234 protein-coding genes and 2 other annotated features (1 of these 236 only partly in view) are annotated in these 230686 nt (G+C 39.2%); of the genes, 204 read left to right on the forward strand and 30 right to left on the reverse strand.

Features of this window, described 5'->3' with window-relative positions; genetic code table 11:
• Positions 1–188, reverse strand: partial view of a sigma-70 family RNA polymerase sigma factor gene (locus tag MHI18_RS17875; RefSeq protein WP_340849334.1) — the 5' portion only. 295 nt of this gene lie to the left of the window's left edge; 188 of the gene's 483 nt are visible here — the first part of the coding sequence; its start codon is at positions 186–188; its stop codon lies off the left edge, out of view.
• 279 nt (positions 189–467) lie between these two features.
• Positions 468–830 (reverse strand): PilZ domain-containing protein, encoded by a 363-nt coding sequence (locus MHI18_RS17880; RefSeq protein WP_340849335.1) that lies wholly within the window; start codon positions 828–830, stop codon positions 468–470.
• Between the two features lie 156 nt (positions 831–986).
• Between MHI18_RS17880 and MHI18_RS17885 the strand changes: the two genes are divergently transcribed.
• The 6 genes from MHI18_RS17885 to MHI18_RS17910 all read left to right on the forward strand — a co-directional run bounded on the left by MHI18_RS17885 (position 987) and on the right by MHI18_RS17910 (position 6822).
• The gene (locus tag MHI18_RS17885) at positions 987–1595 is read left to right on the forward strand and encodes an ABC transporter ATP-binding protein (RefSeq protein WP_340849337.1); all 609 of its coding nucleotides are present in this window, start codon (positions 987–989) and stop codon (positions 1593–1595) included.
• Complete coding sequence (locus MHI18_RS17890) at positions 1592–2383, forward strand: ABC transporter permease (protein ID WP_340849338.1); 792 nt, start codon at positions 1592–1594, stop codon at positions 2381–2383. Before MHI18_RS17885 ends, MHI18_RS17890 begins: the two co-directional genes overlap by 4 nt.
• Before the next feature lie 288 nt (positions 2384–2671).
• Positions 2672–2938, forward strand: a complete 267-nt coding sequence (locus MHI18_RS17895; protein ID WP_340849340.1) for a phosphocarrier protein HPr — start codon at positions 2672–2674, stop codon at positions 2936–2938.
• Positions 2938–4662 (forward strand): phosphoenolpyruvate--protein phosphotransferase, encoded by a 1725-nt coding sequence (ptsP, locus tag MHI18_RS17900; protein ID WP_340849342.1) that lies wholly within the window; start codon positions 2938–2940, stop codon positions 4660–4662. The genes MHI18_RS17895 and ptsP overlap by 1 nt, the downstream gene beginning before the upstream one ends.
• A gap of 457 nt (positions 4663–5119) precedes the next feature.
• Positions 5120–5899 (forward strand): SDR family oxidoreductase, encoded by a 780-nt coding sequence (locus MHI18_RS17905; RefSeq protein ID WP_340849345.1) that lies wholly within the window; start codon positions 5120–5122, stop codon positions 5897–5899.
• Between the two features lie 50 nt (positions 5900–5949).
• The gene (locus MHI18_RS17910) at positions 5950–6822 is read left to right on the forward strand and encodes an NAD(P)-dependent oxidoreductase (RefSeq protein ID WP_445670046.1); all 873 of its coding nucleotides are present in this window, start codon (positions 5950–5952) and stop codon (positions 6820–6822) included.
• 60 nt (positions 6823–6882) lie between these two features.
• Here the strand turns inward: MHI18_RS17910 and MHI18_RS17915 are convergent, their stop codons facing one another.
• Positions 6883–8028: an aminotransferase A gene (locus tag MHI18_RS17915; RefSeq protein ID WP_340849349.1), complete on the reverse strand. Its 1146-nt coding sequence runs from the start codon at positions 8026–8028 to the stop codon at positions 6883–6885.
• Between the two features lie 133 nt (positions 8029–8161).
• Here MHI18_RS17915 and corA point away from each other — a divergent pair, with 133 nt between their 5' ends.
• The 3 genes from corA (at position 8162) to MHI18_RS17930 (ending at position 10821) form a co-directional block, all read left to right on the forward strand.
• The gene (gene corA / locus MHI18_RS17920) at positions 8162–9133 is read left to right on the forward strand and encodes a magnesium/cobalt transporter CorA (RefSeq protein WP_340849351.1); all 972 of its coding nucleotides are present in this window, start codon (positions 8162–8164) and stop codon (positions 9131–9133) included.
• 152 nt (positions 9134–9285) lie between these two features.
• Positions 9286–9762 carry an RDD family protein gene (locus MHI18_RS17925; RefSeq protein ID WP_340849352.1) on the forward strand — a complete coding sequence of 159 codons (477 nt, stop codon included), beginning with the start codon at positions 9286–9288 and terminating at the stop codon, positions 9760–9762.
• Between the two features lie 153 nt (positions 9763–9915).
• The gene (locus MHI18_RS17930; RefSeq protein ID WP_340849354.1) at positions 9916–10821 is read left to right on the forward strand and encodes a chemotaxis protein; all 906 of its coding nucleotides are present in this window, start codon (positions 9916–9918) and stop codon (positions 10819–10821) included.
• A gap of 97 nt (positions 10822–10918) precedes the next feature.
• Here MHI18_RS17930 and MHI18_RS17935 read toward each other — a convergent pair whose 3' ends face one another.
• Together MHI18_RS17935 and MHI18_RS17940 are read right to left on the reverse strand one after the other, a co-directional pair.
• Positions 10919–11431 carry a YkyB family protein gene (locus tag MHI18_RS17935; RefSeq protein WP_340849356.1) on the reverse strand — a complete coding sequence of 171 codons (513 nt, stop codon included), beginning with the start codon at positions 11429–11431 and terminating at the stop codon, positions 10919–10921.
• Between the two features lie 262 nt (positions 11432–11693).
• Positions 11694–12047, reverse strand: a complete 354-nt coding sequence (locus MHI18_RS17940; protein WP_340849358.1) for a hypothetical protein — start codon at positions 12045–12047, stop codon at positions 11694–11696.
• A 122-nt stretch (positions 12048–12169) separates the two neighbouring features.
• On the opposite strand from MHI18_RS17940, the gene MHI18_RS17945 reads away from it, so the two are divergent.
• Together MHI18_RS17945 and crcB are read left to right on the forward strand one after the other, a co-directional pair.
• Entirely contained in the window at positions 12170–12523 is a 354-nt protein-coding gene (locus MHI18_RS17945; RefSeq protein WP_340850323.1) for a fluoride efflux transporter FluC, read from the forward strand.
• A 9-nt stretch (positions 12524–12532) separates the two neighbouring features.
• Positions 12533–12886, forward strand: coding sequence for a fluoride efflux transporter CrcB (crcB, locus tag MHI18_RS17950; RefSeq protein ID WP_340849360.1), 354 nt, complete (start codon positions 12533–12535; stop codon positions 12884–12886).
• A 200-nt stretch (positions 12887–13086) separates the two neighbouring features.
• Here the strand turns inward: crcB and MHI18_RS17955 are convergent, their stop codons facing one another.
• Complete coding sequence (locus MHI18_RS17955; protein ID WP_340849361.1) at positions 13087–13872, reverse strand: metallophosphoesterase; 786 nt, start codon at positions 13870–13872, stop codon at positions 13087–13089.
• Between the two features lie 243 nt (positions 13873–14115).
• On the opposite strand from MHI18_RS17955, the gene MHI18_RS17960 reads away from it, so the two are divergent.
• The 4 genes from MHI18_RS17960 to MHI18_RS17975 all read left to right on the forward strand — a co-directional run bounded on the left by MHI18_RS17960 (position 14116) and on the right by MHI18_RS17975 (position 18405).
• Complete coding sequence (locus tag MHI18_RS17960; RefSeq protein WP_340849363.1) at positions 14116–15972, forward strand: SLC13 family permease; 1857 nt, start codon at positions 14116–14118, stop codon at positions 15970–15972.
• A gap of 128 nt (positions 15973–16100) precedes the next feature.
• The gene (locus tag MHI18_RS17965) at positions 16101–17306 is read left to right on the forward strand and encodes an EAL domain-containing protein (RefSeq protein ID WP_340849365.1); all 1206 of its coding nucleotides are present in this window, start codon (positions 16101–16103) and stop codon (positions 17304–17306) included.
• 71 nt (positions 17307–17377) lie between these two features.
• A complete protein-coding gene (locus MHI18_RS17970; RefSeq protein WP_340849366.1) occupies positions 17378–17608 on the forward strand; it encodes a hypothetical protein in 231 nt (76 codons plus the stop codon).
• Positions 17609–17760: 152 nt separating this feature from the next.
• Positions 17761–18405 carry a DUF3993 domain-containing protein gene (locus MHI18_RS17975; protein ID WP_340849368.1) on the forward strand — a complete coding sequence of 215 codons (645 nt, stop codon included), beginning with the start codon at positions 17761–17763 and terminating at the stop codon, positions 18403–18405.
• A 42-nt stretch (positions 18406–18447) separates the two neighbouring features.
• Here the strand turns inward: MHI18_RS17975 and MHI18_RS17980 are convergent, their stop codons facing one another.
• Positions 18448–18684, reverse strand: coding sequence for a glutaredoxin domain-containing protein (locus MHI18_RS17980; protein WP_340849370.1), 237 nt, complete (start codon positions 18682–18684; stop codon positions 18448–18450).
• Positions 18685–18987: 303 nt separating this feature from the next.
• Between MHI18_RS17980 and MHI18_RS17985 the strand changes: the two genes are divergently transcribed.
• The 4 genes from MHI18_RS17985 to MHI18_RS18000 all read left to right on the forward strand — a co-directional run bounded on the left by MHI18_RS17985 (position 18988) and on the right by MHI18_RS18000 (position 21984).
• Positions 18988–19224: a YkuJ family protein gene (locus tag MHI18_RS17985; RefSeq protein ID WP_040375978.1), complete on the forward strand. Its 237-nt coding sequence runs from the start codon at positions 18988–18990 to the stop codon at positions 19222–19224.
• Positions 19225–19646: 422 nt separating this feature from the next.
• A complete protein-coding gene (locus tag MHI18_RS17990; RefSeq protein ID WP_340849373.1) occupies positions 19647–19793 on the forward strand; it encodes a hypothetical protein in 147 nt (48 codons plus the stop codon).
• Between the two features lie 121 nt (positions 19794–19914).
• A complete protein-coding gene (gene cbpB, locus MHI18_RS17995; protein WP_340849374.1) occupies positions 19915–20358 on the forward strand; it encodes a cyclic-di-AMP-binding protein CbpB in 444 nt (147 codons plus the stop codon).
• A gap of 81 nt (positions 20359–20439) precedes the next feature.
• On the forward strand, positions 20440–21984 hold the full coding sequence (locus MHI18_RS18000; protein ID WP_340849376.1) for an MDR family MFS transporter: 1545 nt from the start codon (positions 20440–20442) through the stop codon (positions 21982–21984).
• Here MHI18_RS18000 and MHI18_RS18005 read toward each other — a convergent pair.
• Complete coding sequence (locus tag MHI18_RS18005; RefSeq protein WP_340849378.1) at positions 21946–22680, reverse strand: sulfite exporter TauE/SafE family protein; 735 nt, start codon at positions 22678–22680, stop codon at positions 21946–21948. The two genes, MHI18_RS18000 and MHI18_RS18005, sit on opposite strands and share 39 nt — an antisense overlap.
• A 104-nt stretch (positions 22681–22784) precedes the next feature.
• Here MHI18_RS18005 and MHI18_RS18010 point away from each other — a divergent pair, with 104 nt between their 5' ends.
• The 3 genes from MHI18_RS18010 to MHI18_RS18020 all read left to right on the forward strand — a co-directional run bounded on the left by MHI18_RS18010 (position 22785) and on the right by MHI18_RS18020 (position 25715).
• Positions 22785–23672: a LysR family transcriptional regulator gene (locus MHI18_RS18010; protein WP_040374207.1), complete on the forward strand. Its 888-nt coding sequence runs from the start codon at positions 22785–22787 to the stop codon at positions 23670–23672.
• Positions 23673–23787: 115 nt separating this feature from the next.
• On the forward strand, positions 23788–24495 hold the full coding sequence (gene dapD, locus MHI18_RS18015) for a 2,3,4,5-tetrahydropyridine-2,6-dicarboxylate N-acetyltransferase (protein ID WP_040374208.1): 708 nt from the start codon (positions 23788–23790) through the stop codon (positions 24493–24495).
• An 89-nt stretch (positions 24496–24584) separates the two neighbouring features.
• Positions 24585–25715 (forward strand): N-acetyldiaminopimelate deacetylase, encoded by a 1131-nt coding sequence (locus MHI18_RS18020; RefSeq protein ID WP_340849380.1) that lies wholly within the window; start codon positions 24585–24587, stop codon positions 25713–25715.
• A gap of 104 nt (positions 25716–25819) precedes the next feature.
• Here MHI18_RS18020 and MHI18_RS18025 read toward each other — a convergent pair whose 3' ends face one another.
• Positions 25820–26659 carry a mechanosensitive ion channel family protein gene (locus tag MHI18_RS18025; RefSeq protein ID WP_340849382.1) on the reverse strand — a complete coding sequence of 280 codons (840 nt, stop codon included), beginning with the start codon at positions 26657–26659 and terminating at the stop codon, positions 25820–25822.
• A 290-nt stretch (positions 26660–26949) separates the two neighbouring features.
• Between MHI18_RS18025 and MHI18_RS18030 the strand changes: the two genes are divergently transcribed.
• From MHI18_RS18030 to MHI18_RS18040, 3 genes are all read left to right on the forward strand, one after another.
• Positions 26950–28707 (forward strand): ABC transporter ATP-binding protein, encoded by a 1758-nt coding sequence (locus tag MHI18_RS18030; RefSeq protein WP_340849384.1) that lies wholly within the window; start codon positions 26950–26952, stop codon positions 28705–28707.
• Entirely contained in the window at positions 28704–30524 is a 1821-nt protein-coding gene (locus MHI18_RS18035; RefSeq protein ID WP_340849386.1) for an ABC transporter ATP-binding protein, read from the forward strand. Before MHI18_RS18030 ends, MHI18_RS18035 begins: the two co-directional genes overlap by 4 nt.
• Before the next feature lie 176 nt (positions 30525–30700).
• The gene (locus tag MHI18_RS18040) at positions 30701–31360 is read left to right on the forward strand and encodes a potassium channel family protein (protein WP_040374212.1); all 660 of its coding nucleotides are present in this window, start codon (positions 30701–30703) and stop codon (positions 31358–31360) included.
• Between the two features lie 42 nt (positions 31361–31402).
• On the opposite strand, the gene rnjA is transcribed toward MHI18_RS18040, so the two are convergent.
• Together rnjA and MHI18_RS18050 are read right to left on the reverse strand one after the other, a co-directional pair.
• A complete protein-coding gene (rnjA, locus tag MHI18_RS18045) occupies positions 31403–33070 on the reverse strand; it encodes a ribonuclease J1 (RefSeq protein ID WP_340849388.1) in 1668 nt (555 codons plus the stop codon).
• Between the two features lie 3 nt (positions 33071–33073).
• Positions 33074–33289 carry a DNA-dependent RNA polymerase subunit epsilon gene (locus MHI18_RS18050; RefSeq protein ID WP_340849390.1) on the reverse strand — a complete coding sequence of 72 codons (216 nt, stop codon included), beginning with the start codon at positions 33287–33289 and terminating at the stop codon, positions 33074–33076.
• Between the two features lie 663 nt (positions 33290–33952).
• On the opposite strand from MHI18_RS18050, the gene MHI18_RS18055 reads away from it, so the two are divergent.
• The gene (locus MHI18_RS18055; RefSeq protein ID WP_340850324.1) at positions 33953–34726 is read left to right on the forward strand and encodes a Cof-type HAD-IIB family hydrolase; all 774 of its coding nucleotides are present in this window, start codon (positions 33953–33955) and stop codon (positions 34724–34726) included.
• Positions 34727–35024: 298 nt separating this feature from the next.
• Here MHI18_RS18055 and MHI18_RS18060 read toward each other — a convergent pair whose 3' ends face one another.
• Entirely contained in the window at positions 35025–35213 is a 189-nt protein-coding gene (locus MHI18_RS18060; RefSeq protein WP_445670014.1) for a YjcZ family sporulation protein, read from the reverse strand.
• Between the two features lie 175 nt (positions 35214–35388).
• On the opposite strand from MHI18_RS18060, the gene MHI18_RS18065 reads away from it, so the two are divergent.
• From MHI18_RS18065 to lpdA, 5 genes are all read left to right on the forward strand, one after another.
• On the forward strand, positions 35389–36042 hold the full coding sequence (locus tag MHI18_RS18065) for a YkyA family protein (protein ID WP_340849391.1): 654 nt from the start codon (positions 35389–35391) through the stop codon (positions 36040–36042).
• 522 nt (positions 36043–36564) lie between these two features.
• Entirely contained in the window at positions 36565–37680 is a 1116-nt protein-coding gene (gene pdhA / locus MHI18_RS18070; RefSeq protein ID WP_340849392.1) for a pyruvate dehydrogenase (acetyl-transferring) E1 component subunit alpha, read from the forward strand.
• A gap of 3 nt (positions 37681–37683) precedes the next feature.
• Positions 37684–38661: an alpha-ketoacid dehydrogenase subunit beta gene (locus MHI18_RS18075; protein WP_340849393.1), complete on the forward strand. Its 978-nt coding sequence runs from the start codon at positions 37684–37686 to the stop codon at positions 38659–38661.
• 144 nt (positions 38662–38805) lie between these two features.
• Positions 38806–40149, forward strand: a complete 1344-nt coding sequence (locus MHI18_RS18080) for a dihydrolipoamide acetyltransferase family protein (protein WP_340849395.1) — start codon at positions 38806–38808, stop codon at positions 40147–40149.
• Positions 40150–40153: 4 nt separating this feature from the next.
• Entirely contained in the window at positions 40154–41566 is a 1413-nt protein-coding gene (gene lpdA / locus MHI18_RS18085) for a dihydrolipoyl dehydrogenase (protein WP_340849397.1), read from the forward strand.
• Between the two features lie 162 nt (positions 41567–41728).
• On the opposite strand, the gene MHI18_RS18090 is transcribed toward lpdA, so the two are convergent.
• On the reverse strand, positions 41729–42118 hold the full coding sequence (locus MHI18_RS18090; protein WP_340849399.1) for a hypothetical protein: 390 nt from the start codon (positions 42116–42118) through the stop codon (positions 41729–41731).
• A 245-nt stretch (positions 42119–42363) separates the two neighbouring features.
• On the opposite strand from MHI18_RS18090, the gene MHI18_RS18095 reads away from it, so the two are divergent.
• Both MHI18_RS18095 and MHI18_RS18100 read left to right on the forward strand, forming a co-directional pair.
• The gene (locus MHI18_RS18095) at positions 42364–42615 is read left to right on the forward strand and encodes a hypothetical protein (protein ID WP_340849401.1); all 252 of its coding nucleotides are present in this window, start codon (positions 42364–42366) and stop codon (positions 42613–42615) included.
• 45 nt (positions 42616–42660) lie between these two features.
• Positions 42661–43500: a polysaccharide deacetylase family protein gene (locus MHI18_RS18100; RefSeq protein ID WP_340849402.1), complete on the forward strand. Its 840-nt coding sequence runs from the start codon at positions 42661–42663 to the stop codon at positions 43498–43500.
• 41 nt (positions 43501–43541) lie between these two features.
• Here MHI18_RS18100 and MHI18_RS18105 read toward each other — a convergent pair whose 3' ends face one another.
• Positions 43542–43973: a DUF1885 family protein gene (locus tag MHI18_RS18105; RefSeq protein ID WP_340849404.1), complete on the reverse strand. Its 432-nt coding sequence runs from the start codon at positions 43971–43973 to the stop codon at positions 43542–43544.
• A 222-nt stretch (positions 43974–44195) separates the two neighbouring features.
• On the opposite strand from MHI18_RS18105, the gene MHI18_RS18110 reads away from it, so the two are divergent.
• Complete coding sequence (locus MHI18_RS18110) at positions 44196–44318, forward strand: GapA-binding peptide SR1P (RefSeq protein WP_340849405.1); 123 nt, start codon at positions 44196–44198, stop codon at positions 44316–44318.
• 94 nt (positions 44319–44412) lie between these two features.
• On the opposite strand, the gene MHI18_RS18115 is transcribed toward MHI18_RS18110, so the two are convergent.
• Positions 44413–45888: an aminotransferase class I/II-fold pyridoxal phosphate-dependent enzyme gene (locus MHI18_RS18115; protein WP_340849407.1), complete on the reverse strand. Its 1476-nt coding sequence runs from the start codon at positions 45886–45888 to the stop codon at positions 44413–44415.
• Between the two features lie 223 nt (positions 45889–46111).
• On the opposite strand from MHI18_RS18115, the gene MHI18_RS18120 reads away from it, so the two are divergent.
• The 9 genes from MHI18_RS18120 (at position 46112) to trpA (ending at position 54393) form a co-directional block, all read left to right on the forward strand.
• Positions 46112–47068 (forward strand): NAD(P)H-dependent flavin oxidoreductase, encoded by a 957-nt coding sequence (locus MHI18_RS18120; protein ID WP_340849409.1) that lies wholly within the window; start codon positions 46112–46114, stop codon positions 47066–47068.
• 33 nt (positions 47069–47101) lie between these two features.
• The gene (locus tag MHI18_RS18125; protein ID WP_340849411.1) at positions 47102–47377 is read left to right on the forward strand and encodes a UPF0223 family protein; all 276 of its coding nucleotides are present in this window, start codon (positions 47102–47104) and stop codon (positions 47375–47377) included.
• An 80-nt stretch (positions 47378–47457) separates the two neighbouring features.
• Positions 47458–47699 (forward strand) — a binding site (T-box leader).
• Between the two features lie 33 nt (positions 47700–47732).
• Positions 47733–47972, forward strand: a binding site (T-box leader).
• A gap of 29 nt (positions 47973–48001) precedes the next feature.
• Positions 48002–49411: an anthranilate synthase component I gene (gene trpE / locus MHI18_RS18130; RefSeq protein ID WP_340849413.1), complete on the forward strand. Its 1410-nt coding sequence runs from the start codon at positions 48002–48004 to the stop codon at positions 49409–49411.
• Positions 49392–49991 carry an anthranilate synthase component II gene (locus MHI18_RS18135; RefSeq protein WP_340849414.1) on the forward strand — a complete coding sequence of 200 codons (600 nt, stop codon included), beginning with the start codon at positions 49392–49394 and terminating at the stop codon, positions 49989–49991. Before trpE ends, MHI18_RS18135 begins: the two co-directional genes overlap by 20 nt.
• Positions 49975–50997 (forward strand): anthranilate phosphoribosyltransferase, encoded by a 1023-nt coding sequence (gene trpD, locus MHI18_RS18140; protein WP_340849416.1) that lies wholly within the window; start codon positions 49975–49977, stop codon positions 50995–50997. Before MHI18_RS18135 ends, trpD begins: the two co-directional genes overlap by 17 nt.
• Position 50998: 1 nt before the next feature.
• Entirely contained in the window at positions 50999–51766 is a 768-nt protein-coding gene (gene trpC, locus MHI18_RS18145) for an indole-3-glycerol phosphate synthase TrpC (protein WP_340849418.1), read from the forward strand.
• A gap of 16 nt (positions 51767–51782) precedes the next feature.
• The gene (locus MHI18_RS18150; protein ID WP_340849420.1) at positions 51783–52382 is read left to right on the forward strand and encodes a phosphoribosylanthranilate isomerase; all 600 of its coding nucleotides are present in this window, start codon (positions 51783–51785) and stop codon (positions 52380–52382) included.
• A gap of 18 nt (positions 52383–52400) precedes the next feature.
• On the forward strand, positions 52401–53618 hold the full coding sequence (gene trpB / locus MHI18_RS18155; protein ID WP_340849421.1) for a tryptophan synthase subunit beta: 1218 nt from the start codon (positions 52401–52403) through the stop codon (positions 53616–53618).
• On the forward strand, positions 53608–54393 hold the full coding sequence (trpA, locus tag MHI18_RS18160) for a tryptophan synthase subunit alpha (RefSeq protein WP_340849423.1): 786 nt from the start codon (positions 53608–53610) through the stop codon (positions 54391–54393). Before trpB ends, trpA begins: the two co-directional genes overlap by 11 nt.
• Positions 54394–54473: 80 nt before the next feature.
• Here the strand turns inward: trpA and MHI18_RS18165 are convergent, their stop codons facing one another.
• Positions 54474–55094 (reverse strand): YktB family protein, encoded by a 621-nt coding sequence (locus MHI18_RS18165; protein WP_340849424.1) that lies wholly within the window; start codon positions 55092–55094, stop codon positions 54474–54476.
• A 224-nt stretch (positions 55095–55318) separates the two neighbouring features.
• Here MHI18_RS18165 and MHI18_RS18170 point away from each other — a divergent pair, with 224 nt between their 5' ends.
• Positions 55319–55516: a hypothetical protein gene (locus MHI18_RS18170; RefSeq protein WP_040374156.1), complete on the forward strand. Its 198-nt coding sequence runs from the start codon at positions 55319–55321 to the stop codon at positions 55514–55516.
• Between the two features lie 269 nt (positions 55517–55785).
• A complete protein-coding gene (locus MHI18_RS18175; RefSeq protein ID WP_340849427.1) occupies positions 55786–56574 on the forward strand; it encodes an inositol monophosphatase family protein in 789 nt (262 codons plus the stop codon).
• Between the two features lie 56 nt (positions 56575–56630).
• Here the strand turns inward: MHI18_RS18175 and MHI18_RS18180 are convergent, their stop codons facing one another.
• The gene (locus tag MHI18_RS18180; RefSeq protein ID WP_340849429.1) at positions 56631–56819 is read right to left on the reverse strand and encodes a YlaF family protein; all 189 of its coding nucleotides are present in this window, start codon (positions 56817–56819) and stop codon (positions 56631–56633) included.
• A 125-nt stretch (positions 56820–56944) separates the two neighbouring features.
• Here MHI18_RS18180 and typA point away from each other — a divergent pair, with 125 nt between their 5' ends.
• From typA to MHI18_RS18195, 3 genes are read left to right on the forward strand one after another with little or no spacing between them, the layout of a single operon-like run.
• Positions 56945–58783 carry a translational GTPase TypA gene (gene typA / locus MHI18_RS18185; RefSeq protein ID WP_340849430.1) on the forward strand — a complete coding sequence of 613 codons (1839 nt, stop codon included), beginning with the start codon at positions 56945–56947 and terminating at the stop codon, positions 58781–58783.
• Between the two features lie 21 nt (positions 58784–58804).
• On the forward strand, positions 58805–59110 hold the full coding sequence (locus tag MHI18_RS18190) for a YlaH-like family protein (RefSeq protein WP_340849432.1): 306 nt from the start codon (positions 58805–58807) through the stop codon (positions 59108–59110).
• The gene (locus tag MHI18_RS18195; protein WP_340849433.1) at positions 59111–59392 is read left to right on the forward strand and encodes a hypothetical protein; all 282 of its coding nucleotides are present in this window, start codon (positions 59111–59113) and stop codon (positions 59390–59392) included.
• 76 nt (positions 59393–59468) lie between these two features.
• On the opposite strand, the gene MHI18_RS18200 is transcribed toward MHI18_RS18195, so the two are convergent.
• The 3 genes from MHI18_RS18200 to MHI18_RS18210 all read right to left on the reverse strand — a co-directional run bounded on the left by MHI18_RS18200 (position 59469) and on the right by MHI18_RS18210 (position 60896).
• Positions 59469–59897: a hypothetical protein gene (locus MHI18_RS18200; protein WP_340849435.1), complete on the reverse strand. Its 429-nt coding sequence runs from the start codon at positions 59895–59897 to the stop codon at positions 59469–59471.
• 18 nt (positions 59898–59915) lie between these two features.
• A complete protein-coding gene (locus MHI18_RS18205) occupies positions 59916–60116 on the reverse strand; it encodes a YlaI family protein (RefSeq protein WP_340849437.1) in 201 nt (66 codons plus the stop codon).
• A 189-nt stretch (positions 60117–60305) separates the two neighbouring features.
• A complete protein-coding gene (locus MHI18_RS18210) occupies positions 60306–60896 on the reverse strand; it encodes a YhcN/YlaJ family sporulation lipoprotein (protein ID WP_340849438.1) in 591 nt (196 codons plus the stop codon).
• Positions 60897–61059: 163 nt separating this feature from the next.
• On the opposite strand from MHI18_RS18210, the gene MHI18_RS18215 reads away from it, so the two are divergent.
• Entirely contained in the window at positions 61060–62388 is a 1329-nt protein-coding gene (locus MHI18_RS18215; protein ID WP_340849440.1) for a PhoH family protein, read from the forward strand.
• Between the two features lie 58 nt (positions 62389–62446).
• Here the strand turns inward: MHI18_RS18215 and MHI18_RS18220 are convergent, their stop codons facing one another.
• A complete protein-coding gene (locus tag MHI18_RS18220) occupies positions 62447–62944 on the reverse strand; it encodes a peptidyl-prolyl cis-trans isomerase (RefSeq protein ID WP_340849442.1) in 498 nt (165 codons plus the stop codon).
• Between the two features lie 222 nt (positions 62945–63166).
• On the opposite strand from MHI18_RS18220, the gene MHI18_RS18225 reads away from it, so the two are divergent.
• Complete coding sequence (locus MHI18_RS18225; protein ID WP_340849444.1) at positions 63167–63448, forward strand: YlaN family protein; 282 nt, start codon at positions 63167–63169, stop codon at positions 63446–63448.
• Positions 63449–63791: 343 nt separating this feature from the next.
• Positions 63792–67229: a pyruvate carboxylase gene (gene pyc / locus MHI18_RS18230; protein WP_340849446.1), complete on the forward strand. Its 3438-nt coding sequence runs from the start codon at positions 63792–63794 to the stop codon at positions 67227–67229.
• A gap of 712 nt (positions 67230–67941) precedes the next feature.
• Here the strand turns inward: pyc and MHI18_RS18235 are convergent.
• The gene (locus MHI18_RS18235) at positions 67942–68898 is read right to left on the reverse strand and encodes a COX15/CtaA family protein (RefSeq protein WP_340850326.1); all 957 of its coding nucleotides are present in this window, start codon (positions 68896–68898) and stop codon (positions 67942–67944) included.
• A gap of 544 nt (positions 68899–69442) precedes the next feature.
• Between MHI18_RS18235 and cyoE the strand changes: the two genes are divergently transcribed.
• The 7 genes from cyoE to MHI18_RS18270 all read left to right on the forward strand — a co-directional run bounded on the left by cyoE (position 69443) and on the right by MHI18_RS18270 (position 76302).
• Positions 69443–70381, forward strand: a complete 939-nt coding sequence (cyoE, locus tag MHI18_RS18240; RefSeq protein WP_340849448.1) for a heme o synthase — start codon at positions 69443–69445, stop codon at positions 70379–70381.
• 207 nt (positions 70382–70588) lie between these two features.
• Complete coding sequence (gene coxB / locus MHI18_RS18245; protein WP_340849450.1) at positions 70589–71674, forward strand: cytochrome c oxidase subunit II; 1086 nt, start codon at positions 70589–70591, stop codon at positions 71672–71674.
• A gap of 32 nt (positions 71675–71706) precedes the next feature.
• Positions 71707–73578, forward strand: a complete 1872-nt coding sequence (gene ctaD / locus MHI18_RS18250) for a cytochrome c oxidase subunit I (protein WP_340849451.1) — start codon at positions 71707–71709, stop codon at positions 73576–73578.
• Positions 73578–74207, forward strand: coding sequence for a cytochrome (ubi)quinol oxidase subunit III (locus MHI18_RS18255; RefSeq protein WP_340849453.1), 630 nt, complete (start codon positions 73578–73580; stop codon positions 74205–74207). Before ctaD ends, MHI18_RS18255 begins: the two co-directional genes overlap by 1 nt.
• 3 nt (positions 74208–74210) lie before the next feature.
• The gene (gene ctaF, locus MHI18_RS18260; protein ID WP_340849454.1) at positions 74211–74546 is read left to right on the forward strand and encodes a cytochrome c oxidase subunit IVB; all 336 of its coding nucleotides are present in this window, start codon (positions 74211–74213) and stop codon (positions 74544–74546) included.
• A gap of 210 nt (positions 74547–74756) precedes the next feature.
• Positions 74757–75656, forward strand: coding sequence for a cytochrome c oxidase assembly factor CtaG (gene ctaG, locus MHI18_RS18265; RefSeq protein WP_340849456.1), 900 nt, complete (start codon positions 74757–74759; stop codon positions 75654–75656).
• A 184-nt stretch (positions 75657–75840) separates the two neighbouring features.
• Complete coding sequence (locus MHI18_RS18270) at positions 75841–76302, forward strand: DUF420 domain-containing protein (RefSeq protein WP_340849458.1); 462 nt, start codon at positions 75841–75843, stop codon at positions 76300–76302.
• 54 nt (positions 76303–76356) lie between these two features.
• On the opposite strand, the gene MHI18_RS18275 is transcribed toward MHI18_RS18270, so the two are convergent.
• Entirely contained in the window at positions 76357–76719 is a 363-nt protein-coding gene (locus MHI18_RS18275; RefSeq protein ID WP_340849460.1) for a YugN family protein, read from the reverse strand.
• Between the two features lie 310 nt (positions 76720–77029).
• Between MHI18_RS18275 and MHI18_RS18280 the strand changes: the two genes are divergently transcribed.
• From MHI18_RS18280 to MHI18_RS18305, 6 genes are all read left to right on the forward strand, one after another.
• Positions 77030–78085, forward strand: a complete 1056-nt coding sequence (locus MHI18_RS18280) for a CAP domain-containing protein (protein ID WP_340849461.1) — start codon at positions 77030–77032, stop codon at positions 78083–78085.
• A 126-nt stretch (positions 78086–78211) separates the two neighbouring features.
• Positions 78212–78616 carry a YlbD family protein gene (locus MHI18_RS18285; RefSeq protein WP_340849463.1) on the forward strand — a complete coding sequence of 135 codons (405 nt, stop codon included), beginning with the start codon at positions 78212–78214 and terminating at the stop codon, positions 78614–78616.
• A 14-nt stretch (positions 78617–78630) separates the two neighbouring features.
• Positions 78631–78873 (forward strand): YlbE-like family protein, encoded by a 243-nt coding sequence (locus tag MHI18_RS18290; protein WP_340849465.1) that lies wholly within the window; start codon positions 78631–78633, stop codon positions 78871–78873.
• A 68-nt stretch (positions 78874–78941) separates the two neighbouring features.
• Positions 78942–79352 carry a hypothetical protein gene (locus tag MHI18_RS18295; protein ID WP_340849467.1) on the forward strand — a complete coding sequence of 137 codons (411 nt, stop codon included), beginning with the start codon at positions 78942–78944 and terminating at the stop codon, positions 79350–79352.
• A 46-nt stretch (positions 79353–79398) separates the two neighbouring features.
• On the forward strand, positions 79399–79851 hold the full coding sequence (locus MHI18_RS18300) for a YlbF family regulator (protein WP_340849468.1): 453 nt from the start codon (positions 79399–79401) through the stop codon (positions 79849–79851).
• A 284-nt stretch (positions 79852–80135) separates the two neighbouring features.
• The gene (locus MHI18_RS18305) at positions 80136–80411 is read left to right on the forward strand and encodes a YlbG family protein (protein ID WP_040375486.1); all 276 of its coding nucleotides are present in this window, start codon (positions 80136–80138) and stop codon (positions 80409–80411) included.
• Positions 80412–80443: 32 nt separating this feature from the next.
• Here the strand turns inward: MHI18_RS18305 and MHI18_RS18310 are convergent, their stop codons facing one another.
• Positions 80444–80845: a DUF7147 family protein gene (locus MHI18_RS18310; RefSeq protein ID WP_040375487.1), complete on the reverse strand. Its 402-nt coding sequence runs from the start codon at positions 80843–80845 to the stop codon at positions 80444–80446.
• A gap of 443 nt (positions 80846–81288) precedes the next feature.
• Between MHI18_RS18310 and rsmD the strand changes: the two genes are divergently transcribed.
• A complete protein-coding gene (gene rsmD / locus MHI18_RS18315; RefSeq protein WP_340850327.1) occupies positions 81289–81846 on the forward strand; it encodes a 16S rRNA (guanine(966)-N(2))-methyltransferase RsmD in 558 nt (185 codons plus the stop codon).
• Positions 81847–81866: 20 nt separating this feature from the next.
• Complete coding sequence (gene coaD, locus MHI18_RS18320) at positions 81867–82358, forward strand: pantetheine-phosphate adenylyltransferase (protein ID WP_340849472.1); 492 nt, start codon at positions 81867–81869, stop codon at positions 82356–82358.
• A 70-nt stretch (positions 82359–82428) separates the two neighbouring features.
• On the opposite strand, the gene ylbJ is transcribed toward coaD, so the two are convergent.
• Positions 82429–83637, reverse strand: a complete 1209-nt coding sequence (ylbJ, locus tag MHI18_RS18325) for a sporulation integral membrane protein YlbJ (RefSeq protein ID WP_340849474.1) — start codon at positions 83635–83637, stop codon at positions 82429–82431.
• Positions 83638–83817: 180 nt separating this feature from the next.
• Here ylbJ and MHI18_RS18330 point away from each other — a divergent pair, with 180 nt between their 5' ends.
• Positions 83818–84615: a patatin-like phospholipase family protein gene (locus MHI18_RS18330; protein ID WP_340849476.1), complete on the forward strand. Its 798-nt coding sequence runs from the start codon at positions 83818–83820 to the stop codon at positions 84613–84615.
• Complete coding sequence (locus tag MHI18_RS18335) at positions 84605–85624, forward strand: SepM family pheromone-processing serine protease (RefSeq protein WP_340849477.1); 1020 nt, start codon at positions 84605–84607, stop codon at positions 85622–85624. The genes MHI18_RS18330 and MHI18_RS18335 overlap by 11 nt, the downstream gene beginning before the upstream one ends.
• A 59-nt stretch (positions 85625–85683) precedes the next feature.
• On the opposite strand, the gene MHI18_RS18340 is transcribed toward MHI18_RS18335, so the two are convergent.
• Positions 85684–86898: a nucleotidyltransferase gene (locus MHI18_RS18340; protein WP_340849479.1), complete on the reverse strand. Its 1215-nt coding sequence runs from the start codon at positions 86896–86898 to the stop codon at positions 85684–85686.
• 308 nt (positions 86899–87206) lie between these two features.
• Here MHI18_RS18340 and MHI18_RS18345 point away from each other — a divergent pair, with 308 nt between their 5' ends.
• The 4 genes from MHI18_RS18345 to MHI18_RS18360 all read left to right on the forward strand — a co-directional run bounded on the left by MHI18_RS18345 (position 87207) and on the right by MHI18_RS18360 (position 89577).
• Positions 87207–87728: a YceD family protein gene (locus MHI18_RS18345; RefSeq protein ID WP_340849481.1), complete on the forward strand. Its 522-nt coding sequence runs from the start codon at positions 87207–87209 to the stop codon at positions 87726–87728.
• A gap of 71 nt (positions 87729–87799) precedes the next feature.
• A complete protein-coding gene (gene rpmF / locus MHI18_RS18350) occupies positions 87800–87973 on the forward strand; it encodes a 50S ribosomal protein L32 (protein WP_040374608.1) in 174 nt (57 codons plus the stop codon).
• 128 nt (positions 87974–88101) lie between these two features.
• A complete protein-coding gene (locus MHI18_RS18355; RefSeq protein ID WP_340849484.1) occupies positions 88102–88872 on the forward strand; it encodes an enoyl-CoA hydratase/isomerase family protein in 771 nt (256 codons plus the stop codon).
• A gap of 93 nt (positions 88873–88965) precedes the next feature.
• A complete protein-coding gene (locus MHI18_RS18360; RefSeq protein ID WP_340849486.1) occupies positions 88966–89577 on the forward strand; it encodes an RsfA family transcriptional regulator in 612 nt (203 codons plus the stop codon).
• Positions 89578–89644: 67 nt separating this feature from the next.
• Here MHI18_RS18360 and MHI18_RS18365 read toward each other — a convergent pair whose 3' ends face one another.
• Positions 89645–90112, reverse strand: a complete 468-nt coding sequence (locus tag MHI18_RS18365; RefSeq protein WP_340849488.1) for an N-acetyltransferase — start codon at positions 90110–90112, stop codon at positions 89645–89647.
• Between the two features lie 295 nt (positions 90113–90407).
• Between MHI18_RS18365 and MHI18_RS18370 the strand changes: the two genes are divergently transcribed.
• The 37 genes from MHI18_RS18370 to pyrE all read left to right on the forward strand — a co-directional run bounded on the left by MHI18_RS18370 (position 90408) and on the right by pyrE (position 133658).
• Complete coding sequence (locus tag MHI18_RS18370; protein ID WP_340849490.1) at positions 90408–91277, forward strand: 2-dehydropantoate 2-reductase; 870 nt, start codon at positions 90408–90410, stop codon at positions 91275–91277.
• 4 nt (positions 91278–91281) lie between these two features.
• The gene (locus tag MHI18_RS18375) at positions 91282–91671 is read left to right on the forward strand and encodes a DUF3397 domain-containing protein (RefSeq protein ID WP_340849491.1); all 390 of its coding nucleotides are present in this window, start codon (positions 91282–91284) and stop codon (positions 91669–91671) included.
• Between the two features lie 113 nt (positions 91672–91784).
• Positions 91785–93413 (forward strand): bacillithiol biosynthesis cysteine-adding enzyme BshC, encoded by a 1629-nt coding sequence (bshC, locus tag MHI18_RS18380; protein ID WP_340849493.1) that lies wholly within the window; start codon positions 91785–91787, stop codon positions 93411–93413.
• 902 nt (positions 93414–94315) lie between these two features.
• Positions 94316–94747, forward strand: a complete 432-nt coding sequence (mraZ, locus tag MHI18_RS18385; protein ID WP_340849495.1) for a division/cell wall cluster transcriptional repressor MraZ — start codon at positions 94316–94318, stop codon at positions 94745–94747.
• A 47-nt stretch (positions 94748–94794) separates the two neighbouring features.
• Positions 94795–95727: a 16S rRNA (cytosine(1402)-N(4))-methyltransferase RsmH gene (gene rsmH, locus MHI18_RS18390; RefSeq protein ID WP_340849497.1), complete on the forward strand. Its 933-nt coding sequence runs from the start codon at positions 94795–94797 to the stop codon at positions 95725–95727.
• A 27-nt stretch (positions 95728–95754) separates the two neighbouring features.
• Complete coding sequence (gene ftsL, locus MHI18_RS18395) at positions 95755–96108, forward strand: cell division protein FtsL (RefSeq protein ID WP_040374048.1); 354 nt, start codon at positions 95755–95757, stop codon at positions 96106–96108.
• The gene (locus MHI18_RS18400) at positions 96108–98294 is read left to right on the forward strand and encodes a penicillin-binding protein (RefSeq protein ID WP_340849499.1); all 2187 of its coding nucleotides are present in this window, start codon (positions 96108–96110) and stop codon (positions 98292–98294) included. The genes ftsL and MHI18_RS18400 overlap by 1 nt, the downstream gene beginning before the upstream one ends.
• Before the next feature lie 153 nt (positions 98295–98447).
• Entirely contained in the window at positions 98448–100370 is a 1923-nt protein-coding gene (locus tag MHI18_RS18405) for a stage V sporulation protein D (protein WP_340849501.1), read from the forward strand.
• 166 nt (positions 100371–100536) lie between these two features.
• On the forward strand, positions 100537–102012 hold the full coding sequence (locus MHI18_RS18410) for a UDP-N-acetylmuramoyl-L-alanyl-D-glutamate--2,6-diaminopimelate ligase (RefSeq protein ID WP_340850328.1): 1476 nt from the start codon (positions 100537–100539) through the stop codon (positions 102010–102012).
• 114 nt (positions 102013–102126) lie between these two features.
• Positions 102127–103104, forward strand: a complete 978-nt coding sequence (gene mraY, locus MHI18_RS18415) for a phospho-N-acetylmuramoyl-pentapeptide-transferase (protein ID WP_340849503.1) — start codon at positions 102127–102129, stop codon at positions 103102–103104.
• Positions 103105–104457 carry a UDP-N-acetylmuramoyl-L-alanine--D-glutamate ligase gene (murD, locus tag MHI18_RS18420; protein WP_340849505.1) on the forward strand — a complete coding sequence of 451 codons (1353 nt, stop codon included), beginning with the start codon at positions 103105–103107 and terminating at the stop codon, positions 104455–104457. It abuts the gene before it with no gap.
• 124 nt (positions 104458–104581) lie between these two features.
• Positions 104582–105700 (forward strand): stage V sporulation protein E, encoded by a 1119-nt coding sequence (gene spoVE, locus MHI18_RS18425; RefSeq protein WP_445670016.1) that lies wholly within the window; start codon positions 104582–104584, stop codon positions 105698–105700.
• A 658-nt stretch (positions 105701–106358) separates the two neighbouring features.
• Positions 106359–107243 (forward strand): cell division protein FtsQ/DivIB, encoded by an 885-nt coding sequence (locus tag MHI18_RS18430; protein ID WP_340849508.1) that lies wholly within the window; start codon positions 106359–106361, stop codon positions 107241–107243.
• Positions 107244–107800: 557 nt separating this feature from the next.
• On the forward strand, positions 107801–109099 hold the full coding sequence (gene ftsA, locus MHI18_RS18435) for a cell division protein FtsA (protein WP_340849510.1): 1299 nt from the start codon (positions 107801–107803) through the stop codon (positions 109097–109099).
• Between the two features lie 38 nt (positions 109100–109137).
• Complete coding sequence (gene ftsZ, locus MHI18_RS18440; protein ID WP_340849511.1) at positions 109138–110277, forward strand: cell division protein FtsZ; 1140 nt, start codon at positions 109138–109140, stop codon at positions 110275–110277.
• 190 nt (positions 110278–110467) lie between these two features.
• A complete protein-coding gene (gene spoIIGA / locus MHI18_RS18445) occupies positions 110468–111391 on the forward strand; it encodes a sigma-E processing peptidase SpoIIGA (RefSeq protein WP_340849512.1) in 924 nt (307 codons plus the stop codon).
• Between the two features lie 61 nt (positions 111392–111452).
• Positions 111453–112172 carry an RNA polymerase sporulation sigma factor SigE gene (gene sigE / locus MHI18_RS18450; protein ID WP_340849513.1) on the forward strand — a complete coding sequence of 240 codons (720 nt, stop codon included), beginning with the start codon at positions 111453–111455 and terminating at the stop codon, positions 112170–112172.
• Between the two features lie 150 nt (positions 112173–112322).
• On the forward strand, positions 112323–113102 hold the full coding sequence (gene sigG, locus MHI18_RS18455) for an RNA polymerase sporulation sigma factor SigG (RefSeq protein WP_040374025.1): 780 nt from the start codon (positions 112323–112325) through the stop codon (positions 113100–113102).
• Positions 113103–113299: 197 nt separating this feature from the next.
• Positions 113300–114121, forward strand: coding sequence for a peptidoglycan editing factor PgeF (gene pgeF, locus MHI18_RS18460; RefSeq protein WP_340849515.1), 822 nt, complete (start codon positions 113300–113302; stop codon positions 114119–114121).
• A gap of 8 nt (positions 114122–114129) precedes the next feature.
• Positions 114130–114807, forward strand: coding sequence for a YggS family pyridoxal phosphate-dependent enzyme (locus MHI18_RS18465; RefSeq protein ID WP_340849517.1), 678 nt, complete (start codon positions 114130–114132; stop codon positions 114805–114807).
• Positions 114808–114819: 12 nt separating this feature from the next.
• Positions 114820–115281 carry a cell division protein SepF gene (locus tag MHI18_RS18470; protein WP_340849519.1) on the forward strand — a complete coding sequence of 154 codons (462 nt, stop codon included), beginning with the start codon at positions 114820–114822 and terminating at the stop codon, positions 115279–115281.
• Positions 115282–115287: 6 nt separating this feature from the next.
• Entirely contained in the window at positions 115288–115551 is a 264-nt protein-coding gene (locus MHI18_RS18475) for a YggT family protein (protein WP_340849520.1), read from the forward strand.
• Between the two features lie 161 nt (positions 115552–115712).
• Positions 115713–116486 (forward strand): YlmH family RNA-binding protein, encoded by a 774-nt coding sequence (locus tag MHI18_RS18480; protein WP_340849522.1) that lies wholly within the window; start codon positions 115713–115715, stop codon positions 116484–116486.
• 99 nt (positions 116487–116585) lie between these two features.
• A complete protein-coding gene (locus MHI18_RS18485) occupies positions 116586–117086 on the forward strand; it encodes a DivIVA domain-containing protein (RefSeq protein ID WP_040374019.1) in 501 nt (166 codons plus the stop codon).
• Positions 117087–117492: 406 nt separating this feature from the next.
• Complete coding sequence (gene ileS, locus MHI18_RS18490; protein WP_340849525.1) at positions 117493–120258, forward strand: isoleucine--tRNA ligase; 2766 nt, start codon at positions 117493–117495, stop codon at positions 120256–120258.
• Between the two features lie 160 nt (positions 120259–120418).
• Entirely contained in the window at positions 120419–120889 is a 471-nt protein-coding gene (lspA, locus tag MHI18_RS18495) for a signal peptidase II (protein ID WP_340849527.1), read from the forward strand.
• Positions 120882–121796 (forward strand): RluA family pseudouridine synthase, encoded by a 915-nt coding sequence (locus MHI18_RS18500; RefSeq protein ID WP_340849529.1) that lies wholly within the window; start codon positions 120882–120884, stop codon positions 121794–121796. The genes lspA and MHI18_RS18500 overlap by 8 nt, the downstream gene beginning before the upstream one ends.
• Before the next feature lie 190 nt (positions 121797–121986).
• Entirely contained in the window at positions 121987–122526 is a 540-nt protein-coding gene (gene pyrR / locus MHI18_RS18505) for a bifunctional pyr operon transcriptional regulator/uracil phosphoribosyltransferase PyrR (protein WP_340850329.1), read from the forward strand.
• A gap of 136 nt (positions 122527–122662) precedes the next feature.
• Positions 122663–123943, forward strand: a complete 1281-nt coding sequence (locus tag MHI18_RS18510; protein ID WP_340849531.1) for a solute carrier family 23 protein — start codon at positions 122663–122665, stop codon at positions 123941–123943.
• Positions 123944–124160: 217 nt separating this feature from the next.
• On the forward strand, positions 124161–125090 hold the full coding sequence (locus MHI18_RS18515; protein WP_340849533.1) for an aspartate carbamoyltransferase catalytic subunit: 930 nt from the start codon (positions 124161–124163) through the stop codon (positions 125088–125090).
• Positions 125053–126339: a dihydroorotase gene (locus MHI18_RS18520; protein ID WP_340849535.1), complete on the forward strand. Its 1287-nt coding sequence runs from the start codon at positions 125053–125055 to the stop codon at positions 126337–126339. Before MHI18_RS18515 ends, MHI18_RS18520 begins: the two co-directional genes overlap by 38 nt.
• A complete protein-coding gene (locus MHI18_RS18525; protein ID WP_340849537.1) occupies positions 126336–127442 on the forward strand; it encodes a carbamoyl phosphate synthase small subunit in 1107 nt (368 codons plus the stop codon). The genes MHI18_RS18520 and MHI18_RS18525 overlap by 4 nt, the downstream gene beginning before the upstream one ends.
• Positions 127421–130624 (forward strand): carbamoyl-phosphate synthase large subunit, encoded by a 3204-nt coding sequence (carB, locus tag MHI18_RS18530; protein ID WP_340849538.1) that lies wholly within the window; start codon positions 127421–127423, stop codon positions 130622–130624. Before MHI18_RS18525 ends, carB begins: the two co-directional genes overlap by 22 nt.
• Positions 130621–131403, forward strand: coding sequence for a dihydroorotate dehydrogenase electron transfer subunit (locus tag MHI18_RS18535; protein ID WP_340849540.1), 783 nt, complete (start codon positions 130621–130623; stop codon positions 131401–131403). The genes carB and MHI18_RS18535 overlap by 4 nt, the downstream gene beginning before the upstream one ends.
• A complete protein-coding gene (locus MHI18_RS18540; protein WP_340849542.1) occupies positions 131400–132311 on the forward strand; it encodes a dihydroorotate dehydrogenase in 912 nt (303 codons plus the stop codon). The genes MHI18_RS18535 and MHI18_RS18540 overlap by 4 nt, the downstream gene beginning before the upstream one ends.
• A 1-nt stretch (position 132312) precedes the next feature.
• Entirely contained in the window at positions 132313–133029 is a 717-nt protein-coding gene (gene pyrF / locus MHI18_RS18545) for an orotidine-5'-phosphate decarboxylase (RefSeq protein WP_340849544.1), read from the forward strand.
• Complete coding sequence (gene pyrE, locus MHI18_RS18550) at positions 133026–133658, forward strand: orotate phosphoribosyltransferase (protein ID WP_340849546.1); 633 nt, start codon at positions 133026–133028, stop codon at positions 133656–133658. The genes pyrF and pyrE overlap by 4 nt, the downstream gene beginning before the upstream one ends.
• A gap of 326 nt (positions 133659–133984) precedes the next feature.
• On the opposite strand, the gene MHI18_RS18555 is transcribed toward pyrE, so the two are convergent.
• Positions 133985–135700 carry an Rqc2 family fibronectin-binding protein gene (locus tag MHI18_RS18555; RefSeq protein WP_340849548.1) on the reverse strand — a complete coding sequence of 572 codons (1716 nt, stop codon included), beginning with the start codon at positions 135698–135700 and terminating at the stop codon, positions 133985–133987.
• Between the two features lie 242 nt (positions 135701–135942).
• Here MHI18_RS18555 and MHI18_RS18560 point away from each other — a divergent pair, with 242 nt between their 5' ends.
• The 16 genes from MHI18_RS18560 to spoVM all read left to right on the forward strand — a co-directional run bounded on the left by MHI18_RS18560 (position 135943) and on the right by spoVM (position 153523).
• A complete protein-coding gene (locus MHI18_RS18560) occupies positions 135943–138618 on the forward strand; it encodes a calcium-translocating P-type ATPase, SERCA-type (RefSeq protein WP_340850330.1) in 2676 nt (891 codons plus the stop codon).
• Positions 138619–138840: 222 nt separating this feature from the next.
• The gene (locus tag MHI18_RS18565) at positions 138841–139713 is read left to right on the forward strand and encodes a YicC/YloC family endoribonuclease (protein WP_340849550.1); all 873 of its coding nucleotides are present in this window, start codon (positions 138841–138843) and stop codon (positions 139711–139713) included.
• Positions 139714–139767: 54 nt separating this feature from the next.
• Positions 139768–140031 carry an extracellular matrix/biofilm regulator RemA gene (gene remA / locus MHI18_RS18570; protein ID WP_040374007.1) on the forward strand — a complete coding sequence of 88 codons (264 nt, stop codon included), beginning with the start codon at positions 139768–139770 and terminating at the stop codon, positions 140029–140031.
• Between the two features lie 9 nt (positions 140032–140040).
• Positions 140041–140655: a guanylate kinase gene (gene gmk, locus MHI18_RS18575; protein WP_040374006.1), complete on the forward strand. Its 615-nt coding sequence runs from the start codon at positions 140041–140043 to the stop codon at positions 140653–140655.
• Positions 140656–140657: 2 nt separating this feature from the next.
• Entirely contained in the window at positions 140658–140864 is a 207-nt protein-coding gene (rpoZ, locus tag MHI18_RS18580; protein WP_040374005.1) for a DNA-directed RNA polymerase subunit omega, read from the forward strand.
• Positions 140865–141117: 253 nt separating this feature from the next.
• A complete protein-coding gene (gene coaBC, locus MHI18_RS18585; RefSeq protein WP_340849555.1) occupies positions 141118–142323 on the forward strand; it encodes a bifunctional phosphopantothenoylcysteine decarboxylase/phosphopantothenate--cysteine ligase CoaBC in 1206 nt (401 codons plus the stop codon).
• Between the two features lie 6 nt (positions 142324–142329).
• Positions 142330–144741 carry a primosomal protein N' gene (priA, locus tag MHI18_RS18590; protein WP_340849557.1) on the forward strand — a complete coding sequence of 804 codons (2412 nt, stop codon included), beginning with the start codon at positions 142330–142332 and terminating at the stop codon, positions 144739–144741.
• Positions 144742–145278: 537 nt separating this feature from the next.
• Entirely contained in the window at positions 145279–145764 is a 486-nt protein-coding gene (gene def / locus MHI18_RS18595) for a peptide deformylase (RefSeq protein WP_340849559.1), read from the forward strand.
• A complete protein-coding gene (fmt, locus tag MHI18_RS18600) occupies positions 145761–146720 on the forward strand; it encodes a methionyl-tRNA formyltransferase (protein WP_340849561.1) in 960 nt (319 codons plus the stop codon). Before def ends, fmt begins: the two co-directional genes overlap by 4 nt.
• A complete protein-coding gene (gene rsmB, locus MHI18_RS18605) occupies positions 146707–148056 on the forward strand; it encodes a 16S rRNA (cytosine(967)-C(5))-methyltransferase RsmB (RefSeq protein ID WP_340849563.1) in 1350 nt (449 codons plus the stop codon). Before fmt ends, rsmB begins: the two co-directional genes overlap by 14 nt.
• Positions 148057–148282: 226 nt before the next feature.
• Positions 148283–149032 carry a Stp1/IreP family PP2C-type Ser/Thr phosphatase gene (locus MHI18_RS18610; protein ID WP_340849565.1) on the forward strand — a complete coding sequence of 250 codons (750 nt, stop codon included), beginning with the start codon at positions 148283–148285 and terminating at the stop codon, positions 149030–149032.
• Between the two features lie 5 nt (positions 149033–149037).
• Entirely contained in the window at positions 149038–151032 is a 1995-nt protein-coding gene (gene pknB, locus MHI18_RS18615; protein WP_340849567.1) for a Stk1 family PASTA domain-containing Ser/Thr kinase, read from the forward strand.
• A gap of 35 nt (positions 151033–151067) precedes the next feature.
• The gene (rsgA, locus tag MHI18_RS18620; RefSeq protein ID WP_340849570.1) at positions 151068–151949 is read left to right on the forward strand and encodes a ribosome small subunit-dependent GTPase A; all 882 of its coding nucleotides are present in this window, start codon (positions 151068–151070) and stop codon (positions 151947–151949) included.
• Between the two features lie 2 nt (positions 151950–151951).
• Positions 151952–152602, forward strand: a complete 651-nt coding sequence (rpe, locus tag MHI18_RS18625; RefSeq protein WP_340849572.1) for a ribulose-phosphate 3-epimerase — start codon at positions 151952–151954, stop codon at positions 152600–152602.
• An 80-nt stretch (positions 152603–152682) separates the two neighbouring features.
• Positions 152683–153339 carry a thiamine diphosphokinase gene (locus MHI18_RS18630; protein WP_445670018.1) on the forward strand — a complete coding sequence of 219 codons (657 nt, stop codon included), beginning with the start codon at positions 152683–152685 and terminating at the stop codon, positions 153337–153339.
• A gap of 103 nt (positions 153340–153442) precedes the next feature.
• Complete coding sequence (gene spoVM, locus MHI18_RS18635) at positions 153443–153523, forward strand: stage V sporulation protein SpoVM (RefSeq protein ID WP_034302035.1); 81 nt, start codon at positions 153443–153445, stop codon at positions 153521–153523.
• A gap of 95 nt (positions 153524–153618) precedes the next feature.
• On the opposite strand, the gene rpmB is transcribed toward spoVM, so the two are convergent.
• Positions 153619–153804, reverse strand: coding sequence for a 50S ribosomal protein L28 (rpmB, locus tag MHI18_RS18640; RefSeq protein ID WP_340849573.1), 186 nt, complete (start codon positions 153802–153804; stop codon positions 153619–153621).
• A gap of 248 nt (positions 153805–154052) precedes the next feature.
• On the opposite strand from rpmB, the gene MHI18_RS18645 reads away from it, so the two are divergent.
• The 27 genes from MHI18_RS18645 to MHI18_RS18775 all read left to right on the forward strand — a co-directional run bounded on the left by MHI18_RS18645 (position 154053) and on the right by MHI18_RS18775 (position 178714).
• Complete coding sequence (locus MHI18_RS18645; RefSeq protein WP_040374135.1) at positions 154053–154415, forward strand: Asp23/Gls24 family envelope stress response protein; 363 nt, start codon at positions 154053–154055, stop codon at positions 154413–154415.
• Positions 154416–154433: 18 nt separating this feature from the next.
• A complete protein-coding gene (locus tag MHI18_RS18650; protein WP_340849576.1) occupies positions 154434–156098 on the forward strand; it encodes a DAK2 domain-containing protein in 1665 nt (554 codons plus the stop codon).
• Between the two features lie 46 nt (positions 156099–156144).
• A complete protein-coding gene (locus tag MHI18_RS18655; RefSeq protein ID WP_340849578.1) occupies positions 156145–156276 on the forward strand; it encodes a hypothetical protein in 132 nt (43 codons plus the stop codon).
• Positions 156277–156285: 9 nt separating this feature from the next.
• The gene (gene sdaAB / locus MHI18_RS18660) at positions 156286–156948 is read left to right on the forward strand and encodes an L-serine ammonia-lyase, iron-sulfur-dependent subunit beta (RefSeq protein WP_340849580.1); all 663 of its coding nucleotides are present in this window, start codon (positions 156286–156288) and stop codon (positions 156946–156948) included.
• A gap of 26 nt (positions 156949–156974) precedes the next feature.
• Positions 156975–157859 (forward strand): L-serine ammonia-lyase, iron-sulfur-dependent, subunit alpha, encoded by an 885-nt coding sequence (gene sdaAA / locus MHI18_RS18665; protein ID WP_340849582.1) that lies wholly within the window; start codon positions 156975–156977, stop codon positions 157857–157859.
• Positions 157856–159904 (forward strand): ATP-dependent DNA helicase RecG, encoded by a 2049-nt coding sequence (recG, locus tag MHI18_RS18670; RefSeq protein WP_340849583.1) that lies wholly within the window; start codon positions 157856–157858, stop codon positions 159902–159904. Before sdaAA ends, recG begins: the two co-directional genes overlap by 4 nt.
• Positions 159905–160013: 109 nt before the next feature.
• Positions 160014–160607 (forward strand): transcription factor FapR, encoded by a 594-nt coding sequence (gene fapR, locus MHI18_RS18675; protein ID WP_340849585.1) that lies wholly within the window; start codon positions 160014–160016, stop codon positions 160605–160607.
• Complete coding sequence (gene plsX / locus MHI18_RS18680) at positions 160591–161583, forward strand: phosphate acyltransferase PlsX (RefSeq protein WP_340849587.1); 993 nt, start codon at positions 160591–160593, stop codon at positions 161581–161583. The genes fapR and plsX overlap by 17 nt, the downstream gene beginning before the upstream one ends.
• Before the next feature lie 16 nt (positions 161584–161599).
• Positions 161600–162541: an ACP S-malonyltransferase gene (gene fabD / locus MHI18_RS18685; RefSeq protein ID WP_340849588.1), complete on the forward strand. Its 942-nt coding sequence runs from the start codon at positions 161600–161602 to the stop codon at positions 162539–162541.
• Position 162542: 1 nt separating this feature from the next.
• Complete coding sequence (gene fabG, locus MHI18_RS18690) at positions 162543–163286, forward strand: 3-oxoacyl-[acyl-carrier-protein] reductase (RefSeq protein WP_340849589.1); 744 nt, start codon at positions 162543–162545, stop codon at positions 163284–163286.
• Between the two features lie 53 nt (positions 163287–163339).
• The gene (locus tag MHI18_RS18695) at positions 163340–163573 is read left to right on the forward strand and encodes an acyl carrier protein (RefSeq protein WP_340849590.1); all 234 of its coding nucleotides are present in this window, start codon (positions 163340–163342) and stop codon (positions 163571–163573) included.
• Positions 163574–163873: 300 nt separating this feature from the next.
• Entirely contained in the window at positions 163874–164602 is a 729-nt protein-coding gene (gene rnc / locus MHI18_RS18700; protein ID WP_340849592.1) for a ribonuclease III, read from the forward strand.
• Positions 164603–164647: 45 nt separating this feature from the next.
• The gene (gene smc / locus MHI18_RS18705; protein WP_340849594.1) at positions 164648–168214 is read left to right on the forward strand and encodes a chromosome segregation protein SMC; all 3567 of its coding nucleotides are present in this window, start codon (positions 164648–164650) and stop codon (positions 168212–168214) included.
• Positions 168215–168237: 23 nt separating this feature from the next.
• The gene (ftsY, locus tag MHI18_RS18710; RefSeq protein WP_340849596.1) at positions 168238–169221 is read left to right on the forward strand and encodes a signal recognition particle-docking protein FtsY; all 984 of its coding nucleotides are present in this window, start codon (positions 168238–168240) and stop codon (positions 169219–169221) included.
• Between the two features lie 381 nt (positions 169222–169602).
• On the forward strand, positions 169603–169935 hold the full coding sequence (locus MHI18_RS18715) for a putative DNA-binding protein (protein ID WP_340849597.1): 333 nt from the start codon (positions 169603–169605) through the stop codon (positions 169933–169935).
• Between the two features lie 12 nt (positions 169936–169947).
• A complete protein-coding gene (gene ffh, locus MHI18_RS18720) occupies positions 169948–171288 on the forward strand; it encodes a signal recognition particle protein (RefSeq protein WP_340849599.1) in 1341 nt (446 codons plus the stop codon).
• A 97-nt stretch (positions 171289–171385) separates the two neighbouring features.
• Positions 171386–171658 carry a 30S ribosomal protein S16 gene (gene rpsP, locus MHI18_RS18725; protein ID WP_040374121.1) on the forward strand — a complete coding sequence of 91 codons (273 nt, stop codon included), beginning with the start codon at positions 171386–171388 and terminating at the stop codon, positions 171656–171658.
• A gap of 7 nt (positions 171659–171665) precedes the next feature.
• Positions 171666–171896, forward strand: a complete 231-nt coding sequence (locus tag MHI18_RS18730; protein WP_340849601.1) for a KH domain-containing protein — start codon at positions 171666–171668, stop codon at positions 171894–171896.
• A 149-nt stretch (positions 171897–172045) separates the two neighbouring features.
• A complete protein-coding gene (locus MHI18_RS18735; RefSeq protein ID WP_201648023.1) occupies positions 172046–172432 on the forward strand; it encodes a YlqD family protein in 387 nt (128 codons plus the stop codon).
• A gap of 10 nt (positions 172433–172442) precedes the next feature.
• A complete protein-coding gene (gene rimM / locus MHI18_RS18740) occupies positions 172443–172961 on the forward strand; it encodes a ribosome maturation factor RimM (protein WP_340849603.1) in 519 nt (172 codons plus the stop codon).
• Complete coding sequence (gene trmD / locus MHI18_RS18745) at positions 172961–173692, forward strand: tRNA (guanosine(37)-N1)-methyltransferase TrmD (RefSeq protein ID WP_340849604.1); 732 nt, start codon at positions 172961–172963, stop codon at positions 173690–173692. Before rimM ends, trmD begins: the two co-directional genes overlap by 1 nt.
• A gap of 131 nt (positions 173693–173823) precedes the next feature.
• Positions 173824–174171 carry a 50S ribosomal protein L19 gene (gene rplS, locus MHI18_RS18750; protein WP_040373592.1) on the forward strand — a complete coding sequence of 116 codons (348 nt, stop codon included), beginning with the start codon at positions 173824–173826 and terminating at the stop codon, positions 174169–174171.
• A 116-nt stretch (positions 174172–174287) separates the two neighbouring features.
• Positions 174288–174842: a signal peptidase I gene (lepB, locus tag MHI18_RS18755; protein WP_340849605.1), complete on the forward strand. Its 555-nt coding sequence runs from the start codon at positions 174288–174290 to the stop codon at positions 174840–174842.
• Positions 174843–174860: 18 nt separating this feature from the next.
• Entirely contained in the window at positions 174861–175727 is an 867-nt protein-coding gene (gene ylqF, locus MHI18_RS18760; protein WP_340849606.1) for a ribosome biogenesis GTPase YlqF, read from the forward strand.
• 115 nt (positions 175728–175842) lie between these two features.
• Positions 175843–176625: a ribonuclease HII gene (locus MHI18_RS18765; protein WP_340849608.1), complete on the forward strand. Its 783-nt coding sequence runs from the start codon at positions 175843–175845 to the stop codon at positions 176623–176625.
• A 14-nt stretch (positions 176626–176639) separates the two neighbouring features.
• Positions 176640–178439, forward strand: coding sequence for a hypothetical protein (locus MHI18_RS18770; RefSeq protein WP_340849610.1), 1800 nt, complete (start codon positions 176640–176642; stop codon positions 178437–178439).
• Positions 178436–178714, forward strand: a complete 279-nt coding sequence (locus tag MHI18_RS18775) for an EscU/YscU/HrcU family type III secretion system export apparatus switch protein (RefSeq protein WP_040373579.1) — start codon at positions 178436–178438, stop codon at positions 178712–178714. Before MHI18_RS18770 ends, MHI18_RS18775 begins: the two co-directional genes overlap by 4 nt.
• 25 nt (positions 178715–178739) lie before the next feature.
• On the opposite strand, the gene MHI18_RS18780 is transcribed toward MHI18_RS18775, so the two are convergent.
• Positions 178740–180857, reverse strand: a complete 2118-nt coding sequence (locus MHI18_RS18780) for an Ig-like domain-containing protein (protein WP_340849612.1) — start codon at positions 180855–180857, stop codon at positions 178740–178742.
• 152 nt (positions 180858–181009) lie between these two features.
• On the opposite strand from MHI18_RS18780, the gene MHI18_RS18785 reads away from it, so the two are divergent.
• The 52 genes from MHI18_RS18785 to frr all read left to right on the forward strand — a co-directional run bounded on the left by MHI18_RS18785 (position 181010) and on the right by frr (position 230483).
• Positions 181010–181864, forward strand: coding sequence for a MurR/RpiR family transcriptional regulator (locus MHI18_RS18785; RefSeq protein ID WP_340849614.1), 855 nt, complete (start codon positions 181010–181012; stop codon positions 181862–181864).
• Positions 181865–182162: 298 nt separating this feature from the next.
• Positions 182163–182777 carry a hypothetical protein gene (locus tag MHI18_RS18790; RefSeq protein ID WP_340849616.1) on the forward strand — a complete coding sequence of 205 codons (615 nt, stop codon included), beginning with the start codon at positions 182163–182165 and terminating at the stop codon, positions 182775–182777.
• A 922-nt stretch (positions 182778–183699) separates the two neighbouring features.
• Complete coding sequence (gene murQ / locus MHI18_RS18795) at positions 183700–184584, forward strand: N-acetylmuramic acid 6-phosphate etherase (protein ID WP_340849618.1); 885 nt, start codon at positions 183700–183702, stop codon at positions 184582–184584.
• A 41-nt stretch (positions 184585–184625) separates the two neighbouring features.
• Positions 184626–185984, forward strand: coding sequence for a PTS transporter subunit EIIC (locus tag MHI18_RS18800; RefSeq protein WP_340849619.1), 1359 nt, complete (start codon positions 184626–184628; stop codon positions 185982–185984).
• 61 nt (positions 185985–186045) lie between these two features.
• The gene (locus MHI18_RS18805) at positions 186046–187116 is read left to right on the forward strand and encodes a DUF871 domain-containing protein (protein ID WP_340849621.1); all 1071 of its coding nucleotides are present in this window, start codon (positions 186046–186048) and stop codon (positions 187114–187116) included.
• A gap of 226 nt (positions 187117–187342) precedes the next feature.
• Entirely contained in the window at positions 187343–188503 is a 1161-nt protein-coding gene (sucC, locus tag MHI18_RS18810; RefSeq protein WP_040373195.1) for an ADP-forming succinate--CoA ligase subunit beta, read from the forward strand.
• An 18-nt stretch (positions 188504–188521) separates the two neighbouring features.
• On the forward strand, positions 188522–189424 hold the full coding sequence (gene sucD / locus MHI18_RS18815) for a succinate--CoA ligase subunit alpha (protein WP_340849623.1): 903 nt from the start codon (positions 188522–188524) through the stop codon (positions 189422–189424).
• A gap of 101 nt (positions 189425–189525) precedes the next feature.
• Entirely contained in the window at positions 189526–190416 is an 891-nt protein-coding gene (gene dprA, locus MHI18_RS18820; protein ID WP_340849624.1) for a DNA-processing protein DprA, read from the forward strand.
• Positions 190417–190953: 537 nt separating this feature from the next.
• A complete protein-coding gene (topA, locus tag MHI18_RS18825) occupies positions 190954–193032 on the forward strand; it encodes a type I DNA topoisomerase (RefSeq protein WP_340849626.1) in 2079 nt (692 codons plus the stop codon).
• Between the two features lie 192 nt (positions 193033–193224).
• The gene (gene trmFO, locus MHI18_RS18830) at positions 193225–194532 is read left to right on the forward strand and encodes an FADH(2)-oxidizing methylenetetrahydrofolate--tRNA-(uracil(54)-C(5))-methyltransferase TrmFO (RefSeq protein ID WP_340849628.1); all 1308 of its coding nucleotides are present in this window, start codon (positions 193225–193227) and stop codon (positions 194530–194532) included.
• A 59-nt stretch (positions 194533–194591) separates the two neighbouring features.
• Positions 194592–195491, forward strand: a complete 900-nt coding sequence (gene xerC, locus MHI18_RS18835) for a tyrosine recombinase XerC (protein ID WP_340849630.1) — start codon at positions 194592–194594, stop codon at positions 195489–195491.
• A gap of 23 nt (positions 195492–195514) precedes the next feature.
• Positions 195515–196057, forward strand: a complete 543-nt coding sequence (gene hslV / locus MHI18_RS18840) for an ATP-dependent protease subunit HslV (RefSeq protein WP_040373190.1) — start codon at positions 195515–195517, stop codon at positions 196055–196057.
• 18 nt (positions 196058–196075) lie between these two features.
• Positions 196076–197479, forward strand: a complete 1404-nt coding sequence (gene hslU, locus MHI18_RS18845; RefSeq protein WP_340849634.1) for an HslU--HslV peptidase ATPase subunit — start codon at positions 196076–196078, stop codon at positions 197477–197479.
• A 117-nt stretch (positions 197480–197596) separates the two neighbouring features.
• Positions 197597–198376 carry a GTP-sensing pleiotropic transcriptional regulator CodY gene (gene codY, locus MHI18_RS18850; protein WP_340849636.1) on the forward strand — a complete coding sequence of 260 codons (780 nt, stop codon included), beginning with the start codon at positions 197597–197599 and terminating at the stop codon, positions 198374–198376.
• Between the two features lie 484 nt (positions 198377–198860).
• Positions 198861–199256, forward strand: coding sequence for a flagellar basal body rod protein FlgB (flgB, locus tag MHI18_RS18855; RefSeq protein WP_340849637.1), 396 nt, complete (start codon positions 198861–198863; stop codon positions 199254–199256).
• Complete coding sequence (gene flgC, locus MHI18_RS18860; protein WP_340849639.1) at positions 199256–199708, forward strand: flagellar basal body rod protein FlgC; 453 nt, start codon at positions 199256–199258, stop codon at positions 199706–199708. The genes flgB and flgC overlap by 1 nt, the downstream gene beginning before the upstream one ends.
• Positions 199709–199725: 17 nt before the next feature.
• Positions 199726–200025: a flagellar hook-basal body complex protein FliE gene (gene fliE / locus MHI18_RS18865; RefSeq protein WP_340849641.1), complete on the forward strand. Its 300-nt coding sequence runs from the start codon at positions 199726–199728 to the stop codon at positions 200023–200025.
• A gap of 94 nt (positions 200026–200119) precedes the next feature.
• Positions 200120–201721: a flagellar basal-body MS-ring/collar protein FliF gene (gene fliF / locus MHI18_RS18870; protein WP_340849643.1), complete on the forward strand. Its 1602-nt coding sequence runs from the start codon at positions 200120–200122 to the stop codon at positions 201719–201721.
• Between the two features lie 5 nt (positions 201722–201726).
• Positions 201727–202752, forward strand: coding sequence for a flagellar motor switch protein FliG (gene fliG / locus MHI18_RS18875; RefSeq protein WP_340849645.1), 1026 nt, complete (start codon positions 201727–201729; stop codon positions 202750–202752).
• Entirely contained in the window at positions 202745–203512 is a 768-nt protein-coding gene (fliH, locus tag MHI18_RS18880; RefSeq protein WP_340849647.1) for a flagellar assembly protein FliH, read from the forward strand. The genes fliG and fliH overlap by 8 nt, the downstream gene beginning before the upstream one ends.
• The gene (gene fliI / locus MHI18_RS18885; protein ID WP_340849649.1) at positions 203509–204828 is read left to right on the forward strand and encodes a flagellar protein export ATPase FliI; all 1320 of its coding nucleotides are present in this window, start codon (positions 203509–203511) and stop codon (positions 204826–204828) included. Before fliH ends, fliI begins: the two co-directional genes overlap by 4 nt.
• Before the next feature lie 3 nt (positions 204829–204831).
• Positions 204832–205278: a flagellar export protein FliJ gene (fliJ, locus tag MHI18_RS18890; protein ID WP_340849651.1), complete on the forward strand. Its 447-nt coding sequence runs from the start codon at positions 204832–204834 to the stop codon at positions 205276–205278.
• Between the two features lie 5 nt (positions 205279–205283).
• Positions 205284–205898 (forward strand): MotE family protein, encoded by a 615-nt coding sequence (locus tag MHI18_RS18895; RefSeq protein WP_340849652.1) that lies wholly within the window; start codon positions 205284–205286, stop codon positions 205896–205898.
• Positions 205899–205919: 21 nt separating this feature from the next.
• Complete coding sequence (locus MHI18_RS18900; protein WP_340849654.1) at positions 205920–207224, forward strand: flagellar hook-length control protein FliK; 1305 nt, start codon at positions 205920–205922, stop codon at positions 207222–207224.
• Positions 207225–207238: 14 nt separating this feature from the next.
• Positions 207239–207877, forward strand: a complete 639-nt coding sequence (gene flgD, locus MHI18_RS18905; RefSeq protein ID WP_340849656.1) for a flagellar hook assembly protein FlgD — start codon at positions 207239–207241, stop codon at positions 207875–207877.
• Positions 207878–207889: 12 nt separating this feature from the next.
• A complete protein-coding gene (locus MHI18_RS18910) occupies positions 207890–208276 on the forward strand; it encodes a TIGR02530 family flagellar biosynthesis protein (RefSeq protein WP_340849659.1) in 387 nt (128 codons plus the stop codon).
• A gap of 70 nt (positions 208277–208346) precedes the next feature.
• On the forward strand, positions 208347–209555 hold the full coding sequence (locus MHI18_RS18915) for a flagellar hook protein FlgE (protein WP_340849661.1): 1209 nt from the start codon (positions 208347–208349) through the stop codon (positions 209553–209555).
• A gap of 59 nt (positions 209556–209614) precedes the next feature.
• Complete coding sequence (locus MHI18_RS18920) at positions 209615–209827, forward strand: flagellar FlbD family protein (protein WP_445670019.1); 213 nt, start codon at positions 209615–209617, stop codon at positions 209825–209827.
• Positions 209814–210245 carry a flagellar basal body-associated protein FliL gene (gene fliL / locus MHI18_RS18925; protein WP_340849663.1) on the forward strand — a complete coding sequence of 144 codons (432 nt, stop codon included), beginning with the start codon at positions 209814–209816 and terminating at the stop codon, positions 210243–210245. Before MHI18_RS18920 ends, fliL begins: the two co-directional genes overlap by 14 nt.
• 41 nt (positions 210246–210286) lie before the next feature.
• Positions 210287–211288, forward strand: coding sequence for a flagellar motor switch protein FliM (gene fliM, locus MHI18_RS18930; protein ID WP_340849664.1), 1002 nt, complete (start codon positions 210287–210289; stop codon positions 211286–211288).
• The gene (gene fliY, locus MHI18_RS18935; RefSeq protein WP_340849666.1) at positions 211275–212489 is read left to right on the forward strand and encodes a flagellar motor switch phosphatase FliY; all 1215 of its coding nucleotides are present in this window, start codon (positions 211275–211277) and stop codon (positions 212487–212489) included. Before fliM ends, fliY begins: the two co-directional genes overlap by 14 nt.
• A gap of 19 nt (positions 212490–212508) precedes the next feature.
• Positions 212509–212871 (forward strand): response regulator, encoded by a 363-nt coding sequence (locus MHI18_RS18940; RefSeq protein WP_340849668.1) that lies wholly within the window; start codon positions 212509–212511, stop codon positions 212869–212871.
• A 21-nt stretch (positions 212872–212892) separates the two neighbouring features.
• Positions 212893–213549, forward strand: coding sequence for a flagellar biosynthetic protein FliO (locus MHI18_RS18945; RefSeq protein WP_340849670.1), 657 nt, complete (start codon positions 212893–212895; stop codon positions 213547–213549).
• Entirely contained in the window at positions 213542–214207 is a 666-nt protein-coding gene (gene fliP / locus MHI18_RS18950; RefSeq protein ID WP_040374538.1) for a flagellar type III secretion system pore protein FliP, read from the forward strand. The genes MHI18_RS18945 and fliP overlap by 8 nt, the downstream gene beginning before the upstream one ends.
• Before the next feature lie 13 nt (positions 214208–214220).
• Positions 214221–214490 (forward strand): flagellar biosynthesis protein FliQ, encoded by a 270-nt coding sequence (gene fliQ / locus MHI18_RS18955; protein WP_040374537.1) that lies wholly within the window; start codon positions 214221–214223, stop codon positions 214488–214490.
• A 3-nt stretch (positions 214491–214493) separates the two neighbouring features.
• Complete coding sequence (fliR, locus tag MHI18_RS18960) at positions 214494–215270, forward strand: flagellar biosynthetic protein FliR (protein WP_340849674.1); 777 nt, start codon at positions 214494–214496, stop codon at positions 215268–215270.
• Entirely contained in the window at positions 215271–216350 is a 1080-nt protein-coding gene (flhB, locus tag MHI18_RS18965) for a flagellar biosynthesis protein FlhB (protein WP_340849675.1), read from the forward strand.
• A gap of 28 nt (positions 216351–216378) precedes the next feature.
• Positions 216379–218415 (forward strand): flagellar biosynthesis protein FlhA, encoded by a 2037-nt coding sequence (flhA, locus tag MHI18_RS18970; protein WP_340849677.1) that lies wholly within the window; start codon positions 216379–216381, stop codon positions 218413–218415.
• A complete protein-coding gene (flhF, locus tag MHI18_RS18975; RefSeq protein WP_340849679.1) occupies positions 218412–219563 on the forward strand; it encodes a flagellar biosynthesis protein FlhF in 1152 nt (383 codons plus the stop codon). The genes flhA and flhF overlap by 4 nt, the downstream gene beginning before the upstream one ends.
• A gap of 28 nt (positions 219564–219591) precedes the next feature.
• Positions 219592–220431, forward strand: a complete 840-nt coding sequence (locus MHI18_RS18980; RefSeq protein WP_340849681.1) for a MinD/ParA family protein — start codon at positions 219592–219594, stop codon at positions 220429–220431.
• Positions 220428–221525: a protein-glutamate methylesterase/protein-glutamine glutaminase gene (locus tag MHI18_RS18985; RefSeq protein WP_340849682.1), complete on the forward strand. Its 1098-nt coding sequence runs from the start codon at positions 220428–220430 to the stop codon at positions 221523–221525. Before MHI18_RS18980 ends, MHI18_RS18985 begins: the two co-directional genes overlap by 4 nt.
• Before the next feature lie 14 nt (positions 221526–221539).
• A complete protein-coding gene (locus tag MHI18_RS18990) occupies positions 221540–223576 on the forward strand; it encodes a chemotaxis protein CheA (RefSeq protein ID WP_340849684.1) in 2037 nt (678 codons plus the stop codon).
• A gap of 92 nt (positions 223577–223668) precedes the next feature.
• Positions 223669–224139, forward strand: a complete 471-nt coding sequence (locus tag MHI18_RS18995; RefSeq protein WP_340849686.1) for a chemotaxis protein CheW — start codon at positions 223669–223671, stop codon at positions 224137–224139.
• A 19-nt stretch (positions 224140–224158) separates the two neighbouring features.
• A complete protein-coding gene (locus MHI18_RS19000; RefSeq protein WP_340849688.1) occupies positions 224159–224776 on the forward strand; it encodes a chemotaxis protein CheC in 618 nt (205 codons plus the stop codon).
• Positions 224769–225263 carry a chemotaxis protein CheD gene (locus tag MHI18_RS19005; RefSeq protein ID WP_340849690.1) on the forward strand — a complete coding sequence of 165 codons (495 nt, stop codon included), beginning with the start codon at positions 224769–224771 and terminating at the stop codon, positions 225261–225263. The genes MHI18_RS19000 and MHI18_RS19005 overlap by 8 nt, the downstream gene beginning before the upstream one ends.
• Positions 225264–225457: 194 nt before the next feature.
• Positions 225458–226243 (forward strand): FliA/WhiG family RNA polymerase sigma factor, encoded by a 786-nt coding sequence (locus MHI18_RS19010; protein ID WP_340849692.1) that lies wholly within the window; start codon positions 225458–225460, stop codon positions 226241–226243.
• 12 nt (positions 226244–226255) lie between these two features.
• Entirely contained in the window at positions 226256–226564 is a 309-nt protein-coding gene (locus tag MHI18_RS19015; RefSeq protein WP_340849693.1) for a hypothetical protein, read from the forward strand.
• A gap of 11 nt (positions 226565–226575) precedes the next feature.
• Positions 226576–227199: a hypothetical protein gene (locus MHI18_RS19020; protein WP_340849695.1), complete on the forward strand. Its 624-nt coding sequence runs from the start codon at positions 226576–226578 to the stop codon at positions 227197–227199.
• 148 nt (positions 227200–227347) lie between these two features.
• Entirely contained in the window at positions 227348–228061 is a 714-nt protein-coding gene (gene rpsB, locus MHI18_RS19025; protein ID WP_340849696.1) for a 30S ribosomal protein S2, read from the forward strand.
• A gap of 151 nt (positions 228062–228212) precedes the next feature.
• The gene (tsf, locus tag MHI18_RS19030; RefSeq protein ID WP_340849698.1) at positions 228213–229097 is read left to right on the forward strand and encodes a translation elongation factor Ts; all 885 of its coding nucleotides are present in this window, start codon (positions 228213–228215) and stop codon (positions 229095–229097) included.
• 107 nt (positions 229098–229204) lie between these two features.
• The gene (gene pyrH, locus MHI18_RS19035; protein ID WP_340849700.1) at positions 229205–229924 is read left to right on the forward strand and encodes a UMP kinase; all 720 of its coding nucleotides are present in this window, start codon (positions 229205–229207) and stop codon (positions 229922–229924) included.
• Between the two features lies 1 nt (position 229925).
• On the forward strand, positions 229926–230483 hold the full coding sequence (gene frr, locus MHI18_RS19040) for a ribosome recycling factor (protein ID WP_340849702.1): 558 nt from the start codon (positions 229926–229928) through the stop codon (positions 230481–230483).
• The last annotated feature ends 203 nt before the right edge of the window (positions 230484–230686 follow it).

Consider the following 230686-nt stretch of genomic DNA (forward strand, 5'->3'; position numbering starts at 1 on the left):
CCTTTGACCATGCTGTAGGCAATGGAAAGGAAACTACCTTTTTCTGGATTATAGAGGGAATAAGCATCCCAAAGTGCTATTAAACCAATTTGAAAATAGTCATCTTGATTTTTATAAATCATTAAAGAACGAATAATACGGTTAATCATGGGCGTATATTGCTCAGCTATAGCAGAAAATTCCTCCATATTGTGCACCTTCTGAAATATGCATATTTCATTTATTCCCGGTGTAGTAAAGGTACAAAAGAATAGATGAAATAGCCAAAGAGCAATCCAGTGGTTACAACTAAAATAACACCTCTATGGCCAGATTTTTTTAGGGAATTTGAAGGTTTGTGGAGTGAAAACCAAGAATTCAGACAAATAAGGTTTAAATCGGAATATTTCGTTCGACAAGAGTTGATATGCTGCATGTAAGTGTCCATATAAAAAACTCCGCCAGTGCATATATGCATGTTGAGGGAGTTAGACTTTTTTACTTTTATTATATTTTTTTAATTCTTCAATGATTCGTTTGTTAATGAGTGGATCGTCATGAAAGATAAACCCATATGTATGCTTTTTATACCCTTCTTGTTTCCAAACGATATGCCCGGAACGGATAAATTCTTCTTCATTTATAGAGAACGTAAGAACTAGCTCCATTTCGTTTGATTTGGGTATATCAAGGATGGATTGAAATTTAACGCCGCGCGGACTAATATCAAGCAGTTCCATCTGGCCTTTCCGACTTAGCCCATTTACCCCTCTTAAGCGTGTGATACTGAAAAAACCTGATATAGGGGGGGTGAATGTAAATCGAAATGGTTCGTCACGATTATATTTCATAAGTATTCCTCCACATTTTGTTAATCGTAATCTATTGTAATATAACGCACTACATATGGAAATTAATTCTTGCTAAATCCTTCGGTTTTTTCAATTTATCAATTAAATTATACTTATGGGAAGGAGATGTGGATTGTGTTTTTGTTGGAAAAGGTAGTGTATTTAGATATTGTAAACATTCAGCAAATGAAAATAAATGAAGGACTTATTACGACTTTAGTAGGTGCAAGTGGTTCGGGTAAAACCACGCTGCTTCGTTTATTGAATAGGATGACAACTCCGACAAGCGGGAGAATAACCTATAAAGGCCGAAATCTTGAAGAATTAGACCCTGTCGAACATAGAAGAAAAGTGTCCATGCTTTCCCAGACACCGTTAATCTTCGACGGAACAGTGGAAGATAACCTACAGATTGGGTTGCAGCTTACTGAAAAAAAACCAGTATCTTCAAATCAGTTAATGGCTGTAATGGAAACAGTATTATTGGAGAAGACATTAAAAACAGATGTTCAAAAACTTTCGGGCGGAGAAAAACAGCGCTTGGCATTGGCCCGGATTCTGCTTCTAGAACCAGAAGTTTATTTACTGGACGAGCCAACTTCTGCCTTAGATGAAGAGTCCGAATTACTGGTCATGGATCGATTTTTTCAAGCTGTACAAAAAACAGAAGGGTCAGTAATCATGATTTCTCACTCGAAAATACTGGCGGACGTTTATTCTGAACAGCAGATAATCATACAAAAAAGTTGCTCCGTGAAGGGATGAATATGGAAAGACAAGGAATAATAGATATAGAGTTTTGGCGATTGATGGCTGCTTATTTTTTTGTTTTAGTCTTATTGATTATTGTTAGGTGGAGAGGGATTGCACGTGAAAAACAAATCATTATCGCAACATTCCGTATGACGATCCAACTTGTACTTGCAGGGTATGTATTGACATACCTATTTGAATACCCGAATCCCCTGCTCACGACGTTATTCTTAGCTGCAATGTCGCTATTTTCTATTTATACCATTTTTAAGAGTACTGGTTTTCCGCTTAGCAATAAGATAAAAGGAGTAATCGCTCTTTCGATGCTATGCGGTCCACTTTTTGCACTGTTGTATTTTAACAGTATCGTTATTCACTTTAAGCCATGGTATGAACCACGTTATTTTATCCCGATAGCCGGAATGATTGTCGGAAATGCGATGACAGGTATAACATTAGCTCTAAAAAGTCTTCTCGATAACTTAAAAGGACATCGTGATAAGGTTGAAGGAGCATTAATGCTCGGTGCTGCACCTGCCAAAGCAAGTAAGATATATGTTGATAAAGCATTTGATTCTGCAGTATTGCCTACACTCAACAATATGTTAGGGATGGGCATTATTTTCCTGCCTGGCATGATGACAGGGCAAATGCTGTCTGGAATCAGCCCATTAGTAGCGATTGAATACCAAATTGCCATTTTGCTTGGAATTCTTGGCAGTGTATCATTAACGGTTATTCTATTTATTATCCTCGGATACCGTGCATTCTTTAACAAACACGCACAGTTGGATGTCTGATACGCAGAATTCAGCCGCTCTTAGAATTTAGTATAATCGCGTAAAGTTGTAATAAAATTCAGTATAAAAAGACAAATTAAATTTACACGCTTTTTTAAGAGATAAAAATTGTCGGATGACTCAAGGAATGCTATTCTGTAGAGGGGTTAGTAGTAATTTTGTGCTATGAGTCAACTGTAAATGCTTTCATTTCCAATGTGTTCCTTCATATGGAAATCTAAGTGATTTTTAAATAGTTGACTTTGATAAGAAGAACCCAATTAACTTATATGAAGGAGAATGATCAACATGGTCGAAAAATCATTTAAAGTAATCGCTGAAACAGGAATTCACGCTCGTCCAGCAACACTACTTGTACAAGCTGCGGGTAAATTTGATTCAGATATTAATCTTGAGTTTAATGGTAAAAAAGTAAACCTTAAATCTATTATGGGCGTAATGTCTCTTGGAATTGGTAAAGATGCTGAGATTACAATTACTGCTGAAGGTAGTGACGAGCAGGATGCGCTTCGTACGCTGGCTGATACTTTGAATAAAGAAGGTTTAGCTGAGTAATGTCATCATTATTAAATGGGATTGCCGCTTCAAATGGTATTGCAATTGCTAAAGCGTATCGCTTGATTGAACCAGAACTAAGCACATCAAAACGGACAATAGAAGTTCCAGCTGATGAGCAAGCACGGTTCAGAGCAGCCATTGAAACGTCAAAACAAGAACTTGAAAGCATCCGAGATAAAGCAGAAAAAGATTTGGGTGCAGATAAAGCAGCTATTTTTGAGGCGCATTTGCTTGTTTTATCTGACCCAGAACTCTTGACTCCCATTGAAGATAGAATTAAGTCTGAAAGCATAAATGCTGAGTTTGCTCTTAAAGAAACAGCAGATATGTTTGTTATGATGTTTGAACAAATGGACAATGAATATATGCGAGAGCGCGCAGCGGATATTCGTGACGTTACTAAGCGTGTCCTTGCACACTTATTAGGCGTTCAAATTCCTAATCCTAGCATGATTGCAGAAGAAGTAATCGTCATTGCAGAAGATTTAACTCCTTCTGATACAGCACAGCTGAATCGTCAATTTGTTAAAGGGTTTACTACTGATGTAGGTGGAAGAACTTCTCACTCGGCAATTATGGCTCGTTCTATGGAAATTCCTGCAGTGGTTGGAACAAAAGCAGCAACAGCAGAAATTCAGAACGGTGATTTAGTCATTGTTGATGGATTAACAGGGGTTGTTCATATTAATCCTACTCCAGAATTAGTAAAGCGCTATGAAGATGAATATACAGCGTATGAAGCACAAAAAGCTGAATGGGCTAAACTTGTAAATGAGCCGACTATTTCTGTTGACGGTAAACAAGTTGAATTGGTTGCTAATATCGGAACACCTAAAGATATTACAGGTGTTATTCAAAATGGTGGTGAAGGTGTAGGCCTTTATCGTACTGAATTCTTGTATATGGGCCGCGATCAGCTTCCAACGGAAGATGAACAATTTGAAGCGTATAAAGCTGTGTTAGAAGGTCTTTCAGGAAAACCAGTTGTTGTACGTACACTTGATATCGGTGGAGATAAGGAACTTCCTTACTTGAACTTGCCGAAAGAAATGAATCCTTTCCTTGGTCACCGTGCAATTCGGTTATGCCTTGAAGAACAGGAAATATTCCGTACACAGCTTCGTGCTCTTCTTAGAGCAAGCTCATTTGGAAACTTGAAGATTATGTTCCCTATGATTGCCACGCTGGGTGAGTTCCGTCAGGCGAAAGCCATTCTTGAAGAAGAAAAGCAAGAGCTTCTAAAAAATGGTGTGTCTGTTTCAGATCATATCGAAGTGGGAATCATGGTTGAAATTCCTTCAACGGCTGTAATGGCTGATACTTTTGCTAAAGAAGTAGATTTCTTTAGTATCGGTACAAATGACTTGATCCAATATACAATGGCAGCGGATAGAATGAACGAGCAGGTTTCTTACCTGTATCAACCATATAATCCAGCTATTTTACGTTTGGTCAAGATGGTTGTTGATGCAGCTCATAAAGAAGGAAAATGGGCAGGTATGTGCGGCGAAATGGCAGGGGATGAAGTTGCGATTCCGTTGTTATTAGGTCTTGGACTTGATGAGTTCTCTATGAGTGCTACATCAATTCTAAAGGCTCGCTCACTGATTACTAAATTGTCACAATCAGAGATGGAATCATTAGCTGTATCTGTATTAGCTATGGATACCAATGATGCTGTTAAAGCTGCTGTTGAAGAGGCAGTTGCTAAGTTTAATTAAAGGTAAAAACCCAATCAACAAATGTTGATTGGGTTCTTTATATTTATTTTCAACAAAATGTTTAGAGCATGTAACAGTGGGTATTAATAGAGCAAGCACAGTTGTTTTAGTATGGTAAAAGCAGCTGACATTCTCATTTTCCCCCTTTTAACCGGCTAAGTGCCGGTTTTTTTTGAGGATTAATTTTTCTTGAAAAGTTCACGGGTAAAAAGTCCAATAAATCCAAACATACATATGCCTAGTAAATAATATAGAAACATCTTCTTCACCCTTTCACAAACATTCTTTGTCTCTAACATACATCGTTTTACACAAGATAGAAATAAAAAATACAAATAGTCACAAAAAATCCATTTTTAGAAAAGTGTGCTTAACATTATCTGATTTTTCGCTTAATATTTAATGGAGTTAAGCTATACTAATGTAATCATACGGTAAAGGAAATGGAGGAAGAACAATGGATTTAGGTTTACGTAATAAACGTGCGCTTGTTATTGCTTCAAGTCAAGGTCTTGGAAAAGCAATTGCTGCTGAATTGCTTAAGGAAGGTGCAGACGTTATGCTGGCGAGCAGAAATGAAGAGAAACTCGCAGCAGTTCAAAAGGAATTAACGGGTTTGGGAGGGAGAGTCTCTTTTAAAACAACTGATATTACAAAGCCTGATGAGGTGGAAGCTTTGGTCAAACAAACTGCTGATGAGTTTGGCGGTTTTGAGATTCTAGTGAATAATTCTGGAGGCCCGCCTAGTGGATTGTTTAGTGAAATGACAGATGAAGATTGGCAAAAATCGTTTGAACTTAATTTATTGAGTTATATTCGCGTTATTCGAGCAAGCCTTCCTTATTTGCGTAAGGATGGAGGAAAAATCATAAATATTGCGTCGTCTGCGATAAAAGAACCTCTGCCTGGCTTAATTTTATCAAATACCTTTAGAACTGCAGTTGTGGGTCTAGCAAAGACACTTTCTGTTGAATTAGCACCTGATATTATGATTAATACCCTTGCACCTGGTCGGATTGCTACGGATCGACTGGCGCAATTAGATGCCATTACTGCAGGTAAACAAGGGATCACGATTGAGGAAGTAGAGAAACAAGTAAGTGCAAAAATACCAATGAAACGATATGGTCATCCAGAAGAGTTTGCCAAGTTTGCAGCCTTCTTGCTTTCAGATGCAAATTCCTATATTACAGGTCAAGCCTTCTTGGTTGATGGTGGTAATGTCAGGTCAATATGACTCATTGGGTAACCTAAAAAAGTGAAAAAGCAGGAGTGAGATAATTGGAGATAGTAAAAGAGAAAACAATAATTGGTTTTATCGGTACAGGCGTGATGGGAAACAGTATGGCCCGGCATATTATGAACGAAGGGTTCAAACTTATCGTATATACAAGATCCAAAGAAAAGGCTCAAGATTTGCTGGAAAATGGAGCAAGATGGGCCATTTCACCTGAAGAGCTTGCACAACAGGCAGATGTGATCATTTCAATGGTTGGTTATCCAAAAGATGTTGAAGAAATCTATTTAGGTGAGAAAGGAATCTTAAAAAATAGTGGACGAACTAAATATGTTATTGATATGACCACCTCAACCCCTTCTTTAGCTGGTAAGATTTATGAAAAGGCACTTGAAGCAGGAGTGAAGGCGCTTGACGCACCTGTTTCTGGTGGAGATATTGGGGCAAGAGAGCGTAAGTTAACGATTATGGCCGGTGGTTCGAAAGATGACTTTGAGGATATTAAAAGTATATTAGAGATTTTTGGTACAAATATTATCTATCAAGGTGAAGCTGGGGCTGGTCAACACACAAAGATGTGTAATCAAATTGCGATTGCTTCGAACATGATTGGCGTTGCTGAAGCAGTCGTCTATGCAAAAAAAGCAGGTCTTGATCCGGAAAAAGTGTTACAGAGTATTTCCGCAGGAGCTGCAGGAAGCTGGTCACTATCTAACCTTGCGCCTAGAATGATTAAAGGTGATTTTGCTCCTGGATTTTATATCAAACATTTTATTAAGGATATGGGGATAGCTCTAGAAGAAGCAGAAAAAATGCAGATGGATGTTCCGGGATTGAAGCTGGCAAAATCGCTATATGAAGAGCTTGCAGAAGCAGGGGAAGAAAGCAGTGGTACACAAGCGATATTAAAGCACTGGTCATAATAAAAGATAAAGACGAGCTTGTTGCTGCATAAGCTCGTCTTTATCTTTTTAGTAGTTAGTCTAATTAGAAAGAAATGTTTCCATACGGTTCATAGCTTCTATAAGTGTATCCATTGAGTACGCATAAGATAAACGGAAATACCCTTCACCAAGCTCAGAAAAGGCATTGCCTGGAACAACTGCTACGCCTGCTTTTTCTACTAACTCGAGACAAAATGAAAGTGATGTGCTGAAACCTTCAGGCAATTGAATAAAGAAGTAAAAAGCCCCATCCGGCTTGATAACATTCAGGTTCATATCGAGCAGCCGATTATATACATAGTCTCGTCGTTTAGCGTATTCCATTTTCATTGGGACGGCATCATCGTAACCATCTGTAACTGCGGCTAGAGCAGCACTTTGTGAAATGGATGAAGCGCAGGTAACATTATATTGATGAACTTTGAGAATTTCTTGAGCGATTACAGCAGGGGCAAATAAAAAACCAATTCGCCAGCCTGTCATGGAATGAGATTTAGACAAACCATTTAAAACAATTGTCTGCTGTCTAAGGTATGATGCAATGGAGGTATGTTCTTTTTCATAAACGAGCTCACTATAAATCTCATCTGCAAGAATGAAAATCTCTTTATCCTTGATGAGCGCTGCAATATCCTGCAATTCCTCAGCAGTAAGCGTTACTCCTGTTGGATTAGAAGGATAAGGAAGCACAATACAGCGCGTATTTGGTGTGAGTAACCCTTCGATAATATCAGCTGTCATACGGAAACCAGTTTGAGTTATATCAGCATATATCGGAGTTGCTCCGCACATCTTAATAATAGGTTCGTATCCAGGATATACAGGTCCAGGCAAAATGACTTCAACTCCTGGTGTCAGAATCGTCCGGAAGGTGATATCAATGGCTTCACTAGCACCGCTCGTTACAATAATTTCTTGGTCTGGGTCATACTGCAGCTGATATTTACCAGAAATATATGCTGAAACAGCTTTTCTCAGCTCAATATCGCCTGCATTATGTGTATACACGGTATAATTATTATCAATGGCTTGTTTAGCAGCTGTTTTAATATGATCAGGAGTAGGAAAGTCAGGCTGACCTATGGTTAATGAAATCATATTCTTGTTTCCAGATACTAAATTATAAAATTTTCTAATTCCTGAGATTTCAACTTTTTTTACGAGTGGGTTAAGTAAATGATCCATGTTAAGTGCCCCCTTTTTAGCTACTACTTATTTTAGCACTTTAACGAGGTGAATTTCTATCGTTAGACGAAACAACTGTTAAACTAGACGTTAAACCATTTATTTAATAGAAAACAGCTAAGGATTTGATGACTTGATAAATACGTTTGTTATTACTAAAGATCATAAAATGATTATAGATTGTCCGCTAGAAGAAGTGAAAAAAGATCATGTCGAATGGTACTGGGTAGATTTTAACCAGCCTTCAAAAAGTGAAATCGAACAATTAGCTGCTTTTTTTCAGTTTCATCCCTTAGCTATTGAGGATTGCTTAGATCATTATCAGCAGCGGCCGAAGCTTGATTTTTATGATGGCTATGAATTTTTAGTCATCCATGCGCTTGAAAAAAAACGACTAAATGCCGTGGAACTGGACATGTTCGTCGGACATGACTTTATTGTCACCTTTCATAAAGAAGCGATTATAGAGATAGAGGAAATCTGGAACAAGGTTACCCAAAGTCAACAGCCATTGAAAGGCCCCTTCTTTTTAATGCATGGAATTATCGATAAGCTGGTGGATGAATATTTCCCGTTAATATATCACATGGAGCGGGAATTAAACGAGATTGAAGATAATCGGGCCAATAAAAACATAAGTCATTTAATGGATCGTTTATTTGATTTACGATCAGATCTATCAATATTCAGAAAAACTATTCTTCCGATGCGCGACTTGTTATATCGTATGGTTCATTCTGACAGACTGAAATTCTTAACTGATCAGCATCTATATTTCAATGACGTTTATGATCATTTATTGAAACTTTCAGAAATGCTTGATTCGTATCGTGATTTTTCTTCAGATATTAGGGACAGTTACCTCTCAGTTAATTCAAATAATATGAATGAAACAATGATGACATTAACGGTTATTACAACAATCTTTATGCCATTAACTTTTATTGCAGGAGTTTATGGTATGAACTTCAAAAATATGCCGGAACTTGAATGGCATTATGGTTATTACATAGTTCTTGGGGGCATGGGTGGAATTGCGTTGTGTATGTTTATGTACTTTGTCAAAAAAAATTGGTTGACCATCAATCGGAAAAACAGGAAATAAGGATGAAACTTAGCGAAAAAAATGATAAAAATCAGTGTCTATTTTCCTATTTTTTCGATTATTAATGAAGATTTTGGTAAAAATAATGCTGTTTTGTTACAATTAATATGCAATTATTAGTAGATAACTAGGGTTAAAGGAGGAAGGGTTTTATGAGTAAAGTAGCTGTAAATGACTATGGGAATATAAGCGAGAGGTATGGAGGATTTTGGGTTCGAGTGGCTGCTTCAATCATTGATGGAATCATTATCACAGTTCCAATGAGCGTTCTTTTCATTATTTATAGCTTTATTACGGCGCCGGAGGAGGGTACTGCTACTGATGAAGAATTGGTGACAATGCTTCTTGGATACACCGTTATTTACATTATCGCGTTAATAGGTATAGCATTATATTATATTTTGACAACTGCGTCGAAAATGCAAGGTACTGTTGGGAAAAAAATAATGGGGTTAAAAGTAGTAGATTTGAATGGGAATCGTCTTACCTTTGGTCGAGCAACCGGCAGATATTTTGCAACTATACTGTCAGGGATGATTTTTAACATTGGATATTTAATGGCTGCTTTTACGGAAAAAAAACAAACGCTGCATGATATGATAGCTAGTACATTAGTTGTAAAAAAATAAATTTAACAAAAAAGCCGGTTTCTTACATAGAAATCGGCTTTTTTTCTTAAATCCCTTAACATGAGGTCTATTTATTCCGATTTATATAAAGAAAGATCTACTGATTGGATCAAATAGATCGTTAAATTGAAACATGAAGATTGGAAGTGCGAGATGGAAAATAGACAAGGAATCCTGCTGGAAAGCGGGACCAATGAATTGGAAATTGTAGAGTTCGGAATTGGGTCAAATAAATTTGGGATTAATGTTATTAAAGTGAAGGAGATTATCAATCCTGTACCAGTTACCTTTGTCCCGCATACGCATAAAAATGTTGAAGGACTGATTGAGTTACGGGGAGAAGTGCTCCCAGTCGTTAATGTTGCTGAAGCACTAGGGTTTCCCCCTTCGAAGAACCCAAGTCAAGATAAGTTTATCGTTTCAGAATTTAATCAACAAAAAATAATTTTTCATGTTCATACAGTCACTCAGATTCACAGGCTTTCCTGGAACCAAATAGAAAAACCTTCTGAGATGTTTCAAGGGCTTGAAAGTCAGACGACCGGAGTCATTAGGTTGAATGGGGAAATGCTCTTACTGTTGGACTTCGAGAAAATAGTAGTGGATATTAATCCGGATTCAGGAATTAATAGTAAACAGGTAAAGAAGTTAGGGAAGAGGGAGCGGTCGAATAAACGAATCGTCGTCGCTGAGGATTCACCGCTTTTAAGGCAGCTTTTACATGACACATTAACAGAAGCGGGTTTTGAAAACCTCGAATTTTTTGAGAACGGTAAAGATGCTTTAAATTATTTGGAGAATTTGATTGAAGCTGGGGAAAATGCGGTTTCTGATGTAAAGTTGGTCATAACAGACGTTGAAATGCCTCAGATGGATGGACATCATTTGACCAAACGAATTAAAGAGCATAAAGAGTTAGCGAAAGTGCCTATCATTATTTTTTCTTCTTTAATCACGGAAGATCTTCGTCATAAAGGGCAGCTTGTGGGAGCAGACGCACAGGTTAGTAAGCCAGAAATTGCAGAATTGATTTTATTGATTGATGAACTTATTTTATAAAAATAAATAAAAAAGAAAAAAATCGGGCAATGCTGCGCCGATTTTTTTCTTTTTGGAGAGTATTAGGGAAAGTTAAACGTTTAGGAGATAGCAAAAGCTAACGTGATTTATATCCTTTTCCTAAAAATGACGAAAGAAATGTATTTTCGTATTTTTGATTTTGCTGCCGGCGTGATGGTTGAGTAGGTTTGCCGGAATTCACATTGGACATTTTTGTCTCGACTGCCTGTCCAATATACGTTTGCAAAATTAATTTCGCACGTGATAAGGATAATACAGCTTTCGGGTTTCGAACGGATGAAGAGCGGTTCCCGAGGTGAGGAAGGGTTTTTAAATCATCCCTGGTAGGAGGAAGATGGAAGATATAATCACCACATTGGATAATTACATCAGATTGTTGTGCAGAAAACTTAGGGTTATCAGAAAAGTGAAGACCTAACTTTTTTGCTTTCCCCTCGCTTAATAATTTTAGTATGGTCAGGCGCTTTAATTCATATAAAGCTTTGGGTTCAGGTGCTGTCTTAGCATGTTTATTAACAATAAAAATAGCTTGGGCAAGAGTGTTATCGGATGGGGAAGTTTGCTCCCGTTGCCCGGTTGTTGGTTTCATATAGAAACTCCTTTCCTAAAATGCTGGTGCCTTGCAGTACATATTATACCATTATCACTATTGAAAGGAAGGGAAGAAAAAAAAACAGTGAAATTAATTGGAGGGAAAGAGATGAAAAGGAGAAATATAATTAGCTTAGTTAGCTGTCAATGTACAGCAAATCTAGATCATAGAGCAAAATTAGAGGGGGATTAAAAAAAGAAAGGCTGTCGAAGTTTTTCGCCAGCCTGCAGTTGGTGCGGGTTGTTAATTATTGATTGCTTTATCTCCCAGTACCAGTATAGATGTTAATATTATCTGTGACTGCCTGCTGGGTTCCGAAGGCTGTGGGATAACCTTGGGGAGGATATCCTTGATAGCCGGGGTAACCGCCTTGATACCCTTGCTGGTACCCAGGCGGATAGCCAGGATAAGGCTGCGGAGGATATGGATATGGATAAGGCGGCCGGTTATATAACAATGCACCGCCGGCGAGTGCTCCGCCAGCCAAACCAGCTACAAATGGAAGAAGTAATGGGAAAAATGGAAGAAATCTCCCGTTCTGGGGAGGCGGGTAGCCATTTCTCATGTACTGCTGTTGATAGACAGGAGAAAATGCTGGATAGGGGGAGTGCATGAAAAGACCTCCTTTTTTATAGTTCTTTTCATTCTATGATATTTTCAATGAATAGAGCCTGTTTATACTGATTCTGCTATAATGTAAGAATGAATATATGAAATGGACGTGGATTGGGAATGCTGAAAAAGTATTTCTTTGTCGGAATTGGCGGTGCTTTAGGTTCTTTCCTACGTTATGGAGTAAATGTATTTATCCATATGTCAGTCTTTCCTTTAGCTACTTTATGTGTCAACCTTATCGGAACCTTTACCCTAGGGATGCTGACAGGGTACTTTTCAAAAAGAAAGCAGCCAGTGCCCTTGTTTCTAGGTACGGGTTTATGCGGTGGTTTTACGACAATGTCGACTTTCACAGCGGAATCGATACAGTTACTTGAAACGTCCTTTTGGCTATCAAGTTTGTATATCAGTGCTACTTTAATCCTAGGAATCAGTTTCGGTTTATTAGGGATTTCTATTTCTTCAAAAAGGTGAGGTACAGGGATGATAGATATTTTGGCAGTACTGATTGGAGGGTTTATTGGTGCTGTGGCAAGGTATGGTATAAGTTCTTACCTATCCAGAAAAATGACTACCAGTTTTCCTTGGGGAATTTTGTCTGTTAATTTACTTGGTGCACTAGTCATTGGCTTTGTATTTCCCGAAAACGGTGAAGTTACGAAAACCGCTGAATTATTATTGATTACTGGTGTTCTAGGCGGATTTACTACTTTTTCTACGTTTGGTATAGAGTCTATTGAATTACTTAAAAAAGGGAGTTACCTGCATCTTGCTATCTATATGATAGTCACCGTTGTCGGGGGAATGCTGCTCTTTTCTGCAGGCTACCTACTTTAACTAGCCAATTAAACGTAAACTAATTAGAAAAGCTCATAAAAAATGCCATGGAATTATCCATGGCATTTCTGTGACGAAACACATAATTGCATTAATAAGGAGAAAAGCTGTTTTTCTATTACCAAACTAATGATATAATTCATTAGAATGGGACTTTAGTAGTGGATTAGGCCTGAATGCTTATTTTTACGGATTTTCTTTTATTCTTTCTGCAATTCGTATAAAGTTATTTCAGGTCGAGAAAGAAAACGATAGGGCAGCCTAGTTGTGCCTAGGCCTCTGTTGACATGCAGAACCATGTTTTGTATGTCATACGTACCTTCTGTATACTTTTCAGCATAAGGCGGAGTAACTAATGCCCCTGCTAAAGGAATCTGGATTTGTCCCCCATGACTGTGACCACTGAGCTGCAGCTGAACATTATAGTTAACAGCCGTATCAGCTAAATCAGGTGCATGAGATAAAAGAATAGTATACACATTATCTGGAATTCCCGACAGCGTACTCTTAAAATCTGGTCGGCCAAGCATGGCGTCGTCAATACCAGCTAAATAAATGGCTTCACCACTCAGAAGTGATAGTTTAGAATGGGCATTTTGAAGGACTTTAAAATCAGACTTCTCCATAATATTACGATAAATTTCAGAACCATTTCCACCATGGTCATGGTTTCCATATATACAATATTTACCGAAAGGTGTTTTGATTTTCTTTAAATAAGGAATGATTTCTTCAGGCATGGGATATTCGTTTGGGTGATCCATGAGGTCGCCGCTGAATATCATAACATCAGGATTAAGCTTTTCCATTTTGGTAATAACAGAGGTTAAATCTTTAATCTGAAACTGAAATCCAAGATGTGTATCACTAAATTGAACGATTTTAAAACCATTAAAGCCTTCAGGAATTAATTTGTGCTTGATCGTTATTCGTTTGATATCGATCCAGCCAGGCTCGATATCATGGGCGTAATAATGGCCCCCCATACCTATTCCTGTAATGCTTAATAAAGTTCCTGCAGATTTTTTTAAAAAAGATCTTCTCGACATATTTTTTTTCACTATTAATCAACCTATTCTGTAAAAATATTACTACCTCATACTAACAAAGAATAATCATAAAAAGAAGAATATGTTGTTTTTTATTGCATTTTAATCAAAGTATAAGCTTTTTGTGAACCGCAAATAAAGCAATATGTGCGATTTTGAACATCTTTACGGGGGTACTTTATGACTACGCAGTCAATGCTTTTACCGATTATCATCCTGTTATGTGTCTTTTCACTATTTATCTATGGAAAATTCCGAGCAGATATAGTTGCACTTGCTGCTATGCTGCTTCTGGGCATAATCGGCATTTTAGAACCTATGGAACTATTAGCTGGATTTTCTAATCCAATCACGATTATTCTTGCCAGTCTGTACATAGTAGGCGCTGGTGTATTTAATACTGGACTCGTTGAGAAAATTTTTCATCCGCTCTTGAAATGGAGTGGAGGCAGTGAGCGGAGATTAATGGTCGTTATTATGCTTTCAGCCGGGTTCTTAGGAGGCATCCTAAGCAGTACAGGGATAGTTGCAATTATGCTCCCTATTGTGATGAGTACAGCTCTCAAGCAGCGGAGAAGTCCTTCGAAATTTTTAATTCCTTTAGCTTTTGCAAGTGGATTAGGAGGGCTCCTGACAGTAGTAGGTACACCATCTAACTTAATCATAAATGATGTGCTGACAAAAAATAATTATGAGCCATTAGCCTTTTTTTCATTGACGCCAATTGGTCTTATTACGCTCCTGGCCGCTCTTTTATTAATTCTGTTTATGGGCAAAAAGCTGCTTCCTCACCAGCATTTGGCTGCCAAGAGCAGCGGGAAAGATTTATCAGCTGGTGAATTAGCTGGGATGTATAAGGTATATGATAGACTTCACTATCTCCAAATTCCCCAGCACTCTGATTTAGTAGGTGAAAGGCTTTCAGATTTGGTGCTCCCTATTAATTATGAGATTACTGTAATTGAAATTAAACGAAAATCTAAAGATAAACAGTTGGGGCTGCTTTCTAAAAATCAAAATTTGTCGGCAAAAGCAGACGAAGTGTTTCATCCAGACGATATAATCTTAGTGTTTGGTGAAGCAGAAGCAGTAACTCGTCTGACAGTGGATTATGAATTAGAAACACGGCCTTTTAATCAAGAAGAAGTAAAAAAACATTTGGCTAACAGTAAATTTGGGATGACGGAAATTTTAATTATGCCTCATTCTGATTATGAAAATCAGACCTTGCGAGATATTCATTTTCGGGAAAAATATCAATGCAGTGTACTAGCTATTAATCGTAAAGGTGAATATATTCAAGCTGATCTTGGTACCGAGATATTAAAACCAGGAGATGCACTGCTCATCCATGGTGAATGGGTGAATATTGAAATGATTTCGGCTGACCTGCAAGATATTATTGTTCTGGGCAGTGCAACAGAAGAAAATGATTATGTTCAGGAAGCGAAAGCACCAATTGCTGCCTTTATCGTGGTACTTATGATTCTTTTGCTTGCCTTTAACGTCATTCCTCAGGTTTATACTATTTTAATGGCAGCATTTCTTATGGTGATTACTGGGTGTGTTCGATCGATGGAAGAAGCGTACCAGAGAATCAACTGGGAATCGATTATTCTTCTAGTCGCGATGTTCCCGCTCATGGCTGCTTTTGAAAAGAGTGGAGGTTTGATTCAGGTAAGTATCTGGATTGAACAAATCATTGGAGATGCCGGCCCTTATAGTTTATTAGCATTACTCTATATACTGACCTTGGTAGGTGTTCAATTCGTCTCCAATATTGCGATAACAATGTTTATAGCTCCAATTGCATTTACTGTGGCCGTCAACATGCATTATAGTCCAGTACCTATTTTAGTATGTGTAACAGTGGCTGCTGCTCTGGCGTTCTCTACCCCTAGAGCATCCTCAACAAATGCACTGGTAATGACAGCTGGTGACTATAATTATAAAGACTTTGCCATTGTAGGAATAGGAATACAAGTCTTAATTGGTCTTATTGTAATTGTGACCATCCCGTTCTTTTTCCCTTTTTAAGAAAAAGGAAAGTCCCGAAAAATCCGTACCTTTATGGTGCGGATTTTTTTTATGTATTATTTTGAATTTTCGTACCAGTCAACTAATGATATACTTTTTATGTAGAGATGATGATAGGGGGGAACGTCTTGAATTCAGATGATTTACTAGCTAACCTTGACCGGGTTCAGCCTTTTTTTCAACCTATTTTCAGTGCTGATGAGCATCGTGTGGCAGGGTTTGAAATATTGGGCCGATATCAAACTGAAACCGGTTATCAGAGCCTGGGACCGTTTTTCCTTGATAGCAAAATTCCAATGGAATATCGAAATGAAGTGGATAATTATTTACTGGATAAAGCATTAGCCACCCTTTCCGCTAAAGAAGGGGATTATTTAATCTTCATTAATCGAGATCCCAATTTGCTGATGGTCGACCACGGAGAACAATTTTTATCCATTATCCAAAAATATTTTCAGGGTGATGCCGTTTCACGGATTGTTCTGGAATTATCGGATACCGATTATGAGGAGATTCTTGATTCGTTACAGCATGTACTGTCGTATTATAAAACGTTTGGCATGAAAATTGCGCTTGATCATAATGGCGCAGAAAGCAAGATGGATCGAATTGCGCAAATATCACCTCATATTTTAAAGGTGAATTTAGAACAGCTGCGAAAAACGAGCGGTGAAGTTACACAGGTCATTCTATTTTCTTTAAGTTTTTTAGCGAGAAAAATTGGGGCTAATTTGTTATTTGAACATATCGAAAGCCAATATCAATTAAGGTATGCATGGAAAAACGGCGGTCGTTATTATCAAGGGTTTTTACTTGCAAAACCTGAACTTGAGCTGGTTGACCGGGATATATTACGTGAAAATTTCAAGAAAGAATGTCATGGTTTTATCACTTTGGAAATGAAAAAGCTGGAAAATGTCTATCAATTAACCAATAAATTTAATGAAGACATGAAATCCTTTATGGTGAAACACAAAAAAACGGCAGGCTATGGAGAATGGCTCCATACTTTGGCTGAAAAAATTGAATCGATGTCTTTCCGTCTTTATATTTGTAACGAAGAAGGATTTCAAATTTCACCTAATATCCTGAAAAAAGAAGGAAACTGGATTGTTCAGGAAACATATATGGGGAAAAACTGGAGCTGGCGTCCGTATTTTCTTGAAAATATCGTTGAGATGAAGCATGAAAAAAAGGGAATACTGTCTGATTTATATAGTGACATCGAATCAGGGGAAACCATTCGAACGTTCTCCTTTCCGCTCGATCATAACAGCTATTTATTTATCGATCTTTCTTATGATTATTTGTATGAAAATGATGATTTATTATAATCATCTGTTTAATGCATAAACCAGGGGATCATGTGTCAAGCTATAGGAAACAAATGATGGGAGAGTAATCATTGAGTACCTTTATTTGGATCTTATGCATCTTGGTAGTCATCATTATTCTATATTCTCTTTACTATAGCCTCGTGGTTCTTAAGACACAAAAAGATAAAAAAGGAGAACTAGATCCCTCTGTTGAAGGGGCTGCTCGTGAACACCCGTATGTATTAAATCCGATTTTCCTTGCACTAATTGTTGCTGCAGTAGTAGTGGCCGGCTTTATTTTTTATTATGTCTTTAAATAACTTTTCTACTTGCAGGATAAACCCTGCAAGTTTTTTTTATCCTTTCATGGAACCCACCGTGTTAGAGAAACTGAAAGAAAGACGTTTGCCTTCTAGACAAGCGGGTACATAATTAATAACTTACCGTTCCAACACAACTTAGGAGGCGAATTATGAATAAATTCCGGGCATTATTTGCAGGTGTATTCCTATTTAGTCTGTTTACCTTGGCGCAGACAACTTCTGCTGAGAATATACATAGAGATGAAGTCTTTACAACACTTGAAAAAGCTTTCAATCAACAAGTAGAGATCAGCGAGAAAGCAAGAACCATCCGAGAAATTGAAGAAAAACTGAAACCGTATTTTACGAATGAAATGATTAATAAATTCATTAAAGAAAATGTTGTAAAAGTGGATGACGGCTATGCTACTTTAGGATCTGATTCAGCAGAAAACTATATTCCATTCTTTAGCTATGATGACCATACAACCATTGAAAGTAAGGACGAAGACAAGCTGGTGATTAGTGAAGATTTGGCTGAACATTCAGAGGGGCCGATAACGTATACAAATTCTGAAACCGTAATATTGGTCAAACACCAAGGAAAGTGGAAGGTGCATCAAATAAATTTTGATACTGAAAAAAAGCAGGAAAACAACCAAGTAAAGGATGAAGAAATTAGCAGTAAATCTACAATAGAAAAAGTAAATACAGAAACACTAGGATTTAGTATTCTTCCGCACAGTCTTGTAATTTCCTTAAATCGTTTTCAATTACAAGCTTTCTCAACCATTGACGATATTCTCCTAAAATAAAATCCAAGCCCAATTTGGGGGCTTGGATTTTATTTTTGACGTTTAGTCTATGGATAGTGCTTTTTTCATTTTGTCTATTTCAAAACCAATAATGACTTCATCTTTAATAATGACAGTTGGAGTTGAATATGATCCATACTTATTAGTCAGTTCATTCATCGCTGCAGAATCTGCGCGGATATCTTTCTCCGTATACGTGATGTTATTTTCTTTAAAAAACAGTTTAACAATTTTGCATGGCGGGCAGTCTGGTTGAGTATAGAGTACTACGTCAGTCATTGTTCAGAACCTCCAGATAAAAGTAATAGCCTTATTATTATAGAAGAAATTGACGAACTTGAATAGAAAACCGTATCAGCATCTTTTTCTTGTTTACACTGGAGGAGTTTTAATGAAAGTTATTGGGGTGAAATCCTCCTAATAACTGTTTATTATAGGCAGCCAATTAATGTGTGAAAATTGTCTGTCCGATTATACCAAAGTTTTTTAAGATTCTGAAATTAAAACATGCGTGTTATTGGATAGTTTTTTGTGATATAGTGAAACCTATCGAATAGGTTTTTATTAGAAGGGAGTGGGAGTATGTCTCAATTACAGGGCATTCTTACCAGATTGAAAAGTTTACAAGAGCAGGCGAAGGAAACCGAATCTGCAGAGCGTTTTTTTGAAATAGATGGAGTGAAAAAATGCCAGGTTACATATTTCAGCAAAACGGAAATGTTTGAATTAGAAGTGTTTAGTGATAAGAACAAGTCTTCTAAATATCAATTTGATAACATTGATATGATTACAATTGAAATCTTTGATCTTTTACTGTAAAGCATCACAAATAGAAAAACAGCCTGATGTACTATCAGGCTGTTTTTTTGTTTAGCATGTCTTTTTCTGCTAATCAACAAATTATTTTTTACTGGAAACATGTGGTATAATTAAAGCCCATATCCGTCGAAGATACAATTCTAACGGCATGGGAGAGATTTAGGAACCATCAAGAGCTTGCAAGTTTATTACTTTTAGCAAAATTCTTGTGTTCGAAAGAGGTGGGCAATGGGTTTATATCTCATTTTGGTATTATTATTTTTTGGGGTGCTTTTGTTGTGGGCAGAGCTCATTTTCGCGAAAAGAGAATTAGCTGCTATTCGGCAGACACTTGAAAGAATAGAGACTAATCTGACTAAGAAATCCTAGTAATAGGTATTTATTTCACTTTCTGCTGTATCCTAAAGCAGGAGGGCTGAAAAATGAAAATGCCTGAATGTGTATGTCCTTTGTGCAACAAAACGAATGATTTGAATAGAGTGATAACGGCACAATCAAATCAAAATGTGATTTATAAATGTTTAGAGTGTGAGTATACACTTCGTAACATCCAGGTAAGTAAAGGGTAATGAAACAGCATTGAAACGGCTTACAACATTTATGTTTCAAAGTAAGAATCTTTCCTTTTCCTATGTTACACTAGAACTGTAAGAAAAATATGACTACTTTTATTAGGTAAGGAGTTTTGACATGATTGGTATTCATGATGGGAATTTACTCGACTATAGCGTGAAAGACATGATGATACCTTCTGAAAGGGTTGCACACGTCCAAGTGACGAATAACCTGGAACATACCCTGCTGGTACTGACTAAAAGCGGGTATACAGCCATTCCAGTGTTAGACCCAATGTATAAACTACACGGTCTTATCAGTACACCGGCAATCCTTGAGTCTATCTTAGGCCTGCAGCGAATTGAGTTCGAGGAACTTGAAAACAAAAAAGTTTCTGAGATTATGACCATTACGATTCCGCATCTTCATATTGAAGATAAAATAAAAAAAGGGCTTGAACTATTAATTGATCATCCTTTTGTTTGTGTGGTTGATGAAGATGGAATATTTGAAGGAATTTTAACGAGAAGAGCAATCTTGAAAAAAGTTAATCGAGATCTTCTGGATGCTGCTAAATAGGCAAACATAACGCTCCCTTTACCGGGGGCGTTATGTTTGCCTTCTGGAAAAATACATATTGAGTTATAGAGGGTGAACGAAGTGCAACAGACAGCAAGAAAAAACAGTGGAGAAAAGGTGACAAAGCGTACCTTTGTGCTGGCTGCAGTGATGCTGGCTATGTTCATGAATGCCATCGAGGGAACAATCGTATCTACAGCGATGCCTGCAATTGTTGGAGACCTTGGCGGGTTTTCTTTGTATAGCTGGGTGTTTTCAAGTTACTTGCTTATGAATGCAGTTACGGTTTTAATATATGGAAAACTTTCTGACCTATTTGGCAGAAAACCAATTTTACTTATTGGAATCATTATCTTTTTAATCGGCTCTGTCTTGTGTGGGTTTGCCGATTCGATGCATGAATTGATTTTATTTCGTTTTATACAGGGTTTTGGTGCTGGTGCAATTGCTCCGGTGGCATCGACCATTATTGGTGATATATATGTCAAACAAGAACGTGCCAAGGTTCAAGGATACCTTTCAAGTGTCTGGGGAATATCGGCTGTTTTGGGGCCGGCACTTGGAGGGATTCTGGTTGAAAGCGTCACTTGGCGGCTGATTTTTTGGATTAACATCCCGCTTGGTATCCTTTCGATGTGTTTATTGTGGTTCTTTCTTCACGAAAAAGTGGAAAAGAAAAAGGCAGTCATTGACTATAGCGGCGCAGTACTATTAACGGTATCGATTTCGTCTTTCATGATTATTCTTGTTCAGGGGGGCGTAGAGTGGCAATGGACTTCTGCTCCGATTATCAGTTTAATTATCCTGGGTGTTAGTGCATTTTCCTGCTTCATTTGGCAGGAAGGCAGGACTCCAGAACCGATGATGCCGTTTGAAATTTGGCGTGAACGCTCTATTTTAATCGCAAATATCGTCTCACTGGCAACAGGAATTATGTTGATCGGATTTTCCAGCTTCTTGCCGACATATGTACAAGGTGTCATGGAACGATCTCCAACAGTCGCAGGCTTTACATTGACGGCGATGTCCATCGGCTGGCCTATTGCTTCAACCTTAGCCGGAAGTCTGTTAATGAAAATCGGCTTTAAAGCGACTTCGCTTTTAGGCGGAGGGTCACTCATTTTCGGCAGTTTACTGTTAGCCTTTATGCCTGCAGGCGCTGGTCCTTTATATGCAGCTACTGGATCCTTTTTTGTAGGAGTAGGAATGGGGTTCACGTCTACCTCGTTTATAGTTATGATTCAAAGTACAGTAAGCTGGGAACGACGGGGTATTGCAACAGCATCCAATATGTTTATGAGGAACCTTGGAAACACGATAGGAGCTGCTTTCTTAGGCGGTGTCATGAACAGTAGTTTTCAATCGTACCTCAACCAACATGCAGGAAGTGAAGAGCCTTTATCTATTGATGCGGCCAATCAACTGCTTGATCGTGAGGAACGTATGTTACTGCCCAATGAAACCGTACAACTCCTTCAGGAGGGGTTGTCTGCAGCACTGCATAACGTCTATCTAATTGTCCTGCTATTTGCCGCTCTGAGTATGGTATTCCTTTTATTTATACCGAGAGGAAGCAAGCAGACTGACTTAAAAAAGAAGGCGGTATATAAGCTGGATGATAAGTAATATGGTGACACTGTGGAGAATGAGATGAAGATAGGAAGTAGAAATCCTTCTTGCTGCAAAAATGGCTGTTTGAGCACCGCCGAGAGAACCGAGTGCATAAAAGACGGCCATTTCCCACATGAAGTTTCCTGCTGCTAAGTAAGTAATAAATGCGGCAAGACAGCTGATAAAGGTTTGAAATCTCGTCAAGGCAAGTGATTTAAGATAAGCCGCTCCACTATTTAAGAAGGTATACATGAGGAGAGTGGCTTGTCCTGGACCGAACATGCCATCATACACACTTATGCCGAAAAGCCCAGGATATGTTTTTTTGGGAAGCGACCAGCTGTGTGACTCCTTGACCTGAGGTTTCTTAAGAATACTGAGAAAAAAGGCAGAAACCAATAAAAGGATGGCAATGATATTCATTGTGTTTTCACTAAGAGAATTAGCAAGTAATCCCCCGATGAGACCGCCTAACAGAGCAAAGGGGATTAAGGTAGAAACATCATAGAATGTTAATTCTTTTTGTTTAATCAGTACAAAAAAGCTAGAGAAGGAAGCAAAAATGTTTGAAAATTTAGCTGTTGCAATGACACTGTGTATAGGAAAACCAAGTAAAAGCATAGCTGGCATGCCGATCATTCCGCCGCTGCCAGCCAAAGTGCCAATAAAGGAAGCCAAAAATCCAATGAGTATAAGTAAAGCCTCTGTCATATCAATCCCTCTTTTCCACTTAATTATATCGGCAATCTCTCAATAATAAAATTTTAATAAAATGATAGTAATCGATAAGAAAAACTAATCAAGGAGGATGACCGATGTCATTTTCAGAGTATCAAATGTTATCCGTTCTTGCGCAGGAGTTAAACATGCGTAAAGCAGCTGAACGACTCTTTGTTTCGCAGCCGGCACTTTCACAAAGGCTTCATACCATTGAAAATGATTGGGGAAAGAAATTATTCCTTCGTTCTCAAAAAGGACTCTCGCTTACTCCAGCTGGTGAGGAAGTCATACGATTTGCAAATGATGTCCTTGGAAAGGAAGAAAAGGTTAGGGAAACGCTCACAGCCATGGATCACGAAGTATATGGAACATTGAAAATTGCTTGTGCCTCCATCGTTGGACAAAATTGGCTGCCACAGGTTCTAAAGAAATTCGTAAGAAAGTATCCATATGCAAAGATATCCCTTATAACTGGTTGGAGCAGTGAAATATTGAAAACTTTATATGAGGGTCAGGTTCATATCGGGGTAATTAGAGGTGCACCAGACTGGAAAGGGTATAAGCAGCATTTGTTTACGGATATGCTGTACCTTGTTGATACGGAAATGAATGATTTAAGTCAGGTCCTTGAAACCGATCGGCCATTTATTCAATTTAAAAGTGACTCAAATTATTATCAAGAAATACAGGATTGGTGGCATCGCCAGTTCCAAACAACTCCTAAAAATACAATTATTGTGGATCAAATAGAAACGTGTAAGCAAATGGTTTTTAATGGTATTGGATATGCGATTCTGCCGGCGATTACTTTGCATGATAAGGATCAAAATATTTTCAAGATTCCCTTATATGGTCAAAATCATTCGATTGAACGAGATACATGGCTTTGCGGGTATGAGTCATCATTTGAATTGAAGCAGGTACAGGCCTTTAAGGAAGTTGTAGAAGAACATATTCGCAGTCAAGGGATGGTTAGTAAGTAAAACGGTATGACGATTGCTCCATCTATTGAACATTGAGGACTATATTTCTTGTTTTACCTGCGTATGTTTGATACATTTAAAATTGCTTATTCTAGTTTATGAGGAGGAAATACATATGAAAAAGATGGATGCTCATGAAATTATTTCATTTATTCAAAACAGTACGAAATCAACACCTGTAAAGGTTTATCTAAAAGGCGATTTGGAAAATATCGATTTTGGTGCCGCTTCTAAAACGTTCATTACGGGCAATACTGGGGTAGTATTTGGAGAATGGTCTGAAATTAGTGCGGCCATTAGCGATAACAATAAGATTGAAGATTTTGTAGTTGAAAATGATCGTAGAAATTCAGCCATTCCAACGCTTGATTTGAAAGGTGTAAAGGCCCGTATCGAGCCAGGAGCCATTATTCGCGATCAGGTTGAAATCGGTGATAATGCAGTTATTATGATGGGAGCTTCAATCAATATTGGTGCGGTTATTGGAGAAGGTACTATGATTGATATGAATGCCGTTCTTGGCGGCCGGGCTACCGTCGGTAAAAATTGTCACGTTGGTGCTGGAGCAGTGCTTGCTGGAGTAATCGAACCGCCTTCCGCAAAGCCTGTCGTTCTTGAAGATGATGTATTAATCGGAGCTAATGCTGTAATCCTTGAGGGTGTAACGATTGGTGAAGGATCTGTAGTTGCTGCTGGCGCGGTTGTCACTAAAGATATCCCTGCATTCTCAGTTGCAGCTGGAATACCAGCTAAAGTAATTAAACAAATTGATGAAAAAACTAAATCCAAAACAGAAATTATGCAAGAGCTACGTCAGCTGTAATCAGCCGGCAGAAATCTTTTTCAATTCATATCATTATCATTAAAGCGTGGATGCTTGTTATCCACGCTTTCGCTATAGGGGGAAAAGAGATGGAACAGCTTAATCCATTTACGAAAATTCGCAGAGATCTGCATAAAATTCCGGAAACAGGGTTTCAGGAGGTTAAGACCCAACAATATCTTTTAGATTATATACACAGTCTGCCTCAGGAACGATTAGAAATAGAAACGTGGAAAACAGGGATTTTTGTAAAAATAAACGGAACAAATCCACATAAGACGATTGGCTATCGTGCAGATATCGATGGTCTTCCTATTGTCGAGGAAACAGATTTACCCTATCAATCAGAGCATCATGATCGTATGCATGCTTGTGGTCATGATTTTCATATGAGCATCGCATTAGGGGTGTTCACACACTTTGTACATACGGCAATAAATGATCATTTACTCTTTATCTTTCAGCCTGCTGAAGAGGGGCCAGGCGGTGCCGAGCCTATGTTAAAAGCGGCACCGATGGAAAGATGGAAGCCAGACATGATTATAGGTCTTCATATTGCCCCAGAGTACCCAGTTGGTACAATAGCGATCAAGGAAGGGCTCTTATTCGCCAACACTTCAGAATTATTTATTGATTTGAAAGGAAAGGGCGGGCATGCTGCTTATCCTCATGAAACAAATGATATGGTTGTTGCCGCTTGTACACTTGTAAGTCAGCTGCAAACGATTGTTTCTCGAAATGTAAATCCGCTCGATTCAGCTGTCGTAACAATTGGGAAGATTACTGGCGGTACGGTTCAGAACATTATCGCTGAAAATGCACGCTTGGAAGGTACTATTCGAACACTAAATGCGGAATCTATGGCTAAGGTCAAATTGCGAATCGAACAATTAGTAAAGGGAATGGAAATCAGTTATCAGTGTCAAACTGCGATCGACTATGGATGTATGTATTATCAGGTTCAAAATGAACCGAAATTAACCAATGAATTTATTGAATTTGCAGAGAAAGATGATGACATTAACGTCTATCACTGTAGAGAAGCAATGACTGGGGAAGACTTTGGCTATATGCTAAAGGAAATACCAGGCTTTATGTTCTGGCTGGGTGTAGACTCAGAATTTGGACTTCACAGCGCCAGGCTGAATCCAAATGAAAAGGCAATAGAACGTGCAATAGCTTTTCTCACTCGTTATTTAACATATAAGGGATCACTCTAAAATAAATCGATTGCCAAAGAACCCTCCAGCTACTGGAGGGTTCTTTGGCTCTGATGTACTTTGTGATCTTAAAAGTAAATCTATTATTCCTTTTAAAAAGAGTGTTAATTTTCGATGTTCATCGAAGGCTGACGAACCATGCCTCGTTTAATTGCAACACGTAGCTGTCTTTCGATTTCCCCTTGCTTACCGTTTACGGTCTTAGCAAGTACTCGTATCACCATGTTTGATGAATCAAATTCTTGAACACTGAGGACGTTTGGTCCTTCAATAATACTATCTTCATTGTTTGTGCTGACTTCTCTACAGGCATCTTCAATCAATTCCGTCATTAAATCTAAATCAGCCGAAGAATCTATACTAATATCGACAAGTGCACGCATATTCCCTCGAGAGTGGTTACTTAGACTAGTAATCTGGCGATTTGGAAGATAGTGGAGGGTTCCGTCCATTCCGCGAATAATCGTCGTCTTTAAACCTAGCTGTTCAACAACACCAGAAAATGAGCCAATCGTGACATAATCGCCGACATCAAGCTGTTTTTCAAGAAGTAAAAAGAAGCCTGTTACCACATCACTAACTAGCCCTTGAGCACCAAATCCAACTGCTAGCCCAGCCACACCAGCACCTGCTAATATAGCAGTTGTTTTTATGCCTACTAATTGAAGAAGTGTCACTATTAAGAGAAAAGCAAGAACATAGTTTGTGGTATTACGAATTAAACTCTCCAACGTTAGAGCTCTGCCGGGGGAGACGTTTTTTCGTAATTGAATCTTAGCAAACCCTGTTTGGATCAGCTTACCAGCCGAAGCTCTCATTAATACATATATGATATAAGTAAGAAACATTTGCAGCAGGATAAAGCTCCCTGATAGAAGCATCGTTTTCCAATCAATATTTTGATAGTCTTTTGGGATTAGATTTAAAATTGAATAAGCAATCATTTTAACAACCTTTCTATGTGGAACAATTCCTTAAATTCTCTCAAACCTACGCTCCCAATTTATTCCCTTTACTAATTAAGATAAACGTTAAAAGAAATAATAGTCATTATTTATAGGTAGAAAGCAGGTGGAAATCACCATTATGCAAATTGTTAAAAAATATAAAATATTTTAAAAAATAGGTGGAAATTTATTTCGAAACTCGGTATATTAGATAATACGTTCTCTAACGAAGAACGAAATTTTGGATACTTTATTTGTTTTTTTACAGAAGAAAGGAGGACTAATAGATGGAGACGTTAAGAAAGTTAAAGGATTTTTATTGGCCGTATAAGCGGTACTTTTTTATATCGCTGCTGTTTCTTATTGTTGCTACGGCAATAACTGTGATCTATCCCGTCTTACTAAAAATTACAATTGATGAGGTAGCACTAAATAAAAACTATAAACTGGTGTCCTACTTAGCCCTGGGGTTTGTTGGAATGATGGGAGTGAAAGGGCTAGCGACATTTATCCAGCAGTACTATGGAGATGTGTTTGGTGTATCAGCCGTATATAAATTACGGAATTCGTTATATGAGAAACTTCAATATTTACCCTTTCGTTATTATGACAATGCAAAGACTGGAGATTTAATGTCCCGTCTTACTGCTGATGTTGAAGGCTTCCGTTTTTTTCTATCTTATGGTTTTTCGGAATTGCTGCGGTTTGTCTTAATGGTAAGTCTTTGTTTCGGAGTGATGATGTATTATTCCATCCCTCTAACACTTGTTACACTTGCGACGTTACCCTTTCTTGCAGTAGTAGTTTACCAGTTTGATAAAAAAGTACACCCAGCTTTCAGAAAAGTCAGAAAATCGTTTGGCCAGTTAAATACAAACGTACAGGAAAATATCAGTGGAATTAATACGGTCAAGTCATTATCACGAGAAGAATTTGAAATTAATAAATTTAACAAGGCAAATATAGATTATAAAGAAACCTCTCTTATGACGTCAGGAATTTGGGCAAAGTATTTCCCGCTTATGGAGCTTTTAGGTAACCTTTCTGTTGTAGCTTTACTAGCTTATGGAGGATATTTGGTCATTGGTAATCAACTTACATATGGCGAATTGGTTGCTTTTTATAGCCTCGTTGGGTACATTCTTTGGCCAATTATTAATCTAGGATTTGTTATTAATATGTTCTCGCAGGCAAAAGCATCAGGGGAAAGATTACTTGAAATTATGGAGGAAGAAAAGCACATTGAAGTTAATCAAAATCCGATTATGAAAGACAATTTACTTGGTGCAGTAGACTTTCGCCATGTAACCCTTCAATATGCAGAAGAAGATGACGCAGCCTTAGAGGATGTCTCTTTTACGGTAAAGCCAGGAAAGGTAGTTGGATTGATTGGGGCTACCGGAAGCGGGAAAACATCGATAACTCAGCTTATTACCAGGTTTTATGAACCGACTGAAGGAGAAATACGGATTGATGATCAGTCTATAAAAGATTATTCACTTGATACACTTCGTAAGAATATTGGCTTTGTACTTCAGGAATCCTTTCTCTTCTCTTCAACCATTCGAGCGAACATTGCTTACGGAAACCCTGAGGCATCGTTGGAAGCAATCATTGATGCAGCCAAACGGGCCGATGCTCACGATTTTATTATGGAGCTGCCTGCTCAATACGACACGTTGCTTGGTGAACGCGGCATGGGACTATCCGGAGGACAAAAACAGCGGATTGCTATAGCAAGGGCTATTTGTATTAATCCAAGTATATTAATCCTAGATGATGCAACAAGTGCGGTGGATATGGAAACAGAATTCAAAATTCAAGCAGCCCTCAAAGATGTTATGAGAGACCGGACAACGGTTATTATTGCTCATCGAATATCTTCCTTGAAACACGCGGATGAAATACTTGTGCTTGATAATGGAAAAGTCAGTGAAAGAGGGACACATGAACAATTAATTAGGCGTAAAGGCACCTATCAACGAATCTATGATATTCAGTTTCAAGATAAAGAAGCCGTTTCACTTGCAGGAGGGAGTATATGAAGCAAACTAACATAGAAAAAAGTGTTTTGAAACGATTTCAATATTCAACCGATCAAGTAATTGAAAAACCGTTTAATTATAAGCAAATGGTCCGCTTATTTCGTTATATATTACCTTATTCAAGGACGCTGCTGCCGCTTGCCATACTAATGGTATTGCTGACAACGGCTATTAAATTAGTAATTCCCACTTTAATTGGAGTCTATACGCTTGATGGAGCAATTGAGAATAAAGACATTTCGCAGCTTTATCTTCTTGTTGCCATTTTATGTGGAATGTATGTAGTTTCTTATGCGGCCAACATCTTCAGAATAAAATGGATGAATGAACTAGGGCAAAATGTTATATACGATCTTCGTAAGCATTTATTCACCCATGTCCAAAGTTTATCTCATCGGTTTTTTGATCAGCGTTCGGCTGGTTCGATTCTAGTCCGAATAATGAATGATATTAATTCACTACAGGAACTCTTTACGAATGGTGTCATTAATTTATTGATGGATGTAGTCCTCTTAATTGGAGTAATCGTCATCCTCTTTATTTTGAGTCCACCATTAACTCTAGCGATTTTGATTATTCTCCCAATCATGTTCTTTATTTCAACCAGCTTACGAAAGAAAATTCGCAAAAGCTGGCAGGTTGTTCGAATTAAACAAGCGAAATTGAACTCTCATTTAAATGAAAGCATTCAAGGGATCCGAATTACACAATCTTTCACGCAGGAAAAGGAAAATATGGCCTTTTTTGATGGCGTGAATGATGAGAATTTTGTAAGTTGGAAAGATGCATCGAAAAAGAATGCGGTTTTCCGCCCCTTAGTGGAAATGACTAATGCAGTTGGTACAGCTGTTTTAATCTGGTACGGGACACACCTTATTCAGAATGAAACCATTACGATCGGTGTGTTTGTTTCTTTCGCATTTTATCTAGGGATGTTCTGGGAACCAATTTCAAGACTCGGTCAAGTTTATAATCAATTATTGGTAGGTATGGCCTCTTCTGAAAGAATCTTTGAATATATTGATGAAAAGCCGCTGATCGATGAGCGAAAGGATGCTATTCGATTAGAGAAGATGAGAGGTGAAATCATCTTTGATCAGGTAGATTTCTCCTATGATGGAAAACGCCAAGCATTAAAGAACATTAGTTTGGAGATGAAGGCAGGACAGTCAATCGCTCTTGTCGGACATACCGGTTCTGGTAAGACAACAATTGCAAGCCTTATCAGTCGTTTTTATGATTCAACTGGTGGATCTGTTAAAATTGATGGTGTTGATGTGCGAAATTTATCTGTAGACAGTCTTAGAGGAAACATTAGTATTGTCTTGCAAGATACCTTTATCTTTTCAGGAACGATCATGGAGAATATCCGTTTTGGCCGGCCTGATGCAACCGACTCAGAAGTTATTTCTGCAGCAAAGGCAGTGGGGGCAGACCACTTTATCAGCAGACTTCCAAATAACTATGGTACAGAGGTAGAAGAACGGGGAAATATTCTTTCAGTGGGTGAACGCCAATTGTTATCTTTTGCCCGGGCATTGCTGGCAAATCCCAAAATACTTATTCTTGATGAAGCGACTGCAAGTATTGATACAGAAACGGAAGTTAAAATCCAAGAAGCACTAAAAACCCTATTAAAAGATCGTACTTCAATTATTATAGCTCATAGGCTTTCTACGATTAGAGAGGCAGATAACATTTTCGTTCTTGATCATGGAGAAATTATTGAAAAGGGTAATCACCAAGAATTAATGAAGTATCGTGGCGAATACTATAACCTTGTTCAAGCACAATATACGCTTCAACAAATCAGTTAGGGTTACCAACCTGCCAAACAAAAGGCAGGTTGTTTTTTTTATTAAGGGGATCTTGATGAGTAGGCATGCAATGGTTTTTATTTATTACACAGGAGACTTGCAAAATGCTGTAAGTTTTAATTCATTGTGCTAGAATAGGTATTATTTGAGTCAGATACAATTCTGGAGGTATTACTGTGAAAAAAGAATTTGTAGTGATTGGCCTTGGCCGTTTTGGCGGGAGTATTGTTAAAGCTCTGGCTGAAGAGGGCATGGAGGTGCTCGCTATTGATTTAGATGAAGATCGAGTCAATGAATATGCGATGATTGCTTCGCATGCTGTAGTTGGAGATACAACTGATGAGAATGTATTAAAAAGTCTTGGAATACGGAATTTTGATCACGTGATAGTCGCAATTGGAGACAATATTCAGTCCAGTATTCTAACAACGCTAATGCTTAAAGAGCTGGGAATAGGTAATATCACAGTTAAAGCACAAAATGACTATCATGAAAAAGTGCTTCGTAAAATCGGTGCCGACCATGTTGTTCATCCAGAGCGGGATATGGGGAAAAGAATTGCCCATAAAATCGTCTCAACCAATGTACTAGATTATCTAGAGCTTTCAGATGAACATTCAATCGTCGAAATTGTGGCAAGTGACAAAATGATTGGAAATTCAATCATCGATTTAGATATTCGAGCAAGGTTTGGGATTAATATCGTAGCAGTAAAAAGAGGGAAAGAAATTATTGTCTCGCCTCAGGCTGGGGACATAATTCAGAAAGATGATATCTTAATCGTGATTGGTACAGATACAGATATTAATCGTTTTGAAAAGAAAGTGGTGCAATAGAAAAACCGTTCCCATTGGGAACGGTTTTTCTATTGCTTTTTATTAAACTTCCATAATGATTGGTAAAATCATTGGACGTCTTTTTGTTTTTTCGTAAAGGAATGGTGATAAGGTATCTGTAATCTCATTTTTGATTTCTGACCATTGAGTGGTTTTACGTTCCATTACTTTATTTAAATGCTTAGTAATTAGAGATTGAGCGTCACTGATTAAGTCACCAGATTCTCTCATGTAAACGAACCCTCTCGAGATAATGTCAGGTCCAGCTGAGATTCTAAAGTCCTTCATGTTAATACTTACTACCACGATAACAAGACCCTCTTCAGAGAGAATGCGACGGTCGCGTAATACGATATTACCGATATCACCAATACCGCTGCCATCAATATAAACGGAACCTGAAGGAATTTTTCCGGCAATCTGAGCAGTTTTATCGCTTAATGCTAACACATCGCCATTGTCCATCATGAAGCAGTTTTCTTCTGGAACTCCACAGTCAATAGCATGCTGCGTATGCATTTTTTGCATACGATACTCACCATGAATCGGCATAAAGAACTTCGGCTTAATTAAGCGAAGCATTAACTTTTGTTCTTGCTGTCCACCGTGTCCTGAGGTATGAATATTGCTCAGTGGTCCAGAAATAACATCTGCACCTGCCCGGTATAGCTGGTTAATCGTTCTAGAAACGCTGATTGTGTTTCCAGGAATCGGTGAAGAAGAAAAGACTACTGTATCACCAGGGATGATTTGGATCTGGCGATGAGTGCCATTTGCAATTCTTGACAAGGCAGCCATGCGCTCTCCTTGGCTTCCTGTACATAAAATCGTAACCTTATTAGCAGGCAGACGATTGATTTGTTGTGCATCAATAAATGTTTCTTTAGGAGCTACAATATAGCCTAGATCTTGTCCGATATTAATGGCTGCTTCCATACTGCGTCCGAAAACGGCAACCTTACGTCCATTATCTACTGCAGCTTCAATTACTTGCTGTAATCTATGGATATTTGACGCGAATGTAGCAAAGATAATTCTGCCGTCCACTTTGCGGAAGATATCATCAATGCTTTCTCCAACTTTACGCTCTGACATCGTAAAAGTAGGGACTTCGCTGTTCGTACTGTCTGACAGCAGGCAAAGAACGCCTTCCTTACCGATTTCAGCCATTTTTGTTAAGTTAGCAGGTTCACCAACAGGTGTGAAGTCAAACTTAAAATCTCCAGTATGAACAACTTGACCAGGAGGTGTTTTAACAACAATTCCATAGGAATCAGGAATACTGTGTGTGGTACGGAAAAACGAAACAGATGTTTTCCGGAATTTAATCACATCGTCTTCTTGGATTTCAATCAGATTTGTCGTACGAAGAAGGCCGTGTTCTTCTAGTTTATTACGAAGAAGACCAAGTGCTAATTTCCCGCCGTAGACTGGAATATTAATCTGTTTTAAAAGGTAAGGAATACCGCCGATATGATCTTCATGACCATGGGTAATAAATAATCCTTTAATTTTATCCACGTTTTTAACTAAGTAGCTGTAATCTGGAATGACATAATCAATTCCAAGAAGCTCATCTTCAGGGAACTTGATTCCCGCATCGATTACGACAATTTCATCCTGAAATTGTACTGCATATGTGTTTTTACCGATTTCGCCTAGTCCGCCTAATGCGAAAACGGCCGTTTGGTCATTTTTTACGAATTTCATAAATTATCCTAGCTCCAATACTTTAAAATCTGGATTGTTTTGTTTTTCATATTCATAGTATGCACCTGTTACGGGTTCAACATATTCAACGTTAAATGGCTTGTCCTTGATTTTAAAACGAGCCTCACGAATTGAATCCGCTTCAACATATATGGTATGAGTATGCTCACGCACGGCTACCTCTTTAAGGGTTTCTTGATAATAAACTTTAAAAATCATTCTTAATCTCTCCTATTCATTTTCAATTACTAATTTCATTATATATAAAAACAACAATTTTTTCATGTTTTACAAGAAAAAACAGAGTGCTTCTCAAATATGGTAAGGGTGAGACGAGGTCCACCGAGGGGAGGACACAGGTTTGAAACGGCGTCACTACTGAAATGATCGCTGTCATTCTTAGTTCGACCTTGTACACACCCGGCATGGAATGACGAATTATGTATGACGAATAAAAAGGTCTTACCATGAAACATTACAATAAGGAAGAAGCCCTTCGCAAGTTTTTGAAGGGCTTTATTAAAAATAGTTAAGCGATTGTCTTTTTTCTCAGTAAATCCTGCCACTGTTTTTGCAGCTTTTTACGTAGTCTTTTTAACATCCCGATCACACTCCCCTTAAGTATTATTGTAAAGGATTATTAAATAAAGTAAATACGTCTTTAAAGGGTTCCCAGTTGAATGGGCTAAGGAAAAAAATCAATAGTCATAAATGGCCTGTCCACATTCTCTATATAAATAGTATATGCTCGAATTCGAATGACTATCAGGAATATAACGATTTGTATACTGAAGCATAGTAATCCCTTGACTAATTTGCAGGACAAGGATTAAATAAGTAGATAATATCTACTTGAATCTTTTACATATGAAAGCAGGGATTATATTGAAAAAGATTGTGTTCTTTGATATAGATGGAACGCTATTAGATCACGAAAAAAAATTACCAGCTTCTACAAAGAAAGCAATTAAGGATCTTCAAGATAAGGGTGTATTCGTTGCGATTGCTACGGGAAGAGCTCCGTTTATGTTTGAACCGCTTCGCGAGGAATTAGGGATCGACTCGTTTGTAAGTTTTAACGGTCAATTTGTCGTCTTTGAGAATGAGGTTGTCTATCGCAATCCATTGCCAAGAGCGGAATTGACTCGAATTCATGAGCAAGCTGAAAATGAGCAAAAAGCTATGGTATTTATGAATGATAAAACAATGAAGGCTAGTGCGAAAGGTTGCGAACGTGTTACTGAAGCATTAGGTTCTTTACGGTTTCCATATCCCGAATGCAGTCCGGAATTTTATCAAGATAATGATATTTACCAAGCACTATTATTTACTACAGCAGAAGAAGATCAACAAATTATCCATGACTATGCTGATTTACACTTTATCCGCTGGCATGAATTTTCAACAGATGTCTTACCAGCCGGCGGTTCAAAAGCAGAAGGAATTAAAAGATTTATTGAACGGACAGATTTCCGTATGGAAGATGTATATGCATTCGGAGATGGGTTAAATGATATTGAGATGCTAGGAACCGTAGGGCACGGTATCGCTATGGGAAACGCTCTTGATGAGGTTAAGAAACATGCTGAATTCGTAACAAAGGATGTAGATGATTCAGGTATTTTATACGGCTTAAAGCATATGGGCCTTTTATAACAGTCAGGAGAAAAAGAGTGCAGTGATCCGTCTGCACTCTTCTTTTGTGTAGGGACAATTAATTTAAATACTATGTATAAACGAGTTTTGCTAACGTATACTTAATTGTTAATTTATCTAAATGGATAATTAAGGTATAATGTGGTGAGGTTCTTGATGGCTTATAAAAGAAGTACTAAGCGCAAAATTTCGGCAGAAAAAGAGTGGATATCCGCTTAAGTTGCACTTAGTACCATAAAATTTTATTAAAATCATCATATTTTCTTGAATTAAGGGTAAAGAAGGTAAGTCATTTAATTCAGCATAGACAAGCTCCAACGATAATCAGCAGGATGAATAGGACAACAATTAAAGCAAAACCGCTGCCGAATCCTCCTCCTCCGCCGCAGCCGCAGCCTCCTCCGCCAGCGTAACCATATCCATAGCTTGGTGCAGGTGAAATAGGGTAACAGCAATCCATTCCTTGACCTTGACCTCCGTAATACATAGGCGATACCTCCAGGTTTATTTATAACCATCCCTGTTGGAATGATTTCTATCAGCCTATGCACATGAGCGGAATAGGTGTAGGCTTGCGCCTACTCATGGGGAGATTTTGAGAATTCGGGCTTGAACTGTTGAATTAAATGTAAAAAGAGAAAAATGTAACTGGGGGAATTGATGTGTTTAAATACGGAAAAATTATGTTGGCTTTTCTAATGACGATGGGAGTTCTTGCAGGTTGTACAGGTGGCGCAGCACCTGAAGAAGAAATACATACAGTATTAGAAAATGCCATACAAAAAGAGAATGAATTTGAGAAACAACAAAAACCACTTGTTGAATTAGAGAATGAAGAGAAAGAACTATATGAACAAATTACCACTCTTGGGATGAAAGAATATGATCAAATTGTTGAACTTTCCGATGAAGCATTAGCAAATTTAGACGAACGTAACAAATTGATTGAAAAAGAAAGAACGAGTATCAAGAATTCAGAAAAGGAATTTGAAAAGATTGATGAACATATCGAAGCCATAGAAGATAAACAGGTAAAACAAGAAGTTCAAACCCTTAAAGGAACGATGGAAAAAAGATATAAGGATCATGAGGTACTATATACATCCTACCAAACCAGTTTAGATCATGACCGTGAACTGTATGAACTGTTTAAAAAAGAAGATTTAAAAATGGATGAACTATCCGCTCAAATTGATAAAATCAATAGTGCCTATCAAGAAGTAATAAAAGCGAATGAAGAATTTAATGCCAGTACGGAATTATATAACAAGCAGAAAGCAAGCTTTTACAAAACAGCTGAAATTAAAACAGAATAAAAAAATTTAAGAAGCAGCCAGCTGGCTGCTTCTTTTTGTCCATTTTCCTGCGATAATTTTATTCAAATAATAATTATGTCGAATTTTGGATTATTGGGTTAAAGGAAATAGAGGTTGGTTAATCTAAATAGGGTAGTATAAATTATAGTGGTGTAAAGTTAGGAACCATAATTATAGAAAGGATTGTTATGATACAGATTGTATAAATGATATATAACAGATTTTTAAAAAGCAGATTTATTTTCAAGTCAAAAGGCAGATAACAAAGAAGTTTTCTTTAATAACACTATGTATTTGACGAAACTTTAGGTAATGCTGTAAACTAAAAAAGAATAAAGCGTTGTATCATCTTTTTTTTCTTAAAAACTGATACAGAAACGGTATATACCGTTTAATTGCATGTTCATGTTTGCCTTCACTATAGATGGGAAAAGTACATCGAACAGGATTATTCATGAAAATAAAATGAAACAGGGCTTTATAGAATCATATAAAACCTTTTTGAAAGGATGAGAAACGCAGATGGCTACAAAATCAAATCAAGCTAAATTTGATGTCAAGAAACAGTTGGAAGTTGTTGAAGAACAGTTCCAGACACTGCAAATTTTAAATGAAGAGGGCGAAATCGTTAACGAAGCAGCAATGCCCGATTTAACTGATGAACAATTACAAGAACTTATGAAACGGATGGTTTATACACGCATCCTTGATCAACGTTCTATTTCTTTAAATCGTCAAGGCAGACTTGGTTTCTATGCGCCTACAGCAGGCCAAGAGGCTTCACAGTTAGCATCACAATATGCTCTTGAAAAAGAAGATTTTATTTTGCCTGGTTATCGTGATGTTCCACAGTTAATCTGGCACGGATTGCCGTTATACCAAGCTTTCTTATTCTCTCGTGGTCATTTCAAAGGGAATCAAATACCTGAAGGTGTTAATGTTATTTCTCCTCAAATCATTATCGGAGCGCAATACGTGCAAGCTGCAGGCGTAGCGTTAGGTATGAAAAAACGTGGAGCGAAATCAGTTGCTGTTACGTATACAGGTGATGGCGGAACTTCACAAGGTGATTTCTATGAAGGAATTAACTTTGCTGGTGCTTTTAAGGCTCCTGCAATCTTTATCATTCAAAATAACCGTTTTGCTATCTCAACTCCAGTTGAAAAGCAATCTGCGGTTTCATCATTAGCTCAAAAAGCTGTCGCTGCTGGTATTCCGGGAATTCAAGTAGACGGTATGGATGCACTTGCAGTGTATGCAGCTGTTAAAGAAGCTCGTGAACGCGCAATAAATGGTGAAGGTCCAACATTGATTGAAACATTAACTTATCGTTATGGACCACATACTATGGCTGGCGATGACCCAACTCGTTACCGTACTTCTGATCTTGATAATGAGTGGGAATTAAAAGATCCTTTAGTACGTTTCCGTAAATTCCTTGAAGGCAAGAAACTATGGAATGAAGAAATGGAAAACAAAACAATCGAGCAAGCAAAAGACGATATTAAAGAAGCAATTAAAAAAGCTGATGCTGAACCTAAACAAAAGGTTACAGACCTTATTTCTAATATGTATGAAGAAATGCCAAGCAACCTTGTAGAACAATATGAAATTTATAAAGAAAAGGAGTCGAAGTAAGTCATGGCTCAATTAACTATGATTCAAGCAATTACAGAAGCGATGCGTACTGAACTTAAAAATGATGAAAATGTTGTTGTTTTTGGTGAAGACGTTGGAGCAAACGGCGGAGTATTCCGTGCAACAGAAAACCTTCAAAAAGAATTCGGTGAAGACCGTGTATTTGATACACCACTTGCTGAATCAGGTATTGGTGGATTAGCAATTGGGCTGTCCTTGCAAGGATTCCGTCCTGTTATGGAAATTCAATTCTTTGGTTTCTTATATGAAGTAATGGACTCTGTAAGCGGACAGATGGCACGTATGCGCTACCGTTCAGGCGGCCGCTATAATTCAGCTGTTACCATCCGTTCACCTTTTGGCGGCGGTGTACACACACCTGAAATGCATGCTGACAGTCTTGAAGGATTAGTTGCTCAACAACCAGGATTAAAAGTAGTTATTCCTTCATCACCATATGATGCAAAAGGACTTTTAATTTCAGCTATCCGTGATAATGACCCAGTCATTTTCCTAGAACATATGAAACTATATAGATCTTTCCGTGAAGAAGTTCCAGAAGAAGAATACACAATTCCACTTGGTAAAGCTGCTGTAAAACGTGAAGGTAAAGACCTTTCTATCATCACTTACGGAGCTATGGTACGTGAATCACTTAAAGCTGCAGAAGAACTTGAAAAAGAAGGTTTCTCTGTAGAAGTAGTTGATCTTCGTTCAATTGCACCACTTGATGTGGAAACAATCGTTGCTTCTGTTGAAAAAACAGGACGGGCTATCGTAGTTCAAGAAGCACAAAAACAAGCTGGAATTGCAGCTTCAGTTGTAGCAGAAATTACTGAACGTGCAATCTTAAGTCTAGATGCACCTGTTCTTCGTGTCACAGCAGCAGATACAGTTTTTGCTTTCTCAGAAGCAGAACAAGTGTGGCTGCCTAATTATAAAGATATAATGGAAACAGCGAAAAAAGTATTAACATTCTAATACAAATGTACAGGTTGAAAAGTACTAACTGAACGCTTTTCTCTTACTGGATTAGTCAGGCTGATTAGTAAGAGAAAAGTTTTTTCAGAAAAATAACTTTTTTTCGTACATTATCTATGATTAAATATAGGAGGTTGAGATTTAGTGGCATTCCAATTTAGACTCCCAGATATCGGTGAAGGTATACACGAGGGTGAAATAGTTAAGTGGTTCGTAAAAGCAGGCGATAAAATTCAAGAGGACGACGTGCTATGTGAAGTTCAAAATGACAAAGCAGTTGTAGAAATTCCATCTCCAGTAGAAGGCACTGTTGAAGAAATTCATGTAGAAGAAGGTACAGTGGCCGTTGTTGGCGATATTCTTATTTCTTTTGATGCACCTGGATATGAAGATTTACAGTTCAAAGGTGCTCACGGGGATGAAGCAGGCGAACAGGAAACTGAAGCACAAGTTCAAGCAACTGCTGAAAAAGGTCAAGACGTGAAAAAAGAAGAAACGCCTAAAAAGACAGAAACTGTTGAAACTGGAGCTGGAGCTGTAGCAGCACAAGTTGAAAGCAGCGATCCAAGTCGTCGAATTATTGCTATGCCATCTGTTCGTAAATATGCAAGAGAACAAGGGATTGATATTCGTCAAGTAACTGGTTCTGGCGATAATGGCCGTATTATGAAAGATGATATCGATGCATTTGCTAATGGCGGATCTGAATCAACAGAACAACCACAGGCAGCTGTTGCGGAAGCAAAAGAAACAGAAAAAACGGTTACAGAGATTCCTGCTGGTGAATATCCAGAGACTCGCGAGAAAATGAGCGGAATTAGAAAAGCAATTGCAAAAGCAATGGTGAAATCTAAACAAACTGCTCCTCACGTAACATTAATGGATGAAGTAGAAGTTACCTTGCTTGTAGCTCACCGTAAGAAGTTCAAGGAAGTTGCTGCTCAAAAAGGCATTAAGTTAACGTTCTTACCGTATGTTGTGAAAGCATTGACGAGCGCTCTGCGTGAATTCCCTGCACTAAACACATCTGTTGATGACGAAACAAGTGAAATTATTCATAAGCATTATTATAATATTGGTATTGCTGCAGATACAGATAAAGGTCTTCTTGTACCTGTTGTTAAAGATGCGGATCGTAAATCAACATTTGCTATTTCAAATGAAATCAATGAACTTGCTGGTAAAGCTCGTGAAGGTAAATTAGGTACTAATGAAATGAAGGGTGCTTCATGTACCATCACGAATATTGGTTCTGCTGGTGGTCAATGGTTCACACCTGTAATTAACCATCCTGAAGTGGCAATTCTCGGAATTGGACGCATTGCGGAAAAAGCAATTGTCCGTGACGGCGAAATTGTTGCAGCTCCAGTATTAGCATTATCACTAAGCTTCGATCACCGTATAATTGATGGTGCCACTGCACAAAATGCATTAAATCACATCAAGAAATTACTAAACGATCCTGAACTTTTGTTAATGGAGGCGTAAAAAAATGGTAGTAGGAGATTTTCCAATTGAAACAGATACGTTAGTCATAGGTGCAGGCCCCGGTGGATATGTAGCCGCTATTCGTGCCGCACAACTTGGACAAAAAGTAACGATTGTGGAAAAAGGATCTATTGGTGGAGTTTGTTTAAACGTTGGATGTATTCCTTCCAAGGCGTTAATTTCTGCAGGCCACCGTTTCCATGAAGCGCAGCATTCCGAAGATATGGGAATAATAGCTGAGAATGTTAAACTAGACTTTTCAAAAGTCCAAGCTTTTAAAGATTCCGTTGTTTCCAAATTAGTCGGCGGAGTGGGCTCTTTGTTAAAAGGAAATAAAATAGAAGTAGTCAGCGGCGAAGCTTATTTCGTTGATGAAAACAATATTCGTGTACTGACTGAAACATCGTCACAAACTTACACGTTTAAAGATTGTATTATTGCTACAGGTTCTACTCCGATCGAGTTACCTGCTTTTAAATATACAAAACGGGTAATTAATTCAACTGGCGCTTTAGCACTTAAAGAAGTGCCTGAATCATTAGTTGTAATCGGCGGAGGATATATTGGTACTGAGCTTGGTGGAGCATTCGCAAACTTTGGTACGAAAATTACTATCCTTGAAGGTACTGATGAAATTCTTTCAGCAGGCTTTGAAAAACAGATGTCCGCAATTGTGAAGAAAAACCTTAAGAAAAAAGGCGCGGAGATTGTTACTAAGGCACTTGCTAAAGGTGTTGAAGAAACAGATACCGGTGTAACTGTTACTTATGAAGTTAAAGGCGAAGAAAAGAAAGTCGAAGCTGATTATGTATTAGTTACGGTTGGACGTCGTCCAAACACTGCTGAAATGGGTCTTGAACAGGTTGGCGTTAAGACTACTGACCGCGGCTTGATTGAAATCGATAAACAGTGTCGGACAAATATAAAAAATATCTATGCAATTGGTGATATCGTTTCTGGTCCTCCGCTTGCACATAAAGCTTCTTACGAAGGTAAAATTGCAGCGGAAGCAATTGCTGGCCAAACTTCTGAAATTGATTATTTGGCTATTCCAGCGGTTGTATTCTCTGAACCAGAACTTGCATCTGTCGGTTATAATGAGGCAGAAGCTAAAGAGGCAGGCATTGATGCAGTAGCTTCTAAATTCCCATTTGCAGCTAATGGTCGTGCTTTATCATTGAATAGTACGGATGGATTTGTGAAATTAATTACTCGTAAAGAAGATGGACTAGTAATTGGTGCTCAAATCGCAGGTACGAATGCATCAGATATGATTGCAGAACTTGGTCTTGCTATTGAAGCAGGAATGACTGCAGAAGATATTGCTATGACTATCCATGCTCATCCAACTTTAGGTGAGATTACAATGGAAGCAGCAGAAGTAGCTTTAGGAACTCCAATTCATATTGTTAAATAAGTAGTAATGTATATGTTAAAAGGCTGTCGAGCTTCTCGACAGCCTTTTTTCTGTTTACTAGAGATAAGAGTTCTTGCTAGTAAACAATAAAAAGGGCTGCATCTACACATCCACATGAATTACATTGTGAAAGGTGACAGCCCCCTGTAAACAAATCATTTTTCAGTTTTTACTTTCCAAAGCCTTAGTTATTGTTTTTTTTATGTCCCGTTTTGATACGCTGCTTCCGGATATTTGTCCTATAACCCCTTTTTCAGAGGTAATATAAATCGCGGGGGTTTTTTTTATGTGGAAACTCTCGAAAACATGATTATTGTCTGATGCTGTAAGGGTTTTAAGATCAGAGATATCAGATGGGTATTCATCGTCTAATTCGAGGAGTGCATCATAATATTCGATTTCATTCATATAATTGGATTCATTAGAAAAAAAGATTAGTTTATTTTTATATTTATCTCGAATAGAGGCTTCATCTAGATGCAGGCTGCTGCATGACGTGAGCATCAAAGAAAAAAAAGCCAGAATACTGTAAAGGAAAATTTGCTGCTTCATAGACGACTCCTTTTTTTATGCTGGAATTTTTCTGGTTAATGGTAGTTTAACATGAAAAACAGTAAATTCAGCCTTGTCATTTAAATGACATATAACTGCAAAAACAAGAACATCTAACTGACATTCTTGTCTAATAAATTAAAAGTTTTGAAATGGAATAAAGAGGTTAAAAGATACCTATAGAAGAATTACTATGCAGTGTGTAATGGGGAGGGGCAATTTCTTTTAGGAAGGAATGTATTACCTTGAAAAATTATATAGTATTCCTATTTCAGCTAATGGTGTGGAGCGGGTATACGGTCGCTGAATGGCTCTCCACTCATGATAAATTACTATTTAAGGTACTTATGTTTCTAGTATTCACGTATTTGGCTGTGTTTATCGGAAAAATAATCTTAAAGTCGAATAAACGAACCTTGTTGATAACGTGCATTAGCTTAGGAAGTTATATGGTCCTGCAATCTTGGATGCATTCCTATCTTCCGCCAGCCTCCTAAACATGAATGATCAGAACTTGCTGCATAAAAGATGGAGGAACTAGTTTGCGAAAATTGATTGGTATATTCTTAATCCTATCTTGGGCTCTCATTGCCTGCAGTAACCAAGAGATAGGGGTAAAGTCATCAAGTGAGCCTTTACCTGAGAAAGAAACAGCAACTAAGGAAGGACCTTTAGAGCGGGAAGTTGAGGACAAGGAAGTGAAAGAAGAGTTGAAAAAGGAAAATTCAGGGTCAGCTGATCAAAAACAATATGTACTTAATCCGAACAACTGGTCTGTAAAGCCGAAATCATCTGCGAACCCAAAAGTGGTTCTTCTTACCTTTGATGATTCTCCTGACAAATATGCCTTAGATATTGCAAAGCAATTACAGGAACTAAATGTAAAGGCTATTTTTTTCGTTAATGGTCATTTTATTGATAATGATAAACAAAAGAAAATTTTACGACAGATTCATGAAATGGGTTTTTCTATTGGAAATCATACTTATAATCATGTTAAGTTAACGGATTTGTCTGAAGAAGAACAAAGGAATGAAATAGTGAAAGTAAATGACGTCGTAGAAGAACTGACAGGAGCCCGCCCTCAATTTTTTAGAGCACCTTATGGAGCCAATACGGAGTTTTCTAAACAATTGGCAAAAGAGGAAGGGATGCTGTTAATGAACTGGAGCTTTGGTTATGACTGGCAAAAAGAATATCAAGAAAAAGAAAAATTAACGGAAATTATGCTGGATACCCCTTACTTAATGAATGGTGCAAATTTATTAATGCATGATCGTAAATGGACAAGCGAAGCTATAACAGACATAGTTAAAGGCTATCAAAAAAAAGGCTTTGAGATTCTTGACCCAAGCCTATTAGACGTGTCACCATCAAAGTAAACAAACGGACATCTCGCATAAGCGAAGTGTCCGTTTGTTATTTATTTCATTAAATTAAAATACATGATTCTTTTATTAAACAAATGTAGTTCTCCTTTTAATTTCTTGGCTAGAAATTTGCTGAATTCATTGGCTTTTCCTTTATCACCGTAAGTAGAAATGCCAGGAAGGATAAGTTCTATATAATGTTGAAATGCAGGTAGTCCTTCAGTACCTTTTACGTATTCTTTTCCTATTCCTAAAAAGATGGAATGATACCGATCTTCCGTAGCTTTTAAATGAATATAATCAGCATCCGCTTTATGTTCGATGATTTCGTATGGAAAAGCCTTATCACTGTAGTTCCAGTCTAACTGTGTGCCGGTTTTCCCAGTAATTGATTTATAATAATGGAATAATTCTTTAATATCATCTAACTGAACGACTTCAAGTGTTGATCCGGGTACTAATTTAATATAGGCATGCTCAGCCATTTTACCCCTCCTGAATGGATTAATTTCCATTTTATTCTAGCATGTTCCAAATAAGTTATCCATCACAAGAAGGGTATGTTCGAATTATGATGTATATATTGGGGAAAAATATTTAAATGTGTCATACAAATAGGCTTGATATTTTTAATGTGTTGTATTAATATTAACTTAACAAATATATAAAGCGTTTTCATTCTAATTTTCGGAAGGAGTCTGGAAAATATGGGAACTTTAATCTGTAAGCACTGTAACTCAACAATTGATCATTTTGAAGATGAGAAAGTTACAACCCTTTATTCTCAATGTTCTGCACATTGCCATGATGACGAAGCCGAAAAAGAGTAGTGGATAGATAGATGAATCGGAGGATTCCCATCCTTTTTTTAAAAGACGAAGCAGCAATAAGCACCCAAACAGTTGTCAGGGTGCTCATTGCTGCTTATTTTATTGCTTTATATTCTTTAATGACGCGAAGTGAATTCATATCTGGATCTTCTGGTCCTTGAACAGGGAGGCCAGCTTGAATATTGGTTTGGATATAATCAAGATTTTCCTGCGTAATAATTTCGCCAGGTATGAAAATTGGAATGCCGGGCGGGTATACCATAACAAATTCAGCGATAATCCGACCAACCGTTTCGTTAAAAGGTACAACTTCAGTTTCGGCATAAAATGCATCCCGAGGTGTTAAGGCCAGCAGAGGGATGGATGGAAGCAAAACTTCAACAGCCAATGTGTTTTTATCTGTTAAAGGTGCAAATTCAGCAGAAAGATTACTTAAGGCATTAAGAAGAATTTCAGCTTCAATTGACGTGTCTCCAGGTGTGATGATACATAAAATATTATATAAATCGGATAGTTCCACTTCAATATTATAAGTTTTACGAAGCCATTTTTCTACTTCATATCCTGTAATTCCTAGTTCCTTAACAGAGATAATTAGTTTAGTAGGATCAAAATCAAATGTAGCTTTTGATCCAATAATTTCTTCTCCTACACAATGAAGTAAAGGAATTTCATTAATCGCAGTTCTCAGCGATCGAGACAGCTTAATTGTTTCATCGATTAATTGATACCCTTCTGTTGCAAGCCTCTTGCGTGCAACGTCAAGAGAGGCAAGCAGGATGTACGAAGTAGATGTGGTTGTCATCATGCTTAGAATAGATTGTACATGATTAGCAGAAACAAGTCCTTCTCGGACGTTTAATACAGAACTTTGGGTCAGTGAACCACCAAGTTTATGAACACTTGTAGCAGCCATATCAGCTCCTGCCTGCATTGCAGATAAGGGAAGCTCATCATGAAAATGAATATGGACACCATGAGCTTCGTCAACTAAAACAGGCACATGATATGAATGAGCAATTTCTACGATCCTTTTTAAATCAGCTGATATTCCGAAGTACGTCGGATTAATCACAAGTAATCCTTTTGCATCCGGGTGAGCGCTCAGTGCATGTTCTACAGACTCGGTTGTAATCCCATGTGAAATCCCAAGGTTGTTATCAATTTCAGGGTGAATAAAGATCGGTACAGCTCCAGAAAAAACGATTGCTGTCATGATGGACTTATGAACATTTCTAGGGATAATAATTTTATCACCTGGCCCGCATACGGCCATTATCATGGTCATAATGGCTCCGCTTGTACCCTGTACGGAGAAAAATGTGTGATCTGCTCCAAAGGCTTCTGCTGCTAGGTCTTGAGCTTCTTTTATAATTCCCTTTGGCTGATGCAAGTCGTCCAAGGGGGCGATATTTATTAAATCAATGGATAAGGCATTATCTCCGATAAATTCACGAAATTCTGGATCGATGCCTTGCCCCTTTTTATGGCCTGGAATATGAAATTGTACGGGGTTCTTTGCTGCGTGTTTTTTAAGACCTGTAAATAATGGTGTGTCAAATTGGGACAATTCTTCTAGCCTCACTTCTGAAAAAATTTGCAATAATAAAACAAATGAATTATAGCATGGATAAGAACTTGTGTATAGGTTTTTACTGGAAGGATTGGAAAGGATAGAGCACGTGATCGAAGATTGTATACAGAAGGATATGGAAGGTTTTTTCTAGTCATCTGTACTTGATTTAGTTACACTATATTTACATGATATAGTTGTTAAAAAAGGGGGATATTTTATGGATTGGAAAACAAGGGTTACGGAAGTGTTTGGAATAAACTATCCAATTATTCAAGGTGGACTTGCGCACTTAGCCTATGCTGAACTTGCGGCAGCAGTGTCTAATGCTGGGGGATTAGGGCAGGTGACGGCTATGTCGCTTGACAGCCCGGAACAATTGCGTGAGGAAATTTTAAAAACAAAATCGTTGACAGATAAACCATTTGGCGTTAACTTTGCTATTGGTCAGCATGGAAGGTCTTACGAACATTTTGTAGAGGCTGCGCTTAAGGAGAATATAGCTGCGGTCTCCGTAACAGGGGGGAACCCTGTCCCATTTATGAACCTTGTCAAAGATACCCCAGTAAAAAAACTGGTTTTAGTTGCTGCAAGAAGACAGGCTGTTAAAGCTGAACAGTCTGGTGCTGATGCGGTAATGGTTGTTGGCCATGAAGGGGGAGGACACCTTGGCAGAGATGATGTCGGCTCAATGGTATTGGTACCTCAAGTAGTTGACTCTGTTTCAATCCCTGTAATCGCTTCAGGCGGTTTTGGCGATGGTCGTGGGTTAATGGCAGCACTTGCACTGGGTGCAGAAGGGATTGAAATGGGAACAAGGTTTATTGCCACTAAAGAATGTGTACATGCTCATGAGGTTTATAAAAAGGCGCTCATTGAGGGGAATGAATATGATACAGTAGTAATTAAACGATCTATTGGTGCACCAGCACGAGCTATTGCAGGTTCATGGACAGATCAAATCCTGAAAATTGAACAGGAAAATGGCGGTTATGAACAATTAAAGGAATACATAAGCGGTCAAACTAATCAAAGATATATATTTGAAGGAAAAGAAGAGCAAGGATTTGGTTGGGCTGGCCAAGTAATGGGCCTTATTAAGGACGTCCCCGCCACGCATGAATTATTTAAAAGAATTATTGACGAAGCGGAAAAGATTCGTTCAAAATGGGCATAATAATAGAAAACTTAGAATAGTAGGGGACTTATAATGGAATATCAATATCCGATGGATTTTAGCTGGACAACAGAAGAAGTAGTCGATGTTATTCAATTTTTTGAAGCAGTCGAAAAAGCTTATGAGAGTCGAATAAGTAAGGAAGAATTTATGATGGCTTATCGCAGATTTAAAGAGATAGTTCCTGGTAAGGCTGATGAAAAGAACTATTGTGATGAATTTGAAGGAAGTAGTGGATACTCTGCCTACGCTTTGTTGAAGAAAGCGAAGGAACTTAATTCTAATGAGAACCTTTCATTTCGTAAGTAGGTAGAATAATAAGAAAATTCAAGTTCTTTGGTTGACTTCTTATAAAAAAGGATTTAATATGTAAAGTAATTAATCAAACAATAAAAGCTTTGACGAAGAAGAGTACCTTATTGACTGTTCTATAGAGAGCCGGTGGTTGGTGTAAACCGGTGGGCAGCAGTAAGCGAATGGCCTTCCGAGCTCCAAACCGAACCTGGATTATTCAGAAGTAGGCTTTGGCGGATACGTCTTACCGTTATTTGAGACAGGTATTCAAATCTGGATACTATAAAGTGAGCTTCTTAGCTAATAAAGGTGGTACCGCGGGGTCCTCGTCCTTTTGGATAGGGGGCCTTTTTGCGTTCTCTAAATTATTAAAAACACGTTGATCAAGAGTAGTAACCTTTACAGAATGCGTAACAGAGAGCCGGAACAGGTGGAATCCGGTACGATAGGTAAGGTGAATGGACTTGTGAGTGTTTCTCTATCTCTGGATAGAGTTACGGTCGATCCTCCGTTATAAGGATAGATACAGAGTAATCTGTATCAAAAAAGAGGAAAGCTAAAGGCAGCTTTCAATCTGAGGTGGCACCGCGGTAATTTTATCGTCCTCTGCAAACATACTGTTTGCAGAGGACTTTTTTTATGCGGAAAAAGGGGGAAATGAGAAGGATGGGACAGAAGAAAATTAGTTTTCAGATGGAAACGGTAGAAGGTGATATTCATACACCGATTTCAATTTTCCAAAAAATGAATGGACCCAAAAAGTTTTTACTTGAAAGCTCAACGTCCCACCATGATCAAGGAAGATATTCCTACATGGGGATGAGTCCTTATAAAGAAGCTATTTCAAGGGAAGCCTGCATTGAAATTAGAGAAGGTGTACAATCCCGAGAGCAAGATATAAGGTTAGTCGATTATTTAAAACAAGAGTTTATGTTCGAGTTCGAAGCAGATACGAAGATCCCTTTTATAGGAGGGGCAGTTGGCTACATGGGCTACGATATGATTCGACATTATGAATCCATTGGGGCTGTGCCGAAAGATACTCTAGGGATGCCGGATGCACATTTCTTGTTTTTTAAAGATATTTTCATTTTTGATCACCAGCAGCAAAAGATTCATCTTGTTACATCAGATGAGCAGTCAGAAGACAGGTTGAAAGAGATGAAAGAATTACTTAATCGACCACAGGCAGCAGACGAAAAGAGTGTGGAACAACTTTCTTTTACTTCAAATATGACCAAAGCACACTTTATAAAAATAGTAGAGGAAGCGAAACAAGCGATTATTAACGGTGATATCTTTCAAGTTGTATTGTCTCAGCGTTACCAATCATCCTTTACTGGTCATCCATTAGGGGTGTATCGCCGACTGAGACTTTCAAATCCTTCGCCATATATGTTTTATATAGATTTTGGTGATTATACAATCCTTGGATCTTCACCAGAAAGTTTAATAAGTGTTAGAGGGAAGTCCGTAACGGTTAATCCAATTGCTGGTACGAGACCAAGAGGAGAAACGGATGAGGAAGATAAGAGTCATGCGGAGAACCTTCTTCATGATGAAAAGGAATTAGCAGAACATAGGATGCTGGTTGACCTGGGCAGGAACGATCTTGGTCGAGTTTGCGAAATTGGTTCTGTTGCCCTCAGCTCTAATATGAATATAGAACGCTACCGTCATGTCATGCATTTAACGTCGAAGGTGAGAGGTACCTTAAAGACAGAGTTAACGGGTTTAGATGCGTTGGCATCCTGTCTGCCAGCGGGAACCGTCTCCGGTGCACCAAAGATAAGAGCAATGGAATTAATCAATGAGTTAGAGGATTGTAAACGAGGTGTTTACGCTGGTTCCGTGGGCTATATTGGCTATGGCGGGGACCTTGATATGGCGCTGGCTATACGGACAATGGTCATTAAGGATGATCTTGCCTTCGTACAGGCGGGTGCAGGGATTGTCTATGACTCTGTTCCTGAAACGGAATATGAAGAAACGAAAAACAAAGCAAAAGCTTTGCTGGAGGTGCAAAAGCATGATCCTATTAATCGATAATTATGATTCATTTACTTTCAACTTATACCAGTATATAGGAGAGATAGAGAGCGATATTCTGATTGTACGGAATGATGAGGTGACCATTGACGATATAAAAAAGCTGAATCCTGAAGCAATTGTCATATCACCTGGTCCAGGACGTCCTGAAAACGCGGGAATCTGTGTAGACGTAATTCGCACCTATTGTGCATCGATACCGATTCTTGGTATTTGTTTAGGACATCAAGCTATTGCGGCTGCTTTCGGTGGTAAGGTAATCGGAGCCAAACGTATTGTTCATGGCAAAACCTCCGTTATGGTTCATACAGGAACTGGACTATTTACTGGATTAGAAGCGAATTTTGAAGCAATGCGCTACCATTCACTCGTTGTGGAGAAAGAAAGTCTCCCTAAAGAGTTTGATATTTTAGCTTACGCTGCTGATGATGAAGAAATTATGGCGATCGAGCATCAGACATACGCTTTATATGGCGTTCAATTTCATCCGGAATCGATCGGAACTAAGACAGGAAAGTTGTTGCTGCATCAGTTTATCAAAAGAATAAGGGAGGAAAAATGTCATGAAACAGTTTCTTGAAAAACTATCACTGCATCAGCCTTTATCCACTATTGAAATAAATGAAGCAGCAGCAGCTATCTTTGCAGAGCATACAACAGAAACGGAGATAGCAGCATTCCTAATGGCACTTAAATCAAAAGGTGAAACAGCAACTGAAATAGCTGGTCTTGTGGATGTATTACGGCAACAGGCTCTGCCAATTCAAACGCAAGCGAGAAATATTATGGACAATTGCGGTACTGGAGGAGACGGCTCACAAAGCTTTAATATCAGCTCAACTGCGGCATTTGTTCTGGCTGGAGCGGGAATAACAGTTGCGAAACATGGAAGCCGCAGTGTTTCAAGTAAAACCGGTAGTGCGGATGTCTTGGAAGAGCTGGGAATTAATATCTATCTGGAACCTGCGCAAATAGAAGAATCATTAGAAGAGATTGGCATCAGCTTTCTGTTTGCGCCGTCAATCCAGCCTAATTTAGGGAGAATTACAAGGATAAGAAAGGAATTAAAAATCCCGACCGTTTTTAATTTGATTGGACCATTAACCAATCCAGTGAATCTACACTCACAACTAATCGGCGTGTATCGCAGTGATATGTTGGAATTGTTTGCGAATGTACTTAAAAAGCTCGGCCGTAAGCGGGCAGTAGCCGTAACCGGGGCTGGCAATATGGACGAAGCAAGTCTTCAAGGAGACAACAAAATGGTTCTTCTCAATGAAGGAGATGTCACTTCGTTCACCCTGCACCCAGAGGAAGTGAATTTACCACTTTATCCAAATGATAAGATTCGAGGCGGCAGTGCCCATGAAAATGCAGCTATCATGATGAGAGTTTTAAAGAATGAAAAAGGCGCATATCGAGATACAGTTATACTCAACGCTGGACTAGGAGTTTTCGCAAATGGAAAGGCTGCGACCATTTTAGAAGGTATTAACATTGCACGGGAAAGCCTAGAAAGCGGCAGTGCCCTTGCTAAACTTGAAGCGTTAATTAGTTATTGTCAAAAAAAGAAGGTGGTTATGTAATATGGTAGATTTCTTAACTAAAATTCTGGATGCAAAACAAGAAGAAGTAAAAGAGCTCAAACGAATTCCTAACCATATTCAAGAGCCAGCCCGAAAGGTTTCATCCTTGGTTGAAGTGCTGTCATCATCATCAAAAATGCAGGTGATTGCCGAAATTAAGCGAGCTTCTCCATCAAAAGGTGTACTTAAACTCGAAGTAGATCCAGCTCAGCAATCAACTGAGTATGAAGAAGCAGGAGCTGCTGCGATTTCAGTGCTGACAGATACTGCGTATTTTAAAGGGTCTACTGAGGACCTGGCCTTGGTCCGCCGTTCAGTAAAGCTGCCCTTGCTTTGTAAAGACTTTATTATTGATGAAATTCAGATTGACATTGCGAAGAAGGCAGGTGCTCAGGTTATCTTGTTGATTGTGGCTGCCCTGTCTCAAGAAAAACTTGAAAATCTGTATCATTATGCGAAGCTGCAGAACTTAGAGGTGTTGGTTGAGGTTCATAATGAAATAGAGTTAAATCAAGCGATGCTTCTTCACCCAGAATTAATTGGGGTCAATAACCGGAATTTAAAAACCTTTGAAATTGATCTTGAGGTAACGGACAGACTTGGTGCCATTTTAAAGAAAGCTAATCAACTGTTCATCAGTGAAAGTGGAATTAAAACACCAGCAGACGTGTTAAGAGTAAAAAAAGCTGGAGCAAAAGGAATATTAGTCGGTGAAGCATTGATGAAATCGACGGATGTAGCAAAAAGTCTGGCTGCATTTCAGCTTTAATAGGAAGGAGAAGTGTATGAAGGTTAAAATATGTGGATTAACGTCTCTTGAAGCAGCTCAGACAGCAGAAAACGCAGGAGCCGATTTCCTTGGATTTATTTTTGCAGATAGTAAGCGGAAGATTAGTCCAGAAAAAGCAAAAGAAATTATTGAAAAACTGAATGGAAAAGCGTTAAAGGTCGGGGTATTTGTGAATGAGAGCTTGGAAGAAATGGAAAGAATCCAACACTTTACAGGGATTGATATCATTCAGCTGCACGGACAGGAAAGTGTTGAAAAGGCGGGTTCCTTTTCAATACCTGTTATAAAAGCATTTTCTATCCGCAACGAAGTGGATTTTAAGAAGATCGATGATTATCCTGTTGATTATCAGCTGCTTGATCTTCCTAAGGATTCGGGATCTTCAAACGAAGAAACCTTGGATTGGCAAATGATTCATAGACTTCGTCAATCTCGAAACCGACTGATATTAGCTGGAGGCTTAACACCAATGAATGTCTTTGAAGCAATTAAGTTGGTTCAGCCGTTTGCCGTCGATGTATCAAGCGGTGTGGAGACAAATGGTTATAAAGATCATGAGAAAATTAGATTATTTATTAAAAATGCAAAGCTATAAGAAATGGAGGCGTTACTTATGAGTACAGTGGATAGCTATATACAGCCAACTAAAGATGGTCATTTTGGGGAATACGGCGGTCGTTTTGTTCCAGAGACGTTGATGGCAGCGGTTCTTGAATTGGAACAGACCTATGAAGAGTCAAAAAAGGATGAGAGTTTTCAAAAAGAACTTGCCTACTATTTAAAAGATTATATAGGACGTGAAACACCGCTCTTTTATGCGGCTAATTTAACAAAGATTGCTGGTGGAGCAAAAATCTATCTAAAACGTGAAGATTTGAATCATACCGGCGCACACAAAATTAATAATACAATTGGGCAAGCGCTATTAGCACAAAGGATGGGTAAACAGAAAGTCGTAGCGGAAACAGGAGCCGGACAGCATGGTGTAGCAACGGCTACGGTTTGTGCATTATTGAATTTGGAATGCATCATTTTTATGGGGGCAGAGGATGTTGAACGTCAAAAATTAAATGTCTTTCGAATGGAGCTGCTAGGAGCTAAAGTAGTTTCAGTAGAACAAGGCAGTGCTACCTTGAAAGATGCAGTAAATGAAGCGCTTCGCTATTGGGTAGCGAACGTAACGGATACCCATTACATAATGGGGTCTGTACTTGGACCGCATCCATTTCCAGTGATTGTCCGTGACTTCCAAAGCGTGATTGGTATCGAAACAAAGCGGCAATATGCAGAAATCGAAGGGGGGGTGCCAGATGCAGTTGTAGCTTGTATTGGCGGCGGTAGTAATTCAATGGGAATGTTTTATCCTTTCATTGAAGACGAAACAGTGAAGCTGATTGGTGTAGAAGCGGCTGGAAGCGGGATTGAAACCGGTCTTCATGCGGCGACTCTTACTAAGGGAACAAAAGGTGTTCTGCACGGAGCGCTGATGTACCTTTTACAAAATGAAGATGGACAAATTCAGGAAGCACATTCCATTTCTGCTGGTCTCGACTATCCAGGGGTAGGACCAGAACATTGTTATCTTAAAGATCAAAACAGAGTTTCATATACTTCAGTGACAGATAAGGAAGCGCTAGAAGCTCTTCTGCTCCTCTCGAAGGAGGAAGGTATTATTCCTGCCCTAGAAAGTTCGCATGCGGTTGCACATGCAATGAAGGTTGCTGCGAAAATGGAACAAAATCAGGGACTAGTCATTTGTTTATCTGGCCGCGGGGATAAAGACGTTGAAACCGTTCGTAGAGTGATGGGAGGGAACCAAGGTGACAAATAAACTAGCAAATGCGCTGCGTAAAGGTACAGACGAAGGGGAAAAGGCATTTATTCCTTATATTATGGCTGGTGATGGTGGATTAGATCAGTTGTTGAGTAGAATTAACAGGCTTGAAAAAGCAGGTGCTGCCGCTATCGAACTAGGTATCCCTTTTTCTGATCCAGTTGCAGATGGGCCTGTGATTCAACGGGCAGGATTAAGATCTCTCAAACAAGGGGTGACCCTAAAGAAAATTTTCAGCACTTTACATGAGATTCAGGATCAAATAACGATTCCTATTATCTTTATGAGCTATTTAAATTCGATTATGGCATATGGGTTTGAGCAATTTGCAAGAGACTGCGTTAAGTCAGGAGTATCAGGCTGTATTGTACCTGATTTGCCTTTTGAAGAAGAGGGGATATTGAAGCCAGTCCTTAAGAAATCGGGAATTGTTTTAATTCGTCTTGTAACACTAACAAGTCCTAAGGCACGATTAAATAAAATTATAAAAGACGCTGAAGGATTTATATATGCGGTGACTGTAAAAGGAACAACTGGTACAAGAGAATCATTTGAGGAGGAAGTGGGTGTTTATCTCCAAGAAGTTAAAGCACTTAGTTCTGTCCCCGTTTTAGCGGGGTTTGGAATATCTACACCTGAACATGTTAAACAAGCTTCCTCCTTTTGTGATGGGGTCATTGTAGGGAGTAAAATTATCGACCTATTTGAAGAAGAAAAATATGAGGAAATGGAAGAATTGATTTCAAGCGCAAAGACAGCTGGGATAAGGTGAGCTGGTCAATTAGCATATGTAAGAGAGGATGCCCCAATTTATTCGGGACATCCTCTCTTACTCTTTTAAAAGCTAAGTGTTTAAGTTAATTTATATAAGGGTATAAGTTCAACAAAAGCATCACGAATTCTTTCGACAAATTTCTCATCTGTCATTTTCACAGCTTCTTCTTGAGGTATTTGAATACCGCAAAGTATTTCAGCTTTTTTTACGCTTTGTAAGCGCTGAAAAATTGACTCAAGTTCGTTAACTGATAAATCATGATGTGGAAGCACGGCAGGTTTTGTATGATCAATTGACCAAACAAAGTTTGAAGGAATGGTCTCTTTTAATTTATCTGCAGCCTCCATCAGTGTTTTACCAAATTCGGCTTTGATTGGTGCTTCATAAATGACCGCAAACCAGACAAAAACATGCGTTTCCCAAAGGCCGATTTGAAAATGGGGCACCATTTTGTATCCTCGTTTATTACCTGAAAAAGCAACCCATGTATCATTTGGAGGATTAACCTTCCGGCGTGCATGCTTGGCAACATGTGTAAACATTTCTTCTCCAGTCATGACAGAAAGTTCTTGTGAAAAGAAATCTCCAAGAGCAATAAGCTTGGGTTGTATTCGTTCTTTTAAAGCCTCCATACGCTGATCGAGGCCATCAATTTTAAACACTCTGAAATCTTCTGCTGAAAAACTTGAAACGGACATATTATTCCTCCTACTTGCTTGTCTGAAGCATATTGTAGCATAATTGAAAGTAAAAAAGAAAAAATCCGCTTTCTAAAATACGAGGAGTAATCTCGTTTTTATATCTAAGGCAAATGCACAATTTTGTTGCGATTTTGGTGTAGACAACATACTATAAAACTAAATAAATAACTGAAAATTTAGTTAATTAAATTTAGTTAAATACCGAAGGGAGCAGATGGAATATGAAACAAGTGATGAATCAAGCTTTGAAGGCAAAGGAAGTAGAAAAGCATAGAACAGCTGTTTTACGGATGGAAATGGATTATGAATTAGCTACTTTATTTGAGGCTATAGGTGAAGAAAATGAGCCAAAGAAAACCCAATGTAAACAAAAGCTTGAGCGGATCCGCTTAGAATTATTAAGATTAAAGGCATTATAATTTCTACCTTTATATGAAGAAGGAGATATAGAAGGATTCATGTATATATATAATAGTTATTATGTAGGTGGTAAATAGCGGACACTTGTTGTTTAATAAGTGAATCCGCTATTTATCATTAATAAAGAAATCGGTGGATACATAGAAGAAGGAAGAGAAGTAAAATAAGTATACTGAGCAGTAATATTGGTAATAACTAACTCTAAAACTTGAAGCATCAGCTGATATTAGATAATCTGTAGATAGAAATAGGGGCGGGGGTTTTGAATATGGACAGAAAGAAAATTGATACATATGCTAAAGCTTGGGTTAAAGAAGCTGGAGAACGTTTGAGAAAATCCTTTAGTGAGGAATTAACAATTGAAACTAAATCTAATCGGAACGATTTAGTAACCAATTTAGATAAGGAAATAGAATTATTTTTCAGACACAAAATAGCTGAAACTTTTAGTGACCATAAAGTAGTCGGGGAAGAGGCGATGGAAGCAAATTACTCAAATGTGTCGGGCGTTGTTTGGATTATTGATCCGATTGATGGGACAATGAATTTTGTTCATCAACAGAGAAATTTTGCTATTTCTATTGGGATATATGAAGATGGTGTGGGGCAGATTGGCTTAATTTATGATGTTATACATGACGAGTTGTATCATGCGATAAAAGGAGAAGGTGCTTTTATGAATGAACAGCGGCTGCCGATGCTTGAGGAGGTAGAAGTAAGTGATATGATTTTATCAATCAATGCAACTTGGATTGGTGAAAATAATCGAATTGATCCAAGAATTCTTACTCCTCTCGTTCGTGATGTTAGAGGGACAAGGTCATATGGTTCAGCAGCGATTGAACTTGCCTATGTAGCTGCTGGGAGAACGGACGCGTATATGACAATGAGGTTAGCTCCTTGGGATTTTGCAGGCGGGGTCGTTCTTTTAAAAGAAGTCGGAGGAGAAGTTACGACTATGGATAATCAGCCGCTTGATTTTGTAAATGGATCGTCACTTTTTGCATCTAAACCGGGTCTGCATAAACGGATTAATGAAACGTATCTCGGCAAATAGAGCGATTTTTTAAAAAAACGCCGATATAATCGGCGGTTTTTTTACGCGAAAAATATTTATTTGTTCTCTTGGGCATTACGGTGTTTTTTCTTTTGAGAAAAACCAAACCCCATAATCCCACATAGTATAATCAGGCTGATAACCGCACCAAATATGCTTTTTTCAGCAATTGCTATACCAATAAATGAAATGCTTGCTGTTGCCAATAGTGCCATGATTAGGAATTTCCATTGAATATCTTTCACCATTATCACCTCGAATATATCTATTGTACATAATTTCATGCTTTGTTTCTACTATGTTTGTGATATAATATGTAAGTTAATGCTAAAGATAAGTTAAATAACTATCTAATCTAGGAGTGAATTTTTTGAAATTAAGAGAAAATATTCGAAATATAGCTATTATTGCCCACGTTGACCATGGTAAAACAACTCTAGTGGATCAATTGCTGAAGCAATCTGGTACATTTCGTGAAAATGAACACGTCGATGAAAGAGCAATGGATTCGAATGATTTAGAAAAAGAACGGGGTATTACGATTCTTGCTAAGAATACGGCTGTTCAATATAAAGATACACGAATTAACATTCTAGATACACCAGGTCACGCCGACTTTGGCGGTGAAGTGGAACGTATTATGAAAATGGTTGATGGTGTTGTCCTTGTAGTTGATGCATATGAAGGTTGTATGCCGCAAACACGTTTCGTATTGAAAAAGGCGCTGGAACAAAAGATTCAGCCAATCGTTGTTGTAAACAAAATTGATAAAGACTCAGCACGTCCTCAAGAAGTTGTGGATGAAGTTTTAGATTTATTCATTGAACTTGGTGCTGAAGATGACCAACTGGACTTCCCAGTTATCTATGCTTCAGGTATTTCAGGTACATCAAGTGTGGATCCAGATCCTGCTAAACAAGGTGAAGACATGGTTCCATTATTTGAAGCAATTATCGAAAACATTCCTGCACCTATCGATAACCGCGATGAGCCGCTTCAATTCCAAGTAGCATTGCTTGATTACAATGACTATGTTGGCCGTATTGGAGTAGGTCGTGTATTCCGTGGAACGATGCATGTGGGACAACAAGTATCATTAATGAAGCTTGATGGTTCTGTTAAACAATTCCGCGTAACTAGTATCTTTGGCTTTATCGGTCTGAAGAAGGTTGAAATCCAAGAAGCATTCCCTGGTGATCTAATCGCTGTTTCAGGTATGGAGGATATCAACGTAGGTGAAACTGTTTGCCCAACTGAGCATCCAGAAGCACTTCCAATTCTTCGTATTGATGAACCAACACTACAAATGACGTTCCTTGTTAATAACAGCCCGTTTGCTGGTCGTGAAGGCAAGTACGTAACAGCTAGAAAAATTGAAGAACGTCTGCGTACACAATTACAAACAGATGTAAGCTTACGCGTTGACAACACAGATTCACCTGATGTTTGGATTGTTTCTGGTCGTGGAGAGCTTCATTTATCTATCCTGATTGAAAACATGCGTCGTGAAGGATTTGAGCTTCAAGTTTCAAAACCTGAAGTTATTGTTCGTACGATTGACGGAGTACGTTGTGAACCGGTTGAACGCGTTCAAATCGATGTTCCTGAAGAGCATACGGGTTCAATTATGGAGTCAATTGGAGCACGTAAAGGCGAACTACTTGATATGATTAATAACGGAAGCGGCCAAGTACGTATGATCTTTAACGTTCCAGCTCGCGGACTAATCGGATATTCTACAGAATTCTTGACCATTACACGTGGATACGGAATTATGAACCATACGTTTGACAGCTACCAGCCAATGCAAAAAGGCCAAGTTGGCGGAAGACGTGAAGGTGTATTAGTTTCTATGGAATCTGGTAAGACAACTGCTTATGGTACAATGCAGGTTGAAGACCGTGGTATCATCTTTATTCCAGTAGGAACAGATATTTATGAAGGAATGATCGTTGGTCAACATAACCGCGAAAATGACTTGACTGTAAATATTGTTAAAGCTAAGCAAATGACAAATATGCGTTCTGCAAACAAAGACCAAACTTCAACGCTGAAAAAGGCAAAAGTCTTGTCACTTGAAGAGTCTTTAGAATATCTAAACGATGATGAGTATCTGGAAGTAACACCAGAATCAATCAGACTTCGTAAGAAAATTCTTGATAAGAGCGAACGTGAAAGAACAACTAAAAAGAAAAAAACCGCTGAGTGAATGTAATCAGGAGGGATAGCAATGGATGTAGGAGAGCGCCTATCGTTTTTCGCGGCCCTTTACAGGGTTGACGAAAACCCTGAAGCTGGAATGTGGTATTTATATTTGACGATTTGGGCTCTGTGTATCATAGTATACCAGCTCGGATTTGCCAAAAAACTACCTTTATTAAAAAACCTAGTCATTTATGTGGTCATGGGTCTCGGCTGTACCGTTCTATCTTTCCTGGCCGTTTTCCTTCCAATGGGTGAATCTCTTTTGATTGCGGCAGCAGTACTCGGTATCTATCGGTTACGCCGTCGTGATCATAGCGGGGAACAGGTATAAATGCAATCCATTCAAGATGCGTTATATAATTGGATGACGATTAAAGTAGTCTGTGATGCAAGACCTGATGATACGGCTGCTCTTGATACTTTGGCTTTTTTCGAAAAGCTGCTGGTAGAAAAAGAGGTAATCATTCAGTCCCTATTCAAAGAGGAGCCTTTTTACTTCATTGAATATTTATATGAAAATGAAGTAAAAAAGCAGCGATTCCCGATTGAAGTTATTGACGTAATGCTCAACCAGATTAAAGCAGAGCCGGAGAAATACCGGAATCTTGAATAAAGCACAAACTAACCCCCCGGCATAAAGCCGGGGGGTTAGTTGTATACATAGAATGACTCGAGTGTAAGGGCTTTCTCTAGACCTTAGCTGCAGCCGCTAGGATACATGCGTAAAGCAAATGGGCAAGTGTCCAGAGAGTAAAGCCTATACAACTGATGGAGTCCACCTGACTGCTTCCTAGGCTGGTTAAAGGAAAGTAGAGGAGAATTGCCGGGATAATAACAATGACCGCAGTAAGCAGCCTCACCAAAAAAGTTGCTTTCTTTTTTACCAGCATAGTGAATACCATCGCCACGAGAATAGAGACCATCAAATGAATCAAAAATTCGAGATACTCTGGCGGGTTTATATTTCTCTCAACTGGCTGGAAATTAATATTAAGTAATAAACGGTATACTTTATAACCGCTTAAGAACTCAACGTATTTCATAAAGAAGCCAAGAAATAAGCCAGATAAAAGGCCGGCTGCCAATCCTAGTTTTATCTTAGGTCTAGCCCATTCCATGATTCCCTCTCCTTCAGTTTACCAATCGTCATCTTTCGTAACAGATCGATAAAGCTTGAAATTTCCAGTTGCAATTCGTGCCTTTGTTTTTTCTTCTATTCGAGTTGAACATTCCTGACACATATATGTATGAATCGGTCGATTTCTTAATTTCTTTGCTTCTGGTGAATAATCAAGAATATCTTCTATCTTATCGCAAATAACACATTTAACATTCATAGCCAAACCTCTTTCAACATTTAATTAATGGATGTCCAGTATTGTAGATACATTATAGCATGTTTTATACATTCAAAGTATTGTGAAAACGCCTAACCTAAGAAGTCCTTTTTTGTTTTAAAGGTAAACTAGGATAAGAGAACAAAAAAAAGACTGCTCATGGGATCACCTGAGTCAGTCGTTTACCTATTACTCACTAGTAGAGTGTTTCTTTTGTTCTCTTTTTAATTGTTCTTGATTTTGATTATTTAATGAATTTTTTTGCTTTTCCAGCGTTTTAGTAGGTGCTGGCTCATTTAAATCTCCCGGAATTTCGGGGATGATACGACTAGTAATATCGGATAGTTCATTTAATATTCCACGGACAGGCTTACCGTTTTGTATATCTCTTGAAACTTCACGAATCCGCTCATTCAAATCAGGGTCTGCGACAATAATCGCATTCGCTCCATATGGGTCGTTCGCAAGCGCCTCTCCCACTGAATATTTAATAGTTCCCACCTGTGAGCGTTCTATATCATCATCAATATCTATGCCTACAAGGGCGTATTTTCCAATAACAACGGCCGTTGCGTCATTAACAAGAGGAATCGCTGAAGCTATTTGGGTCAGCCTGTTTGCAACTTGTTTCCCTGTTAATCGATCCGTTTCTTTAATCGTGGAATTTTTCACTGTCGTGACTTTATAGTTGTCGTCTTTTGTTTTTTCACTCCTTTCATCTTGGGTGTTACAACCAGTAAGCAAGAGTAAAACGGACAAAAGTAATATATATATTCTCATTTTTTTAGGTCCTCCTTCTGTCATTTTTCTTTATAGTCTGTAAATGTTCTTCTATCTTTATGCAGGCAGACATATATTTTATCAACAGTCTCGTCCACTACATAAACTGGAGGTAGCAGGATTATGAAACAGATTTGACAAAGACCAGGCAGGGGGCGTCGTATTGGACAAAATTTACGTTTTAGATACTAATGTCTTGTTGCAAGACCCTTATTCCCTTTTTTCTTTCGGAGATAATGAGGTAGTCATTCCAGCGGTTGTGTTAGAAGAGCTGGATTCGAAGAAGAGATATATGGATGAAATAGGGAGGAATGCAAGGCAGGTATCGAAACTAATCGATGGATTTCGAGAACAGGGGCAGCTGCATCATGGGGTTAAACTTCATAATGGAGGCTCACTTAGAATTGAATTAAATCACCGTTCTTTCCATGAACTTCAAGAAATATTTATTGAAAAAACAAACGACAACCGAATTCTTGCTGTTGCAAAAAATTTATCTTCTGAAGAAAAGGCAAAGATAGTTGGAAAGTCAGTCATATTAGTGAGCAAGGATACCCTTGTTCGCGTAAAAGCAGACGCCATTGGATTGCTTGCTCAGGATTTCTTAAGTGATCGAGTGGTAGAATTAGATCATATATACAGCGGGTTTTCTGAAGTACTTGTTCCTGTCGATATCTTAAATACCTTTTATGAAAAAGGAGGGCTTCCATTAGCTGAACTCCCTAAAGGACTTTATTACCCAAATCAATTTATTTTAATGAAAGATAGTTTAGGTGGATCTTCATCCGCTGTAGCAATCGTTGATCAAACATGCAGCAACATAAAAAAACTATTATTTGATCAAGATCATATTTGGGGCATCAAGCCAAGGAATGTACAGCAAATCATGGCTATGGAAATATTGCTTCGAACGGACTTGCCATTGATTACCTTAATAGGAAAAGCTGGAACAGGTAAAACGCTGCTTGCGTTAGCAGCAGGTTTAATGCAGACAGAAGATTTCGGACGCTTTAAGAAATTATTAGTGGCACGGCCTATTGTTCCAGTCGGGAAGGATATTGGTTATTTACCTGGGGAAAAAGATGAAAAGTTACGTCCGTGGATTCAGCCAATATTCGACAATCTTGAATATTTATTCAACACGAAGAAACCTGGAGAATTGGATGCCATTTTGGCAGGAATGAAGTCCATTGAAGTGGAGGCACTGACATATATTAGGGGGAGAAGCATTCCAGAACAATTTATAATTATCGATGAGGCTCAAAATCTTACTAAACATGAAGTAAAAACCATCTTGACACGAGTTGGAGAGAAAAGCAAAATTGTTTTAATGGGAGACACGGAGCAAATTGATCACCCGTACCTTGATGAATATAATAATGGACTAACCTATGTGGTAGAAAGTTTCAAGGATCAGCATATTGCGGGTCATATAAAGTTAATTAAGGGAGAGCGATCTGCACTGGCACAGTTGGCTGCGAATATTTTATAGTTTCCACAGAAAAATAAATTAAAAACGGCAGACGAATAATCGTCTGCCGAAGTTGGGTTTATTTTAACGTAAAAGAACGGATGTCTTTAATGGGATTATTAATATTTGACCCATCACCAAAATAAACATAACAAGGTCCATTCTCTTTAATAGGCTTGCCGTCTATTGAAAAACCAATAGCAAATGTTCTAGCTTCCTCTAATGTAAAGGTATGTTCATGATCAGCAGTTTCAACAATGATGCTGGAGGCGCTATCATCTGGAACGGAATTATTTAAAAAAGGTTCGAATGGAATAACAAATGTTCCTTCTAAAAGTCTTTGTTTTTCAAACCTTTTTTCTGTCTTTAATGTGGGAGGCATGGTTGAGCCTTCTCGAATCTCTTTCTCCCAATGTTTAGATGTAGCAATTGTATATTCCTCTAATTCATCCACTTCGACCTTTTCGGCATGAAAGTATGCCTCAATTTCTACTTTACGGTCATCAAAGATCCATACCCCTGGATCGAGTGTTATTGGATATTTTACCTTGCCTTTTATTAATACTATGGATTCCACCTAGTTCATCCCTTTCTCTATCTACTAGTACAATTATAAGCATATTTAACCAAAAAGCCAAAAAAAGTTGTAATAGGGAGCGAAACTGCGATAATATGAAGACATATCATTGGATTTCAATTTGTGATTCTAAATTGTCCTTATATAACCTTGCTTTTTCATAAAACTAAGGGTAAAATTTATAGATAAGATTTAATCGCTTCTTGAGCGGGGGGATTTAATATGGCATCTGAAATGCTTGTCAATCATCGAGAAAAAGCCTATGCACTGTTAAAAGCAGATGCTGAAAAAATTTTAAAATTAATTAAAGTACAAATGGATAACCTCACTATGCCTCAATGCCCTCTTTACGAAGAGGTTTTGGATACGCAAATGTTCGGCTTATCACGAGAGATCGACTTCGCTGTTCGTTTAGGCTTGGTGAATGGTGATGAGGGGAAAGCTCTCTTAGAAAAACTCGAAAGAGAATTATCCGTGCTGCACGAAGCATCTCTTAGGAAATGATAAGTGACAGCAGATGACTAAAGTCAAAACTCAAACTATTCTCATTTATGGTTTGAGTTTTTTTGTGTAAAAAAAGAGTATTCTATTAAGTTACGTATCATTTTTGAAAAAAAACGAAAGATAGTGTATTCTTTTATTGTGTTATAAGAATTTTCGTATTATTGTTTATTTAAGAAATATTGTAGGTATTTCTTTAATTCCAAGTTTATTGATGGGTTAACAAGTTTACGATACATAGTAACCTGATGTACTGTGAAGAAAAGGTAACTGGTTCGCCTGACTGAGTTTGGGAGAACTATGTCCTTTTTTTATATACAATTGAAAATTTATAGAAGTAGGTGTAATGATGGGAAATCGTATCAAAAAAGTACTTGCAGCAAACCGTGGAGAAATTGCAATTCGGATATTCCGTGCGTGTACGGAATTAGATATTAGAACTGTGGCTATTTATTCTAAGGAAGACCACGGGTCATATCATAGGTTTAAAGCCGATGAAGCGTACTTGGTAGGCAAAGACAAAAAACCAATTGATGCGTACCTAGACATTGAAGGAATTATTGAAATTGCGAAGAAAAGTCATGTCGACGCCATTCATCCTGGTTATGGATTTCTGTCTGAAAATATAGAGTTTGCCCGGCGGTGTGAAGAAGAAGGGATCATCTTTATTGGACCCAAATCCCAACATCTAGATATGTTTGGAGATAAAGTGAAGGCACGCCATCAGGCGGTGCTCGCAAATATTCCGGTTATCCCGGGAAGTGACGGCCCAATTGACAATGTTGAAGAAGTCGAAGCTTTCGGGAATAAGTACGGTTACCCCATTATCATAAAAGCTTCACTTGGCGGTGGAGGACGCGGAATGCGGATTGTGAATAATCCTGAAGAAGTTCGTGAGTCCTATGATCGTGCAAAGTCAGAGGCGAAAGCTGCCTTTGGTAATGATGAAGTCTATGTAGAACGTTTTATAAAGAATCCTAAACATATAGAAGTTCAAATTTTAGGTGATGAACATCAAAATATCGTCCATTTATTTGAACGTGACTGCTCCGTGCAGCGCCGTCACCAAAAAGTGGTAGAAGTTGCACCTTCCGTTTCCGTTTCTGAAGATTTACGTGAACAGATCTGTAATGCCGCGGTGCATTTAATGAAAAATGTAAATTATGTAAATGCAGGTACAGTGGAGTTCTTGGTTGCGGATAATGAATTTTATTTCATAGAAGTTAATCCACGTGTACAAGTTGAACATACCGTAACGGAAATGGTTACCGGTATTGATATCGTTCAATCGCAAATCTTGATAGCAAGAGGACACGACCTGCACGATAATGTCATTGGAATCCCTGAGCAATCTCTAATCACGACGAATGGATATGCAATCCAATCAAGGATTACTACAGAAGATCCCTTAAATAATTTTATGCCTGACACAGGAACCATTATGGCGTATCGTTCCAGCGGTGGATTTGGTGTCCGTTTAGATGCGGGTAATGCTTTTCAGGGGGCAGTGATTACTCCTTATTATGACTCCTTATTAGTGAAGTTATCTGTCCATGCAATGACGTTTGAAAAAGCTGCGTCTAAAATGGTGCGAAATCTGAAGGAATTCCGGATCCGCGGAATTAAAACGAATATTGCTTTCCTTGAAAATGTAGTGAAACATGAAAAATTCTGTTCAGGTGAATATGATACATCCTTTATCGATTCTACGCCTGAACTGTTTACATTCCCAGTTCGTAAAGACCGCGGAACTAAGATGTTATCTTATATTGGCAATGTAACGGTTAATGGTTTCCCAGGAGTTGAACAGCAAAAGAAACCAGTTTTTGATTATCCTGCTGTTCCAGAAACAAAGAGTATCATCACAAAAGACGGCAGTAAACAAATACTAGATCAACATGGCGCTGACGGTCTTATAAATTGGATAAAAGCACAAAATGAGGTGCTGATTACGGATACAACATTCCGTGATGCACATCAATCACTTCTTGCTACTCGTGTTAGAACGTCCGATCTATTGCAGATTGCGGAGCCTACATCAAAACTTCTTCCTAATTTATTCTCAATGGAAGTATGGGGCGGAGCAACCTTTGATGTAGCCTATCGTTTCTTAAAAGAAGATCCTTGGGACAGGCTTCTTAGTCTTCGTGAAAAGGTACCCAATGTATTACTGCAAATGCTGCTTCGTGCTTCAAATGCAGTCGGTTATAAAAATTATCCTGATAATGTTATTCGGGAATTTGTTGATAAATCAGCGAATGCCGGCATTGATGTTTTTAGAATCTTTGATAGTCTAAATTGGGTTAAAAGTATGGAAGTTGCGATTGATGCGGTTCGTCAATCAGGTAAAGTCGCTGAGGCAGCTATCTGCTATACTGGCGATATAAATGATCCGAGCCGTAGAAAGTATAATATAGATTATTATAAGAACATGGCTAAAGAACTTGAAAACCAAGGAGCACATATCCTCGCTATCAAGGACATGGCAGGTCTATTGAAACCGGAAAGTGCTTATCGATTGATTTCCGAATTAAAAGAGACCATCTCTATTCCAATTCATCTTCATACTCATGATACAGCGGGTAACGGTACGTTTATGTATGCAAAAGCGATAGAAGCAGGAGTCGATATCGTGGATACGGCATTAGGGTCTATGGCAGGATTAACTTCGCAGCCTAGTGCTCAAACATTATATTATGCGCTTGAAGGCACTAAACGACAACCAACAATTGAAATTAAACCACTTGAACAACTTTCAACGTATTGGGAAGATGTTCGGAAATATTATAAAGACTTCGAGAGTGGAATGAATGCTCCTCATACAGAAGTCTATAAGCATGAAATGCCAGGCGGTCAATACAGCAATCTTCAACAGCAGGCAAAAGCTGTGGGACTTGGAGATCGCTGGGATGATGTGAAGGAAATGTACAGCCGTGTGAACGCTATGTTCGGTGATATTGTCAAAGTGACGCCTTCTTCTAAGGTTGTGGGTGATATGGCCTTGTTTATGGTACAAAATGAGTTAGACGAAGAATCTGTCCTGGAAAAAGGTAAAACAATTGATTTTCCTGATTCAGTCATTGAGTTATTTGAAGGGTATTTAGGCCAGCCAGAAGGCGGGTTCCCGAAAGAACTTCAGAAAGTCATTCTTAAAGGTAAGCAGCCTATTACAGTTCGCCCGGGAGAATTACTTGACGAAGTTGATTTCAAGGCCCTAAGAGAAGAACTATTTAACGAAATCAACCGTCCAGTTACGGATTTCGATCTTTTAGCTTATGCCCTATATCCAAAGGTGTTTCTTGATTACGTGAGAACTCTTGAACAATTTGGAGATTTGTCAAGTCTTGATACGCCAACCTTCTTATATGGAATGAGACTTGGGGAAGAAATAGAAGTGGAGATAGAGGTAGGGAAAACACTTATTGTTAAACTAATTTCAATTGGTGAGCCTCTAGCTGACGGCACAAGAGCTATTTACTTCGATTTGAATGGACAGTCACGTCAAGTAATCATTAAAGATGAAAGTGTTACATCCTCGGTAACAACGAAACAAAAAGCAGATCCAAAGAACAAGTCTCATATTGGTGCGACTATGCCAGGGACTGTTATTAAAGTAGTGGTGGAAAAAGGAGATAAGGTTAAGCAGGGAGACCATTTAATTATTAATGAAGCAATGAAAATGGAAACTACTGTACAAGCTCCTTTCTCAGGAACCGTAAAAGCAATACATGTAAACAATGGAGAAGCAATCAGCACAGGTGATTTATTAATTGAATTAACTTAATGAAAAAGGAGAGTCCAGTGTTCTGGATTCTCCCCAGACTGTAGACAAACTCGGGTGGAAAATCGAGTATGTCTACAGTCTTTTTTTTAGTTTTTAAAATGCGGCTGTTGATTGCAGTGAAAGGCGATTCGCTTTCCGCGGGGCGGGCGGTGAGCCTCCTCGTTGCTTACGCTCCTGCGGGGTCTCACCTGTCCCGCTGTTCCCGCAGGAGTCTTCACGCCTTACTCTCCAATCAACGGTCTTTCTAAAATTTAATTTGGATTTTAGTCCGACGCTCAAATGGAAACACGTGCTACCCAAGAGTAGATTTAGGTGGAGATCCATTCAAATCGGGGGAATTATGAAGAACATTCTTTCAGACAAATCCGTTCGAACAGGAAGAATCAAAGATTATTAAGTTGAACACAAGTGTTCCTGAAAGCAGATACAATATTAAGATGGAAAACAGTACTAATTAGAGACTTAGTTGCCTTGATAAGCAGGGGAAATTCCATGAAATGTGTTAAAAATGCTAAAAGAGGGTACGGAAAGAACCATTCCGCGCCTCTTTTAGCTACAAAATGAGGAGAGTCCGTGTTCTGGACTCTCCTTTTTATCTTGCATGGATAAACCCTAATCCAGCGAGAGACAATAGGAGAAAGCTATCAAACGTAGAGTGAACAAAAAAACAGCTGACTTAAACCGCAATTAGTGGTTAGACAGCTGTTTTTTTCTATTTTGCTGATAGGGTGTTTTGATTGGAAGAGGCTGTTTGATTAACTCTGGCTGCATTTTGTTTACTCCTAGAAGTCAACAGCAGGAGGTAACTCATTACTCCAAAGAAACAAGCGATAAATAAAGCATGTGATAGGGCAATGAATAAGTTTTGTCTAGAGAATATGATGAATGCCCCTGCAAGTACTTGTAAGAAAACTAAAATAAAGGCAGTAATCCAGCCCCAATATAAAACTTTTTGATGTTTATAATGCTTTATGGCAAGGTAAGCAGCATATGTAACCCATATGAAAATTAAACCTGCGATAGCCCTATGCCCCATTTGAATCCATTGGTTCAAATTATACGGGAGAGCGAAGCTTCCATTAACACAAGTCGGCCAGCCTGTGCAAACTAGACTAGACTCCGTATGCCTAACGAGTGCTCCTGTGTATACAACGACAAAGCAATAAGTAATGATCCCCACAATATGAAACTTCATTCGTTTATCAACGATAAGCTCTTCTGCTTTAAACTTCGTATCAATTTCAAATATTAAAAGGGTTAACATAAAAACAGAGGCAAACGAGATTAGTGAAATCCCAAAATGGAGGGCTAGTACAAAATCTGATTGTCCCCATAGTACTGCGGCTGCTCCAATTAAGCCTTGAGCCAATAAGAAGAAAAATGATATAGCCGAGAGGAATTTTGTTTCTCGAATATGTCCTATGCTTTTCCATGACCAAAGGGAGAGTGCTACTACCATAATGCCAACTGCTCCAGAAATAACACGATGGGCGAGTTCAATGACTAATTCTTTTGTAATGACTTTTGGAATTAATTGCCCTTCGCACAACGGCCATGAACGTCCACACCCCATACCTGAATCGGTCTTGGTGACTAAGGCACCCCCGAGAAGGATAAGCAGCATCCCGAATGTTGTAAAAACGGCCAACCATTTTAATCCACGATGCACGTTTTCCACCTTCTTTATTTTATCTTTAATCAAAATAATACTATATTTTCTATTCAATAGTATAAATAATTTCTTAAGCATACCTATTCGATACTACACAATTTGCAGTTTTTTTACAAGTTAGGAAATGTTTTTTTAATAAACTTTTATTCATCCTGCCTATCTAATTATTTTTAAGTTAATAAAATTCTATTCGTCCAGCGTACGTAGATTCTAATAAACTAATATAAACTGGAGAGCACAGGTTTAAATGGTTGATTATGGATGTACACAAATTGGTCAAGAATTATACAAAAAAAGTTCACAATTTCTTCAAAAAGTATGTTTTAATAGCAAAGGAAGCTATTTTCCTGGATTTGTTTATTTAATATAATTCAAAGTGACTATTATTATTATTGTGAAATCCTATATTTTGTTAAAAATAACAGATTTCCATGTTATTTCATTCTGTCTCTAATTACAAATATAGAAAAGTATGAAATAATACTATATAGTAATTGTAGGCCTTTTTTGTATGCGGCCATTGATAAAGGAGGACATAAGTATGTCAAACATGAGGGCTGTACCAGAAGCTGCCTTGAAGGACAGCAAGGCGCCCATTGAATCAACTAAAATAGAAACAACTGCTTGGAAAGACTTCCTCGCTCTAATAAAAGTAGGGATTGTTAATTCTAATATGATTACGACCTTTACAGGGTTGTGGCTAGCGCTTCACTTTTCAGGAATGCATTTTCTAAATAATTTAGATACCATGTTTTTTGCGCTGGCAGGTTCAGGGTTAATTATGGCTGGATCGTGTAGTTTCAATAATTATTATGACCGGGACATAGATCCTCTTATGGAAAGAACAAAAAACAGACCTACTGTGACTGGAAAAGTTAGTCCCGGAAAAGTACTGCTTTTGAGTATTGTGCTTATTACCGTTGGCGTAGGGTTTCTTGCCCTGACTAATTTGACCACTGCGGTTATTGGTTTATTTGGAGTTATTGCCTATATTGGCTTATATACAATGTTTGCTAAAAGAAGATTTGTTTCAAACACGATTGTAGGGAGTATTTCCGGCGCTGTACCGCCTTTAATCGGCTGGGCAGCGATCGATCCACAGCTTGGAACATTGCCATGGATGCTCTTTTTATTCATGTTCTTATGGCAGCCTCCGCATTTTTATGCGTTAGCAATGAAGCGGGTCGAAGAGTACCGGGCAGCCGGCGTACCAATGCTGCCAGTAGTTAAGGGGTTCAAGAGAACGAAGCTTTCAATGAATCTATGGGTTGCTACTTTGATTCCATTGCCGTTTTTCATGGCTGAGCTAGGATATTTTTATGTTATACTTGCCGTTGCTTTAAGTATAGGATGGCTTATACTTGGAATTTATGGGTATAAAATGAAGGATGATATTAAATGGGCTCGGTTAATGTTTGTCTATTCATTAAACTATATGACGATTTTATTTGTAGTAATGGTAATTGTAACCTTGATTTAACTTCATCCTATAGCGATTTTATGGTAAACTTTTCATAGTACGGCCTGCTTTAAGCAGGCCGGATACATAGTTTCATTAATAAGGGGCGTATTAGATTCCTATACTATTAGGAGTTCTTTCTTTAAAAGGAAATTAATATATAGAGGGAATTTTCACAAAGCAATAAACAATGTGGGAAATTTTTACGAAAGAGGGGTTACTTAAGCTATGAAAAAAAGGCTGCAAAACTGGCGTCTAATCTCATTATTTGCCATTATGACGCTCTTCTTGGCCGGCTGTGGCAACGCGCAATTGTCCGCACTGAATCCAGCAGGGGAAGTTGCAAAAACTCAATATGACTTAATGGTGTTAAGTACATTAATTATGGTACTGGTCATTATTGTGGTTGTTATTTTATTTGTTATTGTTTTATTCCGTTTCCGCCACAAAAAGGGAGACGATTCCATTCCTAAGCAAGTGGAAGGAAGTCATAAGTTAGAAATAATTTGGACGACTATTCCGATTTTGCTATTAATCATTCTTGCTGTTCCAACAGTAATATCTACGTTTGATTTAGCAGATACAAAGGCTATGGATGTGAAAGATAAGGATGGAAAGACAAAGGACGCTTTGGTTGTCAATGTTAGAGCTAACCTTTACTGGTGGGAATTTGAATATCCTGATTTAGGAATTGTAACAAGTCAGGAACTAGTTGTACCAACTGATCAAAAGGTTTATTTCAATCTAAAATCTTCTGATGTAAAACATTCGTTCTGGGTTCCTTCTGTAGGTGGGAAACTGGATACGAACGTAGATGGTACCAACCAATTTTATCTTGAATTCGATAATGAAAAATCAAAAGAAGCTGAAAACCTTTTCCATGGTAAATGTGCTGAGTTATGCGGACCATCACATGCTTTAATGGACTTTAAGGTCAAAACAAAAACAAAAGATGACTTTACTGCATGGGTAAAAGATATGCAGGGAGTTAAAGAAGCCGTTCCTGCTGAAGGCGATGTAGCTAAACAGGGGGAAGAAATTTTTGCTGAAAGCTGTATCGGCTGTCATGCAGTTACACCAAACGATAGTCGTCCTGAAGCGGCTCGTTTAGCACCAAACTTAGCTAACTTTGGCGATCGAGAGAAAATTGCCGGTGTCTTGGATCATACTGATGAAGAATTAGGAAATTGGTTAGAAGATCCGGAAAAATATAAACCAGGTAATAAAATGACTGGGACTTATGGGGAACTTGATGACGAACAAATCAGTGCTCTTACAGAATATTTGATGAATCTCAAGGTTGAAAGCAAATAAGTCAACACGGATTAGAATAAGGGGGTAAAATCGTGAGTACGTACGCTAAGAAAAAAGGATTTGGCGCTACATTATGGGACTTTTTAACAACAGTTGACCATAAAAAAATCGCCATTCTTTACCTTATAACCGGCGGATTGTTCTTTGTTGTCGGCGGGCTGGAAGCAATGTTTATTCGAATTCAGCTGGCTGTTCCAAACAATGATTTTGTAAGTGCCGGATTATACAATGAAATTATAACAATGCATGGTACGACGATGATTTTCCTGGCGGCAATGCCTTTGGTTTTTGCTCTCATGAACGCAATAATGCCATTGCAAATAGGGGCGCGTGATGTTGCGTTCCCATTCTTAAACTCACTAGGATTTTGGTTATTTTTCTTTGGTGGTACATTCTTAAATCTTTCATGGTTTATGGGTGGGGCACCTGATGCAGGATGGACTTCTTATGCCTCGCTTGCCTTGCAATCTGAAGGGCATGGCATAGATTTCTATGTACTAGGACTGCAGATATCTGGTTTGGGTACGTTAATAGGCGGGATTAATTTCTTGGTGACGATTATTAATATGCGTACACCAGGAATGACATATATGCGGATGCCGTTATTTACGTGGTCAACTTTCGTTGTTTCTGCACTTATTTTATTTGCATTCCCTCCATTGACTGTTGGTTTGACATTAATGATGTTTGACCGTATGTTCGGTGCAAACTTCTTTGTTACAGCAGCAGGAGGTAACACGATTATTTGGGAGCATTTATTCTGGATTTTCGGACATCCTGAAGTATACATTCTGATTCTGCCGGCATTCGGTGTGTTTTCAGAACTATTTGCTACTTTCTCAAGAAAAAGATTATTCGGTTATTCATCAATGGTGTTTGCCACAGTCCTTATTGGGTTCCTTGGATTCATGGTTTGGGCTCACCATATGTTTACCGTTGGATTAGGACCGATTGCAAATGCAATTTTCGCTGTTGCCACTATGGCAATCGCTGTTCCTACTGGAATTAAAATCTTTAACTGGATTTTTACTATGTGGGGCGGAAAAGTTCGTTTTACTACACCAATGCTTTATGCTGTTGCGTTTATTCCTTCCTTTACAATGGGTGGAGTAACCGGGATTATGAACGCAGCTGCACCAGCAGATTATCAATATCATGACAGTTATTTTGTTGTTGCACATTTCCATTATGTAATTGTTGGTGGAGTTGTTCTAGGTCTTCTAGCAGGTATTACTTTCTATTGGCCGAAAATGTTTGGAACTATGTTAAATGAAACGCTTGGAAAAATTACATTCTGGTTCTTCTTAATCGGGTTCCATTTAACATTCTTTATCCAGCATTTCCTTGGACTTTTAGGCATGCCTCGTCGTGTATTCACGTATCAAAAGGATCTCGGCTGGGACACATCTAATATGATTAGTACGGTTGGAGCTTTCCTCATGGCTGTTGGGGTTCTTGTAATGGTCTATAATATCATCATTACATCCATCAAGAATGAGAAAGTTGGAAATGATCCTTGGGGCGACGGACGTACCCTTGAATGGGCAATTCCATCTCCACCGCCATTCTATAACTTTAAACAACTTCCGCTTGTTCGCGGGTTAGATCCATATTGGATTGAAAAGATGGAAGGCAAAACTGAAATGACTCCAGCTGAACCACTTGGTGATATTCATATGCCAAATGGATCTATTTTACCAGTAACGATTTCTTTAGGACTTTTTGTTGCTGCATTTGGTGCATTATTTCATATGGATGATAAAGCATGGTCTATACCTGTTATTATCATTGGCTTATTAATCACCTTTGGATCGATGCTCATCCGTTCTGTTAAGGATGATCATGGTTACCATATTCATAAAGAAGACCTTATGGATAATACAGATAAGGGAGGTAAGTCATAATGCATGCAGAAGAAAAATTCACCGATGCAACTTGGCCTGCTTCCCCCGAGAAAGCTACCCTTGAAGGTAAAAATAAATATCTAGGGTTCTGGCTGTTTCTTGGCGGCGAAACAGTGTTGTTCGCATCACTATTTGCCACATACTTGGCATTAAAAGATAAAGTGCCTGATGATAATATGGCGCTGGCTAAAGATCTTTTCGAGCTTCCATTAACCTTTATTGCAACGATGCTTTTGTTGACAAGTTCATTGACAAGTGTTTATGCGATGTATCATATGAAAAACCGTGATTTCAAAAAAATGCAGTCTTGGCTGCTAGTTACAGTATTGCTTGGAGCAGCATTCCTTGCACTTGAAGTGTATGAGTTTAATCATTACGTACATGAATTTGGTCACACGTTTACGAGCAGCGCCTTTGGTTCTGCATTCTATACGCTCGTAGGTTTCCATGGCGGGCACGTAGCGTTCGGGCTTCTGTGGATCATATCATTAATGGTTCGTAATGCTAAGCGTGGTTTAAACTTGTATAATGCCCCTAAATTTTATCTTGCTAGTCTTTATTGGCATTTTATTGATGTAGTATGGGTATTTATCTTTACAGTAGTATACTTAATGGGAATGGTGGGATAACTGATGGCGAATGAACAATCAAATTCAGCTAATCCAAATTTTAATTTAAAGTATCGCCGTAAGCAAAGTGCTGAAGAAATGAAGCATCAAGTTGTTACGTTTGTACTGATGATTTTCTTTACATTAATTGCTTTTGCAGCTGTGGCTATTGAGGGGATTTCACCTTGGTTTATTAAACCAACACTTCTGCTTCTCGCTGCAGTTCAGGTTATTTTCCAGCTTTATTATTTCATGCATATGAAGCATAAAGGTCATGGAGCAATAACATTGTTTATTTTTTCGGGCTTGTTAGTGGGGTTAATAACCGTACTAGCATTCGTAACCATTGTTTGGCTGTAAGTATGTGATAGGATAAACCGGTCTTTGGACAGTGTCTCTCTTTTGCCCTATAGGGTGTAAAGGGAAGTTACTGGCGAAGACCGGTTTTTCTTTCGTAGACAGGTCTCACAGTCAGAATTGGAATGACTGGGAGATCTTGTTTCTTTCTCTGTTTCTTTGAATGAGATTGAGTTATACTAATGATAGTTTGAAAATTACAGAGGTGATGACATGTCCATAGAAATCTTTGGATTCCGTGCTCTATGGAGTCCGTACTATTTTATTGCTCTGGTTGTTCTTTCACTAGGTTTCTTTTTAATCACTAGTAAATATAGAAATCGCTTTACGGATAGTGAAAAGCTGACACCGAAGCAAATAGGATTCTTCCTGACTGCAATGATTTTACTTTATCTAGTAAAAGGATCTCCACTTGATTTATTAGGTCACATCATGTTCAGTGCCCATATGACGCAAATGGCTGTCCTGTATCTAATTATTACTCCATTGTTTATTCTTAGTATCCCGAACTGGCTTTGGAGAGCAATGTTCAGTGTTCAATGGATTGAGAAGATGTTTACCATCTTTACTAAACCACTCTATGCATTGCTTATCTTTAATATTGTATTTTCCCTTTACCATATTCCTTTAGTATTTGATATGGTTAAGACGAGCATGTGGCTGCATGGCGGGTATACGAGTCTTCTTTTTGTATTATCACTTTTTATGTGGTTTCCGCTTGTTAATCAACTACCGGAAAAAGAAACACTCACAGGTCTGTACAAGGTTGGGTATATTTTTGGCAGTGGGATTTTAATGACACCCGCTTGTGCCTTAATCATTTTTGCTAATTATCCAATGTACGATACGTTTACTAATCCAAGTTCATGGGCGACAGCCATGGAACTATGTGTTCCTGCTTCGGCATTAGCTTCACTGAATCTTAGTGGTCCAGAAATGTTCTCAAACCTTCCTGCTCTTGAAGATCAGCAGCTTGGCGGGGTTTTAATGAAAGTGATTCAGGAAATTGTTCTTGGCGTCGTGCTTGGATATATTTTCTTTGCATGGTTCCGTAAAGAAAACGGTGAAGATAAAATAGATCCGATTCCAGCTCATTTACAAACAAATGAGTAACGAAAAACCTGCACGGTATGTTACCGGCAGGTTTTTTTACGGACTCTATTGAATCGCTTACTAGTTATATAAAAAATAGTAAATGTGAGCAATTTGTTAAAGAAGTAAGAATCTATTGTAATTTTTCTCACCCTTTAATAAGATGAAGGTTGAGAATCTAAAACAGAGGGGACGTTCCAACGCTATGTCTTTACCAATACTTCCAACAATCAGTACCGCTTTTATTGTTTTAAGTGCGATTACTGTTGCAATCGGCTGGTACCAAATTAAACAAGGAAAAATTGAAACGCATAAAAAAACAATGATTGTTGCGGCTGTATTTGCAACAATATTCTTTATTATTTATGCATCTAGAACGATATTTATTGGAAATACCGCCTTTGGTGGACCAGATGATATAAAAATTTATTATACAATCTTTCTTGTCTTTCATATTACCCTTGCTACTACGGGAGCGGTACTTGGGATCACATCATTAGTAACTGGTTTTAAAGGAATCTTCCAAAGACATCGGAAGCTTGGACCTATTACGAGTATTGTTTGGTTCTTTACAGGAATTACTGGACTTGCCGTATACTTATTATTATATGTCTTCTATCATGGTGGAGAAACTACTTCCGTTATAAAAGCGATTTTTGGATTTTAAGACAAAAGAAGGCACATGGAGACTTTTCTCCATGTGCCTTCTTTTCATTAAAACTTACAGCCCATTAAATTGGACAATCTCTTCTTTCACTTTAGCTAGGATTTTTTCACATTGCTTCACAAGAGAAGCTGGGAAATCTTCGCCCTCACCATACTCTAGCCCATGTGGGTAATAATGCTTGCCTAAGATAGGAGTCATTAACTGAATGATTGCTTTATGTGCGCCTACATCGCCCTCGATAGCATACCCCTGCACACGAAGATAAAAGACACCGTCTTTAAGTTCGAATTTACGGTCATAGTTTACACGCTCATAATCCCATTGTTCTGCTCTTATTAAACCATTCTCACCCATAAGTTCATCTAATCTGTTTAAATCAGCTTTAAAATCTTCTAAATCAAAACTTTCAAATTTCACTTATATACCCTCCTAATGTCAACAAAAAAGAATGGAAGCCTTGAAGCTGGATAATGGATAAGTTGTTATACTCCATTTTTACAAGATTCCCTCATTTTAATAATAGTACTAAACTATAGAACTTGCAATGAGTAGCGTACCAGTAATTCCATATTCATCCTCCATAGGTGTATTATATATGTATAATATATTTAAATTATTCTTAAAATTGTTACATGTAAGGGTGCAGCTTCTATAATATGGAGAGTAATAATGATATAATTACCTAAAATACGGATCAGCTGGAGAAGGATGTGATCCTCTGAAAACCATGGCAAGGGTAACGCTGTTAGTAGTGATTTTTTTCAGTATAAGCATCTATTTTAGTAATGGACAGGATAAAGAAGAAGTGATCTTATATGAACAGAAAGATGCTTACATAGATAATACTACAGACAGTTCAGGTAATAAGCAGTCAACATTAAAAACTGACGGTATGACAAAACCCAAAAAGGGACTTGCTGTGACAATTGGTAAGAACATAAAAGATGTCAAAAAAGAGTATGGTGAGCCTGGCAGAATTGATCCTTCTTCATATGGATATGATTGGTGGATTTATAATCAGGATCAGGAGAAATATTTTCAGTTAGCTGTAAAGAACGAAAAGGTCGTCTCGGCTTATGGAATTGGTGAAAATATAGATGTGGCACCTTTTTATATTGGGCAGCCAATCGATGAAATTTATTCAAGCCTTTCTATTGAAATGTCTATTGATGTAGATACAGAGAATGGCGCGTATAGCTTTGAACTGTCTGAGGAAGATATGAATATGAGACCGTTAATAAAGATAGGTAAATTGTATGTTCAGCTCTATTTGGATAAGTTTACTGGAACAGTTTCGAGCATCCGATTCTTGAATGCAGAGACCCTTTTAAAGCTGAGGCCTTATGAATTACCCTATCGTGGTGAATTAGAAGTGGAAGAGATAGTAGATGAAGAAAAATGGAAGCTTATCGAACAAGGAAATCAACTGCAAATATTTGATCTTACAAACGTTATTAGAAAACGGTTTGAGGTAAACGGAGTTCAGTGGAACGAACCGGCAGCAGAAGCAGCGTTTTTGCATAGCCAAGATATGGCTGATAATGATTTCTTTTCGAATACTTCTCCAACAAAAGGTGATTTAGAGCAGCGATTAACAGCTGAGCAAATTGAGTATGTGAATGCTGGTGAGAATATTGCTGTTAATTATGTAGATAGTATTGCGGCGGTTGAAGGGTGGCTAAACAGTAAAGGCCATCGGGAGACGATGCTCAATACTGAATTTACTGACTTAGGTGTAGGGGTGTACCATAAACTCTACACACAAAACTTTATCAGCAAGTAATGGAAGGTTTCTGAGAATGGGAGAGTCCCGCTTAGAGACCTTTTCTTTATATATATATAAGTCACACTTTTTTTAGTTATGCATAGTCTAGTAGTAGGCAAATGTCTTGGTGTGAGGTGAGAGAGAATGCCCAAAAAAAAACGCCCATCAGTTGAAAAATTCAAAGAGTTCGTCCGGGAGCATCCAGGTTTGCGTAATGAAGTTAAAGAAAACAAATATACCTGGCAGGAGCTATTTGAGGAGTGGTACATCCTTGGCAGTGATAATGAGCGCTGGAATGATGTTCAAACAGAATCTAAGCCTACTAAGAAGGAACCGGATGGAAGCGGAGGCGACTTGGTGGGTACATTAATGAATACAGTTAAAAACATGGATATAAATCAGATTCAGCAATATATTTCCAGTGCTAATCAAGCGTTAGGCGCCATCCAAGGCATCATAACGTCGTTTCAGGGGGAAAAAACCAAAACAGAGGCTCCTGCACCATCTAAACCAAAATCATCAAATCCTTTTGCATTTAAAAAAGATTAAAGGGGAGGATTTCTATGCGTCAAGATATTTATGAGCTGATTGCAGAGGATGAAGACCTAAAAAAATTTTTACGGTTACAGCCCATCTGGTATCGAAGGTTGATGCGAAATCCTCAAGAATTTGAAAATCTACAAACCGAGGCTGTCTTTTTTTACAAAAAGTCTATTCCTCATCGAGTTTCAAAGTTTGCCGACGGAGTCCAAATGGCTTCTATGATGATGCATATGTTTCAAGCCATGAGAACACCATCTGGATAAAAAGTCGATAGTATTAGTAATAATTTGCTCCTTTTTGCAAACAGTATGGAAAAAGGGGGCGAAAAATTGTGAAGTATCCACTTTATAGTCTATCAGCTTTAATACTTGTATCAGGCTATTTATACGGCCATGAGAACGTGAGTAAATCAGGAGCCTTAATTCAAGTCCCTTCTACTGAGGTTCTGTCAGCAATGACTCAGGTACGAGATGATTTTCAAGTTGGCTTTTCTATTAAGGGGACCTCTGTCTTCGTGGATTGCTATACTCGAGAGTATTCATTTACACCTAACAGTGAAAAACCACTGGCCTCAGTCCTTGTTTATGTAGATGGTACAAAGATGGATGAAATGAGGACGGCAGCATTTATCGTGAAGGATCTGTCACAAGGAAAACACCGAATTAAAGTTAAGTTAATTGATGATCAAAAGCAGACAACCTATACAAAGGAATTCACCGTACATATCCAATCGTCTCTCTAGCTTCTTGGGGCTAAAAATGGTAATATGATGGAGGAGGTGAGCTATCGTGCTTGCTACTATGGAAAGAGTAGAAATTCTTCAGAGAGCTGATGAATTAGCTCAGTTCGTGTTACAGTCTGAAATTGGAGAACAATATCTCCAAACTTTATATAAAATGCGTGAAGATCGGTTAGCGCAGAAGAAAATCAAACAGTTCACCTCAATGAAGGAGCTGTTTGAGGAAGTGCAGCGTTTCGGGAAGTATCATCCAGATTACAAACGTGTGAATTTGGAAATTCGGCAACTAAAGCGGGATATGGACTTACATCCTACAATTGCTGAGTTTAAGATGGCCGAGACGGGGCTTCAAAGTCTCCTGGATGAAATCAGCATGCGAGTTGGTCATGCTGTGTCACCGACTATTAAAGTTCCTGCTGGCAGTCCATTCTTCGAATCTGCATCATCTGGATGCAGTTCTGGAAGCTGTGGAACTGGTGGAGGCTGCGGGTGTTCTGCATAACACCTCACTAAAGGAAGGCTGTCGAAATTTTTCGACAGCCTTTTCTTTATGAACAGAAAAAGAAGTGTTTTATCATCCAGTTCTGCGTTGATGGCTGAGAGGTACAGCCGTACATTTTAACCAGTATGGCTTTTTAAGGACGTAAGACGGTTTGGTGACGTATACATATACTGCCTTTCCTTTTATTTAGATCGTGGTGGATGGCATCCGTTATTTTAGTTGAAAGGGAAGTTTCAGCTGTGCTACACTTAATGAAAACCTTTATACAGGGGAGCAATCTAATTATGTTTGGATCAAGACAGGCGATTATCGTTTATTTACATACATTGAAGCAAGCAAAGATGTTGAGAAAGTTTGGGAACATTCATTTTGTATCAAAGAAACTTAAATATGTGGTTCTTTATACGAATATGGCAGACGTTGAGACATTGGTAACAAAACTTTCAGGTTTCTCATTTGTTAAAAAGGTTGAGGTTTCCTACAAACCTTATTTGAAAATGGAGTTTGAAAATGCTAGACCAGATAAAGCAAAAGAGTATGATTATAAAATGGGTATATAAAAACGCTGGCTCATGAGCCAGCGTTTTTATGTTCAGCCCCAGGGATTTTCATCTGCGGGCAAATAACGATTCATACGAAGAATACCAATTAAGTGCTGATAATACAGTGTTTTTTCAGCAAATACTGTAGAAGGTTTAACTTCCATTTCTATAATCGATTTATCTAATTCAACTGCTAGATCTTTAAAAAGCTGAAATCGTTGATTTGGAGTAGTATGAGGGTTGAGAATTCCTTCACGGCACACATATAATGGCTGGAATTTTCCAGGATTCGTTGGTTTCATGACCACAACCAAAGATACGACATCTTTATCCTTAATTTTTGTCTGTAAAGCTAACAAACGTAAAACACGCTCTTTTTGAGATCGAGCAATGGCGAGTAATTCATATAAATCTGATGTGCCTTCTCCTAATTCTATAAACCGTTGAATCAACTAAATCTCTCCCTTATTGTTCAAACTCATCCTTACTTTATCAAATATAACTATAAAAGTGAAGATGAACCGTCTTTGTTTACTGGTTATCGCTTTTTGCCATATCTTTTAATCGTCAATACAGGCAAAAAAAATCCCCGCGGGCTAGTAGCTGCGGGGTCCTTCGAGTCCTGCTTAAAGGATAGAAGGCAAAGGGAGAGGAGAAACCGGTGAAGACTTATGGGGAAACGTAAGCCTTCTCCGCGGTTGGCAACAACACCGAAAAAGTGATGCTGTTACTTTTATTATCACCAAGATTCGACTTCTTATTCATCCTAAATTGTTTTTTTTGATTGTCTGAAACCTTCGTTGATTCTGTAGTAGAATACCTTCCCTATTGGCTAGAAAAAATGAATATGGTAGGATAAGTGAGTACTAAGAAATTCTTAAAATTGGGTGAGAAAATGAGAGTTGTTTCAGGAACGTGTAAGGGCCGGGCCTTGAAGGCTGTACCAGGTACAGGAACAAGACCGACAACAGATAAAGTAAAAGAAACTATTTTCAATATAATCGGACCTTATTTCCATGGAGGTCTAGTACTAGATCTTTATGCAGGCAGTGGTGGCCTTGGCATTGAGGCGCTTAGCAGAGGGATGGACAAGGCTATTTTTGTTGATCGTGATTTTAAAGCATTTCAAACAGTCAAAGAAAATATTGAGACGTGCGGTTTTACCGAGTGCTCTGAACTGTATAAAATTGATTCAGAAAGAGCACTAAAGGCATTAATCAAAAGAGAGCTTCGGTTCGGACTGATTTTGCTTGATCCACCTTATAAACAGCAGAAGATAGCTGAATTAATTGAAAAGATACATAACGAAGGTCTGCTCGATGATGAAGGAATTATCCTATGCGAACACAGCAGAGACGTTAAACTACCTGACCGGATAGAAACCTTTAAGCGGGAAAGATATGAGGAATACGGGGCAATTGCTATTTCTATTTATAAATGGGGAAACGCTTAAGAGAACGAGGGGGATTAGATATGCCGAAAATTGCGATTTGTCCAGGTTCCTTTGACCCGATAACTTTCGGGCATTTGGATATCATTCAACGAGGGGCACGAGTATTTGACGAAATTCATGTGGTTGTATTGAATAATTCAGCCAAGAATTCGCTTTTCTCTGTGGAAGAGAGGCTGGAGTTAATTAGGAAGGTAACGGAACATTTGCCGAATGTTAAAGTAGATTCGTTTCAAGGGCTTACGGTGAACTATGCCGAAAAGGTTAATGCTTCAGCCATTATAAGAGGACTTCGTGCCGTCTCTGATTTTGAATATGAAATGCAAGGTACATCTATGAACAGGTTGTTAAACGAGAAGGTAGAAACGTTCTTTATTATGACGAAAAACCAATATTCTTTCTTAAGTTCAAGCATTGTTAAAGAAGTAGCCAGGTACGGTGGAGATATTTCTGAACTGGTGCCAGAAGTTGTAGAACAAGCACTAAATGAAAAGTACCAAGATCAACTCCTTTAAATAAAAAAGCTGTCCGCACCAGATTCAAGAATCTGATGAGGACAGTTTTTTTTTGGAAATGTATATACCTCTAGTCCTTTAAAAGTCTTTTGGCTAGAATAAAGGTATACAGTAATAATGAGATGATTGTAATTAAGGGCCCAAGCTGGGTCATAATCTCGTAAAGAGTAAGGATTCCTTCTTCACTATGTCCAAAGACGGGCAGGGAGTTTGAAGGGATCTTTAATGTGAATCCATTATAAAGCGGTTCCCAAAGTACGAAGGCAAAAAAACCAGCTAAAATCCCATGCATAATCCGAGCAATGAAAAAAGGAAAAAAACGGATGTCTGTATCAGCAATAATACTCGCAACCTGGGCTTGGACACTAAATCCACTAAATCCGAGAATAAAACTGACCATGATGGCCTGCTGCATTAAAGAAGCTTCCTCAATTCCGCTGGTCATCTGTGATCCTAGTGTAATCTCAAAGATTCCGGCAATAAACGGCATGCTTAAGTTCAGGGGGAATTGTAAAATATGAAGCACAATTTGTATGGCGTTAGCAAGAAATCCAGTAACATGCATATGAAAAAGTAATTTATTTACTACAGAAAAGAGTATGATGAAACCGCCGATCATTAATAAGGTCTGAATAGAAGAAACGACAGCATCACCAAGCAGTTTTCCAAGCGGACGATTTTCTTTCAGCCGGGTACGATGCATTTCAGCAAGCGCTTGTTTAAGAGAAAGCGGCTTTTTTTTGACTGATGGCTTGATTTCTTCTTCTCTCCCATAAAAACGCATAATAATTCCGACAAATATGTTGCCAAGATAATGGGAAAGAGCAAGCAGAATACCGAGGTTTGTGTTATGAAAAAAACCAACCGAAACCGCTCCAAAGATAAACAGTGGATTAGAAGAATTGGTAAAGGAAACGAGTCGTTCAGCTTCAATCCTGGTCAATTGTTTTTCCTGACGCATACGGGCAGTGAATTTGGCTCCGGAAGGGAAACCTGAAGCCATCCCCATGGCCCAAACAAATCCACCGATACCTGGTACTTTAAACAATGGACGCATTAGGGGCTCGAGTAATACACCAATCAATGTGACTACACCGAATCCAATCAATGTTTCTGCAATGATGAAAAACGGGAGGAGAGAGGGGAAAACGATTTCCCACCACATATTTAAGCCTCTTATGGAAGCATCAAAGGATTCTTGTGGAAAGATGATGAGTGCGCCTGCCATAATTGTTGCTGCAGCCGCCAAAAATAATGATTTGAGTTTTGCTGTCAGCAATTACCTTAGCCTCCTCGGAAAGTTACGAATCTTGGCACTTATCATAATGTATAAAAAAGGAAATGCTTATAACGAAGAATCCTTGTCCCTGCTTTACACAATATGCACATAGAAATCAATTTAAGACCATAACTTTGTAAGAGGAATATTTAATAAGTAATCTTAGAAAAGAGGGATAAGATGCGGGAGCCGAAAATTGGTCTTGCACTGGGGTCCGGGGGGGCTAGAGGATTTGCCCACCTAGGCGTTCTTAAAGTTTTAAAAGAGGCTGGTATCCCCGTAAATATGATAGCAGGGAGCAGTATGGGTGCTTTGGTGGGCAGTTTTTATGCTGCGGGGTCTGATACGGATCGTTTATATAAATTGGCGAAGGCATTTAAGCGAAAGTATTACTTAGATTTTACTGTTCCTAAAATGGGATTCGTTTCTGGAAAACGTGTAAAAGATTTAATTCGCGTTTTTACATATAACAAGTCACTGGAAAACTTAGATATTCCGATTGCTATCGTAGCTACCGACATCCGTACAGGAGAAAAGGTCATATTTCGCGAAGGCCCAATTGCCGAGGCTGTACGGGCAAGTATATCGGTACCGGGGATATTTGTTCCTGAAAAGATTGGCAACAGGATGCTGGTTGATGGGGGGGTTATTGATCGTGTCCCTGTTTCCGTCGTAAAATCGATGGGCGCTGATATTGTCATCGCTGTTGATGTTTCGCATGTAAATAAAAATGTGGAAATCAATTCTATATATGATGTGATTATGCAGAGCTTAGATATATTACAAATGGAGTTGGTCGAAAGCAGAGAATTATCTTCAGACGTTATGATTCGACCACGTGTGGAGAAATTTAGTTCAAAAGCATTTACAAATATTGAGGAAATAATTAGTATTGGAGAAGAAGCAGCCAGTCAAAAAATTGAGAAAATTAAGGAATTGATTGAATCGTGGAAGGAGTCTCGAATAGATGAGCCGTAAAGGATATAGCCGCTCTTTCCTGTTAGCTGTCATTATTATTGTGTTATCAGCTTTTTATACCCTGCCCTATTATGTAACTAAGCCTGGGATGGCCCAGGAATTAGAACCGATTGTAGAGGTGGCAGGCGGTGATGACGCAGAGGGAAGCTTTATGCTGACTACGGTCAGAATGGGAAAGGCAAATATTTATGGGTACCTAGTTGCAAAAATGAGTAAATACCAAGAACTGTATCCGGAGGACGCTATCCGTGACACAGATGAATCGGATGAAGAGTATAGTGAAAGACAACTTCATATGATGGATGGATCAAAAAACAGTGCCATTAAGATTGCATACGAAAAAGCCGGGAAATCATTTTCGTTTGACTACCTGGGTGTGTATGTACTTGGTGTGATTAAAGGAATGCCTGCTTACGGGAAGCTTAAGCCAGGGGATCAAATAATAAAGGTGGATAACATAAAATTCCAATCATCGGCAGAGTTTATTGAGTATGTTGGGAAGAAAAAAGCGGATGACACCGTTTTAGTTACCTACATGCGTGAAGATATAGAAAAAACGGTCAAGATTTCTTTGCAAGCATTTAAAGACCAGCCTAAAAAAGTGGGGATGGGTATTAGCTTAGATGATTATAAAAAACCAGTAACTGATCCATCTATTACGATTAATACAGAGCAAATCGGCGGTCCTTCTGCTGGATTAATGTTCAGTTTAGAAATCTATAATCAGCTGACTGAAGGGGATATCACTTCAGGCTACCAAATTGCCGGAACAGGTACAATGTCCGAAGATGGAACCATTGGACCTATTGGGGGAATCCAGCAAAAAATTGTTGCGGCAGATAAAACAGGTGCGGAAATCTTCTTTGCTCCAAATGAGAAGGGGATAAAAGGTTCTAATTATCAAGAGGCATTAATTGCTGCAGAAGATATAGACACTGATATGAAAATTGTCCCAGTTGATAGATTTGACGATGCGCTGGAGTATTTACATTCATTAGAAAAAAAATAATACAAAAAAACGTAAACGAACTGCACTTCTGCACATCGTTTACGTTTTTTTATCTATACCTACTTTCGATATATGACTGGTGATTCGTACTCGCGCTTCAATAATAAGGACTGGAATGGTTCTTTTAGTCCTAATGTATAGATGGTAGAAGCCTGAATATCAGCGTGAATACTATCCTCCTTGAAAGAGGCAAGCCTTGAAACGAGAGGCAGAGAAATGTGTTTTTTTATTTGACGAAGATAGTCCTGCCCATTATCATTCATGCCTAGGATTCGAAGATAAGAGGGTGATTCTTGGAGTTTTTTTGTGGTCTCTTTATTTGTCCCAGTAAGAATATGGACACAAACTCGTTGAAGTCTTGTCCAGGTGTATCGTTTAGTCTTAATATTTTCTATAAAATCATGGAAGCTTGTCGAGTGAAGTACCATTGATTTAAGGCGATATTCAATGCCTTCGTCCATTTCGGCTATTTCAGCTAATTCAGCGTGAGAAGCGGAAAGGAGACGGTATTTCAATAAAGGCCAGTAGTTCTCCCATGTATGCAGTGAGCCATATGTACGCAGGTATCGAGTTAATTGATCAGCTGTTGTTTTAGGTACATATTGTTTAATCGTACTGATTGTACTCTCTTTCTCCGCGAGAGCCTTACGAATCCCAGTTGCGCTTGCAATAGGTTGTGCTCCAAGCTGTGTTTCATGGTAATCAGCTTGAATCCGTTTAATTGTAGAGGGAATAATCTCGAAAGAATGATGTAAGGCAGTTTTTATGTATTCAAATCCAAGAATATTATTTGGCTTGCTTAGGTCAACTAATTTCAGTCCGTTTGACAGCTCTTGGTAAGCAAGTGATGCGGCTTTTGGATAACTATTGCCGCTGGATAGATGGTTACGGAGAGCAGCGTCATAACTAGACTGATGTTTTGTCAGAAAATGATAAGCTTCCATAAATGGTTCTATCGATCCATCTTCACTTCCAAAACAAAATGAACTACATCCCAGTGCCTCTAAAATTGATATAGAGCCTCGTGCGAAGAGTTCCGCATTTTGAGAAGCAAATGGAGCGGGAAGTTCGATGACTAGATCTACACCGGCTGCAAGAGCCATTTCAGTCCGAGCCCATTTACTAACTAAGGCAGGTTCACCTCTTTGTAAAAACGGCCCGCTCATAACCGCAATAACAACGTCAGCTCCGGACGCGAGTCTGCTTTGTTCTACATGATACGCATGGCCGTTATGAAAGGGATTATATTCGACCACAAGTCCAACTGCTTTCATTGCTCATCGCTCCTTTTTTACAGGTTTTAATCGCTGTTTTCTGAAACAGCTAAACGTATGCTAAGTCAATATTTTAGCATATTTACGGAGGTCCAGTAGTTCAGTATCGACAGTTTTATAAATAAATATTAGCCAGCATGTTTGCAAAATCGAAAAAAATGGATATGATAGAAGGAGCGGGAATATTTCCTGGGTACTTTACATGCAGTGTTAACACTGTTCCTTCAAGCTTTATAGTGTAAAGAAAAAATATTGACAAACGGTAGATTGACAGATATAATTACCTTTGTTGCCTTGAGGTGATTCATTTGAAATGGACTATTAGCCAACTTCAAAAATTCCGGGATAAGAACCTGCAAATAGATGAATTTGTAGATGTTTCCGATATTAAGGAACGAGAAAAACAAATCCTTGGAGTCTCTCCGATGCATGTAACGGGTAAAGCAGATGTTACGTCTGCTAGAGCAACATTCCACTTGCATATATCTGGAGAACTTATTTTGCCTTGTTCCCGGACACTGGTAGATGTGAACTTCCCGATTAATATCGATACTACGGAAACTTTCTTTTTAGGTGCAGATAGTGCCTTATTAGAAGAAGATGGAGTAGCGGTGGCAAAAGGCGAGGTTGTGGATCTTATACCGGTAATTACAGAGTTATTACTGCTAGAGATTCCGATGCAGGTTTTTTGTGAGGATGTCAATGCGGAAGGCGCTGCTCCTCATTCGGGGAAAGATTGGTCTGTTGTTTCTGAGGAAGAACTTCAGCAGAAGGTCGATCCAAGATTAGCAAAGCTTGCGAACTTTTTTGACAACGATAAAGAATCGTAATTGGGAAAAAGGAAGATAGAAGGCATCCGATCTTCATAGCTTCTTCATATTTTTTTAAGGAGGTGGGAATAATGGCTGTACCTTTTAGAAGAACGTCCAAAACTGTAAAAAGAAAACGTCGTACACACTTCAAACTTCAAGTACCTGGTATGGTTTCATGCCCAAACTGCGGTGAAATGAAACTTTCACACCGTATTTGTAAGGAATGTGGAACATACAAAGGTAAAGATGTTGTAAACAAATAATCGTATGCACAAAAGGAGAGTCTCTCCACTTGTGTAAACAAGGTTAGACAAACACAGGGATTAACATCATTCCTGTGTTTTTTGTTATGTTGTACGATGGTCATAAAATGAAAAAAGGGGGAAATAACATGAAGGATGCGTGTTTGGTAGAAAAAAATGAATGCGGTTACATGAAAATAACGATTAATCGGCCTGAAAAAAGAAATGCCGTTAATATTGAAGTAATGGAGTTAATTGACCGAGCTCTGGATTCAGCGGCTGTTGATGAAACAGTGAAAGTAGTGATTTTGACAGGAACAGGTGAAGATGCTTTTTGTTCTGGAGGTGATTTATCAGTCTTTCATAAACTGCGAACTGAAGAAGAATCCTTTGTCATGTTATCGAAAATGGGAAAAATCTTATACAAGCTTGCGATATTGCCAAAACCTACTATAGCTGTATTAAATGGCAGTGCGGTCGGTGGTGGTTGTGAAATTGCCTCCGCTTGTGATTTTCGATTGGCAAGAGAAGGAATTAACATTGGGTTCGTCCAAGGTACACTTGGGATAACGACGGGGTGGGGAGGTGCATCGCTTTTATTTGAGAAGCTTCCTGTTGGAGCAGCAATGGAACTTTTACTTGGTGCGGAGATACATAGTGCAGAAGCAGCTAAAGAAAAAGGATTCATCGATCAAGTGATAACGAATACAGAAGCTGATTCAGCGTCGTTCATCTCTTCATTTTTGGAAAGAGAGCTTGGGGTACTCTCTGCTTATAAGGAACTCGTGATTGCAAAATGGATACAAGCAGGGCTAAAGCAGCGGATGGAACAAGAAAGCAGACAGTGTGCGAAGCTCTGGGCAACGGATGCTCACCATAAAGCAGTCGAGCGATTTCTTAATAGGAAAGGGCAATCATAACTAGTAAAAAAAATTTCTAGGTGTGTCTAGCTTTATCTTCTATCTTTCTAGCAAGTGCATATGATGAAATAAGTATGTTAGGGAGGTAGAGATATGTCAATAGCCAGGCAGGATGCATGGTCTCAAGATGAAGATGTAGTTTTGGCGGAAGTCGTTTTACGGCATATTCGCGATGGCAGTACACAACTTAAGGCGTTTGAAGAAGTAGGCAAGCGTCTGGCAAGGACGTCAGCAGCTTGTGGTTTTCGCTGGAATTCTTTTGTTAGACAACAATATAAATCTGGAATAGAATTAGCAAAGAAACAGCGGAAGGGAAACAAGCAACAAGCTGTTGATTATACGAAGGATGTACAGGAAACAGAGCATGCAGTTGTAGAAAAAAGCGAGGCAAGACAGGGTGAATCGATCACCATCGAAGAAATTATCTTATTCCTCTCCCAAATAAATGAACATACCGCTGTTAATCAAGAACAGAACGAAAAGCTCCTAGCAGAGGCGAGAGTCCTTTCGTGTGAAAATGATAAATTGCAGATGGAAAACAAACACTTGCTGAATCAGTTAACCATTCTAGAGGAAGATTATCGAACGCTGCTTTCCATCATGGAACGTGCAAGAAAATTGACAGTACTTGAAGAAGAGAAAAACAGTCCCAAAGTGAAATTCCAAATGGATAAGAACGGGAACTTAGAGAGAGTCTCTAAATAACGAGGTTCGTTCGATTTTTTTTACGAACAAAGCGTGTATGGAGCCATACACGCTTCTATCATGTCTATTAGGAATTAGTTAATCCGTTTGGATGCCATAAAAGAGGATTTTCTCCTAAATCTCGTTCTACATCGTACACAGCAGCTTGAAACCCCATCTTATCCCAAAACAATTGTGATTTAACTCGAGGATTGGTTTTTATCGGAAGACCAAAACCCTTTGCGAATTTGACCAGCTGTTGACCATACCCCTTATGCTGATAGTCTGGAAGAACTTCCAGTTTCCAAAGTTCAAGAAAATCCTCCTGAGTCTCAAAATAGTGATTATATTTTGCTTTTCTTTCATAAAGGCTCATCCGTGCTACTAATTTATCCCCAAAATAGATTCCGTAAAATGGTGAATAACTATCATTCTCAATGATATTTTCTTGCAGATCATCGAGCATAGATAACTCCTGCAAACCATACTCTTTGAACTTTTTGAATTCTTCTAGAGTTTTGTAATTAATAAGCAAACGTTCAACTTTTGAATCCATCAAAATATCCCCCTTATTGCTTCATTACGAAAAGAAACCGCTTCATTTTAATTATAATATAGATCAGTGGAAAATTCCGCAATTTCAAATAATAGATAATTCATCAAGAAAGGTGTGTAAAGAAAGATTATTTTAAATTTTATGTCAAAAATAAAGGAAACTGCATACCTGCTGGCGTATAAAGAAAAAAACACCTAATTTCTAATCTTTAATTTTAAATAAAGGTCAATAGGTTCAGATTACATCTTAGGGAAATATTTGCTAAACTAGTGAAAAGTGAACTGAGGCGATACATATGAAAATAGGGATTATAGGTGGTGGTGCGGTAGGACTGCTTTTTGCCGCCTATCTATCTGCTGAACATGATGTGAAGGTCTACACACGTACAAGAAATCAAGCTGAAATACTAGGAAAACAAGGACTGGATCTTTACCGTGATGGTGAGGTAATGAAGATAACTCTTAAAGCTAAGGCCATTATCGATGGTCTAGATGAGCAGGATCTGTTTATCATTGCTGTGAAACAATATCATCTTATTGAACTAGTGCCCATGATTGCTGAACTAAAAATACCGTTCATCTTTTTACAGAATGGCTATTCTCATGTCCCTATCATGACAAATATGGCATCTTCGACTGTATATGCGGGTGTCGTTGAACATGGAGCATTGCGAAGAGGGTTGAATGCCGTCGAACATACAGGTATAGGTCTTACGAAGTTAGCACCAGTAAAAGGATCAGGTTTACTGCTTAAAGAGGACAGTTCCTTTTTCCCTTATGCAGAAGAAACAGATTACAAAGAGATGCTGACGAAGAAACTTGCGGTTAATGCTGTTATTAACCCATTGACAGCCATACTAAAGATTGAAAATGGAAAGTTGATAAATGTTCCTTATTATCATCAAGTCTTTGCCGGCTATCTTAAAGAAGTGGCTGGGATCCTCGATCTCGACCGAGCAAGCTTGGAAGAACATATCACACAGGTCTGCCAAAACACTTACAAAAATCGTTCTTCCATGCTAAAAGATATTGAAAAGGGACAAAGAACTGAAATCGATTCGATAACGGGGTATCTTCTTTCTGTCGCGAAAGAGAAAGATAAAGAACATTCAATGAGTTCAATGATTTATTCGATGGTTAAGGGAATGGAAAGTCAGGGAGGATAACGGGTTGACAAATTTCATCGCGGGTGTCGCAGCAACCTTTATTATGCTGCCCTTTGTCGTATATTTACTATTTTTTATACTCATTAAGCAAATGACTCATAATCATAAAAAAGCTGTACAAATGGCAATGGATATTAGTACCATCTTCTTTGTGTTTTCTGTACATTATCTTATCGGCGTTATTTGGGAGCTGCAGTTGTTCTGGATTCTTTTAGTGGTATTGTTATGTATCGCGATTTTCGTTGTTCTCATTCATTATAAGATTAAAGGGGAAATTGTTTTCGGGAAAATCATGAAAGGGTTTTGGCGGGTTAGTTTCGCTTTTTTTCTCCTCATTTATATTGGATTGGTTACATACGGGTTAATACAAAGAATTGTTCAATCTTTTATTTAACCTTATAGTTGATTACCTGCATGGTATGAATCATGGGCAATTTTTTTTCTTTTCTTTCATAGGGATGATATACTCTAAAAAGAATTGCAGATGCAGGGAAAGGAAGTACATAAATGGAGTTAAGAGATCTCTCTTTACCGTCTTTAAATCAATTTACTTCAGATTATCTGAACGGAAAACTTGAAGTAGAGGATTATTTTCATTACAAACTGACTGGCGAGGGAATGTATCAGAATCGATATCAAGAATTGATGACTAGAACATTCAAGCGTGCTGATATAGCAGCTTACATAGAACAATATATGGAGCGATTTTCGGAAAGTAAACAGGTAGAGCTTAATATAGAGGCTTTAAAAACAGCGGATTCCGTAGTAGTGATAGGAGGTCAACAGGCAGGTCTTCTTTCGGGTCCTCTTTATACCATTCATAAGGTGATATCCATCATTAAACTTGCAGAGGAGCAGGAGAAGAAACTCGGAAAACGAGTCATTCCAGTTTTTTGGATTGCAGGAGAAGATCATGATTTGGCTGAAGTAAATCATGTGTATACAATGAAAAATGGTAAGCCTGTTAAAACTGCCTATCCGTTTTACCATCCTTTTAAAACGATGGTAACGGATCTGGAACTAGATACTGAAAAAACGATGCAGTGGATAGAGGACGTAGTTGAGAGCTACGGAGAAACTGATTTCACTAAAAAGTTGCTTCAGACTGTCCGCGGAATTGTCCAAGAATCTAAAGATTTTGTAGAGTTTTTTGCTTCGTTGATTCACGAGTGGTTCCAAGATTACGGTCTTTTGCTTCTTGATGCAGGTGACCCGCGATTAAGGAAGTTAGAAGCAGATTACTTCAGTGAACTTATTCAACACAGCGATGAGATTACTGATTCCGTCCTTTCTCAGCAAGCATTCATGCAAAAAGAAGGCTACAAACGAATGATTGAGATGGAAGAGGTCTCTGCTAATTTATTTTATTATACGCCGAAAAATAAAGAACGGATTCTGTTAGAACGGAAAGGTGATCTGTTCAGTAGTAAAAATGGAGATATTAGATTTACAATATCGGAATTGTTAGAAGTGGCTGAAAAAGAACCTGAGCGGCTGAGTAATAATGTGGTGACTCGTCCTATTATGCAAGAAAAACTTTTTCCGGTTCTTGCCTTTATATCCGGTCCTGGTGAAATTGCCTATTGGGCAGAATTGAAGCAGGCATTTGAAATCTTTTCAATGAAGATGCCGCCTATTGTTCCAAGGCTTAACATTACTGTGGTTGAACGCGGAATTCAGACTGATTTATCTGAGACAGGTTTGGACATCGAGACAGTTCTGACACAAGGAACGGGAATAGCAGTGAATGAATTTATGAATTCAGTGAAAAACGATGACATTGAATCGTTTTTCAGACAGATGAAGTCAACTCTTGGTGAAAACCATGAAAAGTTAACGGAAAAAGCAGTCGCTGATGATAAAGGGTTAGAACCACTTCTTATTAAAAATCGGCAGTTTTTAGATAAGCAGTTGGACTTTATCTATGGGAAAATTACGGAAAGCACGGAGAAGAAGCATGAAGTGACCTTGAGTAAATATAGTCGGATAGCGAACGCCTTATACCCTATTGGGTCTCCACAAGAACGGATTTGGAATGTTTTCTATTATTTAAATCAGTACGGTCCTTTTTTCATATCCGATACGATGAAACTTGATTATCAATTTAATAATCAGCATAAGGTTATTTATTTGTAATTGTTCATTAGGAGTAATTTCTTCTCATATTGAAGGGGCTGTCCCAAAAGGGGTAATTAAGCCGAAATTGAATAAAAAGAGAGAGGCAGAAATGTTGTTAAAACAACATTTCTGCCTCTTCAATTTTGCGTTACTTTACTTGAAAAAGGACATATGAGACAGCCCCTTCTTTTTTTGTTTTTAAGGGGGGCATTTGATTTCCGTTCCAGGCACTTCGCTTTCCGCGGGCGGGCGGTGAGCCGCATCAATGCTAACGCTCCTGCGGGGTCTCACCTGTCCCGCTGTTCCCGCAGGAGTCTTCGTGCCAACACTCCCATCAACTGTCTTACTAAAGTTAATCTGGATGTAGAAAATCCAGCGAACGAATGTTACACATGTGCTATCAAGGACAGCTTCACATCTAATTACGTTCAGTACTACAGTGGGCAGTTGATTTTCATTCCAGGCACTTCGTTTTCCTCGGGCCGGGCGGTGAGCCGCATCAATGCTAACGCTCTTGCGGGGTACACTTGTCCCGCTGTTCCCGCAGGAGTCTTCGTGCCAACACTCCCATCAACTGTCTTACTAAAGTTAATCTGGACGTGGAATCGAGCGTCCCGAAAGGAAAAACGTGCTTATCGAAAGAAGCTAATTGGAGGGATTCAGGACGATTTGAGGTATAAGCAGAATAACTTTCATGAAATGTGTTCAAAAAGGTTGGGAATGAAAGGAGTAGAACCAGCTTAGAAGTTAGGGTTGAGAATAAATAATCAGGCGAATTCTCATACAGAATTAGTGATAAATGAATAAATAATTAAATATAGACAAAGCAGGAATTACTTTCTTTATCCCGAATAATTAAAACAAGTGGAGAAAAGTGGGGGAATGTGGTACATTGATTTTAGAAAGTGGGGGTAATAGGTATGTTCATGGGCGAGTACCATCATAACATTGATAGCAAAGGCCGTCTTATCATTCCCGTCAAATTCAGGGAAAGTCTCGGCGAAGAATTCGTCTTGACTCGTGGTCTTGATCGATGTTTATTTGGTTATCCGCTTGATGAATGGAAATTGCTTGAAGACAAACTGAAAGCATTACCCCTAACTAAAAAAGATGCCCGTGCTTTTACCCGGTTTTTCTTTTCGGGAGCGACAGAATGTGAAGTGGATAAACAAGGCAGAATTAATATCCCTTCACCGCTCACTTCATATGGACAACTAGAAAAAGAATGTGTCATTCTTGGAGTTTCCAATCGAATTGAGATTTGGAGCAAGTCCCTTTGGGAAGACTATTTTTCAACCTCAGAAGATTCGTTCGCTGAAATCGCCGAAAACATGATTGGTTTCGATATTTAGATTGGCGGCAGAATCAACATCACTAATCGATTGGAAGGATGTATTACATGTTTCAGCATACAACTGTATTACTTAAAGAAACTGTTGACGGATTGGATATCAAGCCGGATGGGATATATGTAGACTGCACGCTTGGAGGCGCTGGGCATAGTGAGTATTTGTTGTCACAGCTTAAAGACGGGCGGCTATATGCTTTTGATCAGGATGAAACAGCTATAAAGCATGCGAAAGAAAAATTAAGCGGTTATAGCAGCCAAGTAACGTTCATTCAGAATAATTTCAAAAACATCGAAGAAGAACTTCATAGCCGTGGGATTGAACAAGTTGATGGAATTTTGTATGATCTCGGTGTTTCTTCTCCGCAATTAGATACCCCTGAGCGTGGTTTCAGCTATAACTATGATGCCCCTCTTGATATGCGTATGAATCAAGATGCACAAATTTCTGCTTACGATGTAGTTAACGACTGGTCATTCCAGGATCTTTGGCGCATATTCACGCGATATGGTGAAGAGAAATTTTCTAAACAAATTGCCCGGAAAATTGAAGCAGCTAGAGAAATCAAACCCATCGAAACGACTTTTGAACTTGTAGAATTAATTAAAGATGGTATTCCAGCTCCTGCAAGACGAAAGGGCGGACATCCAGCTAAGCGTATTTTCCAAGCAATCCGTATTGCCGTCAATGATGAATTAGGTGTATTCGAGGATTCACTTAAACAGGCTATTTCACTATTGAAACCTGGTGGGAGAATTTCAGTTATTACGTTTCATTCTTTAGAAGATCGTATTTGTAAAAGTGTGTTCAAACAACATAGTGATCTTCCAGAATTACCTCACGGATTACCAATCATTCCTGAAGAATTCAAACCGCTTTTAAAATTAGTGGTAAGAAAACCTATTCTTCCATCGGAGGAAGAACTGGAAAACAATAATCGTTCTAGATCGGCTAAACTTAGAATTGCCGAAAAAAACAAATAAAATTATCGTAATCTAGGGGGAATAATCATGAGCTCGAGTGCAAAAAAAATGCAGGAACAGCAGCAGGAGATACAGCAGCAGTCCGTTCAAACAGTTGTAATCCGTAAGGCTAAGATCTCTTTCGGTGAAGTAATGCTGCTTTGTATTCTTGCTGCTGCTATTGCCTTTATGAGTGTGAAAGTTGTCTCAAATCAAGCGGCTATCTACCACACAAATAAAGAAATTCAACTTGCGCAAGCCTCGATTGAAGAACAAACGAAAATTAATAATGATTTGAAAATTACAGTGGACGAGCTTAGTACATACGAGCGAATTTGGCAAAAGGCCGAAGAAATGGGCTTTACACTAAATGAGAAAAACGTAAAGGGTGTTCAGGAATAATGCAAAAGCAAAAAAATATGAAATATGGGGCAGTGGGATTGTTTTTACTATTCGTGCTGCTCTTTTTTGCTTTAGTCTCCCGTTTTTTATACATTGAAATAACAGGTCAAGCAGGCGGCGAGGTATTGGCTGCCAAAATGGAGAAGAAGTATGAAAAAAAACGGACTATTGAAGCACAACGAGGCAGTATTGTGGACCGTAATGGTGAGGTAATTGCAGAAGATACTGCATCTTACTCGCTCATTGCGATTCTTGATAAGGATGCATCACATGTTGAAGACCCGGAAAAAACGGCTGCAGAGCTTTCCAAGTATATTGATTTAACCGAGGCAGAAATTTATAAAGTTCTAACAAAGAAAACGGCAAGCGGGACTCCCTATCAAGTTGAATTTGGAACTGCAGGTCGTGATCTTTCCAATTCGGTTAAGTTAAAAATTGAAAAATTGAAGCTGCCAGGAATTACTTTCATTCGAGACAGCAAACGCTTTTACCCGAATGGTGTATTTTCTTCGCATTTAATCGGTTATGTAGAAAAAGATCCTGATACAAACGAAACCGTGGGTAAGCTCGGCATTGAAAAATACCTAAATGAAGAGATGAAAGAAACAAATGGTGAAGTGAAGTTTGAAAGCGACCGTTGGGGATTGTTATTACCAAACAGTAAGGAAAGTGTAACAGCACCGAAAAACGGCAGCAAGGTTTCTTTAACACTAGATAAGAAAATCCAGACTTTCCTTGAAGATTCAATGAGTAAAGTTCAAGAGGAATATAATCCATCTGAAATTATTGCGATTGTTTCAAACCCAAAAACAGGTGAAATACTAGCTATGGGCCAGCGCCCGACTTTTCATCCTAAAACAAAGGAAGGGCTAACGGATACTTGGCATAATCTCGCTATAGAGGAGTCATTTGAGCCGGGGTCCACGATGAAAGCATTTACCTTAGCAGCGGCTGTCGAAGAGGGAGTCTTTAATCCAACTGATACCTTTGTTACGGGTGCATATAAGGTCCCAGGTACTACAGCGATTAAAGATCACAGCGGAATTCAACCTGGGAAGAGAATTACTTTTTTAGATGGTATCCAACGCTCATCTAATGTTGGGATTGCTACGATTGCTATGGATAAATTAGGTGCTGACAAGTATAGAGAATACCTAACTAAATTTGGATTTGAAAAACCAACTGGAATTGATCTGCCTTTTGAAACAGCAGGAATCATCCAGTATAAATATAAACGTGATAAAGCTTCGACAGCAATGGGGCAGGCAACAGCTATTACACCGATTCAGCAGATACAAGCAGCTTCTGCGATTGCAAATGACGGTAAAATGATGAAGCCCTATGTGATCAAAGAAATCACGGATGGCAATACTGGCAAAAACGCCAAAACAACGAAGCCGACAGCTACCGGTCAACCAATATCGGCTGAAACAGCGAAAAAGGTTCGTGAATATTTAGGTACCGTTATTACGGGCAAACACGCAACAGGAAAGAAATACAAAATTGATGGATATGAAGTGGCCGGCAAAACAGGCACCGCCCAATATAGTGAAGGCGGTAAAATTGTTCGAGGAGCATCGGATTATATTTATTCCTTTATTGGAATGGCTCCGAAAGATGATCCGGAACTAGTCATGTACGTAGCGATCAAGCAACCACAGCTTAAAGAAGGGAAGGCTGGAGCAGATGCTCTATCAGCTATCTTTAACCCTGTGATGAAAAATAGTCTGCAATATTTAAACATTAAGCCTACCAACATCAAAAGTCAGGAAGCTGGAAAACTTGAAGAGTATAAAGGTCAACATGTATCCAGTGTTGCAGCTAGTTTAAAGAAGGCTGGAAACGAGCCGGTATTAATAGGCAAAGGTACGACAATAGTTGAACAATCTCCTAAGGCGGGTACCACTTTACTTGAAGGTGAAAAAGTAATTCTCCGAACGGATGGAGACATGATAGCACCTGATATGACAGGATGGTCATTAAGAGATGTGATGAAGTTTGCCAATCTAGCAGAATTGCAGCTAAACACGGCTGGCAGCGGGTATGTGAGCAAACAAAATATTAAAGTAGGAAAAGTAATTAAAAAAGGTGAATATTGTATTGTCGAATTGAGGCATCCTTCTCAATTGACAAAGCAGTCAAAGAAACAGTCAGATAAAAAAGCTGAAGATGAAGTTTCGGACTAACATATAAAATTTTTTAGGCTGTCGAGAAATCGACAGCCTTTTTGTTATATATATAAACTCGAAATTGGTGCTTGATAATGACCTTCTATAATTTGTACTTTTTTATTCTATGGAAACATATATATGTACAAGCATAAAGGGAGGTGCTCGGTTTTGCGTGTTTCTAATGTTACGGTAAGGAAACGGCTTGCATTTGTGCTGGTCGCGGGTTTAGTCATTTTCTTAATTATTGATATCCGGCTGGGGGTCGTTCAATTTTACCTGGGAAATAAGTTGACTGGATTGGCAAAAGATTCATGGAGCCGTGATATACCATTTGAGCCAAAACGAGGAGAAATCTTGGATAGGAACGGGGTTAAACTTGCAACTAATATATCTGCCCCTACTGTATACGTCATTCCAAGACAGGTGGTAAATGCGGGAGAAACCGCAGGACAGCTGGCAGCTATTTTAGATATGTCAAAAGAAAAGGCATATAAATGGATTACAAAGAAGGAAATGAGTGTTCGTCTTCCAGAAGGTAGAAAAATTTCACATGAAAAAGCAAAAGAAATAAAAGCACTCGGGTTAAAGGGTGTTTATATTGCGGAAGATTCCAAGCGACATTATCCGTTTGGTGAATACTTGTCACATGTCCTTGGATTTGCCGGTTCAGATAATCAAGGTCTAATGGGGATTGAGTTATCGTATGATAAAGAATTGAGCGGACAGCGAGGATATGTGAAATTTTATTCCGATGCCAAGGGCAGCAGGATGGAAAACATTGCGGATGATTATAAAGCCCCTATAGATGGGGATCAATTAAAATTAACGATTGACAGCAAAATTCAAACAATCGTAGAACGTGAATTAGATAACGCAGAGGCGCAATATAATCCAGATGGTGTTATTGCTATTGCCATGAATCCTAATAATGGTGAAGTTTTGGCTATGTCCAGCCGTCCAACCTTTGACCCAGCTAAATTCCAAGATGTTCCACCGGAAGTGTATAATCGGAATTTGCCGGTTTGGAGCGGTTACGAGCCTGGTTCAACATTCAAGATTATTACACTAGCCGCAGCACTTGAAGAAAAGAAAGTTAATCTTCTTCATGATCATTTCTATGATTCCGGCCATGTGAAGGTTGCTGGAGCCACTCTACATTGTTGGAAAAGCGGAGGCCATGGCTCCCAGACTTTCTTAGAGGTCGTTGAAAATTCATGTAATCCAGGCTTTGTTGAACTTGGTACACGGCTTGGTAAAGATAAACTCTTTCAATATATCGGTGATTTTGGTTTTGGGAAGAAAACAGGGATAGATTTACAAGGTGAAGGAACGGGGATTATGTTTAATATGGATAAAGTAGGACCTGTTGAACAAGCAACCACTTCATTTGGGCAAGGTGTGTCGGTTACACCCATTCAACAGGTTGCAGCAGTATCAGCGGCGGTGAATGGGGGAATTCTTTATACGCCATATATTGCTAATGAACTCATTGATTCGCAATCGGGTGAAACGATTATGAAAAAGACCCCAGAAGCGAAACGAAGAGTTATTTCAGAGGAAACATCCAAGCAAGTTCGAAATGCACTTGAATCCGTTGTTGCTAAAGGAAGCGGAAAGGGAGCGTTTGTAGAATCTTATCGTGTCGGCGGTAAAACGGGTACTGCGCAAAAGGCCGAAAACGGACGTTATTTAGAAAATAATCATATCGTCTCATTTATTGGATTCGCTCCTGCTGATAAGCCAGAACTTGTAGTCTATATTGCTGTAGATAATCCAAAAGACACTGTGCAATTTGGAGGAGTCGTTGCTGCACCTATCGTTGGTAATATTATGGAGGATGCTTTACGGGCAATGGGAGTAAAGCCCCGAAAGGATCAAATTGAAAAAGAAAAGAACTGGCTTGACCCTGTCATGATTGAAGTACCAGATGTTGTAGGAATGACGATTAAAGATCTTCAAACACAACAAGTGGAATTGAAAATTGATGTAGCAGGCGAAGGTGAAAAAGTGGTAAAACAATCACCGGAAGCCGGAGTTAAGGTGAAAGAAGGCTCAACAATAAGATTATATCTTGGCGAAAGCCAAGAATAAGTATAAAATAGGATTTGAGTTAAAGCGGCTGGAGAAATCAGCCGCTTTCTTTACGGAGCTGGACCGAGCTTGGCTTTTTTTGGTATTAGTCTCTTTTCTCGACAGATAGAATATGGTCCTTTATAATGAATGACTCAAAATAGGTTTAAGAGGGAAGGAAAAAATGATGAAGCTTCAAACGTTATTAGCACATTTAAAAACTCAATCATTGTTTGAAGGGGGAAACCCCGAAATTACCTCGATTGAACATGATAATCGTAAAGTCAGTCAGGGAAGTTTATTTGTTTGTGTGAAAGGATATACAGTAGATGGTCATGATTTTGCTCAAGCTGCTGTAGAACAAGGTGCACAGGCAGTTCTTGCAGAAAGGAATTTAGATCTTTCAGTTCCGGTGATTGTTGTTCGAGACACACAACGTGCGATGGCGGTTCTTGCTGACGCTTTTTATAATCATCCAACGCAAGGGTTACGTTTAATAGGGATTACGGGCACAAATGGCAAAACAACGACAAGTCATATCCTTGAAAAGATTTTTAATGATCAAAAGCAGAAAACTGGATTAATCGGTACGATGTATACAAAAATTGCTGATGAAATCTTAGAAACAAAAAATACGACTCCAGATAGTATTACACTGCAGCAGCATTTTAATAAAATGGTTAAAGCAGATGTTGAGACAGCGATTATGGAGGTATCTTCACATGCCTTGGAACTTGGCCGCGTCCATGGATGCGATTATGATATTGCTGTATTTACGAATCTAACTCAAGATCATCTTGACTTCCATAAAACGATGGAACGTTATAAATTTGCAAAATCGCTGTTATTCTCCCAGCTTGGGAATGCTTATTTAGCCGGTCGTCCAAAATTTGCTGTTTTAAATGCAGATGACGAAGCGACCGAGGACTTTATTAAAGTCACCGCCGCAAACGTATTTACATATGGAATTGATCAAGAAGCTGATTTAACAGCGAAGGACATCGTCATCACTTCGAAGGGGACAGAATTGACACTTGTTTATCAGAATACAACGAAGTCAATGAAACTTCAGTTGGTTGGGAAATTTAGTGTTTATAATGTCTTAGCCTCAATGGGAGCTGCTTTGTGTTCAGGAATAGATCTTGATCAAATTATTGCTTCAATTGAAGCGGTAGAAGGAGTTGCTGGTCGATTCGAACTGGTTCAAGGCAATCAGGATTATCTGGTAATTGTAGATTATGCGCATACTCCAGACAGTCTGGAAAACGTTTTGAAAACGGTAGGAGAGTTTGCCAAAAAGAAAATTTTTGTAATTGCAGGCTGCGGAGGCGACCGAGATAAAACAAAACGGCCGCTTATGGCACAAATAGCGTGTGAATATGCAACTGACGCTATCTTTACCTCCGACAATCCACGAAGCGAAGATCCTAATCAGATTTTAGCGGATATGGAAGAAGGGGTTACAGATAAATTGTATCAAGTAATTCCAGACAGGAAAAAAGCGATTGAGTATGCAGTTTCTAAGGCTTCGGCTGGGGATGTGGTCGTGATTGCTGGTAAGGGCCATGAAACCTATCAAATCGTTGGCAGTGAAGTCCTTGATTTTGATGATCGTGCAGTAGCCAAGGAATTGATCGAGAAGTATCGGGCAGAAAAGCCATAAAATGTAATCGCGGCTGAAAAAAGCCTTCTAAATATAAAACTATAACATATGATGAAATGAAAAAAATGGTAACAAACAAATGCATTTGTGTGCCAGGAATGAGGGAACAAGGTCATGCTAGAACAGGTTATTTTTTATACAATATTGACAGGGTTTTTAATCACAGTTTTACTTTCTCCGATCTTTATCCCATTTTTAAGAAGACTTAAATTTGGTCAGAGTATACGTGTTGAGGGACCAAAATCACATCAAAAAAAATCAGGAACCCCAACAATGGGCGGTCTTGTTATTCTTTTATCGGTTACATTGGCGACCTTGATTATGACGTATAAGTTTTCTGAGCCTTCTGTTGAGGTCTATTTATTATTATTTGTCATGCTTGGCTTTGGATTACTCGGATTTTTAGATGACTTTATTAAAGTAGTAATGAAACGAAATTTAGGATTAACGTCCATACAAAAGCTGATTGGTCAAATTGTTATTTCCGTTATCTTTTATTTTATTTATCGGACCAGTGATACATTTAATTCAGAGATATCTATTCCAGGAACAGATATTGCCTTCGATACCGGATGGTTTTATATGATTATTGTTATTTTTTGGCTGGTTGGGTTCTCAAATGCAGTTAACTTAACAGACGGATTGGATGGACTAGTTTCAGGTACATCTGCTATTGCGTTTGGTGCGTTCGCGGTTCTGGCTTGGAACCTTTCTCAATATGACGTAGCCATTTTTTCTGTAGCTGTAGTTGGTTCTGTTCTTGGTTTCTTAGTATTTAATGCACATCCAGCAAAAGTATTTATGGGTGATACTGGATCTTTAGCTCTTGGTGGTGCTATTGCAACGATTGCACTCCTCACTAAGACAGAGCTGGTTTTAATTATTATCGGCGGTGTGTTTGTAATAGAAACACTTTCTGTTATTCTGCAGGTAGCTTCATTTAAAACTAGAGGAAAACGGATCTTTAAAATGAGCCCGCTGCACCATCATTATGAATTAACTGGATGGTCAGAATGGAGAGTTGTTACAACATTTTGGACGGTTGGTTTACTATTTGCCGTATTAGGAATTTACTTAGAGGTGTGGGTATAAATGAAAGAGACAACAAACTATTTACGAAAAAAAATTCTTGTCTTAGGTTTAGCTAAAAGCGGGGTTACCGCTGCATCCTTATTGCATAAGTTAGGTGCGTTTGTGACGGTAAATGATATGAAACCTCTTTCAGAAAACCCTGAGGCACAGGGGCTGCTTGAACAGGGGATTAAAGTAGTTTGTGGCAGCCATCCAATTGAGCTTTTGGATGAAGGCTTTGAATTAATTGTTAAAAACCCAGGTATCCCATATAGAAATCCTTTAATAAAAGGAGCAATTGATAAAGGTATTCCTGTTATTACAGAAGTTGAACTAGCGTATCAGGTCAGTAAAGCTCCGTTTGTGGGGATTACGGGTACAAACGGGAAGACCACAACGACAACCTTAATCTTTGAAATGTTAGAAAGAGGCGGCAAGCGTCCCCTGATTGCAGGAAACATAGGGACTGTAGCATCAGGTGTTGCTGAGAAAGCTGAAGATGAAGACAACATAGTCATAGAATTATCTTCGTTCCAGTTAATGGGGATCGACGAATTTAAACCAGAAATAGCGATTGTCACAAATATATATGATGCTCATTTGGACTACCATAGTTCAAAACAGGAGTATATTAATGCTAAAGCCGCAATTACGGCTAATCAGACGAAATCAGATTATTTTATTTACAATGCAGATCAAGAAGAAACAAGACAGATGGCTGCTGAAACACTCGCTGAACTAGTACCTTTTTCTACAAATACGAAACATGAAAATGGAGCGTACATAGAAGCTGAAGCAGTATATTTCCGCGGGGAGAAAATTGTAGACCTTTCAGCAATTGTTCTGCCTGGACAGCATAATCAGGAAAACATCTTAGCAGCTGTTGCGGCCGCTAAGTTGAAAGGAACATCCAATGAAGTGATACAAGAGGTTTTAGCGACGTTTCATGGTGTTCAGCACCGACTGCAATATGTGACTGCAATTAATGAACGCAGATTTTATAATGATTCTAAGGCTACTAATATTCTGGCAGCCAGCAAAGCACTCTCTGCTTTCTCAGAACCAGTCATCTTGCTTGCGGGAGGCTTGGACCGCGGCAATGAGTTTGATGAACTAAAGCCCTATCTAGGGCATGTTAAAGCGGTGATTACGTTTGGCGAAACAGCAGAAAAAATTGAACGTGTTGCGAGAGAAGCAGGAATAACAATCATTAAACGTGTCGATAATGTAGAAAAGGCCGTGCCAGAAGCATTTGGCATCTCGGCTAAAGGTGATTGTATTCTGCTTTCTCCGGCATGTGCCAGCTGGGACCAATATAAAAGTTTTGAGGTACGTGGTGACATGTTTGTGGAAGCAGTGCATAAACTGAAATAAGGGCTGTCCTTCTAAATGGACGTAATAAAAGCTGCAGCTAAGAAAAAAAGCGATAAAAAAGTTTTATCGCTTTTTTCTTTGGATATGCTTTTGTGATCCCATAACGGACACTCTAATATCTTCCATGAGGTGTTTCGTTTTGCCATTAAAAAAATCCAATCCCGATTTAGTATTAATTATCGTTACTCTAAGTCTTTTGGCCATCGGTTTAATTATGGTATACAGCGCGAGCGCCATTTGGGCCACCTATAAATTTGAGGGTGATTCCTTTTATTTTGTTAAAAGGCAGATGCTGTTCGCGTTTGTTGGAGTCATCGCAATGTTTTTTATTATGAATGTTGATTATTGGACCTGGAGAACATGGTCTAAGGTGATTATTATCGTGTGTTTTATACTCTTGGTTATTGTTTTAGTACCAGGAATAGGTATGGCTAGGAATGGTTCGCGAAGCTGGATTGGAGTTGGAGCCTTTAGCATCCAGCCCTCAGAATTTATGAAACTGGCTATGATTGCTTTTCTGGCAAAGTTTCTGTCAGAACGGCAAAAGCTCATCACGTCATTTAAAAAAGGTCTGCTGCCTTCGCTTGGAATGGTCTTTTTAGCTTTTGGATTAATTATGTTACAGCCTGACCTTGGTACAGGCACGGTTATGATTGGGACATGTATTGTCATGATATTTATTTCGGGAGCAAGGGTCAGTCATTTCATTCTATTAGGTCTAATTGGTGTGGCAGGGTTTGTCGGACTGATACTATCCGCTCCCTATCGAATGAAACGGATTACCTCATTCCTTGATCCATGGGAAGATCCGCTTGGGAGCGGCTTTCAAATAATCCAGTCACTTTACGCAATTGGACCAGGGGGACTGTTCGGTCTTGGGTTAGGCCAAAGTCGTCAAAAGTTTTTCTATCTTCCAGAACCCCAGACCGATTTTATATTTGCGATTTTGTCTGAGGAACTTGGTTTTATTGGCGGAACATTGGTCATTCTATTATTTGCCCTGTTATTATGGCGGGGAATCAGGATTGCACTCGGTGCACCAGATTTATATGGAAGCTTGATTGCAGTTGGAATTATTGCGATGGTCGCCATTCAAGTGATGATTAATATTGGCGTAGTCATTGGATTGATGCCGGTAACAGGAATCACCCTTCCGTTTTTAAGTTATGGAGGGTCATCTCTAACTCTTATGTTGATTGCCATCGGTGTCTTGTTAAATATCAGTAGATATTCTAGATATTAAAATAAAGAGGGAGACTCATTTTTTGAGTCTCTCTTTTTTTGTTTTATGGGGGCAGTTGATTTATCAGAAAGAAACATTCACTTGAATCTACTCGAGTAAATAAGCAAAACTTTGAAAAGAAACCATTCCACCCTATTTTCAGCCCTATTTTTAAAAAAGTGTAATAAGCTGATTGCCAACCGATAATAAGCGTGAAGCCAAAAGGCAGACGATAAATTGGTATAGGGTGGAGCATAGATGATTAACAAGAACGCTTACATCGAGCGTACATTAATTGAAAGGATTTATTTCGCCCAAACGCTTAGATTCTTTCGTGATTTTTGCGATGGAAATGTTGGCATTAAAGGGCTGTTTAGACTATAGTATAAGAGGGTAAAACCAGACAGTGCAATACTTTCTCTTTACTCTACCAGTTGCAAATGCATCTTAGAAATCATATTTTTGAAATGTCAATCAGCGTGTCATGGATCATCCTGGGCATTTTCCTTTTAACAGAACTGAACTCGTCCTAGACCATATAAAGGTTTAGTAAAAAAATAGTGAAATTACTTGTATCTGATCAAGGAATTGTTAGGTATGTCAGCGGATTTGAAAGCGCAGAGGGTGTTATGACTTTCATTCAGCCGTAAGGTATGCAGCTGGAGTCAAAAGTTGATAATTGGCTGTAAAGTTAACAGGTGAACAGGCCTGCGGTTGGACTGTTGCTGCTTCAGTACCATCAGGCCCGTACGCTTCATTTATTCGGGAAGAGGTGTACAAATTGGAGAACGGAAAGATTGTCTCAATAGAGGACCGCATCCCAAAACTGAAAGAAGTAAGGAAAAGAAAGGCTAATCGACGATTAACAATGTTACTCTTAGTATTTTTTGTTTTGATTGCTTGTATCCTGTATTTTCTTTCGCCGTTAAGTCATATTCGTTCAGTTGAGGTCGAAGGAAATCGGTATCTTTCATCCGCTCAAATCAGTAAAGCAAGCAAGCTGCGTAAGGATGCAAGCGTTTGGAACGTGGACAAAAAAGAAACGATTGCTAATGTAAAGTCATTGCCGGAAATAAAAAGTGTAAAAGTGAAGGTTAAATTGCCGAACTCAATCGTTATTGATGTAAAAGAACATACTCGTATGGCTTATTTAGTAAAAGCGGATCGGTTTTATCCAATTATGGAGAATGGAAAAATTCTGGACAAACTCCAAAAAGGAGAGATTCCTGTTTATGCGCCTGTATTGCTTGGCTATCAAGAAGGGGAAGCATTAAATCTGCTTCTAGAACAATTAAACGATTTGCCGGAAGCGGTTCTTAATTCAATATCTGAAATCTATTCTGAGCCAACCAAAACGGATAAATATCATATAACGATGTTTATGAATGATGGATTCGAGGTAAGTGCCACGACAAGAACATTGTCAGAAAAACTCGTTCATTATCCTTCAATTGTTGGTCAGCTTGATCCCAAAGTAAAAGGGGTGATTGACCTCGAAGTCGGTTCGTTTTTTAAAGCATACGAGCCTGTAGAGGATAAAAAAGAAAAAGACACTAAGCAATAAAAAATCGACTAAAAGCCGCTGGGAAAACGAACTATTTATCCATAATCGGTATTTTTCTTTGACATCTTTTTCATTAGTAACTAGAGTAGGGTCTGAGGTTATCAGCAGGATTAATCTGCATTTCTCGTTCATTTTCCGATATTTAGAGTTTAGGAGACCATAAGCCGATTTGAGCAGACAGACAAATAAAGCATTTTTTTACATCTCTGCCTAAACTTTATCTTTGCTAGGTGTCTTTCTTGGTGTAGACTTATATTTAACTTGCATTCTGGGATTTGATGACAGTTATAGTCGTACATAACAGAAAGCTGACTATCATTTGGAAATAAACCAAAAAAATATTTAAAATTTAAAGGAAATTAGAAATGAATGGCGAATTGAGTAAAGAAGTATACCGCTTATATAATAAACGTATGACCAAATATATGTGAAGCTTGTATAAATCGGCCTTTCCTTCCTCTTGTTAAATTGGTTTGCCAATAAAGTTTATGTGGGTACATTAGTAGAATAATCGTTCAACCAGGTAAGAGTGTTAATTTAGAAGGAGGTGCCATGGAGTGAACAACAATGAAATATACGTAAGTCTTGACATCGGTACATCCAGTGTGAAAGTAATCATTGGGGAAATGGTCAACGAAACACTAAATATAATCGGTGTAGGAAACGTTAAATCCGATGGGTTAAAAAAAGGTTCGATTGTCGACATAGATGAAACTGTCCAGTCCATTCAACGTGCAGTTGAACAGGCAGAGAGAATGATTGGAATGGAAATAAGCAAAGTGGTCGTCGGTATCAGCGGAAATCATGTCACGCTTCAGCCGTGCCACGGTGTAGTAGCTGTATCGAGCGAAAATAAAGAGATCACACAAAATGATGTGCAGCGTGTCCGTGAAGCAGCAGAGCTAATTACCATTCCATCCGATCGGGAAATCATTGATGTGCTTCCTATTCATTATAAAGTGGATGAATTAGATGAAATTAATGATCCAAGAGGCATGATTGGTGTTCGTCTCGAAATGAGAGGAATCTTAATCACCGGCTTACGCACAATCTTACATAATACATTACGCTGTGTAGAAAAAGCAGGTCTTGAAATTACTGATATAGCGCTGCAGCCCCTGGCCGCTGGATCGTTGGTATTATCTAAAGATGAAAAAGAACTAGGAGTAGCGCTTCTGGATATTGGCGGAGGTTCAACTACACTTGCTGTTTTTGAACAAGGATATCTAAAGCATTCCTTAGTTATTCCAATCGGCGGTGAAACACTGACGAAGGATTTATCAATTGTTCTGCGTACTTCAACTGATGAAGCAGAGAAAATTAAAATTAAGCATGGTCATGCTTTTTATGATGATGCTTCTGAAGAAGATGTATTTAATATTCCAATTATCGGGAGTGACCAACAGCAGCCATGCAACCAGCTGATGCTCTCTGATATTATTGAAGCGAGAATGACCGAGATATTTGAAATGGTCATGGACGAGCTTCATAGACTCGGTTTCGAGGATATTCCAGGTGGTTTTGTTCTTACCGGTGGAGTAGTTAAAATGCCGGGTGTTTTAGAGCTTGCCCAGTATGTGTTCCAAAATAGAGTAAGAGCAGCAGAACCGAATTATATCGGAGTTCGTGAACCACAATACACTACAGCGGTAGGTCTAATTAAGCATGCTTGCAAAAAAGCAAGAGCAGTGAACAGTCATTCAAAAACCCCAGTAGCTGCAGGTTCTGTTAAAGAAAAAAATGAGCAGCGCTCAACACAAAAACAAAATCAACAAGTAAAAGAACGTTCAGAGAAAAAACCGGTGGAAAAAGGTGAATCCAAATTCAAAAAAATCATGGGTTACTTTTTTGAATAGATACGAAAATTGGATTACTGCCAAATAGGAGGATTAACATGTTAGAGTTTGATTCTAATTTAGATTCATTAGCAACTATAAAAGTAATAGGGGTTGGCGGCGGAGGAAACAACGCGGTAAACCGAATGATTGAACATGGTGTTCAGGGAGTAGAGTTTATTTCAGTTAACACCGATGCTCAAGCACTTAATCTATCAAAAGCTGAAATTAAGATGCAAATAGGCGGCAAGCTGACTCGTGGATTAGGAGCAGGTGCAAATCCGGAAGTTGGGAAAAAGGCTGCAGAAGAAAGCAAAGAACAAATTGAAGAGGCTTTAAGAGGGTCGGATATGGTATTCGTTACTGCAGGTATGGGAGGCGGAACCGGAACAGGTGCTGCACCTGTCATTGCACAGATTGCTAAAGAAATCGGTGCTTTAACTGTTGGTGTTGTTACTCGACCATTTACCTTTGAAGGACGTAAAAGAGCAACTTCAGCACAGGGCGGAATTTCAGCCATGAAAGAAGCTGTTGATACGTTAATTGTTATTCCAAACGACCGCTTACTTGAAATTGTTGATAAGAGTACACCGATGCTTGAAGCATTCCGTGAAGCAGATAATGTTTTACGTCAAGGTGTACAAGGGATTTCCGATTTAATTGCTGTACCTGGTTTAATTAACCTTGATTTTGCCGATGTAAAAACCATCATGTCAAATAAGGGTTCAGCTTTAATGGGTATTGGGATCTCTTCTGGCGAAAACCGTGCTGCTGAAGCCGCTAAAAAAGCAATCTCAAGTCCGTTGCTTGAAACATCAATCGATGGCGCACAGGGCGTGCTGATGAACATCACTGGTGGAACAAACCTCAGTCTATTTGAAGTTCAAGAGGCGGCTGATATTGTAGCCATTGCATCTGATCAAGATGTAAATATGATTTTCGGATCTGTAATCAATGAGAACCTTAAGGATGAAATTGTTGTCACTGTTATTGCAACTGGCTTCAATGAAACAGAGGCTCCAAGACCAGCTCAAACCTCTCGTCCATCATATGGTCAGCCAAGACAAACAGCTGCTCCAGGTATCAAACGTGAAACAAAACGTGAAGAGCCTGTAGAACAGCCTGTAAAAAATACTAATCAAGCGGATGAAGCGTTGGATATTCCTGCTTTTCTTCGCAACCGAAATAGACGTCGTTAAATCTAAGAAAAAAAGGACCGCGGAAGCGGTTCTTTTTTTTGTGTTTTTTACTGATAAATTTTTCTACAAAATAGCATAAAAAGACAGAAAAACTCTTCTAGAATGGATACAAAAAGTGACAGACTTACCATGTCTATGTAGGGTATACTTTTGGCTAACAGATAAGAAAGGTGCAGGGAGGGGGAGTTGCTTGACTTTATATTTGGATGTCATTTGGCTGTTAAATTGGCTCTTTGACTGCTTGCTTCTTAGCTGGACTTCAGTCATTTTGAAAATGAAGGTCCCACTTTGGAGAATAGCTTTAGGCGGACTTCTTGGATCCATGATTATCTTACTGGCTTTTACACCCTATAGCGAACTTGCCGATCAAGTACCAATAAAATTACTGTTTTCTGTTGTAATGGTCGTGGCTGTATTTGGATTTAGCAGATGGATGACATTCATTAAACGTTTAGCCTGCCTTTATTTCATTACTTTTTTATCCGGCGGTATATTACTAGGGCTGCATTTCTTATTTGAATATAAAATTGTTTCTGAGAGCCCGAATAGGTATGCAGGAATTAACGCATATGGCGATCCGATGAGCTGGGTTTTTGTTTTAATTGGTTTTCCAATCGCCTGGCAATTTTCGAGGCGTACTCTAACAAGCATAGAAATGAATACCCTATCTTTTGATCAAATAGTAGAAGTAACGATAAAAATTGATTTCTTTGAATGTACATTAGCTGGTTTTATTGATAGTGGAAACCAATTATACGATCCCATTACCCGTTCTCCCGTGATGATTGTTTCACTTTGGGGTGCGGAAGACTCGGTACCTCCTGATATGCTAAAACTTTTTAAAGAGGACAGCTTCCACTTGAACGGTCACGATCAAGAATATACCTGGTCCAATCGAATACGGATTATTCCGTGTAAAGTAGTTGGCAAAGACCATCAGCTGCTAACCGCTATAAAGCCTGACTCAATACGTATCAAGCACAAAAATGCTCAATTTGAGGTAGAGAGAGGGTTCATTTCATTTACCCTTCAACAGTTGTCACCTGATAATCGTTACCAATGTATTGTACATCCTAAGATGCTGTCTGGAGTTCCTACCCTGCATGTATCCTAAAAAAACAACACATTAAAGGAATCATACTCATTAAGAATAAAAAATAGAAGGGAGAATCATTTTGAAAAAATTTATTCTTCGTCTCACGTATTATTGGTATAAAATATTGTTTAAATTAGGCCTGAAATCAGATGAAGTTTTTTACATAGGAGGTAGTGAAGCCCTGCCTCCGCCGCTGACAAAGGAAGAGGAAGAAGTGTTAATCAACAAACTTCCCAAAGGGGATGAAACTGCTCGGGCAATGCTGATTGAACGAAATTTACGTCTTGTTGTTTATATTGCGAGAAAGTTCGAAAACACTGGAATTAATATTGAAGATTTAATTAGTATTGGTACGATTGGCTTAATTAAAGCGGTCAATACCTTTAATCCTGAGAAGAAGATTAAGCTTGCTACGTATGCTTCTAGATGTATTGAAAATGAAATACTCATGTATCTTCGAAGAAATAATAAAATCAGGTCCGAAGTTTCATTTGATGAGCCGCTTAATATCGATTGGGATGGGAATGAATTGCTGCTTTCGGATGTCCTTGGTACGGATGATGATATCATTACGAAAGATCTTGAAGCGAATGTAGATCGTAAATTATTATCTAAAGCGCTAACACAGCTTTCAGACCGAGAAAAACAAATAATGGAACTGCGTTTTGGTTTGGCCGGTGAGGAAGAAAAAACACAAAAGGATGTAGCAGATATGCTTGGGATTTCGCAATCTTATATTTCACGTCTAGAAAAACGGATTATTAAAAGATTACGAAAAGAATTTAATAAAATGGTTTAAATTTTTCACATATGAAAATCTTGTCGGCTCTAGGATTTGTTCTCTAACTACTTAAAAATGAAGTTTTTAATCCGACAGGCAAGTGCATATTTTTTCCTTCCAGGGAGATACTGTTTTTTGTACAGCAGCTCCTGTGAGGAGGGAATTAACTTGTCTCGAAATAAAGTTGAGATTTGTGGAGTAGACACATCGAAATTGCCCGTTTTAAAGAATGATGAAATGAGAAAACTTTTTAAAGAAATGCAAGAAGGCGATAAATACGCTAGAGAAACACTGGTCAATGGCAATTTAAGACTCGTATTAAGTGTGATTCAGCGCTTTAATAATCGAGGAGAGTATGTAGATGATCTATTTCAGGTGGGCTGTATAGGATTGATGAAATCGATTGATAATTTTGATTTAGGGCAAAATGTTAAATTTTCAACGTATGCAGTTCCAATGATTATAGGAGAAATCAGAAGGTATTTACGCGATAATAATCCTATCCGTGTCTCTCGTTCTTTAAGGGATATCGCCTATAAGGCTTTACAGGTTAAAGAAAAACTAATGAGCAGAACATTGAGGGAACCGACAGCACAAGAGATTGCTAAGGAGCTTGGCGTAAGTCATGAAGAAATTGTGTTCGCTCTTGATGCCATACAAGATCCAGTATCGTTGTTTGAACCGATTTATAATGATGGCGGCGATCCAATCTATGTGCTTGATCAATTAAGCGATGAAAAAAATAAAGACAGTCAGTGGATTGATGAAATTGCCTTGAATGAGGGGATGCGTCGACTTAATGAACGAGAAAAAATGATACTTAAAAAGAGGTTCTTCCAAGGAAAAACCCAAATGGAAGTGGCTGATGAAATTGGGATTTCTCAGGCGCAGGTTTCGAGATTAGAAAAAGCTGCGATTCGTCAGATGAATAAAAATATCCAGCATTGATAAAGGGAAAGGCATCCAAATGGATGCCTTTTTTATGTTCTTTATTATTGATACTCTTCTGTGTTCGTAATTATGAAAGATTTTGTAAAACCCTCATGGCAATTGCCTATCTGTCATATCATTTAAGTAACAAGGAATGTAAGAAGGATTTTAAAAGGGTTTATGGTACACTAGAAAAAAACAATGAGGTAGGTACTATGAAAGAACCCTTTAGTAAGAAAGAAGATCAATATCTTATATTAGAAAACTGGGCTAAACTAGATCCGCGATTAATTGCCGGAGTTACGACAAAAAACGGCGGCGTAAGCATAGGTGACTTTCAACAGCTTAACACAGCATTTCATGTAAATGATGCTGAATCGGTTGTTGTAGAAAATCGAGAAATATTATCAAAAAAACTTGAAATACCGCTTACAGATTGGGTGGGGGCAGAACAGACACATGAAACACATATTGAAAAGATTACAAGCCTACATAGGGGCGCTGGGTCAAGTGACTATGAGTCAGCCTTAAAGGCTACGGATGGCATGTATACCGATAAACGTCAGCTGTTATTAACGCTCTGCTTTGCTGACTGTGTCCCCCTATATTTCTATGCACCAAAGGGTGGAATGATTGGTACAGCACATGCAGGGTGGAAAGGAACAGTGGCTGGAATAGGTTCGAAAATGGTGGGATTATGGAAAAAAGAAGGGATTGATCCAAAGCAAATATATGCTGTAATTGGGCCGTCAATCTGCAGGAAATGTTATGTCGTAGACGACAAAGTTATTAATCTGGTGCAGAAATTGCTGGAAGAAACTGACGAAAAGCCATATAATTTAATTAGTGAGGGACAATACCAATTAGACTTAAAACAACTTAATGCTCAAATTCTAGAAAAATCTGGTGTTCCAAAGAATAATATTGAGATTTCAGCCTTATGTACAAGCTGTGAATCGGATTTGTTTTTTTCACATCGTCGTGATTCTGGAAAAACAGGCCGGATTTTAAGCTTTATCGGCTGGAAGGAGGATTAATTACAACAGTGAAGGTTACAGAAAATCTACAACGCATTGAAGAAAATATCCTGCAGGCCTGTCGGAGAAGCGGCCGGAATCGTCAAGAAGTAAGAGTAATTGCGGTGACTAAGTATGTGTCGATTGAACGTGCTGCTGAAGCACTTAAGGCAGGAATTTTCGACTTAGGTGAAAATAGGGATGAAGGATTACTTGCAAAATTCGAGGTTTTGAAGGACAAGCCTGTATGGCATTATATAGGGTCACTCCAGACTAGAAAAGTGCGAAATATTATTGATAAGGTAACTTATATCCATTCTTTAGACCGGTTATCGTTAGCTGATGAAATCCAAAAGAGAGCCTTAGCTCCCGTAAATTGTTTGGTACAAGTGAATGTTTCCGGTGAGGAGTCTAAACATGGTCTTGCTCCAGAAGCTGTCCTTGACTTTGTAAGAAGTGCAGCAGCGCTTGAAAAGATTACGATAGCAGGCTTAATGACAATGGCTCCATTCACAGATGATGAAAACGTCATCAGAAACTGTTTTAAACAATTAAGAGATCTTCAATCAGAAATTCAACAGGAACAAATTGAAGGGGCACCCTGTTTAGAACTTTCAATGGGAATGTCCAATGATTATGAAATAGCCATAGAGGAAGGCGCAACGATGATCCGCATAGGAACCGCATTAGTTGGCGAAGATTCTTAAGGAGGAAAAGATATGACGATTGTATCGAAGTTTAAATCATTCTTTGCGCTGGATGACGAATATGAATATGAAATGAAAGAAGAAAACATGAAAGAAGAACCGTTTGAACCTAAGGTGGTCAAGGGTTCTAAGCAGACTCAAAACACACATTCATCAAATCAGAATATCGTAAGTTTGCAAAGTGTGCAGAAATCTTCTAAAGTAGTATTATTGGAACCACGTGCATATTCTGAAGCGCAGGAGGTCTCTGACAATTTGAAAAGCCATCGGGCTGTTGTAGTTAATTTGCAACGTATTCAGCATGATCAAGCTAAACGAATTGTCGATTTTCTAAGCGGAACAGTTTATGCTATTGGTGGGGATATCCAAAAAATAGGTACAGATATTTTCTTATGTACTCCCCCAAATGTTGATGTTTCCGGTAATATTACTGGTTTTACTGTTGAAGAGGAGTACGAAGAATCGAGGTGGTAAAACTAAATGTTGTTAGTATTAAGTATCATTGCATCTGTAATTGAAATCTATTCCTTTGCATTAATTATCTACATCTTAATGTCTTGGTTTCCAAATGCCCGTGAAACGGCAATCGGACGTTTTTTAGCAACAATTTGTGAACCTTACTTAGCACCGTTCAGTAAGTTCGTTCCGCCAATCGGGATGCTTGATTTGTCTCCGCTTGTCGCGCTGATTGTACTGAATTTGGCGGGAAGTGGTCTAGCTCAGCTTGGACACTGGATTGTCTAACAGGCGCTAATTTGTAAGTCTGGCCTAAGATCTATATCTTTGAACGTAATCCAATTTTTCTTATTTGGGAGTATGTTTGGTAAAGGAAGCTAGATACTTCAGGCTGGGCTTTTTTAATAATTAATAGTTGACCGTTAAAAGAATTGCTTAAGGAGCAGATGATGTCTATTTACCAGCACTTCAGACCAGAGGAAAAGGAATTTATTGATCAAGCCTCAGGGATGGTCGAACAGGTGAAAGGAACCTACGCGCCAAAGCTGATGGGTTTTCTCGATCCTAGGGAACAATTTATTCTTAGCTCCATAGTTGGAAAAGATTCCGAGGTTATTTTGGCTTTCTTTGGGGGTGGTGACGGAGTAGAGCGGAAACGAGCATTACTTTATCCAGACTATTATTCTCCGGAAGAAGCTGATTATCAAATCGCTTTATATAAAATTAGGTATCCAAAAAAATTCCTAACCCTTGAGCATAGGCAAATTCTTGGGACATTAATGTCACTCGGAATCCAACGGGAAAAATTCGGCGATATCCTGATTAACGACGAAAGTATTCAATTCGTCGCAGCAAAAGAAATTGATTCATATCTTGCTGTAAACCTTGAAAAAATCGGAAATTCCTCAGTAACCATCGAACCAATTCCTCTCGCGTCTATCTTGGTTCCCAAAGAACAATGGCAGGAAGATACCCATACGGTGAGTTCTCTTAGGCTTGACGCTGTCCTTTCCACGGGATTAAACCAGTCTCGGCAAAAGGTACAGACGTTAATTAAAGCCGGCAAGGTGAAAGTTAATTTTAGAGTCACTGAGAATGTTTCTGCTGAATGCAGAGAAAGTGACATACTTTCGGTAAGAGGGTTTGGCCGTGTGAATATTATCTCCATTGATGGTAAAACGAAGAAAGATAAATATAGATTGACACTTGGAATGAAGAAATAAGCTGATTTGTGATAAAAAAAGAAGGAATAACGTGCTTCCTGTCGAAAGGTAGTATAGTATAATATTAAATAGACTAGAATTTTGTTCTGGAGGTGCCTTATGCCCTTAACCCCGATAGATATACATAATAAGGAATTTAATAAAGGATTCCGCGGGTATGACGAGGATGAAGTAAACGAATTTCTCGATCAGATAATCAAGGATTATGAAATTATTCTTAGAGAAAAGAAAGAGCTCGAAGAAAAATTAAACGAAGTGTATGATCGCTTGGGACATTTTACTAATATCGAGGGAACACTCAATAAATCGATTATTATTGCCCAAGAAGCAGCAGAAGAAGTTAAACGTAACGCCCAAAAAGAATCGAAATTAATTATTAAAGAAGCAGAAAAAAATGCAGATCGAATTGTTAATGAATCATTGAGTAAATCAAGAAAAATTTCGAATGAAATTGAAGAGCTGAAAAAACAGTCCAAAGTGTTCCGTACACGATTTAAAATGCTTGTTGAAGCACAGCTGGATTTATTGGATAGTGATGATTGGGACCATTTGATGGAATATCAAATCGACGCCGCCGACAGCTTTAGAGATGAAGAATAAAGAGTAGTTTCTCTTTTAACTGCATTTTTTTCAGGTCCCTCTTGACTGACGGCTGAGGATTCGCTATACTTTTTTCACAATAACAACTAATAATCAGCGAAGATAGGGAAAGAATTTCTTTCACGACTTATATCAGCGAGCCGGAGATGGTGCAAGTCCGGCATAAGCAGAAGAAATTGGATCACCCTGGAGCTCTGAATTGAACCTGCTTTTATAGCAGAAGTAAATAAAGCGTCTTATTCACGTTACGAATGCTTGAGAGGACCAAAGCACATGTGCTTAGTCTAGCCAGGGTGGTACCGCGGGAAAAGGCTTTCTCGTCCCTTTTTTATAGGGATGAGAAAGCCTTTTTTTGATGTTTCAAGCTGTATAAATCAATGGTTAAATTTAGGATGGAGGAAAAAAGATGGAATACAAAGATACATTACTGATGCCGAAAACAGAATTCCCAATGAGGGGTAATCTGCCTAATAGAGAGCCAGCTATTCAAGCTAAATGGGCAGAAGAAGATATCTATCAGAAGGTACAAAAACATACAGAAGGACGTCCACTGTTCATTCTGCATGATGGTCCTCCATATGCGAATGGAGATATCCATATGGGCCACGCGTTAAATAAGGTCCTAAAGGACTTTATTGTCCGTTACAAATCTATGAGCGGCTTCCAAGCGCCTTACGTACCAGGCTGGGATACACATGGTTTGCCGATTGAAACAGCCTTGACGAAAAAAGGGGTAAAGCGGAAAGAAATGAGCATTGCTGAATTCCGTAAATTGTGTGAGGAGTATGCGCTTGAACAAGTGGATAGTCAGCGTGAACAATTTAAACGTCTAGGTGTGCGGGCCGATTGGGATAATCCATATATCACGTTGAAGCCTGAATACGAAGCACAACAAATTAAAGTCTTCGGCGAAATGGCGAAAAAAGGGTACATCTACAAAGGGCGTAAACCAGTTTATTGGTCTCCTTCAAGTGAATCAGCACTAGCAGAAGCGGAAATTGAGTACCAAGATATCAAATCACCTTCTATTTATGTTGCTTTTGAAGTAATCGATGGTAAGGGTGTAATTGACGAAGGCGTAAAAATCGTGATCTGGACAACAACTCCATGGACGATTCCAGCTAACCTGGGAATTTCGTTGAATCCTGACTTAAATTACGTTGTCGTTGCTGTGGGAGAGGATAAGTTCCTTGTGGCAGAAGCTCTTCTTGAAAAAGCAGCGGAAGCAATCGGTTGGGAAAATCCCGAAATCGTAAAAACAGTCAAAGGATCAGAACTTGATCGTGCAACAGCTAAGCATCCTTTATACGAGCGTGAATCATTAGTTATGCTGGGTGACCATGTTACAACAGAAGCTGGAACTGGCTGTGTTCATACTGCTCCAGGACACGGAGAAGATGATTTTATCATCGGTCAAAAGTATGGTTTAGATGTATTATGTCCGGTTGATGAAAAAGGCGTGATGACAGAAGAAGCTGGAGAGTTTGCTGGATTGTTCTATGATAAAGCAAATAAACCAATTACCGATAAATTAAAAGAAGTGGGCGCGTTATTGAATTTATCATTCTTTACACACTCATATCCACACGATTGGCGTACGAAAAAACCAACCATTTTCCGTGCAACAGCACAGTGGTTTGCATCGATTAAAGATTTCCGCGGCGAACTGTTAAAAGCTGTTGAAGATACAAAATGGGTGCCGGCATGGGGAGAGACACGTCTTCATAATATGGTTCGTGACCGTGGAGATTGGTGTATTTCTCGTCAACGTGCATGGGGAGTTCCGATTCCAGTATTCTACGCTGAAAATGGCGATCCGATTATCTCTGATGAAACAATTAACCATGTATCAAACCTTTTCCGTGAACATGGATCAAATATTTGGTTCGAGCGTGAAGCAAAAGAATTATTACCCGAAGGTTTTGTACATGAGAACAGCCCAAATGGCCTTTTCACTAAAGAGACAGATATCATGGATGTTTGGTTTGATTCAGGCTCATCTCACCAAGCAGTACTAGAAGAACGCAGTGACTTACAACGTCCAGCTGATTTATATCTTGAAGGAAGCGATCAGTATCGCGGCTGGTTTAACTCTTCACTTTCTACAGGTGTTGCTGTTACTGGAAAAGCACCATACAAAGGGGTTCTAAGCCATGGTTTTGCTCTGGATGGTGAAGGACGCAAAATGAGTAAATCAATTGGAAATGTCGTTATTCCAGCAAAAGTAATGAATCAATTAGGAGCAGATATCTTACGTCTATGGGTTGCTTCTGTCGATTATCAGGCAGATGTCCGAGTATCTGATCCGATTCTGAAGCAAGTTGCCGATGTTTACCGTAAAATTCGTAATACATTTAGATTCCTCTTGGGTAACTTGGATGGCTTTAATCCAGAAAATGATAAAGTTTCTTACGAAGATCTTAAAGAAGTCGACCAATACATGCTCATAAAGTTAAATAAGTTGGTTAAGCAAGCGAAGACATCTTATGATAATTATGAATTTGCCAATATTTATCAGCAAATTAATAATTTCTGTACGCTGGATTTGAGTTCATTCTACCTTGACTATGCGAAAGACATCCTTTACTGTGAGACACCAAATGGTACTGAACGCAGAGGTGTTCAAACGGTTCTTTATGAAACCGTCCTTAGTCTTACTAAACTGGTTGCGCCAATTCTTCCTCATACAGCAGATGAAGTGTGGGAGTTCATTCCAGGTAATCACGAGGAAAACGTTCAGTTAACCCTAATGCCTGAAGAGCGTGAAATTGTGAATGCTATGGAAATTGAAGCGAAATGGAATGCGTTTATGGACCTTCGTAATGATGTCTTGAAAGCTCTTGAATTTGCTCGTAATCAAAAAATCATTGGGAAATCGTTGAATGCGAAGATTACAGTCTATGTCGATGCAGAGACCAAAACACTGCTTGACAGTATTCAAGAGAGCCCTGAACAGTTATTCATCGTTTCAAAATTTGAAATTGGCGGCAGCATTTCTGAAGCCCCAGAAGAAGCACTCAAACTAGAGGAAATTGCGATTCTAGTTGCAAAAGCAGATGGAGAGACATGTGAACGCTGCTGGAATGTTTCTGAAACAGTAGGTAAGGACGAAAAACATCCAACTCTATGTACTCGATGTGCACAGGTTGTAGAAGAAACATTTGCAAACTAAAATAGGTGGTAGAAGTGGGAGCTGGTGATAGTCCAGCTCCCATTTTATATGTTTAACAAGTGTCCATTTTTTTTGAAAAAGTATGAACTTCATTAGGCAATTATTACGTATTATGCTACAATTCAAAAGAAACGAATGTGCTAGTTTGGGGGTTTCTAGTGTGATATATTATATCATTGCCTTAATTGTCATCGGTTTTGACCAACTGACAAAGTGGCTGATTGTTAACAATATGGAATATGGAGACAGCATTACTGTCATTGAAAATTTATTTTATATAACGTCACATCGAAACACAGGTGCTGCCTGGGGAATTCTTGAGGGACAATTTTGGTTCTTTTATCTTGTCACGTTAGTCGTAATCATCGGTTTGGTCTACTATATTCAAACAATGGCTAAGAAAAGCGGTATTCTTGCTATTGGTTTGTGTTTAATGTTAGGCGGAGCCATTGGGAACTTCATCGACAGGGTGATTCATCAAGAAGTGGTAGACTTTATTCATATCTATATTTTTGACTACAGTTTCCCAATTTTTAACATCGCAGATTCCGCCCTTTGCATCGGGGTAGCCTTATTGGTTATCTTCATGCTTTTTGAGGAAAAAATCATTAAGGAGAAATTAAATGGATAATTATACGTACAGCATAGATGAAACACATAAAGGTGAACGGATTGATAAAGTCATATCGTTGTTAAATGATGAATGGTCACGCAGTCAGGTGCAAATATTTATAAAAGAGGGCGCGGTTCTAGTTAATGGATCGAAGGTTAAAACGAATTATAAGGCATCACCTGGTGATGAAATTGTGGTAACTGTTCCTGAGCTGACAGAACTTGATGTGGTTCCTGAAGAAATGAACCTTGAGATTTATTATGAAGATGCTGATGTATTAGTCGTGAATAAACCAAGAGGCATGGTCGTTCACCCTGCACCAGGTCATCCGACTGGAACGCTTGTGAATGGTTTAATGGCTCATTGTAAAGATTTATCTGGGATTAATGGTGTTATGCGTCCTGGTATTGTACACCGTATTGATAAGGATACTTCGGGCTTATTGATGGTGGCTAAAAATGATATGGCACATGAAAGTCTTGTTCAACAGCTGGTTGATAAAACGGTTACTAGAAAATATCAGGCCATTGCGCATGGTGTAATTCCCCATGATTATGGAACAATTGATGCGCCAATCGGCCGAGATAAAAAAGATCGTCAGAGCATGGCAGTTATGGATGAAAACTCAAAAACAGCAGTTACGCATTTCAAAGTGCTTGACCGGTTTAAGAACTATACGTATGTCGAATGTCAGCTGGAAACAGGAAGAACGCATCAAATCCGGGTTCATATGAAATACATTGGCTTCCCACTGGCAGGAGATCCGAAATACGGACCGCGTAAGACACTTGCCATTGAGGGACAAGCACTTCACGCAGGTTTACTCGGATTTATTCATCCTCGTACGAAAGAGTACATCGAGTTTGAAGCACCATTGCCAAGTGAATTTGAGCAATTACTTACTTATTTGCGGAACAGTAATTGACAAGTTTGTTTCAATGCTATAGTATGATATTAACTTAATAAGAACCTTTAACACAGTCCAGAGAGGCTGGGAAGGTACACGGAGTCAATGAGTCAATGAATGGATTCATTGATATGCACGACCCGCAGTATCAAAATCCCTATGCCTCCTGGCAGAGGGATTTTTTTATACACAAAACGAGGTGAACATAATGATCGAAAAAGCAATTGTACTGGATGACCAAGCTATTCGGCGGGCATTAACACGTATCGCTCATGAGATTATCGAAAAGAATAAGGGAATAGATAATTGTGTGCTGATTGGAATTCGAACACGCGGGATTTTTCTTGCCAAACGACTTGCTGATCGGATTGGAGAGATTGAAGGTTCAACAGTCGAGTTTGGTGAGTTAGATATCACACTTTACCGTGATGATTTAACGAAAACAACAAATGACGGAGAACCATTAGTAAAGGGCTCTGATATCCCTATGGATATTACCAATAAAAAAGTAATTCTGATCGATGATGTGCTTTTCACAGGCAGAACAGTCAGGTCGGCACTGGATGCTTTAATCGACCTTGGCCGTCCTTCACAAATTCAGCTTGCGGTACTTGTTGACAGAGGTCATCGAGAATTACCTATACGAGCAGATTATGTGGGAAAAAATGTACCGACTGCGTTAACCGAAAAAATATCTGTTTGCTTAATTGAAGTAGATGAAAAAGATCAAGTAAGTATCTTAAATTAAATACAGCCCTTTTAAAAACAGTCCAGAGAGGCTGACAAAGGGAGAATGCCTGTTAAGACAATCATGAAGTCCTAACAGACACCCCTCTTTGTTAAACAAACGAAGAGGGTTTTTTTTATGCTGGGAGGTAGAGACGATGGAAACCAAAAAAAATATTTTACTAGACGTAAATGAAATACCTAAACCGTTTCAGTGGTTCTCTTTAAGTATTCAGCATTTATTCGCCATGTTTGGTTCAACGGTTCTAGTACCATTTTTCGTTGATTTAAGCCCTGCAGTAGCATTAGTTTCGAGCGGGCTGGGTACGTTGTCATACCTGCTTATTACAAAAGGCCAGATTCCAGCTTACCTCGGATCTTCCTTTGCATTTATCACCCCCATCTTGATTGTGAAAGAAGGAGGTGGACCTGGTGAAGCAATGATTGGATGCTTTTTTGCAGGTCTATTATATGGAATCATTGCGTTAATTATTAAGAAAGCTGGGATCAGGTGGTTAATGAGTCTTCTCCCGCCTGTGGTAGTCGGACCTGTAATCATTGTCATCGGATTGAGTCTAGCAGGGACAGCGGTAAATATGGCCATGTATGAGGATCCATACGCAGAGACGCTCGTTTATAGTACAACACATATAATGATCGCCTTGCTTACTCTCGGTGTAACGATTTTCTGTAATATGTTTTTAAAAGGGTTTCTTGGTTTAATTCCTATCTTACTTGGTATCTTTGCAGGGTATGCGGCATCAGCAGCTGCAGGATTAATTGATTTTACACCCATTAGAGAAGCAAGCTGGATTGAACTGCCGCCGTTTATCTTTCCTTTCGTCGATTACACGCCGGCCATATCAGGAGGGGTTCTGGCCATTATGCTCCCAGTAGCGATAGTCACCCTGTCAGAGCATATCGGACATCAAATGATTTTAAGTAATGTTGTCGGCCGAAATTTCCTTGAAAAGCCAGGGTTACATCGTTCCATAATGGGAGATGGAGCTGGAATAATGATTGGCTCATTGATTGGCGGACCGCCGCTTACCTCCTATGGTGAAAATATTGGTGTTCTAACCATAACTAAAGCATATAGTGTTTATATTATTGGTGGAGCAGCGGTCTCAGCCATTATCTTTGGTTTTGTTGGGAAGGTCTCGGCGGTGATTCACTCGATACCACACGCGGTAATGGGCGGTATCTCCATCCTATTGTTTGGGATTATCGCTTCCAGCGGATTAAGAATGCTTGTTGAGAATAAAGTAGACTTTGCTGAAAAGCGGAATTTAATGATTGTGTCCGTTATCCTTGTCATTGGCATTGGCGGAGCATATGTTCAACTAAATAACGATATTCAGCTTTCTGGAATGGCATTATCAGCTATTATCGGGATTGCTTTGAACTTAATTTTACCTAATCGAGAGAAATCAGAATAATAGTTTATAACATAAATAGACAACTAGATAACTAAATAGACGAATTTCACCTTTTAAAAGAAGTCCAGAGAGACTAATAAGGGTGTTTGCAGTAAAAGACGTAGTAACTAAGGCAGTCTAACAACTACCGAGGTTAGTCTTTAAACTCTTACACTCTGTCCTTAGGCGGGGTGTTTTTTAATCCCTGGAAAATACAATTCAAAAGGGGGCAGGAATGATGAAAAGTTTATTGACCATGAATGAGCTGACCAATAAAGAGATTGAACAAATTATTTCACAGGCCCAAGCTTTTTCTGAAGGACAGATGTGGCTTCCGCCCGCGCATGCAGCTGTAGCTAATCTGTTTTTTGAACCAAGCACGCGTACCAAAAGCAGCTTTGAGATGGCTGAAAGGCGGCTAGGGCTTCATGTGATCCCCTTTGAAGCGGGAACATCAAGTATTCTGAAGGGAGAAACACTATATGATACAGCAAAGACTCTGGAAGCCATCGGTGTGAAGGCGTTGGTTATTAGGCATAACCGAGACCACTTTTATGAGGAACTATCCGATCATCTAGACATTCCCATCATTAATGCCGGGGATGGATGCGGAAATCATCCTACACAATCTTTACTTGATCTCATGACGATTTACCAGGAATTTCACCGGTTTGAGGGACTGACGGTGGCAATTGTTGGCGACATCAAACACAGTCGGGTTGCTCGGTCTAATGCAGAAGCGTTGACCAGATTGGGGGCAAAAGTTATCTTCTCGGGACCGCCTGAGTGGTTTGAGAGGGGTAACGGGGCTTATGAAGATATCGAAAAAGCAGTTGAAACTGCAGATGTGGTTATGCTGCTGCGTATCCAGCATGAGCGCCATACCGACAAAGAACAAAGAAGTGCGCATGAGTATCTACAAGCGTACGGGTTGACTAAAGAGAGAGAATACAGAATGAAAAAACAGGCGATTATCATGCATCCAGCTCCCATCAACCGCGGTGTAGAAATAGACTCTGATTTAGTAGAATGCGAACGTTCTAGAATATTTAAGCAGATGGAAAACGGAGTTTATATTAGGATGGCTGTTTTGAAAAAAGTACTTGGAGAAATAAAAGGGGGAACTTTGGATGAAGACAATCATAAAAAATGGGGTATTGCTCGATAGTACAGGTGCACTGATACAAGCTGATGTGGAAATAGAAGGAAAGTATATTACAAAAGTGGCAGAGAACATTGCCGCTGAGGGGTTACAACAAATAGATGCGAAGGGGAATTTGATTGCTCCAGGCTTTATTGACTTGCATGTTCATCTTCGTGAGCCTGGTGGTGAAAAAAAAGAAACGATTGCAACCGGTACAATGGCAGCTGCAAAGGGAGGGTTTACCACGATAGCAGCCATGCCAAACACTCGTCCAGTTCCAGATAGTGGGGATCATCTGGAATCGTTACTGCAGAAAATTGAAGCAGACGCTCATGTAAGAGTTTTACCTTATGCTTCGATTACTGTTCGTGAAGCGGGCAAGGAGTTAACGGAGTTTGCCCGTTTAAAAGAAGCAGGTGCTTTTGCCTTCACTGATGATGGTGTAGGCATCCAAAACGCCGGTATGATGCTCGAAGCCATGAAGAAGGCAGCTTTGATCGATATGCCTGTGGTTGCTCATTGTGAAGAAAACAGTTTAATTTATAATGGCTGTGTTCATGAAGGAAGCTATTCAAAAGCCAATGGCTTAAAGGGAATTCCTTCTGTTTGCGAGTCCGTACATATAGCCCGTGACATTCTGCTGGCAGAGGCAGCTGGATGTCACTATCATGTCTGCCATATCTCCACAAAAGAATCAGTACGCCTTGTGCGTGACGCTAAACGGGCAGGCATTCGGGTTACTGCAGAGGTTACTCCACATCACCTGCTGCTTTGTGAAGACGATATTCCAGGACTTGATACAAATTATAAGATGAATCCACCACTTCGCGGCAAGTCTGATCGTGAAGCCCTGCTGGAGGGGCTGTTGGACGGTACGATCGATTTCATTGCAACGGACCATGCTCCACACTTGGAGGAAGAAAAGGCAGAAGGAATGAATCTTGCACCATTCGGAATTGTGGGTTTAGAAACAGCTTTTCCCTTGTTATACAGCGGGTTCGTTCAAACCGGTAAATGGACGCTAAAGCAATTAATTGACTGGTTGACAGTTAGACCTGCCGAGAGCTTCTCATTGCCTTACGGCTCTCTTTCAGAAGGGGCATTAGCAGATATTGTCTTGATTGATCTGAATCAGACACAGTCGATTAACAGTAAAGAATTTGTCTCAAAAGGAAAAAACACGCCATTTGCTGGGCAAATCTGTACAGGATGGCCTGTGATGACAATAGCTGAAGGACAAATAATTTGGGATTCGGAGAGTGCTGCGGAATGAAACGACAACTTATTCTTGAAGATGGAACGTGTTTTATCGGTGAAGGATTCGGGGCAGATACTGAAAAATCCGGTGAAGTAGTGTTCAATACAGGGATGACTGGCTACCAGGAAATTTTATCTGATCCTTCTTATTGCAATCAGATCATTACGATGACCTATCCGTTAATAGGCAATTATGGAATCAATCGAGATGATTTTGAATCCATCATTCCAGCAATTTCAGGATTGGTTGTTAGAGAGGTAGCTGAATTACCTTCAAACTGGAGAAATCAATTATCACTTAGTGACTACCTAAAGCAAAAACACATACCCGGTATCAGCGGAATTGATACCAGGAAGTTGACTCGGATTATCCGCAAAACTGGAACAATGAAAGGAATGATTTGTGGAATTGATAAAAAGCCTGAACAAATGCTGCAGCATTTACTGGCTACGGTAACTGTGACTGATCAAGTTAGAAGAGTATCAACGAAAACCGCCTATCGTAATCCAGGTAGAGGCTTCAGGGTGGTATTAGTTGATTATGGGATGAAGCAGGGGATATTACGGGAGTTGAATGACCGAGGGTGTGATATCGTTGTGGTTCCCTATAATACAACTGCTGAGGAAGTACTTCAACTGCATCCTGACGGAATCATGCTGTCAAATGGTCCTGGAGATCCAGCAGATGTGAAGGAAGGCATTACATTAATACAGGGAGTACAGGGGAAGGTACCGTTATTTGGAATCTGTCTCGGTCATCAACTGTTTGCACTGGCAAATCGAGCAGAAACAGAAAAAATGAAATTTGGTCATAGAGGATCTAATCATCCTGTAAAAGATCTGCAGACTGGAAAAGTTGCGTTAACGTCACAAAATCATGGATACACGGTGGATGAAGAATCACTGTCTAAAACGGAACTTGAAGTCACGCATGTCGCGTTAAATGATGGGACAGTTGAAGGGTTAAAACACAAAACACTTCAGGCTTTTACCGTGCAATATCATCCAGAAGCGTCGCCGGGTCCAGAAGATGCCAATTATCTTTTTGATCAATTTATTCAGATGATGGATCTGAACAAAACTAAGGGGGAACTAACATGCCAAAACGTACAGATATAAAGAGTATTCTTGTCATCGGATCGGGTCCAATTGTCATCGGTCAAGCAGCCGAATTTGATTATGCAGGTACACAAGCTTGTATGGCGTTGAAAGAGGAAGGCTATCGTGTCATCCTGATTAACTCAAATCCTGCGACCATTATGACAGATAGTGAAATGGCTGATGCAGTTTATATCGAACCGATTACCTTAGAATTTGTCAGCAAAATTATTCGGAAAGAACGGCCGGACGCACTGCTGCCAACTCTTGGCGGACAAACAGGATTAAACATGGCCATTGAATTAGCGAACGCAGGTGTCCTTGAAGAATGTAACGTTCAAATTCTTGGTACCAAACTATCAGCGATACATCAAGCGGAAGACCGGGAATTATTCCGAACGCTGATGAATGATCTTGGAGAACCTGTACCGGACAGTGATATTATCCATTCACTTGAAGAAGCCTACAAATTTGTAGAGCGGGTAGATTATCCGGTCATCGTTCGACCGGCTTTCACCTTAGGCGGTACTGGCGGCGGGATCTGTTCGACTGAAGAAGAGTTAATTGAAATTGTAAGCGGCGGACTGAAAATTAGTCCTGTTCACCAGTGTTTACTTGAAAAAAGTATAGCTGGATTTAAGGAAATCGAATACGAGGTAATGCGTGATGCAAATGATAATGCAATTGTTGTATGTAATATGGAAAATTTCGACCCTGTCGGTGTACATACTGGAGATTCAATCGTTACAGCACCTAGTCAAACCCTAAGCGACCGGGAGTACCAGATGCTTAGAAATACGTCACTAAAGATTATTCGTGCCTTGAAAATTGAAGGTGGGTGTAACGTTCAACTTGCGCTTGATCCCTACAGCTATCAATATTACGTGATAGAAGTGAATCCGCGGGTCAGCCGCTCCTCTGCCCTTGCCTCGAAAGCTACAGGATACCCGATCGCTAAGCTTGCTGCAAAAATAGCTGTCGGACTAACCCTCGATGAAATGATGAACCCGGTTACAGAGAAAACATATGCAAGCTTTGAGCCGGCTCTCGATTATGTAGTTACAAAAATTCCACGCTGGCCGTTTGATAAATTTGAATCGGCAAATCGAACTCTTGGTACACAAATGAAAGCGACTGGAGAAGTCATGGCGATAGGACGGACGTTTGAGGAGTCCATTTTAAAAGCGGTTCGATCACTTGAAGCGGGGATTTATCATCTTGAATTAAACGAAGATGTTGAGGATGAATTGATCGAAAAACGGATTAGGAAAGCAGGAGATGAACGGTTATTCTATATCGGTGAAGCATTAAGAAGGGGAGTCACCATTGAAACCATTCATGAATGGAGCCAGATTGATTCCTTCTTTTTATCTAAACTGAGGAACATTGTTGACTATGAAGAAATCCTTCAAGCGAATCCATTTACTGTAGAGGTATTGAAGACAGCTAAAAGAATGGGTTTCTCTGATAAAAAAATCGCTTCCCTTTGGAATGAAAAAGAAAAAAACGTTTACGACTGGCGCACAGCTCAAGGAATAATCCCGGTTTATAAAATGGTCGACACATGTGCGGCAGAATTTGAATCGGAAACACCCTATTTTTATGGGACTTATGAAGATGAAAATGAATCCATCGTAACCAAACGCGAAAGCGTCGTTGTCTTAGGGTCAGGTCCTATCAGAATTGGTCAGGGAGTAGAGTTTGACTATGCTACCGTTCATTCGGTTTGGGCGATTAAGGAAGCAGGTTACGAAGCGATCATTATAAACAATAATCCAGAGACCGTATCTACTGATTTTAGTATCTCGGATAAGCTCTATTTTGAGCCGCTAACGATTGAAGATGTCATGCACGTGATTGATTTGGAGAAACCACTAGGTGTTATTGTCCAATTTGGCGGACAGACAGCTATTAATCTAGCAGACCAGCTGGAAGAACATGGTGTGAAGATTTTAGGGACATCTTTAGAAGATATTGACTGTGCAGAGAATCGGGATAAATTTGAACATGCATTAAAGACACTAGGCATTCCACAACCTGAAGGGAAAACTGCTGTGGCAATAGAAGAGGCAGTGGAAATTGCCAATGAAATCGGCTACCCGGTTTTAGTTCGTCCTTCGTATGTGTTAGGCGGTCGAGCAATGGAAATTGTTTATAAAGAAGAAGAATTAATACATTATATGAAGCATGCTGTGAAGATCAACCCTGAACACCCAGTGTTAATTGACCGCTACTTAACAGGGAAAGAAATAGAAGTGGACGCCATTTCAGATGGGGTAAATGTCGTGATTCCCGGTATTATGGAGCATATTGAACGGGCCGGAGTCCATTCCGGAGATTCGATTGCGGTCTATCCGCCGCAAAGTCTTACAGCGAAACAGAAGGCCGCAATCGTTGATTATACTATCCAGCTTGCTAGAGGGTTGAAGATCATAGGCTTACTAAACATCCAATATGTTATTAGTAAAGAAGAAATATTTTGTATTGAGGTGAATCCACGATCAAGTAGGACCGTCCCTTTTATCAGTAAGATTACTAATATTCCAATGGCAAACTTGGCTACGAAAGTTATCCTTGGATCTTCCTTAACATCCCTTGGCTATCAAACGGGCTTAGTACCGGAGAAAGCTGGCGTTTATGTAAAGGTTCCTGTCTTCTCCTTTGCTAAATTACGGAGGGTAGATATCACATTGGGCCCTGAAATGAAATCGACAGGTGAAGTAATGGGTAAAGATACAACGCTTGAAAAAGCTCTATATAAAGGGTTAGTTGCTTCAGGTATAAAAATTAAGGAATATGGTGCGGTACTGTTAACGATTGCAGACAAGGATAAAGAAGAAGCACTTCAGTTAGCACGTCGTTTTCATAACATTGGATACAGGCTGATTGCTACAAGCGGAACGGCACAAATGCTGAAGGCTGCTGACATCCCGACAGAAATTGTCGAGAAAATCGATTCAACTGAGCATAACTTACTTGATGTCATTCGTAATGGAGAAGCACAGCTTGTTATTAATACACTGACTAAAGGTAAACAACCTTTAAGAGATGGCTTTAGAATCCGCCGTGAAGCAGTTGAAAACGGCATCCCATGTATGACCTCTCTTGATACGGCGGAAGCTATTTTACGAGTGTTTGAGTCTATGACGTTCACAGCGGAAACAATGGGGAAATCAGAGACTCATGAGGTGGTTCATTTATGATTAAAAACGAATGTATGACGGTGAAAAGTCAAAAACAAATCGCAGCAGCCATTTTTGAATTAACACTTTCAGGCGAACTGGTTTCTGCCATGGACCAGCCAGGACAATTTGTTCATCTAAAGGCAAATGACCAGCTGGATCCGCTTTTGAGAAGACCGATTAGCATCTGTTCCATTAATCAAGATCGAAAAGAATTTACCATGATTTATCGTGCAGATGGCAAGGGGACGAAGCAATTATCTAAAATAAAGGTCCATGAAAAAATAGACGTTCTGGGTCCGCTTGGAAACGGCTTTCCAGTCGAAGAAGCGTCTTATGGAGAAACGGTGCTCTTGGTTGGGGGCGGCATAGGCGTCCCGCCGTTATATGAGCTCTCAAAGAGACTTGGTGCAACAGGCGTAAACGTCATTCACATTTTAGGCTTTCAAAATAAGCAGGCTGTTTTTTATGAAGCAGAGTTTAAAGAACTTGGTCAAACTTATGTCGCAACAGCTGATGGATCCTATGGAATTCAAGGCTATGTGACTGATGTGATCGCTTCACTCGAAAACACGTTTACAACCATCTATTCATGCGGACCAACCATGATGCTGAGGGCCATTGAAATGGAATATGGAGCAGATAAAAAAGTCTTTCTATCACTTGAAGAACGGATGGGCTGCGGCATCGGTGCCTGCTTTGCTTGTGTATGTCATACAGCAGATGACCCTGATGGCTTCAGTTATAAAAAAGTTTGCAGTGATGGTCCTGTATTCCGGGCAGGGGAGGTTGTTATATGAACAGACTATCTGTTGAATTACCAGGCCTTTCATTGAAAAATCCTATTATGCCGGCATCTGGCTGCTTTGGATTCGGCCGAGAGTACAGTCAATTCTATGAGTTAAGTAAGCTAGGGGCAATCATGATTAAAGCAACGACACCTGAGCCTCGTTTTGGGAATCCTACGCCCCGGGTAGCGGAAACTCCAGCAGGGATGCTTAATGCCATTGGTTTGCAGAATCCTGGATTAAAAAAAGTGATTTCGGAAGAATTACCTTGGTTAACTCAATACGATGTCCCGGTGATTGCGAATATTGCCGGGTCAAAAATTGAGGATTATGTTGCAGTTGCTGCGGAAATTAGTCAAGCACCTAATGTACGGGCATTAGAACTTAATATATCGTGTCCAAATGTCAAAGAAGGTGGTCTAGCTTTTGGCACCATCCCAGAAGTAGCAAAGGAAGTAACAAAAGCCGTTAAAGCTGTATCAGAGGTTCCGGTATATGTAAAATTATCACCCAATGTCACAGATATTGTTGAAATGGCTAAGGCTGTGGAAGCGGGCGGAGCAGACGGGTTGACCATGATTAATACACTGCTCGGCATGCGTCTAGATATACGAACGGCAAAGCCAATCCTTGCTAACAGGAGCGGGGGGTTATCCGGTCCAGCCATTAAGCCGGTAGCCATTCGCATGATTCATGAAGTAAGTCAGCATGTTTCCATCCCGATTATTGGCATGGGTGGAATTAATTCTTGTGAAGATGTCATTGAGTTCTTGTATGCTGGTGCAAGTGCAGTTGCAGTTGGAACAGCTAATTTCTCAGATCCATTTATTTGTTCCAAATTGATTGATGAACTGCCGCAGCTGCTTGATGAATTAGGAATCGAACATCTATCTGAATGTACCGGAAGGAGCTGGAAATGATTTGAATAACGCTCTTATCGTTGCGCTTGATTTCTCTGGAGCAACAGAAACCCTTACTTTTTTAGATCAGTTTGAAGAAGAAAAACTGTTTGTGAAGATTGGGATGGAATTATTTTACATTACTGGACCTTCTATAATAGGACGCATTAAGGAACGTGGACATGGGGTATTTCTTGATTTAAAACTTCATGATATCCCCCATACCGTTATGAAAGCCATGAAGAATCTCGCTCTACTTGATGTAGATTTAGTCACGGTTCATGCAGCTGGCGGTAAACTAATGATGGAAGCTGCACTTGAAGGGCTTGAGGCTGGAACGCCAGCAGGAAATAAGCGCTCAGGATGTATTGCCGTTACACAGTTAACCAGTACATCTGAACGGCAGATGAACCAGGAACAATTCATAAAAGGGAAGCTTGAAGATTCTGTGCTTCACTATGCTTCACTTACCAAACAAGCGGGACTGGACGGAGTCGTTTGTTCCACCCATGAAGCAGGGCGAATACATACAGAGGTTGGATCAGGCTTTCTAACGGTTACACCAGGGATTAGACTTGTATCTGGAAATCATCATGATCAAAAGCGGGTTGCTACTCCAGAAGAGGCTAGAAGGCTTGGAGCAGATGCGATAGTCGTCGGCCGAGCGATTACAGAAGATAATAATCCATTGCGGGCCTATCGTACGGTCCTGCAAGCATGGGAGGGTGTATTACGATGAAACAACATATTGCCGCACAATTACTAGAAATAAAAGCTGTGTTCTTGCAGCCGAATAATCCATTTAAGTGGTCGTCTGGGATTCAATCCCCCATTTATTGTGATAATCGATTAACGCTATCATACCCTGCTGTACGAAAGGAAATCGCTAGCGGGCTGCAGCAATTAATCGAAGAGTACTATGGTGAGGCAGAACTCATTGCTGGTACAGCTACCGCAGGAATTCCCCATGCAGCATGGGTCAGTGATTTAATGAATCTGCCTATGTGCTATGTACGCTCTAAATCAAAAGGCCATGGCAAAGGCAATCAAATCGAAGGAAGAACAAGACAAGGGCAAAAAGTCGTAGTAGTTGAAGATTTAATTTCAACTGGAGGAAGCGTGATTACTGCTGTGGAAGCCCTTCGCGAAGCCGGATGCGAAGTACTAGGGGTTGTCTCCATATTCACCTATGAATTGCAGAAAGGCATAGAAAAACTAGAAGCAAGCGGGATAAAAAATCATTCATTAAGCGACTATTCGACACTTATTAAGGTCGCTGCTGAAAAGAATTACATCGCCCCTGCTGAGATTGAACGATTAACAAAATGGAAACAAAACCCTGAGGACACCTCTTGGATTACCGGCTGACCTAAATATAAGAAAAGATCAGCTGCAAAGCTGGTCTTTTCTTGTTAAAATCAGATACCCCAAAGGGTATTTTAGACGCGAAAATAATGCCCAGACGGGATTACGCTGCCTCTAGACGGGAATAAGCATGTATCTGACGGGATTATCACGATCTCAGACGGGAATATACTCACTCCAGACGGGATTAACAGCCGGATAAGCATAAAAATAGATAAAATACCCCCTCCCTGCATATCAAAACACAAAGAATTGCGACACAGTTTCAACAACCCCTATAGCCCAAGAATGCAAAAGGCTGTTGAGAAGTACTCAACAGCCTTTTAACATTATTTATTTTCATTTTTTAAAGCGATGACACCATCTGCATCAGGCGTTACATAGACTGTCTGCTGGTTATCATAGATAACAAATCCAGGCTTTGAGCCATTTGGCTTTTTAACGTGACGGACTTTGGTGTAATCGACCGGTACGGAGCTGGAATCTTTAGCTTTACTGAAGTAAGCCGCTAACATGGCTGCTTCAAGAATGGTTTGGTCACTGGGGTTTTCACTCCGAATCACAACGTGAGAGCCCGGAATATCTTTGGTATGGAACCATAGTTCGTCTCGGCGGGCAAATTTATTTGTTAGATAATCATTTTGTTTGTTATTTTTACCTACAAAAATTTCGTCTCCAGCACTTGAGTAATAGGTTTCGAGCTGTGGCTTAGCATTAGCTGATTTTTTCATACCCTTTTTCTGTTTTTTACGGATATACCCTTCTTCTTGTAACTCTTCACGTATTTCTTCAATATCTCTCGGTGATGCAGATTGAAGCTGCTGATAGAGCATTTCAAAATAATTCAATTCATGTTCAGCTTTTTCAATTTGCTCTAGGACAAAACCAACGGCATTCTTGGATTTTTGATATTTAGAAAAATACTTTTGTGCGTTATCTGAAGGTGACAGCTGCGGGTTCAGTGGAATCGTTACGAAAGAAGCTTCTTCGTAATAATTCGCGACTGTAATATCTTTCATTCCTCGTTTCATCTGATAGAGGTTAGCTGTTAATAGTTCACCAAACAGCTGATATTCTTCACCGCGTTCTGTATCCTTTAATGTTTTTTTCAGCTTGCCAATTTTTTTTTCATTCTTTTCTAATTCATTTGATACGAATCGTTCCAAATCTTGTCCTTGTTGTTTAACGCGATCTCGCGCCGCTTTTCCAAAATAGTAGCGATCTAACAACTCGCTGAGAGTGGAGAACGACTTCACGTCCGTACCAAGGTGTTCTAGTGGAATCATATAAAACGCTTGTTTTCCATCGGCATTCATTAGGGACGGGGAATATTCCTTAGTAGAAAGCGTATGAATTAAAGAGATGAAAGCATTAGGAAGAGTTGTACTATTAGCTAATCCAGCACGATAGACGACCTCAAGGGCAAACATTGGGGAGATACCGGTAAATGCTCCAACCAGCTGTTTATTTAATTTCCCGCTGTTAAAATCAATTGCTTGACCGATTGTTTCCGCAGTGGCTGTGAATGGGTCTGCTTTCTCCTGTGTTGGCGGAGCAATATATTCTTGTCCAGGAAGGATCGACCGGTAGCTATTCACAGCAGAGGATACATGTTTAATACTGTCGAGAATCATATTTCGCTCTTTATCAATTAAAATGATATTGCTGTGGCGGCCCATAATTTCGATGATAAGTAGTTTTTTTGATAAATCCCCGAGTTCATTTCGTCCAGAAACCTCTAGAGTAATCATCCGATCAAGCCCTGTTTGGTAGATATCGTCGATTGTATATCCTTCAAGATGCTTCCGAAGCAGCATACAAAACATTGGCGGCTCTTTCGGATTTTCATATTCTTCCTCAGTGATTTGAGCTCTTGCGTAACTTGGGTGTGCTGAGAGTAACAGCTTATAATTTTTGCGTCCTGAACGAACGACAAGAATTAATTCATTTTTATAAGGCTGATGTACTTTACTAATTCTTCCACCTTTGAGTACTGTTGAAATTTCTTCTGTCATTGCTTTTGTAAATAACCCATCAAAAGACATATATGTAACTCCCTATTCGTAATTTAGTCGTTGCTTACTATTCGGCCTAGGTCATTCTTTTTTAATCCTACTATCCATTGTAATTATAGCATGTTTTAGGACGAGTCTGAATAAGCATGGAAGAAGAGAGCTGCCGAAGAAAGACATCCGAAAGGCGTAATGTGTATGAAGGATCTGACCGCTGCGCTTTTTAGGTTAGAAATGGAGATAAGTAATCTATGTAGAGGATGTGTGATACTCAAATGACGTTCCGCGAAATGAATATTGTAGATTTGGAAACTGCTCTTCAAACTGACAAAGATGTTGGGATAACGGAAACGGAAGCTAGAAAAAGGCAGAATGAGCAGGGCTTTAATGAATTGCAAGCTGGAGAAAAACAGTCGGTTATCCTGCTTTTCTTTGCACAGTTTAAGGATTTCATGGTGCTTGTGCTCCTTGCAGCGACCTTAATCTCTGGGCTCCTTGGTGAATATATTGATGCAATAGCGATAATAGCAATCATTTTAATGAATGGTCTGCTTGGGTTTTATCAGGAACGCCGTGCTGAGAAGTCTCTAGATGCGTTGAAGGAAATGGCTGCACCGCAGATTTACGTTCTTCGAGATGGGGAATGGAGGAAGATTCCATCACGTGAAGCGGTTGTAGGAGATATCATTAAGTTTATAAGCGGCGATCGGATTGGTGCGGATGTACGACTGATTGAAGCATACAGTCTTGAAATTGAAGAATCAGCTTTGACCGGAGAATCTGTTCCATCGGTTAAACAATCTGAATCACTTCATTTTCCTGCTGAAGGCATTGGTGATGAAGAAAATATGGCTTTCATGGGTACGATGGTTTCACGCGGAAGCGGGATAGGGATTATTGTTGGTACAGGCATGAATACAGCAATGGGGAAAATTGCTGATTTGCTTCAATCAGCAGAGACACAGGATACCCCCCTTCAGCTCAGGCTTGAACAGCTCGGGAAAATTTTAATAACAACGGCACTGTTTTTGACTCTTGTTGTCGTTGTTACTGGGATCTTACAAGGAAACCCCTTGTATACGATGTTCTTAGCCGGAGTTTCATTAGCTGTTGCAGCCATTCCAGAAGGGTTACCGGCCATTGTTACAGTTGCGCTTTCTCTAGGTGTTCAACGAATGATTAAGAAGAATGCGATCGTTCGAAAACTGCCAGCAGTAGAGACGCTAGGGTGTGCTTCAGTCATCTGTTCAGATAAAACAGGAACCATGACCCAAAATAAAATGACGGTCACACATCTTTGGAGCGGCGGGAGTACTTGGCAAGTTACGGGAACTGGGTATTCACCTTCAGGAGAGTTTTACTACGGTGAACGAGCCGTGCAGCCAAAGGGGAATAAAACGCTCTTTCAGCTCCTGACATTTGGTATGCTTTGTAATAATTCTGAGCTAATTCTAAAAAAAGATCGATTTACTTTGAACGGAGATCCGACAGAGGGGGCAATGTTAGTTGCTGCTATGAAAGCAGGGCTGAATCGGGAAAATGTATTTGAACAGTTTACAATCGTAAAGGAATTTCCATTTGACTCTACACGTAAAATGATGAGTGTAATTGTTAAGGATAGCCAAGGAAAGCATTTTGTTGTAGCGAAGGGTGCACCTGACGTGATGATTTCACATAGCAGTTCGATTCTCTGGCAAGAACGAGTCGTTCGTATCAGTGAGTATCAAACACAGATTCAGGAAGCAATTACCGGTCTTGCACAGCAGGCGCTCCGAACAATTGCGATTGGGTATAAGCCCATTCCGCCGGGAACGGTTCTACTCCATGAATCCGAGGCTGAGAGTGATTTAATATACTTTGGTCTTCACGGAATGATTGATCCTCCCCGTCCAGAGGTGAAGGAAGCCGTGAAAGAGGCTAGGGAAGCAGGAATCAAGACGGTAATGATTACTGGCGACCATGTTGCGACTGCCAAAGCTATTGCTGGACAATTGGGTATCTTAAGAGGTAATGAAAGAGTGTTAGAAGGCAAAGAATTAGCTGAAATGACAGTTGACCAGCTAGAAGACATTGTTGAGGATGTAGCAGTCTTTGCCAGAGTATCTCCGGAGCATAAGTTGAAAATTGTTCGTGCCTTGCAAAACAATGGACATATTGTAGCCATGACCGGTGATGGCGTAAATGATGCCCCTGCTATAAAAGCAGCAGATATAGGTATTTCCATGGGGATTACCGGTACGGATGTTGCGAAAGAAGCCTCCTCCTTAATTTTACTTGATGATAATTTTGCAACCATTAAAGCAGCAATCAAGGAAGGCCGAAACATTTATGAAAATATTCGTAAATTTATCCGTTACTTGTTAGCATCAAATGTGGGCGAAATTTTGGTCATGTTTTTTGCGATGGTAGGTGGATTGCCGCTCCCTTTGATTCCAATTCAAATTCTTTGGGTAAACCTTGTAACAGATGGTCTGCCAGCAATGGCTTTAGGGCTTGATAAAGCGGAAAGTGATGTCATGAAGAGGGACCCTAGGGATCCGAAGGAAGGGGTATTCGCTAGAGGACTGGGATGGAAGATTATTTCGAGAGGGTTTCTAATTGGGATCTCGACATTGATTGCGTTTATCGTCATTTATAAAAACAACCCGGATAATCTTGTTTATGCTCAAACCATTGCTTTTACAACATTAGTTTTAGCTCAGCTGATTCATGTGTTTGATTGTCGAAGTGAGCGATCTATCTTTTCACGAAATCCATTTGGTAATAAGTACCTCGTTGGAGCTGTACTTTCTTCTATGGTTTTATTGTTGGTCGTCATTTATTACCCGCCTCTGCAGATGATTTTCCATACTGTACCGATTGCACCGCGGGATTGGCTGCTCGTTACAGGGATGGCATCTATTCCAACTTTTTTACTGGCAGGTTCTATTTTAATAAGAAAAACAAGGTAAGGTATGGTATAATTCGAAAGGTAGTAGAGTTTCTCTATTACCTTTTTATTTTTTATAGAAAAGTTAGTCCGTAATCAGGTGCTCAGCTGACGTATATAGGCGGTTTTTACAGGAAAGTGCTTATTTTCATCCGCTGGCTTATTTATTGCGGCTTCTTTTGACCAAATAGATTCACAAGACCAAGTCAGGAAACAGTATTATGCATGGAATGGAAGTGGCGCCATGATCGTGAGTATGACAGGATACGGCCGGGGAAAGGCTGAAGACGGAGATACAAAAGTGACGGTTGAAATGAAAACAGTCAACCATCGTTTTTGTGAGTTTATCATCCGTATGCCGCGCCAGCTAATGATTCTAGAAGAAAAGGTTAAAAAAAAAGCAAGTCAATATATTAGAAGAGGAAGAGCTGAATTATTTATAACCGTAGAAGGCGAAGGGCTGGTCACGAAAAAACTGCAGCTTGATTGGAGTTTGACAGAACAATTCTTTTCCCATATGGAAACCGTTCAGACTAAATATGAATTAGCAGGTCCTTCTTTACATGACATGCTTCAAGTTGAAAATATTCTTTTTGTGGAAGAAGAAAATAATGAAAATAAAGAGCTCGAAGGTATCTTGTTTTCAGCGCTAACAGAGGCACTTGAATCACTTAAAAAAATGAGGAATCAAGAAGGACTAGAATTGATGAATGACTTATCAGATCAAGCAGACAAGGTACATAAAAGCATTACAATCATTAAGGAATATGCACCAGAGGTCGCCTTACATTATCGTGAAAAGCTAGTTCAACGATTAGCAGAGTTTACTGAAGGGGCGGGAGACGAGAGTCGTTTACTGACAGAAGTTGCTATCTTAGCAGATAAAGCAGATGTAAATGAAGAGTTAACTAGACTTGAAAGTCACTTGCTTCAATTTTCAGAAACCCTTGAAGTGGATGAACCGGTCGGCAGAAAACTTGATTTTCTTGTTCAGGAAATGAATAGAGAAGTCAACACGATTGGATCCAAAGCAAATGATTCACGAATGACCAAAGAAGTGGTCGAAATGAAAAGTTTACTTGAAAAAATGAAAGAACAGGTGCAAAATATCGAATAGGTTGATTATGAAGAAACGCTCAAGGCCACACTAGATAATGGATGGAGGATTATAATGTCTATTAAGCTTATGAATATTGGTTTTGGGAATATCGTTTCCGCAAACCGGATTGTGTCGATCGTGAGTCCGGAATCGGCACCAATCAAGCGAATTATTCAAGATGCCCGCGACCGCGGCTCTTTGATAGATGCTACATATGGCAGAAGAACTAGAGCAGTTATCATAACAGACAGTGATCATGTTATTTTATCGGCCGTTCAGCCAGAAACAGTCGCTGCTCGTCTGCATGACAGAGACGACAGCGTGGAAGAGGGGTAAAAGAACGATATGATTGAAAAAGGCTTGTTGATTGTATTATCCGGTCCATCCGGAGTAGGTAAAGGCACAGTACGCAAAGAGATTTTTTCGCAGCCTGATACGGCTTTTGAATACTCAATCTCGATGACAACCAGGCTTCCCCGGGATGGAGAAGTTGATGGAGTCGATTATTTCTTCAAATCCCGTGAAGAATTCGAAACATTAATTGAACAGGGAAAACTACTGGAATATGCTGAATTTGTCGGCAACTATTACGGAACTCCTGTTGATTATGTTCGTGAAACACTGGATGCTGGGAAAGATGTTTTCTTAGAAATTGAAGTACAAGGGGCTCAACAAGTTCGTGAGAAATTCCCTGAAGGGTTACTTATTTTCTTAGCACCGCCAAGCCTTTCAGAGCTTGAAAGCCGTATTACCAATCGCGGAACAGAATCTTCAGAGTTAATTCGCCGGAGAATGCAGGCTGCTAAGGAAGAAATTGAGTTAATGGATTTATACGATTACGTCGTCGAAAATGACCATGTCACTGCAGCAACAAGCCGAATCAATGCTATTGTCATTGCTGAGCACTGCCGTCGTGAAAGAGTGTCTGTTCGATATAAAAAAATGCTGGAGGCTGAATAATTATGTTATATCCATCTATTGATTCATTGTTATTGAAAATTGATTCTAAATACTCATTGGTGTCTGTTGCAGCGAAACGTGCACGTCAAATGCAAATCAGTAAAGACTGCCGAATTGACAAGCCAGTTTCTCATAAGCCTGTCGGTCGTGCGTTAGAAGAAATCTATACAGATGTTTTAACGTATGATAATTCATTCGAAGGAAAATAATTAGTAAGGTTGGTCCTGGGACAGAAATGTCTCGACTGATTCTATACGGGTAAGTTGGGCCTGAACCCCTGTGAACTGGTAGCTGTAAGGAAACTTTACAGTACTCTGTTTAGCGGGAGTTCAGGTCTTTTCTTATTTTTTTGCAAAAGCAGTGAGAAGAAATGAGTCTCATTCGAATGGTGTAATAGATGAAAAATTCATCTGTTTCCGTCATAATGAGATAAAAAGACGATCATTCATGGGGGAAAACTGCATGCTTACAAATAAAAAAATACTATTATGTGTCACAGGGGGTATTGCTGTTTATAAAGCAGCAGCCTTAACGAGCAAATTAACGCAGGCTGGTGCGATTGTTAAAGTGATCATGAGTGAATCAGCACGTCAATTTGTCACGCCGCTCACCTTCCAAGCGCTTTCGCGTAACGATGTATTTACGGATACGTTTGATGAAAAAAATTCAGCTGTGATTGCTCATATTGATTTAGCAGATTGGGCTGATCTTGTACTTGTGGCTCCGGCAACTGCGAATGTGATAGGCAAGCTTGCCAATGGGATAGGCGATGACATGATTACAACAACACTTCTTGCTGTTCAGAATCCAATCTGGCTGGCACCAGCCATGAATGTTCATATGTATGAAAACGCTGCTGTCCAAAAGAATATGATGACTCTGAAAAACTATGGCTATCAATTTATTGAGCCGTCTGAAGGATATTTGGCGTGCGGGTATGTTGGTAAAGGCAGACTTGAAGAACCTGAAACCATTGTCAGCCATCTCATACAGTTTTTTAAAGAACGTGGAGAGTTTCCTCTTCAAGGCAAACGAATCGTAATCACAGCGGGACCGACAAGAGAGCATCTCGATCCGGTTCGGTTTATTACGAATCGGTCTACAGGAAAAATGGGTTATGCGCTTGCTGACCAAGCCGTGAAAATGGGGGCGGAGGTTATACTCATTTCAGGCCCTGTAACACTTCAAGCACCCGCAGGTGTTGAAATTATTTCTGTTGATACAGCTGAACAAATGTTTAATGCGGTGATGGACGTTTATCAGAAGGCAGATGTTGTTATAAAAACAGCAGCCGTTTCAGACTATACACCGAAATATTATCAGTCGCAGAAGATGAAGAAAAAATCTGGTGATCATATCATAGAATTCGAACGAACGAAGGATATTCTCTTCCATCTCGGTGCTCAAAAACACCATCAGCTACTGATTGGGTTTGCGGCAGAAACCGAAAATGTGGAAGAGTATGCTCTTACGAAGCTTGAGAAGAAAAATGCCGACATGATTGTCGCTAATAATGTTTCCACAACGGGTGCCGGTTTCGGAACCGATACGAATATTGTTACGATGTTTAAGAAAGATGGGAGCAAGCGTGAACTTCCTATGATGAGTAAAACAGATACGGCGAAACAGATACTAACCGAGGCTGTCCAGATGTTGAAAAAGGAATGATGCTTAATGAATATAGCTGCGGTTATCGTTGATGTACCAGCGAAGCAGACAGACAGGGAGTTTGATTACAAAATACCTGACAAATGGCTGGGTTTAATTCAGCCGGGTATGCGAGTCATTGTCCCTTTTGGTCCGAGGATGGTTCAAGGATTTGTAACAAGTCTGAAGGATAAAAGTGAATTTGACAAACTTCGTCAAATTAAAGAACCGATGGATTTAGAGCCGGTTTTAAATAGTGAGCTTCTGCAACTCGGAAATTGGCTGACTTTGAAAGCCATGTGCTTTAAGATTTCTGCTCTTCAAGCAATGCTTCCGTCAGCGATGAAGGCAAAATACGAAAAGGTACTTAAAGTCACTGGAGATAACAGAAATCTACTTGATCCAGAAGTACAAAGGTTCCTTGCAAATCATGATTCGATTTCTTGGAAAGATGTGATCAATGGCGGCGAAACGGTCCGGTTTCAAAAGGAAGTACAAAAAGGAAACATAGAAGTCATTTATCAAGTTAAAAACCGAATGAACAAAAAGAAAGTGAAAATGGTTGAAACGGTCCTGAGTGTACAAGAAATGAAAGACGTAATGGGTTCTCTTTCGGCAAATGCAAAAAAACAGCAGGAAGTTATTCAATACTTCGTTGAGCATCAAGAAAAAATTCAATTGAAGGACCTGCTTGAAGCTACGGGTGCCTCTAATGGTACGATTAAGACGCTGGTAGATAAAAAGGTGCTTAGGGAGAGCGATGAAGAAATCTATCGGAATCCCTATGAAAATCGGACGTTTGAAAGGTCGAATCCATTCACCCTGACTGACGAACAAGCGGCAGCGTTGTCTCCCATCGTTGCTTCGGTTGAAAAAGATGAGCATGATGTATTTCTTTTATACGGTGTCACAGGCAGCGGAAAGACGGAAGTCTATTTACAAGCAATAGATGCCGTTTTGAAAAAGGGCGGCGAGGCTATTATGTTAGTCCCGGAAATTTCTCTGACTCCTCAAACGGTAAAACGTTTCAAAGAACGATTTGGTGAACAAGTTGCAGTCATGCACAGTGGATTATCTGTCGGAGAAAAGTATGATGAATGGCGGAAAATTCATCGAAAAGAAGTAAAAGTAGTCGTTGGTGCACGCTCCGCGGTTTTTGCCCCTTTTGAGAATTTAGGGTTGATTATCATGGATGAAGAGCATGAATCAAGCTATAAACAAGAAGAAAACCCCCGCTATCATGCCCGTGATGTAGCTATAGAACGAGCTAAAAATCATAAATGTCCTGTTATACTAGGCAGTGCTACTCCTGCATTAGAATCATTTGCACGTGCCCAAAAAGGAGTCTACCAGCTTTTACCGTTAACGAGGAGGATGAATAATCATCCGATGCCTAGTGTAGAAATCGTGGACATGAGAGAAGAGTTGCGTGGTGGTAATCGCTCAATGTTCTCTGAATTGTTATTTGAAAAACTGAAAGATAGAATAGAACGCGGCGAACAAACCGTATTGATGTTAAACAAGCGGGGACATTCATCCTTTGTTATGTGCCGAAGCTGCGGTGTGGTATTGAATTGTCCTAATTGCGACATTTCATTAACTTATCATCGAATGAATGATTCTTTGAAATGTCATTACTGTGCCCATGAAGAAAAGATGCCATCAATATGTCCGGAATGCAGCAGTGATCATATACGCTTCTTCGGAACGGGCACGCAAAAGGTGGAAGAAGAAATTACGAAGCTTCTACCAGAAGCAAGGGTCATCCGGATGGATGTAGATACGACAAGTAAAAAAGGATCTCATGAACGACTGCTCCAGGCTTTTGGAGAAGGCAAAGCGGATATACTACTTGGTACACAAATGATTGCCAAGGGACTGGATTTCCCCAATATTACATTGGTCGGTGTTTTATCCGCTGATACCATGCTGCATTTACCTGATTTCCGATCATCAGAAAAAACCTTCCAGTTATTGACCCAGGTTAGTGGACGAGCTGGCAGGCATGAGCTAGAAGGGGAAGTGGTCATTCAAACCTATACCCCAGAACACTACAGTGTCGAACTTTCGAGTTATCAGGACTACGATTCCTTCTATCAACGAGAAATGTTGATCAGAAGACAAAATCATTATCCTCCTTATTTTTATATGGCGATGGTTACCGTTTCACATGAAGATTTGATGAAAACGGTGGCAACCACAGAAAAAATTACGCAATTTTTAGGTGCGCGTTTAAGCAAAGGAGCCATTATACTTGGCCCCGTAGCCTCGCCAATCAGCCGGATTAACAATAGATATCGCTATCAATGTCTGATAAAATACAAACGAGAGCCTGAGCTTCAAAGCCTTATGCGCTCCATTTTAGAACATTATCAACAAGAAACTGCACAGCAGAAATTACAAATTAATATCGACTTAAATCCACAAATAATGATGTAACCATCAGTTGTACCGATAAACCGTCATAAAAAGCTATACACAGCGACACAGGTCAAGTAAAATGAGGGTTTGTGGTCTGGTATACTTCAGGCTGAATGTTAAAAAATGGTTCAGCGCTGATGTCCTAGTCCAACTAGGATATCTGCGCTTTTATGATGTTACTGAGCATCCAGCTTGCTTGAAGATGGCGTATTCAGAGTCTCTCGCTTTTCTTGTACAAGCTAAAGGATGCCTTCGCATTTCAGATTGTCCAGCTGCGGCGCCTTCGCATTTTATTGTTGTCCAGCTGCGGCATCCAGCTTGCTGTGGAAAAGATGAGAGTCCTCAAAAGGCAAAAAGCGCCTTTTGGTTCTCTCCCTATTTCCTTCGCAAGCTAAACGGATGCCTTCGCATTTCAGTATTGTCCAGCTGCGGCGCCTAGCCTCCTGTGCAAAAGATGCAAGCCACTAAAAGGCAAAAAGCGCCTTTTGTGTCTCGCCCTATTTGCTTCGGAGGCTGACCAAGGCGCCTTCGCATTTCTTATAGGAGTTGTTTATTTTGGCTATTTTACCGATTGTTTTGTTTCCTGAGAAAATTTTGAAACAAAAATGTGATAAAGTAACAAGTTTTGATGGAAAGTTGGCTAAGCTGTTAAATAATATGTATGACACCATGATTGAAGCAGATGGTGTGGGGCTTGCTGCTCCGCAAATAGGGGTTAAAAAGCAGATTGCTATCGTTGATATTGGGGACGAGTCGGGTACGCTTGAGTTAATTAATCCAGTTATTTTAGATAGTTCTGGTGAACAAACTGGACCCGAAGGTTGTTTGAGTTTTCCAGATCTTTATGGTGAGGTCACTCGTCCATATCGTGTGAAGGTTAAGGCTCAGGATCGTCGGGGCGCATTTTTCGAAATGGAGGCAGAAGATTTTCTTGCCCGTGCTATACAGCATGAAATTGACCATTTGCATGGTATTTTGTTTACTAGTAAGGTGACACATTATTTAACTGAAAAAGAGCTAGAAGGGGTAGTTGAAGAATGACAAAAATTTTATTTATGGGTACACCAGACTTTTCTGTACCGGTATTACAAAGAATCTTGAAAGAAGGATATGAAGTGATTGGTGTCGTCACTCAGCCTGATCGTCCAGTAGGACGTAAGAAAATATTGACCCCTCCCCCCGTAAAGGTGGAAGCTCTGAAACACGGAATTCCAGTTCTGCAGCCGGAGAAAATTCGGGTAAAAGAAGATTTAGATAAGGTGCTTGCATTGAACCCTGATTTGATTGTTACTGCTGCATTTGGACAAATTTTGCCGAATGAACTGCTAGAAGCACCAAAATACGGGTGTATTAATGTTCATGCGTCACTTTTACCAGAGTTGCGAGGCGGTGCTCCTATACATTATTCACTGTTACAAGGTAAAGAAAAAACAGGAATAACCATTATGTATATGGCTGAAAAATTAGATGCCGGAGACATTTTGACTCAAAGTGAACTTACGATTACTGAAGAAGATAATGTAGGGACACTTCATGAGAAGCTAAGTGCAATCGGTGCTGATCTTCTAGCAGACACATTGCCAAAACTGATTAAAGGTGAGCTTAAGTCGAAAAAACAGGACGAAAGCGCTGCGACATTTGCACCTAATATAAAACGTGCACAAGAAAAGATAGATTGGACTCAAACCGGAGAAGCTATTTTTAATCATGTGCGTGGTTTGAATCCTTGGCCGGTTGCCTATACACTTATTGATGGAGCTGTTTTAAAGATTTGGGATACTAAAAAAGTGACATCTGAAGTGAAGGCACAGCCTGGTGAAGTATTATCAATAGAAGATAATGGTGTGTTAATTGCCACAGGCAATCAGACAGCAGTGCTGGTTACGGAGCTTCAGCCATCTGGAAAGAAAAAAATGCTTGCAAAAGATTATTTGCGTGGAGCCGGCAGCTTTATAATGCCTGGCATGAAGTTAGGAGCAGAAAATGACAACAATTAAGAAGAATGTTCGGGAACTCGCTGTAGATGTTCTAGAATCAGTAGAGAAGAATCAATCATACAGTAATTTATTATTAAACTCTAAAATTGAAAAGCATAACTTGTCTGGTGTAGACAATGGTTTATTAACAGAAATAACGTACGGAACCATTCAACGCAAAATGACATTAGATTATTATTTAGAGCCTTTTGTCAGAGACCGTAAACATACGCTTTCTTGGGTTTATAATCTGCTTCGTATATCGTTATATCAAATGGTGTACTTAGATAAGGTTCCGGATCATGCTATCATTTATGAAGCGGTAGAGATTGCAAAAAAACGAGGTCATAAAGGAATCTCTTCTATGGTAAATGGTGTGTTGAGGAATATTCAGCGTCAGGGTGTGCGTCCCCTAACAGACATTAAGGACGAAACTGAACGATTGGCCATTGCCACGAGTCACCCACAATGGCTTGTAGAACGTTGGATTGAACAGTATGGTGTAGAGAAAACGTCAGAAATGTGTGAAATTAATCTAACGGCTCCCTTGCAAACAGTGAGAGTAAATACACGTAAAATTTCACGAGATGAGCTTGTACGACTATTGACTGAAGAAGGTTTTGCAGTTGAAAAAAGTTCAATTGTTCCAGAAGCTATTAACTGTCTTCGAGGCAACCTTGTTCATTCCGAAAGCTATACGCTTGGTTTTATGACCGTCCAAGATGAAAGTTCAATGCTTGTTGCACATGCGTTAGGGGCAGTTGAAAATGATATGGTTCTTGATGCTTGTGCAGCCCCAGGCGGGAAAACGACTCATATTGCAGAACGCCTGACTACAGGACAAGTTTCAGCTATTGACCTTCATGATCATAAAGTGAAGTTGATTAAGAAACAAGCACAACGTTTAGGCCTTCGTAATATTAAAACCTATGTGGCAGACAGCCGTGATGTGCAGCAGAAATTTAGTGCAGAAGGCTTCGATCGAATTCTAATTGATGCTCCCTGTTCAGGGTTAGGTGTTATGCGCCGGAAACCTGATATTAAGTATACAAAATCAAAAAATGATATAATAAAGCTCGCAAGTATACAAACTGAATTGTTAGATGCTGCAGCACCTTTATTAAAACAAGGCGGCCGTTTGGTATACAGTACATGTACAGTCGATCAGGAAGAAAACCAACGTGTTGCTGAGGCTTTTTTACAAAGACATCCTGATTTTGAAAGAGATTTAGAGTTACAAGAGCGTCTCCCAGAAGGAGTACAAAGCTTTGTTGAAGATAATATGCTGCAGATATTCCCACAAGATTTAGATAGTGATGGGTTCTTTATTTCCAGCTTTAAAAAGAAGAGTCATTAAGGGTGCCGTACAGACAATTGAACAGTTCTTGCTGTTTGATTGTCTGTACAACTAGTATTGGTTTAGTTGAGTTAAATTGATAGCTGTGAATTATGTGAATCCAGCCGTGTCCGTACACCTCGAGAACGAATTTTTCCCTTTAAGAAGGACGCTGAAAAGGTATTGTTACGACCACCAGCATGCGGTCAAGAATGCTAAGAGCGAAAAGAAGAGACGAGGTGAACCTATGAAGGCAGTATTTAAAACAGACCGTGGAAAAGTCCGTCAGCATAATGAGGACAATGGCGGTATTTTTATCAATTCAGATGGAGTTAGTTTGGTAATTGTCGCCGATGGAATGGGTGGACATCGTGCCGGTGATGTGGCAAGTGGAATGACCATTGAGTTTTTAAGCAAAGAATGGGAACAAACAATGGACATCTTAACGGCTCAAGATGCAGAAGTATGGTTTAAGAAACAAATTACGAAGGTTAACCAGCTGCTTTTTGATCATTCAGCTGAGCATTTAGAATGCAATGGGATGGGTACGACGCTTGTGGCTGCTATTTGTACCAATCGATTTTCGACAATTGCTAATATTGGCGACAGTCGCTGCTATTTATACAACGAAAGCGGCTTTAAACAAGTGACGGAAGATCATTCTCTTGTAAATGAATTAGTCCGTTCAGGGCAAATATCACGGGAAGATGCAGAACACCATCCCCGTAAGAACGTGTTATTGCGAGCACTAGGAACAGAATTGCAGGTTGAAATGGATATTTCAACTATCACATTTGAAGAGGGAGATATTCTCTTGCTTTGCTCAGATGGCCTTTCCAATAAGGTTAGTGAGAATCAGATGAGAGAAATGTTAGTGTCTGATACTGATCTTAATGAGAAAGCAGCTACATTAATTGACTTGGCTAATCAATACGGTGGTGAAGATAATATCACCCTTGTCCTTGTTCAATTTTGTGATGAAAGTGAAAGTGGGTGAACTGAATGCTGATTGGTAAAAGAATCAACGGTCGCTATAAGCTGTTAGATATGGTTGGCGGCGGCGGTATGGCTAATGTTTACCTGGCTAGAGATATGATCTTGGACAGGGATGTGGCTTTGAAGATTCTGCGAATGGATTTCAATAATGATGATGAATTCATTAAACGTTTCAACCGGGAAGCACAATCTGCTACCAGTTTAGTTCACCCTAATATTGTCAGTATTTATGATGTCGGTGAAGATGGCGACATTTACTATATTGTCATGGAATATGTAAAAGGATTAACGTTAAAGCAATACATACAAAAGAACTTTCCGCTGTCAATTGAAGAGTCCATTAACATTATGGAACAAATTACGGCAGCCATTTCCAATGCACATCATAATGGGATTATCCACCGGGATATTAAACCACAGAACATCCTAGTGGATGAAATTGGAAATGTGAAAATTACTGATTTCGGAATAGCTTTGGCTTTAAGTGCAACAAATATTACCCAGACGAATGCCGTTTTAGGATCTGTTCATTATTTATCACCCGAGCAGGCTAGAGGCGGGATGGCGAATAAAAAGTCCGATATTTATTCGTTGGGCATTGTTATGTTTGAGTTGTTAACAGGAAGGCTGCCTTTTTCAGGTGAATCTGCCGTTTCCATCGCGTTAAAGCATTTACAATCGGAAACGCCTTCGCCTAAGCGATGGAATCCTGATATCCCTCAAAGTGTCGAAAATATTATCTTAAAAGCTACCGCAAAGGATTCTTATTATCGGTATGAAAGTGTCGATGAAATGCATGAACAGATTAGGACGTCGCTTAAACCTGAACGACTTAATGAGCCGGTTTTCGCCATACCAGAGGATCATGATGCAACGAAAGCGATACCTATTATTACAAATGATCATATGAATAGTATTGACGAAACCATTATTAGAGGTCCTGAAAAAAATACGGCTGTTTACGATGAAGCTTCCGCACCAGTTAAATCGGTTTCGAAAAAAAAGGGCGCAAATTCAAAGAAACAGAAAAAACGTAAAAAACGGCCCTTGCTTATGATAGCTAGTCTTTTAGTGATTTTGCTTTTACTGGGGGGTTCTTTTGTGTTCTTTCCTGCATTATTCGGCCCAAAAGAAATCACGATCCCGGATCTCTCAGGAGAAGAATACGATGATGCAATCGTGGAGCTGCTTAAATCCGGACTTGAACCAGGGAAAACGATTGAATTATCGGATGAAAAAGTCCCTCAAGAACAGGTCATTAAAACCGAACCTCGTGCGGGTAGGGTAGTTAAAGAAGGTACGACGATCGATATTTATCAAAGTACCGGAAAAGAAACCGTTACGGTTTCAGACTATATCGGCCGTAATATTGACAGTATTGAAACGTTACTGGATAAAATGGATTTTAAGAAAAGTATGATATCTGAAGAATTTGATGATAGTTCTCCAGGAACGATTCTGACACAAGTACCATCTTTGAATACAGAAGTGGTACCATCGGATACAGCTTTTGAATTCACCGTCAGTAAGGGACCGGAACAACTTCCATTAAAAAATCTTACTGAATTCAATAAAGCGGGTCTAGATGACTACGCTAAAGAAGCTGGAATAAAGGTTAACGTAAAAAGGGAAGAGTACAACGCGTCTGTTGGATTCGGCTTGGTCATTAGTCAGGAACCATCACCAGGAACAAAAGTGGAAAAAGGCAGTACCGTGAATGTCGTTCTGTCAAAAGGCAAGAAAGAAATCCCTCCTAAAAAGGTTACTAAGGAAGTTACCATAGAATATGATCCTTTAGTGCCAGGAGAAGTGCAGATAGTTAAAATCTATATAGAAGATATGAATCACAGCATGACCGAGCCAGAGGATACGATTGAGTTAACAGAGAACCGTACAGTAACTCTTGAATTCTTAGTGCCGTATGAAAAGCAGGCGGGATATAAAATCATTAGGGATGGGAGTGTTTATTTAGAAAACATTATCACCTATCCGAAAAAATAACACTAGCTATAATAATTAACTAAAGGAGTGAAGCTATGCCAGAGGGCAAAATCATTAAGGCGCTCAGTGGATTCTACTATGTGCTTGATGGCAAACAAATTATCCAATGTCGAGGCAGGGGAGTCTTTCGACATAATAAAGTTAACCCCCTTGTCGGCGATTATATTGTGTATCAAGCTGAAAATCATACGGATGGGTATCTTCTTGAAGTGAAGGAACGCACCAATGAACTCGTTCGGCCGCCAATAGCGAATGTGGATCAAGCAATTCTGGTCTTTTCAGCTGTCGAACCTGAATTCAGCACAACCCTGCTGGACCGATTCCTAGTTGCGATAGAAAATAATGAAATTGAACCGATTATATGTATCAGTAAGATGGACCTAATTTCGGAACAACAGCGGGAAACTCTCAATCAATATATGGAGGACTATCGAAAAATTGGTTATGAGGTTGTGGCTACGTCTTCTATAACGAGTGCGGGTCTTGAGGTCTTGCTGCCATACCTTGAAGGAAAAACGAGTGTTTTTGCAGGTCAATCAGGAGTGGGTAAATCATCTCTTTTAAATGCAATCAACCCTGATCTTGATATCGAAACCAATCAAATCTCATCTCATTTAGGACGAGGTAAGCATACGACAAGACATGTTGAATTACTACCCATCGGTTCAGGTCTTGTTGCCGATACACCTGGATTTAGCTCCTTAGAATTCTTAGATATTGAATTAGAACGATTAGCGTATTGTTTCCCGGAAATCTATAAGTACGGTGAACAGTGTAAATTCCGCGGTTGTTTACATGATAAGGAACCAAAGTGTGCGGTAAAGCAGGCAGTTGAGACAGGAGATATTCCAAAATACCGTTATAAACATTACCAACAAATATTCGAAGAAATTAAAGATAGAAAGCCGAGGTATTAGACATGGTGAAAATTGCCCCCTCCATTTTGTCAGCTGATTTTGCAAAGCTGGGTGAGGAAATCCGTGATGTGGAAGCAGGCGGAGCTGATTATATTCATGTAGATGTAATGGATGGTCATTTTGTTCCTAACATTACAATCGGACCACTGATTGTCGAGGCGATTCGTCCAGTAACGAAGCTTCCGTTGGATGTACATCTAATGATTGAGAAGCCCGATCAGTTTATCGAAGCTTTTGCCAAGGCAGGAGCCGATTACCTAACCGTACATGTGGAAGCATGCACGCATTTGCACCGGACCATTCAATTAATTAAGTCATTTGGGGTTAAGGCGGGTGTCGTGTTGAATCCAGCTACTCCTGTATCGTCGATTCAACATGTTATTGAAGAAGTCGATATGGTGCTGCTTATGACTGTTAACCCAGGATTCGGCGGACAGTCCTTCCTTTCTTCCGTGCTTCCGAAGATTTCAGAAGTGAAAGAACTTGCTGAGTCTGTTGGAACAGAAGTTGAAATTGAAATTGACGGCGGCGTGAATGCTGAAACGGCGAAATTATGTGTTGAACGAGGAGCAACGGTTCTTGTTGCCGGTTCGGCCATTTATAATCAGCCTGATCGTCATCAAGCGATCAAGAATATTAGAGGAACATTGTAAAATAATGAGCCGGTTGATAACGTGCTGTGAGTAAACAGCAGCGTATTCAACTGGCTTTTCTAGTAAAAGGAGGAATTCCATTGGTAATTTACTTGATGGCAGGCGGGCCAAGTGACTTGATCCCTCATTTAGGGATGTATAAAGACAGAGAAGGGTGTATATGGGTTGGCGTTGATAGAGGGGTACAAATACTGCTTGATCATGGCATCACGCCTGCAGCGGCATTTGGAGACTTTGATTCAGTTACAGAAGAGGAACTGGCAGTGATTCAAGAAAAACTAGATACGATTACGATCTATCCTTCTGAAAAAGATGAAACGGATCTAGAAATTGCTTTTAAGTGGGCGGTGGCGCAGGACCCCCAAGAGATATGGCTATTTGGTTCCACTGGAGGAAGAATCGATCATTTTCTTGGCAACATCCAATTATTCTTACGGGAAGAGATCTTACCGTTACATAATAAAATAAGTTTTTATATGGCGGATCATAAAAATCTATTGACGGTAAAAACACCGGGATCCTATTCCCTTCAGGTGATGGATGATAAAAAATACATATCGCTGATCCCAGTGATCGGAAATGCGGATGGCATAAGTCTGCATGGTTTTAAATATCCTTTACAAAACAGCTATCTTCCTGTGGGTTCAACTCGTTGTATCAGCAATGAACTTATTTCAGAGATTGGTAATTATTCCTTTACTTCTGGCATATTATTGGTGATAAGAAGCAGTGATTAATCATCACGCTTACCGCCTTACTAAGTATGTTAATTAAAAGCAGTCTAATAAGAGGAAATCTCAATAAAGGAATGTAAGAGTGTGATTGCAGAGGAGGGGCATTATGAAGTTCTATACCATTAAATTACCGAAGGTTTTGGGAGGATTGGTTAAAGCAATGCTTGGTGCCTTTAAAAAGGGCTGAAATAATAGAGAGTATCGAACTATTTGCACCCTGGAACAGGGTGTTTTTTGTTGTAAAAAAAGTAAAAGGCATCCTAAGAAAAGGATGCCGGAACATTATACGCGTTCTACTTTGCCCGATTTTAGAGCTCTTGCAGAAACGTATACACGTTTAGGTTTACCATCGACTAAAATACGTACCTTTTGAAGGTTAGCACCCCATGTACGCTTAGATGAGTTCATTGCGTGAGAGCGTTTATTACCAGTACGAGTTCTTCTTCCAGTGATTACACATTGTTTCATGTTGATTCCCTCCTAACTACAGAAAGCTTGAGTTTTCATATTCTTTGAGTCTGAATTGAAATACTTTAATAATTTATCATACCTCCCATGAGAATGCAATACTTCTGTAAATTACTTTCAAGAAAAAAACCTTGACATAACCCTTTACGAATTGAATTATAATAATACAGTGCTACATTTGCTTTTAAAACAAAAGACAATATAGTAGAATGGTTATAGTCATAGGATTTTGGGAGGGGTACACATATATGTCTATTGAATTAAAAACTAAATTTGGACAAATTGATATATCCAATGAGGTAGTTGCTACAGTAGCCGGCGGCGCTGCGGTTGACTGTTATGGAATCGTAGGCATGGCCTCGAAAAAACAATTAAAAGACGGCATTGCTGAAATACTGAGAAAAGAAAACTTTACTAAGGGTGTAATCGTTCGTCAGGAAAATGATGAAGTCCACATTGATATGTTCATCGTAGTCAGCTATGGAACGAAAATTTCAGAAGTTGCACACAATGTTCAATCAAAGGTAAAATACACCCTGGACAAAACTGTCGGATTAGTAGTTGATTCCGTAAATATTTTTGTGCAGGGAGTTCGTGTTACGAACCCTTAAGTCAAGGAGGAAGTTTTAGTGTCAATTACAAGCTTAAATGGAAGACGTTTTGCAGAGATGATCATCCAAGGTGCAAACCATCTGTCTGCAAACGCTAAACTAGTCGATTCCTTGAACGTTTTTCCGGTACCCGATGGAGATACAGGAACGAACATGAATCTATCGATGACTTCTGGAGCAAAGGAAGTACAAAATAATGTACAAGATCATATTGGCAAAGTAGGAGTCTCTTTATCAAGAGGACTGCTAATGGGTGCCCGTGGTAATTCTGGTGTAATTCTGTCCCAGCTTTTCCGTGGATTCTCAAAGTCAATTGAAACGAAGGCGAGTGTAAGCAGCCAGGAGTTTGCGGCAGCTTTGGAATCGGGAGTAGAAACAGCTTATAAAGCTGTCATGAAACCGGTTGAAGGTACGATTCTTACTGTAGCAAAAGATGCGGCAAGACAAGGTGTAATCGCGGCTCAAGAACACAGCGATATAATCATGGTAATGGAAGAAATCGTTAAAGAAGCAAAAGCATCTTTAGACCGTACGCCTGATTTGCTTCCTGTGCTTAAAGAGGTAGGTGTAGTAGACAGCGGTGGTCAAGGACTTCTGTTTGTTTATGAAGGATTCTTAGCGGAATTAAGAGGCGAAGCATTGCCGGCCATTTCTGATAATTTCTCAATGGACAAACTGGTAAGTGCTGAGCACCACATTAATGTTCAGGGACATATAAACTCTGAAGATATTGTCTTTGGTTATTGTACTGAATTTATGGTCAGGTTAGAAGGTAAGAAGACGTTTGATGAAGACAAGTTCCGTCTTGACCTAAGTGAACTTGGCGACTCGTTACTCGTCATATCTGATGAAGAAGTCGTAAAAGTACATATTCACTCGGAACAGCCGGGGAATTGCTTAAATTACGGCCAAACATACGGAAGTCTTATTAAATTGAAAATTGATAATATGCGTGAACAACATACCGCAATTGTTGGAGATACTCACGCTACGCTTGAAACAGAGAGTAAACCTAAAAAAGAAAAACAAAAGTTTGGAATTGTCTCCGTGGCTATGGGTTCTGGAATCAGCGATTTATTTAAAAGCATAGGAGCTACCGTTGTTATTGAAGGCGGTCAAACAATGAATCCAAGTACGGAGGATATTGTTAAAGCAATTGAAGAGGCTAATGCTGAAACGATTATCATTTTGCCTAATAATAAGAATATTATCATGGCAGCTCAACAGGCAAAAGATGTTGTGTCAGAACAAGTTATTGTGATTCCGTCAAAAACCGTTCCTCAAGGGATGTCTGCTTTACTATCGTTTAATCCAGCCCTAGAAGCACTAGATAATGATCACACGATGACAGAGGCGTTAAGTCATGTGAAAACTGGACAAATTACCTACGCTGTCCGTGATACAGTTATCGACGGTCTTGAAATTGCCAATGGTGATTTCATGGGAATCGATGAAGGAAAAATCAAAGTTAAAAGTAAAGAAAAGCTTCAAGCCGCAAAAGATCTTCTGCTTGAAATGATTGATGAAGAATCAGAAATTATAACAATCATTTATGGAGAAGATGCAAGCCAAGATGAAGTGGACGAGCTTGCGAAATTCTGTAATGCTCAATTCGAAGATGCGGAAGTAGAACTTCATAATGGAAATCAGCCGTTATACTCTTTCATATTCTCAATTGAATAATTAGTTTCCTGTCAGAAGATGAAATGAACTCCTTCTCTAAGAAGGTATGGCATTCATTCTTGCTGCTGGATTCTTATACAAACTGCTTGCCGTTTCTCAGGTAAAGTGGGAAAATGAACTGCAGAAGCCAAGAGGCTCTGCAGTTTTATTTTTACCTGTTATTCACTATGCAGTGTAGGAGGAAGTTATGAAGTATAAGAGCGTTTTTGATATAATCGGTCCCGTCATGATTGGACCCTCTAGTTCTCATACAGCCGGTGCTGCAAGAATTGGAAGAGTGGCAAGAACATTATTTGGGCGGCAGCCTGAATGGGCTGTTATTTATTTTTATGGATCATTCGCTAAAACATACAAAGGCCACGGTACAGATGTTGCAATTGTCGGGGGTCTGCTTGATTTTGATACATTTGATGAACGAATAAAATCCTCATTTCAAATCGCTGAACAGCAAAAGATGAAGGTTGAGTTTCATGAAGAAGATGCTGTGACTGACCATCCGAATACAGCCAAAATTATTATTGGCGATTGTCAAGGTGAACTTGAACTTGTTGGGATTTCAATTGGCGGCGGAAAAATTGAGATTATAGAGTTAAATGGCTTTGTTCTGAGGTTGTCAGGTCATAATCCAGCGATACTAGTCGTACATGATGATCGATTCGGAGCTATTGCAAACGTATCTAATATCTTGGCCAAACATGAAATTAATATTGGTCAAATGGATGTATCTCGTAAAGAAAAAGGAAAAATGGCGTTAATGACCATTGAAGTGGATCAAAATATCGGTGATGATGTTCTCCGGGAAATTGGTGAACTAGCCAATATTACTCAGGTTGCCAAAATTGTCGATTAAACAATAAGAAGAAGGGAGGATATATTTTGTTTCGTAATGTAGCAGAATTAGTAGAATTAGCACAAACACAAAATAAAAAAATATCCACCATTATGATAGAACAGGAAGTTGAAGTTACAGGGAAGACGAGAGAGCAAATTCTTTCTCAGATGGAAACAAATTTGGATGTAATGGAAAAAGCGGTTGAACGTGGTTTGCAAGGTGTACGTTCCGTATCGGGTTTAACAGGTGGAGACGCTGTTCTTTTACAAGAATATATTAAAAAAGGTACCTTCCTTTCGGGTGAAATTTTACTCGATGCGGTAAGTAAAGCTGTTGCTACAAATGAAGTAAATGCAGCGATGGGAACGATTTGTGCGACTCCTACAGCTGGATCAGCGGGTGTTGTTCCGGGAACATTATTTGCAGTTCAAAGAAAATTAAATCCAACTAAAGAACAAAAAATTGAATTCCTCTTTACAGCAGGAGCATTTGGGTTTGTTGTAGCCAATAATGCATCGATTTCCGGCGCAGCAGGCGGATGCCAAGCGGAGGTCGGGTCGGCAGCAGGAATGGCAGCAGCGGCCATTGTAGAAATGGCAGGAGGCTCTCCTGCTCAAAGTGCGGAGGCAATGGCCATTACCCTGAAAAACATGTTAGGACTTGTCTGTGATCCAGTTGCAGGACTTGTTGAAGTACCATGTGTGAAACGAAATGCTATGGGGGCGGCAAATGCTATGGTTGCAGCTGATATGGCATTAGCAGGAATTACCAGCAGGATTCCGTGTGATGAAGTTATTATCGCCATGTATGAAATAGGTCAATCGATGCCTTCAGCTTTACGAGAAACAGCACAGGGAGGGTTAGCGGCAACTCCGACTGGCCGAGCTTTGGAAGCTAAGATATTCGGTCTGCCGCTTCTGAAGAAATGAACCAAGTATTACAAGAGTCTGTTACCGCCGTTAAAGGAATTGGAAATGAGACTGCACTAACACTAAATGAAATGGGCATTCATACCGTGTTTGATTTATTTGAACATCTCCCTTTCCGCTACGAAGATTATCGTTTAAAGGATTTAGAAACGGTAGAACATGAAGAACGAGTGACGATTGAAGGGAAAATCCACAGTCAGCCGATGCTTACGTATTTTGGAAAGAAAAAGTCTCGGCTGACATTCAAGGTTTTTGTAGGGAATAATCTAATTACAGTTATTTTTTTCAATCAGCCCTATTTAAAGTCAAAGATGGACATCAACAGCGTAGTGACGGTTACTGGAAAGTGGGATCGCCATCGCCAAACCATTACAGGCAGTGAATGTCATATTGGTGAAAATAGACAGGAAAAAGAATATGAACCTGTCTATTCGATAAAGGGTAGTATGACCGTTAAAGGGCTGCGCCGTTATATCGGCAACGCCTTTAAACAGTTTGGACCAGCTATTGAAGAAAACCTGCCGCAAGGATTAATTTCACAGTATAGATTGATGCCAAGACCCAATGCCTTATGGACGATGCACTTTCCAGCTTCAGAGGATGATATGAAGCAAGCGAGACGCCGCTTTGTTTATGAAGAGTTTTTACTTTTTCAACTGAAGATGCAGGCAATGCGTAAAGTTCAAAGAGAAGAATCAAAAGGAATAGAACAAGACTATAATCTTGAAAAAGTAACTACGTTTATCGAATCTCTGCCCTTTCCTCTGACGGATGCTCAGAAACGGGTTGTTAATGAAATATTAGCAGATATGAAATCTCCCTATAGAATGAACCGCCTTCTGCAAGGGGATGTTGGATCTGGAAAAACGGTTGTAGCGGCTATCGCCTTGTATACATCCATTTCCGCTGGGTATCAAGGAGCTTTAATGGTCCCTACTGAGATATTAGCTGAACAACATGCCGCTTCAATGCGTGCAATGCTTGAACCTTTTGGAATAAAGTCGGCTCTTTTGACAAGCTCCGTGAAAGGGAAAAAACGGCGGGAACTGCTAGAAGCATTATACAGCGGAGACATTAATTTATTAATCGGTACCCATGCTCTTATTCAAGATGAAGTGAATTTCCTCAATCTTGGACTTGTCATAACCGATGAACAGCACCGGTTTGGTGTGAACCAACGGCGGGTTTTACGAGAAAAGGGGAATAGTCCTGATGTCTTATTTATGACAGCGACGCCGATTCCTAGAACGCTGGCCATTACAGTTTTTGGTGAAATGGATGTATCAACAATTGATGAAATGCCTGCTGGACGTAAAATCATTGAAACGTATTGGGCTAAGCATAATATGCTCGATAGGATTCTTGTTTTTATTGAAAAAGAATTGCAACAAGGTAGACAGGCTTATGTTATTTGTCCGTTGATTGAAGAATCGGAAAAAATGGATTTAGAGAACGTTCTTGATGTACATGCAATGCTGACACAGTATTTTGGTGAGCGATATCAAGTCGGATTGATGCATGGAAAACTTCCGGCGGATGAAAAAGACGCTGTTATGAAGGATTTCAGCCAGAACATGACAAAAGTTCTTGTCTCCACTACAGTCGTTGAGGTGGGGGTTAATGTACCTAATGCTACCGTGATGGTTATTTATGATGCGGAACGATTCGGTCTCGCACAGCTTCACCAGCTTCGCGGCCGGGTAGGAAGAGGGAGCGATCAGTCTTTCTGTATCCTGTTAGCTGATCCCAAATCGGAAAATGGGAAGGAGCGAATGACCATTATGACCGAGACAAATGATGGTTTTGTCGTTTCTGAAAAAGATCTCGAACTTCGTGGGCCTGGTGATTTCTTTGGAAGAAAGCAAAGTGGTGTTCCTGAATTTAAAGTGGCGGATATGGTTCATGATTATCGCACACTTGAAGTAGCTAGAAATGATGCAGCCAAACTCATTGCTTCGGAAGCATTTTGGCATGCGCCGGATTATGAACCCCTTCGAAAGCATCTCGCAAGCACCGGCGTATTGGATGGAGAAAAGCTGGATTAAAAAGAATAAGGTAAAAAGCAGATTGCGGGTTTTTACATCTTGCAATCTGTTTTTAATATCTATATACTACTATTAGTACCTAGTCATAAAACGTGGATGGTGACCTTCAATGAAAAGGAATAAGAAGGAACGCCAGCAGTTATTAATCGACACGATTAAAGGAAATCCTTTCGTAACAGATGAAGAGCTGGCTGAAAAATTTTCCGTGAGTGTTCAAACAATCAGGCTGGACCGGCTTGAACTTTCCATTCCCGAACTACGAGAGCGGATAAAAAACGTTGCGGAAAAAAGATTAAGCGATGAAATCAGGGCACTCCCGATTGATGAAGTGATTGGTGAGGTCATTGATGTGAATTTAGACCAAAATGCAATTTCAATTCTTGATATAAATAAAGAACATGTTTTTAAACGAAATGGGATAGCGCGAGGCCATCATTTGTTCGCGCAAGCTAATTCCCTTGCTGTAGCTGTTATCGATGACGAATTGGCGCTGACGGCAAAAGCATCCATTCTATTTACACGATCCGTAAGGGAAAATGAGAGAGTGGTTGCTAAGGCTCGTGTGTTGGATACGGCTTCAAGTGATCGTTCGAATGTAGAAGTGAACAGTTATGTTGGCAGCGAATTGGTATTTAAGGGCGAGTTTGAAATGTACCGCTCCTGTCAGCCGGAAAAGGGTGGAGAAAATGAAAATAGCCATTGATGTAATGGGCGGAGATCATGCACCAAAACAGCCAGTATTAGGAGCCATGAAGGCTGTTCGTGAATTCCCTGATATTGAAATGATACTAGTAGGAAATGAAAAAGAAATAAATGAACATTTAATAAAGCACGAACGTATATCTGTTGTACATACAGAGGAAAAGATTCTAGGCACAGATGAACCAGTTCGAGCGGTTCGCCGTAAAAAGAACGCCTCACTAGTCCTTGCAGCTCAGTTAGTAAAAGACGGAGAAGCTGATGCATGCATTTCAGCAGGTAATACAGGTGCACTCATGGCAGCAGGATTATTTGTCGTCGGGCGCATTAATGGGATAGACAGGCCTGCTCTTGCTCCAACCTTGCCGACAATTGACGGTGAAGGTTTTGTCCTCTTAGATGTTGGCGCAAATTCGGATGCGAAACCAGAACATCTTGTTCAATATGCCATTATGGGTTCAATTTATGCGGAAAAGGTTAGAGGAATCGCTAATCCTCGTGTAGCTTTACTAAATATTGGTTCTGAAGAGAAAAAAGGCAACGAATTGACAAAACAAGCGTACGGTCTTCTGAAAGAAGCAAAGGTCAATTTCATAGGTAATGTTGAAGCGAGAGATTTGCTTAATGGAGCTGCGGATGTTGTCGTTACAGATGGTTTTACAGGAAATATGGTGTTAAAAACGATTGAAGGAACCGCAATGAGTGTTTTCTCGATGCTTAAAAAAGGGTTAATGAGCAATACGAAAAGCAAACTAGCTGGGGCTATGCTTAAACCACAATTTAAAGTGATTAAAAATCAGATGGATTATTCTGAGTATGGGGGAGCAGGACTTTTCGGATTAAAAGCACCGGTTATTAAAGCTCATGGGTCATCTGATGACCATGCTATATATAATGCCATCCGCCAGACGCGTGACATGGTTAATCATCAAGTTGTACAGAATATTGTTCGTTTGATGGAAACTGGAAAACAAGAATGAGTTAGGGGTGTCGACAATGGGGAAAATAGCGTTTGTTTTTCCAGGACAAGGTTCACAAACAGTTGGGATGGGAAAAGATTTTTATGAGAGCGATCAGACCGTTCAATCAATCTTTGAAGAAGCTGACAGTACTCTTGGATTTTCACTGACTGATCTTATCCTAAATGGACCGCAAGAAGAGCTCACATTGACAGCAAATACCCAACCGGCATTATTAACGGTAAGTTTTGCTCTCTATCAAGCAGTAGTGAAAGCTGGAATTACACCAGACTATACAGCTGGGCACAGCTTAGGCGAATATTCAGCGTTAACTGCCAGCGGTGCGATGACATTTAAAGAAGCAGTACATACGGTTCGAAAACGCGGGGAATACATGGAAGAAGCCGTTCCAAACGGTATTGGGACGATGTCAGCCGTGCTTGGTATGGATCAAGCGAAGCTAGAAGAGCTGACAGCCGATATTACGCGTGAAGGCAATCCTGTGCAGCTGGCGAATATTAACTGCCCAGGACAGATTGTTATTTCAGGAACGACTGAAGGTGTTCAATTGGCTTCAGTAAAAGCGAAGGAAAACGGAGCGAAACGAGCAATCCCGTTAAATGTGAGCGGCCCTTTTCATTCCATTCTGATGGAACCAGCAGCTGCTAAACTAGCGGAAACACTTAGCTCAATAAAGATTAAGCAAGCGATAACTCCAGTAATCTCTAATGTTACAGCTCAACCTGTCACACAGCCTGAGGAGATTAAGGATAAACTGATTGAACAGCTTATTTCACCTGTACGCTGGGAAGAAAGTGTACATACACTCCTAGAACTAGGTGTGGATACGTTTATCGAAATTGGACCTGGTAAGGTACTGAGTGGTTTAATTAAAAAAATTGACCGCAGTGTATCGATTTATTCAGTAAATGACAAGGCGAGTCTTGAAAATACAGTCCATGCACTTAGGGGGAATTAGAATGCAGCTTAACGGAAAGAATGCATTGGTAACTGGGGCATCACGTGGAATTGGCCGAGAAATTGCATTAGAACTTGCTCGGCAGGGTGCGAATGTGGCTGTCAATTTTGCTGGCAGTGAAGAAAAGGCAAATGAGGTTGTCGCTGAAATTAAAGGCATGGGGCGCCATGCTTTCGCTATTCAAGGAAATGTAGGGGATTCAGAGAGTGTGACAGCGATGATGAAACATGTCTTTGAGGAGTTTACAACTCTCGACATCCTCGTTAATAATGCTGGGATTACCCGCGATAATCTATTAATGCGGATGAAAGAGGCAGAGTGGGATGACGTCATTACTACCAATCTCAAAGGTGTATTTTTATGCACGAAAGCGGTCACTAGGCAGATGATGAAACAGCGTCATGGACGAATAATCAATATTGCTTCTATTGTCGGAGTCAGTGGTAATGCTGGACAGGCCAATTATGTTGCGGCTAAAGCAGGTGTCATTGGATTAACCAAGTCTACTGCTAAGGAACTCGCTGCGCGTGGCATAACGGTTAATGCAGTTGCTCCTGGGTTTATTACGACTGATATGACTGAACAACTAACCGAGGATATACAGAAAACGATGTTAACTCAAATTCCGCTGGCACGCTTTGGTGATCCTAAAGATGTAGCCGGGGTTGTCACGTTCCTTGCTTCCGAAGCGAGCAGCTATATGACTGGGCAAACGCTCCATGTAGACGGCGGAATGGTGATGTAATCTTTATTATTTTACTGGATTATACTATAATGTCTTGAGGGGAGGTGAATGCAGTGGCAGACGTATTAGAACGCGTAACAAAAATCGTAGTTGATCGATTGAATGTTGAAGAGTCAGAAGTGAAATTAGAAGCTTCATTCAAAGAAGATCTTGGTGCAGATTCCCTAGATGTTGTTGAACTAGTTATGGAATTTGAAGATGAATTTGAAATGGAAATTTCAGATGAAGACGCAGAAAAAATCAGCACAGTTGGAGATGCTGTGAATTACATACAAAGCACTATGTAATCTAAATGATCTCGAAAAATGAACACAAGGCTGCAGAGAATTCTCTGCAGCCTCTTTTAGTTGAGTTTAAAAGTACGTGATTCAATAGATGGGTAATCAGTTAACGAATGGTAATCTTAAGAATCATGGGGAATTTATCCTCAAATGACGCGAGGAGTTTCCTTTGAAGCCTTGCTGCTGTATGATATAATACTTTGAAGAGCTTGGCGCATTTAAACCGCCAAGTTTCTTTTCTGTAACGAATGACGTTACCAGATAAATTGTCATCATTCTTTAGTGTTTAGTGGAGGGTTTGGTCGTATGAAAAGGAACGGTATGGATCGAAAACCGGTAAAAAGTGAAAATAAATTTACACAGCTTCAAGAACAAACGGGTTTTCTTTTTCATGATGAAAAGTTATTGAAACAAGCGTTCACCCATTCATCCTATGTGAATGAGCATCGCCGGAAGCCGTATGAAGATAATGAACGGCTCGAATTTTTAGGAGATGCCGTCCTAGAATTGACCGTATCAAAGTACCTATTTGTAAAGTATCCAATGATGAGCGAGGGCGAACTGACAAAATTGCGTGCAGCAATTGTATGTGAGCCATCTTTAGTCAATTTTGCTCATGATGTGTCGTTTGGCCATTATATTCGACTCGGAAAAGGTGAGGAAATGACTGGAGGCAGAGAACGCCCAGCGCTGCTTGCTGACGTGTTTGAAGCGTTTATCGGTGCATTATATTTGGATTTAGGTCTTGATTGTGTCGTTCAATTCTTAGAGAAGGTTGTTTTCCCTAAGATAGACGAGGGTGCTTTTTCTCATGTGATGGATTATAAAAGCCAATTACAAGAACTGATTCAACGGGATGGTACAGGGGCACTTGACTATCAAATCCTTCAGGAAAAAGGTCCAGCCCATAACCGGGAGTTTGTCTCCGTGGTTTCCTTAAATGAGGAAGAACTGGGTACGGGTATGGGAAGATCGAAAAAAGAAGCTGAACAGCGTGCTGCTCAATGCGCACTTACGGCTCTTAAAGAAAAATAATAAAGAAAGTCTCAAGTAAAGAGTTGAGATAGAGGGGGAAAGCAAATGTTCCTCAAACGATTGGATGTTGTGGGATTTAAGTCCTTTGCTGAACGGATTTCGATGGACTTTGTCCCAGGTGTTACGGCAGTAGTAGGACCAAATGGCAGTGGAAAGAGTAATATTACAGACGCGATTCGATGGGTATTAGGTGAGCAGTCTGCAAAATCACTTCGTGGAGCAAAAATGGAGGATATCATATTCTCTGGAAGTGATTCACGAAAGTCACTGAATTTTGCAGAGGTTACCTTAACGCTGGACAATGAAACGAACTCCCTGCCGATTGATTTTCATGAAGTAAGTGTGACTAGAAGAGTATACCGATCAGGAGAAAGTGAATTTTTCATAAATAATCAAAACTGCAGGCTTAAAGATATTGTGGATTTATTTATGGATTCTGGACTTGGTAAGGAAGCCTTTTCGATTATAAGTCAAGGGAAAGTAGAAGAAATTCTCAGCAGTAAGGCAGAAGACCGCAGAGTCATCTTTGAAGAAGCGGCAGGCGTTCTGAAATACAAAAACCGTAAAAAGAAGGCAGAGCATAAGCTGTTTGAGACACAAGAAAACTTAAATCGGGTTAATGATATTCTATATGAGTTAGAAGGTCAGGTTGAACCGCTAAAAATTCAATCCTCGATTGCACATGATTACCTTGAAAAAAAGGCAGAGCTTGAGAAAAGTGAAGTAGCGTTAACGGTCTTTGAGATTGAAACGCTTCACGAAAATTGGGAAAAGTTAACCGCTGCTTTTGAAGAACATAGTGAACAAGAGCAAACGATGACTAGATCTATTGCTCAAAAGGAATTTGAGTCCACTAAGCTGCGTAAGCATATAGCCGGTCTTGATCAATCGATGAATGATCTGCAGGAGACTCTTTTGCGTGCAAGTGAAGAACTAGAAAAACTTGAAGGACGCAAAGAAGTATTAAAAGAACGGAAAAAGAATGCCTCACAAAACAAACAGCAGCTCGAAAAGTCAATTGATGATGGTGAGAGAAAAATCAGTGAATGGACTGCTGAAAAAGAACGTGAAAACCGAGTGCTTGTAAAACTCGAACAGGAAGTTAGAAATCTTCAATCAAGCCTTCATGAAAAACAAAAAAGCCTTGGTTTGTTTACAAGTAATATTGAAGAAACCATAGAAACGCTTAAAAGTGATTATATTGAATGGCTGAACAAGCAGGCTTCTGCCCGTAATGAACAGCAGTATCTTGATCAGCAGCTGAATCAACAGGACAATCGAAACGTTCGTCTCGATACGGAAAATGAAAAGTTTCTGAATGAACGAATTGAAATAGAAGCAAAGAAGCTTGAGTCTACTCAATTGTTTGCTGCGGTGACTGCTCAAATTGAAGAGCATGTATATCGTTTTCGTGAAGAACAAAAAAGGCTGGAAAATAACAAAGCGACCTATCAAAAGCAAGAAAAAATGCTTTATCAAGCCTACCAATTTTTACAACAGTCTAAATCAAAAAAAGACATGCTTGAAGAAATGGAAGAGGACTATGCCGGCTTCTTCCAAGGTGTAAAAGAAGTTTTGAAGGCGAAAAACGGCACTTTACAAGGTGTTGAAGGAGCAGTTGCGGAATTAATTAAAGTTCCGAAGGAGTATCAGCTGGCGATTGAAACGGCACTTGGCGGCTCCATGCAGCATGTGGTTATGGATGGAGAAGAAAATGCACGTAAAGCCATTACATTCTTAAAAAAGAATGGATACGGACGGGCAACGTTTTTACCGCTTACCGTCATTAGAGCTAGGGAAATTCCGTCCTCTCAACTACGTGCGGTAGCTAGTCACCCGGCATTCGTCGGGACAGCTGTTGATTTAATTGACTTTGACAAAAAATACATCAATATCGCAGCGAATCTTCTTGGTACAGTGATTATCACGAAAGATCTGAAAGGTGCCAATGAACTGGCCAAACTTGTCCATCATAAGTACCGGTTTGTAACGATCGATGGTGATGTGGTCAATCCTGGCGGATCCATGACAGGTGGAGCTATCAAGCAAAAAACGTCTTCCTTATTATCTAGAAAAACTGAACTGGATGAATTGAAGACAAAGATTGCTGATATGGAAGAGAAAACGTCTGTGCTTGAGAAGCATGTAAAGCAGCTGAAGACTGATATCACTTCTCTGGAAGAAAAAGTAGAGGGGTACCGTCAAGCTGGTGAAGCATTGCGTCTAAAAGAGCTTTCACTTAAGGGATCTGTTCGCGAAATCGAGCTGCAAGAGAAAAATGTTAATGAACGATTGCATTTATACGATCTCGATAAAAAGTCGATTGAAGAAGAAAAACAAAGTAAGAAATTAAGGTTGGAAGAGCTTGAAGAGCTGCTTGCCTCTTGCTCTAAAGAGATTATAGTACTGGATGAAACCATTGCTGAATTAACCAAACAGAAACAGTCTCAGCAGACATCAAAAGAAAGTCTTACCGAAGAAACGAATGAGCTTAAAGTTCAGCTGGCTTCTAAAAAGGAACAGCTTCAGAATCAGCGTGAAAAATACAGCCGAATAAAAGATCAATTGACAGAGGAACAAGAACGAGTTACGGATTATAAAGAGGATTTATCGCTGTTAACCAATGAAATGAGTTCATCCTCAAGCGGGGAAGTTACACTTGAGGACGCTGCACAGGGTAAACTAAAAGTTAAAAATGAATCGGTACAGTTGATATCGACTCAAAAGCAGGAGCGGGTCCAACTGCTCAAAAAGCTTGAAGATCTTGATATAGAATGCAAAGAACTAAAACGTCTGCATAAAGGCCTCTCAGAAGCTGTTAAAGATGAAGAAGTTAAGCTGAACCGTCTTGATGTTGAGCTTGAAAATCGTCTTGATCACTTACGCGAGGAATATATGCTTTCCTATGAAGCAGCGAAAGAAAAGCACCCCTTAATCATTCCGGCTGATGAAGCGCGGAAAAAAGTTAAATTAATCAGGCTTGCTATTGAAGAGCTCGGCAGTGTTAATCTTGGTGCCATTGAAGAATATGACCGGGTTTCTGAACGGTTTAACTTCCTTACAGAGCAGAAAAATGACTTGCAGCAAGCAAAAGATACCTTATTTGAGGTCATTGATGAAATGGACGGAGAAATGAAACGACGGTTTTCCGAAACATTTTACGCGATTCGAGAACAGTTTGAACGAGTGTTCAAGTCACTGTTTGGCGGGGGACGAGCGGAACTTAAATTAAGTAATCCGGAGGACCTCCTTAATACAGGTGTGGATATTATTGCACAGCCTCCAGGAAAAAAACTACAAAATCTAGGACTGCTGTCCGGCGGTGAACGTGCATTAACAGCCATTGCCCTGCTTTTCTCTATTTTAAAAGTCCGTCCGGTACCGTTCTGTATATTAGATGAAGTTGAAGCGGCATTAGATGAAGCGAATGTGTATCGTTTTAGTCAATACCTTAAGCAATTCAGTGCAGAAACTCAATTTATCGTGATTACACATCGTAAAGGAACAATGGAAGAAGCAGATGTACTTTATGGAATAACGATGCAGGAATCAGGTGTTTCTAAACTTGTTTCAGTCCGAATGGACGAAACAGCTGAATATGCAAAATCCTAGAAATTTACTAAGGAAGTGAACCAATGAGTTTTTTTAAAAAGCTTAAAGAAAAATTTACTGATCAGTCTGATACGGTTACCGACAAGTTTAAACAAGGTTTAACTAAAACTAGAGATTCTTTTTCTGGCAAAGTAAATGATCTTGTTGCTCGATATCGTAAAGTCGATGAAGAGTTCTTTGAAGAACTCGAAGAAATTTTAATTGGTGCTGATGTTGGATTTGAAACTGTGATGAAATTGGTCGATGATTTAAAGATGGAAGTAAAACGCCGCAATATTTCTGATTCTAAGGACGTACAGTCCGTTATTTCCGAAAAACTTGTAGAAATTTATCAAGGGAATGATTCAGATCAGACTGAATTGAATATGCAAGATGGCTTAACAGTCATTCTTTTTGTTGGTGTCAATGGTGTAGGAAAGACAACTACGATCGGAAAATTAGCCAATAAGCTTAAGGGTGAGGGAAAAACAGTTATGCTCGCAGCTGGTGATACCTTCAGAGCTGGTGCTATTGAGCAATTGGAAGTTTGGGGAGAGCGTGTAGGCGTTGAAGTGATTAAACAAGCTGAAGGTTCAGATCCAGCAGCTGTTATGTTTGATGCACTGCGTTCAGCGAAGGCTAAGAAAGCAGATGTGCTTATCTGTGATACTGCAGGCCGTCTTCAAAATAAAGTGAACTTGATGAATGAACTTGAAAAGGTGAAACGGGTCATTGAACGCGAAATACCAGGAGCACCACATGAAGTTCTGTTAGCACTTGATGCTACAACTGGTCAAAATGCCTTGATTCAGGCGAAAACATTTAAAGAAGTAACCAATGTCACGGGAATTGTCCTAACGAAGCTTGATGGAACGGCTAAAGGCGGTATCGTCTTAGCTATTCGTAATGAATTAAATATTCCTGTTAAGTTTGTCGGTCTCGGTGAGAAGATGGATGATCTGCAGGAATTTGATGCTGATAAATACGTATATGGTTTATTTGCTGATGTAATCGAAGAAAAAGAATAAATAGTTGAACCCGTTTGCGGCTGCAGACGGGTTCTTTCAGTTTTGCAGAGGGGATCATACGAGGTAGATGATAACAACGTTATACAACCTAATCTAGAGGGTTTTAAGGGTGTGTTTATATACGTCCACTAAAAGTCGGTGCGGCTGCATGCAGAGTCAATCAAAAGAGTGTCATCGGAAACCGTTTATCCTATCCCTATGTGCTTTAGAGGTTAGGGGAAACAACGAAACGACAGGATTATATTCTCTTCATAACTTGCAAAAAAGGGGATCAAAACAGCTCTTTGAATGAAGTGCAAGGTTTCACCTTGACATCATATCGGAACGTGTGTAAACTATAGTTTGTAAAGGGTTTTCACTTAACAGCTGGGAGGTCAGCAGATGCTCGAGAAAACAATGCGGATTAATTACTTATTTGATTTCTATCAATCGTTATTAACCGAAAAACAAAAGAGCTATATGTCCCTCTACTATCTGGATGATTACTCTCTTGGTGAGATTGCTGATGAATATGATATAAGCAGGCAGGCAGTCTATGATAATATAAAACGAACGGAAGCAATGCTTGAAGAATATGAAATGAAGCTGTTGCTTTTCCAAAAATTTCAAGAGCGAACTATGTGGATTGCCAAAACGAAAGAACTAATTGATACGGAAACGTATTCAAAGGACGATCTATTGGTCGCAGTTATCGAGCTTGAGAAGTTAGATTAGGAGGCGGCATATATGGCATTTGAAGGATTAGCTGACCGACTGCAGAGCACCATGCAAAAAATTCGCGGCAAAGGTAAGGTTAATGAAGCGGATGTTAAGGAAATGATGCGTGAAGTACGCATTGCACTCCTAGAAGCAGATGTTAACTTTAAGGTTGTTAAAGATTTTATTAAACGCGTGAGTGAACGTGCAGTTGGACAGGAAGTGCTGAAAAGCTTAACCCCAGGTCAGCAGGTAATTAAAGTAGTAAAAGAAGAGCTGACCGAACTTATGGGCGGCGATCAGAGCAAAATTGCTGTCGCCGGCCGTCCCCCGACCGTTATTATGATGGTTGGTCTTCAGGGTGCAGGTAAAACGACAACAACTGGAAAATTAGCCAATCTTCTTCGGAAGAAACACAATCGTAAACCACTGTTAGTAGCTGCGGATATTTATCGTCCGGCTGCAATTCAACAGCTTGAAACGCTTGGTAAACAAATTAATATGCCTGTGTTTTCGCTTGGAGATCAAGTCAGCCCGGTAGAAATTGCCCGGCAGGCGATTGAAAAAGCGAAGGAAGAACATCATGATTATGTCCTCATTGATACAGCAGGCCGCCTTCATGTAGATGAAACGCTCATGGGTGAGCTTAAAGATATTAAAGAACTGACAAAACCTGATGAAATATTCCTTGTTGTTGATGCTATGACAGGGCAGGATGCTGTAAATGTAGCTACAAGTTTTAATGAGCAACTCGGTTTAACCGGCGTTGTGTTAACGAAGCTTGATGGTGATACACGAGGCGGTGCTGCACTGTCAATCCGTGCTGTTTCCCAAACCCCAATTAAATTTGTCGGGATGGGTGAAAAGCTGGATGCACTTGAGGCTTTCCATCCAGACCGCATGGCTTCAAGAATTCTTGGTATGGGGGATGTTCTTACCCTTATCGAAAAAGCCCAAACAAATGTGGATGAAGAAAAGGCTAAAGAGCTTGAACAAAAAATTCGGACATCATCGTTTACTTTCGATGACTTTCTGGAGCAGCTTGACCAAATGCGTAATATGGGTCCGTTGGATGATCTTCTGAAAATGCTGCCTGGGGCCAACAAAATGAAAGGGATAGATAAGCTTTCAATCGATGAAAAACAAATCGGTCATGTAGAAGCTATTATCCGTTCAATGACAAAGGCAGAAAAGGAGCATCCAGAAATCATTAATGCTGGACGCAGAAAACGAATTGCAAAAGGCAGCGGCAGGCCTATTCAAGAAGTCAATCGTTTATTAAAGCAATTTGAAGATATGAAAAAGATGATGAAACAGGTAACTGGCATGACTAAAGGGAAGAAAAAAGGCTTTAAATTACCCTTCATGTAAGACCAGTTTTTGTCTGTTAAGAAAAAAACCTTTACAACGTATGCAGGGTTTGATATTATACTATCTTGTGTGAAACTATTCGGAGGTGCTATTTAAAATGGCAGTAAAAATTCGCTTAAAACGTATGGGAGCAAAAAAGACTCCTTTCTATCGTGTTGTAGTTGCAGATTCCCGTTCACCACGTGACGGACGTTACATTGAAGTAGTTGGAACTTATAACCCAGTTACTCAACCTGCAAAAGTTGAAATCAATGAAGAACTAGTTCTTAAATGGTTAAACGATGGTGCTAAACCATCTGATACTGTTCGTAACTTGTTATCAGGCCAAGGAATCATGGAAAAATTCCATAATTCAAAGCTAGGCAAGTAATCAGTAATTGAAAGCATTAATTGAAACGATTGTTTCCGCGCTTGTTGATTATCCCGAAGACGTTCATGTAACGGAACGGGATGATGATGGCCGGACCGTATATTCCCTTTCTGTTAACAAAGAAGATATGGGAAAGGTTATCGGTAAGCAAGGGCGTATTGCTAAAGCGATTCGGACTGTGGTATATGCAGCAGGGTCCTCACAGCATAAGAAAATCTATTTGGAAATTTCCGAATAAGGGAGGGCTAACACCCTTCCTTTTTTGTATAAAAAAAATAGTCAAGCTAATCTTGTGCACGCGATGATCCAAGTAATGGTATACTTACATGCATACATATAATGACACTGCTGTAGTTAGAATACATAGATAGAGGAGGCGGCGCTGGGGTGAAAATTCTCCAAAACGTCATCGTTAATCAAGTTTTGACGGAGTCCAGCAAAAATAAGCTTCTTGAAACGTACAAAACAAAAAGGCTGCAACTCCAAAAGGAAAGCGAACAGCTTCGCTTTGAATTAAAAAAACTCGAAAAAACCCGCAACTTTCAGCCCGCAAACCTTCGCACTCACTTCGAAAAAGAAATTAATGGCCGTCAAGAGAAGATTAAGCTGCTGGAATTTCAAATTGAACAGCTTAATATTCTGCCGGTTGGCAGTGAGTTAAAGGAACGGGAAGTCCAAAGCATTGTCGAGCTCGAAGTTGGAGCGAATTGGGACGAATTCATTCAAACGAAAACAATTGTGATTAAAGATGGGATTGTTTCGGAAATACGCTAGAGGTGAAAACATGGAAAAGTGGTTCAACGTAGGAAAAATTGTTAATACTCATGGGATTCAAGGCGAAATACGCGTAATTTCCATTACGGATTTTGCTGAAAAGCGTTATAAGGTTGGTAATACAATTTATTTATTTATGGAAAATGAAAAAACACCGAAAAAACTTAAAATCACTTCACACCGCCTTCATAAGAATTTTAATTTACTAACCTTTGAAGGTTATTACAATGTGAACTTGGCAGAGTCTTTGAGAGGTGGCATTTTAAAGGTCCCTGCTGAAGATCTTGGTAAACTGGACGAAAATGAATTTTATTTCCACGAAATCATCGGCTGTACAGTATTTACGGATGAAGGCGAAGAAATCGGCACAATAAGTGAAGTTCTCACGCCTGGCGCTAATGATGTCTGGGTCATTAAACGTAAAGCGGGCAAAGATGTCTTGATTCCTTATATTGAACAAATCGTCAAGTCTGTAGATGTTACTTCTAAGAAAGTAACGATTACACCGATGGAAGGTTTATTAGATTAATGAAAATTGATGTTTTGTCACTGTTTCCAGAAATGTTTGAGGGTGTTCTGGGTAATTCGATTTTAAAAAAAGCTGCTGAGAAAGAGGCCGTTACGTATCAAGTAACCAATTTCCGTGATTTTGCAGATAATAAGCATCACAGGGTTGACGATTATCCCTACGGCGGCGGAGCGGGCATGGTTTTAAAGCCGGAGCCGATCTTTGATGCTGTGGAAGCTTTACGCAGCAAAGCGGAAGACAAACCACGTGTTATTCTTTTATGCCCTCAAGGTGAGCGGTACACTCAAAAAAAAGCGGAAGAGTTGTCGAAGGAAGATCATCTGATTTTCATCTGTGGTCATTATGAAGGATATGATGAACGGATTCGCGAGCATGTTGTCACAGATGAAATTTCAATTGGTGATTATATTCTAACAGGCGGCGAACTTGGGGCAATGATTTTGATTGATAGTGTTGTAAGGCTGTTGCCAGGCGTGCTGGGCAATGAAGATTCTCCGATACTAGATTCTTACTCTTCGGGCCTTCTAGAGCATCCTCACTACACAAGACCTGCTGATTTTCGTGGAATGAAAGTTCCTGATACGTTGTTATCAGGAAATCATAAGCATATAGATGAGTGGAGAAGCAAGGAATCTCTAAGACGTACATGGATTCGTCGTCCGGATTTACTTGAAAACTATCCGCTGAATGATCAAGAAATCAAGTGGCTTGAAGAAATAAAAAAAGAATAATCCTCACTTGCGTCAGGATTCTAAATATGGTAAAATGAGTTTTGTGGTCTGGGTAAAGCCCAGCCTTATAACGATGTTCCGCTGCAATGATAGACAGATTTGCAAGAGCGTTCTAGGAGGAGAAGGATATTATGACAAACATTATTACAGAACTAACAAAAGACCAACTTCGTACGGATCTTCCAGCGTTTCGTCCTGGTGACACTGTACGTGTACACGTTAAAGTTGTTGAAGGAACACGCGAACGTATCCAGTTATTCGAAGGTGTTGTAATCAAACGCCGCGGTGGCGGAGTAAGCGAAAGCTTTACAGTTCGTAAAATTTCTTACGGTGTTGGCGTTGAACGTGCATTCCCAGTTCATACACCAAAAATCGCTAAATTAGAAGTATTACGTTATGGTAAAGTACGTCGTGCTAAACTTTACTACCTTCGTGAGCTTCGTGGTAAAAAAGCGCGTATCAAAGAAATTCGCCGTTAATTTGTCTGCCTCATTTGAGGAAGCTGCTTAACAGTCGAGATATTACTAACAGCATTTATTAAAAGGAGCTTGTTCTGCAGGCTCCTTTTTTCACTTTATAAAAGGGTGATTAAAAAATGGTTAAAAAGAAAAATGAACTTTGGGAATGGACAAAAGCGCTTGTCATTGCCCTAGTCCTGGTCTTTGTAATTCGTTATTTTTTGTTTACCCCAATTGTTGTAGATGGTTTATCAATGGTACCGACACTTAAGAGTGAAGATAGGATGATCGTGAATAATTTCAGTTATGCAATCGGTGATCCAAAACGTTTCGATATAATTGTATTTGAAGCGCCAGAGGGGAAAGACTACATAAAACGAGTTATTGGTCTTCCAGGAGATGAAGTTGCCTACAAAGACGATGTCTTATATATCAACGGCAAGGTTTATGATGAACCGTATTTGACTGACTTGAAGAAGCAGCTGACAGATGGCGGTTTGTTGACGGAGCCATTCACGCTTAGCGATGTAACCGAAAGTAAAACGGTCCCAGAAGGTCATCTATTTGTCCTCGGAGATAACCGCAGGTATAGTAAAGACAGCCGTCATATAGGCTATATCCCATATGAAAAGGTACTTGGCAGTACAAAACTAGTATATTGGCCAGTCGAGGAATTTAGACTGGTAAAATAGCAAGAAAGGGTGATTCCATTGACAATACAATGGTTCCCGGGCCATATGGCCAAAGCTCGAAGGGAAGTAACTGAAAAATTAAAGCTAGTCGATATCATATATGAACTGGTTGATGCGCGTATTCCAGCCGCTTCAAGAAATCCAATGATTGATGAAATCATCCAGCATAAGCCTAGGATTATTTTATTAAACAAAGCGGACATGGCTGATCCAATTAAAACAAACAAGTGGCTTGCGTATTATAAAGCACAAGGACAAACCGCATTAGCGATAAATTCTCAAGATGGGCATGGTCTTGCGCAAATTACTTCAGTTTCCAAAGAACTTCTAAAAGATAAATACGATCGGATGAAGTCGAGAGGCATTAAACCAAGAGCCATCAGAGCGATGATTGTTGGAATTCCTAACGCAGGAAAATCGACGTTGATTAATCGATTGGCAAAGAAAAATATTGCGCGCACAGGAAATACGCCTGGTGTAACAAAAGCACAGCAATGGATTAAGTTTGGTAAAGAGCTGGAGCTTCTGGATACACCAGGGATTTTATGGCCGAAGTTTGAGGATCAAGAAGTCGGTTTGAAATTAGCGCTTACTGGTGCTATTAAGGACACGCTGCTTAATCTCCATGATATCGCGCTTTATGGGGTTCGTTTTCTTGAGAAAGAATACCCGGAACGCCTAAAGGATCGCTATAATCTTTCAGAGATTCCTCAAGAGACTGCGGAAATCTTTGATGTGATTGGTACCTTCAGAGGATGCTTGGCTTCTCAAGGCTTGATTGATTATGATAAGACAGCAGAATTGGTTGTCCGAGAAATCCGTTCCGAGAAAATGGGACCTTTGACTTTTGAAGTGCCTGCCGATTTGCAAAAACCAGAAGAGTAAGGAGATACGGATATCAAATAGTCTTTTAAAGACTCTTTGGAATCCGTATTTTTTTAGAGATTTCCTGAAAAAGCGGTTTGTTTTAGCCGATACTAATAGGACAGGTGAATAGAAAATGAAAACTGCAAATAGCATCAAAGATATTGCCTTACAGTTAAATGAAATAAATGAACCTACTCATCCTTTTTTAAGAGAATGCGCGGATGACGGTAGAAAAGGTGTGGCCGACCTTTTGAAAAGGTGGACAACCAATTATCAAAAGCAACTTGCCATTAAAGAACGTTTTGAGGAAATGTCCATGTTTGAACATCAGCTGCAAAACGAAGGGTTTATGGAGATTGCTGGTATTGACGAAGTAGGCAGAGGGCCGCTGGCAGGACCTGTGGTAGCTTCAGCTGTCATTCTGCCTCCTGGTTTTTATCTTCCTGGTTTAGATGATTCAAAAAAGGTTTCTGAAGCAAAGAGGGAAGCTTTTTATTCAATTATCATGGAGCAGGCAGTCGCCGTTGGTACTGGACTGATACATAGTGAAGAAATTGACGAAATAAATATCTATCAAGCTTCCAAAAAAGCGATGCTTGCAGCCATCACTGATTTAAATAGGATACCTGATTATTTACTCATTGATGCTATGGAATTGCCGGTTCCTATGCCGCAGATGTCACTCATCAAGGGTGACTCAAGAAGTATTTCAATTGCTGCTGCATCAATCGTCGCTAAAGTAACGCGTGACCGTATGATGAAAGAATATAGTGTTGATTATCCCAATTATGGCTTTGAAAAAAATATGGGCTATGGAACAGCGGTTCATTTATCCGGTCTTGATCAATATGGTGTGACACCTTGGCATCGCCGAAGTTTTGCTCCAGTAAAGGAGCGCCTCGAACGCCGAACATGAGGGAGGTAAAGTCAGTGCATACGACCCCGATAACTTCGCATATCAATCAACCAAACAAGTCATTAGCTCGAGAGTTTAAAAGCGGACAGTTGGTCATTGGAAAAATCATAAAGCTTTTTCCAAATCAAAAGGCAGAAGTTCAAATTGGTTCGCAGAAAATGATTGCAATACTTGATGTCTCTCTTAGAACAGGTGAACAATATTGGCTGCAGGTCCAGCCGGGGGACGAACAAATAAAATTAAAGGTATTAACTCCAACAGTAAATGGGGGAGCAAAAGTAACCGCTGAACAAATTCTCTCGCATTTTTCTATGCCGGTTACCCATGAGGCAGTTTCCTTGGCGAAGTACTTAATCAAAAACGAACTTCCAATTCTTAAAAATACATTTCAGATTGCGGCAGATTGGTTGAAAACGTCTGAAGATCAAAACCAAGGACTTCAAGTTGTGAAAACCATGATGGTGAATAATCTTCCCTTTGTAGATGAAGTATTTAAAGCCTTACAAAGTCAAGGGAGCTCTGAGTCTCTTTATGGGCTGCTGACAAGACTTCGACAACAACTTAAACTTACACCTCCCACTAACGTAACCAATCAACTGACAACCCTTTTAAATGAAATAGGGGTACCTTTGCATGAAAAAGTTTCTGTTGACGGACTGCAGAAGGCCGCGGCACTATGGAGTAATCCGGAGGCATCAGCGGAATTGAAAGCAGGGGCATTTACTCTCCTTCAGCTGTCTGGCTTCTTCTCAGAAGAGGACAACACGAATACGGTGTTTGAAAAGCTTCAGGTAAACATGTCTAAGGGAGAGGCAGGGGAAAGTCCCATTTTAAAAGAAGGGCAGAAGCTGTTAACCGCCTATATTCAAAGTCTTCAAAGCGGACATCGTCCGAATGCAGAAAAGCTGCTGCAGGCCATTCATACGTTATCGGGTATTTCTCAAGGTACAGAACCTGTTCTCTTGCAAAGGCCTGCTGTTCTCGCAGGGAATTTACTGCACGCTGCATTGTCAGCTTCTCAACAAAGTGAAATCATCCTTAACCTGCTTACAACGGATAATAGGGTTGACGATGCCAGGGACAATCTGGCTGCTCTACTAAACAATAAAGAACCCCAAGTTACGAGAAACTTACCTGAAAACGTAAATAGGGCTGTACAACATATTCTTGAAAATGATTTTAAGTATGCAGACCTTTCCAAGGGGGCTGCGGCTGCGCCTTTTTTAAAAGAAATCATCAGATTACTTGGACTGAATATGGAACATGCGTTAAGCACTCAAGACTCCCTGGCTGAGACAGAGTTAACCGGCTTAAAGCCATTATTAATGCAGCTTAAAAATGAGAGTCACGGTGCGGGGATTAATGAACTGGCAGATCAAGTCCTTAATCGAATTACAGCACAGCAGTTAATGAGTCATGATGCAGGACCCATTCAACAGCTTTTCATGCAGATTCCACTTCCTAATCATCAAAGTGATTTGACAGTAGAATGGAGTGGAAGACGGACGAAGGATGGTCATATAGATCCTAATTACTGCCGGATTTTGTTTTATCTAGATTTGGCTCAGCTTAAGGAAACGGTTGTGGATATGCAAATTCAGAACCGGATTGTTAAAGTATCTGTATTTAATCAGAATGCAAAGGTACTTGAACAGGCCGCACATCCTTTTGTGACATTGCTCCGCGATAAATTAGAACAGCAAGAATATAAACTCTCAGGAGTGGTTTTTGAAGATGAAAATAAGAGAGAACCCGCTGCAGCGGCACCTGTCATAAGAACTGAAGTCTACAGCAGAATGGATATAAAGATATGACTGAAAAACGAAAAGAAGCGATTGCACTTACCTATAATTCAGAAACGTTGTCTGCACCAAAAGTCATCGCCAAGGGAAAGGGAAAGACAGCAGAAAACATTCTTGAAAAAGCTAAGGAACTAAATATTCCTATCCAAGAAGATCCATCTTTGACCGAACTGCTTGGGAAGCTGGAGATTAATGAAGCCATCCCTGAAGAACTATATCAGGCGGTTGCCGAGGTATTTGCGTTTATTTATAAAATGGACCAAAACATGAAAAACCATCCTCGATAGGATGGTTTTTCGCGTGTGTGTAATCTTATTTTTTTACTTTAATACTTTTTGCTTTGCTTTTATTTTTAGAGCTGTCGACAGCGATTGCTTTTATAACGCTGCCTGTCTTTTGTGGTTTTATAGTAAAACTAAAGTTCTTATTGACAGAAGCTTTCGTGCTGCCCATATATTTTCCTTTGATATATACTTTTACAGTTGAACCAGCCTCAGCTTTTCCTGTGATCTTTTTCGCTTTACTGGTTACGTTATTAATAGTTGGTGCTGAGGGAGGTGTGGCATCTATGACAGTGACCGCTGTAGTAGATGTAATAGAGCCATCAATGGATCGTGCTGTAATCGTTGCCTTGCCTTTAAGTTTCCCTGTAACTTTCCCTTTAGCGTCCACAGTGGCCACTTTGGCATTGCTGGATGACCAAATTACTTTAGTAAAGGTAGCGTTGGCCGGTGTAATTATACCCTTAAGCTTGTATGTTTTGTTCTCAGCAAGTGAAACTTTTACTTGAGTTTTTAAAGCGGTAACAGGCGTATGGTCCGTTGTAATGGAAACTAGATTTCCAGCAAATATACCATAAGCATTCTTACCATCCCAGTAAGTATTCATAGGTAAGTTAAACAGTTTAATAGGTTGTGTTCCATAACTTTTTTCGCTTTTAAGTAAATAATGATCCTTTGTCATAATCATACCGTCCTCGGATAATGAGGCTAAACGTGTTGAAGAATTAAAGGATGAAATTTTTGTCTCTTTCCCTTTGTTCCATAGATAAATGTCGAATTGCTTGTTTTGATATTTTTCAAAAGCAATAAATCCATTTTTTAAAATAGCGTTTGGGCGGCTGTATTCTGGAATGAGTTCATCGTAATAATCACTGAATGTATTTAATTTCTGATCATTACCGCCTTGCCATTTTACATAGACTTCACTAAATTCTGGGTTGGAGGTTTCGTATAAAAATAAATCTTCCTCCGCTTCTAAAATTGTACCAATATCGGAGATTCTACTTGTAAGTCCATGGCTATATCTGTAGGTTCCAGCTGAAGTATGGTAGTAGCTTTCTCCGTCTTCATTAACATAAACGCTATCAGGTTCATTTTCAGAAATAGACACTGTTTTACCAGTTTCCAGCTGTTTAAAATAAACTTGGCTTTCTTTTGTTGCTGAGTTCTCCATGAGGCCGCCATACCAGATTAAATAATTTCCAGAAGCAGAAACAGTTTGATGATTTATCGTGCTTCCGAGTTGTTTTACAATACCGTCATGATATTGATAAAGATTTTGCTTTCCTGAAGTCTCTGATTTTGCCAAAAAGAATAAGGATGTCTTTGTTAAATATCCATAAGAATAGTCTTCAGTTTTATTTTCGTAAACCATTTTATTAGCTTTTGATTGAATATCCTTCATCCATATTTCATTTTTTATATTTTTATAAAGAAGTTTACCATATTTAAATTCAAGAATTTCGCCTTCTACTTTAGCAAGAGAACTGATTACTGGACTATCATCTACGTATATTTTGTGGGACTCTGTATAGCGGAGACCCGTAGAGGTATTTTTAATCGTAAATTTAAGGGTAATTGCTTTCCCGTTATAGTTACTTAAATCCACTTTTTGATTAATCGAGTTTTTTGTTCCAGTTGCAATTGTCTTGCCATCAACGGTTACAAAAAATTTAGCCTTTGGTCCGGCAAAGTTCTTTGCTGTGGCTTTTATTGTAATGTCCGTTTTATTATAAAAATTGTGACTGATGGGTGATGTGATGTGAATGGGCTGTTTGATATACTGAAAATTTGTTGAAATACTTTTGGAATTCCCATAAACGTCCGTAGCTGTAATCTTAACTTTTTTTGCGCCTTCTGTTAATGTACTAAGTGGGATTTTTGCAAAGTAATTCCCGTTAGAAAACTGTAACGAAGTCGTCTGTTTATCAATAGTAGCTGTCACTTGTTTAATCTGAAAAGTAGATTTAATACCTAATATATCCAGGTTTAGGGTATTATCATTTTGTGTAATAATCTGATTCTCTTTCGGGCTGGTACTATTAAAATGGATGTTCTCTTGTCCTGAGGCTTCAGCCGAATAGCTTAAACCGAAGAAGGTAATCAGAAGAGGGAAAAGTAAAAATAACATAAGTTTTTTTGTGTACATAGTGGTAATCTCCTATCGAATGTGCAAAATTTGGAATCTGTCTATTTCTCTAGTATACATGAAAAATATGAATTAATTAGAACTAAATGGTAAATAATAAGGAGGGAATTAATCCCATATCGTTCGGATTTAAATAAGAATGGAGACTTACTATGAGTGATTTACGAATACTTTCAAAAATTAAAAATGATTATGATCGTTTTACAGGAGTTGAGCAAAAGGTAGCCTCTTACATCTTAGACCACCCTGATTTTATTCCAACAATGACCACGAAGGAGCTGGCAAAACAAGCAGGAGCCAGTGAAGCTAGTATCGTTCGATTTTGTAAAACAATCGGTGTAGGAAGTTTTAAAATGTTAAAGGTAGTGCTGGCAAAAGAAAACTCCGAATCAGAACATACCATTAATGATTTTTCTTTGCTGCAGTCTAAAGACACCCCGCACAGCCTTTTCCAAAAAGTTACCTATTTAAATAAGTCTGCGCTTGAGCTCTCCGTAAATACATTGGATAAAAAGGATTTTGAACGGTCAATTGAAGCCTTCTTGCATGCAGAAAAATATGCGTTATATGGAGTTGGCGGCTCGTATCCGCCTGTGATGGATGCTCAGTATAAATTGATTAAATTAGGCTATCATGCCATAGCTTCTGCAGATTTTCATTACATGGTTTCGGTATTATCGATGATGAAGCCTGGAGATGTCTTTTTAGTGATTAGTACTTCAGGAAAAACAATGGAAGCTATTGAACTTGCCAAATTTGCTAAGGAGATAGGCATAACCGTAATCGCACTTACCGTTCTAGCAAAAAGTACGCTTTATAAACTAGCTGACATCAGGCTCTGTATCCCAAATGTTGAAGAGGAGAACAGAGTAGGGAGCATCGCTTCACGAATTGCTCAGTTAAATATTATCGATGCACTGTACTTAAGTTTGTTTCACCGTATAGGCAACACCATTATTGAAGGCCTTAACGAATCCAGAGAACGAGTTAAAAATAAGAAAAAGTAAAAAGATTATTCTTTCCAGACCTTCATCGCTTGTTAATGGTTTGGATCTTGCTTCGCTAGCTCTTACTATGGTTCTTCTATTTGTTCTTTACTAAGTACTTCAATTCTTTTTTATTCATTGAAAGACCCTCTACCACCTCGAATACAAAACTGAATTATGTTAATTAGATTTGTATAGAGTATTCAATTGATACTCTTGAACCTTGTTCATCTAAAGGGCCATATAATTGAATTATTTATTGAAAAAACCGGATTAATTTGAAATAATTAGTAGAAAAATGGTTAGTTGGGAGAATAAAATGCGAAACTTAATTGGCTGTTGCTTGTTTATAATTTTCGCCATGTTGTTTACTGGGTGTGCAGGTGTAGAAAAAGAAAAACCGTTATTAAATGCGAATATAACCATTGAGCCGTATAACATGAGTGAAAAAGAAAGAGTGCTCATCAGTAAAACAGGAGTAGAACAAATTGAATTTTTTAAGTTGGAAGGCGAGTTGAAGGAAGATGAGGATTTACAATTTTTTGTGGAAGTGTATGAAAAAGGAAAACGTAAAGAAGAGTTACTAACTACTTCGGATGAACCGAATACTAAGTTTGAAGATAGCTTAATTTCTTTTGGAATAAGTACTATTAATAACGAAACCCCTTCTTTAAAACTGATAGCTGGCATACCTTTTGGGCTTGCTACAACGAATTATTCAAATAACATGAAATCTTTTTCTTTCAATAAACTAGTAGGAAAAAAAGTTACTTTAGAGAAAAACAAACCTGTTTATTTAGTAGCATGGGTTGGCACTACTAAAAATGAACTGAGGTCTGTTGGAAGCGAAAATGGTGAACTCCCCACAGGTATTGAAGAAGCCGAAGTTGCACTTTTATACAGAGTTTTATGGATCAATAATGTAAAGAAATAATTTCTGCTTTTATAACTTATAACAAAATTGGGATGTTAATAGTTTAAGCAGCTAAAAGGATCTTCCAATCGAAGATCCTTTTTAGTACCGATATAAAGGGACATATACTACTGAACTCAATCTTTTTTCCTGATTTTAAATTTGCTTTTTAATTTCTCAATTTCGCTCGTCAATAAAATTAGTAACTCTAAGGTCCAAAAGGATAATCCTATAACTAATGCATATTTAAAAATCCATTTAGTCGAATGACCACCTATGTAAACAACATATATCAGCATAAACAAAAGACCTAACACGAAAAAAATTCTTTGTAATTTAATCAAGACATAATCTCCTCCCTTATATGTCTTTTGGGGATCAAGAATACTAAAACCGATATTAGGGCTTATGGTAACTTAAAGAAAGACAAAGGCTGCTCATAACTGAATAGTCTTTGTCTTTCTTTAAATTTCTTTAAAAGGTTTTTAATAATACGAAACCGGTCCAATTGGAAGCTAACTTCTTCGTAAAGTGAAATTTTGTAGTTACGTAGAATTGGTCAATGTCACTAATTATGGTGAAAAAGAAGCTAGTTATAATAGTTCCTATTATAAGATATAGGAGGAGATAGATAAGCGAAATTCAACTGATCTTACTCGTGAAAATAGCGCTGCAAGACTAAGGAAAAGCCCCGAAAGTATAGAACAAAATAGGCGTTTAGCCTCTAGTTCAGCTTGCTTAGTAGATTTTCTTCTTTCTATTGTTGTTGCATGTTTACAGGAAAGGTATCTTTTAAATTTGTAATTTAAGAAATTAAAATTCAAGTAAAGATATATAAATAATGATTTAAAATTTCATTATGTATTGAATTACTTCTTTGAATTACTTATAATGCAAGAGAAAACACAATTATTTAAAATGTTATAACTAATGAGGTGAAGGAATGCTAGATAAACTGACAACAGAAGAGAGAAATAGCAGAACAGCAAATTTGGACGAAATGACAACGCTTCAAATCCTTGAAGTGATGAATGAGGAAGATCACACCGTTCCAGCATCAGTAAAAAAAGAACTGCCGCACATAGAACAAGTGGCTAAGAAAGCAATACAAGTGTTAAAACAAGGCGGCAGAATCATTTATTTTGGAGCAGGAACATCGGGCAGGCTGGGTATTCTTGATGCAGTTGAGTGTCCTCCGACTTTTGGGACGCCAAGTACTTTAGTTACGGGGCTGATTGCAGGAGGACAAGAGGCGATTATGAAAGCGGTTGAAGGAGCGGAAGATTCTGAAGAGTTTGGGGCAGATGATTTAGCGGCCATGCAGCTGTCGAGTAAGGATTTAGTTATTGGGATCGCAGCGAGCGGACGTACGCCATATGTAATCGGCGGTTTGAAATACGCTAAAAAAGTTGGAGCTGCTACAGGAAGTATTTCTTGTAATAAGGATGCAAAAATCAGCAAGTATGCAGAGCATCCTATTGAAGTGAAAACAGGCAGTGAAATCTTAACAGGTTCCACACGTCTAAAGGCGGGCACTGCACAAAAATTAGTCTTAAATATGATTTCTACTAGTGCGATGGCTGGGATCGGTAAGGTATACAAAAACCTAATGGTTGATGTTCAATCTACCAATGAGAAGCTGGTTGAACGAGCTAAACGAATTGTGATGGATAGTACTGAATGCAAGTATGAACAAGCTGCAGAGGTATTAGAACGCGCAAACGGAGAAGTGAAGACGGCCATTATCATGATTTTAACAAATTGTTCATATGATGAAGCGATAGGTCGTCTCAAATCTGCCGAAGGATTTGTTAGAAAGGCTTTATAACGTAAAAGAAGAGACAAGAGAGCTGAATAGGGGGGAATAAGATGAGAAAAGAAGAAAGATTGGCTCAAGAAATTCTTGAAAAGGTCGGGGGAAAATCAAACATAAGCCAAGTGGCCAACTGTATGACGAGACTGCGTCTAAAATTAAAAAATGATAGTCTTGTAAATGCAGGTGAATTAAAAGCAATTGATGGTGTAATGGGGGTTATTGAAGATGAAACACTCCAAATCGTAATCGGCCCTGGTTTGGTTACGAAAGTAGCATCAGAAATGAGTAAACTAACTGGTTTAAGTGTAGGCGAAGTAGAAGATGACGAAGATTTAGCAGGTAAGATGAAGCAGGATATTAAAACGAAAAATAATACGCCTGTAAAAAATTTACTGCGGAAGATAGGGAATATCTTCATACCGCTTATCCCTGCATTAATTGCTTCAGGACTAATTAATGGAGCTGCTAACTTTTTCAAAAATGCTTACCCTGATTACCAGGCTACCTGGCTATCGCTGCTATTGTTCATGGGCGGAGGTATATTTGCTTACCTAGGAGTCTTAGTAGGTTGGAACACCGCGAAAGAGTTTGGTGGAACACCTGCGCTTGGTGCGGTAGCAGGGATCTTTGTTTTCAACCCGGCCCTTGCGACTGTTGAACTCTTTGGTGAGGCACTAGTACCTGGACGAGGCGGGCTGTTTGCGGTCATTTTTGCGGCTTGGTTGATGGCTGTGACTGAACGTACAGTTCGTAAGTTTATGCCAAATGCAATTGATATCATTCTTACACCCCTTATAAGCGTATTATTTGTTGGGTTTACAACGTTATTAATTATTCAGCCGGCAGGAGGGTATTTAACAGCGGGAATTACGAGTGGTATTAATCTTATTCTTGATACCGGTGGATTCTTAGCTGGTGCTGTTTTAGCTGGAACCTTCTTACCTCTGGTCATGGTAGGCCTGCATCATGGATTAACACCTATCCATCTAGAGTTAATTGAGAGCAGCACCGTCACTGTGCTGTTACCAATTCTTGCAATGGCAGGTGCAGGACAAGTTGGTGCTTCTATGGCTGTATATGTAAAGACGAAAAACAAAAAACTAAAAAATATCATCAAGGGTGCGTTGCCAGTAGGATTTCTAGGAATTGGCGAACCTCTGCTATATGGTGTTACCCTGCCGCTCGGCAGACCATTTCTTACCGCATGTTTGGGTGCAGCGATGGGAGGGGCAGTTCAGGCCTTCTTCAAAACAGGAGCCTATAGTATTGGTGTTTCCGGGCTTTCACTAATCCCATTAATAAACGGAAAATATCTCTATTACTTCATAGGGCTGCTCGTCGCTTATTTCTTTGGTTTTCTCTTTACCTATCTTTTTGGTTTCAAGGAAGAAATGGCTAATTCAATAAAATGATGAAGGGGAAGGGGTAACCCTTCCTTTTTCTTCTTATAGAAATATAGAAAGGGTGAAAAACATGCTAGGCGTATCCATTTATCTTGGAAAACAAAGTGAAGAAGAACAGGCAGATTATCTGCAGAAGATGTCAGACGCAGGTTTCAAGTCCATATTTACTTCCCTGCATATTCCAGAAGACAATCCTGAACTATTGGTCAGCACGCTCAAGAAGCTTGCTAAACAAACAACTAGGCTAAATATGGAATTAATTTGTGACATTTCTAACACCTCGATTAAGAATTTGGGCCTTAGTATAGAAACACTGCCTGTCTTAAATGAATGGGGCGTCACAGGCTTACGGCTTGATTATGGGTTTGAACCGGAAATCATTTCTCAGTTGTCAAGGCAAATGAAAATTGCTCTTAATGCTAGTACGATTGATGATAACCTATATAAACAGCTTCAAGTGACGGGACTTGATTTTAACCGCGTGGAGGCATGGCACAATTACTATCCGCGCCCTGAAACGGGTCTGGATAAGGAGTGGTTTATACAAAGAAATACTTGGCTGAAAGAACGGGGGTTCCTTGTTACAGCCTTTATTCCTGGAGATGATCGATTAAGAGGACCTCTCTTTAAAGGACTGCCTACCCTTGAAAATCATCGGAATATGGCTCCGTTTTTAGCATACATGGATCTTAAATCTTGCTTAGTAGATAAAGTTTTACTAGGGGATCCTTCCATTAAACCTGAAACGTTATCACAGTTTATTACCTATCAAAATGGAGAAATTCCGCTTCGATGCACGATTACAACAAAATGCAAAGCAAGTATCGAATTGGTAAATCTCAAGCATCGAAATCGAATGGATCCGGCACGCGATGGTATTCGTTCAGAAACAACAAGAAGTTATGCACAGCAAGACGGAAAAAAACTGACTTCGGAAAATACAATTAATCGAGAAATTGGGAGTATTACGATTGATAATGAGCTTTATGGTCGGTATCGCGGCGAGCTGCAGATTGTCAAACGGCCGCTTGAGGCGGATGAAAAGGTAAATGTAATTGGAAATATTATTCGAGAAGATTTACCGATTATTTCATATATCGGTTCAGGAGAACGGTTTAAATTAATAATAACTGAAAATTAGTACAAGAGAGAGTTTTAATCATAAGCCAGAAATAATGTGAAGTTTTATAGATTTTAAGGGTAATAGTGGACATTCTAATTCACATGCCCTACAATAATATCGAGTCTAAAATACAGACGAACGTTTTTTACTTAAAAAATGTCAGTTTGGTAGATTTGTTGTAAAATGGAATACAAAGATCTGATTATTTTTAAATTTTCGGAAAGTCAACAAAGGGGGATGGGCAATGAATATCCATGAGTATCAAGGGAAAGAGATCCTCAGACAATATGGGGTATCGGTTCCAAATGGCCGAGTAGCATTCACTGTGGAAGAAGCTGTGGAAGCTGCTAAGGAGCTAGGAACGGATGTTGTTGTGGTTAAGGCTCAAATTCACGCTGGAGGCCGTGGTAAAGCGGGCGGCGTTAAGGTTGCCAAAAATCTAGATGAAGCGCGTACATATGCAGAAGAAATTCTAGGTAAAACACTGATTACTCATCAAACGGGACCTGAAGGCAAAGAAGTGAAGCGCTTACTCATTGAAGAAGGCTGCGACATTAAAAAAGAATATTATGTCGGTCTTGTACTTGACCGCGAAACTTCACGGGTTGTGTTAATGGCCTCTGAAGAAGGCGGAACGGAAATCGAAGAAGTTGCTGAAAACACGCCTGAAAAGATTTTCAAAGAAGTCATCGATCCAGTTGTTGGATTAACAGGTTTCCAAGCTCGTAGACTTGCATTTAATATTAATATTCCAAAAGAGTTAGTCAATAAAACAGTTAAATTCATGACAAGTCTATATACAGCGTTTGTCGAAAAAGACTGCTCAATTGCAGAAATTAATCCGCTTGTAGTCACAGGTGACGGTAATGTAATGGCTCTTGATGCAAAGTTGAACTTTGATGATAACGCTTTATATCGCCATAAAGATATTATGGACTACCGTGATTTAGATGAAGAGGATCCAAAAGAAATTGAAGCATCGAAATATGACCTAAGCTATATTTCGTTAACGGGAAATATTGGGTGCATGGTAAATGGTGCCGGCTTAGCTATGTCAACGATGGATATCATCAAACATTACAGCGGCGATCCTGCAAACTTCCTTGATGTCGGCGGCGGGGCAACGGCTGAAAAAGTAACGGAAGCATTTAAAATTATTCTTTCCGATAAAAACGTTAAAGGTATCTTCGTCAATATCTTCGGCGGAATTATGAAATGTGACGTTATTGCAGAAGGTGTTGTGGAAGCTGCAAAACAACTAGGTCTAGAAGTACCAGTTGTTGTTCGTCTTGAAGGTACAAATGTTGATCTTGGGAAACAAATTCTAAGAGATTCAGGATTAAATTTAACCGCTGCTGAATCTATGGCAGACGGCGCACAAAAAATCGTAGCACTTGTAGGATAATAGCAGGGGGGACCAAAAATGGGCGTTTTTATTAATAAAGATACCAAAGTCATTGTTCAGGGAATCACTGGTTCAACGGCTTTATTTCATACAAAGCAAATGCTTGAATACGGCACGAAAATCGTTGCTGGAGTAACACCAGGAAAAGGTGGAACAGAAGTAGAGGGTGTTCCGGTTTTTAATACAGTTGAACAAGCTGTAAAAGAAACGGGTGCAACCGCTTCAGTTATTTACGTGCCTGCACCATTTGCAGCAGATGCAATTATGGAAGCAGCGGATGCGGAATTAGACTTAGCTATTTGTATTACAGAACACATTCCTGTTCTTGATATGGTGAAGGTTAAGCGTTATTTAGAAGGCAAAAAGACTCGTCTAATCGGACCAAACTGTCCAGGTGTCATTACGGCTGATGAATGTAAGATCGGAATTATGCCTGGTTACATCCATACAAAAGGTCATGTGGGAGTGGTTTCTCGTTCGGGTACACTTACGTATGAAGCAGTTCATCAACTAACGCAAGCCGGACTTGGCCAAACCTCTGCAGTAGGTATTGGCGGAGATCCAGTAAACGGAACAAACTTTATTGATGTACTAAAGGCTTTCAATGAAGATCCAGAAACCTATGCAGTGATTATGATTGGGGAAATCGGCGGTACGGCTGAAGAAGAAGCAGCAGAATGGGTGAAAGCGAATATGACTAAACCCGTTGTCGGCTTTATCGGCGGACGTACAGCTCCTCCAGGAAAAAGAATGGGACATGCAGGTGCCATTATTTCAGGAGGAAAAGGAACAGCTGACGAAAAAATCCGCGTCATGAATGAATGTGGAATTCAGGTAGCGGAAACTCCTTCAGTAATGGGTGAAACACTAATTGCAGTGTTAAAAGAAAAAGGCTTATACGAACAATGTAAAACACATTAAATCAGCTTCTTGAATCGTTCTATACCTTTTATTAGGTGTGGAACGATTTTTTCTTCTATATAATAGTTCCTTGGTTGATCCTAAATAGGAGTGTGAGACAATTGAATACGAAAAGTAAACTAATTCATTTGCATCAATGCCGAGGTGCCGGCTGGAAAACAATGCGCAGTATTCTTACTAATGATCCCCTGTTATCCACCCTCTATACCAAATCCACGAAAGAGTGGGCAGAACTTTTAATGCTTCCCTCTGATAAACTTGATTCCTTTCTTCGCGACCTTCATTCACTCAATCTCCAAAAATTACTTGACCAGTATGATTCAAACGATATTGAAATACTCAGCTTTTTTGACAAAGACTATCCATACCTCTTAAAACAAATCTATGATCCACCTTGGATTCTTTATATGAAGGGAAACAGAGGCTATTTAAAAGATATGAATGGGATAGGTGTGGTAGGGGCGAGAAAACCGTCTATAAGCGGTCTACAGGCCCTAAAAAGCTTATTGCCGCCGCTGGTCCAAGCTGGATATCTAATCATTAGCGGAGTTGCAGAAGGAATTGATTCGGCCGCGCACCAATTGACACTAAAAGAAAAAGGGAAAACGATCGGTGTGTTAGGCGGCGGGCATTTCCATATTTATCCAAAGGGGAATATTCCGCTTGCTCAAGAAATGATGAAAAACGGCCTGCTTATATCTGAAACACCGCCGCAAAGGAGGGCGGAACCATGGATGTTTCCAATGAGAAATCGTATAATCAGCGGTTTGTCACGAGGAGTACTGGTGGTTGAGGCGAGACAAAAGAGCGGAACCTTGATTACCGCACAATGTGCGCTTGAACAAGGCAGAGAAGTATTTGCCGTGCCTGGAAGTCCAATACATGATTTATCAACTGGGACGAATCGGTTAATTCAAGAAGGTGCTAAACTAGTGCTGACAGCTAACGATATCATAGATGAACTTCCGATGCTTTCCCCTATAGATTGCTGACTATTTTAGGTGAGAATGAGATGACTCTTCAATCTATGTGTTTTTTCATAGGAATGCCAGTCAACTATTTTCCTCTAGGCAGATGACTAGCATTCTTCTTCATGCGTTCTAACAAATGGTTTGGTGCATTCTTCTGGTGTTTTTTAGACGCAAGTCGTGATCTCAAGTCGACCGGTGAAGGGACTAGCAAGGTTGACACCTTCTTATATGGATTGAAACATAGCCTGCTGTTTTCGAACGGTCATTCACTTTTTTAAAGGCAATAGAAATTGAAAACCGATGAATAAAAAGAGTAAGTGTGGGGTATGAAGAGAAGTGACCTTTTCAACGATTATTATCCTTTCTAACACAAAAAGGTTGTAATTATTGTAAAACTGTTATAAATTTTGCAACATAGGCCTTGGAAAACACATAAGCAGAATCAACCGTATTCAGAGGAAAATTCAACATAGAAATTCTAAACAAACATTGACAAATCAATTTTTTATAACTAATAATAGTGGAGATTTATATTCCCTCTTGAGGAGGAACTTTTTAATGTCAGAGTTTTTGGTAATAGTAGAGTCACCAGCAAAGGCAAAAACAATTGAAAAATATCTAGGAAAAAAATATAAAGTTAAGGCATCTATGGGACATATACGTGATCTGCCTAAGAGTCAAATGGGTGTAGACGTCGAACATAATTATGACCCTAAGTATATAACAATCCGGGGTAAAGGCCCCGTTCTAAAAGAATTAAAAACAGCTGCTAAAAAAGCTAAAAAAATATATCTCGCGGCTGACCCCGACAGAGAAGGGGAGGCCATTGCTTGGCACCTTGCTCAGAGTCTTAATGTAGATATAACATCCGATTGCCGCGTCGTCTTTAACGAAATTACCAAGGATGCGATTAAAGAATCGTTTAAAACACCTAGACCGATTAACATGAACTTGGTTGATGCTCAGCAGGCTAGACGTGTGCTGGATCGTCTTGTTGGATATAATATTAGTCCACTGCTTTGGAAAAAGGTAAAAAAAGGATTGAGCGCAGGTCGTGTACAATCCGTAGCAGTAAGGATGATTATTGATCGCGAAAGAGAGATCCAAGCATTTGTACCGGAAGAATATTGGACCATTAAAGCAGATTTCCTAAAAGGAAAAGAACAGTTTGAGGGTTCTTTCTTCAGCTTGGATGGCAAACGAACGGAATTGCATTCTGAAGAGGATGTTAAGAAGATTGTTGCAGCCATTAAAGGGAATGAATTTGCAATTTCGAATGTAACGAAAAAAGAAAGAAAACGAAATCCAGCTGCACCGTTTACAACTTCTTCCCTTCAACAGGAAGCTGCTCGGAAATTAAATTATCGTGCTAAGAAAACGATGATGCTTGCTCAGCAGCTATACGAAGGAATCGATTTAGGTAAGGGACAAGGTACAGTTGGTTTAATTACGTATATGAGAACAGACTCTACTCGAATTTCTGATGTGGCTAAGCTTGAAGCACAATCATTTATCGAAAATATGTTTGGCAAAGAATACTTCCAGACCGAGCTGCGTAAAGAGAAGAAACAAACAAATGCTCAGGATGCTCATGAAGCGGTAAGGCCGACAAGTATCCTGCGTGAACCTAGCACTGTTAAAGAATTCTTGTCTAGAGATCAGTATAGATTGTATAAACTAATTTGGGAGCGTTTTGTATCAAGTCAAATGGCCTCCGCTATTATGGATACAATGAGCATTGACTTGAAAAATGGCGACATCATTTTCCGGGCAAATGGATCGAAAATCAAATTCCCTGGTTTCATGAAGGTATACGTTGAAGGTACGGATGATTCAATTGAAGAAAAAGAAAATCTCCTGCCAGATGTGAAAGAGGGAGATACCTTCTTTTCTAAGGACGTGGATCCAAAACAGCATTTCACTCAGCCGCCTCCACGTTATACTGAAGCAAGACTGGTAAGAACGCTTGAAGAATTAGGTATAGGCAGACCGTCTACCTATGCGCCGACTTTAGATACCATTCAAAAGAGGGGATATGTGTCCCTTGATAATAAACGGTTTGTCCCGACGGAGCTCGGGGAAATAGTTCTTGAATTAGTAAGAGAATTTTTCCCAGAAATCCTTGATGCGGCATTCACAGCAAAAATGGAACAGGAATTTGATAATGTTGAAGCAGGGAGCCTTGAATGGATTAAGGTTATTGATGATTTTTACCAAGGTTTTGAAAAGAACCTCATCAAAGCAGAAGCTGAGATGGAAAAGGTTGAAATTAAAGATGAGCCTGCTGGTGAAGATTGTGAAGAATGTGGACATGAGATGGTCTTTAAAATGGGCCGTTACGGTAAGTTTATGGCCTGCAGTCATTTTCCAGAATGTCGGAATACAAAAGCCATCGTGAAGGAAATTGGCGTTAAATGTCCAACCTGCCATGAAGGTAATGTTATTGAAAGAAAAAGCAAGAAGCGCCGGATTTTTTATGGATGTGATCAATATCCAAGCTGTGAATTCATTTCTTGGGATAAGCCGTTGGCAAGACCTTGTCCAAAGTGCGAATCAACCATGGTTGAAAAGAAATTGAAAAAAGGTGTTCAAGTTCAATGTGTGGAATGTGATTACAAAGAGGCACCACTTAGTTAAAGGCGAGCTTATGCTTGCCTTTTTCCTTGCCTTTCTTGGCCAAATATAGGATTTTCCTGCGAAACAGTGGACAAATCGTCTATAAAGGATTTATACTCATTATTTGCTGACAACTTAGCAAATAAATATTAATAGTAGATTTAATTTGAATAGTCAGAGAATTTAACATATCTTTATAAGGAGGCTAGTAAGATGAATAATACAACTGTAAATGTTATTGGAGCTGGGTTAGCTGGGAGTGAAGCCGCTTGGCAGCTAGCTAAACGAGGAATTCAAGTAAATCTTTATGAAATGCGTCCAATTAAGCAAACACCTGCCCACCATACCGATAAATTTGCGGAACTTGTGTGCAGTAATTCACTTCGTGCGAATTCATTAACCAATGCTGTAGGAGTACTAAAAGAAGAAATGCGTCGTTTAGATTCCGTTATTATGACGGCAGCAGATGCTTGCGCGGTTCCAGCGGGGGGCGCTTTAGCTGTTGATCGACATGAATTTGCCGCGAAAGTCACCGATATGGTCAAGAATCATCCCAATGTGACGGTTATTAATGAAGAAATAACAGAAATTCCAGAAGGAACAACTATTATTTCGACGGGTCCATTGACAAGTCCTGCACTCTCAGAAAGCCTTAAACAAATCATGGATGAAGAGTATTTATACTTTTATGATGCGGCTGCTCCAATCATTGAAAAAGACAGCATAGACCTCGACAAAGTATATTTGAAATCACGATACGATAAAGGGGAAGCTGCCTATTTAAATTGCCCGATGACAGAAGAGGAATTCGATCGTTTTTATGAAGCCCTTATTGCAGCTGAAACAGTACCGCTGAAAGAATTTGAAAAAGAAATCTTCTTTGAAGGTTGTATGCCCATTGAAGTCATGGCAGCCAGAGGCAGAAAAACGATGCTTTTTGGTCCGTTAAAACCAGTTGGGCTAGAAGATCCTAAAACAGGAAAACGACCATTTGCCGTTATTCAGCTTCGTCAAGATGATGCAGCAGGTACTTTATATAATATTGTCGGATTCCAGACACATTTAAAGTGGGGGCCGCAAAAAGAAGTACTTCAACTTATTCCAGGACTAGAGAAAGCAGAAATCGTCCGTTACGGCGTTATGCATCGAAATACGTTCATTAACTCACCTAAAGTCCTTCTGCCGACCTACCAGTTTAAAAACCGTTCAGATTTGTTCTTTGCTGGTCAAATGACTGGTGTAGAAGGCTATGTAGAGTCAGCAGCATCAGGATTGGTAGCGGGAATTAATGCTGCGAAACTTGCAGCAGGTGAAGATCCGTTAGTGTTCCCTGCTGAAACAGCAATGGGAAGTATGGCTAGATACATCACGTCAACTAATTCGAAAAGTTTCCAGCCCATGAACGCGAACTTTGGTTTATTCCCAGATTTTGAGACAAAAATCAGAGGAAAAAAAGAGCGAAATGAACAACATGCTGAGCGTGCATTGGAAACTATTCAGAAATTTATGAAAAATTTGTAAGAAAAATTGCTTGAAAAAAAATTCTGTGTTACTATTTAGAAGCTTTGCGGGGTGTTTTAGTGGTAAGTAAAGAGCAAGCCTTACAGTTATTTGTAGAATATCTGCAAATTGAAAAGAACTCTTCACACTATACAATCGAAAACTATCAACGGGATATTGAGGAATTCTTTATGTTCATGAATGAGCAAGGAATCTCATTTACTTCTGTTGAATATTTTGATGTCCGATTATTCTTGACGGGTCTATACAATAGAAACCTATCTAAGCGATCAGTAGCAAGAAAGACATCCTGCCTGCGCAGCTTTTATAAATTCCTGATGCGTGAAGAACTTGTGACTGGAAATCCTTTTGGTCTCGTTTCTTTGCCGAAAAAAGATCAGATGCTTCCTCGTTTCATGTATGAAGAGGAAATAAATTTGCTTTTTTCGGCCATCAGCCTGGATGATACCGCTGGTTCGAGAGATCTGGCACTTTTAGAATTGCTCTATGCAACCGGTATCCGCGTAAGTGAATGCTGTAATATTCAATTACAGGATCTCGATTTTTCATTGGGTACCGTTTTGGTCCATGGTAAAGGTAAGAAAGACCGCTATGTTCCGATGGGGGACTTCTGCGTAGATGCGCTTACGTCTTACATAAAAAATGCTCGAGCTGAACTAGTAGCCTCTAAAGGCAAGGAACATCGCTATGTATTTTTAAATCTTCGAGGCGAACCGCTTACACCTAGGGGAGTCCGTTATATTTTAAATGAATTAGTTAAAAGGGCTGCGGTCGAAGGCGATTTGCATCCACATATGTTAAGACATTCATTTGCAACACATTTACTGAATAATGGAGCTGATCTTAGAGCCGTTCAAGAGCTTTTGGGACATTCTAATATATCAAGTACGCAAATTTACACTCATGTTACCAAAGAACAACTGCGGAAGGTATATAATGCATCGCATCCAAGAGCTTAGGACTATGAGGAAGGAGAATCATTATGGGTGAATTTCATGCAACCACAATATTCGCTGTCCACCACAAAGGCGAATGTGCCATGTCTGGAGACGGACAGGTGACACTAGGCAATTCTGTCGTCATGAAGCATACAGCAAGAAAAGTCAGAAGAATCTTTAATGGTACCGTATTAGCAGGCTTCGCCGGATCAGTGGCAGATGCATTTACTTTGTTTGAAATGTTTGAAGCAAAGCTTGAAGAGTACAATGGTAATTTGCAGCGTGCTGCAGTAGAACTTGCCAAACAATGGAGAAGTGACAATATTCTGCGTAAACTTGAGGCGATGTTAATTGTCATGGATAAAACAGATATCCTGCTTGTTTCAGGTACAGGTGAAGTTATTGAGCCGGATGATGGAATTTTGGCGATCGGTTCTGGAGGGAATTATGCACTTTCAGCTGGAAGAGCGTTAAAACGATTCTCAGGAGACAGTTTAACTGCTAGAGAAATTGCAGAGAATTCTTTGCAAATAGCAGCGGAAATTTGTGTGTTTACGAATACTAATATTATTGTGGAAGAGCTGTAATCGAAGGGAGCTGCGTATATGGATAGTAAAGCTAATTTAACACCTAGACAGATTGTTGAAAAGCTTGATCAATATATAGTTGGGCAACGTGATGCTAAGAGGGCAGTAGCTATTGCACTCCGTAACAGATACCGCCGTAGTCTTTTACAGGACCAGCTGCGCGATGAAGTCGTTCCGAAAAATATTTTAATGATAGGTCCGACAGGCGTGGGAAAGACAGAAATAGCACGCAGGCTTGCTAAATTAGTTGCTGCGCCGTTTATTAAGGTAGAAGCAACGAAATTTACTGAAGTAGGATATGTGGGCAGAGATGTAGAATCAATGGTTCGAGATCTTGTAGAAACAGCTGTCCGCCTCGTCAAAGAAGAGAAGAAAATTAGTGTGCAGGAACTTGCTGAAGAAAATGCAAACCGCCGCTTGGTTGAACTGTTAGTACCTTCTGGTAAAAAACAAAATAACTTTAAAAATCCATTAGAAATGTTTTTTGGAGGAACGAATCAAGAAGCAGAGCAGGAATCTGCTAAATCTGAGGATGTAAGCCTACAAGAAAAACGATGGATTGTTAGAGAAAAGCTTGCCAAAGGCGAACTTGAAAATGAGTTGATTACCGTAGAGGTAGAAGAACAGCAAGCATCGATGTTTGATATGCTGCAAGGCTCTGGAATGGAACAAATGGGCATGAATATGCAGGATGCTCTAGGTAATCTTATGCCTAAAAAGAAAAAGAAACGCAAGCTTAAAGTTAGTGAAGCAAGAATTGTCCTTACTAATGAAGAAGCGGGCAAATTGATTGATATGGATGAAGTGACTCAAGAGGCCGTATTCCGTGCAGAACAATCTGGAATTATTTTTATTGATGAAATCGATAAAATTGCTAGTAAAAAAGGCGGATCTTCTGCAGATGTTTCTCGAGAAGGTGTGCAAAGAGATATCCTGCCTATCGTAGAAGGATCAACAGTTGTAACGAAATATGGTTCTGTGAAAACAGATCATGTTCTCTTCATGGCTGCAGGTGCCTTCCATATGGCTAAGCCGTCTGATTTGATTCCAGAATTACAAGGAAGATTCCCGATTAGGGTAGAACTTCAAAAATTATCAGTGGAAGACTTTGTACGCATTCTACATGAACCGGATAACGCACTTCTCAAACAATATGTGGCCTTATTGGCTGTTGAAGGTATAGAAATTGAATTTTCTGACGAAGCTATTCGTAAGATTGCAGAAGTGGCATTCGAGGTCAATCAGAATACCGATAATATCGGTGCCCGTCGCCTGCATACAATCATGGAAAAGCTGCTGGAAGACTTATCTTTCGAAGCCCCAGAAATTACAATGGACAAAATTACGATTACCCCTCAGTATGTAGAAGACAAATTAGGTTCGATATCAAGAAACAAAGATCTCAGCCAGTTTATTCTTTAAAGAAATTACGATTGAAAAGGGTTAGGAAGGGTAGAGAAATACTAGTACCCTTTCTGCTCTGTAGAAAAAAGTAACGGCATACTTAGGATACACAGATTTTATAGGAGGAAATTTTTAATGAATTTATTATCAAAAACAAGAAAAATTAATGCAATGCTTCAAAATACAGCTGGAAAACCGGTTAACTTTAAAGAAATGGCTGAGAGCTTAAGTGAAGTGATTGAATCAAACGTATTTGTGGTCAGCAGACGAGGAAAGCTTCTTGGGTTTGCGATCAACCAGAAAATCGAAAATGAGCGTATGGTGCAAATGCTTGAAGACCGTCAATTCCCTGAGGAATATACAAAGAGCTTGTTTAACATTCCTGAAACTTCATCAAACCTTGATATTGAAAGCGCGTATACAGCATTTCCTGTTGAGAACAAGCAAATTTTTGCTGCAGGCTTAACAACTATTGTTCCAATCGTTGGCGGAGGAGATCGTTTAGGTACATTGATTCTTGCTCGTCTTGAAGAAAAATTCCATGATGATGATCTAATCCTTGCAGAATACGGTGCAACTGTTGTAGGTATGGAAATCCTTCACGAAAAAGCTGAAGCGATTGAAGAAGAAGCAAGAAGTAAAGCGGTTGTTCAAATGGCTATTAGTTCGCTGTCATATAGTGAATTAGAAGCAATTGAACATATCTTTGAAGAATTGAACGGCAGAGAAGGTCTACTAGTTGCTTCTAAGATTGCCGATCGCGTTGGAATTACTCGTTCAGTAATTGTTAATGCTTTGCGTAAATTAGAAAGCGCAGGTGTCATTGAGTCTCGTTCGCTGGGAATGAAGGGAACATATATCAAAGTATTAAATGATAAATTCCTTCATGAATTAGAAAAATTAAAAAATAGCTAATTAATATAAGAGCAGCCTGCGGGCTTGCTCTTTTTTTTAGGTAGATATCATAAAATAAATAAAAATCGGATGTCCTTAACTGTTTAATAGTCAGACTATATTAAATATTTAGTTATGTTTGTTATTTAAATATATTTAGTAGGGCATAGTGTTCAAAAAGCAAGTATAGAGCTTTGTTATATAGAAATAGAATAGGGATAATATCACTTGAAGGCATTTAGTTAATGTTTGAATATGGGTCTTTTGGCATATGTATATTGTAAATATTATTGCATTTTCAATGGGTCACTATTTATTTATGTCGAATGTTTAATTAGTTTTAATAAAAACAGGACTATCTACTTACGAAGTTTTACCGTTCCTTCATAGACAGAATCACTATATTTCTTTACAATAGTTACTATAATATGATTAATTTCCATTAGAAAGTTATATTTCCATTTGAAGGATTATTTAACTTTCTGAAGAAGCGAGGTTTGAGAACTTGAACTTATTTTCCAATACTATTCAATCTTTAGATAATGCACTTAGCTATGCAAGCTTAAAGCAAAAGACTATCTCTAATAATATTGCAAATGCGGACACGCCGAATTATAAGGCTAAAGAGGTTGTTAATACAAAATCGTTTGATACATTTTTGAATTCCTCGATAAGTGCATATCGAACAAACCAGCGTCATTATGATTTTTCTATGCAATCAAGCGGTCAGGCTGAAATGGTTACTCAAAAAAATGTCCAATATAATAATAATGGAAATAGCGTGGATGTTGACAAGGAAATGAGTAGTCTTGCGGCAAATCAGATTTATTACAATGCGGTATCTGATAGAATTGGTTCGAAATTCCAATCCCTTCAAAATGTTATACGAGGTGGCAAGTAATGGGGATATTCCAAAGTATTAATACATCAGCTTCGGCTTTAACTGCTCAACGGCTTAGAATGGATACTATCTCTTCAAACATGGCCAATGCTGAAACGACAAGAGGCAGTTATGTAGATGGTAAATGGGAACCTTATAAACGTAAATCGGTCGTTTTTCAAGAAAAAAATGATCAATTTTCAAGCTTTTTAAATCTAGCAATGAATAAAAGCAGTAATGTTGGAGAAGGGTTACAAGTGACGAGGATTATTGAAGACGACACACCTTCTCAACTTGTTTATGAACCCAATCATCCTGATGCAAATGATGATGGATATGTAGAAAAGCCAAACGTGGATCCTTTAAGAGAAACAGTGGATTTAATGAGTGCTACCCGCTCTTATGAGGCAAATGTTACTGTACTAAATGCGTCAAAGGGAATGTTATTAAAAGCACTTGAAATCGGGAAATAATATGAGGAGGTTATGTAATGGATGTTGCCTTGAATAATGTTTCAAATATAAAAGCAAGCAGTATACAGACTGCACCTACTACACCATACGAGGCACAAAAGAGTTTTGCGTCGGTACTAAAAGAATCAATAGAAAAAGTTAATGAATCACAGGTTGCGTCAGACAATCTAACTACTAAACTGGCAAATGGAGAAGATGTTGAATTACATGATGTTATGGTTGCCTCTCAAAAGGCCAGTATCACTTTGTCTGCGACACTTGAAGTTCGTAATAAGGTTGTAGAAGCTTATCAGGAAGTTATGAGAATGAACATCTAACATTCATTTTTAACTCCGCAAATATTGAAAATGGCCAGGCGGACATATATAGGTTCGCCTTTCATAAATCACACAGATTAACCGGGGGATTAAAATGAATGATGTGTTGACCAATATGAAAAATAAGATAACTGCTTTTTGGGCAGGTAAAAGTAAAAAACAAAAACTTTGGATGGCAGCAACTATCTTCGTAATCCTAATAGGTATTGGATTAGCATTTACGCTGAGTACACGGACAAACTTAGTTCCGTTGTATAGTGAACTCTCACCCTCAGAGACTGGTGCGATTAAAGAAAATCTGGATGGAAGAAGCATTAAATCAGAAGTAGCTGATAATGGAACGACGATTATGGTGCCGGAAGAAAGTGTTGATACATTAAAAGTAGAATTAGCTGCTGAAGGAATACCAGATTCAGGTAATATAGATTATTCCTTTTTTGGGCAAAACGCGGGATTAGGTATGACCGAAAATGAATTTAATGTATTAAAACTAGATGCAACACAAACTGAATTAGCTAACTTAATTAAGAAAATTGATGGTGTTCAGGACGCAAGCGTTATGATAACAATTCCTGATAATGGAGTCTTCGTCAGTGAAACAACTGAAAAAGCGTCTGCATCGATTGTACTAAAAACAAAGTCGGGTTATCAATTTGAAGAAACTCAAGTAAAGTCCTTATACCATTTAGTGTCAAAAAGTGTTCCTAATCTCCCTACGGAAAATATCGTAATTATGAACCAGAATTTTGAGTATTTTGATCTAAATAATGAAGAAAATGTTCAATCGGGTTCTACTTTTACTACCCAACATGGTATTAAAAAGGAAATTGAACGTGATATACAGAGACAAGTTCAAAGCATGCTGGGTACAATTATGGGACGGGATAAGGTTGTTGTATCAGTAACTGCTGATGTTGACTTTACTCAGGAAAATCGAGAAGAAAATCTTGTAACACCTGTTGATGAGGAAAATATGGAAGGACTCACTATTTCTGCGCAGCGTCTGACTGAGACATATACAGGTGAAGGAGCATCAGCGCAGGGAGGCGTCCCACAATCAGAAGATTCTACGGATTCCTTAGGAACTAGTTATGTTGCAGGCTCTGACGGTAATGGCGATTATGAAAAAGTAGAAGAGACCATAAACAGTGAAGTAAACAGAATTAAAAAGGAAATCATTGAAAGTCCTTACAAAGTGAAGGATTTAGGGATTCAAGTAATGGTGGAACCTCCGAATGCAGAAGACCTTAATTCCCTTTCAGAACAAAGTAAAGATGATATTGTCAAAGTTCTCGGAACAATAATTAGAACGACAATTGACAAGGATTCTGCAGAAGAAATGTTAAATGATGAACAGATAAATAATAAGATTGCTCTCTCAGTTCAACCGTTTAACGGTAAGGTAGAATTTGAAAGTGAACAGAAAAAGGTCGTTCCAATATGGATTTATATTGTCGGTGGTATATTACTGCTTGTGATTATTGTTCTATTAATCTTGTTCCTTCGTTCGAGAAGAAAAGTGGAATATGAAGAAGAAGAAGAAGAAGAATATATGGAGAGTCCTATACAAGTTCCTAATCTCGATAATGATACAGAAACGGAATCAACCTTAAAAAGAAAACAGCTGGAAAAATTAGCAAAAGAGAAACCAGATGAATTTGCAAAACTATTGCGAAGCTGGATAGCTGAAGACTAGGAGGAATGAAGGTGTCAGAAAGAAAGAAAAAAGGCGGGCTTAGCGGAAAGCAAAAAGCCGCCATCCTTCTTATTTCCTTAGGACCTGATGTGTCTGCTTCTGTATATAAGCATCTTTCAGAAGAAGAAATTGAAAGGCTTACCTTGGAGATATCTGGAGTAAGAAAAGTCGATTCACATGATAAAGAAAGTATACTTGAAGAATTCCATACCATTGCGTTAGCACAGGATTATATTACACAAGGTGGTATTGGATATGCTAAGCAAGTTCTTGAAAAAGCTCTAGGAAACGATCAGGCAGCCGCTATAATTAACCGTCTGACATCATCACTACAAGTTCGGCCGTTTGATTTTGCCAGAAAAGCAGATCCAGCTCAAATCTTAAATTTTATTCAAAATGAACATCCCCAAACAATTGCCTTGGTCTTATCGTATCTTGATCCGCCGCAGGCTGGGCAGATTTTATCAGAACTCCCTCAGGAGGTTCAAGCTGACATTGCTAGAAGGATTGCTACCATGGACAGCACTTCTCCTGAAATTATTAATGAGGTAGAGCAAATCCTTGAGAGAAAATTATCTGCAACAGTCACTCAGGATTACACTCAAACAGGTGGGATTGAAGCTGTTGTCGATGTATTAAATGGGGTCGATCGTTCGACTGAACGAACAATTCTTGATGCTCTTGAAATACAGGATCCAGAACTGGCTGAAGAAATAAAGAAACGGATGTTTGTTTTCGAAGACATTGTTACGCTTGATGGACGTGCTATTCAGCGGGTAATCCGTGATTCAGAAAATGAGGATCTTAAGCTTTCACTTAAAGTCGCAAGCGATGAAGTGAAGGAAGTCGTCTTTAGCAATATGTCAAAACGAATGGTTGATACCTTTCAGGAAGAAATGGAATATATGGGTCCCGTCCGTCTACGCGATGTCGAAGAAGCACAGTCACGGATTGTGGCAGTCATAAGAAGACTCGAAGAATCTGGGGAAATTGTCGTTGCTCGCGGCGGAGGAGATGATATTATTGTCTAGGATTATTAAGTCACGTTTTACAAAGACAGAGGAAAATGCCAATAAAACGATTAAAATCCGAGACTATCAATATCAATCTCCAGTTATAGAAGAACACTCGAATAGCTTATTAATGAACGATTTCATATTAGAAGATGCCAGGAAAGAAGCAAAGCGAATACTAGAGGAAGCCAATCAAAAGGCTCAGATAATATACCAAAATATCGAACAAGCTAAATCCGATTGGGAACAAACCGAAAAACAACAATATATTCAAGCTGGTTATGATGAGGGATACCAAGACGGTTCGAAAACAGGCCAAAGCCAAGGGTTAGCTGAATATACAAAGTCCATAGAAATAGCAAAGGGCGTTGTAGAGGCAGCCAAAATGGATTATCAAGACAAAATAATCAAAGCCGAACAGACAATTCTTGATCTTGGTGTCGAAGTAGCAGGTAAAATCATTGGCGTTCAATTAGATAAATCTGAAGAATCGTTTATATCGATTGTTAAAAGAGCAGTCAAAGAAGCGCGTGCCTATACCGAGGTAGAGCTTCATATTCATCCTTCTCATTACCAATCGGTTCTAGCCCAGAAAGAAGAATTACAGGCTATTTTTCCAAAGGAAATCAATATTTATATCTATCCTGATGCGGATCTCAATGAAAGAAGTTGTGTTATAGAATCCGCAAATGGCAGGATAGATGCTTCAGTGGATAGCCAGCTCGCAGAAGTTAAGCGAAGGTTGACAGACTTGCTTGAAGAGGGGAGTAAAGCATGAAAGCAATTGATTTGTTGCCCCTCGTTGATCAAGTGGAGACATTTAAACATTATGGCCGGGTAAAACGTGTTGTTGGATTGATGATTGAATCGCAAGGGCCAGAAAGCTCTATTGGTGATGTCTGCTATATTCATGCAGGTACAAAAAGCAAGCGAAAAACAATTCTAGCTGAAGTGGTTGGTTTTAAAGAAGAAATGGTTATCCTAATGCCCTATACAGCACTTGCAGAGATTTCTCCAGGATCAATTGTTGAAGGGACATCACGACCTCTAGAAGTGAAAATTGGATCAGAATTAATTGGCAAAGCAATAGATCCTCTCGGAAGACCGATTGATGGTTCGCCGATTCCTAAAGGGCTGACGACTATTCCTGTTGATCAAGATCCTCCGAATCCGATGGAAAGACCACCTATTAATGAAGCCATTAATGTAGGGGTTAGAATGATAGATAGTATGCTCACAGTTGGTAAAGGGCAGCGAGTAGGTATTTTTGCAGGGAGCGGGGTCGGTAAGAGTACATTACTTGGAATGGTTGCAAGAAATACAACAGCCGATATAAATGTAATTGGATTGGTTGGAGAACGTGGCCGTGAAGTCCGAGAGTTTATTGAAAAGGATTTAGGTCCGGAGGGGTTAGCACGTTCGATTGTTGTCGTTGCTACGTCCGACCAACCAGCACTCATGAGGATTAAGGGAGCGTTGACTGCAACTGCAATTGCGGAGTATTTCCGGGATAAGGGCATGAATGTCATGTTGATGATGGATTCAGTAACACGAGTGGCAATGGCACAGCGGGAAATTGGTTTGGCGGTCGGCGAGCCTCCAACAACGAAAGGGTATACTCCTTCCGTATTTGCTATTCTTCCGCGTTTACTCGAACGGACAGGAACAAATAAATTTGGCACAATCACTGCTTTTTATACCGTGTTGGTCGACGGCGATGATATGAATGAACCAATTGCCGATGCTGTAAGGGGAATTTTAGACGGGCATTTTGTAATGGACAGGCAGATTGCAAACAAAGGACAATACCCAGCGATTAACGTCCTTAAAAGCATCAGCCGGGTTATGAATAATATTGTAGATGTAAAGCATAAACAATCAGCCGAACAAATGAGAGCCTCGCTTTCCACCTATATGGAATCAGAGGATTTAATTAATATTGGCGCCTATAAAAGAGGGTCATCGAAAGAAATAGATGATTCTATTAAAAGGCAGCCTCAGATTATATCATTTTTGAAGCAGGGTACCCATGAAAAAGTGTCTAAGGAGGAAAGTGTCTTTAACCTTATACAACTTATGGAAAAGGGTGAATAGGCTATGAATTATCATTATAAATTTGAAAAAATTTTAACAATAAAAGAAAAAGAAAAGAATGATGCATCGTCCAAATATAATGAATCAGTTAAGAAGTTTGAAGAAGTAGCCGAAAAGCTTTATAAGCTCTTAAAAAAGAAAGAAGATATGCAAAATTTCCAACAAGTTAAATTGAAAGAAGGAATGGCAGTTCAGGAGATTCGCCATCACCAGCAGTTTATGGACAATATTGAGAAACTACTTGCACGTATTCAACAGGAAGTTGTGGAAGCTAGGTACCGAATGAATGCTTATCAAGAAAAATTGATTGAAAAAAATATTGAAGTGAAAAAATATGAAAAAATCAAAGAAAAAGATTTTGACAAATTTCTCGATCAAATAAAAGAAATAGAAAACAAGAATATGGATGAAATTTCAATCCGACAATTCATAAATAAGGCAATTAGGTGACAACGATGAATAAACAAGCGGAAACAACCGATAACAAAACTAGTAAATTTCAGTGGTTTCTAGTAACTTTATTTATCCCGTTTATTTTTACACTGATTGTAGCGGTGATTGTTTTAGCCATTACAGATATTAATATTCTTGATAAAGCAAAGGAAGGTACTAAAAAGGTTCCGTTTATATCCGGTTTTTTTGAAGCAAAACCAAATAAAACTACCAAGCAGAATGAGGTATCTCATGAGGGAGAAATCGTTGAATTAGAAGCGAAAATGGCTGATCTGCAGACGGAATTAGAAGCAATGGAGGGCATTCTAGATGCAAAGGATGAAACTATCCAGCGCAACAATCTAGAAAAAGAGCAGCTCGAAGCTGAGATTAATGAACTCAGACTGGCACAAAGTAAAAATAAGACCCCCAATCAAGACATCATTAAAACCTATGAACATATATCCGCAAAAAAATCAGCACCTATTATTACTAATATGAATGATGAAGATGCGGTGAAAATCTTGGCAAGTCTAAAATCGGATACACTTGCTGATATTGTCGAACAAATGACACCGGAAGATGCTGCTAGATTAATGAAAAAATTATCAATATTGGTTGAACAAAATGAACGATAGAGTTTGAGAGGAGGTGAAACAATGAATGCAGGAGGAATATTGCAGTTACCTGCTACTAGTAATGCTGGCAGTCAATCTTCAGGTATAACAACTGAAAGTGATCCAAATATGACTATGTTCGGGAGTGTATTTACTGGAGCTTTGAAGTCAGATGAACAACCGATAGTCATTGAAGAACTAGTTTCAGAACAACAAGATCTTGTTAATAACCTAATAGCTTTCTTAAATACTGACACGCTTACCGAACTCGAAGAAATACCTGCTCAACCGTTCGTCAATACTGAACAAGTTGAACTCGGTACAGATGAAATCATTCAAGTAATGGTGAAAGATCTGCCATCTTTAATTAACTTAATAGCGGGTTATGTTGAAGAGGGGTCTCTACAAGAAATAGAACTTGATGTAGATGAATGTTTAGTAAATCCTGAACAAGTACTTACGATTAATCTCTTAGATTTGTATACCCTTATTAAAGAAATTGATACAACAGATGATGCAGAATGGAAAGATTCAAAAGCAGCTGGAATGGCAGAGGCTGTAAAGCTGGCCAAAATCTTGATGCTTGGTACAGAGACACAAGGTATAAAGCCACAGGATATCCCTTTGACTAAAGAACTAAAACAACTGCTTGAGAATATTTCGGCAAAGCTTGAAAAGATATCGGGTACTACTAATATAGAAGAAAAGAAAAGTAACCTATTGACAGAAAAAAACAGCCGAATTTCACTGGATACACTAAGAGGCACATACACACGGATTGTGGGTGTGGAAGGGAATTCTTCTGAGAAAAGTAAGTCAGTTACCATGAAATCTAGTGAAGGTAACCAGGGGACACTGCCTTTTCAAATGTCAAAGCTTGAGCAGTATGTGTTAACAACTGAAAAAAGCGGTCAGCCAGTTGATCAGGAGCAATTTATTAAACAATTTGAGAAAATTTTAAATAAAGCTAATTTTACTAGTTCTACTGGCATGCAAAAGCTGATGATTAAATTGAACCCTGAACATCTTGGTGCACTTCGAATTGAAATCATTCAAAAAGATTCAGGTTTGACAGCAAGAATTATGGCAACCACAGCAAAGGGTAAAGAAATGCTTGATACACAGCTGCAGGGTTTAAAACTGTCGTTTGCGGGTCAAGGAATTCAAGTTGATAAAATTGAAATCTCACAAACTACGTCTTTTCAAGAACGATTTACTCCTAGAGATTCGGATGCTTCGCAACAACAGAGAAACCAGCCTAGGGAGCAGAAAAGTGAAGAAAATGATGAACCGTTGAATGAATTTAATGATAACTTTGAAGAAGCTTTAATGAACTTTGAAGTATAAGAAAGGAGAAGTTTATGACATCAATCGATACATCGAATTTGCTTTCTACCTATCAAGCAAAACAACGAGAGGTAAAAGGGGATTCCCTTGGAAAAGATGACTTTCTACAATTACTAATGACTCAGCTTCAAAATCAGGATCCTTCAAGTCCTATGGATGATACGCAATTCATTGCTCAAATGGCGACCTTCTCATCTCTTGAACAAATGACTAATATCAATTCTACCTTAGAATCGTTCATGGAAATGCAGCAGCAAAGTAATTTAATGACGTATAACCAATTTGTGGGTAAAGATATTAAATGGCATAGTATCACTGAAAGTGAAGAAGGTGAGCCAATTATTAAAGAAGGAACTGGAGTGATCTCGTCCATTCAATTTAAAGATAATAGTGTCCAGTTTATCCTTGAAGATGGTACAAAGCTTGAACCAGGGAATATTTCAGAGGTTAAGCAGACAAATTCAGGGAACAACTTAATGTCTGCAAGTGAGCTAATTGGCAAATTAATTTCCTATTTAAATGAAGAGAATGAAGAATCATCCGCCATAGTCAAGGCTGTACAGATGAAAGACGGGAAAGCACAATTAATTCTTGATGATGGAACGGATACGAAAATAACGTCTAACCAAATTACGAAAATTGCCAAGGCGTAAATAGGAGGATTTATGGATAAAACTGTTTTCAGACCATTATCCAGCAATCCGATTCTGCTGCCTCCAAAAACATCGGTAAAGCAACAGGCTGAACAAGGATTTGCTAAGCATTTACAGGCCGCTGTCGATACTAAGAACAGTGCACTTTCAGTCAGTAAGCATGCGCAAAAACGACTGATACAAAGAAATATTGAAATAGATCAAGTCACTTGGTCAAAGATTGAAGATAAAGTCAGAGAAGCAAAGAAAATGGGCGTGACAGATTCACTGGTCATAACACAAAATGCCGCACTAGTCATTAGCGCTAAAAACAACACCGTTATTACGGCCATGGGACGGGATGAAGCGTCATCCCAGATTTTTACTAATATAAACGGAACGATCCTGTTGGATCAATAGGCTGGACCTGAAAAGGGGGCCAAGGCTGTGGAATGACTGAAGCAGCCATAAAAGAAAGGGGAGCACTTAAATGCTTCGTTCAATGTACTCTGGAATCAGCGGAATGAAAAACTTCCAAACAAAATTAGATGTAATCGGCAATAACATTGCCAATGTCAACACATACGGTTTCAAGAAAAGCCGGGTCACCTTCAGTGATACCATGAACCAAACTATTTCGGGTGCAAGTGCCTCACAGGAAAACCGTGGAGGTACAAATTCAAAACAAGTAGGGCTAGGTTCAACAATCTCTACTATTGATACGATTCATACAGGATCAAGTCTCCAGACTACAGGGCGTTCACTTGACCTTGGTATCAATGGCGATGGTTATTTTGTCGTCAAGCAAGGTGATGCACAGTACTACTCCCGTGCCGGTAACTTCTATTTAGATGACAATGGAACACTGGTTACAGGTGAAGGATTAAAAGTTCAATCGTATGAAAAGGGTGTACTAAAAGATATTACGGTTAACGTAAATTCAGTTTTACCAGCCACAGTTACAAAAGTACTTGAGTTTTCAGGGAATCTTCCTACGAAGGCAACAGGAAGTGATGGTATTAATCAGCAGCTTAAAGTTGTAGATAAAGACGGAAAAGAGCATGTTCTGGACGTAACTGTAACACCTACGGATGCATTAACTGGGGATTGGGCTATAAAAATTACTAATTCATCTGGACCAGCTACTGGTAATTCTGAAACTTTTAATATAAAGGTAGCTGATGATGGAACTGTAGATGTTGTTAATCCTACTACATCTAAGATACTTGATTTAAAGTCAATAGGTATAGGTACTGATTCACACAAAATTACTTTATCAATGAGTGGAATCACAAAAACAGGCGACTCTATAACACTTCTTGGCACCCCAGACGGAAATACATCTGGATCATTAGAAAGCTTCAATATCGGTCAGATGGGTGAAATAAATGGTGTGTTCTCCAATGGTCTTGTGAAAGAGTTAGGCAAACTGGCGATGGCGAAATTCAGTAACTCTTCAGGTTTGACCAAGGCAGGCAGCAATACATTCCAAGAATCAATTAACTCTGGAACTGCGAACATCAACGTAGCTGGTAACGGCCGTGGTACACTCGCCGCTGGTTCACTTGAAATGTCCAATGTCGATTTATCGGAAGAGTTTACCGACATGATTGTTGCTCAACGTGGATTCCAGGCGAACTCTCGCATTATTACGACGTCTGATGAGATTTTGCAAGAACTAGTTAACTTAAAACGATAAAGTAAGGGAGGGAGGAGCTCAGGGCTGACTGATCCTGAGCTCTATCAATCATAATTAAGGTGAAAAGATTAAACGGAAAGAGTTTTTCTATAAATGCATTGTATATTGAATCGATTGAATCTCTTCCCGATACTACGATTACCTTTACGAGCGGAAAGAAAATTGTTGTAAGTGAAGAAGAATCAGTAATAGTCCAGATGATCACTGATTTTTACCGCTCTGTAAATGTACTAGGACTACGTGATAATGCGGGGGAACATGATGAAAAATAAATTACTAATGATTTTGTTAATTATTCTAGTATCCATTACACTCGTTGGTGTAGTAGCAGTTGTAATTATTGATAAATATACAGGGGAAGAATCAGCTGAGAAAGCTCCTTCCATTGAAGAAATTGTCGAAGCTTCAGTTGAAATACCTGAAGTCACAACGAATCTTGCAAGTGGAGATTTCATTAGAATGGCTTTCACTATTCAAACAGACAGTAAAAAGGCTAAAGAGGAACTAGAACAAAGAAATTTCCAAGTGAATAATATTATTATTACGGAGCTTTCTGAAATGAAAGAAGAAGAACTTACAGGAAAAAAAGGGAAGGAACAATTTCAGACATCATTAAAAGAAAAGATTAGTCACTTGATGCAAGAAGGAAAAATCGAACAAGTGTATATAACCTCCTCAATACTGCAATAAAGACATAAATTGAGATAGGATTAGTTTTGGAGGTGACGTTGTTGTCAAGTGAAGTATTATCGCAAACAGAGATTGATGCCCTGCTCTCTGCCATTTCTACTGGAGAAATGGATGCAGAAGAACTAAAGAAAGAAGATGCCCTTAAAAAGATTAGAACGTATGATTTCAAAAGGGCTTTACGATTCTCAAAAGATCAAGTGAGAAATTTAACGAGACTGCATGAAAACTTCGCAAGATTATTAACAACTTATTTTTCTGCACAATTACGTACATATATTCAAATTTCAGTTGCTTCTGTCGATCAAATTCCATATGAAGAATTTATCCGCTCGATACCTAAAATGACCATTCTAAATGTCTATGAAGTACCGCCGTTGGATGGAAGAATTTTAATGGAAATTAATCCTCATATTGCTTATGCTATGATGGATCGTGTTCTGGGAGGCAGAGGAGTCAGTACAAGTAAAGTTGAAACCTTAACCGAAATTGAAACAAAAATTATGTCTAATTTATTTGAAAAAGGGTTTGAAAATCTTCAAGAGGCATGGGCTACATTAATAGATATTGAACCGGTATTAACTGAATTTGAAGTTAATCCGCAATTTATCCAAATGGTTTCTCCAAACGAAACGGTCATTGTCATCTCTCTGAACACGCAAATTGGCGATACGAGCGGGATGATAAATATCTGTATACCTCATGTTGTCTTGGAACCAATTATACCAAAACTATCAGACCATTACTGGCTTGCAGCTTCAAAAAAAGAAAGGCTGCCAGAAGAAGTATTGATTCTTGAAAATAGAATTAAACATGCTTCCCTGCCAGTGTCAGCTGAGCTCGGGGTAACGGAATTATCCATTCAAGACTTTTTACAACTAGCGGTTGGGGATGTAATTGAGCTGAATCAGCACATAGATCGTCCGTTGTCAATCAAGGTCGGTGAAGTTCCAAAATATCTTGGTCAGCCGGGTAAGGTAGGAAAAAAAATAGCCATCCAGATTATTGATACATTGAAAGGAGGAGGCGAAGATGATGAGTCATGAAATGCTTTCTCAGGATGAAATAGACGCCCTTTTACGAGGCACGGATGATGATATAGATGAAAGCAGTACAACACCCGCAGTTGATGATTATTTATCATCTATGGAACAAGATACTCTTGGTGAGATAGGAAATATTTCATTTGGAAGCTCTGCCACGGCTTTGTCAACGTTACTAAATCAAAAAGTAGAAATTACGACACCAACTGTAACTATTGTTGAAAGAAAAAAAATATCTGAAGAGTTTCCTCAACCGTATGTCGCCATTCAAGTCAATTATACCGAAGGTTTTTCGGGAATTAATTTGCTGGTAATTAAACAGAGTGACGCAGCAATTATTGCTGATTTAATGTTAGGCGGAACAGGAATATCTCCTCCAGATCTACTTGGAGAAATTCAACTTAGTGCTGTACAGGAAGCTATGAATCAAATGATGGGATCTGCAGCGACCTCGATGTCTACTATTTTTAATAAGAAAGTTGATATTTCACCACCAAGCCTTGATCTATTGGATTTCGAGCAAGGAAAGGGTGAATCATCAATTCCTCCAGATAACCTATTAGTGAAAATATCATTCCGTCTTAAGGTTGGTGAGTTGATAGATTCAAGCATTATGCAGCTGCTTCCCTATAAATTTGCACATAGTTTGGTTGACGAACTACTTTCTCCCCAACTTTCTAATGAACAAGAAGATGTTAATGAAAATAATAGATTATCAAAAACAGAACAAGCTGTTTCACCAACTCAACAAGTCAGTTCTGGACATGATGAGAGGGAGCACGGGAGTCAACAGCAAAATAATTACCAACAACAAAGCATAGCTCCATCGCATTCAGCTCAGCCACAACATTTTGGCTCATTAAATAATCTTGCAGGTGAGCAAGTCGATGTTCAACCAGCTAGCTTTTCTAGTTTTCAGCCTTATCAAATGGCACAGAATGAATCGAATAACCTTAACATGCTGTTAGATATTCCACTGCATGTAACGGTCGAACTAGGCAGGACGCAGCGTTCTGTCAAAGAAATTCTAGAGTTATCTCCTGGATCTATAATAGAGTTGGATAAACTAGCTGGAGAACCAGTAGATATATTAGTGAACAACCGACTTATTGCTACGGGTGAAGTAGTTGTAATAGATGAAAACTTCGGTGTGCGTGTTACCGATATTGTCAGCCAGACCGACCGATTAAAAAAACTAAGATAAATTACTGGGGGAACTACTGATGGGACACAAAATTTTAATTGTTGATGATGCAGCATTTATGAGAATGATGATTAAAGATATATTATCAAAAAATGGATTCGAAATTGTAGGAGAGGCAGCTGATGGGGCACAAGCTGTTGAGAAATACCGGGAAACGCAACCGGATTTAGTGACAATGGACATCACAATGCCCGAAATGGACGGAATTACTGCACTAAAGGAAATTAAAAAAATAAATCCAAATGCAAAGATTATTATGTGTTCCGCGATGGGGCAGCAAGCCATGGTTATCGATGCAATTCAAGCAGGTGCTAAGGATTTCATCGTGAAGCCTTTCCAAGCGGATCGTGTTCTTGAAGCTATTAATAAAACATTAAGCTAATCACTAAGAGGTGGCCCTATCTTGCTTTCTATAAAAAAAATACTTCTTATCCTGCTGGTTCTTTTTTGCGGCCAGCAGGGCATACAGGTTCAGGCAGAAAATATTGAGAAAAGTGTAAAAGACGGTTATTCAGAAATAGAAGATCCCCCGAAAAAAACGGATGCTATAGATGAAGAAAAGACGACCAAAGTAAGTGATGAATCAGGAAAAATTGGAATTACTTTTTTGGACATTGTCAGGACGATTGCCGCGTTGGTATTTGTTATCGTCCTTTTGTATTTATTGCTTCAGTTTGTTAATAAAAAGAGCAAAGCCTATCAAAAAGCAAATACCGTTGAAAATTTAGGCGGTACAAGTCTTGGTTCTAATCGATCTGTTCAGATCATTAAGGTTGGCCAGCGTATTCTTGTTGTTGGCGTCGGTGAAAATATCCAGCTGTTGAAGGAAATTGATGATAAAGGCGAATATGAACAGATTCTCAACGACCATAATCAAAAAATAGATCAATTGATTCGTCCTGCTGATATTCTCTCAAAGTGGAGAGATAAAATAAAAGGAGGAGGAAGTTCCTCCAAAGGTTTTTCTTCACAATTTAAAAAACAGGTACTTGAGCTGACGAAGGACCGCAAAAAAGCGCTGGATGTGCTCGATAAGAAAGGAAGAAACATGGATGAATGATGTTATGGAGCTGTTTGCTAACAGTGAAGCCGCCAATGTTTCTACTTCTATTAAGCTCATTTTAATGCTGACGGTTCTATCACTCGCCCCTAGTATTCTAATTTTAATGACATGCTTTACTAGAATCGTTATTGTACTTGGATTTGTCAGGACATCGCTTGCGACTCAGCAGATGCCTCCGAATCAGGTTATTGTTGGACTAGCGATGTTCATTACGTTTTTCGTAATGGCGCCTACATTTCAAGAAGTAAATCAACAAGCATTGACACCTCTGTTAGAAGAGAAAATTGAATTAGATGAAGCCTATGAGCTTGCTGCGGGACCATTTAAAGAATTTATGAGTGCACATACCCGGGAAAAGGATCTTGCATTATTTTTAAATTATGCCAAGATCGATAAACCCAAAACAATACAGGATATCCCGCTAACGGCACTTGTACCTGCTTATGCAATCAGTGAAATAAAAACGGCCTTCCAAATTGGATTTATGATTTTTATTCCCTTTTTAGTGATTGATATGGTCATTGCCAGCGTCCTTATGTCAATGGGGATGATGATGCTTCCGCCCGTCATGATTTCACTTCCGTTTAAAATTCTCTTATTTGTCCTTGTGGATGGCTGGTACTTAGTTGTGAAATCATTACTACAAAGTTTTTAGGATGTGAATAAGCATGACACCTGAGACAGTCATTGATGTGGCGAAACAAGGTATATATACAGTCCTTATTGTGAGTGGACCCTTACTGATTATTGCGCTTGGTGTAGGTCTCTTGGTAAGTATTTTCCAAGCGACTACTCAAATACAGGAACAGACGCTTGCTTTTGTTCCGAAAATTGTTGCTGTATTAGCTGGTCTGGTCATTTTCGGACCTTGGATGCTGAGCCATATGCTATCGTATGCCAATGAAATATTCAGTAATTTAAATAGATTTGTAGGGTAGCAGATGGAGGATTTACTACAGAATTTTCCGGCTTTTTTATTAGTGCTGGTCCGCGTTTCAGCTTTTTTTATTATGATGCCATTCTTTTCGTACCGGACCATTCCAGCCTCACATCGGTTAGGTCTTAGCTTATTCTTAGCCTGGATTATGTACTATTCAATCGATGTGCCGGTATTAGAGCTGGATTCAGTGTACTTTCTTCTTATTTTAAAAGAAGCACTGGTGGGTTTGTTCATTGGGTTTGCAGCTTTTATGATTATGACCGTCGTACAAATTGCTGGGGGCTTCATTGACTTTCAGATGGGTTTTTCAATTGCCAATGTTATTGATCCGCAATCAGGTACACAAAGTCCATTAACTGGTCAGTATTTATATACTATTGCTTTACTCTTATTACTTTCGTTGAATGGTCACCATTTATTACTCGATGGGATCTTTTATAGTTATCAATATGTTCCAATGGATCAATTGTTCGTACCATTTGGTAATGAAGCCTTAATGGAATACTTCGTTAAAGCTTTTAACCAAACATTCATCATTGCGCTGCAAATGTCTATTCCTGTAGTCGGCTGTCTTTTTTTAGTTGATGTTGGACTAGGAATTGTTGCTCGAACCGTTCCACAGCTTAATATTTTTGTTGTCGGAATTCCAGTCAAGATTATCGCGAGTTTTATGACGCTATTAGTCGTAATGGGAATGATGATGGTGGTTGTGGAACACCTATTTGATTATTTGCTCGTCACGCTTAGAGGGTTGATGCAGCTGATCGGAGGATCATAGATGGCACTTAACCTAGATTTGCAATTTTTCGCAGGGGAAAAGACAGAGAAAGCTACACCAAAGAAAAAACAGGACTCTCGGAAAAAAGGTCAAGTGGCCAAAAGCCAAGATATTAATACGGCAATCACCTTACTCGCCGTTTTTATGGTTCTGATGGTTACCGGTGCTTCTATGCTTGATGCATTCTTGCGGTTAATACGACATGCCTTTCGTTCTTATATGCTGATGCCTGTAACGGAGGAAAGTGTCTTGCTCCTATTAACAGAGGTGATTATAGAAATAGCGAAAATTCTGGCACCGATTTTAGGTGTTGCACTCCTTTCTGCTGTAGCGTCGAATTTTTTACAAATTGGTTTCCTATTTTCAACTGAATCGATCCAGTTTAAACTGGATAAAATTGATCCAATTAAAGGATTTAAACGAATTTTTTCTATGCGTGCTATTGTGGAATTATTAAAATCAGTCCTAAAAATTTCTTTCGTTGGTCTGGTTACATTTTGGGTCATCTGGGGACGGATGGATGAAATAATAACCCTGTCTCAGAAAACAGTCGCAGCTGCTATGGCGACAATCGGAGATATTACAGTAAGAGTCGGATTGTATGCATCTGTTGCGTTACTGTTTTTATCTTTACTTGACTATCTTTATCAAAAATATGACTTTGAAAAAAATATCCGGATGTCCAAACAAGATATCAAGGATGAATATAAAAATATTGAAGGCGATCCATTGATTAAGTCAAAAATCAAACAAAAACAACGAGAAATGGCCATGCAGAGAATGATGCAGGAAGTTCCGAATGCGGATGTTGTGATTACTAATCCTACGCATTTTGCAATAGCCCTGAAATACGATGAACAAAAATCTGATGCTCCATATGTTGTAGCAAAAGGGGTCGATTTTGTTGCACAGAAGATCAAATTGGTGGCCAAGGAACATGACATTATTATGATGGAAAATCGCCCCTTGGCTCGATCACTATATGATCAGGCAGAAATCGGCCAAGCAATACCTGAGGAATTTTTCAAGGCGATTGCGGAGATACTCGCGTTTGTGTACAAGACAAAAGGAAAAATATAAACGCGGCCACAGGTGAGGAGAGAAGAGAATGTCAGCTAGAGATTTTCCCGTATTAGTCGGTGTGATCATGATTGTAGCTATGTTAATTGTACCACTGCCGACCTGGCTAATAAGTATTTTAATTTTAGTAAATATATCTCTTGCACTCCTTGTATTGTTAAATACGATGAATATGAGGGAGCCGCTGGAGTTTTCAATTTTCCCGTCCCTTTTACTCCTGTTGACTCTTTTTAGATTAGGCCTAAATGTGTCAACTACTCGTGCAATTCTGACACATGGCGAAGCCGGCGGTGTAGTTGAGGTGTTTGGATCATTTGTAGTCGGAGGAAATGTAGTAGTAGGGTTAGTTGTGTTTCTTATTCTCATTATTATTAATTTTATTGTTATTACGAAAGGTTCAGAGCGAGTTTCGGAGGTAGCGGCACGGTTTACGCTTGATGCGATGCCTGGTAAGCAGATGAGTATTGATGCAGATCTAAATGCAGGTATGATTTCAGAAATAGAAGCACGTGAGAGACGAGAAAAAGTCGGCAGAGAAGCGGACTTTTATGGTTCGATGGATGGTGCGAGTAAGTTTGTTAAAGGTGATGCGATTGCCGGAATTATTATCGTTATTATTAACTTGATATTCGGGATAATTATCGGTGTCATGCAGCTTGAAATGAGTATGGGCGAAGCAGCCGCACACTTTTCCATGTTAACAGTGGGTGATGGAATAGTCAGTCAGATTCCTGCACTATTAATCTCGACAGCAACAGGAATTACAGTGACACGGGCTGCATCGAAAGGAAATCTATCCAATGATATCATTTCACAATTACTATCTTATCCTAGTATGTTATACGTCACAGCAGGAACTATGTTTTTCTTGGGACTCTTTACACCTATTCCAGAGATAATCACTATCCCGCTGGCAGGAATTATTGCATATGGCGGATACCAAATAACGAGAACACCAAAACAGGATATCAAACAAATAGAAGAAACAGAAGAAGAAATTCAAACAGATGAAATGAAAAGTCCGGAAAGTGTTGTCAACTTGCTAAGTGTTGATCCAATAGAGTTTGAGTTTGGATATGGGCTGATTCCTCTTGCTGATGCCAGTCAGGGGGGAGATTTACTCGATCGCGTAGTGATGATTAGACGTCAACTGGCGATTGAACTTGGACTTGTGATTCCAGTCGTCAGAATCAGGGATAATATTCAGCTGAATCCCAATGAATACAGATTGAAGATCAAAGGGAATGAAATGGCGAGGGGTGAATTATTGCTCGATCATTATTTAGCAATGAGCCCTGGGGTTGATGATGAATCAATAGAAGGAATTGATACAATTGAACCGTCTTTTGGACTCCCCGCTAAGTGGATTGCAGAAGATATGAAAGAAAATGCAGAAATGATGGGGTACACAGTAGTCGATCCGCCAAGCGTGGTTTCAACCCATTTGACAGAAATTATCAAAGGGAATGCTCACGAACTGTTAGGACGTCAAGAAACGAAACAACTAATTGACCATCTGCGTGAAACAGCCCCGATCCTCGTAGACGAAGTCACACCCAGTCCGTTATCAATCGGCGAAGTACAAAAGGTTCTGTCTAAGCTATTAAAGGAAAAGGTTTCGATTAGAAATTTACCAATCATTTTTGAGACATTAGCTGATTATGGAAAAATTACTTCAGATGCCGATTTATTGAATGAATATGTAAGGCAGAACTTAGCTAGACAAATCACCAACGCATTGTCAGTTGGTAATGACAGTTTAAAGGTGGTTACATTGTCCGGTCGTGTTGAAAAAATGATTGCTGATGCGGTTCAGCAGACTGAACACGGTAATTATTTATCATTGGATCCAAATGATTCACAAGCCATTCTTGAATCGATTGCGTCGAAATTGGAGGAGCTCACTCTAATGGAGCAGTCTCCTATCGTTTTATGTTCACCTGCTGTCAGGATGTATGTTCGGCAGATGACGGAGAGGTACTTTCCACAAGTTCCAATTCTTTCATACAACGAATTAGAAGCAAATGTTGAAGTTCAAAGTGTCGGGGTGGTGAATGTAGAGTGAAGGTGAAAAAATATGTAGCTTCTTCAATGTCAGAAGCCATGAAAAAAATCAGGGAAGAGCTAGGCAGTGAGGCGGTTATTTTAAGTTCAAAACCCGTTTTTTCCAATGGATTTATTGGTTTATTTAAAAAACGGAGTATAGAGGTGGTTGCTGCTATCGATCCACCGCCTTTTAGACAGCCTACACAAAAGCAGAAACAAAAGATACCTCACAAAAAACCGGCTGAGAGACCCTCAGTATACGAAATTAAAACAGATCAAAAGTTGCAGCAAACGACTCAGCAGGAATTAGTCAAAGATGTTGCTGATATAAAAAGTATGATTCAATCTTTTGGTAAACCCAATTCTGTACATTATCCGCCCGCTATTCAGCAGGTAAGCAATATACTAAGCGAACATGAAGTGAGTTCGCTATTACAGGACGAATTTTTGGGAAACATCATAAAAAAATGGCATGAAAACCCTGGGGAAAGTGATGTAGAGACAGTAAATTCCTGGTTAGAAGCTGAACTAGTAAAAAAAATATCAGGGATATCTAACTGGGGTGCACAGTTTCAAAAAAAATTCATAAGTTTTGTAGGTCCTACTGGTGTGGGGAAAACGACCACCCTTGCAAAAGCAGCTGCCGATTCCATTTTGATACACAATAAAAAGGTAGCCTTCATTACTACAGATACTTATCGGATTGCTGCGATCGATCAATTAAAGAAATATGCTGAGATTTTAAATGTACCAGTTGAAGTAGCGTATAATCTTGAGGACTTTAAAAAGGCAGCAGAACGGTTTGCTGATTATGATGTAATTTTTGTAGATACGGCGGGTCGTAATTTTAGGAATCAGGAATATGTTGAAGATTTAAGTCGAATCATCGAGTTCAATACTGAAATGGAAACATACCTTGTACTGTCCTTGACTTCAAAAGAAAAGGATATGGATGATATATATCACCAATTTTCTTTAATTAAAATAAAACAAACTATCTTTACAAAAGCGGATGAAACGTCCACATACGGCACAATGCTCAACTTTATTATTCGTCATCAGGTTGGTGTTGCCTATCTAACAAATGGACAGGATGTGCCGAATGATATTGAGACTGCTAGTCCTGAATTAATTGCTAGTAAAATCCTTGGTAAGCAATATGAGTGATCAGGCGGAAAATTTACGATTGAAATTAATGCAAAGGAACAACAGTCAAGCGAAAGCAGTTGCTATAGTTAGTGGGAAGGGCGGGGTAGGGAAATCAAACTTCTCGTTGAACTTCGCCATTTCTTTAGCGAAATTAGGAAAGCGCGTCCTGTTATTTGATATGGACATAGGGATGGGGAATATCGATATATTAATGGGGAGGAATACTGAATTTACCATCATCGATTTTTTTGAAAAGCAGATTCCATTAAAAGAAATTATTTCAACAGGACCAGAGAATATATCCTTTCTTGCAGGAGGATCTGGACTGACTGATCTGTTCTCGCTCGAGGAATCAGCATTTAAACGGTTTTTGGCTGAGTTAACTCACTTGACGGGCCAATATGATTATATTCTTTTTGATATGGGGGCAGGCATTAATCAAGACTCTAGTAAGTTTCTTTTGTGTGTGGATGAGTTAATTGTCATCACTACCCCTGAACCTACTGCGATAATGGATGCATATTCTATGATGAAGTACCTGAATTCAATCAATCATCTAATCCCATTTTATTTAATCTGTAATCGGGTTGAAACAACAAAAGAAGGTCAGGATACCAATAAGAGACTTCAAAATGCATTAAGAAAATTTTTAACTAAAGAGATAACTCCACTCGGATTATTACCTGACGATAAGACTGTATCACGAGCGGTAATTAAACAGATTCCCTTTATACTTTTTAATCCTGAAGCAAGGGTTTCAAAAGCTCTCATCGAAATAGCTTCTCGGTTTATCAAACAATCTTTTTCTGATGATTTAACGGTGAAAAATAGGAATTTTCTAGGGAATTTAAAAAGATATTTTCTTGGAAAGAAGGCGCACAAATGAAAAAAATTTCCGTTCTTATTGTAGATGACTCAGCTTTTATGCGAAAACTCATTTCAGAGTTTCTTACTGAGAACGAAAGAATTGAGATTGTGGGTACAGCGAGAAATGGTATAGAAGCCATAAAAAAAGTTAAGGACTTTAGGCCGGATGTGGTCACTTTAGATGTTGAAATGCCAATTATGGATGGGATTGATGCTTTAAAGAACATTATGGAGGAGTGTCCTACTGCTGTAATCATGCTTTCGAGTACAACCCAGGAAGGGACTGAAAATACCTTTACAGCGATGCACCTCGGAGCATTTGATTTTATAGCAAAGCCTTCGGGGGCTATTTCACTTGATTTACATAAAATTAAGAGTGATTTGATATCTAAGGTAATCTGTGCAGGAACTGCAAATGTTAAAAGGCTGCAACAGCCTGCCGAGAAATACGAAGTGCAAGCTCACACTACTGCTGTTATTAGTGATATCGGACCTAAAGAAATAAAGGTAAATACAGAACAGTTGTTACAAAAAAGCCAAACGGATAAAAAAATCATTTTAATTGGTACGTCGACTGGAGGCCCTAGGGCACTTCAAACGGTATTATCCAAACTTCCTTCATCTATAAACGCACCAATTCTTGTCGTCCAGCATATGCCTCCAGGCTTTACAAATTCTTTGGCAATGCGTCTAAATTCGCTATCTGCCATCACAGTCAAAGAAGCAGAGGAAGGAGAACTTATTCAAAAAGGGACAGCCTATATTGCACCAGGAGGCTATCATCTGAAAGTAAAAAAGTCAGGTAGGAGTTTGATAGTCTGTTTAGATAAGACTGATCAGCAGAATGGACATCGTCCATCAGTGGATACGATGTTTGAATCAGTAAGTGTTCTTGAAAACTATGAAAAAATTGTAGTAATCATGACTGGAATGGGAACTGATGGGGCTAATGGACTTATTACATTAAAGAAAACAGGAATAACTAAGGCGATAGCTGAATCACAGGAAACCTCCATCGTTTTTGGTATGCCTAAGGCAGCCATTGCGACAGGACTTATTGATAATATAATGGATGTTGAACAAATTGCAAAAGGTATAGACAGCTATATTTGAGAGGTGTGAATTTTATGGATATGAACCAGTATTTAGAAGTATTTATTGATGAAAGTAAAGAACACCTTCAAATGTGTAGTGAGCACTTGCTTGAGCTTGAAAAGGAACCGCAGAATCTTTCAATTGTAAATGAAATTTTCCGGTCTGCTCACACATTAAAAGGGATGTCAGCTACGATGGGATATGAAGATCTCGCTAATTTAACTCACAAAATGGAGAATGTTCTGGATGCCATTCGAAATCAGAAAACGGTGCTAACACCAGATATTTTTGATGTTATTTTTCAGGCTGTAGATCACCTTGAAGCAATGGTAATGTCAATTGCTGACGGCGGAGATGGAAAAAGAAATGTTCAAGAGGTTGTTGCAAAGTTACAGAGGATAGAGAATGGAGAATCTCCATTAAGTAGTAGTAACGATGATTTATCCCTACCTGCAGGCAATCCAGTGAAAAAACAAGAACAAGATAGCATTTATGATGAATTTGAATTGACTGTTCTTCAACAATCAAGTGACCAAGGCTTTGAAAGCTACGAGATTACTATTGAATTACGGGATGATTGCTTATTAAAGGGCGCTCGGGTATTTATGGTATTTGAAATTCTTGAAAAATCTGGTGAGGTCATTAAAACAACACCTCCAGTTGATCAACTTGAAGAAGAGAGGTTTGATCAGAGTTTTAAAGTAACTGTTGTTACAAAAGAAAGTGCAGAAAATCTTCAAAAGAAAATAATGAAAGTTTCTGAAATTGATAAAGTGATTATTACGAAGCTTGATCTTTCAGAACTTAGATTGGCTGTTACGAAACAAGAAGAAGTAGAAACGCAATCAAAAACATTAATAAGTAATCAGTCATCAGAAAAAATAGTGGAAGAAAAGAAAACGAAAAATGGAAAACCAGCAGGTAATAAGACGATTCGTGTAAACATAGAACGTCTTGATACATTATTAAACTTATTTGAAGAGCTTGTCATCGATAGAGGAAGACTAGAACAAATTTCAAAAGAGTTGGATAATCAAGAACTGCATGAAAGTGTTGAACGGATGTCCAGGGTTACCGGAGACTTGCAAAATATCATATTAAATATGAGAATGGTGCCCGTCGATACCGTATTTAATAGATTTCCAAAAATGATTCGTCAGCTGGCAAGAGATCTTAATAAAAAAGTAAATCTCGAAATTGTAGGAGCGGATACAGAGTTAGATAGAACAGTAATTGACGAAATAGGCGACCCGCTTGTTCATCTCCTTCGAAATGCAATGGATCATGGAATTGAGACGCCTGAGAATCGCTTGCAAAATGGTAAGCCGGAAGAGGGAACGATTTTCTTAAAAGCTTATCACAGCGGCAACCATGTCTTTATTGAAATAAAAGATGATGGAGCGGGTATTAAAAGAAATCGAGTTGTAACCAAGGCAATTGGGAATGGGATTTTAACTGCACAACAAGCAGATACATTGTCGGATAAGCAGGTTTATGAATTAATATTTGCTTCTGGATTCTCGACGGCTGATAAGATTTCGGATGTTTCTGGCCGAGGTGTTGGTTTGGATGTAGTTAAAAACACGATTGAATCACTTGGTGGTTCTGTAACAATTGATTCATTGGAGGGAGAAGGTTCGACTTTTCTCATTCAGCTTCCACTCACTTTATCGATTATTTCCGTTATGCTGGTAGAAATACAAAATGAAAAATTTGCTGTACCACTTACCTCTATTATCGAAACAGCTATTATTAAGAAGGCAGATATTTTACATGCGCATAACCAGCAGGTAATTGATTTCAGAGGGAAAGTACTTCCACTTCTTTTCTTAAAAGATATTATGGAAGTACCTACGGTCAAAGACGAAGATGATTTTTATTCAGTAGTGATTGTCAGAAAAGGAGACAAGCTGGCAGGATTAGTGGTAGATTCATTTATCGGTCAACAGGAAATTGTTTTAAAATCTCTTGGAGAGTATTTGACCTCAGCATTTGCTATTTCAGGTGCGACCATTTTAGGTGATGGAAAAGTCGCGTTGATTATTGATTGTAACGCGTTAATTATGTAACGAACCAAGAGTTAATTATCCACGAGTACAGGGTGCTTGATTTTCTCATTTTGCTGACATGCACGCCGTAACCTGGCAGAGGAGGACTATGAATGATAGAGCAAATTGAACAAGAAGAAATGAAAATAATTGTATTTCAATTAAAAGATAAAGAATATGCCCTGCCCGTCAATCATGTTAAGGCCATTGAAAAGATTCTTCATATTACTAGAGTGCCAAGAACTGTCCCATTTATAAAGGGTGTTATCAATCTTAGAGGCGTAATTATTCCTATCATTGATTTGCGAATTCGATTTGCACTTGATGAGCAAGTTTATACTGAACAGACGAGGATTATCATTGTTACTCTTGATGGAATGGATGCAGGGTTAATTGTTGATTCGGCGAATGATGTGATAGATATTTTTATGGATACGATCGAACCACAGCCTGATGTGGTGGGTTCTGTCGCAGATGAGTTTATTAGTGGTGTGGTTAAGCTGGATAAACGTTTGCTCATCTTATTAAATTTAGAGAAAGTGTTGAATCCGGAGGAAACCCTTCTCTCCGTCAAAGAAGGGTAAAGAGATGTACTTAGAGAAAATGTCAACATTTCAACTTAGTGTTCTTCAAGAAATTGGGAATATAGGCTCTGGAAATGCCGCGACAGCCCTCTCAACATTACTTCAAAGAAAAATAGATATGAAGGTACCAAGTGTAAGGGTCTTATCTTTCGAGGAAATGATGGAGGCTGCTGGTGGTTCGGAAATGGTGGCTGCCAGTGTCTTTCTTCGTCTCGAGGGAGAAGCACCGGGAAGTATGTTTTTTATCTTGCCCTTGAAGCAGGCAGAATTTTTTATTCACGAAGTAACAGATGAAGTGAACTTTAGTTTTACTAATCCTCCCTACTCCGAAATTGCCTTATCAGCTTTGCAGGAAGTGGGGAATATTCTATCTGGTTCCTATCTTTCAGCTCTTTCTGATTTCACGGGTCTTACCTTATTGCCATCGGTTCCTTCATTAAGTATTGATATGGTAGGGGCCACTATTAGTTACGGATTGATTGAACTTTCCCAGACGGGTGACTTGGCTATTTTGATCGATACTGTTCTAACTGAATCTGGTACTAACGAGGCTATACAGGGTCATTTTTTTCTGCTGCCCGATCCAGATTCGCTGGACATTATGTTTACTTCCTTAGGGGTATCCGGCAATGAGTGAGGTGCCGACAGTGATTAGAGTAGGTATTGCAGATATGAACCTCGTCACCTCACCGGATATCATCAGAACATGCGGTCTGGGCTCATGTGTGGGGGTAGTTATTTATGATTCAGTCAAAAAACATGCCGGACTTGTGCACGTTATGCTTCCAGATTCATCGTTATCAAGAGCTGGTCAGCTTAACGTGGCGAAATTTGCTGACACAGCCATAGTAGAGATGGTAAAAAGATTGCAGGAAAAAGGATCGCGGATTAGCTCTCTAAAAGCAAAAATAGCAGGGGGAGCACAGATGTTTCAGTTCTCAACAGGTGACTTAATGCGTATCGGTCCGCGTAATGTGGAAGCCGTTAAAGGACAATTACTTGCACTTGGAATCCCAATTCTTGCTGAAGATACAGGCGGAAACAGTGGGCGGACGATTGATTTTAATCCAGTAACATGTTTTCTTACGATTAAAACAGTAAATAAGAGAACAAAAGATATTTGAACTAGTCAAAGGTCTGGGTGTTGAAAAAGAATATTCATACAATCGATATAAATAGTTCTCTGAAATTTACGATTCGCTTACCTAAATATAGGGTATTAAGCATATATAAACAATTGGTTATTTTTTGTTATACTAGAAATAGTTGTTGGATGACAATGAAAGCTTGCAGTTTTTTTAGTGTTAGGAGGAATACCATGTCTCAACTGACTTCCGGAGAAGAGCAGTTATATTGGAAAAATTGGATCGACTGCCGTGATTCCCAAGCAGGTGACATTTTGGTGAGGAAGTATATGCCTCTTGTATCCTACCATGTTCAGAGGATTTCTGTTACCTTGCCAAAAAACGTTAGCCGGGATGATATCAGAAGCTTAGGGTTAATGGGGCTATTTGATGCCTTAGAGCGATTCGACCCGACCAGGGATTTAAAATTTGATACGTATGCGTCCTTCCGAATCCGTGGAGCGATTTATGACGGACTGCGAAAAGAAGACTGGCTTCCTCGCAGTGCGAGAGAAAAAGCAAAGAAAATAGAGGCAGCAGTTGAAAAGTTAGAGCAGCAGCATATGCGTAACATTTCACCTAAGGAAATTGCTCAAACGTTAGATATCTCTGAAGAAGAAGTATATAGTTCAATGAATGAACACTTTTTTGCCAATGTCCTTTCTATGGACGAAAGTCCGCAGGAAAACGAAGAAAAAGAGACGGGTTTTCATATCAAAGACACGAAAGCAATTCTTCCTGACGAACAGTTGGAAAAAAAGGAATTATATCAAGAACTGGCTAAAATAATTGAAACGTTAAATGAGAAGGAACAACTCGTCCTTCAATTGTTTTATAAGGAAGAATTAACTTTAACTGAAATCGGTCAAGTCATGGGGCTATCTACCTCAAGAATTTCACAGATTCATTCTAAGTCCATTTTTAAACTGCGAATTATTATGAAAAATCATGAAAAAAAGGAAGATAAAAACCAAAGATAAGGATTGGTATTTATGAGCCTGAGAGTTTTGGAATTGCAAATAGCTCTGCCTAGAACCCAAGACGCAGGGAAAATTCAGGAACAGATGCAGCGACAGAGTCAAAACCTTAATGATCAAGCAGTGGTGGAGGTACATAAGGAAGAGAAAAGAAAGCAAACAACTGTGACTAGCCAAGAAGACTTGAGAGAAGCGGCCTTTCACGAAAAGGAGTCAAGCAAAGATACTCATCTTTATACCTCCAAGAAACGTAAAAAGGATCCACAGGAAGAGGTTAATGCTGATCACCCATATAAAGGGAAAAGTATCGATTATTCCGGATAAAGAGGGGTATTATGTCAGCACTTATTCTATTTGTTCTCTTTTTAATTAATATACTCACGATTTTCGCAGTTATTGTTTTGTATGTTAGACAAGGCAATTTTACGAATCTTGAAAAACAGCAGCAATCCATTATATCTGAAATGGAAGATGTTCTTGCTGCCCATCTGATCGAGATGCAAGCAGAAAATAATGAACTTATACAGTATGTCCAGCGTATAAGTGAAAAACCGAGTAAGGAACAGGGTGAGAGGTCTGTCCATTTAGCAAAGAGTGAATCAAAAGCTGATTCCCCTTTGCAAGAATCAGTCAGAAGTCTGCCCAAAGCTCCTAATCCCTACCGTACTGTAACACCTCTAGATTCTTTGGAATTACCAGTAACCATTCAAGATAAACTAGAGCTTACGCAGTATTCTGGAAAGGGTGAAGAGAATGATTCTAAGTCACCCGAGAAAAGTTTCCGTGAGACCTTGGATAAAGAAATCAAAAACACTAGCCAAGCTCCTTTGAGTCTTGTTGAAGAAGTTGTCCAATTATCTAGTAAAGGTCTTTCAATAGAAGAAATTGCAAGAACCCTGAAAAAAGGGAAGACAGAGATTGAACTGTTATTAAGATTCAACGAAAAAGTAAAAAAATAACTTGCTTCTAAATTACAGTTATGCTATATTATGAATTGGTGTTAATACACACGTTCCGTGATTTATGCAGATGGTGCTGTTAAAACAGTTTCTGTATAGAAATGATCGGCACGGAGGAGAAACAAAACCACTTAGGAGGAACTATTAAATGTCAGTAATTTCTATGAAACAATTGCTTGAAGCTGGAGTACACTTCGGTCACCAAACACGTCGTTGGAACCCAAAAATGAAGAAATATATCTTCACTGAGCGTAACGGCATTTACATTATCGATCTTCAAAAAACTGTGAAGATGGTTGATGTAGCTTATAACTTCGTTAAAGATATCGCTGCTAACGGAGGAACTGTTCTTTTCGTTGGTACTAAAAAGCAAGCTCAAGAATCTGTTAAAGATGAAGCTATCCGTTCTGGTATGTTCTATGTTAACCAACGTTGGTTGGGCGGAACGCTTACAAACTTTGAAACAATTCAAAAGCGTATTAAGCGTCTTAAAGATATCGAAAAAATGGAAGAGAACGGAACGTTTGAAGTTCTTCCTAAAAAAGAAGTTATTCAACTTAAAAAAGAATTAGAACGCCTTGAAAAATTCTTAGGCGGAATTAAAGATATGAAGGGCATTCCTGATGCTATTTTCGTTATCGATCCTCGTAAAGAGCGTATTGCTGTAGCAGAAGCACATAAATTGAACATTCCACTTGTTGGTATTGTTGATACTAACTGTGATCCGGATGAAATTGATGTAATCATTCCTGCGAATGATGATGCAATCCGTGCAGTTAAGCTTTTGACTGGTAAAATGGCTGATGCGATTTTAGAAGCTAAACAAGGTGAAGAAACAGCAGCAGAAACAACTACTGCTTAATCATTTCTACCAAAAAAAAGGTGATAAGAGGATAATGCCTTTTATCACCTTTTTTTGGCTAATGATTACCTGCCATATAACGGGCAGACGTTATTCACATCTAATTTTATGATTACATTTTAGTTACATATAAATGAGGAGGATTTTAAAGATGGCTATTTCAGCTCAGTTAGTAAAAGAACTTCGTGAAAAAACAGGTGCAGGGATGATGGACTGCAAAAAAGCATTAGTAGAAACAGATGGAGATATGGAAAAAGCAATTGATTTCCTTCGTGAAAAAGGAATTGCTAAAGCAGCAAATAAAGGAGATCGTATCGCTGCTGAAGGATTAACTTCTATTCTTGTTAAAGGAAACGAAGCAGTTATCCTTGAAGTGAATTCTGAAACTGACTTTGTTGCTAAAAACGAAGGCTTCCAAACGCTTGTTAAAGAGCTTGCTGAATTCCTTCTTGCAGAAAAACCTGCAAGTGTTGAAGCAGCACTTGAGTACACATTAGCGAATGGTGCAAAAGTAAATGACCACATCAATGCAGCTGTTGCAAAAATTGGTGAAAAATTAACGCTTCGTCGTTTTGTAGTTATGACAAAAACAGACAGTGATTCATTCGGCGCATACCTTCATATGGGCGGAAGAATCAGTGTGTTATCTGTTATTGAAGGTTCAACAGATGAAGAGGCAGCTAAAGACGTTTCAATGCACATCGCTGCTATTAAACCATCTTATGTATCACGTGACCAAGTGGATGCAAGTGAACTTGAGCGTGAGCGTGAAGTGTTGACACAACAGGCGTTAAACGAAGGAAAACCAGAGAAAATTGTTGCTAAAATGGTTGAAGGCCGCATTAACAAATTCTATGAAGAAATTTGTGTTAACGAACAAGCATTCGTTAAAAACCCTGATGTAAAAGTTGGCGCATTCGTTGAATCTAAAGGCGGAAAAATCCGTGAATTCGTACGTTTTGAAGTTGGCGAAGGAATCGAAAAACGCCAAGAAAACTTTGCAGAAGAAGTTATGAACCAAGTTAAAAAGGACTAATTGACTAACATGTTTGAATAGGGAGCACACTAGTGTTCCCTATTTTTGAACAACCAGGACCAGACCCGCAAAGAGCGGGATAAAAGATTACATAGTTGGAGGTTCATATGAGCTCTAAATATAAACGTGTCGTATTAAAACTAAGCGGTGAAGCACTTGCCGGTGAAGAAGGTTTTGGAATCAATCCTTCTGTCATTAAATCAATTGCACAACAAGTCAAAGAAATTGCAGAATTAGATGTAGAGGTTGCTGTTGTCGTAGGCGGCGGAAATATTTGGCGCGGAAAAATCGGCAGTGAAATGGGAATGGACCGGGCTAATGCTGATTATATGGGCATGCTGGCGACAGTCATGAACTCACTCGCTCTGCAAGACAGCCTAGACCAGCTTGGTGTTGAAACACGCGTTCAAACTTCTATCGAAATGAGACAGGTAGCAGAACCTTATATTAGACGCCGGGCTATAAGACATCTTGAAAAAAAGCGAGTGGTTATATTCGCTGCCGGAACTGGTAATCCTTACTTCTCTACAGATACAACTGCCGCTCTTCGCGCAGCTGAAATTGAAGCCGATGTTATTTTAATGGCTAAAAACAATGTTGATGGTGTTTACAGCGCTGATCCAGTTAAAGATAAGAATGCAGTTAAATACGATGAGCTTTCTTATCTAGATGTATTAAAAGAAGGTCTTGAAGTGATGGATTCTACTGCATCTTCACTTTGTATGGACAATGATATCCCATTAATCGTGTTTTCACTCATGGAAGAGGGAAATATTAAACGTGTCGTTCTAGGTGAAACTATAGGAACGATCGTAAGGGGGAAATAATATGCCAAAACAAATAATTGCCAACACTAAAACAAAAATGGAAAAAGCGATTGGAGCTTATACTCGTGAGTTAGCTACGATCCGTACTGGCCGTGCGAATGCTTCTCTTCTTGATAGAATCAGCGTGGATTATTATGGTGCACCAACTCCGATTAACCAAGTTGCTGGGGTATCTGTTCCAGAAGCCCGACTTTTGGTCATTCAGCCATATGATAAGACGATCTTAGGCGATATTGAAAAAGCCATTCTTAAATCTGATTTAGGGTTAAATCCTTCTAATGATGGATCGATTATCCGTATTGGAATTCCTGCTTTAACTGAAGAGCGTCGTAAAGATTTAGTTAAAGTGGCGCGTAAAGAATCAGAAGAAGCAAAAATTGCGATTAGAAATGTACGTCGTGATGCCAATGATGATCTTAAAAAGCTTGAAAAAAGCAGCCAAATTACTGAAGATGAGTTGAGAACATATTCAGAAGAAGTACAAAAAATGACAGATAGTCATATCAGTAAAATTGATGACATCACGAAAGATAAAGAAAAAGAAATTATGGACGTGTAACTGAACAATTGCTTCTAAATAAGGGCTGGATGCTAAAGAATGGAAAAAAGACATGATGGATTTATGATGCCAAAATAGACGAAAGGATACTTTCCTTTCGTTTTTCAGGGGTATCATACATCTTAAAGCTTTTTCCATTGATTTAGGTCCGGCCTTTTTAAGTTAGATCTCCTTATTAATTACAGGGTGACTGTGATGAAGTT

It is taken from the genome of Peribacillus sp. FSL H8-0477, from assembly GCF_038002765.1.
In the GTDB taxonomy this organism is placed as follows: domain Bacteria; phylum Bacillota; class Bacilli; order Bacillales; family DSM-1321; genus Peribacillus.

Coding starts and splice junctions, on each gene's coding strand:
- MHI18_RS17880 (WP_340849335.1), bottom strand. CDS start 830: ATGAAATATAATCGTGACGAACCATTTCGATTTACATTCACCCCCCCT.
- MHI18_RS17890 (WP_340849338.1), top strand. CDS start 1,592: ATGAATATGGAAAGACAAGGAATAATAGATATAGAGTTTTGGCGATTG.
- MHI18_RS17895 (WP_340849340.1), top strand. CDS start 2,672: ATGGTCGAAAAATCATTTAAAGTAATCGCTGAAACAGGAATTCACGCT.
- ptsP (WP_340849342.1), top strand. CDS start 2,938: ATGTCATCATTATTAAATGGGATTGCCGCTTCAAATGGTATTGCAATT.
- MHI18_RS17905 (WP_340849345.1), top strand. CDS start 5,120: ATGGATTTAGGTTTACGTAATAAACGTGCGCTTGTTATTGCTTCAAGT.
- MHI18_RS17915 (WP_340849349.1), bottom strand. CDS start 8,028: ATGGATCATTTACTTAACCCACTCGTAAAAAAAGTTGAAATCTCAGGA.
- MHI18_RS17925 (WP_340849352.1), top strand. CDS start 9,286: ATGAGTAAAGTAGCTGTAAATGACTATGGGAATATAAGCGAGAGGTAT.
- MHI18_RS17930 (WP_340849354.1), top strand. CDS start 9,916: ATGGAAAATAGACAAGGAATCCTGCTGGAAAGCGGGACCAATGAATTG.
- MHI18_RS17935 (WP_340849356.1), bottom strand. CDS start 11,431: ATGAAACCAACAACCGGGCAACGGGAGCAAACTTCCCCATCCGATAAC.
- MHI18_RS17940 (WP_340849358.1), bottom strand. CDS start 12,047: ATGCACTCCCCCTATCCAGCATTTTCTCCTGTCTATCAACAGCAGTAC.
- crcB (WP_340849360.1), top strand. CDS start 12,533: ATGATAGATATTTTGGCAGTACTGATTGGAGGGTTTATTGGTGCTGTG.
- MHI18_RS17955 (WP_340849361.1), bottom strand. CDS start 13,872: ATGGGGGGCCATTATTACGCCCATGATATCGAGCCTGGCTGGATCGAT.
- MHI18_RS17960 (WP_340849363.1), top strand. CDS start 14,116: ATGACTACGCAGTCAATGCTTTTACCGATTATCATCCTGTTATGTGTC.
- MHI18_RS17975 (WP_340849368.1), top strand. CDS start 17,761: ATGAATAAATTCCGGGCATTATTTGCAGGTGTATTCCTATTTAGTCTG.
- MHI18_RS17980 (WP_340849370.1), bottom strand. CDS start 18,684: ATGACTGACGTAGTACTCTATACTCAACCAGACTGCCCGCCATGCAAA.
- MHI18_RS17985 (WP_040375978.1), top strand. CDS start 18,988: ATGTCTCAATTACAGGGCATTCTTACCAGATTGAAAAGTTTACAAGAG.
- MHI18_RS17990 (WP_340849373.1), top strand. CDS start 19,647: ATGAAAATGCCTGAATGTGTATGTCCTTTGTGCAACAAAACGAATGAT.
- cbpB (WP_340849374.1), top strand. CDS start 19,915: ATGATTGGTATTCATGATGGGAATTTACTCGACTATAGCGTGAAAGAC.
- MHI18_RS18005 (WP_340849378.1), bottom strand. CDS start 22,680: ATGACAGAGGCTTTACTTATACTCATTGGATTTTTGGCTTCCTTTATT.
- MHI18_RS18010 (WP_040374207.1), top strand. CDS start 22,785: ATGTCATTTTCAGAGTATCAAATGTTATCCGTTCTTGCGCAGGAGTTA.
- dapD (WP_040374208.1), top strand. CDS start 23,788: ATGAAAAAGATGGATGCTCATGAAATTATTTCATTTATTCAAAACAGT.
- MHI18_RS18020 (WP_340849380.1), top strand. CDS start 24,585: ATGGAACAGCTTAATCCATTTACGAAAATTCGCAGAGATCTGCATAAA.
- MHI18_RS18025 (WP_340849382.1), bottom strand. CDS start 26,659: ATGATTGCTTATTCAATTTTAAATCTAATCCCAAAAGACTATCAAAAT.
- MHI18_RS18030 (WP_340849384.1), top strand. CDS start 26,950: ATGGAGACGTTAAGAAAGTTAAAGGATTTTTATTGGCCGTATAAGCGG.
- MHI18_RS18035 (WP_340849386.1), top strand. CDS start 28,704: ATGAAGCAAACTAACATAGAAAAAAGTGTTTTGAAACGATTTCAATAT.
- rnjA (WP_340849388.1), bottom strand. CDS start 33,070: ATGAAATTCGTAAAAAATGACCAAACGGCCGTTTTCGCATTAGGCGGA.
- MHI18_RS18050 (WP_340849390.1), bottom strand. CDS start 33,289: ATGATTTTTAAAGTTTATTATCAAGAAACCCTTAAAGAGGTAGCCGTG.
- MHI18_RS18060 (WP_445670014.1), bottom strand. CDS start 35,213: ATGTATTACGGAGGTCAAGGTCAAGGAATGGATTGCTGTTACCCTATT.
- pdhA (WP_340849392.1), top strand. CDS start 36,565: ATGGCTACAAAATCAAATCAAGCTAAATTTGATGTCAAGAAACAGTTG.
- MHI18_RS18075 (WP_340849393.1), top strand. CDS start 37,684: ATGGCTCAATTAACTATGATTCAAGCAATTACAGAAGCGATGCGTACT.
- lpdA (WP_340849397.1), top strand. CDS start 40,154: ATGGTAGTAGGAGATTTTCCAATTGAAACAGATACGTTAGTCATAGGT.
- MHI18_RS18090 (WP_340849399.1), bottom strand. CDS start 42,118: ATGAAGCAGCAAATTTTCCTTTACAGTATTCTGGCTTTTTTTTCTTTG.
- MHI18_RS18105 (WP_340849404.1), bottom strand. CDS start 43,973: ATGGCTGAGCATGCCTATATTAAATTAGTACCCGGATCAACACTTGAA.
- MHI18_RS18110 (WP_340849405.1), top strand. CDS start 44,196: ATGGGAACTTTAATCTGTAAGCACTGTAACTCAACAATTGATCATTTT.
- MHI18_RS18120 (WP_340849409.1), top strand. CDS start 46,112: ATGGATTGGAAAACAAGGGTTACGGAAGTGTTTGGAATAAACTATCCA.
- MHI18_RS18125 (WP_340849411.1), top strand. CDS start 47,102: ATGGAATATCAATATCCGATGGATTTTAGCTGGACAACAGAAGAAGTA.
- trpE (WP_340849413.1), top strand. CDS start 48,002: ATGCGGAAAAAGGGGGAAATGAGAAGGATGGGACAGAAGAAAATTAGT.
- MHI18_RS18135 (WP_340849414.1), top strand. CDS start 49,392: ATGATCCTATTAATCGATAATTATGATTCATTTACTTTCAACTTATAC.
- trpD (WP_340849416.1), top strand. CDS start 49,975: ATGAAACAGTTTCTTGAAAAACTATCACTGCATCAGCCTTTATCCACT.
- trpC (WP_340849418.1), top strand. CDS start 50,999: ATGGTAGATTTCTTAACTAAAATTCTGGATGCAAAACAAGAAGAAGTA.
- MHI18_RS18150 (WP_340849420.1), top strand. CDS start 51,783: ATGAAGGTTAAAATATGTGGATTAACGTCTCTTGAAGCAGCTCAGACA.
- trpB (WP_340849421.1), top strand. CDS start 52,401: ATGAGTACAGTGGATAGCTATATACAGCCAACTAAAGATGGTCATTTT.
- MHI18_RS18165 (WP_340849424.1), bottom strand. CDS start 55,094: ATGTCCGTTTCAAGTTTTTCAGCAGAAGATTTCAGAGTGTTTAAAATT.
- MHI18_RS18170 (WP_040374156.1), top strand. CDS start 55,319: ATGAAACAAGTGATGAATCAAGCTTTGAAGGCAAAGGAAGTAGAAAAG.
- MHI18_RS18175 (WP_340849427.1), top strand. CDS start 55,786: ATGGACAGAAAGAAAATTGATACATATGCTAAAGCTTGGGTTAAAGAA.
- MHI18_RS18190 (WP_340849432.1), top strand. CDS start 58,805: ATGGATGTAGGAGAGCGCCTATCGTTTTTCGCGGCCCTTTACAGGGTT.
- MHI18_RS18195 (WP_340849433.1), top strand. CDS start 59,111: ATGCAATCCATTCAAGATGCGTTATATAATTGGATGACGATTAAAGTA.
- MHI18_RS18200 (WP_340849435.1), bottom strand. CDS start 59,897: ATGGAATGGGCTAGACCTAAGATAAAACTAGGATTGGCAGCCGGCCTT.
- MHI18_RS18205 (WP_340849437.1), bottom strand. CDS start 60,116: ATGAATGTTAAATGTGTTATTTGCGATAAGATAGAAGATATTCTTGAT.
- MHI18_RS18210 (WP_340849438.1), bottom strand. CDS start 60,896: ATGAGAATATATATATTACTTTTGTCCGTTTTACTCTTGCTTACTGGT.
- MHI18_RS18225 (WP_340849444.1), top strand. CDS start 63,167: ATGGCATCTGAAATGCTTGTCAATCATCGAGAAAAAGCCTATGCACTG.
- pyc (WP_340849446.1), top strand. CDS start 63,792: ATGATGGGAAATCGTATCAAAAAAGTACTTGCAGCAAACCGTGGAGAA.
- cyoE (WP_340849448.1), top strand. CDS start 69,443: ATGTCAAACATGAGGGCTGTACCAGAAGCTGCCTTGAAGGACAGCAAG.
- coxB (WP_340849450.1), top strand. CDS start 70,589: ATGAAAAAAAGGCTGCAAAACTGGCGTCTAATCTCATTATTTGCCATT.
- MHI18_RS18255 (WP_340849453.1), top strand. CDS start 73,578: ATGCATGCAGAAGAAAAATTCACCGATGCAACTTGGCCTGCTTCCCCC.
- ctaF (WP_340849454.1), top strand. CDS start 74,211: ATGGCGAATGAACAATCAAATTCAGCTAATCCAAATTTTAATTTAAAG.
- ctaG (WP_340849456.1), top strand. CDS start 74,757: ATGTCCATAGAAATCTTTGGATTCCGTGCTCTATGGAGTCCGTACTAT.
- MHI18_RS18270 (WP_340849458.1), top strand. CDS start 75,841: ATGTCTTTACCAATACTTCCAACAATCAGTACCGCTTTTATTGTTTTA.
- MHI18_RS18280 (WP_340849461.1), top strand. CDS start 77,030: ATGGCAAGGGTAACGCTGTTAGTAGTGATTTTTTTCAGTATAAGCATC.
- MHI18_RS18285 (WP_340849463.1), top strand. CDS start 78,212: ATGCCCAAAAAAAAACGCCCATCAGTTGAAAAATTCAAAGAGTTCGTC.
- MHI18_RS18290 (WP_340849465.1), top strand. CDS start 78,631: ATGCGTCAAGATATTTATGAGCTGATTGCAGAGGATGAAGACCTAAAA.
- MHI18_RS18305 (WP_040375486.1), top strand. CDS start 80,136: ATGTTTGGATCAAGACAGGCGATTATCGTTTATTTACATACATTGAAG.
- rsmD (WP_340850327.1), top strand. CDS start 81,289: ATGAGAGTTGTTTCAGGAACGTGTAAGGGCCGGGCCTTGAAGGCTGTA.
- coaD (WP_340849472.1), top strand. CDS start 81,867: ATGCCGAAAATTGCGATTTGTCCAGGTTCCTTTGACCCGATAACTTTC.
- MHI18_RS18330 (WP_340849476.1), top strand. CDS start 83,818: ATGCGGGAGCCGAAAATTGGTCTTGCACTGGGGTCCGGGGGGGCTAGA.
- MHI18_RS18335 (WP_340849477.1), top strand. CDS start 84,605: ATGAGCCGTAAAGGATATAGCCGCTCTTTCCTGTTAGCTGTCATTATT.
- MHI18_RS18340 (WP_340849479.1), bottom strand. CDS start 86,898: ATGAAAGCAGTTGGACTTGTGGTCGAATATAATCCCTTTCATAACGGC.
- rpmF (WP_040374608.1), top strand. CDS start 87,800: ATGGCTGTACCTTTTAGAAGAACGTCCAAAACTGTAAAAAGAAAACGT.
- MHI18_RS18355 (WP_340849484.1), top strand. CDS start 88,102: ATGAAGGATGCGTGTTTGGTAGAAAAAAATGAATGCGGTTACATGAAA.
- MHI18_RS18360 (WP_340849486.1), top strand. CDS start 88,966: ATGTCAATAGCCAGGCAGGATGCATGGTCTCAAGATGAAGATGTAGTT.
- MHI18_RS18365 (WP_340849488.1), bottom strand. CDS start 90,112: ATGGATTCAAAAGTTGAACGTTTGCTTATTAATTACAAAACTCTAGAA.
- MHI18_RS18370 (WP_340849490.1), top strand. CDS start 90,408: ATGAAAATAGGGATTATAGGTGGTGGTGCGGTAGGACTGCTTTTTGCC.
- bshC (WP_340849493.1), top strand. CDS start 91,785: ATGGAGTTAAGAGATCTCTCTTTACCGTCTTTAAATCAATTTACTTCA.
- mraZ (WP_340849495.1), top strand. CDS start 94,316: ATGTTCATGGGCGAGTACCATCATAACATTGATAGCAAAGGCCGTCTT.
- rsmH (WP_340849497.1), top strand. CDS start 94,795: ATGTTTCAGCATACAACTGTATTACTTAAAGAAACTGTTGACGGATTG.
- ftsL (WP_040374048.1), top strand. CDS start 95,755: ATGAGCTCGAGTGCAAAAAAAATGCAGGAACAGCAGCAGGAGATACAG.
- MHI18_RS18400 (WP_340849499.1), top strand. CDS start 96,108: ATGCAAAAGCAAAAAAATATGAAATATGGGGCAGTGGGATTGTTTTTA.
- MHI18_RS18410 (WP_340850328.1), top strand. CDS start 100,537: ATGAAGCTTCAAACGTTATTAGCACATTTAAAAACTCAATCATTGTTT.
- mraY (WP_340849503.1), top strand. CDS start 102,127: ATGCTAGAACAGGTTATTTTTTATACAATATTGACAGGGTTTTTAATC.
- murD (WP_340849505.1), top strand. CDS start 103,105: ATGAAAGAGACAACAAACTATTTACGAAAAAAAATTCTTGTCTTAGGT.
- spoVE (WP_445670016.1), top strand. CDS start 104,582: ATGAGGTGTTTCGTTTTGCCATTAAAAAAATCCAATCCCGATTTAGTA.
- ftsZ (WP_340849511.1), top strand. CDS start 109,138: ATGTTAGAGTTTGATTCTAATTTAGATTCATTAGCAACTATAAAAGTA.
- pgeF (WP_340849515.1), top strand. CDS start 113,300: ATGAAAGAACCCTTTAGTAAGAAAGAAGATCAATATCTTATATTAGAA.
- MHI18_RS18470 (WP_340849519.1), top strand. CDS start 114,820: ATGACGATTGTATCGAAGTTTAAATCATTCTTTGCGCTGGATGACGAA.
- MHI18_RS18475 (WP_340849520.1), top strand. CDS start 115,288: ATGTTGTTAGTATTAAGTATCATTGCATCTGTAATTGAAATCTATTCC.
- MHI18_RS18480 (WP_340849522.1), top strand. CDS start 115,713: ATGTCTATTTACCAGCACTTCAGACCAGAGGAAAAGGAATTTATTGAT.
- MHI18_RS18485 (WP_040374019.1), top strand. CDS start 116,586: ATGCCCTTAACCCCGATAGATATACATAATAAGGAATTTAATAAAGGA.
- ileS (WP_340849525.1), top strand. CDS start 117,493: ATGGAATACAAAGATACATTACTGATGCCGAAAACAGAATTCCCAATG.
- MHI18_RS18500 (WP_340849529.1), top strand. CDS start 120,882: ATGGATAATTATACGTACAGCATAGATGAAACACATAAAGGTGAACGG.
- pyrR (WP_340850329.1), top strand. CDS start 121,987: ATGATCGAAAAAGCAATTGTACTGGATGACCAAGCTATTCGGCGGGCA.
- MHI18_RS18510 (WP_340849531.1), top strand. CDS start 122,663: ATGGAAACCAAAAAAAATATTTTACTAGACGTAAATGAAATACCTAAA.
- MHI18_RS18515 (WP_340849533.1), top strand. CDS start 124,161: ATGAAAAGTTTATTGACCATGAATGAGCTGACCAATAAAGAGATTGAA.
- MHI18_RS18520 (WP_340849535.1), top strand. CDS start 125,053: ATGAAGACAATCATAAAAAATGGGGTATTGCTCGATAGTACAGGTGCA.
- MHI18_RS18525 (WP_340849537.1), top strand. CDS start 126,336: ATGAAACGACAACTTATTCTTGAAGATGGAACGTGTTTTATCGGTGAA.
- carB (WP_340849538.1), top strand. CDS start 127,421: ATGCCAAAACGTACAGATATAAAGAGTATTCTTGTCATCGGATCGGGT.
- MHI18_RS18535 (WP_340849540.1), top strand. CDS start 130,621: ATGATTAAAAACGAATGTATGACGGTGAAAAGTCAAAAACAAATCGCA.
- MHI18_RS18540 (WP_340849542.1), top strand. CDS start 131,400: ATGAACAGACTATCTGTTGAATTACCAGGCCTTTCATTGAAAAATCCT.
- pyrE (WP_340849546.1), top strand. CDS start 133,026: ATGAAACAACATATTGCCGCACAATTACTAGAAATAAAAGCTGTGTTC.
- MHI18_RS18555 (WP_340849548.1), bottom strand. CDS start 135,700: ATGTCTTTTGATGGGTTATTTACAAAAGCAATGACAGAAGAAATTTCA.
- MHI18_RS18560 (WP_340850330.1), top strand. CDS start 135,943: ATGACGTTCCGCGAAATGAATATTGTAGATTTGGAAACTGCTCTTCAA.
- MHI18_RS18565 (WP_340849550.1), top strand. CDS start 138,841: ATGATCGTGAGTATGACAGGATACGGCCGGGGAAAGGCTGAAGACGGA.
- remA (WP_040374007.1), top strand. CDS start 139,768: ATGTCTATTAAGCTTATGAATATTGGTTTTGGGAATATCGTTTCCGCA.
- gmk (WP_040374006.1), top strand. CDS start 140,041: ATGATTGAAAAAGGCTTGTTGATTGTATTATCCGGTCCATCCGGAGTA.
- rpoZ (WP_040374005.1), top strand. CDS start 140,658: ATGTTATATCCATCTATTGATTCATTGTTATTGAAAATTGATTCTAAA.
- coaBC (WP_340849555.1), top strand. CDS start 141,118: ATGCTTACAAATAAAAAAATACTATTATGTGTCACAGGGGGTATTGCT.
- priA (WP_340849557.1), top strand. CDS start 142,330: ATGAATATAGCTGCGGTTATCGTTGATGTACCAGCGAAGCAGACAGAC.
- fmt (WP_340849561.1), top strand. CDS start 145,761: ATGACAAAAATTTTATTTATGGGTACACCAGACTTTTCTGTACCGGTA.
- rsmB (WP_340849563.1), top strand. CDS start 146,707: ATGACAACAATTAAGAAGAATGTTCGGGAACTCGCTGTAGATGTTCTA.
- MHI18_RS18610 (WP_340849565.1), top strand. CDS start 148,283: ATGAAGGCAGTATTTAAAACAGACCGTGGAAAAGTCCGTCAGCATAAT.
- pknB (WP_340849567.1), top strand. CDS start 149,038: ATGCTGATTGGTAAAAGAATCAACGGTCGCTATAAGCTGTTAGATATG.
- rsgA (WP_340849570.1), top strand. CDS start 151,068: ATGCCAGAGGGCAAAATCATTAAGGCGCTCAGTGGATTCTACTATGTG.
- rpe (WP_340849572.1), top strand. CDS start 151,952: ATGGTGAAAATTGCCCCCTCCATTTTGTCAGCTGATTTTGCAAAGCTG.
- spoVM (WP_034302035.1), top strand. CDS start 153,443: ATGAAGTTCTATACCATTAAATTACCGAAGGTTTTGGGAGGATTGGTT.
- rpmB (WP_340849573.1), bottom strand. CDS start 153,804: ATGAAACAATGTGTAATCACTGGAAGAAGAACTCGTACTGGTAATAAA.
- MHI18_RS18645 (WP_040374135.1), top strand. CDS start 154,053: ATGTCTATTGAATTAAAAACTAAATTTGGACAAATTGATATATCCAAT.
- MHI18_RS18655 (WP_340849578.1), top strand. CDS start 156,145: ATGGCATTCATTCTTGCTGCTGGATTCTTATACAAACTGCTTGCCGTT.
- sdaAB (WP_340849580.1), top strand. CDS start 156,286: ATGAAGTATAAGAGCGTTTTTGATATAATCGGTCCCGTCATGATTGGA.
- recG (WP_340849583.1), top strand. CDS start 157,856: ATGAACCAAGTATTACAAGAGTCTGTTACCGCCGTTAAAGGAATTGGA.
- fapR (WP_340849585.1), top strand. CDS start 160,014: ATGAAAAGGAATAAGAAGGAACGCCAGCAGTTATTAATCGACACGATT.
- plsX (WP_340849587.1), top strand. CDS start 160,591: ATGAAAATAGCCATTGATGTAATGGGCGGAGATCATGCACCAAAACAG.
- fabD (WP_340849588.1), top strand. CDS start 161,600: ATGGGGAAAATAGCGTTTGTTTTTCCAGGACAAGGTTCACAAACAGTT.
- fabG (WP_340849589.1), top strand. CDS start 162,543: ATGCAGCTTAACGGAAAGAATGCATTGGTAACTGGGGCATCACGTGGA.
- rnc (WP_340849592.1), top strand. CDS start 163,874: ATGAAAAGGAACGGTATGGATCGAAAACCGGTAAAAAGTGAAAATAAA.
- smc (WP_340849594.1), top strand. CDS start 164,648: ATGTTCCTCAAACGATTGGATGTTGTGGGATTTAAGTCCTTTGCTGAA.
- ftsY (WP_340849596.1), top strand. CDS start 168,238: ATGAGTTTTTTTAAAAAGCTTAAAGAAAAATTTACTGATCAGTCTGAT.
- MHI18_RS18715 (WP_340849597.1), top strand. CDS start 169,603: ATGCTCGAGAAAACAATGCGGATTAATTACTTATTTGATTTCTATCAA.
- ffh (WP_340849599.1), top strand. CDS start 169,948: ATGGCATTTGAAGGATTAGCTGACCGACTGCAGAGCACCATGCAAAAA.
- rpsP (WP_040374121.1), top strand. CDS start 171,386: ATGGCAGTAAAAATTCGCTTAAAACGTATGGGAGCAAAAAAGACTCCT.
- rimM (WP_340849603.1), top strand. CDS start 172,443: ATGGAAAAGTGGTTCAACGTAGGAAAAATTGTTAATACTCATGGGATT.
- trmD (WP_340849604.1), top strand. CDS start 172,961: ATGAAAATTGATGTTTTGTCACTGTTTCCAGAAATGTTTGAGGGTGTT.
- rplS (WP_040373592.1), top strand. CDS start 173,824: ATGACAAACATTATTACAGAACTAACAAAAGACCAACTTCGTACGGAT.
- lepB (WP_340849605.1), top strand. CDS start 174,288: ATGGTTAAAAAGAAAAATGAACTTTGGGAATGGACAAAAGCGCTTGTC.
- MHI18_RS18765 (WP_340849608.1), top strand. CDS start 175,843: ATGAAAACTGCAAATAGCATCAAAGATATTGCCTTACAGTTAAATGAA.
- MHI18_RS18775 (WP_040373579.1), top strand. CDS start 178,436: ATGACTGAAAAACGAAAAGAAGCGATTGCACTTACCTATAATTCAGAA.
- MHI18_RS18780 (WP_340849612.1), bottom strand. CDS start 180,857: ATGTACACAAAAAAACTTATGTTATTTTTACTTTTCCCTCTTCTGATT.
- MHI18_RS18785 (WP_340849614.1), top strand. CDS start 181,010: ATGAGTGATTTACGAATACTTTCAAAAATTAAAAATGATTATGATCGT.
- MHI18_RS18790 (WP_340849616.1), top strand. CDS start 182,163: ATGCGAAACTTAATTGGCTGTTGCTTGTTTATAATTTTCGCCATGTTG.
- murQ (WP_340849618.1), top strand. CDS start 183,700: ATGCTAGATAAACTGACAACAGAAGAGAGAAATAGCAGAACAGCAAAT.
- MHI18_RS18800 (WP_340849619.1), top strand. CDS start 184,626: ATGAGAAAAGAAGAAAGATTGGCTCAAGAAATTCTTGAAAAGGTCGGG.
- MHI18_RS18805 (WP_340849621.1), top strand. CDS start 186,046: ATGCTAGGCGTATCCATTTATCTTGGAAAACAAAGTGAAGAAGAACAG.
- sucC (WP_040373195.1), top strand. CDS start 187,343: ATGAATATCCATGAGTATCAAGGGAAAGAGATCCTCAGACAATATGGG.
- sucD (WP_340849623.1), top strand. CDS start 188,522: ATGGGCGTTTTTATTAATAAAGATACCAAAGTCATTGTTCAGGGAATC.
- topA (WP_340849626.1), top strand. CDS start 190,954: ATGTCAGAGTTTTTGGTAATAGTAGAGTCACCAGCAAAGGCAAAAACA.
- trmFO (WP_340849628.1), top strand. CDS start 193,225: ATGAATAATACAACTGTAAATGTTATTGGAGCTGGGTTAGCTGGGAGT.
- hslV (WP_040373190.1), top strand. CDS start 195,515: ATGGGTGAATTTCATGCAACCACAATATTCGCTGTCCACCACAAAGGC.
- hslU (WP_340849634.1), top strand. CDS start 196,076: ATGGATAGTAAAGCTAATTTAACACCTAGACAGATTGTTGAAAAGCTT.
- codY (WP_340849636.1), top strand. CDS start 197,597: ATGAATTTATTATCAAAAACAAGAAAAATTAATGCAATGCTTCAAAAT.
- flgC (WP_340849639.1), top strand. CDS start 199,256: ATGGGGATATTCCAAAGTATTAATACATCAGCTTCGGCTTTAACTGCT.
- fliE (WP_340849641.1), top strand. CDS start 199,726: ATGGATGTTGCCTTGAATAATGTTTCAAATATAAAAGCAAGCAGTATA.
- fliF (WP_340849643.1), top strand. CDS start 200,120: ATGAATGATGTGTTGACCAATATGAAAAATAAGATAACTGCTTTTTGG.
- fliG (WP_340849645.1), top strand. CDS start 201,727: ATGAAGGTGTCAGAAAGAAAGAAAAAAGGCGGGCTTAGCGGAAAGCAA.
- fliI (WP_340849649.1), top strand. CDS start 203,509: ATGAAAGCAATTGATTTGTTGCCCCTCGTTGATCAAGTGGAGACATTT.
- fliJ (WP_340849651.1), top strand. CDS start 204,832: ATGAATTATCATTATAAATTTGAAAAAATTTTAACAATAAAAGAAAAA.
- MHI18_RS18895 (WP_340849652.1), top strand. CDS start 205,284: ATGAATAAACAAGCGGAAACAACCGATAACAAAACTAGTAAATTTCAG.
- MHI18_RS18900 (WP_340849654.1), top strand. CDS start 205,920: ATGAATGCAGGAGGAATATTGCAGTTACCTGCTACTAGTAATGCTGGC.
- flgD (WP_340849656.1), top strand. CDS start 207,239: ATGACATCAATCGATACATCGAATTTGCTTTCTACCTATCAAGCAAAA.
- MHI18_RS18910 (WP_340849659.1), top strand. CDS start 207,890: ATGGATAAAACTGTTTTCAGACCATTATCCAGCAATCCGATTCTGCTG.
- MHI18_RS18915 (WP_340849661.1), top strand. CDS start 208,347: ATGCTTCGTTCAATGTACTCTGGAATCAGCGGAATGAAAAACTTCCAA.
- fliL (WP_340849663.1), top strand. CDS start 209,814: ATGATGAAAAATAAATTACTAATGATTTTGTTAATTATTCTAGTATCC.
- fliY (WP_340849666.1), top strand. CDS start 211,275: ATGATGAGTCATGAAATGCTTTCTCAGGATGAAATAGACGCCCTTTTA.
- MHI18_RS18940 (WP_340849668.1), top strand. CDS start 212,509: ATGGGACACAAAATTTTAATTGTTGATGATGCAGCATTTATGAGAATG.
- fliP (WP_040374538.1), top strand. CDS start 213,542: ATGAATGATGTTATGGAGCTGTTTGCTAACAGTGAAGCCGCCAATGTT.
- fliQ (WP_040374537.1), top strand. CDS start 214,221: ATGACACCTGAGACAGTCATTGATGTGGCGAAACAAGGTATATATACA.
- fliR (WP_340849674.1), top strand. CDS start 214,494: ATGGAGGATTTACTACAGAATTTTCCGGCTTTTTTATTAGTGCTGGTC.
- flhB (WP_340849675.1), top strand. CDS start 215,271: ATGGCACTTAACCTAGATTTGCAATTTTTCGCAGGGGAAAAGACAGAG.
- flhA (WP_340849677.1), top strand. CDS start 216,379: ATGTCAGCTAGAGATTTTCCCGTATTAGTCGGTGTGATCATGATTGTA.
- MHI18_RS18980 (WP_340849681.1), top strand. CDS start 219,592: ATGCAAAGGAACAACAGTCAAGCGAAAGCAGTTGCTATAGTTAGTGGG.
- MHI18_RS18985 (WP_340849682.1), top strand. CDS start 220,428: ATGAAAAAAATTTCCGTTCTTATTGTAGATGACTCAGCTTTTATGCGA.
- MHI18_RS18990 (WP_340849684.1), top strand. CDS start 221,540: ATGGATATGAACCAGTATTTAGAAGTATTTATTGATGAAAGTAAAGAA.
- MHI18_RS18995 (WP_340849686.1), top strand. CDS start 223,669: ATGATAGAGCAAATTGAACAAGAAGAAATGAAAATAATTGTATTTCAA.
- MHI18_RS19000 (WP_340849688.1), top strand. CDS start 224,159: ATGTCAACATTTCAACTTAGTGTTCTTCAAGAAATTGGGAATATAGGC.
- MHI18_RS19005 (WP_340849690.1), top strand. CDS start 224,769: ATGAGTGAGGTGCCGACAGTGATTAGAGTAGGTATTGCAGATATGAAC.
- MHI18_RS19010 (WP_340849692.1), top strand. CDS start 225,458: ATGTCTCAACTGACTTCCGGAGAAGAGCAGTTATATTGGAAAAATTGG.
- MHI18_RS19015 (WP_340849693.1), top strand. CDS start 226,256: ATGAGCCTGAGAGTTTTGGAATTGCAAATAGCTCTGCCTAGAACCCAA.
- MHI18_RS19020 (WP_340849695.1), top strand. CDS start 226,576: ATGTCAGCACTTATTCTATTTGTTCTCTTTTTAATTAATATACTCACG.
- rpsB (WP_340849696.1), top strand. CDS start 227,348: ATGTCAGTAATTTCTATGAAACAATTGCTTGAAGCTGGAGTACACTTC.
- tsf (WP_340849698.1), top strand. CDS start 228,213: ATGGCTATTTCAGCTCAGTTAGTAAAAGAACTTCGTGAAAAAACAGGT.
- pyrH (WP_340849700.1), top strand. CDS start 229,205: ATGAGCTCTAAATATAAACGTGTCGTATTAAAACTAAGCGGTGAAGCA.
- frr (WP_340849702.1), top strand. CDS start 229,926: ATGCCAAAACAAATAATTGCCAACACTAAAACAAAAATGGAAAAAGCG.